The sequence below is a fragment of the Deinococcus grandis genome (assembly GCF_001485435.1).
GTDB lineage: Bacteria > Deinococcota > Deinococci > Deinococcales > Deinococcaceae > Deinococcus > Deinococcus grandis.
The window spans coordinates 1,306,592-1,530,095 of sequence record NZ_BCMS01000001.1 but is presented as its reverse complement, the minus strand read 5'-3'; the positions used below and the strand labels follow the sequence as shown (position 1 = coordinate 1,530,095).

Here is a 223,504-nt window from a genome sequence, read left to right as displayed (position 1 = left end):
CGCGCGTGGCGGGACGCGGGCATTCCGGGCGGCATCAGCGACACGGCCGGGACGTTCGTGTGCAACACGGTGATGTTCCACGCGCTGCACGCCCTGCACGCGGCAGGCCGTGAGGACGTGCCGTGCGGGTTCCTGCACCTGCCTGCGAACGCGGAGGTGGCCTTAGCCGAGCCGAAGCCCGTGCCCTACCTGCCGCAGGAGGAACTCACGCGCGCAGTCGAGGTAGCCGCCCGCGCCGCCATCTGGTAACGCGCGCTGATCAGACGGTACTCCATTGATTCCCAACCAGACAGCGTCACCCGGTGGCCCCCTCACCCTTCCGTCGCTTCACTCCTCCTTCCCTCTCGCACAGGGGGAGAGGGAAAAATGGAACGCGAGCACGTAGGAGGCGAATCCTTTTAATCTCGTATCAGAGGGAGCTTCAGGGAAAGGGCGCGCGGCCCGGCTGCCAGCCTCCGGCGGGGCCGCCCGCCCAGTGCCACTCGCCGCCCTGCGGCTGTCCGGAGAGGGCGGCCTGAACGGCGTCCAGCGGCACGCGGCGGGCAAAGCGGGTGCGGGCGTGCCACGCGGCCAGCGCCGATTCGGGGCGGGCGGGTCGCAGGCCGCGCAGGGCGGCGGCGGCGCGGTTGACAGCCAGGTCGAACAGCGCGTCGGGGACCGGGCCGCTGCCGCGTGTTCCCTCGGAGGCCGGGTCGGTCAGGAAGGGCCGTTCCTGGGGCATACCAGCCTCAGGCGATCCGGGGCTGCGCCGCGAGGCGGCGGATCTGCGCAGCGCGGCCCGTGGTCAGCGCAGCGTTCAGGCGCAGCAGTGCGGCGACGGTCATGGGGGGTTCGCCCCCGGCGCTGGCCGGGTCGGTCGGGGGGACGGTGACGTCCAGTTGCGCGGCGGTCAGGGCGGCGCAGGCCTCCTCCTCCCAGCTCAGGAGGGTGTGCAGGCCCGCGCCCTCGGGTGGGGTGGGCGTGCCGGTCGCGTGGGCGATGCGGGTCCAGAGGTCGCGCTTGGTGGCGCTCAGGTGCGCGGCGATGGCGGCGACGCGCGGGTGCGGCTGGCCGGACACGGCGTCCAGGGCCGCCTGGAGGCCCTGCGCGGGGTCGTGGTTCACGCGGCGGAGCAGCGCGCTCAGGGTGGGGTCGGTGTCCATCACGTCAGCTCAGCCGGAAGGTGTCGCCGTCGCGGGTCAGGCGGCCCAGGTCCAGCAGACGGGTGGTGGCGGCGCGGGCCTGCTCCTCGGTCAGGGGGCTGCGGGCGCTCAGGTCGTCCAGCGTGAATCGCCCACCCAGCCGGTGCGCGAGGCGGTAGACCATGCGCTCCTGGATGTCCAGGCGGGGCGCGCCCTGCTGACGGCGCGTGAAGGCCCACCAGACCAGTCCGGCCACGAGCGCGCCGGTCAGCAGCGCCAGCGGGATCATCTGGCCCGCGAAGGCCGGGTCGCCCACCTGCTGCCCCAGCGCGTGCAGCTGGGCCTGCGCCGCGCTGATCTGCTCGGGCGTGCCGTCCTCGCGCAGTCGCCGCAGGGCGCCGCGGGCCCGCAGGTAGCCCATGACGCCGCCCAGGTCGCCGCGGACAAAGAAGGCGCTGTAGGCGATCAGGGTGGCGGCGAGGCCAGCGATGGCGGACAGGACAGCTTTCAGCACGTTCACGCCCCCATGCTACGCGACGTCAGCGGCGGGCACGGTGACGCAGGCTCCGCACCTGCCGCACGGCGGCGCGCAGGTCGCGCAGCGCGGCGTCCGGCGGGCCCGGCGCGTAGCGGGCCTGCTGGTAGGCGTGCGCGGCGCCCCGCAGCGCGTCCGCGAGGTGCGGGTGGGCACCCGCCTGCCGCTGCGCGTACGTGCCGGGCGTCTCGCCGGGGTGCTGCGGGGCGCCCACCGTGCGGGTCAGGTCGTGCCACAGGCGCTGCGCGGGGTCGGCGGGCCGGGCGGCGCGGCGCGTCCAGGCGTACGCGGGCAGCAGCGTGACGGCCAGGGCGGGCAGCAGCAGCCACCAGAGGGCCTGCGCGCCGCCGGTCACGCCCAGCCGGGTCAGCAGGGCCGTCTGCTGCTCGCCGTCGTACTCGACGACCACGGCGTTCCAGCGGTTCTGCCAGCTGTCCAGGCGCAGGCGCAGGCGGTCCAGGCCGGTCCGGGGCAGGGCGGCGCTGGCCGCGGGTTGCGTCAGGGCGGTGCGCAGGTCGGCGTTCACGCGCGCCGGGGCGATCACGGCGGTCGGGTCCACCCGTACCCAGCCCTGGCCGGGCAGCCACACCTCGGTCCAGGCGTGGGCGTCCTGCTGGCGGACGATCAGGTAGTTCCCGTCGGGGTTCAGTTCGCCGCCCAGGTACCCGGTGACCACGCGGGCGCTCAGTCCGGCGGCACGCATCAGGACCGCGAAGGCGCTGGCGTAGTGCTCGCAGAAGCCCTGGCGGCTGCCGAACAGGAACGCGTCCGTGCGGTTCTCCTCGGGCAGTAGCGGGGGGTTCAGGGTGTACGTGAAGCCGCCGGTCTTCAGGTGGTCCAGTGCGGCCTGCACGCGCCGCGCCGGGGGCAGGCCCGCCCACTGCTGCGCCAGGGCCAGCGTGCGGGGATTCTGCCCCTGCGGGAGCAGCGTGTCGAAGCGCAGGCGGTCCCCGTTCTCCTGGCGGCCCACCAGTGCGGGCTGGCTGACCAGCGTCACGCGGCGGCGCGTGGCGACCGGGCGGGGCGTGAACGCCTGCACCGCGCTCGTGATGAACGCTCCCTGCGGGACCCGCACCACGGTCTCCAGGGCCAGCAGCCAGGGCGTGCCGCTGGGTTCCAGCGTGAGGTCGTACGTGAGGGGCGCGCCGGTCGCCTCGACGCTGGGGGTGGGGACGTTGCCGCGCACCTGCTGCCATTTCAGGCCGTCGAAGGCTTCCAGGACCGGGCCGCGCCAGTACCGCTCGGCTGGCGGGGGGACCGCGCCGCGGAAGTCCGCGCGGAACGCCACCGCCGGGTTCTGCGCGAGGTTCGTGAAGGACCCGGCGCTGACCTCCGAGCCCAGGCCGGTCAGGTTCTGGCCCTGCACCGGCAGCTGCCACAGCGGGCCGTCCGGGCGGGGCACGAGCACGAACAGCGCCAGCGTCAGCGGTGCGCTCAGGGTCAGGACGCGCACGGTGCGGCTCAGCCGTCCGGTCAGGCTGGCGCGAGTCAGGGGCGGCGGGGTGCCCAGGCGCGTGGTGGCGGCCGTCAGGAGCAGCGCCGCGCTCAGGACGGCGTACAGCGCGGTCAGGGGCCCCTGGCTGAAGAAGAAGGCGGTGCTCGTGACGAACAGGCCCAGCAGCGTCAGGACCGCCTGATCCCGCCGGGCGTGACTCTCGGCGGTTTTCAGGGCGGCGAGCATCGCCAGGAACGCGGTGCCCGCGTCGCGGCCCAGCAGCGTGCCGTACGTGGCATTCAGGGCCGCGCCGCCCGCCACGGCCAGCAGCGCCAGCAGCCACGTCGGCAGGGGCCGGATCGCGTCGCGGCGCGCGCGCAGCAGCGAGTGGCCCAGCAGCGCGGCGATCAGCAGGCTCAGCCACCACGGCTGGCGCAGCACCCCGGGGGCCAGGGTGACGGCCAGGGCCAGCAGCGTCCACGTGAGGGCCTCGCCCGGCAGCGGCGCCGGTCGGGCGCCGGGACGGTTCCGGGCCGGGGGCGCGAGGCTGGCCAGGGTGGGCGGGTCGTGCAGGGCCAGGGCGTTCAGGGCCGCCTGCCGCTGTGGCTCGCCGCTGCCCGGCGCGACCACCTCGCCCGGGAGGTGCAGGGCGTAGCTGTCTGCGCGGGCGTGCAGGGCGTCCACCCAGGCGGTCAGGCGCGCGGCGCGGGCCTCCGGGTCACCGGGCGCGTCCTGCCAGTCCAGGCGCCGGGCGCGGCCCTGCGCGGCGTCGGTCTCGCGGGTCAGGAGCTGCCCGGTGCGCGCCACGTGCCGCCACGACACCTGCCGGGGCGAGTCGCCGGTCTGGTAGGGGCGCAGGCCCGCGAATTCCTCGTCGCCGGGCGCGCGGCCCGCACCCTCGCCGCTGCCCGGCACGCTCCGGGTGGGTGGGGGCGGCGCGCCCTCCTCCGCGCGGGGGTGAATCAGGACCGTTACGGGGTCCGGGTCGGGCAGGCGCACCTGCCACAGACCCAGGCGGTCCAGGGCGCGCAGCGTCACGCGGACTTCCAGCGGGCCGCGCGCGGCGGTGGGGACGGCCAGGTCGAGGGTGCCTGCTCCGTCCTCCAGCGTCACGCTGCCGCTCACCACGTCGAAGGGGGCGTGCAGGGCGACGCGCAGCACGCCGCCGCGCCCGCCGCGCGCCTGCACCTGTACGGGCAGCGGCGTGCCCGCCCGGACCGGCCCGCGCGCCTGCACCCCGGCCGTCAGGTCCCGCGCCGCGCGCAGCGCCTGCCCCGCCGCGAGCACCCACACGCCGCCCAGCAGGAACGTCAGGCCGTACCCGAGGCTCAGGGCGTAGTTCACGCAGCCGATCAGCGTCAGGACGATCAGCGCGAGGAACGCCGCGCCGAAGCCCGTCGGCCACGCGCGCAGCGTCACCGTCCCGGCTGGCGGTCGGTCCGGGCAGGTCATCAGGGAATGGGCGTCTCGCGCAGCAGGCGCCCGATCACGTCGGGGACGCTCACGCCCGCGCGGGCAGTGAGGCGGTGCGTGGCCAGCGGCGCGAACACCGCCTGCACGTCCTCCGGCAGGACCATGCTGCGCCCGTGCAGGTACGCCCAGGCGCGCGCGCCTGCCAGCAGCGCCAGCAGTCCGCGCGGGCTGAGGCCGGTCGTCAGGCCCGGGTGCTCACGGGTCGCGCGGGCCAGCAGCTGCAGGTAGTCCAGCAGCGGTCCGGCGACGTGCACGGCGTCCACCTCGGCCTGCATGGCGATCAGCATGCCCGCGTTCAGCACGGCCGGCAGTTCGCGGACGGACAGACTGCGCCCCCCGGTTTCCAGCAGTTGCCGTTCGGCGCGCACGTCCGGGTAGCCCAGCGTGACGGTCATCAGGAAGCGGTCCAGCTGCGCTTCGGGCAGGGGGCTGGTACCCACGAACGCCGCCGGGTTCTGCGTGGCGATCACGAAGAACGGCTCCGGGAGGGGCCGGGTCACGCCGCCCTCCGAGACCTGCCGTTCCTCCATGGATTCCAGCAGGGCGCCCTGCGTGCGGGGCGTGGCACGGTTGATCTCGTCCGCGAGGAGCAGCTCGCTGAACACCGGCCCCTCCACGAACCGGAACGCGCTGCTGGACGCGTCCCAGACGCTCACGCCCGTCAGGTCCGCCGGGAGGAGGTCCGCCGTGAACTGCACGCGGCGGAAGTGCAGGCCGCAGGTGCGCGCCAGGGCCTGCGCCAGGGTCGTCTTACCGACACCGGGCTGGTCCTCGATGAGCAGGTGCCCACGCGCGAGCAGGCACGCGACGGCCAGCCGGATCTGCGGGCCCTTCCCGAGGATCACCCCGTCCAGTTGCGTGAGGGCCGCGTGCAGCGCCGCCACGTGGCTGGCCTGCGCGGGCGGGAGGGTCGGTGCGGTCATGCCCGCGAGCCTACCCGAGCCCGTCTGACAGAACTGCGACGCGCCATGCGAGGTTCAGGCCGGATGAACCACGCCCTGCGCCTCGGGCGCCCGCGCGGCGGGCCTGCGCACCGCGAGCCGCACGCCCACGTACGCGCCCGCCACGTCGAACAGCCAGTCCTGCACGCCCGCCTCGCGCGGCGGCACGAACGCCTGATGCACCTCGTCCAGCGCGCCGAACCACGCCGCGATCACCAGTGCCAGCCCCCGCCGTCCTGTCGCGCGGCCCAGACTGAACGCCAGCGACAGGTACGCCAGGAAATGCGCGAGCCAGTCCTTCGGGTGCTCCAGGGAAGGCCCCGGCGTGTGCGGCGCGCTGCTCAGCCACCAGATCACCCCCATGATCGCCAGGGACGGCACCCACCACAGCGGCCTCGCACGGCGGACGCTCAAGCGTGCCCGCCCGGCATGTGCTCCACGAGTTCGATCAGGGTCCCCTCGCCCCACTTCGGGTGAAGGAACGCCACGCGCGACCCCGCCCGGCCCGGCGCAGGAGTTTCGCTCAGGAAGCGCGCCCCCTCCGCACGCAGGCGGGCCATCTCGGCGTCCAGGTCCGCCACGCGGTACGCCGTGTGATGCAGCCCCGGCCCCCTGCGCGCCAGGAACCCCGCGACAGGACTGTCCTCCCGCGTGGGCATCAACAGCTCGATCAGGGTCTCCCCCACCTGGAACGCCCGGACGCGCACGCCCTGACCCTCCACCACCTCATCCGGCCCCTCCGGGTGCAGGCCCAGCGCCACGTACGGCGCCGAACCCGCCTCCAGATCAGGAGTCGCGATCGCCACGTGATCCAGCAGCAACACAGTCATGCGTGCAGCGTAGAGCACCGGACCGGCCCAGCGGCAACCTCAGCCCAGCGGTGCCCCGGCACCGGCCCCGTTCAGGAGCGCCTCGACCTGATCGGCCACCTGCGCCACGGACAGCTGCGCCGTATCCAGCACCAGGGTCGCAGACCGGCGCAGCAGCGGCTCGACCCACGCCACGTGTTCCGCGATCCGCGCCCGGTCCTCCACTGTGTGGCCGTACGGGTTCGCCCGGTCCTGCACCCGAGCCAGCAACACCGGCAGCGGCGCCGTCAGCAGCACCACCGCCCGGAGGCGCGGGTACAGCGCCCCCTGGTTACTCCGGCAGCCCGCCAGCACCAGCGGCGCGGAGCCCACCTCGTCCAGCAGCGCGTGCAGGCGATCCAGCCGCCACACCCAGTCCGGGCCGTCCGCCGCCTGCACCCACTCGTTCCACTCGTCGGCGTCCGTGTCCACCACGCGGACGCCCCGCCGGGCGAGTTCCAGCAGCGTGGCGCTCTTGCCCGCACCGGACATCCCCGTCAGGAGGACCGCCGCCACGCCGTTACTTCGCCTGCGGGCGGGCGCGCAGGTACCAGTGGGCGACGGCGCGCATCACGTCCTTCCCCTCGCCGTCCTGCACGGTCACGTTGATGACCAGGCGCGCGCGACCGTCCGCCGCGAACTCCGCGTGGGCCACCGCGATCTGCGCCGGGTCCGCCACCTCGGCCCGCGCGGTCAGGTCACCCACGGCGCGGTTCACGTAGTGCGTCTCCAGCTTCTCGATCAGCGGCACCGCGCCCGAGAGCTGCGCCGCGAACGCCCCCGCGAACGCCGCGCCACTCACCGCCTCGGCCAGCAGGAACTGCACGCCCGCGTGAATGGTGCCCAGGTGATTGCGGAACGGCGCGGTATCCGGCGCCTCACCGGTCGCCCAGCCCACCCCCACGTCCGTGATCTGCACGCCGACCGTGGCGTTCATGGGAATGTCGTGCAGGGCCTTCTTGACGGCGGCGACGGCGAAAGCGGGCAGGGTGGCAGCTTGGGTCATGGGTGAAACCTCCAGGGAGAGAACTCGGAAATTGAACTGAGTTCAAGTATAAGCGGAGAAGACCCCACAGCGCCCCCGCCTCACCACGCGGTTCACCTAAGCACCGCCCCGGTACAGCCCCGTCACTCTGCGGGAAAGACCGCTGAGCAGGACCGCCTCACGTCTGTTTCCTCTCCTCCTTTCGGGTCAATCTTTCTTAGGCTGGGGGGGGTATTCTGGGGGGCGTGAAGCTGTCTTCGTTCATTGACCATACCCTCCTGAAGCCCACCGCCACCCGCGCGGACATCGTGAAATTGTGCGCTGAGGCGCGTGAACATTCGTTCTTTGCGGTGTGCCTGAACCCGGTGTTCATCCCGCTGGCGAAGGCGGAGCTGGCGGGTTCGGACGTGAAGGTGGCGACCGTGTGTGGGTTCCCGCTGGGTGCGGTCAGTAGCGAGCAGAAGGCCGTGGAGGCCCGCCTGAGTGTGGAGGCGGGTGCGGACGAGGTGGATATGGTGATTCACATCGGCGCGGCGCTGGCGAACGAGTGGGACGCGGTGGAGGCGGATGTGCGCGCGGTGCGCCGTGCGATTCCGGACGCCGCGCTGAAGGTGATCATCGAGACGTGCTTCCTGACCGATGAGCAGAAGCGGGAGGCGACGGCGGCGGTGGTGCGGGCCGGGGCGGACTTCGTGAAGACGAGCACGGGCTTCGGCACGGGCGGCGCGACGCTGGACGACGTGCGTCTGATGGCCGAGGTGATCGCGGGTCTGGGCGCGCAGGAGCGCGTGCAGATCAAGGCGGCGGGTGGCGTGCGCACGCCGGATGACGCGCGGGCCATGATCGAGGCCGGGGCGACGCGCCTGGGTACGTCGGGCGGCGTGGCACTGGTGGCGGGCGAGCGGATGGGCGAGGGGTACTGAGTGAGTGAAGAAGCACTCCGATTGGATGGGGCGCAGCCCCGTTCAATCCGAGCGGACTCACAGAGCTGCGCCGCAGAGCGAGTGGGAGACAGTCGGGGGCCGGGCGTGGAGTGGGCACCTCAGGGCCGTTCTGAGGTGGTCACGGAACAGACGGACTCCGACCCCGTTGAAACTGGCACGCCGGGCGTGCCGGTGGTGCTCGCGTCGGGCAGTCCGCGTCGGCGGGAACTGCTGGCCGGGCTCGGCGTGCCGTTCACCGTGCAGGTCAGTGGTGAGCCGGAGGACAGCCGTGAGGCGGACCCGGCGCGGCTGGCGGCGGAACTGGCGCTGCTGAAGGGCCGCGCGGTGGCGCGCATGGCGCAGGGGTCTGTGGTGATCGCGGCGGATACCGTGGTCGCGGCGGGCGCGGAGTTGCTGGGCAAGCCGGAGTCCGCGCAGGAGAACGAGGTGTTCCTGCGTCGCCTGTCGGGCCGCACGCACGAGGTGTATACGGGCGTCGCGGTGCTGTCGGGCGGGTCGGAGGTGGTGGAGGTGGCGCGCACGGCGGTCACGTTCCGCGCCCTGCTGCCCGACGAGATCGCGTTCTACGCGGCGTCCGGCGAGGGGCTGGACAAGGCGGGCGGGTACGGCATCCAGGGGCTGGGCATGGCGCTCGTGGAGCGGCTGGAGGGTGAGTACTCGAACGTGGTGGGCTTCCCGCTGAGTGTCGTGACGCGCCTGCTGCGCGGGGCGGGGGTGCCCGTGTGGGGCACGCTGGGGGCCGGGGCCGAGTGAAGGGCTGGCGGTTGATCCTGGCGGTGTTCGCGGGCCTGTTGTTTCTCAGCATGGTCCTGACGCGCTTTCAGGTGGCGGCCCCGGCGGCGCTGCGGGCCGGGGTGGCGCCGGTCACGCGCCTGTCGGTGACGGCGGCGGACAACGTGCGCCGCGCGTACGTGACGCTCATGCAGGACCGGGACCAGTCGGCGCAGGTGAAGGAGCTGCAGAAGGAGAATGACCTCCTGAAGCAGCGCACCGAGCTGCTGTCGCGTGAGGTGGGGCGCCTGAAGCAGGTGCTGGTCATCACGACGACGCAGGCGCCGAACGCGCTGGCGATCGCGCAGGTGATCGGCGTGGACCCCAGTCCGCTGCAGGCGCGGCTGGACCTGAACCGTGGCGCGCGGGACGGCGTGCGAGTGCACATGCCCGTGACGGTCCCGGCGGGGCTGGTGGGTCAGGTGGTGAGTGTCGCGCCGGGGCAGTCCACGGTGCTGGCGCTCGTGGACCCCGAGAGTGTCGTGGGCGTGACGTTGCAGGGCAACCGGGGTGGGCGTGGCGTGGCGCACGGCACGCCGCCGGACCGCCTGCGGGCGGAGTTCTCGCGGGGCGTGCCGATCCGGGTGGGGGACGTGCTCGTGACGAACAGTCAGGGGGGCGTGTTCCCGGTGGGCATTCCGGTGGGGCGCGTGGAGGAGGTGCTGCCGATGGGACCGAATGACATCAGCCGCACGGTGATCGTGAAGCCCGCCGTGGACGTGGGCGTGGTGGAAGACGTGACGATCCTGGAGGGCCTGTGATCCGTCCGGTGACTGGGCGCGGGTCGGTGCGCTGGGCGCGGCTGGTGGTGTACCTGCTGCTGCTGCTGCTCGCGCAGGGGCTGTTGGCGCGCCTGTCGGACGCGGTGGGGGTGCCCACCCCGGACCTGTTCCTGTTGACGGCCGTGGGACTGGCGGCGCGCCTGTCGCCGGTGTCGGCGCTGCTCGCCGCGTACGGGCTGGGATTCACGCAGGACGTGCTGGGCGGCGGGACGCTGGGCCTGCACGCCGCGGGCCTGGCGGGCGCGGCGCTGCTGGTGGTGTGGGCGCGGCGGTACCTGTCGGACGCGGGGCTGGTGCAGGCGCTGCTGGGCGTGCTGCTGGGCGTGGCGGGGCAGTGGCTGGTGTTCCTGTTCCTGACGTACTGGCTGCGTGAGCCGCTGGTGACGCCGCAGATGCTGGCGGTCACGCCGCCGCTGGTGTTCGTGGGGACGTTCCTGCTGTTCCCGCTGTGGGAGCGGCTGCTGGCGTGGACGTTCGGGCCGCGCGTGACGGTCGAGGAGCAGCTCGCGTGAGTCGCGCCGACCGGGTCTGGGACCGGCGGGACCGGTTGCGGCGCCGCGCGGGGGCGGGTCTGACCGCGCCGCGCGTGGCGGGCGGCACGCGGGTGCAGAAGATCGCGCTGGGGTTCAGCGTGGCGCTGGCGCTGCTGGGCGCGCGCCTGTACTACCTGCAGGTGTCGCTGCACGATCAGTTCGCGGTGCGTTCGGCCAGTAACTACCAGCGGGACGAGGTGCTGCGCGCCCTGCGCGGCGAGATCCGCACGCGGGACGGCGTGCTGCTCGCCACGAACCGGCTGGCGGTGGACCTGGTGTACACCGGGCGCCTGCGGAAATCGGACCGGGAGACGCCCATTCCCGGGTGGGACAAGATCGTGTACCTCGCGGGCATTGGGGGCGACGTGCTGGTGAACGGCCAGCCGCGCGAACCGGATTACGAGCGGGAACCGGCGACGGTCCTGGCGCGGAACATCCCGCAGGAGCGGCTGGCGGCGCTGTACGAGTACACGGTGCTCGTGCCCAGCCTGGAGCTGCGCGAGCGGGTCGAGCGGGTGTACCCGCAGGGCAAGATGGCCGCGCACCTCCTGGGGTACGTGCAGGAGGCGTCCGAATCGCAGGTGAAGGAGGACGGGTACACGCAGGGGGACCTCGTGGGCCGTTCGGGCCTGGAGTACAGCCTGCAGCGGACGCTGGAAGGCAAGAACGGCCTGCGCCGCCGGGAGGTCACGGCCGCCGGGAAGCCGCAGACGGAACGGGTGATCGATCCGGGCGTGAAGGGCAAGGACGTGACGCTGTCCATCGATTCGCTGCTGCAGCGCACGGCCGAGACGGCGCTGCGCGAGGGTCTGGCGGACGTGAACAGGGGGCGCGCGAAGCACGGCAAGGCGCCCGAACCGTACGCGCGGGGCGCGGTGATCGCGCTGGATCCCCGCACGAACGAGGTGCTGGCCCTGGCGAGCGCCCCGACGTACGACCCGAACTGGTTCTCGCGCGTGCCGAGCCCGGACCCGAAGGCGAAGAACTGGGCGATCGACCCGAACCGGCCGCTGGCGGAACTGGACGCCGTGACGGCGAACCGGGCGGTGCAGGCGTACGCGCCGGGCAGTGTGTTCAAGATCGCCACGACGCTCATGCAGGAGGAACGCTGGGGGAACTTCTCGTTGCCGTGCAACCCGGTGTATTACTTCGGGCGGGCGCCGCGCAAGAACTGGGCGGGGTACCCGCTGGGCGTGGTGGACGGGAAACTGGCGATCTCGTACTCGTGCAACCCGTGGTATTACCACTCGGCGGCGTCGGCCGGTCCGGAACGGTACGGGCGGACGCTGGTGCAGCGCATGAAGGAACTGGGGTACCTGCGGCCTACCGGGCTGGAGATCGTCGGGGAGAAACTGGGCGAGATGCGCGGCCCGGATGACTACGCCGCGCCGCAGGACCCGTGGTACCCGGGCTTCGCGCTGAACATGAGTATCGGGCAGGGCAGCGTGCAGGTGACGCCCGCGCAGGTCGCGTGGGTGATGAGCACCATCGTGAACGACGGGCAGCAGCGGCCCCTGACGGTGCTGCGCAGCGTCGCCGGGCAGCGCGAGCCGCTCAAGCCCGCCACGAGCGTCGTGTACGACGGCAAGGTGGACGCCTTCAAGTTCGTGCAGGAAGGCATGAGCGGCACGACCGCCGGAACCCGGTACGGCACCGCGCAGCATGAGATCGGCCCGGACCGCTTCCCGGTGCGGACGGCCGGGAAGACCGGCACGGCCGAGAACGGCACGAGTTCCCGGCAGGGGTACGCGTACACGCACGCGTGGTACGAGGGGTACGGGCCGATCGGGAAGGACGGCACGCCGACCTTCGCGGTGGTGGCGTTCTTCCAGTTCGGCGGGGAAGGTTCGGGTCCGGCGCTGCGGGCCGTGAAGCGGATGTTCGCGGCGCGCTGGTGCGTGACGCTGGACGAGAAGCTCAGCGCGCTGCCGCTGGCGCAGCAGCAGCCCTGCACCGGGGAACTGGAGCAGATGCATCAGGTGTACAAGACCCGCGCCGAGCGGGCGAAGGCCAGCGCCGCGAAGGCCACGCCGGGCGTGCAGACGCCCTGACGGGGCGGCGGGACGACAGGAGGGGGAGGTGCGGGGGCGAACCCCATGGACCTCCCCCTCTCCTGTAGGCCCTGCACCGGCCCGGGTTTACCTCGCGGTGCGGTTCTTCTCGGCGCGGACCATCCGCACGAACTGCGCGAGGCGGGGCGCGCGGTTCCAGCGTGTGCGGTCCAGGCCGACGCGCCAGATCCACTCGACACCCAGTCGGCGCGTCCAGGCTGGCGCGAGGTCGGCATTCCCGGCGAGCACGTCGATCACGCCGCCGCAGCCGATCGTGACGGGGACGTTCATGACCTGCCGCCAGTACTGGTTGAAGGTCTCCTGACGCCCGGCGCCCATGGCGGTCAGTACGAGGTCGGCGCCGCTGTCGCGCACGAGTTCCGCGACGCGCTGATCCTCGGGCAGGTCGAAGTACCCGTGGTGGATGCCCGCGACCTGAATGCCGTAGTCACGCGCGGCGTTCTGCGCGGCGATCTCGGCCACGCCGGGTTTGGCGCCCAGGAAGAACACGCGCAGGTCTGCGCCGTGGCGCTGCATCAGGCCCTGCACGATGTCGAAGCCGGGCGCGCGGGGGACCTCGGTGCCCGTGAGCTGCCGCGCGGCCCAGACGATGCCGACCCCGTCGGCGGTGATCAGGTCCGCGACCTGCATGGCGTTCACGAAGTCCGGCTGGGTGCGGGACTGCACGATGAACTCGGGGTTCAGGGTCACGACCGTGTGCGGCGCGCGCGGCTGGTGGAAGATCCAGTCGCCCAGGCGGTCCAGGGTCTCGTCGAGCGTCACGACGTCCAGCGGCAGGTCGAACAGCGTGAGACGCTGGCGTGGGGTGGGGATGGTCATGCTGGCGTGGATTGTAATGCACGCCCGCCGGGCGGCGCGTCCACCGAAGGGTGTGGCCCCTCCGGGCGCGCCGGGCGGGGGCTTGCGCGGATCGGGCCCGTGTGGGGCATACTGCGTGGCATGTTACCCGGTGCTTTCGGTGCCCTTCCTGCGGACGTGCAGGCGCAGGTGACGGCCTCGGGGCGCGTGGGACGCTGGGGCCGCGGTGAACTGCTGTTCCACCCGGAGGACCCGGCCGAGGCGCTGTTCGTGCTGCTGCGCGGCTCTGTGCGGCTGTACCGCCTGGGGACGGGCGCGCGCGAGGTGACGCTGGACGTGCACGGCGCCGGGGCGCTGCTGTGCGCGGCGGCGCTGCTGCCGGGCGAGCAGTGCGGCATGTACGCCGAGGCGATGGACGACGCCGAGGCGCTGCTGCTGGGCCGGGACGTGCTGGGCCGCCTGACGCAGGCGCAACCGGCGGTGGCGGTCGCCCTGACCGAGCAGATCACCCGGCAGACGCGCGGCGTGCAGGAACGCCTGTCGGGGCTGGTGTTCCTGGAGGTGTCGCAGCGGCTGGCGCTGGCCCTGCTGAACCTCGCCGAGCGCGAGGGCCCCTGGCCGGAGGGTGGGTCGCTGGCGCTGCGGGACCGGGTGTCGCACCAGGATCTGGCGCACGTGGTGGGCAGCACGCGGGAGACGATCACGAAGCTGCTGGGGGATTTCCGGTCGCGGGGCCTGCTGGACCTGGGGTACCGGCGGATCATCCTGACGGACCGCGCGGGGCTGGAGCGGGCGACGCAGGAACCGCTGCGCTGATTCCGAGTGCTGCTCGCTCCGTCTGGCGCGGGCCGCGCGGCACCCCTCCGCTTTAGGTTCTGGTGTAGTGTGACACCCGTTGCAGTGCCGCGCCCGATTCTCAGCGAGAACGGGTGGGCACGCCGACCATGAACCGGTCGGCATCGGGCCGGGCAGCCCCTGGGGCGGCAGGCACCGGGAAGGAAGACGAATGGCGCGAAACGCAGGGGCGGAATACAGGAACGGTGGGCTGCTGGACTACGTGCGCCTGCCCGCAGGAGCGCTGGAGACCGCGCAGGCCGAATCCCGGCCCGACATCGACCGCGTGGCCCTCGCGGACGCGCTGCGCGCCTACCACCGCGACCTGGGCACCCTGACCCCCACCGTGGAGGCGGGGCTGACCCGGCTGGCGCACCCGGCGTCCCGCGTGGTCGTCACCGGACAGCAGGCGGGCGCCCTGACCGGCCCGGCCTACTCGGTGCACAAGGGCGCGGACGCGGCCCTGCTGGCGCGGCAACTGGACACCGACGAAGCCCCGGTCGTCGCGGTGTACTGGATCGCCAGCCAGGACCACGACGCCGCCGAGGTGGCGAGCACGTCCCTGCTGGACGCCAGCGAGCGTCTGCACCGCCTGACCCTGGACGTCCCCGAGGGCGTCCCGGTGGGCCGCGTGCCCTGGCAGCCCGAGTGGACGGTGCAGGTGCACGCGCTGCTGGACGCCTGCGACGCGCCCGCCGAGCACGTCGCCGCTGTCCGCGCCCGCTTCGACCGGGCCGCGCAGGCGGGCGGCAGCTACGCCGACGTGTTCGCCCGCCTGATCCACGGGCTGCTGGGTGGCGCGGGCCTGCTGGTCCTCGACCCGATGCACCCGGCGCTGGCGCGATTGATGGCCCCGACTCTCGCGCGGGAACTGGGCGACCCGCTGGCGTCCTCACGGGCCATCGAGGCGGCGGCCGCGCGGATGATCGCGGACGGGTTCGAGCCGCAGCTGCGCCGCCCGGACGGCGCCACGAACCTCTTCATCGAGGAGGACGACGGGCAGCGCCGCCTGCTGCGCGTGGACGGGCAGGCGTTCGTCACGGCCACACGGCGCTACACCCGCGCCGAGCTCCTGGCACTGCTGGATGCCGACCCCACCCGCCTGACGCCCGCTGCTGGCCTGAGACCCGCCGTGCAGGATGCCCTGCTGCCCACCCTGGCGTTCGTCGTCGGCCCCGGCGAGATCGCGTACGGCGCGCAACTCCGGGACGTGTACCCCCTGCACGGCCTGCGTCAGCCGATGCTGTGGCCCCGCCTGAGCGTCACGTGGCGCGAACCGAACGTCACGCGCCTGCTGAAACGGCTGAACGCCACCGCCGCGCAGGTCCAGGCGGACCCCGACGGCGTGCTGGGCCGCGCCCTGGCCGCCGAACGCCACGCCGGAGCCGTCACCACCGAGCGACTGGACGACCTGAGGACCCGCCTGGACGCCCTCACCGCCGAGATCGCCGACCTCGACCCCACCCTCATCGGCGCCGCCGCGCGCACCCGCACCCGCACCGTCGCCCGCGTCGCGCACCTGCAACGCCTCGCCACGCAGGCCCTCGCCCGCGCCGAGAACGACCGCAGCGGCCAGCTCACCCGCCTGAAAGCCCACCTCCTCCCCAACGGCACGCCACAGGAACGCGAGATGAACTTCCTCACGTACCTCCTCAAACACGGCGACACGCCCCTGAAGCAACTCCTGAACCTCCCCGCCGGATGGCAGGGCGAACTCGACATTCCCTGACGGGTTCGAAAGGGGTCGAGAGTCTAACCGTCGAAGGGTCTAAGGGAGGCCATCCACTTAGACCCTTTGACTCTTAGACGCTTAGACCCTTTTGACAGCAGTGTTCAGTCCTGGTCTTTGCCGAGTTCGGTGCCGCGCCGGGTGGCCTGCACGACCGCTTCGATGAGGCCGCCGCGCACCCCGGCGGCTTCGAGGGCGGCCAGACCGGCGATGGTGGTGCCGCCGGGGCTGGCGACCTCGTCCTTGAGGAGGGCGGGGTGGGCGCGGCGCTGGACGAGTTCGCCGGTGGCGATCAGGAGTTTCGCGGCGAGTTCGTTCGCCAGGGGGCGCGGGAGGCCCATGCGGACGCCGCCGTCCGCGAGGGCCTCGGCGACGACGGCGACGTAGGCGGGGCCGCTGGCGCTCATGCCGGTGAAGGCGTTGAACAGGTGTTCGGGGAGGTCGTAGGCGTCGCCGACCGCGTCGAAGATCTGGTGCGCGAAGGCGAGGTCCCCGGCGTCCCCGGCCTCTTTGGGGCCGGTGACGGCGGTCTGGCTGTGCCCGATGGTCGCGGCGAGGTTCGGCATGACCCGCACGACGCGCTTGGTGCCCAGGCGGCGCGTGAGGGCCGAGACGGGCACGCCGGCCATGGTGCTGATGTACCCGGCGCTCGGTTGCGCGAGCCACTCGGCGGCCTCGGGGAACACGCGGGGTTGCAGGCTGATCAGGATGCGTTCGGCGCGGCCCAGGTCCGCCTGGGTGATGACGCGGGCGCCGGTGCGGGCGGCGATGTCCTGCGCGCGGGCGGCGTTCGCGTCGAGCAGGCCGATCTCTGCGGGGGGCAGGACGCCCTGGGCGGTGACGCCCTCCAGCAGGGCCAGTCCGAGTTTGCCGACGCCGACGATCGCGAGCTTCATGCGCGCCAGTATAGGTGCGGCTCCCGCGCGGGGCGTGCCCGGCGTGCAGACGTGCGGACGACGCGGGTACACTGGAGGGATGCTGGTGTATCACCTTCCGGGAACGTTCGAGACGCGCGAGGATCACCTCGACCTGCTGTGGGAGGCCGGGGCGACCGGTCTGGAGGAACGTGCCGGGCTGATCCGCGCGTACTTCGACGAGGAGACCGAGCTGCCCGAGGCGATCCGGGACGGCGAGTGGCGGCAGGAGGCGGATCAGGACTGGCTGGCGGAGTTCAAGGCGAACCTGCGCCCGGTGCAGGCGGGCCGCGTGACGATCGTGCCGCCGTGGCTGCGCGCCGAGATTCCAGCCACGCAGGTGGGACTGGTCATCGAGCCGGGGATGGCCTTCGGGACGGGGCACCACGCGACGACCCGCATGGCGGTGGAGGCCCTATCGGACCTGAACCTGGACGGGCAGACCATCCTGGACGTCGGGACCGGGAGTGGCGTGCTGGCGATCGCGGGCGCGCTGCTGGGCGCGGAGTACGCGCTGGGCGTGGATATCGACCCGATCACGATCCCGATTGCCGAGGAGAACGCGCGGGACAACGCGGTGCCGGAAGGCCGGACGGCGTTCATGGTGGGGACGCTGGGCGACGACCTGCCGGGTGACGTGGTCGCGGACGGCGTGTTCGACGTGCTCGTGGCGAACCTGTACGCGGAACTGCACGACCTGCTGGTCGGGGCGTACGTGGGACACCTGCGCCCCGGCGGACCACTGATCCTGACCGGCATCCTGACCGGGAAGCTGCCGCTGGTGCAAGGCGCGCTGGACCGCGAGGGGTTCACGGACGTGCAGGTCCGCACGGATGGCGAGTGGGCGCTCGTGACCGCCCGCGCGGGCGAATGACGGACGCCCCTGCGAGGCTGCCCCGGCACCGCCTGCGGGTGGACGCCCTGACGGACACCATGACGCTCGGGCCGGGCGAGGCGCGGCACCTGCACGTCCTGCGCCTGAACGCGGGCGACACCGTGCGCGTGTTCGACGGGCGCGGCGCGGAAGCCCTGGCCGAGATCGCCGAACTGAACGAGGTGCGCGCCGTGCTGACCCTGGGCGACGCCATCGAGGGAGCCGCCGAGACCCCCTGGCCGCTAACCGTCGCGGTGGCGCTGCTGAAGGCCGACAAGCTGTCCGACGTGGTGCGCGCCGCGACCGAACTGGGCGCCGCGCAGATCCAGCTGCTCGTGACCGCCCGCGCGGACGTCCGCGAGATCGGCGATCAGAAACTCGTGCGCCTGAACCGCGTGGCGCAGGAGGCCGCGAAGCAGTCCCGCCGCGCCGTCGTCCCCCCCGTCCTGGCCCCGGTGCCGCTGGCCCGCTTCCAGCCGGAGGGCCTGACGCTCGTCGCGCAGCCCGGCTCGAAAGTCCGCGTGGCCGACGTCGTCACCTGGGACGCCCCGGTCACGATCATCACCGGCCCGGAAGGCGGCCTGACCGACGCCGAGGTGCAGACGCTCGTACAGGGCGGCGCGCACGCCGTCACGCTCGGCCCACGCATCCTCCGCGCGGAGACGGCCCCCGTGGCGCTGCTGGGGGCCATCGCCGCACTGGGGCTGTAGGTCCTCTCCCCTACGCGCTGAGGGCCGTGCCGGTGGGCACGAGTTGCCGCCAGGAGTGGACGCTGCCGATCTGCACTGTCACGAAGCGTTCCAGGGCGCGCCACAGCGCGGGGCGCTGCTCGGCGGGCAGGGGGGCGTCCATGCTGGCGCGGACGGTGCGGCGGGCGACGTTCCGCAGGAAGTCCAGGCTGGGGTCCGGGTAGGCAGGCAGCGCCGCGCAACTGCCGCACAGCAGCTGGCCGCCGAGCGGGTCGGGGTGCGTGGGGTGATCCTGCGCGCAGCGGGCGCAGCGGGCCGTCTGCGGGATGAACCCCGCCAGGGCCAGGAGTTTGTAGCTCATGACGAGCGCCACCCATTCCGGGTCCGGCTGGTGCGCGACGCCGCGCAGGGCGCCCGCGAACAGCTCGAAGGCCTGCTCGCTGAATTCCCCTTCCTGGTACAGCGCCTCGGCGAACTCGGCCAGCAGGTGCGCGAAGGCGTACCGTTCGGGCTGCGCCAAGGTGGGCAGCGCGCCCTCCAGCACGGCCTGCTGCACGCTGGCGAGGTCGTTCTGCGGTCCCTGGTACACCTGCATGCCCACGTGATGGAAGAGGTTCAGGCGGCTGGACAACGGCCCGCGCACGCCGCCGCGCGCGACGGCCTTCAGTTTGCCCTGCGGGGTCAGCAGGGTGACGAGGATGTCCCCGGCGGGCGTCACGCGCCGCCGGATGACGATGCCACTGCGGTTGGCGGTTCGAGACCTCACTGGTGCCCAGGATAGCGCCGGGGGGCGCGCCGGGGCTGTGCCTCTTTCCACCATCGGGGGCGGCGGGTGGCCCTACACTGCCTCTCATGAATGATCCGCACCGCAAGACCCGTGAGCAGGCGCACAGCGTGCAGGATCTGCTGCGGGAACTGTTCCCCGGGACGCACCGTGAACTGTTCGGCGAGCGGGATTCGGGCGCGCCGCCCACCCTGGGCCTGTACCCGGTCGCGGATGGGCGGCTGGCACTGGTGCACGGGAATCAGCTGGCGGAGTTCACGCCCATCGAGCAGAAGGGCAGGAACGCGCTGCACTGCGACCTGTGCCACTACACCCGCAGTCGCTCGGAGGCGTTGATGTACCGGGTGACGATCGCGGCGCGCCGGACGCGGTACGTGACGCTGTGCACGCCCACGGAGGCGTGTCAGGGCCGGGCGGGCGCGCGGGGACTGGAGGCCTTCGCGGACCGCATCTTCCCCATCGAGCCGGTCGGTCCGGACGACCACTGACCGCTGCGCTCTGAAAAGCGGGGGCGGAGGTGTACACGACCTCCGCCCCCCCTGATTGGTCTGCGGTCAGGGCAGGGTGAGGGTGGTCAGCAGCGCGTAGTGGTCGCTGATCTTCGGGTCGTCCTGCCGGACGCGTTCGGCGCCATGGTTCAGGCCCGCCGAGTAGAAGTAGTAGTCGATGGTCCGGTCGGGTTTGCCGACGGCGGGGTCGTTGGGGTAGTGGGTGATGAACGCGGGGTTGCCGCTGTCGATCTGGGCGGGGCTGGGGAACGACGCGTACTTGGCGGTCAGGGGGGCGAGTTCGGTGTCGGGGTTGAAGTACGCCTTCTCGCGGTCGCGCAGGCGGTCGTACGCGGCGCGGGTGCCCAGGAGGTTGAAGTCCCCGCCGATCACCCAGGGGGCGCTCGTGCGGCCGAGCAGGTCACCGATGAACGCCACCTGCCTCCGCATGGTGTCGCAGCCCTGCGCGAAGGCGTCCATGTGGGTGTTGAAGACACTCAGGGGCTGGCCGCCCTGCACGGGCAGGGTCACGCCCAGCACGGCGCGTTTGAAGTTGAACGCGACCGTGACGGGGTCCCCGCAGATGCGCGGCAGCTGGTAGCGGGTGGCGCTGTCCATGCGGTACCGGCTGAGCGTGGACAGGCTCAGGCCCACCCTGCCCATGATGCTGGGGTGCGGCACGAACGTCGCGCGGTGGTAGTACGTGGTGGCGGCGCACGGGTACGCGCCGTCCAGTTTCGCCTGGATCAGGGCCAGCTGATCGGCGTAGTCGGTGCGCCTGCTGTCCCGGTCCACCTCCTGCAGCAGGACGAGGTCGGGGTTCTCCTCGCGGATGGCCTGCGTGACCTCCCCCAGGGTCCGGGCGATGCTCTGGGGGCTGGGGCGGGTGTCGGGGCCGTCCCCGGCGAGGGTGTCGTAGAAGAACACGTACCCGCGCCCGGCGAGGTACTGCACGTTCCAGTTCATGACGCGCACGTCCTGCCCGGCCTTCAGGGTGGGGGCCGTGGCGGGGCAGGTCAGGTCGGCGGCCTGTTCGGGTTTCGGGTGGTCGGTCAGGGCATACACGACGCCCGCCAAGACGGCAACGAGGACGATCAGGCCAGCCAGGAGGCGCGGCAGCCACCGCGTCAGGATTCGGTTCATGGTGCGAGCAGGATACGGCACCCTGCACCGGGTTCAACAGGCGGCCGGGGGTACCGTCTGGAACGGGCAGCGGCGTGGGGGCGTACCTGGACGCGATGTCCCTCGCTGCTCCGCCGATCCTCGCCGCCCCGCCGTTCACGCTGGAGGTCGCGGGGCGGCCCCTCGCGCGCGTTCCGGAACTGAATCTGCAGCCCGGCGAGGTGCTGCACCTGTGGGGGCCGAACGGGGCGGGCAAGACGACCCTGCTGCACGTCCTGGCCGGGGAGCGACCGGGCGGCGAGGTGCGGGTGCTGGGCGGCGCGCCGGGTTCGCGGGGCACGCGGGCGGACACGGCGTGGGTCCCGACGGACGCGGCCCTGCCGGACGACCTGACGGTCGCGGAGGGCCTGACGTTCCTGGCGGCGCTGTGGACCCGCCCGGCCGCGCCGCTGCTGGCACTGGCGGACTCGCTGGGGCTGTCGCGCTGGCTGGACGCGTGGCCCGCCGAGCTGTCGCGCGGCACGCGGCAGAAGGTCGCGCTGAGCGGCGCGCTGGGGCTGGGCTGCGCGCTGACGCTGCTGGACGAACCGTTCGGAACGCTGGACACCACCTCGCGCGTGGCGCTGCTGGACGCGATCCGGGCGCGGGCGGCGGCGGGTGGGGCGCTGATCGTCACGACTCACGGCGAGGAACTCGCGAGGCTGCCGGTCCGCCGCGTGACCCTGGAGCCCGCGTGACCCCCGCCGACCGTGCGTGGCTGGTCTGGTGGTGGCGGTCGGCGCGGCAGGAGCTGGCGTGGACGTGGAGTGCGTGGCGGCTGGGCGGCGTGCCGCTGATGCTGGCGTTCCTGCTGGGCTGCGCGGGCGTGGCGGTGCTCAGCGTGTGGCCCCTGCTGCCCGGCCTGGTTCTGTGTGTGGTCCTGCTGGCCTGGAGTGCGCCGCTGTGGCCGCTGGCGCTGAGCCTGCCGTGGCTGGGCGCGGGTGGCCGGATGCCGCGCGGCGTGCAGCATGTCCGGCGGCTGGCCGGGCGGTCCGGGTGGCCAGTCACGGCTCTGGCGGCGCTGCCGCTGCTGGCCCTGCTGCACCCGGTCATGCTGCCGGTGGGGGCCGCGCTGGTCGTGCTGGGGGCCGGGTGGCACTGGGCGCGGACGCTCGCGGACGATCTGCCCCCACGCCTGCTCGTGCAGCTGGAGGTGGAGGCGGTGCGGGCCGGGGCGCAACGGTTCGGGCTGCCCGTGCCGGACGTGGACGCCGATGGGCGGCTGCCGCCGCGTCGCTGGGCACCCAGGCTGCGCCGCGCGTCTCCGCTGGGGGCTCCGTGGTGGCGGGGTGCGCTGCAGCTCACGCGCCGTCGTTCCCGGCTCCTGGCGGGCGTATTGGGCGCGGCGCTGGCCGGGGCAGGGATGGCGCTGGGGCAGCCGGTCGTGGCGGGTCTGCTGCTGGTCCCGGCGCTGGGTCTGCGGACGCCGACTCATCTGCCGTTCGCGCCGGTGCCGCGCCGCCGGGCGCGGCTGGCGGGGCACCTCCCGGCAGCGCTGACGCTGGGCGAGTCGGTGGGGGACCCGGCGGTGGCGGCGCAGCTGGAGCACGCGGCGGCGATGGCACCGGGGGTGGTCGGGGCGCTGCTGGGTGGCTTCGGGGTGGCGGGACTGGCCCTGCTGGCGCTGGGCTGGGTGACGCTGGGCGGACTGAAACCGGTCTGATTCGGTATAGGGCACCCGACCCTCCCTGACTCATGAAGGGAGGACCCCCGTCCCTGGCCACCCGGGCCGCTAGAGTGCCCGTCATGTTGGCGGTGCTGATCGTGCTGGGAACCGTGGCGCTGGTGGTCTGGCAGCCGCGTGGGCTGGGGGCGGCGCGCGCCGCGACGCTGGGCGCGGTGGTGGCGCTGCTGGCGGGCGTGGTGCACCTATCGGACCTGCCCACCCTCTGGGGCGCCACGTGGAACGCCACGCTGACGCTGGTGGGCCTGATCGTCCTGAGTCTGCTGCTGGACGCGGCGGGGCTGTTCCGCTGGGCGGCGCTGCACGTGGCGCGCTGGGGGGGCGGGAGTGGTCGGCGGCTGCTGGCGCTGCTGGTGGGGCTGTGCGCGGTGGTGGCGGCGCTGTTCGCGAACGACGGTGGGGTGCTGATCCTCACGCCGATCGTGCTGGAACTGGCGGGCGCGCTGCGCGTGAGCCGCGCGGCGACGTTGACGCTGGCGGTGGCGGTGGGGTTCGTGGTGGACGCGGCGAGTCTGCCGCTGACGATCAGCAACCTGACGAACATCATCGCGGCGGACGCGTTCCGCATCAGTTTCGGCGGGTACGCGGGCGTGATGCTGCCCGTGAATCTGGTGGTGGTCGCGGCATGCCTGGGGACGCTGCTGCTGTTCTATGGGCGGACCCCGCCGCGCCGGTATGACGTGGCGGATCTGCCCGCGCCCGGCAGCGCGGTGCGGTCGTGGGGCGTGTTCCGCGCGGGCTGGCTGGTCACGCCGCTGCTGCTGGCCGGGGCGTTCCTGGCCGAGGGGGTGGGCGTGCCCCTCAGCGCGGTCGTGGCGGTGTGCGCGGGGCTGGTGTGGGTGGTCGCGGCGCGCAGCGCCCACGTGGGGACGCGGGCGGTGCTGCGGGCCGCGCCGTGGAACGTGGTGGCGTTCAGTCTGGCGATGTACACGGTGGTGTACGGCCTGCGCGGTGCGGGCGTGACCGGCGCGTACGGGGCGTGGCTCTCGGGCTGGGCGGCGCACGGGACGGGCGCGGCGGTGTTCGCGTCGGGCCTCAGCGTGGCGGGGCTCAGCGCGGGGCTGAACAACCTCCCGGCGCTGCTCACGGCGATCCTGGGCATCCAGGGCAGCGGCGTGGAGGGCGCGGCGCGTGAGGCGCTGGTGTTCGGCGCGGTGGTGGGTGCGGATATCGGGCCGAAGCTCACGCCGATCGGGAGTCTGGCGACGCTGCTGTGGCTGCACGTCCTGCGCGGGCGGGGGCTGGAGGTCGGCTGGGGCGAGTACCTGCGCGCCGGGCTGCGCCTGACCCCACCGGTGCTGCTGGCGGGGCTGCTGGCGCTGTGGGTGCGCCTGAGCGTGGGGTGACGGCCGGGCGGGTTGGTCGGGTGAAGGTTCCTTCATCTGGTTCACGTGGGCGGCTGCGTGTGGGCCTTCCGGGGCGGGCCGCTGCGGGTGGAGGCGCGCCGGGACGCACGGCAGGCCCACCTCATGCCCATGCGGGAAATTTCACATCGATTCTGGCGGGGCGGGATATGGTGGGCGGATCGTGAGTCTGGTGTTTGACTGGTCGGCGCTGCGTGCCCTCACGGACGGGCCGGGTACCGGTGGCGTCCTGAGGCGTGAGCCGTCGGATTTCCGCGTGGAGGAACTCCCCGCCTACCCCCTGAGTGGCGAGGGGGATTTCGTGTTCGTGCAGCTGGAGAAGACCGGCCACACGACCGCGCACGTGCTGCGGGAGCTGAGCGCCCAGCTGGGCGTGCGCGACCGGGACGTGGGCGTGGCAGGTCTGAAGGATAGGCACGCGGTCACCTCGCAGTGGATCAGCCTGCCCGTCAAGTTCGAGGAGCGGCTCGCGGCGTTCAGCATGGACGGCGTGCGCGTGCTGGACACGCAGCGGCACGGGAACAAGCTGGCGATGGGGCACCTGAGCGGCAATCGCTTCCGGGTGCGGGTACGGGACGCGGCGGGCCGGGCCGACGAGGCCGCCGGGACGCTGGCAGAGCTGGTCGCGCGGGGCGTGCCGAACTACTTCGGGCCGCAGCGCTTCGGGCTGGGCGGCGTCAACGCCGAGGAGGGCCTGCGCGTCGTGCGCGGCGAGTCGCGCGTCCGGGACCCGCGGGTGCGGCGCTTCCTGACGAGCGCCCTGCAGAGCGTGGTGTTCAACGCCTTCGTCAGCCGCCGCCTGGACCGGGGCGTGTTCGACGCGCTGCTGGCCGGGGACATGGCGAAGAAGCACGACACGGGCGGCGTGTTCAGCGTGCAGGACGCCGCCGCCGAGACGCCGCGTGCCCAGCGGGGCGAGGTGAGTGCCACCGGCACGCTGTTCGGCCGGAAGGTCAAACCGCTGACGCTGGACGCCGGTGACCTGGAACGCGCGGTGCTGGACGAACTGGGCCTGACGCCCGAGATGTTCGGCAGTCGCAAGGGGGACCGCCGCCTGACCCGGGTGTTCCCGCAGGACGCGCAGGTGACGCCCGAGGAGGACGGCTTCACGCTGTCGTTCACGCTGCCCAAGGGCAGTTTCGCCACGAGTGTGCTGCGCGAGGTCATGAAGACCAGCGTGGACGCCGCCGCGCCTGAACTGGACGGCACGGGCGATGAGGAGGCAGCGGAATGAACGTCAGGACCCTCTTGTGCGCGGCGCTGCTGGCACTGTCCCCTGCGGCGCAGGCGAACGCGCCGCAGCCGATCACCCTGAAGCTGCTGCGTGAGGGCGTGCTGGTGTCCGGCACACTGAAAATGGCCCGTCCGGACGAGCTGCTGGGCGTCTGGAGCAGTTCGGGCCGCGCGCGCCTGATGCGCTGCGAGCCGCGCTGCAAGGTCGTCCCGAGTCTCGCCGTGCCCGGCCTGCTGACGCTGGGCCCGGACGCGCGGGCGCGGGTGGTGCTGGGCGGCACGTTCAAGGTCGGGCAGCGGGTGGGGCTGGTGTTCCGCCTGAAGAACTCGCAGATCCTGAGCGTGCAGGCCGTCGTCACGCGGTAGAGGCCGGGGCGGATGCCGGACACGCCGGACCTGCGGGCCGCGTTCCTGGGCAGCACGTACGGGCGGGCCGGGGCGCGCCTGCGGCTCTGTCACGCCGCGCCGGGCGTCCTGCCGGACTGGAGCGCGCCGGGGGGATGCTGGGCGATCGTGACCGCGTGGAACCCGGCGGGCCGGATGGCGGACGCGGGCCTGAACGCGCGGCGGCAGGCTGAACTGGCCGGGGAGGTCGGGCGGTGGTCTCCCCTGCCCGGCTGGAACGGGGAGGGCAGGTGGCGTGAGGACACGCTGATCCTGCGCGGGGTGCCGCTGCGCGAGGCGGCGCGGCTGGGGCGCCGGTTCGGGCAGGCGGCGGTCGTGTGGGGCGTGGGCGGGCGGGCGGCGCTGGTGTGGCTGGACGACCGTACCGCACCCACAGGGCTGCGGATCGAGCGGCTGTGCATCGAGAGGCTGTGGCTGCGCCGGGCCGATTCGCCCGGAGCGGATTCACCCGGTCCAGCGGATTGTGGCTATACTGCCGGATTGTGACGCTGGACGCGACCGACGCCATCTCGCCGCTGGGGGTGCTGCCCCCGCCGGGCCCCACCTGCATTCACCTGCCGCTGGACGTGACGCCCGAGGGGCTGGCGCGGCACGCGGTGGGCCTCGCGAACGCGCGGGGCGGGACGGTGCTGGTCGGTGTGGACGCCGTGTCCGGCAGCGCGCGGGACGCGGGGGAGTTGCATCCGCTGATGATCACGCACGCGATCTTCGAACTGTCCGGCGGGCGGTTGACGGTGAACGTGCAGCATCACCGCCTGCCGGGCGGGGCGCGGGTGCTGGCGGTGTTCGTGCCGCACGCGCCGTACGTGCTGGCCGCGCCGGACGGCTCGGTGATCACCTGGGACGGCGCGCATCTCGTGCCGGTCACGCCGGGCGAGTCGGAACCGGTCGCGGATCAGGATTTCACGGCGACCGTCCCGCCGGACGCGTCCCTGGCGGACCTGGACCCGGCGGAGGTCGCGCGGCTGCGCGGGCTGGGCCGCCGGGCGAGCGCGGCGAACCTCCCGGACCTGGATTTCCTGCGGGAACTGGGCCTGCTGATTCCCAGTGGCGGGGCGCTGCGGCCCACGCTGGCGGCGATCCTGCTTGCGGGCACCCCGGCGGCGCTGCGGGCGCACGTGCCGCAGTCGGAGGTGTGTTTCTACCACCACCAGACGACCGACGTGGAGTTCCAGTTCCGGGAGGACCTGCTGCGGCCCATTCCGGCGCTGCTGACGCGACTGGCGGAACTGATCCAGGCCCGGAACCGCTTCACGCCGGTTCAGGTGGGCCTGTTCCGCATCGAGGTGTGGGATCAGGACGAGGTCGTGTACCGCGAGGCCCTCCTGAACGCCCTGACGCACCGGGATTACACGCTGCGGGACGCGGTACACGTGCATCACTTCCCGGACCGCCTGGAGATCATGAACCCGGGTGGGCTGCCGGGTGGGATCACGCCGGGGAACATCCTGCGGCATCAGCCCAAGCGCCGCAATCCGCTGCTGGCGGAGTCCCTGGCGCGCCTGGGGCTGGTCGAGCGGGCCGGGGTGGGCGTGGACAAGATGTACTCCCTGATGCTGCGGCACGGGAAGGAACCGCCGGAGTACACCACGTACCCGGATTCGGTGACTCTGGCGCTGCACTCGCCGGGGTTCGACGCGGAGTTCGTGCGCTTCGTGGCGCGCAAGCAGGAGGACATGCAGACGCTCTCGCTGGACGTCCTGATCGTCCTGAGCCTGCTGGCGCGCGAGGGTGAGGCGACCCGCGCGGCGCTGGCCCGCGCGTTGCAACTCCCGGAGGACCGCACGCCACGCCTGCTGCGCGGCATGGAGGAGCACGGCCTGATCCGCCGCGCCGGGGTGGGCCGCGGCATCGCGTACGTCCTGAGTGACGAGGTGCGGGGCGCGCTGGGCCGCCCGGCGCTGCCTGTCATCGAGGCTGCGCCGCCCGCGCTGGCCGCCACTGCTGCCGTGGTCGCCCCTGTGGCGGTCCCGGCGACGCCCGTGCCTGCGCCGGAACCCGTTCAGCCTGCCGCGCCGAAGGTCGCGCGGGCTCCGCGCCGCCCATCTGACAGCAGTGGCCCGAACACGGCCGAGGTCCGCGCGATCGCACTGGCCCTGGCGCGCGAACACGGCCGGGTGCGGAACGTGGACCTGCGCGGGGCGTGCGGCATCACCACGCAGCAGGCGTGGCGGACCCTGCGGCGACTGGTGCAGGACGGCCTGCTGCGCAAGCTGGGGACCGGAACGCGCGACGCGGCGTACGAACTGCTCAGCTGATTGGGCGGTACAGTCGGACCCGTGAGTTCCTTCGACGAGTTGCAGGCGGTGATCCGGCGCGGCGCGCAGGCCCGGCAGGCGGAGGTGCAGGCCTGCGAGGGATTCCTGACGCTGCTGTACCACGCGCTGCGCGCCGCGAGCGGGCCGGGGTTGCCGCTGAACAACGTCAGCATGGACCCGGCGCCGGACCCGCAGGAGGTCCTGCGGCCCGCGCCGCTGGGCTCCTGGCACGCGGCCCGGTACCGGCTGGGCCTGTGCGAGGTGCTCGTGCGGGTGCGCCGGGTGGACGGCGCATTCCGCGGTGAGTACGGGCTGGGCGAGGGCTTCCGGGTGGACGACGTGACCGAGGAGAGCGTGCTGCGGCTGGCGCGGCAGCTGCTGCGGGACGTGATCCAGATGTACGGGGGGGCGCAGGAGGACGGCGCGCACCTGAACTGACCGTCGTGCGCCGGGGCGGCAGGTGTGATACGGGATTAAATTGACTTGCTTCCGACTTGAACACGTTCCGTTGTCCCCTCTCCCCCTGTGGGACTCGGAGAGCTGCACAGCAGAGAGGGAGGGAGGAGCGAAGTGACGGAAGGGTGAGGGGGCCACCGGGCGACTCCGAACGACGTGGGATCACTTGAATCCCGTGTGACGTGTCGTCCTGTCCTGGCGTGCCACGATGCGGCCATGCATGATCCTTTTTTTGCGGTGCCGTTGCCGGGCCGGGACGAGAGGCGGGCGCGGGGGCGCGCGCTGCGCGGCACGCTGTCCCGGCGGGACCACGCGCTGTTCACGGCGCCCGGACCGCGACCTGAACAGGTGCTGAGCGCCCTGCGCGCGGGGACGGACGGCTGCATGACGCACCTGATCCCGCTGCGGTTCGGGCGGATGGTGGCCAGTCCGTTCGCGTTCTTCCGGGGGACGGCGGCACTCATGGCGGCCGATCTGGCGGGCACGCCGGTGACGGGCGAGCGGGTGCAGGCCAGCGGGGACGCCCACTGCGCGAACTTCGGGGCGTTCGCGACCGGCGAGCGGAATCTGGTGTTCGACCTGAACGATTTCGACGAGACGCTGCGGGCACCCTGGGAGTGGGACGTGCGGCGGCTGGCGGCCAGTCTGGTGCTGGCCGGGCGTGAGGCGGGGCACAGCGAGGCGGACGCCGCGTATGCCGCTCGCAGCGCGGCGCGGGCGTACCGCCTGCATGTCCGCGAGTACGCGGGGCAGCCTCACCTGGACGTCTGGTACGACCGCATCGACGCGTCTGAGGCGCTGGCGGACATGGCGGCCGACGCGCGGGATCACGGCCGGGCGATGTTCGCGAAGGCCAGTACCCGCACGCACCTTCACACCCTGAAGAAGCTGGCGGTGCGGACGCCGGGCGGCTGGCGTCTGCGGGACGATCCGCCTCTGCTGGTGCACACGCCTGACCCGCAGGCGGAGGTCATGCTGGCGGGCGTGCGGGCGAACTACCTGGACAGCGTCGCGCCGGACCGCCGGGAGCTGCTGTCGCGCTACCACCTGGCGGACTGGGCGTTGAAGGTCACGGGTGTCGGCAGTTGCGGGCGGCGGGTGCTGGTCCTGCTGCTGGTCGCCGATGGGGACGACGTGCTGTTCCTGCAGGTGAAGGAGGCGCGGCCGAGCGTGCTGGAGCCGTTCGCCGGGCCGACCTTGGCGCGCAACGCGGCGCACCGGATCGTGCGGGGCCAGCAGCTGATGCAGGCGGCGGCCGATCCGTTCCTGGGCTGGTCGGCGGGCGACGGGTTCTGCGGTTACGTGCGGCAGCTGCGGGACCAGAAGGGCCGCTTCGACCTGCAGTCGGTCTCGCCGCGCACGCTGGAGGAGATCGCCGAGCTGTGCGGCTGGGCGCTGGCCCGCGCGCACGCCCGCACGGGGGACGCGGTGGCGCTGGGCGCGTACCTGGGCCGCCGTGAGACCTTCGATCAGGCGGTGGCGGCCTTCGCGGTGGCGTACGCCGATCAGGCCGAGCGGGATCACGCCGCGCTGACCCAGGCGATCGTGCGGGGTGACCTGGAGGCGGAGGCCGAACCTGTGGCGTGAAATGTTCGGGGACGTGCAGCCTCCCCCGGCTTCACAGGCAGAGGCCCCAGGGGGATAGTCCCTGGGGCCTCTGCCGTCTGGGTTCGGTGGGTTCCTGATCGTGCCCCTGGCGGGCGTCAGCCTTTGACGGCTCCGGCGGTCAGGCCGGACACGATGTTGCGCTGGAACACGAGCACCAGGATGATCAGGGGGATGGTCACGACGATGCTGGCGGCCATGATCTGACCCCACGGCTGGTCGAACTGCGTGGCGCCGGAGTAGTTGGCGATCACGACCGGCACGGTGCGGTTGGTGCTGGTGAAGGTCAGGGCGAACAGGTACTCGTTCCACGCGTTGATGAACGCCAGCAGGCCGGTGGTGACCAGGGCGGGCATCATGACGGGGAACAGCACGAGGAACAGCGTCTGGAGGGGACTGGCGCCGTCCACCAGGGCCGCCTCTTCCAGTTCGCCGGGAATGTCGCGCACGAAGCTGGTCAGCACCCACACGGTGAAGGGGATGGTGAAGATCAGGTACGTGAGGATCAGGCCGACGGGGTTGTTGTACAGGCCCAGGGCGCTGATCAGGGTGTACAGGCCCGACAGCACGGCGATCTGCGGGAAGACGCTGACGGCCAGGATGACGTACATGATGATCTGCTTGCCCTTGAAGCGGAAGCGGCCCAGGGCGTAAGCGGCGAACGAGCCGATCAGCAGGCTGATCAGGACCGAGCCGACGGCGACGATCAGGGAGTACAGCAGGCCGCGCTGGAAGTTCGGGTTGGCGAACACCTGGGTGTAGTTCTGGAAGGTGGTCTCGGCGGCGATGAACTGCGCGGGTTGCAGGAACAGGTCGCCGGGGGAGCGCAGGCTGGTCAGGACCGCCCAGAAGAACGGGGCGAGCAGGTAGAAGGCGATGACCAGCACGAGCAGGTAGAAGGCCGCGCGTTGCAGGTAGTACAGGGCCGGGTTCTTGGTCTTCAGGTTCATGTCGGTCCCCTCATACGGACTCCGATTGAATGGGCTGCAAAGCCCGTTCAATCCGAGCGGATGCGAGAAGGAGAGAAACGGGTTCCGGACGTGCAGCCGGCAATCCGGTGAAGTTCCGGATTGTTGGCGAAACAAACGGAATCCGTATCAGTCGAATTTCACGCGGAACGCGGTGACGTAGATGACGACGATGACCATGATGATCACGAAGATCGCCACACTGACGGCGCTGCCGTAGCCGAGCAGCGAGTTGTCGATCAGGGCCTGCCGGGCGTAGCCGGTCATGCTGGTCGCGGCGGCGTTCACGTTGCCGAGCATCACGGACATGATGTCGAACACGCGTAGGGCGTCCAGGCTGCGGAAGACCAGCGCGACGAGCAGCGCGGGGCGCAGCAGCGGGAGGGTCAGGCGCCAGAACTGCGTCCATTTGCTCGCGCCGTCCATGTCGGCCGCCTCGTACATGTCGCTGGGGAGGCTCTGCAGGCCCGCGAGGATCAGCAGCGCCATGAAGCTGGTGGTCTTCCAGACGTCCACGGCGATCAGGGCCCAGATGGCGCTGTCGGTGTTGGCGAGCAGCGCCTGGCCGCCGAGCAGGCCGCGGCCGATCAGGCCGAAGGTGTCGTTGTACAGGTACGACCACATCTGCGCGGACACGACGGTGGGGATCGCCCAGGGGACCAGCATGGCGGTGCGGAGAATCCCGCGGCCCTTGAAGGTGCTGTTCACGACCAGCGCGATGATCATGCCGAAGATGGTTTCCAGCGTGACGGACACGACGGTGAACAGCAGGGTGTTCTTCACGGCGCCCCACCATTTGGGGTCCTGCAGGAAGCCCAGGGCGACGCCGTCCTCGGTGGTGAACCAGAAGTTCCCCATGCCGATGAAGGTCCGCTGGTCGGGCGTGGTGAGGTTCGCCTCGAACAGCGAGAAGTAGATGGTGCGGTACAGCGGGTAGCCGGCGACCAGGGCGATGGCGATCAGGGTGGGCAGCAGCAGCCAGATGGCCTGCCGGGCGCGGGCGGCTTCGATGCCGCGGGTGCGGACGGGCCGGGTGGGCGCGGTGGGGTTCACGGTCATGCCGGGTGTACCTCCTGTGGAATGCGTTCAGTGTAGGCCGGGGGGTGGGCGTTCAGCGGGGATGAACGCTTTCGCAAGGCAGGAATGGCAAGGGGGGACGCCCCTGGTGGTGGGCGTCCCCCCTCCCCTGCGCGGTGGGTTTACCAGCCGCGGCCCTTGATGCGGTTCAGGTCGCCCGCGAGTTTGGCGACGGCCGCCTGGCCTTTCATCTTGCCGTTCAGGACGTCGCTGACGGCGGTGCTGAAGGCCTGGGAGACCTGGTTGTACTTGCCCTTGGTGGGGCCGGAGGGACGGGCGACGGCGCTGGTGAAGACGCTGTACAGGCTGCCGAAGAAGGGGTTCTTGGCAAGCACGTCCTTGTCCTTGTAGAGGCTCTGGATGGTGGGGTTGTAGGCCCCTTCGATCGCGCGGATCTTCTGCTCGGCGGGACCGGCGAGGTAGCGCACGAGGTCGATGGCGGCGGCCTGGTTCTTGCTGTAGCTGCTCACGCCGAGCTGCCAGCCGCCGAGGGTGGCGGCGTTGCGGCTGCCGCCGCTGGGCAGGGGCGCGACGCCGATCTTGCCCTTGACCTTGCTGTCGTCACCCTGGCCGAGCGCCCAGGCGTAGGGCCAGTTGCGCATGAAGGCGGCGTTGCCGGACTGGAAGATGCCGCGGGCTTCTTCCTCGGCGTAGGTGGTGACGCCGGCGGGGCTGATGGTCTTGATCCAGCTGGCGGCGGTGTCCAGGGCCTTGGCGGCCTGGGCGTTGTTGATGGTGACCTTGCCGGTGGCGTCGACGATGGTGCCGCCGCCGAAGCTGACGACCCATTCCAGGGCGTCGCAGGTCAGGCCTTCGTAGTTCTTGCCCTGCCAGACGAAGCCGGTGAAGGCCTTGTTGGTCTTCTGCTCGCCGGTCTGGATCTTCTTGGCCATCAGGGCCAGCTCGGTCCAGGTTTTGGGGGCGGCGGTGAAGCCGTACTTCTTCAGGAGGTCGGTGCGGTAGTACAGCAGGCCGGCGTCGGTGAACCAGGGCATGGCGACCAGTTTGCCGTTGACGGTGTTGGCGTCGATGATGCCCTTGAAGTGCGCGTTGACTTCAGCGGCGGGCACCTTGCCTTTCAGGTCCACGAAGTGCTGGGCGAGCAGGCCGGGCCAGACGACGTCGAGCTGGTACACGTCGATGTCGCTGCTCTTGGCGGCGAGCTGCTGCTGGTACAGGCCGAGGCGGTCGTTGGTGAGGTTGGGGCTCTCGAAGATCTTGACTTCGTTGCCGGTCTTCTTGGCCCAGCGGGCGGCGCCGGCCTTGCAGAGTTCGAGTTCCTGGCCCACGGCGCCGCAGGCGAGGGTGACGGTGACGGCGCTGGCGTTGCTGCTGAAGGCGATGGCGGCGCTGAGGCTGACGAGTGTGATGACTTTCTTCATGCATCCCCCTTGGTGGGTGCCGGACAGGCCCGGCCCGCTTCTGTGAAGCGGTTCCACGTGTTTCGTTCTTGGTGTGGCAAGCGTACACCGCCGCTCTCAGGCTGTCAATGGAAACAGTTCCAACACCTGGAGACCAGAATTCGCAACCTCTAACAAACGCCGACCAGGACAGCCTCCGGGCCTGTCCAGCCCCCCCAGCGGAGGCACCCCACTGCGGCCACCGACAGACCGGCCGCCGGGTTCGAAAACGATTCAGATCTCTCCCCCGCTGGGCCGCCCCCTCCTCACCTGCGTCCCGGGATCACGCCCCGGGCGTCCGGTATGAAAACACCCCCAGCGGTGGCCGGGGGTGCAGGGGGCGCCGGGGATCAGTACTTGATGTAGTACTCGGCGAAGCCGTCGTCGCGGGTCTTGACCAGTGTGGCGTTCGCGGGCGCGTACTTCTGCGCGGTGGGGCTGCTGGCGTACAGCAGGGTCGCGCCGGGGATGGGCGTCAGCTTCCAGTTGCCGTCGGCGCTGGGGTTGACGGTCTTCTGCTCGTTGAAGTACTTCACGAGGGCCTCGCGGGTCTCGTCGGGCGCCTGCAGGATGATGTTCTTGCCGTTCAGGCCGGGGAACGACCCGCCGCCCGAGGCGCGGTAGTTGTTCGTGGCGACCACGAACTGCGCGGCCGGGTCGATGGGCTTGCCCATGAACGTCAGGTTCTTGATGCGGCGCGCGTTCGGGTTCACGACCTCGCCCTTGCTGTTGTAGCGGTTGGGCTGGGTCACGTCGATCTCGTAGCTCACGCCGTCGATCACGTCGAAGTTGTAGGTGGGGAAGGTCTCGTCCACCAGTGCCTGCGGCTCGGCCTTGCTCGGGTCGATCTGCTTGAACTGCCCGGCGCTGCGCTCCAGCCACTCCTGCACCTGCGCGCCGGTCACGAGCACGGCCTGCACGGTGTTCGGGTACACGTACAGGTCGGCGACGTTCTTGATCGCCAGCGTCCCGGCGGGGATGTCGGTGTAGTAGCTGACACCCGCGCGGCCCCCGGCCTTGAAGGGCGCGGCGGCGGACAGGACGGGCAGGTCCTTGTACTGGGTGCTGCTCAGCGCGGCCTTCACGTACGCGATCTGCGCGTTGCTGACGAGCTGCACGCTGGGGTCGTCCTGCGTCAGCGCCCAGTAGGAGTTGATGGGGGCAGTCAGGTCGGCGACCTTGCCGCGCACGTAGCCCAGGGTGCCCTGGTGCGCGCCCTCGACGGCGGCGGCGACGGTCGTGTCGGCGGTCACGAGGCTCTTCTTGGCGGCCTTGTCCCAGATGGGGCGGATGCCGCCCTGCGCGTCCAGGATGGTCCACTTCTGGGTCTTGCGGTCGAAGTTCAGTTTCAGGTCGGCGACGCCGAGGTTGTTGCCCCAGAAGCCGGGCATCAGGACGACCTTGCCGTTGATGGTGCCCTTGGCGAGGTTCACGCCGGGGACGTCCTTGTAGGCCGGGCCGGGGAATTCCAGGTGGCTGTGGCCGGTCAGGATCACGTCCAGGCCGGGAACCTTGGTGAGTTCCGCACCGGCCTGTTCCTGGCCGGGGGTGTACGCGCCGCTGTTGATGCCGGTGTGGGCCAGCGCGACGATGATGTCAGCGCCCCTGGCTTTCATGTCAGGCACGAACTTCTGGGCGCTCTGGACGATGTCCATGACCTGCACCTTGCCGTCGAGGTACGCCTTGTCCCAGTTGACGATCTGGGGGGGCGTGAAGCCGATCACGCCGACGTTGATGTAGTACGGGCGGCCCTGGGTGTCACGGACCAGTTTGCGCTGGATAACGTAGGGGGTGTACTTGTTGCTGCCGTCCATGTTCAGGACGTTGGCGTTCACGTACGGCATGGGCGCGGACTTCAGCACGCGGTCGAGGTAGTCCAGGCCGTAGTTGAATTCGTGGTTGCCCAGGGTGGCGCCGTCGTACTTCAGGGAGCGCATGGCCTGGTGCATGGGGTGCAGTTCGCCGTCCTTGATGGGTGCGACGCGCGCGGCGTAGTCGCCGAGCGGGTTGCCCTGGATCAGGTCGCCGTTGTCGAACAGCAGCGTGTTGACCTTCTCGGCGCGGGCCTTGGCGATCAGCGTGGCGGTGTACTCCAGGCCGAACTCGCCCGTGGGCTTGTCCTGGTAGTAGTCGTAGCCCTTGGCGGCGGTGTGAAGGTCGGTGGTTTCGAGGATGCGCAGTTCGACGGTCTGCGCGCTGGCAGCGCCGAGCATCAGCGCGGTCAACAGGGAGATTTGTTTCAGCACGCCCGACAGAATAGCGAAAAGTGTCAGGGGTGTATTCGCCCGCCGCTGGTGTGCAGCGGGTCAGTCATGAGAGCCGGTTCAGCCCTTCTTTAGAGATTAGCGGCCAGTGTGCGGAACAGCGCCGGAGCGTCGGGGGCAGCCGCGCCGTCCTGCCAGCCGAGGCGCAGGTCACGCAGCGCGCCGCCCTCCCCCACGCCCATGCCCTGCGGGAACAGCGGGGCGTAATCGGGTGGGGTGACGACAGGAACCGCGCCAGGGAGGCCCAGCACCGCACGGACCTCGCGTTCATGACCGAAGTGCATGACGTGCGTGCCGTCCGGCGCGGCCCAGGTGAAGCGCGCCGTGGTGGGCCCCAGCGGTGCGGGATGCACCACGTGCCCGACGCTCAGGCCGGGGCGCAGGCGCAACGTGACCTCCAACAGTTCCCCCAGCACGCCGAAACTGCCAACGAAAGGGCGGGTCAGGTCATAGCCCTGCACGTTCTTCACGGTGCGGCCCCCCGCGCGCACCACCCGGCCACTCGCGGCGCGGAAGGTCACGCCCAGCACGTCCGACGCGAACGGGAACGTCTGCCCGAAACCACCCCTCAGGGTCAGGCCGCCCACGCCGCCCGGCAGGTTCACGTTCGGGAACGGTGGGAACAACCCGGCGGGCAGCGCCGCGTACACCTCGGGCAGCGTGACCTCGCCGGTCAGGGTGATCGTCTGATCGTCGGGAGACAGGTCAAGAATGGGCATGAGGCGCCTCCGGCGCAGAGGATGGGAGATGGTCGATGGTCGAGAGAAAGGCGAAGGTCCTCCATCCACGGTCAACCATCAACCATCCACTCCTTCCGCGGGAAGAATCTTGCCTGGGTTCAGCGCGCCACCCGGGTCGAGGGCGCGTTTCACGCCGCGCAGGGCCTGCATGGTGTCGGGGTCGACGGCGTCGGTCATGAAGTCGCGTTTCATGCTGCCGATGCCGTGCTCGCCGCTGAGGACCCCGCCATGGCGGATGGCGACCAGCGCGATCCGGTGCGCCAGCTCGTGCACGGCGTGCGCATCCTCGGTGCGGGGGTCGAACAGGATGTTCGGGTGCAGGTTCCCGTCCCCGATGTGCCCGAACTGCACCAGCCGGAAGGGACTGGCGTCGCCCAGCGCGCGGATCTCGCGGACCACGTCCGGCAGGGCCGATCTGGGCACGACGATGTCCTCGTTCATGCGCTGCGGGCGGATGCGGCCCAGCGCGGGGGACACCGAGCGCCGCGCGCGCCACAGCTGCGCGCCCTCGTCGTCCGTCGCGGCGCGGCGCACCGTCCCGCCCGATGCCACGCAGGCGTCCTCGACCAGCTGCAGCTCGTCCTGCACGGTGTCCAGATCCTCGCCGTCGGTGTCCACCAGCAGCACCGCCTCCGCGTCGCGGGGCAGGCCGAGGTGCAGGTAGTCCTCGACGGCGTTCGTGCAGGCGCGGTCCATGAATTCCAGTTTGCTGGGCACCGCGCCCGCCGCGATGGCGCGGCTGACCGCCTCGGCGCACGCGCCGACCTCCGGGAAGTGCGCCATCAGCGTCCGCGTGAATTTCGGCGGGGGGATCAGGCGCAGCGTCGCCTCGGTGATCAGACCCAGCGTGCCCTCGGAACCGATCAGCAGGCCCGCCAGGTCGAACACATCGCGGGTCAGGTGGTGCACCTCGCCGTCCGCGTCCACGAATTCCAGCGCGCGGACGTAATCGCCGCTCACGCCGTACTTGAAGCACATCGGGCCGCCCGCGTTCTCCGCGAGGTTCCCGCCGATGGTACTCGTGCGGAAACTCGCCGGATCCGGCGGGTAGATCAGCCCGTGCGGCCTCGCGGCCTCGGTCACGGCCAGCGTGACCACGCCCGCCTGCGCGGTCGCCTCGCGCCGCTCGGGGTGAATGGTCAGGCGGGTCATGCGCGTGAACGAGATCACCAGCCCCGGCTCCAGTGGGGCCGCGCCGCCCGACAGACCACTCGCCGCGCCTCGCCCCACGATGGGCACGCCCGCCGCCCGCGCCGCCCGCACCGCCGCCACGACGTCCTCGGTGCTCTCGGGCAGCACGACCGCCAGCGGCGTCGCCCCGAACTGAATCGCGTCGTAGCGGTAGTTCAGCCGCTCGGACAGGTTCGACAGCACCTTGCGCGGCCCCAGCGCGCGGGTCAGGTCAGCCGCGAGTGAAATCGAAGCGGTCATGCTGTGCTCCCCAGAGGTCTGAGGGTCCAAGAGTCTGAGAGTCCAGGGGAAAGCTCAATCCCTTTGACCCTTCGACCTTTCGCCCCTTTGACCTTTTGACCTTCCCCTCTCACAGTTCCCCCCGGTACGCCCGGTCGAGGATCTCGATGGTGTGCAGGACGGGCGTGGGGCTGCCCTGGCGGCGGACGTGACTCTGAATCTGGGTGTGGCAGCCGATGTTCCCGCTGGCGATCAGGTCCGGGGTGGTGGAGAGGATGTTCTTCGCCTTGCGCGCCCCGAGCTGCCCGGCGAGGTCGGGCTGTTCGAGGTTGTACGTGCCGGCCGAGCCGCAGCAGAGGTCGCCTTCCGGGACTTCCAGCACGCGGACGCCGGGGATGGCGCGCAGCAGGGCGCGGGGGGCGGCGCGGACGCCCTGCGCGTGGGCGAGGTGGCAGGCGTCGTGGTACGCGACCGTCAGCGGGCGGCTGGCGGGGACCGGGGGTTCCAGTTCCCCGTTCTGGAGCAGCGTGTTCAGGTACTCGCTGATGTCCATGACCTTCGCCGCGAAGGCTTTCGCGCGGGCCTCGTCGGGTTCGCCGTGCAGGACCATCGGGTATTCCTTGAGGCCAGCGCCGCACCCGGCGGCGTTCGAGAGGATCGCGTCGAAGTCGTCGGGGTTGAAGGCGTCGAGGTTCGCGCGGACCAGTTTCAGCGCCTCGTCCCGCGCGCCGGTGTGCAGCGCGGCGGCGCCGCAGCAGCCCTGCCCGTCGGGAATGACGACCTCGATACCGTTGCGGGCCAGGACGCGCAGGGTCGCTGCGTTGAAGTTCGGCGCGAGCGCCTGCTGCGCGCACCCGACCAGGAACGCCACCCGGCCCCGCTGCACGCCACGCGCAGGCGTGACCTTCGGGCTGGGCTGCATGGCGGGCACGGATTCGGGCAGCAGGTCCAGCGGGCCGCGCAGCGCGGCGGGCAGCACGGGCGCGAGCGTCTTCGCGAACTGCCCCACTCGCGCCGCCACGCTGAACAGCTTCGGTGCGGGCAGGGCCTTGAGGATCGCCCAGCGTTTCGAGCGGTCAAGCGCACTGCGCTGACGCTGCGGTTCGCTCCAGCCGCGGAACGCCGTGATCAGTTCGCCGTACGGGACGCCGCTGGGGCAGGCGGTCACGCACGCCTGGCAGCCCAGGCAGCGGTCGAGGTGCGGCGCGGCGTCCGCCAGCGGCAGGCCGCCTTCGAGCACCTCCTTCATCAGCACGATGCGGCCGCGCGGGCTGTCCATCTCGTCGCCCAGCAGCGCGTACGTGGGGCAGGCGGGCAGGCAGAAGCCGCAGTGCACGCAGGCGTCCACGGCGTGCGCCATCACCTCGCCCTGGCCGCCCAGGGCCTGCACGGGAATGTCGTTGTTCATGCAGCCACGCTCATGGGGCACAGGATAGAGGCGGGTGGCCGGGACAGGCGGAACGCGGCGGCGCAGACGACTAGCCAGATGAAGCTGTTCCCCACCGGGAAACACGGCGCGGGGTTCGTGAGCACGCGCAGCTTTTCCCCGCGCGGCGGGGCGCACACTGCCGGGCATGAGTGTGTCCTCTCCCCTGCCGCTGTCCGTGCTCGACCTCGTGCCCGTGCCGCTGGGCTCCAGCGCCGCCGAGTCGGTCGAGGCCGCGCTGGCGTACGCGAAGGCCGCCGAGGACGCCGGGTTCGCGCGCTACTGGGTGGCCGAGCACCACAACATGGGCGCGCTGGCGTCCAGCGTGCCGCTCGCGGTGCTCTCGGCCGCGTCGCAGCGCACCAGCCGCATCCGCCTGGGCTCGGGCGGCGTGATGCTCCCCAACCACGCGCCGCTGGCCGTCGCGGAAGGCTACCGGCTGCTGTCGGCCCTCGCGCCGGACCGGGTGGACCTGGGCCTGGGCCGCGCCCCCGGCACGGACGGCCGCACGGCCCGCGCCCTGCGGGGCGCACAGGGCCTGATGGAGGAATCCTTCGAGCGGCAACTCGCGGACCTGATCGCCTTCGGCACCGGGCAGTACCCCACCGGGCACCCCTTCGCGGGCACGGTGGCCGCCCCGGCAGGCGAGGGGCTGTTCCCGCCGCTGTGGATCCTGAGCAGCAGCGGCTACGGCGCGCACGTCGCCGCGAAAGCCGGGGCGGGGCTGGCGTTCGCGTGGCACATCAACCCGGACACCGCGCAGGCCCGCGCCGCCGCCGACGCGTACCGCCGCGCCTTCGAACCCTCCGACGCGTTCCCCGAGGCGCGCGTCCTCGTCGCCGCGAGCGTCGTCACCGCCCCCACCGCCGAGGAAGCCGAGGAACTCAGCCTGCCGCTGGGCCTGATGTTCCTGCGCCTCACGCGCGGCGAGAGCGCCCCCTACCCCACCGTCGCCGAGGCCAAGGCCTACCCCTACACCCCGCAGGAACGCGCGCTGGCCGACTCCATGCGGCGGCGCGCCATCATCGGCGACCCCGCCACCGTCGCCGCGCGCCTGCACGCCCTGGCCCGCGACGCGGCCGCCGACGAGGTGATCGTCAGCCTGAACATCCCCGACGCCGCCCAGCGCCGCGACACCCTGAAGCTGGTCATGGACGCCGTCCGCGCGCAGGAGACGGAAGCGCTCACCCTCGCCTGACCAGCGAACCGTGACCAGCTGGACCAGGTCGCCTCCGGCGGGGTGACCGGCCAGATCAGGGACGGAAGCCGCCGTCCGGCGGGGCAACACGGTGGATGGCATCCCGACCTGTGGCTTGCGTCGGCGGCCGGGCCTGATGGGGCTGGATGCGTGAAGTGTCCGGCACTGGTGCCCGGTGTGGTCCCGGGGTCAACATGGACGCATGTCCAGTGCCCCGTCCCGTTCCCGACCCCGTCTGCGCAACCGCGAGCGAGGTCACCGTCAGGCGTCCTGGCGGAACTGCTGTACGACCTGGTGTTCGTCGTGGTGGTGGCTCAGCTGGCCCACCGGCTGACGGCGCACCTGAACTGGGCCGGTCTGGGTGAATTCGCGCTGCTGTTCGTGCCGGTCTGGTGGGCATGGACGAACGAGGTCTACTACACGACCCGATTCGACAGTGACGACGACCGCGTGAAACGGTTGTTCGGAGCGGCGCAGCTGCTGGCGCTGGTAGGGGTCGCAGCGGCCATCGGGCAGGGCGTGGAGGGACATGCCGCGGACCTGTTCGCCGCGTGCTACGCCCTGATCCGCACGGTGCAGCTGCTGGAACTGGTGCGGGCGGGACGGTTCGTGCCGGAGGCGACGACCTTCACGGGGTATTTCGTGCAGGGGCACAGCGTGGGCCTGAGCCTGTGGTGGGTGTCGCTGGTCCTGCCGGACGCCTGGAAGCCGTGGGTATGGACGGTGGGGCTGGCGCTGGAGATCGGCACGAGTCTACGGGCGGGGCGGCTGTACGAGCAGTTCCCGCCGCACGTGGCGCACCTGCCGGAACGGTTCGGCCTGTTCGTCCTGCTCGTCTTGGGCGAGAGCTTCACCGGCGCGGCTCACGGGCTGCTGGACAGCCGACTGGACCCGGCGGCGCTGGGCCTGACGGCCCTGTGCGTGCTGCTGGCGGTGGGGGTGTGGTGGACGTACTTCGACCGGCTGGACGACGACGCCGTGCGGGCCCTGGCGCGGCGGGGGCGCAGCCGACCGTACCTGATCTGGCTGTATGTGCACTTGCCGCTGACGCTGACGATCACGTCGCTGGGCGTGGCAGTCAGTCTGGTGCAGGTCCGGGCGACTGAGGGGCACTTTGCTCCGGTCGCCTGGCTGCTGGGCGGGTCGCTGGCCCTGTACCTGCTGTGTGAGTCGGTGGTGTGCGCCACGGGGGTGGGGGCGCGCCAGCCGACCCTGGCGTTCACCTGGGGAGTGCGGACCCGGCTGCTGACCGTGCCGGTCCTGGCCCTGCTGCCGCTCGTGACGCGGCAGCCCGCGCCCCTGGTGGGGTGGTGTGCCGCTTTGATCTGGCTGATCGCGCTGGGCGACTGGTTTCTGGAGGCGCAGGGGCAGGGCGGGAGGGAGACCGTGCCGCCGCAGGACACTTGAGGGGGAACAGGGTCAGCTGAACTGCACCTTCTGCGGTTCCGGGAGGCGCGCGGCGATGATGGCGCTGGGGATCAGCAGGCTCAGCGCGGCGAGGGCGGCGGTGGTGGGGCTGGTGGCGTCGGCCAGCGCACCGACGAGGAACACGAGGAGGCCCGCGAAGCCCCAGGAGAAGCCCATCATGATGGAGCTGGCGACGGCGACGTGGCCGGGCGCGTATTCCTGCGCGGTGACGACGCCGACGGGGATGCTGGCGTTCACGGCGGCGCCCACGATGAACGTGAGGGGGTAGAACCACCAGTTGGCGGGGCTGGAGAGGATCAGCAGCGCGAAGAAGGGGATGGTCGTGAGGATCGCGCCGCGCAGGACGGTGACGCGGCCCACGCGGTCGCTGAGGCGTCCGCCGACGATGCCGCCGATGGCGCTGGCGACGGAGTACACGGCCAGGGTGAGGGCGACTTCGCGCGCCCCGTACCCGCGGGCGAGGAGCATGAACGGCAGCATGGCGTTGTAGCCCATGCTGGCCAGTGAGCGCAGGACCGCCATGGCCCACAGCCAGACGAGGGGGCCCCGGAAGATACCCGCGTAGTCGCGCAGAGGAATCCGTTTGGCCTTCTGCACGCCGCTGGGCGTGACGGCGAAGGTGATCGCGGCGATCACGACGCCGATCAGTGCGAACCACGGCAGGTGCGTGAGGCCCACGCCCGCGAACACGGGGCCGAGCGCCATGCCCGCGGTGCCGCCCGCGCTGAACAGACTGGCCCACAGGCCCCGTTTGTCGGGGGGGCTGTGTTGCGCGACGTACGCGGCCCCGGCGGGGTGGAAGAAGCCGCTGCCGAAGCCTGCCACCGCGACCAGCAGGACCAGCGCCCCGAACCACGGCACGAAACCCATGAGGGTCAGGCCGATGCCGGTCATGAGGGGTCCGAGTGCGGCGGCGTAGCGGCGGTCGAGGCGCTCGCCGAGGATGCCCAGCACGGGCTGGAGGACACTGCTCGTCAGGGAGTAGACGCTGCCCAGGAACGTGACGGCGGCGATGCTGACCCCGTACTTGGCCTGCAGGGCGGGCGTGAGGGGCGTGAGCATGGCGCTGTACGCGTCGTTGATGAAGTGCCCGGCGGTCACGGCGACCGCGATCGCGGCGGCGTGGCGGGTGGTGCTCAGGGTGGCCTGCATACCCCGCCACCCTACGCCGGTGGGCGGGTCCGGGCGCGTGGGGTGTCCGGCGGGTGGGGCCGCGCCCCCGCTGCCTGAACGATCCGTGAACGTCAGGGGGTGGGGTGTGTCGGTCGGAGGTCAGGGCGCGCTGCGTACCCTGGAGGTGCAGTGAGCGCCCCGCGGCGCGCACGCCAGAGGAGTCCGTTATGCCCGATCAGTTCCGCACCGCCATTGCCGACATCCTGCCCAGTGCCGAGGCTGTTCACGAGCGTCTGGCTGTCCTGTCGAACCGGGACCGTCTGAACGTCGCGGAGTTCTTCAGTGGCGTCCTGCCTGACGTGGACGTCCTGATCTCCACGCCGGGCGCGGAGGCCCTCAGTCATGACCTGGGCGCGCTGCGCGGCATTCCCAGCGTGAAGGCGACGTCCCTGGCTGGGCACTGGACGCTGGTCGGGTCGGCGCTGCACCACGCGGGGGACATCCGCGCGGCGCGCGGGCCGGTGCAGGCGGCCGTGATCAGCCTGGAACTGCTGGCCGGTCAGGCCGAGGTGGCCGCGACGGTCCTGGCGACCCGCCGGGACTGGGAGGTCGTGGCGGTCGCGGCGGCCGTGGAGCGCACCGACGCGGCCGGTCACATGCTCCTGTCGCTGCTGGGCGTGCCGGTCCTGACGCCGGTGATGCTGGCGGGCACGCCGCGCGGGCTGGTGTTCGAGCGGCGCATCCCCCACTCGGCCTGACCGGCCAGCCGGGTGGGGGCACGCCTGGAGCGTTCAGGTGGTGCGGGTGCTGCGGGCGTACGGAGCGGGCAGCGGGTGCGCCGCGCCGAGGTCACGGGCCGCGGCCTGCACCCAGTGCGGGTCACCCAGCATGGGGCGGGCCAGGGCGATCAGGTCCGCGTCCCCGTTGCGCAGGATGCCCTCGGCGCGTTCGGGCGTGTCGATCATGCCGACGGTCATGACGGTCAGGTCCGGCACGGCGGCCTTCACCTGCGCGGCGAAGGGGGTCTGGTAGCCGGGCGCGGGCGTGATCTGCTGCTCGGGCGTCAGGCCGCCGCTGCTGAGGTCCAGCACGTCCACGCCCTCGCGGGCGAGCAGGCCTGCCAGCACGACGGTCTGCGATTCGTCCCAGCCGCCGGGCGCCCAGTCGGTGGCGCTGAGGCGCACGAACAGCGGCTTGTGGTGCGGCCAGACGTCGCGTACGGCGCGCGTGACCTCCAGCACGAGGCGGGTGCGGTTCTCGAACGTCCCGCCGTAGTCGTCCGTGCGGCTGTTCGCCAGCGGCGAGAGGAACTGGTGCAGGAGGTACCCGTGCGCGGCGTGGATCTCGACCACGTCGAACCCGGCGATCTCGGCGCGGCGGGCCGCTTGCCTGAACGCCCCCACGAGGCCCGAGATGTCTTCCCCGGTCATGGCGTGCGGCTGCGGGAACGATTCGTTGTAGGCGGTGGCGTCCGGGCCGATCACGTCCCAGCCGCCGCGTTCGGGCGGCACCGCGCCGCGCCCGCGCCAGGGCGCGTAGGTGCTGGCCTTGCGGCCCGCGTGCGCCAGCTGCACCCCGATCACGCCGCCCTGCGCGTGCACGAAGTCGGTCACGCGGCCCAGCGGCGTGATCTGCCGGTCCTCCCACAGGCCCAGGTCCTCGGGGCTGATGCGGCCCTCCGGGCTGACGGCGGTGGCCTCGGTGAAGATCAGGCCCGTCCCGGCCAGCGCGTACTGGCCCAGGTGCACCAGATGGAAGTCGTTCGCCAGTCCGCCCTGCGCGGAGTACATGCACATGGGCGACACGACGACGCGGTTGGGTAGCGTCACGTCGCGGAGTTTCAGCGGCTGGAACAGGAGGGGACCGTCAGTCATGCGCCGAATCTAGGCCCGCACGCCCACGCCCTGCCAGTGGCGCCATGTTCACGCGACCCTGAGATCCACGTTCAGCGGCGCGCCTGCCAGCGTGCGTGCGCCTGCGCCGCCTGCGTCCCGGCGAGCGTCCAGAAGGCGGTTTCGAGGTCGTGCAGCCGCTCGGCACTCACCCCGCTGCGGGTGGGCTGCCGGTAGGGGGTCACCTCCAGCCGCACCAGCAGCGTCCGGTGCGCCCCGAGGGCGAGGCTGCGCTCCGCGGCGAGCAGCACCTCCGCCTCGGGCGCGGTGCGAGCCGCCGTCACGAGGGCCGCGTACGCGCCGGAGAGTTCCTGCAGCGCCCGGACGTCCGGCGCATACACCCACGGGCCGGACTCGCCCAGCAGGGCCAGAAATCCCGTCCACTCGGCGCGCAGCACCGCCGGGACGACCTCCCGCGCGGGGGTGTCGGGGGCCAGCCAGGGGCGCACACCAAGCAGGTCAGGGCGCAACCAGCGTTCCCCCGCGAACTCCGCCCCGGCCCGCGCCGCCTCGCTGGGGCCGCCGATGTCGCGCAGTTCCGCCAGGTGCGCCAGCCGCGCCCGAGCGCCCTCCGACAGGGGCTGCGAGCGGGGACTGGGCAGGCCCAGCGCCGCCCAGCGGGCCGACAGGTCCGCCATCAGCTGCTCGCGCTCGTGTAACTCGCGACCGCGTACCGCCAGAACAGGCGGGTGGCCAGGAACAGCGCCGCCGCGATCAGCGGGGACGCCAGCGCCAAGCCCCCGCCCAGCGCGCCCGTCAGCGCCTGCGCAGGCACCGTCGTGATGAACGCCACGGGCAGCACGAACGTCAGCACGAACCGCACCGGCACCGGGAACGCCGCCACCGGGAAGCGCGCCGCGCCGAACACCCCACTGAACAGTTCCGTGACGTTCTGCGTCTTCACGAACCAGAACGCCGTCGTGCTCAGGCCCAGGTAGATGCAGTACACGATCACCACCGCCGACCCGTACAGGACTGCCGCCGCCAGCGCCCCGCCCGGCGTGACCTCCAGCCCGGCCGCCGCGTATCCGATCAACCCCAGCCCGATCAGCAGGTCCGGGAAACGCAGCACGTTCAGGTTCCGGGTACTCACGTTGAACTGCGCGTCAATCGGCTTCAGCAGCGTGAAATCCATGTTCCCCGTCCGCACCGCCTCGGCGATCTTCGACATGTTCGGCTGGATGAACACACTGATCACGCCCTCGGTCAACATGAAAAATCCTGTCACGAGGAGCGCCTCCCGGAACGACCAGCCCCCCACCTGCGTCACGCCCGGCTGCCCGAACAGGATGCTGATGCCCAGCAGCGCCACCCCCACCTCACCCAGACTCGCCAGCACCGCACCCAGGAAATTCGCCCGGTACTCCAGCTGCGCCGACAGGGTCGCCCCCACGAAGATGCGCACCAGGCGCAGGTAGCGTCTCATGCGGCCCTCCGGGCGGGGCGATGGGTGATGGTTGATCGTTGATGGAAGGCCACCCCCTCCCAGCCTCTCCCCTGAAGGGGGAGGAGCAGATCGGACAGCGAACCTCCATCAACCATCAACGTTCGAACTTCAACGTCCCCCCTCATGCGCCCACCGCGCCGTATTTGCGGAGGCCGACGCGCCAGACGAGCAGGCGGACGACCCAGAACACCGCGAGCCACACGAGCAGGACCAGCGCGCCGCGCCCGGCCTGCGCGAGGGTGGCCTTCCCGGCCAGGAGTTGCGCGGGGAGGCCCAGCATGTACGGGAACGGCGTCCAGACGGCCACGCGCTGCACCCATTCGGGGTAGAAGGCCAGCGGCGCGAACATGCCGCCCAGCGCGGCGTACACCAGCCACACGACCTCCTGGAAGGACGCGCTGCTCTCGGTCCAGAAGGCCAGCAGGCCGATCGCGTACTCGTACAGGAACCGCACGCTGAAGCCCAGCGCCGCCAGCCCCAGCGCGGCCGGGTAGGCCCACCACTCGCGCGTGAACGACGCGCCGGACAGCCACGTGAACACCCCCACCAGTGCCAGCAGCGGCACGATCCGCACCAGCCGCTCGGCGACGTGCGACGCGACGTGCAGCCACATGGGGTCCACCGGGCGCAGCAGCTGCGGCGACAGCGTCCCCTGCCGAATCTGGAAGTCCAGTTCGTGCGACACCCACACCACCAGCAGCTGCGACACCAGCCACGTGGACAGGAAGTACGTGGCGAACTCCGGCGCGCTGTAGCCGCGGATCTGCCCGCCGGGCGCGGCGGCCGCCTGCGCCATCCAGACGAGCATCATGACCAGGGACAGCGTGCCCGACAGCATCCAGATGACGACCTCGGCGCGGTACTCGGCCATCTCCGCGAAGCGCGTGGCGAACAGCACCCGCGCCTTGAACGCCAGCGCCCTCACGCGGGCTCCGGGGTGCGTTCCGGCTGACCAGCCTGACCGGCCCGCGCGCCGAAAATGGACGCCATCACGCTCTCGATACTCGGGTCCTCCACCGTCAGGTCCGCCACGTCCAGTTCCGCCAGCAGCGCCGCCGCCCGTTCACTGACCAGCGCGCGCGGCACCGTCAGCTCGGCGCTCAGGCCGTTCACGCGCACCTCCGACCCGAAACGGCCCAGCTCCTCGGCGGTCGCGGGGCGGCGCAGTTGCAGGCGCACGGTCTTCCCGCCGCCGCCCTGCTCGGCCAGGCGGGCCAGATCCCCGTCGAACACCACCTCACCCCGGTCGATCACCAGAATGCGGCGGGCCAGGGCCGTCACGTCCGCCATGTAATGACTCGTGAGCATCACCGTCGCCCCATACCGCGCGTTGTAGTCCTGCACGAACGCCCGCACCGACTCCTGCATGTTCACGTCCAGCCCGATCGTCGGCTCATCCAGGAACAGCACCTTCGGGCGGTGCAGCAACGCCGCCGCCAGCTCGCACTTCATCCGCTCGCCCAGCGACAGCTTGCGCACCTGCTTCTTCAGGATGCCCTCCAGACCCAAGACCTCCGTGAACTCCGCCATCGTCGCCCGGAACTGCGCGTCCGGGATCTCGTAGATCGCCTGATTCACCAGGAACGAATCCAGCGCCGGGAGGTCCCAGATGAGCTGCTGCTTCTGCCCCATTACCAGCGTGATCTGCCGCAGGAACGCGTTCTCCCGCCGCCCCGGTTCGAAGCCCGCCACGCGCACCTCGCCGCCCGACGGGTGCAGCAGCCCGGACAGCATCTTCAGGGTCGTGGTCTTCCCCGCCCCGTTCGGCCCCAGGAACCCCACCACCTCGCCCGGCGCGAGATCGAACGACACGCCCCGCACCGCCTCCACCACCCGCGACCTGCGGCTCACGAACGACCGCAGGCTCCCCAGGAACCCCGGCTCCTTCTCGTGCACCACGTACCCCTTGCGCAGGTCACGCACCCGCACCGCCGCGTCCCCCGCCCCACCCCGATCACCCGTCATGATCACCCAGGGTACGCCAACACCCAAACGCCCGCCACCCGCTACGCCAGAACGCGTAACGGGCGGACAGGGAGTCACCCCCTCCCGGCCTCCCCCATCAAGGGGGAGGAGAAGAGGAAGGCGGAAGACAGTTCAGCGGGGCGTCAGTTCGGTCACGCCGTCCGGGGCGGCCACGAACGCGCGCTCGGCCATGCCCAGGAACAGGCCCGTGTCCACGACGCCCAGCGTGCCCTTCAGCTGGCGTTCCAGCGCGGCGATGTCCGTCCCGGCGGGAATCTGCGCGTCGAAGATGTAGTTGCCGTTGTCGGTCACGTACGGCTGCGCGCCCGGCTGCCGCAACCGCCCCGACGGGAGGATGGCGCGCAGGCGCTCGATGGTGCTCAGGAACCCGAAACGGGCGATCTCGATAGGCAGCGCGGACTTCTCCCCGATGTGCTCCACCAGTTTCGTGTGGTCGGCGATCACGATGAACCGCCGCGCCTGCACCTCGGTCAGTTTCTCGCGCAGCAGCGCCCCGCCCAGGCCCTTGATCAGGTCGAGGTTCGGCGCGATCTCATCCGCACCGTCAATCGCGATGTCCAGCGGGCGCGGATCGAGCGGCTCCACGGGAATGCCCACCTGCCGGGCCAGCGTGTCACTCGCCTCGCTGGTCGCCACGCCCACCACAGCCGTCAGCTCACCCGCCGCGAGTTTCCGGCCGATCTCCTCGATGGCGTACTTCGCGGTGCTGCCCGTCCCCAGGCCCACCCGGTCCCCACTCCTCACGAGAGCCACGGCGCGCAGGGCCGCCTCGCGCTTCAACGCCTCCAGATTCATCACTGCACGCCCTTCGCCGCGCGATCCTTCTCGATGGCGGCCGCCACGTGATCCGCGTGCCCCTCCACCTTCACCGCCAGCCACGACTTCACCAGCCGCCCATCCGGACCGATCAGGAACGTCTGCCGCTTGATCCCTTCCGTGACCTTCCCGTACATGTTCTTCGTCCCATACGACCCGATGGACCGCAGGAACGCCGCGCCCGGATCACTCAGCAGCGGGAACGGCAGGCTGAACTTCTCCGCGAACCGCGCGTGACTGTCCGCGTCGTCCGCACTCACGCCCAGAATCGCCGCGCCATGCTCGCGCAGCAGCGCGTTGTCCCGGAAATCACACGCCTCCCGCGTGCACCCCGGCGTGTCGTCCTTCGGATACACGTACAGCACCACGTACCGCCCCGCGAAATCAGACAGCGAATGCGCCTGCCCCGCCGCGTCCATCAACGTGAATGCCGGAAACGCCTCCCCCACCACCGGAACCTGCACCGAATCACTCATGCGCCCAGCCTAGCGCGCCCCAGCAGGAGCCTGTCCAGCCCGCACAGGTGTCACGAGGCTGGCGACACAAATCCTTATGGAACGGACCGCCGCGCTTCGCAGTTGTGGCGGGCGCGGCGGTCAAGGCTTCACGGTCAAGTGTACGGGTCTTCCAGGTAGCGCTTGAGGACATGCACGGGTGGGTAGGTGCCCGCCTGGAGTTGCGCTTCCACGTGGCGGGCGTGTGTCCAGGTGGCGTCGGCCTGGGCGGGCGTGACGAGGCCCTGGGTGACGGCGTCGTCGAGTTCGTCCCCGTCGATGATCGCGGTGGCGGCGACCGTCCAGCGGTCGTGTTCGGCGGGGTGGCCGATCACGTCGAGGTACAGGTCGTCGTGCCAGGGGTACCCGCTGTCGTGCCAGCCTTCCCCGCCGTGCAGGTCGATGTAGTACTGCACGGGTCGCCCGGTAGGGTCGAGTTGGATGGTCAGGGAGCTGCCGGGCGTGCCCTCCCCGGTGGTGGGGTGGGCGCGCACCCAGCGGTATCCGCTGTCCAGAATGCGGCGCAGGCCGTCCCGTCCGGGAATGGGCGCGTCGAGGGGCCGGATGACGTCGTGTGCGACGAAGTCCACGATCACGTGACCGGGGACGTGCAGGACGGTCTGGGTGTGCCGGGTGACGCGCGCCCAGCCGCTCAGGTCGAAGACTTTCCGTTTCATGCCCCTCCCTATCAGCTTCCTGAAATGGTTCTGCCTGTAGTTCAGCGTGAGCGTCTTCCGTTGTCCCCTCTCCCCTTGTGGGACTCAGCGAGCTGCGGAGCAGGGAGGGAGGGACTCGCAGAGCTGCGCAGCAGAGGCGCGGAGCGCCGGAAGGGTGAGGGGGCGAGGTGAAGCCTCCCCTGTCCTACGCGAGGCTGCGGACGGCGCGCAGCATGAGGTCGCCTTCGGTGGCCTGCACGCGGGCCTTGAGGCTGGCGAGGTCGTCGTCGGGCAGGACGGGCACGCGGGCCTGCGCGAGGATGGGGCCCTCGTCGATGCCGGCGGTGACGAGGTGGACGGTGGCTCCGCTCTCGGGGTCGCCGCTGGCGAGGACGCTCTCGTGGACGCGGTCGCCGTACATGCCGCGTCCGCCGTGGCGGGGCAGGAGGCTGGGGTGGATGTTCACGAGGCGGCCCGCGAAGTGGTGCAGGACGCGCGGGCCGATCTCGCGCATGTACCCGCTGAGGACGAGGGTGTCCGCGCCCGCGCTGACGAGGACGTCCAGGATCGCGGCGTCGAGGTCGTCCGGGTCGGGGTATCTGGCGCTGCTGAGGTGCGCGGTCGTGAGGCCCGCGTCGCGCGCCCAGGCGAGGGCCGGGGAGCGGCTGTTGTTGCTGACCAGGGCGACGGGCGTGGCGTTCAGCTCACCCGCGCGGCAGGCCTCGACGAGGTGCCGCGCGGCGCTGCCACCGTGCGAGGCGAGGAAGCCGAGCTTCATTCGGTGGTATTCGCGCCGAGTTCCTGCAGCAGGTAGGCGCTGGTGAGGATGCCGTTGTGGTAGTCGCTGACGGCGAAGCTCTCGTTGGGGCTGTGGGGGGCGTCCTCGTTCAGGCCGAGGTCCACGAACAGGACCGGGGCGTGCAGGAGGTCGTTGAACGCGGCGACGATGGGGATGCTCCCGCCGGTGCGGGCGAACACGGCTTCCCGGCCGAAGACACGCTTGAGGGCGCGGTTCGCGGCGAGGTTGTAGGGGCTGTTCAGGTCGAACTTGAAGGGGCGGCCGCCGTGGTGCGGGTGGACGACGGCGGTGGTCCCTGCGGGCGCGAGGGTGGGCACGTACTCGGTGATCAGCCCCGTGATGCGTTCAGGGTCCTGTCCGGGGACGAGGCGCATGCTGACCTTCGCGCCGGCCTTGGCGGCGATGACGGTCTTGCTGCCTTCGCCCTGGTAGCCGCCCCAGATGCCGTTCACGTCGAGGGTGGGGCGGCCCCACAGGCGTTCCAGGGTGGTGTAGCCGTGTTCGCCGGGCAGGGCGGGCACGCCGATGCTGGCGGCGAATTCGGCGTCGTCGTGGGGGAGGTCGGCCCACATCTGGCGTTCGGTGTCGGTCAGGTCGTCGATGCCGTCGTAGAAGCCGGGGATGGTGACGCGGCCCTGGTCGTCCTTGAGGCGCGTGATGATCTCCGCCAGCGCGTTGATGGGGTTGGGGGCGGCGCCGCCGTAGCTGCCGCTGTGCAGGTCGCGGTTGGCGCCCTGGACGTGAATCTCGACGTAGCTCAGGCCACGCACGCCGTAGGTGATGGTGGGCACGTCGGGCGCGAAGCGGCTCCCGTCGCTGATGACGATCACGTCGGCTTTCAGTTCCTCGGCGTGCTCCCGCAGGTACGGTTCGAGGTTCGGGCTGCCGATCTCCTCCTCGCCCTCCAGCAGGAACTTCACGTTGACGGGCAGTTCGCCCTGCGAGAGCAGCAGTTCCACGCCCTTGACGTGCGCGTACGCCTGGCCCTTGTCGTCGGTACTGCCACGCGCGTAGATGCGGCCGTCGCGGACGGTGGGTTCGAAGGGCGGCGTGACCCACTCTTCCAGCGGGGCCTCGGGCTGCACGTCGTAGTGGCCGTAGATCAGGACGGTGGGTTTGCCGGGGGCGTTCAGGCGTTCGGCGTACACGACGGGGTGCCCGGCGGTCGGGTCGATGCGGGCCGTGAAGCCCAGCCCCGCCAGTTTGGCGCGCAGGAACTCGGCGGTGGCGGCCATGTCGGCCGTGCGGGTGGGGTCGGCGCTGACGGAGGGGAGGCGCAGCAGGTCGAACAGTTCCTCGTTGGCCTGCTCGCGGTTCAGGGCGGCACTCAGGTCGGGCGTGGTCATGGGGCGATGATACGGGCTGACGGGCACGGGACGTCCAGGATGGGGGGCTGCGGGGCGTGTGTCGTCCTGCGCCTTTCCCACATCCCACTTCCCATTCCAGTGCAGAAACACTGCTTCCCGTATACTCAAGGGAAGGTATGCCCAGCGACGCGAAAAACCGGCCAGTGTACGTGATCTCCGTGGCGGCGGAACTGGTGGACATGCATCCCCAGACGCTGCGCCTGTATGAACGCAAGGGCCTGATCCGTCCGGGGCGCAGCAGCGGCAAGACGCGCCTGTACAGCGAACGGGACATCGAGCACCTGCGCGAGATCCGCCGCCTGACGCAGGAGCTCGGCGTGAACCTCGCGGGTGTCGAGGAGGTCATGCGCCTCCAGCACGAACTGGACGACATGCAGGGTGAGTTCGAGGCGGAGATCGAACGGATCGAGAGTGAACTGCGGGAGCAGGCGCAGCGGCCCGAGGCGCTGCCGGGCGTGGACGGCCGCATCGATCCGCGTGACCGGCCGGTGTACGTGATCAGCATCGCGGCGGAACTGGTGGACATGCATCCCCAGACGCTGCGCCTGTACGAACGCAAGCAGCTGATCCGCCCGGGCCGCAGCAGCGGCAAGACGCGCCTGTACAGCGAACGGGACATCGAGCACCTGCGCGAGATCCGCCGCCTGACGCAGGAACTCGGCGTGAACCTCGCGGGCGTCGAGGAGATCATGCGCCTGCGTCACCAGCTGGACGCGACGCGCTCGGGCCTGGAGAGCAACGTGCGGCGCATTCAGGAGGACATCACGGAGCGCATGACGAAGTGGCGCACCCTGCCGCAGGCGGAGCAGGAGGACGGTGCGGACGGGGACTGACGTGCGGTCGGCGGGTCAGGGCGGGCGGCAGCGGGCGGCGCAGGGGCGTATCCTGCGCGGCGTGCTGCGCTCCTCTTCTGCTGTGCCCTGCCCGGTTCTGTTCTGCCCGGTCGTTCCCGGCGTGGTTCTGACCGGCCCGGTGGTTCCGTGAGGCCGCTGTGGGTGGTGGGGGATATTCACGGGGCGTACGACAAGGTGCGCGCCACGCTGCTGCGCGCGGGCCTGATCGATTTCGACGGGTCGTGGACGGCCGGGGACACGCATCTGGTGTTCCTGGGTGATTACCTGGACCGCGGCCCGAACGGGCTGGAGGTCATCCGGTTGATCCGCAGTCTGGAGGTGCAGGCGCCGGAGGTCGGCGGGCAGGTGACGGCGCTGCTGGGCAATCACGAGGTGATGTTCCTGGCGTCGCTGGTGTTCCGGCATCTGGATCCGCACGACCGGATGGGCTTCCGGGAGTACTGGCTGGAGAACGGCGGGCAGCCGCGTGACGCGGACCTGCTGGAGCCCAGTGATCTGGCGTGGCTGTCCAGCCGTCCGGCGATGGCGGCGTCGCACGGGTGGCTGCTGGTGCACGCGGACAGCCTGATGTACCTGCGGCTGGGCGGGTCGGTGGACGAGGTGAACGCCGAGGTGGGGCGCCTGCTGGCGCAGCCGGACCCGGACGAGTGGGGGCTGTTCCTGAACTGGTTCACGGAGCGCATGGCGTTCGCGTTGAACGGCGGTGAGGGGAAGGCGCGGCGGGTGCTGGACACGTTCGGCGGGGAGCGGATCGTGCATGGGCACACGCCGGTGTACGTGCTGCTGGACGAGGCGCTGCACGGGCCGACACTGGGGCCGGGCGCGCCGATCCCGTACGCGAACCGGCTGTGCGTGGCCATGGACAGCGGCATGGCGTACCGGGAGGACGCGGGGTTCATCGCGCGGCTGAACGCGCAGGGCGTCGCGGAGGTCGTGGCATTCCCCGGGGGCGCGGCGCACTACTGACAGCAGCATTCAGCGGTCTTGAGGAACCCCTTCATGGCCTCTGAATCGAGCGGAGCGAGCGTCTGATACGGACTCGGATTGAACGGGCTTTGCAGCCCATTCAATCCGAGAGGATGCGAGAGGGAGAGAAACGGGTTCCGGACGTGCAGCCGACAATCTGGTGAAGTTCCGGATTGTTGGCGAAACAAACGGAATCAGTCTGAGAGGGTCAGTGGGCCCGGGGAGACCGGGGGTTGACCGGGTCGCTCCTGACGTGGCGGGGGCAAGAGGGGCTGGCCGGGTGGGCCTGTGTGGGTGTGGGGGCGCGTGGCCGGGCGGCGGTCCGGTAGGCTGTCGGCATGCCGGTTAAAGGTTCCGTGAAGGGACCGGCTGGGCAGGGGCCCGCCCCGGTGAAAGGATGGACTGTGGACCGAACCGAAGAATCTGCCGGGCCGCCCGCGTTGCGGTTGAGTGGCATCACGAAACGTTTTCCGGGGGTCGTGGCGAACGACGCGGTGGACCTGACCGTCCACGCGGGCGAGGTGCTGGCCCTGCTGGGCGAGAACGGCGCGGGGAAAAGCACGCTGATCTCGATCCTGTACGGCCTGTACCAGCCGGACGAGGGCGCGGTGGAACTGGCGGGGCAGCCGGTGCGGATCGGCAGTCCGGCGCAGGCGCGGCGGCTCGGGATCGGGCTGGTGCCGCAGCATCCGCTGCTGGTGTCGCGGCACACCGTGGCGGAGAATCTGGCGCTGGGCCGCGTGGGCGGGCTGTTCCCGGCGCGGCGTGTGGCGGGGCAGGTGCGGGAACTGTCGGCGCGGTACGGGCTGGAGGTGAACCCGGAGGCGCGCGTGTCGGACCTGTCGCCCGGCGAGAAGCAGCGCGTGGAGATCGTGCGGGCGCTGCTGGGCGGCGCGCGGGTCCTGATCCTCGATGAGCCGACGAGCGTGCTGACCCCCCAGGAGGCCGACGGGCTGTTCCGCGTGATGCGCGAGCTGAAGGCGGACGGGCGCAGCCTGATCTTCATCTCGCACAAGCTCGACGAGGTGCTGGCCGTCGCGGACCGCGTCACGGTCCTGCGCCGCGGCAAGGTCGTGGGCGGCGTGCCCACGCAGGGCGCGACACGGGAGAGCCTCGCGGAGCTGATGGTGGGCCGCAGCGTGGACTTCACCCGCAAGCGCGCGGGCGGCCCCGGCGCGGACGCGGGCGCGCTGCTGAGCGTGCGGGACCTGAGTGCGCAGGGCGCGCGTGGTCTGCCCGCGCTGCGCGGCGTGAGCTTCGAGCTGCGCCGGGGCGAAGTGCTGGGCGTGGCCGGGATCGCCGGGAACGGTCAGAGCGAACTGGTGGAGGTTCTGGCCGGGCTGCACGCGGCGACCGGGTCGGTCACGCTGGACGGTCAGGCGCTGACGGGGGACGCGGCGGCGCGCTTCCGGTCGGGCGTGGCGCACATTCCCGAGGACCGCATTCACAGCGGCACGGTGCCGAGCATGACGGTCGCGGAGAACCTCGCCCTGCGGGACTTCGAGCGGCCCCCGCTGGCGCGCGGACTGGCGCGTGACCTGACCGCCACGGACGAGCGGGCGCGGCGCGAGGTGGAAGCGTACGCGGTGGCGACGCCGGGCATTCACACGCCCACGCGGCTGCTGTCGGGCGGGAACATCCAGAAGCTGATCCTGGCGCGGGAACTGGCCGGGCAGCCGAAACTGATCCTGGCGGTGCATCCCACGTACGGGCTGGATATCGGCGCGACCGATCAGGTGCACCGGGTGCTGCTGGACCGCACGGGCGACGGCGCGGGCGTGCTGCTGGTCAGTGAGGATCTGGACGAGCTGCTGAGCCTGTCGGACCGCGTGGCGGTCATGGTGGGCGGCTCGCTGCTGGGGCCGTTCCCGGTGGCGGAGGTGACGCGCGAGTCCCTGGGCCTGCTGATGGGCGGCGCGCACCCGCACTCCATTCCCGGCGCGGATCAGGGACCGACTCAGAATGGGGTGGTGGCGTGAGGTTCGTGGCGATGACGGCCCCGTCGGCGGCGCGCACGGCACTGGTCACGGTGGCGTCGGTGGTGGCAGCGCTGCTGATCTGCGCGCTGATCTTCGTGTTCGCCGGGCAGTCCCCGGCGGCGGTGTACGGCACGATGCTGCGCGGCACGCTGGGCGACCCGACCGGCCTGGCCGAGGTGGGGCGGCGCACCATTCCCCTGCTGCTGCTCGGGGCGGGGCTGGCGCTGGCGTTCCGCGCGCAGTTCTTCAACATCGGCGCGGAGGGCCAGCTGCTGCTCGGCGCAGTGTTCGCGGCCGGCACGGCGCTGTTCCTGCCCGTTCCGGGCGCGCTGCTGATCCCGGCGGTGTTCGTGGCGGGCTTCATCGGTGGGGGCCTGTGGGCGCTCGTGGCGGCGGCGCTGCGGCGCGTGAACGTGAACGAGATCCTCTCTACCCTGATGCTGAATTACATCGCGGTGGCGCTGGTCACGTACCTGATCGCCGGGCCGTGGAAGGGCAAGGACGTGCGCGGGTACATCTACACCGACACCTTCCCGCAGGGCGCGTGGCTGCCCACCCTCAGCGGCACGCAGGTGCACTGGCCCACGCTGCTGCTGGGCGTGGCGCTGGCGCTGGGCCTGCAGTGGCTCCTGACCCGCTCGACCTTCGGGTACGCGCTGCGCGTCGTGGGCGAGAACCCCGGCGCGGCGCACTACGCGGGCCTCAGCTCCGCGCGGGTCGCCACGCTGGTCGCCCTGCTCACCGGGGGGCTGGCCGGACTGGCGGGCGCGGGCGAGGTGGCGGGCATCCACCACCGCCTCCTGGAAGCCAGTCAGATCAGCCTCGGGTACGGCTTCACGGCCGTGATCGTCGCGTGGCTGGCGCGCGGGAACCCGGCGCTGTGCCTGATCACCGCGCCGCTGATGGGCGTGATCCTGGCGGGCGGGGACCTGCTGAAGATCGACATGAACCTCCCGTTCCGCGTGGTGGACATCTTCAGCGGCGTGATCCTGCTGTGCCTGATCGCCTCCGAGGTGTTCGTCCGCCACCGCGTCCAATGGGGCCGCGCGTGAGCTGCCCACTCTCCCCCACCGAGGTCCTGCATGGATAGCATTGTCATCGAGGCGCTCGTGCGCGCCCTGTCGGTCGGAACGCCGCTGCTGCTGGCGTGCCTGGGCGCGATCCTGAACGAACGCGCCGGGGTCGTGAACCTGGGCGTGGAGGGACTGATGGCCGTCGGGGCGCTCGCCGCGTTCGCCGTGGCGTCGAAGAGTCCGGACGCGAACCTGTGGGTGGCGGTCGGGGCCGCCATGCTGGCGGGCGCGGCCCTGTCTCTGCTGCATGCGTTCGCTACTGTCACGCTGCGCGCCAACCAGTTCGTCAGCGGCCTCGCCCTGGCCCTGATCGGAACGGGCGCCGCAGGCCTGCTGGGCAAGAAGTTCGAGGGACTGCCCCTCTTCAACAAGGTGCCCGACTGGACGCTGGGCAGCTTCACGATCAGTCCGTTCACGGTCGCCGCGCTGATCCTCGCGGGCCTGCTGGCCTTCTGGCTGACCGCCACCCGGGGCGGCCTGACCCTGCGCTCGGTCGGGGAGAACCCGGCGGCGGCGGACGTGCTGGGCGTGAACGTCGGCCTGACCCGCGTGCTGGCCGTGCTGGGCGGCGGCGCGCTGGCCGGGCTGGCGGGCGCGTTCCTGTCCCTGTCCTACCGGTCCTCGTGGGCGGACAACATGACCAACGGCCTGGGCTGGATCGCCGTGGCACTCGTCATCTTCGTCGGCTGGCGGCCCCTGCGCGCCATCGCCGGGGCGCTGTTCTTCGGGTTCCTGTACTACCTGCAGTTCCGCCTGCAGGGCAACAGCAACGTCCCCACCGAGGTGTTCAGCGCCATGCCGTTCATCCTCGTGCTCGTCGTGCTGGCCCTGGCCGGCGTGCGCGGGCAGGCCGGGGACGCCCCCGCCGCGCTGGGCCGCGCGTACGTCCGCGGCGAACGGTGATCGGGGGAGTGGGTTGTAGGCCGTAGGCAGTGGGTTGTGGGAGAGGTCCGGCGCCTGAGCGTGCCGGGCCTCTTTCCTGTGCAGGGCCACGCGGAACGTGCACGGACTGGCGGGGTCGAGCACGCCGGTCAACGGGAACGCCCACCGCTTCTGTCCCGCCTGCACCGTGATCCGCGACTCACCGCGCGCATTGACAGCGGTTTTCAGGGGTGTTGAGGGGCTCCCTCAGCATCCCTGAAACGAGCAGAGCGAGTACCCGCATACAACAGCGGTTGGAAGTGGAATTGAAGGGCGTGCTGTTGGCCCTTCAATGGAACTGGAAACCGCTGTGAGGCCCACGCCGGACGCCAGCGGTGCAAGCATCCGGCCCACCGGATCGTCCCACTCCTGACAGCGGTGTTCAGAGGTGTTGAGGGATTTGCTCAATGCGTCTGTACCGAGCAGAGCGAGAAGCCGTCAACATCAGCGGTTGGAAGTGGAGCCCAGGGGCGTGCCGTTGGCCCTTCAATGGAACTGGAAACCGCTGTGACCGGTGGTCCGTCAGGGCCGCTCATCTCTCGGCCTATAGCGCCCGGATTCTGGCGTCCAGCACGGGAATCGCCTGCGGAAACAGCGAACCGCTCCCCGGTGCGTGACCGGCACGCCGCCCTGCCGGTCGATCAGCAGGAACGTCGGCCACGACCGGATGCCCCAGGCACGCCAGTCCCGCGCCGGGGGTTCAAGGTCCGGCATGAACGAACCCCCGGCCAGGAGGCTGGGGGCGGTGTCGGGACGCTGGTCGGTCTGGGCTGGCGGGTAGCGTCAAACCTTCGCAGCGCGGGTTCCGGGGCGCGTGGGGCGGCGTTTCAGGAAGCGGATCAGGAACAGCGTGGCGATCACGGCGGCGGAGATCAGCGGGGGCGTGTGGTCCTTCTTCACGCCCCAGTAGTAGTGCAGCGCGCCCAGGCTGACGGCCACGTACGCCAGCTGATGCAGGCGCGTCCAGCGCTGGAAGCCGAGGCGTTTCACGGCGTGGGGCGTGCTCGTCAGGGCCAGGGGCACGAGCAGCAGCAGCGCGGTGAATCCGGCGGTGATGAACGGGCGCTTCAGGACGTCCTCGGTCATCAGGGTCAGGTCGAAGGAGTGGTCCAGCAGGTAGATCACGAAGTGCAGTACGCCGTACCCGAAGGCGAGCAGGCCCAGCGCCTTGCGGATGCGGGCGGGCCACGTCCAGCCGGTCAGCAGGCGCAGCGGCGTGCAGGCCAGGGACAGCACCAGCAGGGCCAGCGTGAGCAGGCCGGTCTGCAGGGTGGCGCGCTGGATGGGGTTCGCGCCCAGCTGCCCGCTCAGGGCGTCGGCGATCAGGACGGCGGCCGGGATCAGGCCGCCCACCGTGACTGCCGGGACCAGCCAGCCCAGGGGCGCGCGGCGGGGCGCAATCGGTCGGGGCCGGGCGGGGGTGGTCAGAAGGACCGCCGCAGGTCCATGCCCCTGTACAGGTCCGCGACCTGCTCGGCGTACCCGTTGAACGGCAGAGTCTTGCGGCGGCCCAGTTCACCGATGCGCCGTTCGGTCGCCTGGCTCCAGCGGGGGTGCGGGACGGCCGGGTTCACGTTCGCGTAGAAGCTGTACTCCTGCGGGGCGGCCAGCGCCCAGGTGGTCTGGGGTTGCTTCTCGGTCAGGGTGATGCGCACGACGCTCTTGATGCTCTTGAAGCCGTACTTCCACGGGACGGCCAGTCGCAGCGGCGCGCCGTTCTGACCGGGCAGCACCCGCCCGTCCAGGCCGACCGCCATGAACGCCAGGGGGTGCAGCGCCTCGTCCAGGCGCAGGCCCTCCACGTACGGCCATTTCAGGACCGGTTGGCGCTGCCCGGGGAACTGCTTGGGGTCCAGCAGGGCCGTGAACTGCACGTACTTCGCCTTGCTGGTGGGTTCCATGCGGCGGATCAGCGCGGCCAGCGGGAAGCCCAGCCAGGGCATGACCATGCTCCAGCCCTCCACGCAGCGCATGCGGTACACGCGGTCCTCCAGCGGGAACCAGCCCTGCAGCGTGTCGATGTCCACCGTCATGGGCTTGCGGACCTCGCCGTCGATGCGGACGGTCCAGGGGCGGGTCTTGAGGCTGGCGGCCATGCGGGCAGGGTCGCTCTTGTCCAGTCCGAACTCGTAGAAGTTGTTGTACGAGGTGGCCTGCGCGTAGGGCGTGACCGCCTCGCTGGTGTCGTACGGCCCCAGTGGCCGGGCGGGGCGGGTGAAGGCGGCGCCCTGCGCCTCGGCGCTGCCGGGACCGCCGGGGCGTCGCGTGAGGAGTTCCAGGCCGCCGCCCAGCGCGCCCGCGGTGGCGGTGAACAGGGCGGCGCTGCGCAGGAACTCCCGGCGGGGGTTGGGGGTGCCGGGCGTCAGGATGCGGCGCTCGCCGGAGTCCGGGTCGGCGTGGTCGGGCGGGGTGGGGTGATCGCTCATGGGTGGACCTCCTGTACAGGTGTACGCAGCCTGAGCGGTTTCGGTTCAGGGCACTGTCACGCGGCGCACGGTAGTGTCGGTCAGCGCGACAAAATGCACATCCGGGCCGGTCCTCTCCGGGGCGGGGCGGGCCATCTGGTCATCCTGTCCCTATCCTTCGCGACAGAATGAAGGCACAATGAAGTCAGGCTTCACCCCCCTTCCCTGGAGGTTCACCATGAAGAAAGCACTCCTCGCTGCCCTGCCCCTGTCCCTGGCACTCCTGAGCACCGCCGCCAGCCCCGCCGCGCAGGCCCAGCAGACCGGCAAACTCAAGGCCTGCTTCATCTACGTCGGCCCGGTCGGCGATATCGGCTGGAGCTACGCCCACGACGAGGCCCGCAAGAAGACCGAGAAGGCCCTCCCCTGGCTGGAAACGAAGTACGTGGAGAGCGTGCCCGAGGGCCAGGCGACGCCCGTCATCGACCGGCTGGTCAAGGACAACTGCAAGGTGATCTTCACGACGTCCTTCGGGTTCATGGACCAGACGCTGGACGCCGCCAAGAAGTACCCGAACGTGATCTTCGCGCACGCCAGCGGCTTCAAACGCGCCCCGAACATGGCGACGTACATGGCGGACTTCTACCAGTTGTACTACCTGAACGGCATGATGGCCGCCGCCGTCAGCAAGAGCGACAAGCTCGGGTACGTGGGCGCCTTCCCCGTCCCGGAACTCAAGCGGCACATCAGCGCCTTCGCGATGGGCGCCCGCGCCGTGAACCCCAAGGCGACCGTCAGCGTCAAGTGGATCAACGCGTGGTTCGACCCCAACAAGGCCCGCGAGGCCGCCGAGGCCCTGATCAGCGAGGGCGCGGGCGCCCTGGCCTTCACGGAAGACACCGCGACCGTCGTGCAGACCGCCGCCGCGCGCAAGATCCCGTCCTTCGCGCACTACTCCCCCATGTACAAGTTCGCGCCCGACTACGTCGTCAGCGGCCAGCTGGTCCACTGGGAGCGCATCTACATCGACTTCCTGACCAAGGTCCGCACCGGCACGTACACCACCAAGAACCTCCAGAAGGTCGACTACTGGAACCTGCTGCGCGGCGGCAGCGTCGAACTCGGCGCGCAGGACGGCATGGCCATCAACCCCAAATGGATCCCCGCGCTGAAAGCCAGGACCATCACCGTCGCCGGGAAGAAAACCACCGTGTACGACCGCGTCATGGCCCTCAAGGCCGACATGGAGAAGGGCGGCAAGTTCGACCCCTTCACCGGGCCTCTCAAGGACCGCAACGGCATCCTGCGCGTCCCCGCCGGGAAGGTCGCCAGCATCGCCGACCTGAACAACATGGCCTGGGTCGCCCAGGGCGTCACCGGGCAGGTCGCCGACGAACCCAAGAAGTGACGCTGTAGTCGGTTGACAGTCGATGGTTGATGGAGGGGGCGCAATCCCTTCCATCAATCATCAACTTTCATCCATCAACGCGCTGAGCGCGGGCGCGGATCTGCCCCGGCGTGAGTGGACCGCCGTGGCCCGGCCAGATCTCGCGCAGATCGAGGTCCATCATTCCCTTCAGGGTACTGAGTGCCTGCGCGTGATCGTGGTTGTACGCCGCGCGGGGCAGGTGCGCGCCGCCCGCCCCCCCAACCACGGCGTCCCCAGCAATGAGCACGCCGTCCCTCAGCAGCCCGATCTGACCCGGCGTGTGCCCCGGCAGGTGCACGACCCGCCAGCCCAGCACGTCCTCTCCGGGCCGCGCGGCCTGCACGGACCGCAGTTTCGGGTGCGCGCGGGAGATCACGCGGCCCAGCGCCGGAAATCCCGCCGGGTACGGCAGGTCGTGCGACTGCCCCAGCAGGGCCGCGTGCTCCAGCGGGTGCGCCAGCACCGGAGCGCCCGCCCGCGCGGCCAGGAACGCGTTCCCGGCGTGGTCCACGTGCGCGTGCGTGAGCAGCAGCGCGTCCGGCCGGAACGCCCGCAGCAGCTGAGCGAACCTCGGCGCGTGAGACAGGGCGCCGCTGTCCACCAGCAGGCGCCCGGCCGGGGTGCTCAGCAGGTACACGTTCGCGTACAGGAGACGGACATCCACATTCACGCGCCTGATGATGCCACGCGGCGTACGCTGAAGACCCCATGAACCGAATCTCCTGGCTGGCCGTCCCCGACGACACCACCGCGCCCGAAGGCGTGCAGAAACTCCACGCGAAAGCCAGGGCGAACCTCGGCTTCGTGCCCAACGTGTTCCGCGCGCAGGCCCTGAACCCCGACACGTTCCTGGCCTGGTGGAACGACTTCAACACGCTGGTGAACCGCGAAGGGCACCTGACGAACGCCGACCGCGAACTGCTCGCCGTGGTCGTCAGCGGCCTGAACCGCTGCGTGTACTGCGCCGTCTCCCACGGCGCCGCCCTGCGCGAGTACACCGGCGACGCCACCCTGGCCGACACGGTCGCCGTGAACTGGCGCCACGCCACCCTCAGCGCCCAGCAGGCGGCCTTGTGCGCCTACGCGGAGAAACTCACCCTCACCCCCGCCCACATGACCGAACAGGACCTGCATGACCTCCGCGCGGCGGGCCTGAACGACCACGCCATCCTGGAAGCCACGCAGGTCATCGGGATGTTCAACATGACCAACCGCGTCAGCAGCGCCCTGGGCTTCACCCCCAACGCCGAATACCACCACAGGGGCCGCTGACCGGGATCAGCCGCGCGAGTAGCCGGTCGCGCGCCAGCCGCAGCCCTCACGCACCAGCGTCACCGTTCCAGGATACGTGTCGCTGGTCCGCTCGCCGCTGCCACGACTGACCAGATTGATCGTGATAGATCCCGTAGCCGTGGCACTGTTGCCACTGATGCTGACATTGGTGATGTTGACGCGGTACGAGAAGCTGGAGAATCCCGCCGAGTAGGAACTGGCCGCTGCCGACAGGGCCTGATTGGCAGCGCGCACGGCCGCCGAGCGAGCCGCGGACCGGTCCTCTTCAGGAGACACCGTGCACTGAGCAGGCAGACCCCCACCAGCCGGAGTGCCACTACCGTCTCCAGCAGGTACCGGAGGCGCGACGAGGCTGGCCAGCGGACCGACGAAGGAGCGATACGTCAGACCAATGGTGACGCGCGGTCCTGTCACGGCCAGCAGATCAGTCGACAACCGCTGTACACCGACCTCCGCGAACCCTTCAACGGGAAACAGCTCCAGACCGTAGCGACCACCAACGCCGCCGTACACGACCGGGCTGCCATTCTGCAGGTTTGCACCTGCCAGGGCGTATCCAGTGAATCCGCCCATGCTGATCAGATCGAATGTCGCGCCCAGACCGAAAGCGGCCGAACCCGCCTCGCCGTCAACACCGGAGCGGCAATAGGCGCCTTCGCCAAACACCCCGAATCGACCCTCCTGAAGTCCGATGCTGCGTTCTAACACGAAAGCGGGGTGCCCCTGCACACGCACCCCGCGTCCCTCAAGCTGACTTCTGGGTCAGCAATACAGTTCAGTACGTGTAGAAGCCCTGCCCGCTCTTGCGGCCCAGCAGGCCCGCCTGCACCATCTTGCGCAGCAGCGGGCTGGGGCGGTACTTGTCGTCGCCCAGCCCCCTGTGCAGCACTTCCATGATGGCGAGGCAGGTGTCCAGCCCGATGAAATCCGCCAGCGTCAGGGGGCCCATGGGGTGGTTCATGCCGAGTTTCATGATTCCGTCGATGGCCTCGGGTTCCGCGACGCCTTCCATGACGCACTGGATGGCCTCGTTCAGCATGGGCATCAGGATGCGGTTGCTGACGAACCCTGGGAAGTCGTTGCAGGCCAGGGGGGTCTTCCCCATCCGCTCGGCGGTCTGCGTGACGAACTGCGCGGTCTCGTCGCTGGTGCTGTAGCCCCGGATGACCTCCACGAGCTGCATCAGCGGCACGGGGTTCATGAAGTGCATCCCGATGAACCGCTCCGGGCGGCCCGACGCGCTCGCCAGCGCCGTGATCGGAATGCTGCTCGTGTTGCTCGCCAGCACCCCTTCGGGCTTCACGATCTGCCCCAGCTGCCGGAACAGGTCCGCCTTCACCCCCTCGTTCTCCACGATGGCCTCCACGACCAGATCGCAGTCCGCGAACGCGTTCAGGTCCGTCTTGAACTCCATGCGGCCCAGGATCACGTCCGGCGTGTCCGTCAGGCGGCCCTTCTCGTGCAGTTTCGCCAGTGATTTCTCGATCACGGCGCGTCCCCGGTCCAGGAACTCCTGCTTCACGTCCTGCACGACCACATCGAATCCACTCTGCGCGGCGACCTGCGCGATCCCGCCGCCCATCTGTCCAGCTCCGATCACTCCGAATTTCATGGGAACTCCTGTGTGTGAATGTGTTGAATAGCCCGGCTCAACGGTGCAGGGCGCGCCGGAGGGCGTCCGGCAGACCGGATACCTCGTCCAGACCGATCAGGAGGCGGCGGCCGTCCCGCAGGTGGACTTCCGTGAAGTCTGTGCCGCCCAGCGAGTACAGCCACCCGTCCGGCAGAAAGCGCAGTCCCACGGCGAATGGCGAGCCGATCTGCGTGATGTTCACGCCCGCCATGTCCGTCAGGGGGTAGAACTGACGGAACAGACCGGGGCCCAGCCAGACGCTCAGGGTCCCTTCCTGCACACGTGCGCTGAGGCGGCTCAGGGTGGCGGTCAGTCCTCCCATGACACCCAGGATGCCGTACACCGGCAGGGCCTGCGGACTGCCAGCCTCGCCCGTCAGGATCAGCCCCAGCAGCGCGGCACTCAGGATGGCCGCGAACGCCCAGACCAGGGCAGAAAGGGTACGGGTGAACGTCATACCTCTACCTCACTCCACGAGAGGAACGCCCTCGATCTGCACGGCCCGGCCGCGTTTGACGGGGTTGAAGGCGGTGTATTTGTAGCGGGAGCAGCCGCTGGTGACGAAGGGGTCGTGGTCGAACAGGTCCACGAGTTCCTGCAGGGTGTCGGCCTGCGCGACGATCACGCCGCCGGTGTTGTCGACCTTGCGGCCGCTGGTGAGAAACACGCCGCTGCGGTAGTGCTGGTCGAGCCATTCGCGGTGGGCGGGCGTGACCTGGGCGATCTCGTCGGTGGGCTTGAGGTAGGTGCTCTCGATGATCCACAGGGTCGTCATGGTGCTCAGCCTACCCTCCGGACGGCCAGGGCGAGGCCGTTGCCGCCGCCCATGCACAGGGTGGCGATGCCGGTTTCCCTGTCCTGCTGCTTCAGGGCGTGCAGGAGGGTCACGAGGATGCGCGCGCCGCTGGCGCCGATGGGGTGGCCGAGGGCGACCGCGCCGCCATTCACGTTGACGCGCTCGGGGTCCAGGCCGAGTTCGCGGGCGACGGCGAGGCTCTGGACGCTGAACGCCTCGTTGAGTTCCCACAGGTCCACGTCGCCCGCCTGCCAGCCTAGCTTGGTCAGGAGTTTCTGCGTGGCGGGGACGGGCGTCATCATGACCCACTCGGGGGCGAGGCCACCGGTGGCGTAGTCGATGATCTCCGCGAGGGGGGTCAGGCCGTGTGCCTGGGCGAAGTCGGCGCTGACGACCATGAGGCTGGCGGCGCCGTCGTTCAGGCCGGGGGCGTTCCCGGCGGTGACGCTGCCGTCTTTCTTGAAGGCGGGTTTCAGGCGGCCCAGGGTTTCCTCGCTGGTATCGGCGCGGGGGCCTTCGTCGGTGTCCACGACGGTGTCGCCCTTGCGGCCCTTGACAGTCATGGGGACGATCTCGTCATTGAAGCGGCCCTCCTGCTGCGCGGCGATGGCGCGGCGGTGGCTCTGCGTGGCGTAGGCGTCCTGTTCCTCGCGCGTGATCGCGTACTTTTCGGCGACGCGTTCGCCAGTCAGGCCCATGCCCTCGTCGTTGATGGAGCACCACAGGCCGTCGTGAGTGTTCGCATCGAGGACCTGCGCGTGGCCCAGGCGGTAGCCCTTGCGCGCGCCGGGCAGCAGGTGCGGGGCGTTGCTCATGCTTTCCATGCCCCCGGCGAGGACGGCGTGCTGGTCCCCGGCGCGGATGCTCTGCGCGGCGAGGATCACGGCTTTCAGGCCGCTGCCACACACCTTGTTGATGGTCAGGGCGCCGACCTCGTGGGTCAGTCCGGCTTTCAGCGCGGCCTGCCGGGCGGGGTTCTGTCCGCTGCCCGCCTGCACGACCTGCCCCATGACGACTTCCTCGATCAGGGCGGCGTCGAGGCCGCTGCGGCGCAGGGTCTCACGCAGGGTGGTGGCGCCCAGGTCGACGGCGCTGACACTCTCGAGGCTGCCGAGGAATTTCCCGGTGGGCGTGCGGCTGGCCGCGACGATCACTGCTCTTTGCATGCGCGCAGCATAGCGCGCCCTGCCTAACGGGCGTTAGGTTGACGTCCACCACACCCGGCCCGCGAAGCCACCGCGCACGTCCGCCTTCGCGCGGCGCAGCGCCTCCAGGTCCTCGGGGCTCAGGCTGTGCAGGGCCGCCAGGGCGCGCAGGACCTCCAGCACGTCCGCCAGTTCCTCGGGCTCGCCGGAGTCGAGGTACTCCGCGACCTCCTCCTGCAGCTTGGCGCGCAGCGCGGCGCGGTACTCCTCCCCGTTCAGCAGGCGGGTCTGCCCACCGAAGAGGTCCGGGATGCGGTCGCGGACGAGTTTGCCCATGCCGGGCAGCGTAACAGGGCGGGATGCACGGCACAGACGCGGATGGGGCTGCGTGGTAGCGTGACAGCATGTTTGAGTCCCTGGGCAACAAGTTGCAGGACATCCTGGACCGGGTGGGTAAGGAACGCCAGCTGACCGAGGCGCAGGTCAAGGCCGCTATGCGCGAGATCCGCATGGCGCTGCTGGAAGCCGACGTGAACTTCGGCGTCGCGAAGGACTTCGTGGCGCGGGTCAGCGAGAAGGCCGTCGGGCAGTCCGTGGAGGGCAGCCTGACCGCCGGGCAGACCGTCGTGAAGCTCGTGCACGACGAACTGATCGAGACCCTGGGTGGCAAGACCATCCAGCCGGAACTGAAAACCGAGGGCAACGTCTGGTTCATGGTGGGCCTCCAGGGGGCCGGGAAGACGACCAGCACCGGCAAGCTCGCCGCGCACTACAAGAGCAAGGGCCGCCGCGTGCTGCTCGTCGCGGCCGACACGCAGCGTCCCGCCGCGCGCGACCAGCTCGAAGTCCTCGCCAAGCAGGTGGGCGTGCCGGTCCTGAAGGTCGCGGACGGCGAGAGCCCCGCCGAGACGAAACGTCGCGTGGACGAGCACCTGAAGACCGACTTCCGCGACCTCGTCATCGTGGACACCGCCGGGCGCCTCCAGATCGACGAGGCACTGATGGACCAGCTGGCCGACCTCCAGGCCACCATGCAGCCCACCGAGAGCCTGCTCGTCGTGGACGCCATGACCGGCCAGGAGGCGCTGAACGTCGCGCAGACCTTCGACCAGCGCGTGAACGTCACGGGCCTGATCATCACGAAGATGGACGGCGACGCGCGCGGCGGCGCGGCACTCAGCGCGCGCAGCGTGACCGGCAAACCCATCTACTTCGCGGGCACCAGCGAGAAGATCGCCGGACTGGACGCCTTCCACCCCGACCGGGTCGCGGGACGCATCCTCGGCATGGGCGACGTGCTCGGCCTGATCGAACGCGCCCAGCAGGCCGACCTGAAAGCCATGGAAGTCAAGAAACCCGGCGACTTCGACCTGGAGGACCTGCTGCTGCAACTGCGGCAGATCCGCAAGATGGGCCCCCTGGGCGACCTGCTCAAGCTCATCCCCGGCATGAGCCGCGCGCTGCCCGAAGGCTTCAACATCGACGAGAAGCAGCTGCAGCGCATCGACGCCATGATCAGCTCCATGACCGTCAAGGAACGCCGCAACCCCAAGATCATCGACGGGCGCCGCCGCAAACGCATCGCGGCAGGCAGCGGGCACAGCGTGCAGGACATCAACAAACTCCTGAAGATGCACGAGCAGATGAAGGACATGATGAAGATGCTCCAGCGCATGAGCGGCCCCGGCGGCAAGGGCATGAAACCACCCCGCATGCCGAACGTCCCCCCCAGCCTCAAACGCTGAAGCCCCACCCGCCATCACCCGCTTCTGCGCAACCGCCGGGGCGGGTGTTGACACATCAGCCCCGCCCCCATATACTCACTCCCGCTGAGAACGCGCCCACACGGCACGCAGCGAGACAAGACCACCTGGGTCGTTAGCTCAATCGGTAGAGCAGCTGACTTTTAATCAGCGGGTTGTAGGTTCAAGTCCTACACGACCCACCAGAAAACCCCGTCCTAGACGGGGATTCTTGCTTTCAGCGACTTCCCCGTTATGGCCCATAGGGTAAGCCCGGACACCCCCGCACATTGTGGGCCTATTCATGCGAAGATCAGGGCCACTCTGTAACGTAGTGTGAGCGTCTCTGTCACCGGGCGTTACAGTCCGGGACTTCGAGAAAGGGGGGAAACAGTGACCGCAACGCCAACGCTCAGACACTCAAGCCGCGTCCAGATGGGCCACTTGAAAGTCAAACCGTCCCCCGTTGAACGCGCCCTGACCGAACTGGGGAACGCCGTCCCCGCCCTGGAAGCCGCCCTGGCCTTCCCCCTGAGCGTGACGGCGCAGCCCATGCCAGACGGCACCATCACGGCAGAGGTCATCATGCCGGACGCTCACTACGGCTTCGACCGGGCTATGGAGATAAGCGCCACCCTGCAGGACGCCGTGCGGCCCTTCGGTGTTGACCTGAATGTAGAAGTGGACTCCGACTTTCAGCATGGGGAATAAACACGCCCACGTTGAGAAAGCACAGCGGAACGAAGCGGCCCTGAGCCGCTTCAACTTTGAACCGGACCTGTACGAGTGGTACATCACCGTCAGCTTTTACGCTTCCGTCCACTGGCTGCGCGCCTTCCTGGCCGTGGGGGGCCGGGGACTGAGGGAAGAGGTTCATTACGATCAGTTCCCGCATCAGGTGAGAGAGGTCTACCGCGCGCACTTCGGGCAGAATGCCCAGGCCGCAGAAACGGCCCTCAACGCCTTCCAGATCATCAAAAAACTGTCACAGCGGGCGCGGTACGGCTGCGAATCTCCCGCGTGGTACGCCCGCGAAACAGGCACGGCAGACGCCGCCCTGAAAACGGTGCGTGACTTCGTGACCGGGCATGGAGTCGAACCCTAAGCCCAGCTTTCGAGCGGCCCGCCCCCCTTTTACTCAGGTCTGAGTAAAACCCCCTGACGCCCTAAGCCCGGCTTAGACCGTGGGGGCCGGATCATGTGCCCGGCGTCAGGAAGATGTTCCGGGAGCCGCTCGAGCGGGCCAGGGGCACGGCGAAGGGGAAGCCCAGGCACGCGCCCACGCATCCCCTTCGCCGGTCTTCCAGCTGCTACGCCAGCGCCGCCCACAGGACGCCCGCCACGATCAGGGCCAGCACGCCCGCGCCGGTCAGCGCCCAGCGCGCCCAGGCTACCCGGCGAAAGCGGAACGCTAGGAATAGCAGCGCGCACGCCAGGGCGAAGACCTCCCACGGTGCGCCCCGGTCAGCGTTCACGATCACCACCGGCACCGTCCGGCTTCCGGGCGCGCCGCTCACGGCTTCCCTTTTGGCACCCATCTAACCGCCGTACCCCCTGTCAGGATGCCGCCCAGGACACACGGAGCAGCGCCTTGTAAGGCCTGACTGAATTCCCGTTCACTGTTGCTGTAGTGCGCCATCGTCATCGCCGCATCTAACCCGAAGTGGACCGCACCCAGGAAGCAGCCAACACCGCCGATCAGCAGCAGGATGACGGGCAGGCGTGGGCCCCAAGGTCGCGTGGGCCTCGGTGCCCTGGAGTCTGCCAGGCCGCATGGTCATCCTCACATCCCGCAGGGCCCAGGGGAGGCGGCGCAGGTGAGAATGGCGACGCCGTCGGGTGAGACGAGCGCGGCGGGCGGGGCTCAGGGGAGCCCCCTCGCCAGCAGCAGGGCGACGAGCAGCGTCACCGTTCCGGTGAGCAGCAGGACGCGGCGCAGGAGGGGCCAGCGCAGCGCTCCCAGTGCCACCAGCAGGAGCAGGAGCCCACCCACTACAAGCTGTGCAGGCAAGGCAGAGCTGTACGAGATGATCACGTCTGTACTCGTCGCGGTGCCGGGTAGTGTGGTCATGGCGTCTCCCTTACAGCGTGGCGTCGGTGCCCAGGGCGTCCTGGAGGCGGTGGGCGTAGTCGTCGGCGCTGATCTCGTACACGCCGAGGGTCTGGAGGTGCGGGTTCTGGATCTGCGCGTCGAGGAGGGTGAAGCCCCGCGCGTGCAGGTGCCCGGCGAGGCCGATGAGGGCGGCCTTGCTGCCATTGGTGACGCGGTGGAATTTGCTCTCGGCGATGAACGCGCTGCCCAGGGCGAGGCCGAGGACGCCGCCCGCGAGTTCCCCGCCTCTGTACGCCTCGAAGGAGTGCGCGAGGCCGGTGTCGTGCAGGTGGCCGTAGATGGCGGTGAGGTCGTCGCTGATCCACTCGCCGTCGCGGGGGGGGCTGCCGGGGAGCAGGCCGCGGCACCCGGCGAGAACGGCGTCGAAGTTGGTATCCACGCGGTACGTGAAGTGCCGCAGGTCGCGGCGGAGGCGGCGGGCGACGTGCAGGCCGTCAGCCTCGGTCATGGGCACGATGGCGCGGTCGTCGACGCTGTAGAACTGCACGCCGTCGCCGTTGTCCATCAGGAAGGCACCCTGCGCGTAGGCGCGGGCGACCTGCCGGGTCAGGGGGTCGGGGTGGGTCAGCCAGGGCTGCGCGGCGGGCACCTCAGCGGGGGTACAGCACGGCCTGCGTGCAGCGGAACAGGGCCATGAGTTTGCCGTCCGGCGCGCGGACCTCGGCGTCCCAGACCTGGGTGGTGCGCCCGGCGTGGACGCTCCGGGCCTCGCAGGTGACGGTGCCGTCGCGGGCGGTGCCGAGGTGGTTGCTCTTGAGTTCGATGGTCGTGAACGACTGCGCGCCCTCGGGCAGGAGGATGCGGGTGCCGTACCCGCAGGTGGTGTCGGCCAGCGCGACAACGCTCGCGGCGTGCAGGAAGCCGTTCGGGGCGAGCAGTTCGGGCCGAACGGTCAACTCGCTGCGCAGCAGCCCCCGCTCGGCGTGCGTGAAGCGGATGCCGATCAGGCCGGGCAGGTGCCCCGCGCCGAACGCGGTCAGGTCGTCCGGGCTGGGGACGGGACGGGGGGTGGTGGTCATGCGGCCCAGCGTACCCTGGCCGCCCGCGCGAATTGGGGGGAGGCTCCCGCGCGGTTTAGAGCAGTTCTGCGAATTACGGCGTCAGGGCAAAGGACGCCTGACGCCTCCATTCTTCGTCCTGCTCCGCCACATTCACTCGCTTCGCTCGGTCATGAAGACCTTATCTTCATGACAAATGCTTTAGTCCGCGTCGCCTAGAATGGGAGGGTGCGTCTGGATTCGCTGTCCACCCTGAATTACCGGAATCTCGCCCCGTGTACCTTGCTGTTCCCGGCGGGCGTGACCGGGGTCTTCGGGGAGAACGGCGCGGGCAAGACGAACCTGCTGGAGGCGGCGTTCCTGGCGCTGACCGGCCTGACGGACGTGACGCGCCTGGAGCAGCTGGTGCAGCAGGGCGAGACCGAGGCGTACGTGCGGGCCGACCTGGAGAGCAGCGGCAGCCTGAGCGTGCAGGAGGTCGGGCTGGGGCGCGGGCGGCGGCAGCTGAAGGTGGACGGCGTGCGCGTGCGCACCGGGGACCTGCCGCGTGGGAGCGCCGTGTGGATCCGTCCGGAGGACAGCGAACTGGTGTTCGGGTCGCCGTCGGGGCGGCGGGCGTTCCTGGATTCGCTGCTGTCGCGCCTGAGCGCCCGCTACGCGGAGGTGCTGTCGCGGTACGAGCGGACGGTGTCGCAGCGCAACGCGGCCCTGCGCGGCGGTGAGAAATGGGCGATGCACGTCTGGGACGAGTCCCTGGTGCGCCTCGGGACCGAGATCATGACGGTGCGCCGCCGCGCCCTGGTGCGCCTGAACGAACTGGCGGCCGAAGCGAACGCGGCGCTGGGCAGCCGCAAGAGCCTGACGCTGAGCCTCGCGGAGTCCACCACGCCCGAGGCGTACGCGCAGGATCTGGCGTCGCGCCGCGCGGAGGAACTCGCGCGGGGCAGCACCGCGACCGGCCCGCACCGGGACGATCTGGTGCTGACGCTGGGGGACTTCCCGGCCAGCGAGTACGCCAGCCGTGGCGAGGGCCGCACGGTGGCGCTGGCGCTGCGCCGCGCGGAACTGGAGCTGCTGGCGGAACGCTTTGGCGAGCGGCCGGTGCTGCTGATCGACGATTTCTCGGCGGAACTCGATCCGGGGCGGCGGGCGTTCCTGCTGGACCTGGCGGCCAGCGTGCCGCAGGCGATCGTGACCGGGACCGAGCGCGCGCCCGGCGCGGCGCTGACCCTGCGGGCGCATGGAGGCCGCTTCACGCCAGAGGTCACCACTGAACCCCTGCCCGAGGAGGTGAGCGCGTGACACGGCGGGGGCGGCGCATGAGCGGCCCGCTGCGGCTGGGTGACCTGATGGGCGCCACGCTGGGCAGCGCGAAACTCACCGGGGGCATCCAGCGGGCGCGGGCGATCCTGCTGTGGCCGCAGGCGGTCGGGCCGGAGATCGCGCGGATCACGCGGCCTCGCACGCAGCAGGGCGGCACGCTGTTCGTGGAGGTCCGCGACAGCGCCACCGCGCACCACCTCAGCATGCAGCGGCACCACTTCCTGAAGGCCCTGAACGCCCTGCTGCCCGACGCGCCCCTGACCGAGCTGCGTTTCGGGGTGGGCACCGTGCGCGAACCGACCGCGCCGGTGGCGGTGGCGCCGCTGCCCGCTCCGGACCGCGCCCGCGCACGGGAACTCGTGCAGGACGTTCCGGACGACCTGAAGAGTGCCGCGCTGCGCGCCGCCGAGGCGATCACCCGCGCGCGCAAGTGGCGTGAGGAACAGGGCTTCCGGCCCTGCCCGGTGTGCGGCGAGGCCAGCCGCGAGCAGCCCTGCCGCGCCTGCACGCTGACGCTGGAGGATCCGAACGTGCGCCGCGCCGCCAGGGCGCTGATGCGCCACCCCGAGCGGCTGGAGGGCCTGCGCGACACGCTGGGGAACAGTGGCGTGCAGGCCGCGCGGTTCCTGGCGCTGCGGCAGCTGGAGGAACAACTGGAGCTGCTGGCGCTGGAATGCGTCCGCAGCGGCGAGGGCGGCGGGTACCAGGGGTTCCTGGCCGAGCAGGCGGCGCTGTACCTGACGCTGTTCCTCAGCCGGCCCCGCGCCGCCCTGAAACGCAGTGACCGCGCGTACCTGCCCGAGCGGGTGCGGCACGTCCTGAACGCCAGCGACTGATACGAACTCCGGTTGAAAGGTTTGCAGAAACTTTCAACCCGAGCGGAGCGAGCAGGAGCGAAACGGGTTCCGGTCGTGGAGTTGGCAACCCGGTGCCTTTCCGGGTTGTCAACGAAACAAACGGAATCCGTATGACCCGTCCCGCCCGGCGGAATGCTGGCGCAGGTGCCTGTGCATCGCGCGCGCCGCCCACTATCCTGAAGGGCATGACCGACGCCCCGGACGGCACGCCCACCCCCTCCCCCGTTCAGCCCGGCGGTTCGGCCGGTTCGCACCGCGAGGCCTCGCCCCGGCGGGTGCGGGTGGCGATCCTGACGGTCAGTGACACCCGCACGCCCGAGACGGACACCAGCGGGCAGTTCCTGCGCGCCGAGATCGAGGCGCAGGGGCACGAGGTCGTGGCGTACCGCGTCGTGAAGGACGACGCCGTGCAGATCCGCTCGGCCCTCGTGGCGTTCACGCGCGAGGCGACCGTCGTGATCTCCAGCGGCGGCACCGGCATCACGGGCCGCGACGTGACCGTGCCGGTCGTGGAGAGCCTGATCACCAAACCCATCCCCGGCTTCGGCGAGCTGTTCCGGATGCTCAGCTACCAGCAGGTGGGCGGCGCGGCCATGCTGTCACGCGCCGTGGCCGGACTGGTGCGCGGCGCGGTGGTGTTCGCCATGCCGGGCAGCCTGAACGCCGTGCAGACCGCCTGGAACGGCATCCTGAAGGACGAGCTGGGTCACCTCGCGTTCGAGGTGGAACGCCACGGGCAGCCGGGCGTCCTGACCCCGCCCCCCCTCCCCGGGCCGGACGCCCCGGCGCCACCCCCGATGCCCGGCGCGGGGGGTGGCGTGGCCGCCGGCCTGGGCCGCCACAAGAAGGGCGGGGGCCTGTGACCCCGGGGCGCACGTGGACAGCCTGAACCTGCCGCTGGCCGTCACGCTGGCCGTCCTCGCCGCGTACTGGCTGGGCCGCGTGATCCGCGCCGCCCGGTCCCGCCTCGCGCCGCGCGTGACGTACTGGGCCGCGCCCGGCCTGGGCGCGCTGCTGCTGGCGCCGCTGCTGGACGTCCCCGCCCTGTTCGGCGTGGGCGCGGGCCTGATGCTGCTCGCCGAGTACTGGCCGCAGGCGTTCGTGCCGACCCGCAGCCGCCCCAGTCCCGGCTGGCCGTTCGTGGTGACCCTGCTGGGCACCGGCCTGGGCGTGAACGTCCTGCAGGGCCGCACCGACCCCTGGATCACGGCGATCAGCGCCGCGCTGCTCCTGGCGGGCCTCGCGGGGCTGCTCGCCGCCGCCGCGTACCGCCCCTGGCCGGTCACGCCCCCCCTGACGTTCGCCAGCCGCTGGAAGACTGTCACCACGCCCGACTGGCCCGAGCTGACCGTCACCCTCAGCGAGCGAGGCGCGCACCTGCGCAACGTGTCGGGCCGCGCGCTGCGCATGGCCGGCTGGTCCCCTGCCGGACTGAACGCGTGGTACCCCGTCCGCACGCCCGCCGGGGAGGCCGTGCAGGAACTCGCCGCCGGGCAGGAGGCCCTGCTGCCCGTCCACGGGCACGACCACGGGGTGCGCGTCTGGTACGCCCCTGCACGCGGCGAGGCCACCCACCTGTTCCGCGCCGACTGGACCCCCACCGCGCACGCCGAGGACCGCGTCCTGAACTGAAACCGGACAGGGACAGTCCCGGAACGCCGCCCGCGCTGGCCGCCAGGCGGCGTTCCAGTCGCCCGGTCAGGCCACCGGGACGCCCCGAATCGTCACCTCATGATTTGCCCTGCGGCCCCTCCGCGTGGCAGGATGACGGGTCACGCGCTCAGCGCGACCGGGCCAGGTCGGCCCACCGGGCACGCCCCGCCTCTCAAGCCTCACGTCAAGACACGGCCCCCGCCCCCACCTGTGCGGCGTGCAGGCCGACAGGATCACCCATGACCCAGCACACCCGCGCGCCCCGCCGCGCCAGCACCGCTCCCTCCGCCGCCAGCACCACCCCCGCCCCCACCGTGCGCGACTGGCAGACCCTCCTGGGCGACCGCACGCCCACCCCCGTGCAGGCTCAGGCGATCCCCGCGCTGATGGACGGCCGGGACGTCATCACGACCGCCCGCACCGGCAGCGGCAAGACCCTGGCGTTCCTGATCCCGGCCGCCGCGCGCGGCATCGGCATGCGCCAAACGCGCGGCATGCAGCCCGAGGCGCTGGTCATCACGCCCACCCGCGAACTCGCCGTGCAGATCCGCGACGTCGCCACGGAACTCGGCATGACCGCGGGGCGCATCACGGGCGGCATCACTCCCGGCCAGACGACCCGCGAGGCGACCGGGAAGGGCCTGATCACCGGCACGCCCGGCCGCCTGAAGGACCTGATCGGCCGCGGCGAACTGAAACTGAACAACCTCCGCTACGTCGTGCTGGATGAAGCCGACGAACTGCTCTCGCTGGGCTTCCTGCGCGACGTGGGCGACATCCTCCGCCACGCCCGCGACCAGCAACCCCAGGGCCGCACCCTGCAGATCGCCATGGCCTCCGCCACGTTCCCCGCCGAGATCCGCGACGTCGCCCAGCGCTTCATGCACGACCCCGCCCGCATCGACGTGGCCCCCACCCCCGGCGCGGACGCCACCGGCGACATCCTGGGCGGCGTCAGCACCGCCACGCACCTGCTGCAGCACACCACCAAGGACACCCTCCTGACCGACGCGGCCCAGCACACCCGCGCCGCCCTGAAGGAACCCGGCGGGTGCGTCGTGCTGTTCAGCCGCACCAAACACCTCGTCAAACGCCGCGCCCAGCACCTCGGCGACCTCCTCCCCGGCGAACAGGTCAGCCCCCTTGAGGGGAACATGGACCAGAAGAAACGCGAACGCACCATGCAGGCGCTCCGCGACGGACAGTCCCGTATTCTCGTCGCCACCGACATCGCCGGGCGTGGCATCGACCTGCCCGAAGTGCGCCTCGTGATTCACCTGGACGTCGCCGCGACCGCCGAGGACCACGTCCACCGCTCGGGCCGCACCGCCCGCGCCGGACGCGACGGCACCAACCTGATCCTCCTCGCGCCCGAACAGCGCGCCCTGTGGCAGGGCATCCGCCGCAAACTCCCCGCCGCGCTGCAACCCCCCGCCACACCCGAGGAACGCCAGATCGACCCCGAAGTGCAGGAAAAACGTGGCCAGGGACGCGGCCAGGGCCAGACCCAGAACCGGGGCGGCCAGCCCGCACGCGGCGCCCAGCAACCCCGCGGCACCCAGAGCAGCAGCCAGGGCCAGCGTCAGGGCGCCCCCCGCCAGGGCCAGCAGGGCCGCAGCGAGGGACGCCCCCAGCGCAGCGACGCCCGCCCCCAGCAGCGCCAGGACACCCCCGGCACCGGCGCCGGCCGCGTCGGCCCCCAACGCCCCAAACGCCGCCGCTAAATACGCAGCACCGCAGCGCCCCAGTCCACCACGGCTGGGGCGCTGACTCTGTCATGTGAGGCAAACACCGGGCGTGTGACGTGATACGAGAGACAGCATATGCAAACTGGCATCCTGTTCCTGCTGCTCATCGGCCTCGTGGTTGCGCTGGTCTTCACCACACAACAGGCGAAAAAATCCCGGCAGTCAGCGGAAGCGCAATTGGCCGCAGCCAAGGCGCAGGCCTCTGAGGTCATCACGGCCCAGCAGGCTCGGTTGACCGCACTGGATCAGGAGATTGAACCGTACCGCCCCATCCAGAGCATCGAGGCGAGGTGCCAGGAACTTCAGCAGCAGGCCACCAGCCTCCAGACAGAAGTCAAGCACCATCAACGTCGCCTGGATGATCTTCAACGTGAGATCACGCCTCTCGAACTGGAATCCATTGCACGCGAGTTCGGTATCTACGAGCCGAAGTACGACCTGGGCGACTCGGCAAAGTACAAGACGGCACTGGACGCCCTGCGCAAGACACAGAAGGAACTCATCCGGGATAACAAGGCGGTCGCCGTTCCCCACGCCTGGACGGTGAACGGCAGTCAGGCCGCAGGGCGCAAGATGCTCAAGGAGATCGCCCAGCTTCAGCTCTGGGCGTTCAACGGTGAAACCGAAGCCCTGATCCAGCGGGTCCGCTTCGACAACGTGACCAGAATCGAGCAACGCATCCGGGAGCTGTTCAAGAAAGTCAACGTCCTGGACGGCGAGACCGGGAGCCGCCTTACCGACGCCTTCCTGACCCTCAAGTTGCAGGAGCTGTACCTCGTTCACGAGTATCAGGAAAAACGGCAGGCTGAACTGGAGGAGCAGCGGGCCATCCGCGAACAGATGCGTGACGAGGAACGGGCACAGAAAGAACTGGAACGCGCACAGGCCGAAGCCCTGAAAGAAGAACAGCGGTACGCCACCGCTCTGGAGAAAGCCCAGCGGGACGCAGCAACCGCACAGGGAGCCAGACAGGCACAGCTTCAGCAGGAAATCGAACGACTGACCCTCGCCCTTGAGGACGCTCATCGCCGACAGGAACGGGCACTGTCGATGGCCCAACAGACCCGAGCCGGGCACGTCTACGTCATCTCGAATATCGGCAGTTTCGGCGAGGACGTCTACAAAATCGGCATGACACGCCGCCTGGAACCACTGGACCGCGTGAGGGAACTGGGTGACGCGTCGGTCCCGTTCACGTTCGACGTCCACGCCGTTATCTACAGCGAGGACGCACCGAAACTGGAATCTGACCTTCACCGCGCCTTTTCCACGCGGCGCGTCAACCAGATCAACCACAAGAAGGAATTCTTCCGGGTGACGCTCGACGAGATCAGAACCTTCGTGGAGCAGCACCACGGCGAGATCGACTTCACGCTGGCTGCCGAGGCCGCAGATTATCGGAAGACACTGGCCCTACAAGCCTGAACCCCGATTCAGTGAAGGCGCGCACTCCCGTTCCCAGGAGTGCGCGCCTCGCTTTCTTCTATCTCTTATCCGGCCTGTCCGAATTGCATTCTGAAGACGAATTTGGTGACGTCGGCTTTGAGGGTGTCGATCATGTCGTTGAACATGGTGGTGGCTTCGAACTTGTATTCGGTGAAGGGGTCGCGCTGGCCGTAGCCGCGCAGGCCGATGCCCTGGCGCAGGACGTCCATGCCGTGCAGGTGTTCTTTCCAGAGCTGGTCGACGACCTGCAGGATGACGTAGCGCGAGAGGCTGTTCATCATGGTGGGGCTGAGTTCTTCCTTGCGGGCGTCGAAGGCGTCGGCGACGGCGGCGAGGAGGGTGTCCTGCGCTTCGGCGGGGGTCTTGCTGCGCAGGCTGTCGAAGTCGAACTCTTCGAGCTGGGGGACGGCGTCGGTGATGGCGGCGCGCAGGCCGTCGATGTCCCAGTTCTCGTGGCTCTGGTCGATGGGCAGGTGCGTGGCGAGCTGGTGGTCGACGAAGTCGGCGATCATGCCTTCGGTGCTCTCCTCGACGTCGGCGTCCGGCCCGAGGAGCACTTCGCGGCGCTGGGCGTAGACGGTGTCACGTTGTTTGCTCATGACGTTGTCGAATTCGAGGAGTTGTTTGCGGGTGCTGAAGTTGCGGTCTTCGACGCGGGCCTGGGCTTTTTCGATGGCGCCGGTGACCATCTTGGCTTCGATGGGCTGGGTGTCGTCCATGCCGAGGCGGTCCATCATGGCGACGACGCGGTCGTTGGCGAAGAGGCGCATCAGGTCGTCCTCGAAGGACACGTAGAAGCGGCTGCTGCCGGGGTCGCCCTGGCGTCCGGCGCGGCCGCGCAGCTGGTTGTCGATGCGGCGGCTCTCGTGGCGTTCGGTGCCGATGATGTGCAGCCCACCGAGGTCCTTGACGCGCTGGCGGTCGGTGAGGGTGTCCGCCTGCAGCTGAATGGCCTGCCCGATGAAGTCCTCGTTCATGCCGGGGATCTGCATGCCGATCTGCATGGCGTCAGGGTCCTGGCGACTGATGGCCTTGATGAAGTTCTCGACTTCCGGCGTGTAGCGGCTCAGGCCGAGTTGCTGCTCGATGGCTTCGCCGAGGATGAATTCGGCGTTGCCGCCGAGCATGATGTCGGTGCCGCGGCCCGCCATGTTGGTGGCGATGGTGACGGTACCCGAGCGGCCGGCCTGCGCGACGATGCTGGCTTCCTGCGCCTCGAACTTGGCGTTCAGGACGCTGTGCTGGATGCCCGCCTGCGTGAGGAGGTCGCTGAGCTGTTCGCTGGTGACGATGCTGGCGGTGCCGATCAGGACGGGGCGGCCGGTGGCGTGCATTTCCTTGACTTCCTGCACGACGGCGTTGTATTTGCCCATCTTGCTGCGGTACACGAGGTCCTCGGCGTCCTTGCGCTGCACGCCGCGGTTGGTGGGGATCACGAGGACGTCGCTGCCGTAGATGTCGAGGAACTCCTTCTCCTCGGTCTTGGCGGTGCCGGTCATGCCCGCGAACTTGTTGTACAGGCGGAAGAAGTTCTGGTAGGTGATCGTGGCGAGCGTCTGGTTCTCGTTCTCGATCTTCACGCCTTCCTTGGCTTCGATGGCCTGGTGGAGGCCCTCGCCGTAGCGGCGGCCGGGCATGCTGCGGCCGGTGAACTCGTCGATGATGATGACCTCGCCCTCGGCGTTGACGATGTAGTCCTTCTCGCGGTGGTACAGTTCGCGCGCGCGGATCGCCTGGGTGATCATGTGCGCTTTGTCCATGTTGTCCGGGCTGTACAGGTCGTTCAGGGACAGCAGGCGTTCGATCTTGCTGATGCCGCCTTCCGTGATGTGGACCTGCTTGCCTTTCTCGTCGATGGTGTAGTCGCCGGTGGGTTCGGTGCGCACGCCGGGTTCTGCGGGTTCGCCCTTCTGGAGTCGGCGGATGAGTTTGGCGTACACGTAATAGAGGTCGGTGGCTTTCTCGGCGGCGCCGCTGATGATCAGGGGCGTGCGGGCCTCGTCGATGAGAATGGAGTCGACCTCGTCCACGATGGCGAAGTTCAGGGGGTGTTCGGCGCGCAGGGCGAGGGCCTCGCGGCTCTGGGCCATGTTGTCGCGCAGGTAGTCGAAGCCCAGTTCGCTGTTGGTGACGTAGGTGATGTCGCAGGCGTACGCGGCCTGCTTCTGGTGGGGTTGCATCTCGCGGCTGGCGAGGCCGACGGTCAGGCCGAGCGTGCGGTACAGCAGGCTCATCTCCTCCATGCCGACCCGCGCGAGGTAGTCGTTCACGGTGACGAGGTGGCAGCCGCGGCCCTCGAGGGCGTTCAGCGCGAGGGCGAGGGTGGCGACGAGGGTTTTGCCCTCACCGGTGCGCATCTCGGCGATGCGCCCCTTGTGCAGGGCGTACCCGCCGATGAGCTGCACGTCGTAGTGGCGTTTGCCTATAGAGCGGCGGCCAGCCTCGCGGATCAGGGCGAAGGCGGGCACGACGACGTCGTCGAGGGTCTCGCCGCCTTCGGTGACGCGGCGGCGCAGTTCCATGAAGGCGGCGGCGAGGTCTTCGACCTTCTGGGTCTCTTCTTCCAGCGCGTTGACGGGCTGCACGATCGTCTTGATGATCTGCGCAACGTCGCGCTGGTTGTTATCGAACATTTTGTTCAGGACACGGAACATGACAAGCGAGTATAACGCGCGGGCCGGGCGCGGCGCGGCGTGATTTCAGTGAGGGGCGCATAAGCAACTTGAGCGGTTTTCGCTCAGGGAGCATGAACGTCCGCTCCACGCGCGGTGAAGGCCACGCGGGCGGCCCTCATGCGCGGCCCGTATCCTGCGCGCATGACCCTGAAAGTCCTGCCGCTCCTGCTGACCCTGCCGCTGCTGGGGGCCTGCGCCCCCGTCGCCTCCCTGCTCGCCAACGCCGAGGCGGACGGGCCCGCGCCGCGCCGCGCCGGACCGCTGGTGGTCGGGCAGACCTGGACGGTCAGCGGTCCGGTGGACAGCCGGACCGTGACGCAGTCCGTGAACATCACCGATCTGGTGGACGTCGCCGACGGCACCGCCAGCGTGAACGGCCGCGATCAGGCCGACGCGTTCAGTGCGGGCCGCGCGGGCTTCACGGTCGCCACGTACGACGGCAGCCGCCGCACCCTGCGCTTCGACTGGATCGGCGAGAACGGCGCGACGTACTCCTGCCGGATCGGCACCCTGCTGTCCCAGCCGTACCAGGGTGAACTGACCCTGAAGACCGGGGGCCGCACCGCGACCGGCACCTGCTCCGCCGTCAGCAACTGACCGTCACGGGGGAGGGGGCGACCGAGCAGCACGCCGGTCGCCTCCTCCCCTGTCGGGTCACCAGCGGTAGCGGTCGTCCCAGCTCTCGCCCCGGCGGATGAAGGGCGCGCGGGTGCCCAGCACGCGGTGCCCGCCCTTCACGGCGGCGCGCACGATCACGCGCGGGTCCAGCCCCGGGTGAAGGTGCTGCGCGAAGGCGACGTCCTCGCGCACGTCGAGACTGCCGCCACTGGCGACGGAATCCGTGCCCAGCGCGACCTCCACCCCGGCCGCCGCGAAGGCCGCCCAGGGGAACACGCCGCACGCCAGGTGGTGGTTGCTGCGCGGGCAGGTCACGACCGCACTCCCGGCCCGGGCGACCCGCGCGATGTCGTCCGGGGTGACGTTCACCATGTGGATCAGGGTGGGTTTCGCGTTCAGGACGCCCAGTTCGTCCAGGTACCGCACCGGGGTCAGGCCCTCCTCGGGTGCCCGACCGATGACCTCCGCGAAGGTGTCGGGGTAGAAGGGCGCCAGCCGGTTGTCCCAGATGGGGCCGCCGCCGCGCGTGTACAGGTCGTGCTCGGCGGCATGCTCGGCCACGTGAATCTGGAGGGGCAGCCCCTCCCCGGCGGCGTAGTCGCACAGCAGCCGCATCAGGCGGTGGCTGACGGTGTGCGGCGTGTGCGGGGACAGGCCCACGCGCGGCCCGCCGGGACGCTCCACCGCACGCCAGCCTTCGATCCGTTCGCGCACCGTGCGGAAGATCTCGTCGGCTTTCTCCGGGAAGGTCCCCAGCACCTCGTAGTACAGGACGCCGCTCAGGTCCTCGCGGGGCAGCAGGGTGTCCATCACGTCCGGGGCGTGCATGTACACGATGTCCCCCACGCCGCCCGCACCCAGCCCCGCCAGGGTGTCCGCGCCGTGCCGGGCGGCCTCGGCGCTGCGTTTCTCGCGCTGGGGCACGACCACCTCGGGAATCCAGCGGAAGTACGGCAGGGCCGTGAACTCGTACGTGCTCATGTCGAGGTGCGTGTGGGCGTTCACGGGCGGCGGCGCGATCACCGCCCCGGCGCGTTCCTCCCGCGCGTGGGGGTACGCGGCGCGCAGCGTGTCCGGGTGCCCGGTCGCCGCGACCGTCCCGCCCACCACGACCACCGCGCCGGGACTCTGCGCGCCGCCCATGCCGGTGTACAGCACGTCGCAGGTGAGCAGGCGGGGCGTGTGCGGGTCGCTGTGGGTCATGCGCGCCATGCTACGCCGCGCGTGCGGGACAGACGGACCGCGCCGCGCGTGCAGGACACGGCGGCGCGGCACAGGTTGAGCCAGATTCAGTGGGCGGCGATGTCCTGTCCCTGCTGGTCGCGGGCGAGTTTCTCCCAGTCGATGCGGCGGCGGCGCCATTCGAAGATGAGGACCTTCACGACTTCTTCCGCGCCGCGCGCGAGGAACACACCCCAGACGCCCAGCGGGGAGTACAGCCCGAGGCCGATGGCGAGGGGCAGGCCGACGACGAACGCGCCGACGACGTCGCCGATGATCACGCCCTTGCCGTCAGCGGCACCGGGGAGGACGCCGCCGCCGATGATCATGTTCCGGACCTTGAAGATCTGGAAGAACGCGCTGATCAGGATGCCGATCAGGGCGATGTGGTGCACGTCGCTGCCGACGCGCGGGAACAGCGCGGGGACGATCAGGGCGCTCAGGGCGTACAGCAGCCCGAAGCCCAGTCCGGTGACGAGTCCGGCGCGGCTGATGCGCCCCAGCCACAGCTGCGCGGCGGCGGCGTCCCCGGCGCCCAGGGAACGGCCGATGAAGACGGTGGCGGCGCTCATCAGGCCGAACGAACCCACGATGAAGATGCCTTCCAGCGTGCCGACGATCTGGCTGGCGGCCAGCGCGGCGGTGCCGACGCGGGCGTACACGGCGGCGTACAGGAACCCGCCGAGGCTCCAGGCGAACTCGGTAAACGCGATGGGCGCGCTGATGGTCAGCAGCGGCGCGGCGATGGACCGCCAGGCGTCCCGGGCGGGCAGGGTGAGCGCGGCGAGGTGGCGCGGGCCGTAGATCTGGTAGGCGAGCAGGGCGGTCTTGAGGATGTTCGCGAACACCAGCGCCCAGGCGGCGCCGACCACCCCCAGTTGCGGGAGGGGGCCGACGCCGAACACGAGGCCGTACGCCAGCAGACTCTCGACGATGACGGTGATGACGGTGGCGACCAGGGGGGTGCGCGCGTGCCCGAGGGAGCGCAGGGCGCCGCTGAGAATCCAGGCGAGGCTGCCGGGGATCAGGGCGAGCATGCTGACCTGCATGTAGGGGGTGGCGGTGCGTGTGACGGCGTCCTCGCCGCCCGCGAGGCTCAGGAGGGGTCCGGCGAGCAGCACGACCGGGAGGGTCAGGAGGGCCGCGGCGAGCACGCTGGTGACGACACTGACGGTCAGGGTCTGGTTCACGCCGGGCCGGTCGGCGGCGCCGTGGCGGCGGGCGACGAGGATACTGGTGCCGCTGCCCAGGGCGCCCAGCGTGACGAAGAACAGGAAGCCCAGGCTGCCGCTGAGGCCGACGGCGGCGACGGCGACCGCGCCGAGCGTGCCGACGATGATCTGGTTGATGAAGGTCAGGACGAGCTGGATGACCATTTCGAGGCTGACGGGGACGGCGATGCTGGCGATCTCGCGCGCCGGGCTCTTGATCGATTCAGTTGGGGGTGGGGTGGGGGCCGTGACGGCTGACATGCCTCCACCCTACACGGCGCGGGTCAGCGGGGCATCCGCCAGGTGGCGCAGTCCGGCCACCACCGCACATCCTTTTCATTTGTGAATCAATCAGCGATTTTTCTTGACATTCATCAATCACGGCAGGCAGAATGCCCCTCAAGAGGCAGCCCCCATGACCCAGGACCCCAGCGTGACCACCGACCACCCCGCCCCTCTGATCCCCGCGACCTCGTGGGCGATCATCGACTCCACCCTGCGGGAGGGCGAGCAGTTCGCACGCGGGAACTTCAAACAAGGCGACAAGATCGAGATCGCCCGGGCGCTCGACGCCTTCGGGGCCGAATTCATCGAGGTCACCACCCCGATGGTCAGCGCGCAGACCCACGCGGACATCCGCCGCCTGACCAGCCTGGGGTTGAAGGCCAAGTTCCTCACGCACGTCCGCTGCCACATGGACGACGTGCAGCGCGCCGTGGACACCGGCGTGGACGGCCTGGACCTGCTGTTCGGCACGAGTTCGTTCCTGCGGGAATTCAGCCACGGCAAGAACATCGGGCAGATCATCGACAGCGCCCAGCAGGTCATCAGCTGGATCAAGACCAACCACCCGGACCTCCAGATCCGTTTCAGCGCGGAAGACACCTTCCGCAGCGAGGAAGCCGACCTGATGGCCGTGTACAGGGCTGTGTCCGACCTGGGCGTTCACCGCGTCGGACTGGCCGACACCGTGGGCGTCGCCACGCCCCGGCAGGTGTACACGCTGGTCCGCGAGGTCCGCAAGGTCATCCACGAAGGGTGCGGCATCGAATTCCACGGGCACAACGACACGGGCTGCGCCGTCAGCAACGCCTACGAGGCCGTCGAGGCGGGCGCCACCCACATCGACACCACCATCCTAGGTATCGGGGAACGCAACGGCATCACGCCGCTGGGCGGGTTCCTGGCGCGCATGTTCACCTTCGATCCGCAGGGACTCATCGACAAGTACAACCTCGACCTGCTGCCCGAACTGGACCGCATGATCGCGCGCATGGTGGACCTCCCCATTCCCTGGAACAACTACCTGACCGGCGAGTTCGCGTACAACCACAAGGCTGGGATGCACCTGAAGGCCATCTACCTGAACCCCGGCGCGTACGAGGCCATCCCGCCCGGCGTGTTCGGCGTGGGCCGCCGCATCCAGGCAGCCAGCAAGGTCACGGGCAAGCACGCCATCGCGTACAAGGCCCGCGAGCTGGGCCTGCACTACGGCGAGGACGCCCTGCGGCGCGTCACGGACCACATCAAGGCGCTGGCCGAGCAGGACGAACTGGACGACGCCCACCTGGAACAGGTCCTGCGCGAATGGGTCAGCGCGTAACGTGGCACTGAGCTCTGGACTTTGAGAGGTGAGATCATCTGCCTCGCCGCGCCCCGGCGGGGCGACCTATCGTGACCGGTATGCCGCTGATCGTGCCGACCGTCCGGAACCTGGAGCGCCTGCGGAAGCGGTATCAGCCGCTGTCCACGAACGCCGTGACGTCCGGCGACCTCATTCACGAGGTCGTGGAGGTCGGCCGGGGCGAGGCGGTCTTCCGGCGCGCGTCGGTCGCCCTGCGCCGCTGGGACACACACCGCTCATGGTGGCTGCGGGTGCATCCGGCAGATGAGCCGCCCGCGCCGGGGCAGACGGTCGTGATTCATACGGACTCCGGTTGAAAGGTTTGCAAAAACTTTCAACCCGAGCGGATGCGAGTGGGAGCAAAACGGGTTCCGGGCGTGGAGTTTACAACCCGGTGATGTTCCGGGTTGTAAACGAGACAGACGGAATCCGTATCAGTCCCCTGGCGCTGGCGTTCTGCGACCGCGTGACGGACGTGATCGACGGGCCGCGCCGCTGCGGCTTCACGTACGCCACGCTGCCCGGCCACCCCGAGCGGGGCGCAGAGACCTTCCTGATCGAGTGGCACGCCGACGACCGCGTGACGTTCACCGTGCGGGCGGTCAGCCAGCCAGGGTGGCCCCCGCTGCGACTGGTGCGTCCGGCGCTGGCGTGGCTGCAGGGACGGGCGACCCGTCAATACCTGCGGGCCGTCGCGCGCGCGGCGGTCGCGCAGAATGTCTGAATGACCACGACCGACCCCCTGGCCGCTCCCATCCTGTTCCGCGCCCTGTCCGACGGCGGTTCGGGCGGGAAGCGCGTGGCGGTGTTCCTGCAGGGCGGCGACGAGCAGGCGCGGGCCGCCGCGTCCGGTGCGCCGCTGAACGTGTTCGTGCAGGCCGCCGACCCGACCGGGCTGCGGCTGCGGGTGTTCACGCCCACCAGGGAGAAGGGCACCAGCGACAGCGTCGCCATTGCCGCGCTGAGCGCCGTACAGGCGCAGGCGGGCCTGCTGGACGTCGTGGAGGTCACGCAGGGTGACCCGGAAGCGGGGGGCGAGGTGCAGAGCGCGCAGCTGTGCGGCGGCGAGTGGGTGCTGCGCCAGGGACTGGCGACGGCGCGGGAGGTGCAGGTGGACCTCTCCCCCGTCGGGCTGGCGGGGCGGGGGGCGTGGGTGGGCAGCACGGGCCGCCCGAACCTGATCGTGGAGGTGCCGACTCTGGCCACGCTGGAGGCCTTCACGCCGGACGACGCGGCGATCGGTGCCGTGAACCGCGCGACCGACACGACCGGGCTGGTGCTGTACACCCTGGGTGGCCCCGGGCGGGTGGACGTGAGCTTCCGGGCCTTCGGTCCGCTGAAGGGCTTCACCGAGGACGCCGCGAGCAGCAACATGCTCGCCTGCCTGATCGGGGTGCTGGGCGGGCGCGGGCAGCTACCGGGGGACGCGAACCTGCTGCGGGCCGCGCAGCGCCGCCCCGGTCAGCCCGCCCGCCTGACCGCGCAGTTCGCGCCTTTGCGGGATGGGGTGGAGGTCTGGGTGGGGGGCCTCGCCGCGCCGGACGCCCCGAACTGAGGCGGATTCCGTGCCCGGACTGAACGGTCGTTGCAGACCGTTCCACCGGAGTCCGGATGCGCCCCGCCCCGCAGCGGCTCACGGAGCGGCGGGGGGCAGACCTTTAGACTGCTCCCATGGAGCTGTTACTCGACCTTCACCCCGACGCCTACCCCCTGGAGGGCTTCCGGCGCCGCCAGCTGCTCGACTGGGTCTACGGGCAGGGCGCCGGGACCTTCGACGCCATGACGAACCTGCCCGCCGCCACCCGGCAGGAGCTGGAGCAGACGTACCTGCTCAACCCCTTCAAGCTGATCGAGACGGTCCGCAGCGCCGACGGCAGCGTGAAGTACCTGTTCACCCTGCAGGACGGCCGTCAGATGGAAGCGGTGTACATGCCGTACCTGGACCGCAAGACGATCTGCGTCTCCACCATGGTGGGCTGCCCGGCCCGCTGCGCGTTCTGCGCGACGGGCGCCATGGGCTTCGGAAGGAACCTGACGCCCGGTGAGATCGTCGGGCAGGTGCTGGCCGTCGCGGGCGGCGAGGACATCGCCCCGCGCGAGATCCGCAACCTCGTGTTCATGGGCATGGGCGAGGCCATGCTGAACTACGACAACACCATGCTCGCCGCGCGCATCCTGCTGCACCCGGGCGCCCTGGGCATGAGCAAACGCCGCGTGACGCTGTCCACCGTCGGCATCGCCAGGGGCATCAAGCGACTGGCGGCCGAGGACGACCTGGGCATCAAGCTGGCGATCAGCCTGCACGCCCCGGACGAGGAGACCCGCAAGCGCATCATCCCGACCGGGCAGGTGAACTCCATCGAGGAGATCATGAGTGCCGCCCGCGAGTACCAAGACGTCACGGGGCGGCGCATTACCATGGAGTACACCATGCTGCGCGGCATCAACGACCACCTCTGGCAGGCCGAACTGCTGGCCGAACTGCTGCGCGGGCTGGTCAGCCACGTGAACCTGATCCCCATGAACCCCTGGCCCGGCTCGGACTTCGAGAGCAGCACCGAGGAGCAGATCCAGGCCTTCTACGACCTGCTGGAGGCGCGTGGCATGGACGTCAGCGTGCGCCGCTCGCGCGGGCGGGACGCGGGCGCCGCGTGCGGGCAGCTGGCCCTGAAACGCCCAAATGCGCACAGCGGCGGCGCGGCCTGAACGGTTAGCATGCACGCAGTCAGATGAGTAAGGGTTAGGAAAGAGCTAAATGCTAGGCTACAGGCGTTTCCGAACATTCAGGAGGCCCACAAGGTGACATATACACGTTCCGTTCTGCTGGCACTCACCCTGGCCCTCGCGAGTCAGGGCGCGGCGCAGACCATGCTCGAGACCGCCGCCACCATCGGTGTGCAGAACACCCTGCAGTCCATCGGCACGCCCAGCCTCCCCAACGTGACCGTCCCGAAGACCGGCACGGGTACCACGGGCGTGGCCGCCGCGCCCGCACAGGTCGTCACGCCCCTCACGGCCGACCAGCAGGCGCTGCTCGCCCAGGGCCGCGCCGCGTACCAGGCAGGGAATCTCGCCGTGGCCCGGCGCCTGTACGAGCAGCTCGTCACGCAGAACTACACCAACCCCGCCCCGCACTTCGGGCTGGCCCTGACCCTGTTCGCACAGAACGACGACCGGGGCGCGGCGTTCGAACTCCAGCAGTTCATGGCGCTCGCCCCGGACCGTTTCGAGGGCCCCTACAACCTGGGCGTGATCGCCAGCCGCGCCGGGCGCCGCGACGACGCCCTGAAACTGTACGAGCAGGCCGCTGGCCTCATGAAGGACCAGGCGGGGCCCGCCGCGCAGCGTCAGGTGCTCGAAGCGCTGGCCGCCGAGCAGACCCGCAAGGCGGACTTCACGGCCCTGAGCACCACCCTGGCCGCCATCGCCGTGATCGACCCGCAGGATCAGGACGTGCAGTACCGCCTCGCGCAGGCCCGCACCCTCAGCGGGCAGGGCGCCGCGGCGCTGCCCGGCGTGTACGCGCTGCTGCAGGCGGCTCCCGAGCGCGTGGACGCCGCGCTGCTCCTGGCGGACATCTACGTCGCGCAGGGCCTCCCGGACCGCGCGCTGCGCGAACTCGACGCCGCCGCGCCCCGCGTGAAGACCGGCGCCGACCGCGCCGCGCTGCTGTTGCGCAAGGCCAGCGTCCTCACGCAGACCGGCGACACCCGTGCCGCCGTGTTCGCCGCGCAGGCCGCCACCCGCGAGGACCCGAAGAACGCCGCCGCGTTCGCCCGTGAAGGTGAACTGCGCGCCGCGCGCAACGACCGCCCCGGCGCCCTTACCGCGTACCTGAACGCCGTGAAGCTCGACCCGCAGAGTGCCGCGTACCGCGCCGCGCTCGCCGGGGTGCGCCTCACCCTGAACCAGGACGCCCAGGCGCAGGCCGACGCCGCCCGCGCCCTGACGCTGCGCCCCGACGACGCCACGCTGGCCCGCGCGCTGTTCGTGCAGGGCGTCGCCGCGTACCGCCAGGGGCAGTACGCGCAGGCCCGCGCGGCCCTGAGCTCCAGCCAGACCCGCGCGCCGGGCGCCGACACCGCCCTGTGGCTGGGCCTGAGCGCCTACGCCGCGAAGGACTACGCCGCCGCCGCGACCGCCCTGGCCGAGAGCGTCAAGCTGGACCCCACCCCCACCGCCCGCCTGAACCTGGGCAGCGCCCTGCTCGCCACCGCCCGCTACGCGGAAGCCGAGGCGGTCCTGCGCGGCCTGGTCAGCGAGACCCCGAAGAACGCCGAGGCGTGGTACCTGCTGGGCCTCGCGCAGCGCGCCCAGACGCGTGAAAGCGACGCCCGCACCTCCCTGAAGACGGCCGCCGCGCTGGGCAACGCCCGCGCCCAGGAGGCGCTGAAGTGAGCCGCGCCGCCGGACCCCGCCGCTGGCCCGACCTGATGATCGGCGCGCTGGTCCTGCTGCTGCTGGGCGGCTTCGGCACGCTGCTCCTGCGTCCCCAGCCGGGCGCGCAGGGCAGCGCCCCCGCCACGGAGACCAGCCCCACCACCGACAGCGCCATTCCCGGCGCGCCCGGCAGCGACACCGCGGGCCGTGAAGGGACGGTGGGCACCGCGCCCATCACCCCGCCAGCCACGACCACCACCGGCGCGCCGAGCACCACGGGCACCCCCCCCACCGAAACCGGCGCACCCGAGACCGGCACCAGCGGGACGGGCACCACCGAGACCGGTACGGTCGAGGCGCCGGTCATCGCCGCGGCCCCCATCGGCACCCCGGACCCCGCCCTGACCGGCGCCGCGCAGACCCCGGCCACCACCGATCCGGACGCCGCCCCCGCCACGGACGACGCCGCTGGCACCGCCCCCACCGACGCCGCGCCAGCGGCACGGACCGGCGGCGCCGTGCCCACCAGCGAGCAGCGCACCCCGCTGCGCAGCGACTACCGCATCACCCTGGGCACCTTCAGCAGCGGCGCCGCCGCCCAGCAGGCCGCGCAGGGCGTCAGCGCCCTCGGGTACACCGTGTACCCCATCGACGTCGCCGCCGGGGTCGTCGCGCAGGTCGGCCCGTTCGCCGACGAGACCACCGCCCGCGAGGCCCTCGCCGACGTGCAGCGCGCCTACCCCGGCGCGGTGCTCTACCCACCCAGGAACCGCAGCCTGAGCACCCCCAGCACGCCAGCGGCCACCACCGAGGCCACCACTGACACCGCTCAGACGGCCCCCGCCGAGCCCGCCACCCCGGCGCCCGCCCCCACCACGCCCACGTACCTGCAAGTCGGCGCGTTCGACCGCCTGGAAAGCGCGCAGAACCTCGTGCAGCAACTGCGCGACCTGGGCTACAACCCCACCGTGAACGCCCCCAGCGGCAAGAAAGTCACCGTGCTCGTCGGCCCCTACACCGGCGATCCCCTCACCCGCACCGAGACCCGACTTCAAGAGAACGGACTCGACAGCTTCCGGGTCCGCTGAACGTGGCCGAAATCCCCACCGCCGCCATCAGCCGACTCGTCACGTACCTGCGCATCCTCGAACAACTCGAGGTGCAGGACGTCAGCCGCACCAGCAGCACCGACCTCGCCGAGCGCGCCGGCGTCACCGCCTTCCAGGTCCGCAAGGACCTCGCGTACTTCGGCCGCTTCGGCACGCGCGGCATGGGCTACACCGTTCCTATCCTGAAACGCGAACTCGTGCGGGTCCTGGGCCTGAACCGCACCTGGAACGTCGTCATCGTCGGCGTGGGCCGCCTCGGGCAGGCCATCGCCAACTACCCCGGCGCCAGCGACTACCAGTTCCAGTACGTCGGCCTGTTCGACGTGAACCCCGACCTGATCGGCACCCACGTCCGCGGCCTCCAGGTACAGCACCTCGACACCCTGCGCGACTTCACCCAGACGCAGACCGTCGACATGGGCTTCCTGGCCGTCCCACCCGACCGCGCACAGGACGCCGCACAATCGCTTGCAGACGCCAGCGTGAAAGGTATCCTGAACTTCGCCCCCACCGTCATTCAACCCCGCACCATCGAACGACCGGGCCACACCGACCTCAGCGACGAGTGGCGCGGCGTGATCGTGGAAAACGTCGACTTCCTCGCCGGCATGAAACGCCTCGCCTTCTACATCCTCAACCCCCACCTCAAAGACGCCCCCACCCCGGAGGACCCCGCATGAAGAGAACCACGCTGATCGCCCTGACCATCCTGCTCGCCTCCTGCGGGAAGCAGGGAATCAACGTCGGCCAGGGCTTCGAGATGACGCCCTCATTCGACGACGCTGCCGTCGCCGCGAACGTCGTGAACGTGTACGCCAAGAACGCCGACGGTACCCGTGGCGCCTACCTGTACAGCGACGTCAAGACCTACACGGTCACCGAGGGCAAACTGAACGTTCTCGTCCGTGCAGGCAGCCTCGGCATGACCGTCAAGCAGATCAACGTGAAGTACACCGACGCCTCCGGCAATCCCTTCGGTGACGCGTCCGGCACCTTCAACATCTCGGCCGCGTTCGACATTCCCGGCGGGTACGTCTGCAAGAGCGGCGCGGATGCCTGCGACTTCGTCGACAAGACACCGCAGAACGTCGCGTTCAGCAAGACCACGGACCAGTACAACCTCAGTGAACAGATCGCCGTGGCCGCAGCATCGACCTGCGTCGACGACGAACCTGCCTGCAGCGAGGTCCGCATGAACATGACCCTGACCGGCACGGACACGCTGGGCCAGGCCCGCAGCATCAACATTCCACAGGCACAGATCCGCGTGTACATCGCCAGCGTCACCGATGAGGTCCAGTAACCATGAAATCCACCACCCGTAACCCCCTCCTGCTGATCCTGACCGGCACGCTGGTCGCCTGCGGCGGCAACTCCAATCCCACCCCGGCCAACACGCCACCCACCGTCAGCGTGAAGTCCGACGGGCGCGCCATCACCACCAGCACCTACCTGCGCAGCGGCGGCACGGTTCAGGTCGCCGTATCCGACCCGGACGTGGGCGGCAGCATCACCAAAGTCACGTACACCATCGATGGGGGCGCCGCCACCACCCTGACCCCAGCGGCCAGCATCACCCTGCCTATCGGGAACCTGACTGGCGGACAGCACGAACTCGCCCTGAGCGCCACCGACAATCAGAACGCCACGACCAGCATCAAGGTGCCCTTCCTGATTGACGCGGCAGCGCCCATCATCACCCAGCTGAACCTGAACGGTCAGGCAGCGGAAGCAGCCACCACCTACACCATCGGCGACGCCGTCCTGCTGGACGTCACCGCCCGCGACACCCGCGGCGACACGGCCGGCACCACCGGGCCCATCACTGCGATCCGCGTCTACGAGAACGGCACCCTCGTGAAATCCGGCAGTGGCGCCACACTCAACGTGGACCTGAGCAAGGCCACCAGCGGCCAGGCACGCGCCGCAGGCACCAGCGTCATCACGGTCGAGGCGGAAGACAGCGTCGGCTTCGTCACCACCCGCACCCTGACCCTGACGTTCAACGCCGCCACCGACAACGGCGGCGTCGTGGCCCCCACCTTCACGTGGCTGAGCCCCGCCAGCGACTTCGTCAAGGGCGGCGGCACCGTCGTCCTGCGCGCCACCGCCACCCGCAACGGCCAGGACCTGAGCAGCCAGATCGTCTACACCGCCACCTGCGGCAGCATTACCGGCGACACGTGGACCCTGGGCACCAACTGCGCCGACGGCAGCAAGCAGAGCGTGACCGCCACCGTCACCGACGGCGGCCGCAGCTTCAGCAGTCCCGCCAAGATCGTCACGGTGGACGCCAGCGACCCCACCGTTCAGATCACCAGCCCCCAGCAGGGCCAGACCTTCACGCAGAACCCCATCAAGATCAGCGTGACCGGCACCGACGCCGTCAGCGGCCTGGACCGGATCCTGGTCGAGGCCAGCAAGGACGGCGTCACCTACACCCAGATCGGCGTTGTGACCGCCGCAAGCGGCGATGTCGTCTGGGCGCCCATGAACGGCACGTACACCATCCGGGCCACGGCAACCGACAAGACCGGCCGCACCAACAGCACCACCGTCAGCGGCGTCCGCGTCAACCTGACCAGCAGCGACACCACCCCCCCCAGCGTCACCCTGGCGCCCATCCCCGCCACGCCGCAGCGCGCCACCATCACCGTCACCGCCACTGCCAGCGACAGCGACAGCGGCGTTGCCAAGGTCGACCTGTACGACGGCGGCACCCTCATCACCTCCAATGCCACCGGCATCAACGGCAAGTACACGTTCAGTGTCGACACCACCAAACTCAGCGACGGCGCACACACCCTGCGGGCGGTCGCCTTCGACAACGCCGGTCAGAGTGCAGAAACCACCGCCAACCTGACCGTCGACAACGCCGCGCCGGTCGTCAACTGGATCAGCCCCGCCGACGGCGCCGTCACCCGCGGCACCGTCACCCTGAACGCCACGAGCAACGAGGGGACCGTCACCTACACCGTGGACGGCAGCACCATCACCGGCAACACCGTCACCTTCCAGACGGACGGCACGCACACCATCACCGCGACCGCTCAGGACGCTGCTGGCAACCGCACCACCAGCACCATCAAGGTCACCAGTGACGCCACCGCGCCCACCGCACAGATCACCAGCCCTACCAGCGGCAGCACCCTGACGAGCAACCCCATCACGATCAGCGCAGCAGGCAACGACAGCGGCAGCGGCGTGAGCAGCCTGGAAGTCTTCGCGAACGGCACCAGCATCGGCACGATCAGCGGCGCCAGCGGAACGGTCACCTGGACGCCCACCAGCGGCACCTACGCCCTGACCGTGATCGCCACCGACAGGGCCGGGAACAAGGGCGTCGCCAGCGCCCCCGTGAACGTCACGGTCAAACTCGCCACCGCGGACACCACCGCCCCGGCCTTCGTGGGCACCGCCACCGTGCAGCCCGCCCCCACCGCCACCTTCTCGCGCGGCGTGATCACCCTCGACGGCTTCGTGAAAGACCCGGAAAGCGGCATCAGCCAAGTGGCGCTGTTCAACGGTGGCGTCCGCCTGAACGCGACGCCCAGCCTGAGCCTCCAGCCGGACGGCAGCACCCGCTACGCTCTCACGCTGGACAGCAAGACGCTCGCGGACGGCACCTACACCCTGACCATCCAGGCCACCAACGGCGTCGGTCTCGTCAGCAACCAGGACGTCAGCGTCAAGATCGACAACACGGCGCCCACGCTGAACTGGAACGCCCCCACCACCGTCGGCAGCGCCGGGACCATCACCCTGAACGCCACCACGGAAACCGGCGCGACCATCACCTACGCTGCCAGCTGCGGCACCGTCACCGGTACCACCTGGACGTACAGCGACTGCCAGGACGGCACCGCGGCCACCCTGACCGCCACCGCCACCGACGCCGCCGGGAACACCACCAGCCAGACCCGCACCATCACCGTCGACCGCACCGCCCCGACCGTGCAGATCACCAGCCCCACCCAGGGCCAGAAAGTCACGCAGAACCCCATTACCATCGCCGTGAGCGGCACCGACAACATCGCGGTCGAACGCATCGACGTCCTCAGCGGCACCACCCGCATCGGCACCGTCACCGGCGCGCAGGGCAGCGTCACCTGGGCCGCACCCAACGGCAACCAGACCCTCACCGCCCGCGCCTACGACCGCGCCGGAAACGTCACCGAAACCCAGATCAGCTTCACGGTCGCCCTGACCACCAGCGACACCACCGCGCCCACGGGCGCAGTGACGACCCCTGCCGGCGACCTCCGCGGGCAGACCACCGTCAGCGTCACCGCCAGCGACACGGACAGCGGCGTCGCCACGGTCAGCCTGTACGTCGACGGCCTGCTCAGCAGCACCCAGACCACGGGCATCGCCGGAACGTACACCTTCCCGGTCGACACCACCAAGCTCAGCGAAGGGAAGCACGCCATCACGGCAGTCATCACCGATAACGCCGGGAACACCTTCACCACCCCCGAAGTGACCGTGCGTGTCAACAACGCTGCGCCGACCGTCACCATCAGCAACCCGCAGAACGGCGCGCTGCTCGGGGAGAAGAGCGACCTGACCGTCAAGGTCACCGGCACCGACACCACCCCCGACGACAGCCTCAGATACGAGTACAGCGTCGACGGTGGCGCCTTCGACAAGTTCGATCCTGCTCAAACTCAAAACCCCTTAAAACTTCCCATGCCCACCGACGGCACGCACACCCTGACCGTGCGCGCCACCGACAAGGCCGGAAACACCGGCACGACCACCTCCACCTACACGTACGACGGCACCGCCCCGACCGTGCAGATCACCAGCCCCACCCAGGGCCAGATGTTCACCAGCACCCCCGTGACCATCAACGTAATCGGTCAGGACAGCGGTACCGGCGTCGCCAGCATCAAGATGTACGCGAATGACGGCAGCACCGACGAACTCATCGGTACGCTCGGCGGGAACGGCAGCGTCACCTGGTACCCCCGCAAAACGGACGGCACCCCCTACACCATCAGAGCGGTAGCAACCGACCGGGCCGGGAATCCCAGCACCGACACGACCGTCACCGAAGTCAAAGTCAAGACGGCCAGTACCATCACCGACACGGGCGGACCCACGTTCACGCTCCCGAACGCCGATCCCAAGGGCGGTCTGCACACCGCCAACGGCCGCACGTACGTCCGCGGGCCCCTGGTCGTCAACGCCACCGCCAAAACGGACGCCACCATGACCCAGGCCGACCTTCAGGCCGACGGTCAGACCCTGCAGACAACCACGACCGCCCCCGCCAACCCCACCTTCAACTTCGACTTCGACACCCTGAACGAGGGTCTGCGTGACATCGCCGTCCGCTTCACCGATTCCCTGGGCACGGTCGCCGCCACGAAAACAACCGTGTACGTCGACAAGACCGCACCGGTCATCACCTGGAACATCCCCAGCCTGACGAACTCCAAGACCGTTGCGCTGAACGCCACGGCAATTGACGCCGCCTCAAGCGCCAACGTACCTACCATTCCAATCACGTACAGAGAGAACGGCAAAGACGTTGCAGACCCGATCACTGGCGATGGTCAGCACACCGTCACCGCCACCGCCGTGGACAACGTCGGCAATGTCGGCACCCGCAACATCACGTTCACGATCGACGCCACGGCGCCTGAGGTCATCCCGGCCCTCCCAGACAGCCCCACGAATCCTCAGGAATTCACGACGGCGCCCGTCACGTTGACGGCCACAGCCACGGACGCCCTCAGCGGCGTGACCAGCATCGAGGTGCTCGTCGCCCCGCAGGGTCAGCCTCTGACCACCCTGGGACGCCAGAGCGGAAGCAACTACAGCGCGGTCTACACGCCTGCGCAGGCGGGTCTGTACGACGTGAAGTACATCGCGCGTGACGCCGCGGGGAACTCGGTGACGACCAGTCGTCTGTTCAGGTACTCCGTGTCCACACCACCGGTCGAGAAGGCCCCTGCTCCCGTGCTGGAAGTCGTGGGGAGCGGACCATACTCCGGGAATATGAGCGTGAACGTTTCCGGGAACTTCGACACGGCCAGCCAGGTCGACCGCATGATCCTGCAGGTCACGGATTCCAAGGGCGTGATCGACAACAGCACGTATGTCACCACGCAGGCGCGAGCCACCTTCAGCGTCGACACCACCCGTTTCGCCAATGGGCCACTGACCCTTCAGGTGATTGCCTACACGAAGTCCGGTCTGCCAGGCAAGAGTGCCGAGACCACCGTGCAGGTGCAGAACCTGACCAGCCCTGACTTCAAGGTGTCGTCCCCCAGCGACGGGGCGGTCGTCACCACGCCCAGCGTGCCGGTGCAAATCACTCTGACCAAACGCAGCGCGGATTACACGATCACGCAGCCCATTCAGGTGGACCTGCTGGACTACCGTGGTGTGCGTGTTGCCGGCGCCACCCTGAACCCCAGCGATCCGGCCACCTGCTCGGGTAACACGGAGTCGCTGACCTGCAACACCTCCTTCGACGTGGCGGCACTCCCAGCCGATACCTACCTGATCCGCGCGCGCACCACCGTGCAGGTCGACCCTGCTGGCGCGAACATCACGCGCCCGCTGGAGACCAGCAGTCGCTTCACTCACAACACCACCAGCGTGCTGCCACCCGCCTCCACCATCCGCTTCCCCGCCATCACAGATCTGCAGAAACCTGGACAGCTCGACAGCTCCTCTGGGCTGCTGGTCAGCGTGAGCGACAACACAGGTGTCGCCGTCGTCGAGGCGCGGGTGGTGGGACCGTTCGATGCCACGAGACCCCTCACCCTCAACGGCACGACGCAGTGCGACGCCAGCGTGCTCGTACCTGGCCGCTCGCCCGTCGACGTTCTCATGCTGAACTACGGGTACAATCCCGCAATCGTGAGTGGTGACGTCGTGCTCAACAACCTTGACATTGACGGTTCTGCTTACGTGCCCGACAACAACGTCAATGAGCGGTACGACCTCCGCGTGACCGTTCAGGACACGGAAGGCAACCGAAACATTCAGTGTATTCCCGTCACGATCAACCGCGCAGCGATCCGTGCGGCCCGCCCTGCCTATGCCACCGCGACGGTCACCACACCGACTCCCCCCAGCACCGTGACTGGTGAACTGAACTACACCACTGGAACCTGGTCTCTGTCGGGGATGACCAACCGGAGTCGCGCCGCTGCTGTGCTGTACATGAATGGTGTTCAGAAGAGTGTCAGCTTTACCAACGACGTGACCGGCAGTGTTTCTTCCACGGTTTCCTTCGGCGAACCCGGTACCTATCAGGTGGTCTGGCTGGTCGAGGACATGACGACAGGAGTCGTGACCTCCGTGGCAGGCAGCACTGTTTCGGTAGTTCGCAACCCTTAAGCGTCAAACGTTGCGGCGCCCTCCAGATGGAGGGCGCCGCTCTGTGCAGTCACCACCCGTTGGGGTCGTGGTCGGGTTCTTCGATGAGTAGCCAGAGGTGGCGTTCCTGTTGGGCGGCGTTGGTCTGGGCGTCGAGGAGGACCTGTTCGAGTTCACGGGCGAGGTGGGGGTGGCGTTTTTTGAAGTGGGTGTAGTCGCAGAGGATGAGGGCGTAGCGGGGGCTGAGTTGTTCGGGGTCGGTGAGGATGTCGTAGAGGGCGTCCCAGTTGCGGCCGAAGGTGTCGCGCAGGGCGAGGCCCTTGAGGAAGGCGAGCATGAGGGTGTCCTTGTCGTGGACGGTGCCGAAGTCGATTTCGCGGACGGCGATCTGGTAGCCGGCGGCGATGATGCGGGGTTCGTGTGGGGCGGTCTGGAGGCCCTGCGGGGGTTCGTTGAAGATCTGGATCATCGGATGCTCCGGAAGGTGCGGTAGTGATCGGGGGTGTAGTGGCAGTCGTCGGTGCGGGTGTCGGGCTGGCCGCCGCAGACGATTCGCCTCGCGCCGCGGTCGGTCTCGCCGGGGGTGGGGACGGTGTATTCGCGGTAGTAGCCGCTGGAGCGTGTGGGGAGGCGGCGTTCGCGGTTGCCGAAGGTGGTGCCGTCCTTGGCGTAGCGGAAGGGGCCGCCCTGGGCGATCTGCCGCATGACCTGTTGGCCTTCGCGGGGCAGGTCGCTGATGGGGATGGTGCGGCCTGTGGTCTTCTGCCGGGTCGTGGTGGTCTGGCGCTGGGTGGCCGCGCCGCTACCCGTGGTGACGGTGGTGCGGGTGGTGACCTGGGTGCGGTCGCTCCGGATCACGGTGGCGTCGTCGCCCGGGGCAGCGCAGGCACACAGGAGCAGGGGGATGAGCAGGAGCAGGGCGGGGCGGGCGGGCTTCACCCGGTCAGTGTAGGCTGCGCTGCCTGAGCCACCCCAACAGGTCTCCTTGCAGGTGGGTTAATCCCTTGTACGTGATCTGCTCGGGCGTCATGGAGTCGATGGCGGCGGCGAGCGCCCGGGCGTGAGCGGGTGTCTGCACGGCCTCCCGCAGGGGGTGGATGAGCGGGCGGATGGTGAACAGGGCGCCGTGCGCGCCGGGGAAACCGGTGAGGGTCTGGCGTTCCACGCGCAGGACGGCGCGGTCCGGGTCGAAGCGGGTGTGCGCGGCGCGGTCCTCGTCGGGTGGCGCGGCGGGGTGGTGGTCCAAGCGCCCTGTCATGCTGAGGCCCCACGCGAAGCGGATGAACGGCCCGCGCGTGACGGCGGCCTCCACGAGGCGCGGCGCCGTGGCGTTCATGGGCGCGCTGCCCGCGACGGGCCCGTGCACGGCGCGGAAGTCGCGGCCCAGCTTGTCGCGCGGGTCCCAGTGTTGCGGCAGCAGGACGTGCGTGGCTGTCAGCCAGTCCGCGCCGGTGTGGGGGTCGCGGGCGATCAACGCGAGGTCCTCCTGCGCGTTCAGCCCCAGGAAGTCCAGGGCGTGGAGGGGCTGCACCCCGGCGATCAGCGCGGCGTGTGGGGCCGGGAAGTGCCGGAGGGCGTGCACGGCGTTCCAGCGGGGGTCGAGGGTGGCCTGCCAGCCCAGCAGGTCGTTGCGCAGTCGCGCGCCGTCCCAGGTGATCGCCCCGCCACTATCGCGGGCGAGGGTCGCGGCGACGTGCGTCAGGACCGCCTCGCGCAGGTCGGGGGTCAGGGCCGCCTCGCCCATGTACTCGTGCGGGGCGCGCGCATGCGCGGCGACCTTGCCCGCGATGAACGCGGGGTACGCGTCGTCCAGCGTGAAGGTGTGCCCCTCCGGGCGGGGGTCGTCCAGCCAGGGAATGGGCTGCTGGCCCATCCGGTACAGGCCGGCGGAGACGGCGTACGTCCCGTTCAGGAACGGGCGGTAGAGGGTGGGTGGGGCCACGCCCCGCATTCTGGCAGGACAGCGGCGGCCTGTCGCGTGGATCAGGCCGCCCCCGGTATCCGAGCGTCAGGCGAGGTTGCCGTTGTTCAGTACGCCCGCCGCGATCAGCACGAGGATGAGCACGCCGACCACGACGCGGTAGATCGCGAAGGGTTTGAAGTTGTTGGTGGACACGAAGCGCAGCAGCCACCCGATGGACAGGTACGCCACGACGAAGCTCACGGCGGCGCCCAGCAGCACGTTCAGCACGCCGATCTCGGCGAGGATGTCGCGGTTCTTGATGAAGTCCCGCAGCGCGGCGCCGCCCAGGGTGGGTACGCCCAGGTAGAAGCTGAATTTCGTGGCGGTGGGCCGGTCGAGGCCCAGCACCATGCCGCCCAGGATGGAACTCGCGGAGCGGGAGAACCCGGGCCACAGGAGCGCGAGGCACTGCAGCGTGCCGATCATCAGCGAGCGGCGCACGCCGATCTTCTCGATGGCGTCCACGTTGGGCGTGACTCGGCGGCTCTCGATCAGCCACATCAGGATGCCGCCCACGATCAGCGCCCAGGCGACCACGCTGGGCCGGAACAGGTACGCCTTGATGGTGTCCCCGAACAGCACCCCCAGGATTACGGCGGGAATGCAGGCCACGACCACGCCCAGCCACAGGTTCTGCTGGGTCTTATCGCGGCCGATGTGGCGGATCTGCAGGAAGTCCTTCCAGTAGTAGGCGAGCACGGCCAGGATCGCGCCGCCCTGGATGACGACCTCGAAGGTGTCCTTGACTTCCTTCGACCAGGGCACGCCCATCAGGTTGCCGGTGAGGATCAGGTGCCCGGTGGAGCTGATCGGCAGGAACTCGGTGATCCCCTCGACGATCCCGTAAACGATGGCGTAGAACCAGTCCATAAGGGCCAAGTGTAAGCCCTGTCACGCCGTGCGGCGCGTCCCTCTTTGGATGCACCCCCGTTCCGGGGCAGACTGACCGGTATGAGTGTGGCTGCCTACCTGAGCCGCTGGGGGCTGATGCCGGACGGCGCGGCGATCCGCACGCCGGGCAGCGACCTGATGCCCGTGCGCTGGCAGGGACGGGCGGCGATGCTGAAGGTGGCCCGCAGCGCGGAGGAGGTGCGGGGCCACGACCTGATGGTGTGGCTGGACGGGCTGGGCGCGGCCCGTATGTTCCGACGTGAGGGGGCGGCGCTGCTGCTGGAACGCCTGGAGCCGATGCCGTCTCTGGCGGACTGGGCGCTGGCCGGGCAGGATGACGCGGCGACGCGGGTGCTGTGCGGCGCAGCGGCGGGCGTGCATGTGGCGCGTGTGACTCCCTGGCCGGAGTTGCCGGGTCTCCCTCGCTGGTTCGGGTCGCTGGAGGCCGCACAGGGACATGGGGAGGGCTTCGCGCGGGCCTGGGCCACCGCGCGGCGCCTGCTGGCGGACCAGCGGGACGTGCGTCCGCTGCACGGGGACCTGCATCACGGGAACGTCCTGCGCAGCCCGGAGCGGGGCTGGCTGGTCATCGACCCGAAGGGGCTGATCGGGGAGCGGACCTTCGATTTCGCGAACATGCTGTGCAACCCGGCGCCGGACCACGCGCTGGGGCCGGGGCGGCTCGAACGCCAGTCTGCCCTGATCGCGCGGGAGGCGGGGCTGGACCGCGCGCGGCTGCTGGCGTGGGTGGGGGCGTACGCGGGTCTCTCGGCGGCGTGGCATCTGGAGGACGGCCAGGAGGAACAGGCGCGGCAGTCGCTGGCGATCTCGGCGCTGGCCCACAGCCTCCTCTGAGCCGTCCTTCAGTCCGGGTGGCCCGTCTGCTGCTCTCCCCTTCCCGTGCGGGCCTCCGATCGCGTATAATGTTCGTTTGGGTGCCCCCGTGATCCTGCCCTGCGCGCTCGAGCGTCGCGCTGCGGCCTGGCCCCACCACATGCGGAAGGGAAACCTGACGCGGGGCTGGCACGAGGACGGCAAACTTTTCCCGAACACAACGCTCAGGAGTCACCATGTCGTACATCAGCATGAAGCAGCTGCTGGAAGCCGGAGTTCACTTCGGTCACGAAACCAAGCGCTGGAACCCCCGTTTCAAGCGCTTCATCTTCGCCGAGCGCAACGGCATCTTCATCATCGACCTGCAGAAGACCCTCAAGCAGGTCGACCGCAGCTTCGACTTCATCAAGGAACTCTCCGAGCGCGGCGGCGTCATCCTGTTCGTCGGGACGAAGAAGCAGGCCCAGGAGATCGTGGAGCTCGAGGCGCGCCGCACCGGCATGCCCTTCGTCACCAGCCGCTGGCTGGGCGGCATGCTCACGAACTTCAAGACCATGCGCACCCGCATTGACCGCCTGAACGAACTCGACGACCTGTTCGAGTCCGAGCGCGTCAACGACCGCACCAAGGCCGAGCGCATCAAGCTGGCCGCCGAGCGCGAGCGCCTCCAGCGCTTCGTGGGTGGCATCCGCAAGATGACCCGCCTGCCCGACGCGATCTTCGTGGTGGACCCCACCAAGGAAGTCATCGCCGTGCAGGAAGCGAACAAGCTCGGGATTCCCGTCATCGCCCTGGCCGACACCGACAGTGACCCCGATGTCATCGACTACATCGTGCCCGGCAACGACGACGCGATCCGCAGCATCCAGCTGATTACCCACCGCATCGGCGACCTGCTGGTCGAGGCGCGCGGCGGCGGCGAGGACGTCGGCGCGGCCGAAGCCGAGCAGACCGAAGCCACCGAACAGGCCGAAGCCTAAGCACGGGACCCAGGGGGGACGCGTCCCGGCGCAGGCCGATCAAGGGCGCGCCCCCCTTTTCCCGCGCAGCGCAGCTCCGAACCCGACTCCGAAGCCCGAGATGCGGGCTTCACGCCCACAGGAGGCAACACCATGCTGGAATCGATCAAGAAACTCCGCGAACTGACCGGCGCGGGCATGATGGACGTCAAGAAGGCCCTCGCCGACGCCGACAACAACGAAGAGAAGGCCATCGCCCTGCTGCGCGAGCGCGGCATCGCCAAGGCCGTCAAGAAGGGCGACCGTGAAGCCAAGGAAGGCATCGTGCGCTTCGCCGTGGACGGCACCCGCGCCGCCATCGTCGAAGTGAACAGCGAGACCGACTTCGTCGCCCGCAACAGCGACTTCCAGGCTGTCGTCGAGAAGCTCGCGCAGGCCGCGCTGGCCGCCAAGACCAGCGACCTCGACACCTTCAAGGCGTACACCGTGGACGGCGAGACCGTCGCCGACCTGGTCGCCGCGACCGCCGGCAAGATCGGTGAGAACATCGTCCTGAACAAGGTCGCGTACCTCGAGGGCAGCACCGTCGCCGGCTACGTGCACAGCAACGGCAAGATCGGCGTGCTCGTGGACGTCGAGGGCGGCAGCGAAGCCCAGGCCAAGGACGTGGCCCTGCACGTCGCCGCCGAGCGCCCCCAGTTCCTCAGCCGTGACGAGGTGGACTCCAGCGATATCGAAAAGGAGCGCGAGATCCTCACGAACAAGGCGCTGAACGAAGGCAAGCCCCAGCAGATCGTCGAGAAGATCGTCGAGGGCCAGATCGGCAAGTTCTACTCCGAGAAGGTCCTGCCCGAGCAGGCGTTCGTGAAGGACAACAGCCTGACCGTCGCCAAGTACCTGGGCGGCGCGACCGTCAAGCGCTTCGTCCGCTTCGAGATCGGCGCTTAAAGCCCTTCACAGGCCCCCCGCTGCGGGGGCCTTCGCGCGGCGGCCCCCGCGTCACAGCTGGCCGTACCCGTCAGGGGCACCCGGCAGCCGCCCCGCGCGGTTGCCGGTTTCTCCTGCCCCTTCCCGCCCCCCCCATTCGTAGAGGTGAAGCATGTTCAAGCGTGTCCTGTTGAAATTATCTGGTGAGTTCCTGGCTGGCGAGTCGGGCTTCGGGATCAGCCCCGAGACGACGGCCGCGCTGGCCCGGCGCATCACGGACGCGCTGGACGGCACCGACATCGAACTGTCGATCGTGATCGGCGGCGGGAACCTGTGGCGCGGGGCGCGCAACGGGCAGGGCATGGACCCCGCCACCGCCGACTACATCGGCATGCTGGGCACCGTGATGAACGCCATGGCCCTGCAGGACGCCATGGAGAGCGCCGGGCGGCCCACCCGCGTCATGAGCGCCATCCAGATGGCGGCCGTGGCCGAGCCGTACATCCGCCGCCGCGCGATCCGTCACCTGGAAAAGGGCCGCGTCGTGATCTTCGGCGGGGGGAACGGCGCGCCGTTCTTCACGACCGACACGACGAGCACCCTGCGCGCCCTGGAAGTCGGGGCGGACGTCGTGCTGATGGCGAAGAACAAGGTGGACGGCGTGTACGACAGCGACCCCCGCAAGAACCCGGACGCCAAGTTCATCGCGCAGGCCACGCACCTCCAGGTCGTCGAGCAGCGCCTGGAGGTCATGGACGCCACCGCGCTGACGCTGTGCATGGACAAGGGCCTGCCGATCGTGGTGTTCGACCTGTTCCAGGAGGGCAACCTGCCGCGCCTGTTCCGGGGCGAGCGGGTGGGCACGCTCATCCAGAGCTGAGACTAGCTTCGGTGGACCGGCTGATGTCAGCGGTTCCATCCGAGCGGATGCGAGCAGAAGCAAAACGGGTTCCGGACGTGGAGGTGGCCACCCGGTGCAGTTCCGGGTGGCCAGAGGAACAGACGGAATCCGTACGACCCCTGACAGCGGACCGACGTCCTGATCGCTTAGACTGGCGACACTTTCCTGCAAGGAGACTCACCCATGGCTGACATGAAAACCATCCAGGCCGACACCCGCGAGAAGATGGGCAAGGCCATCGAATCGCTGGAAAATAACCTCTCGGTGCTGCGCACGGGCCGCGCCAACCCCGGCATCCTGAAGAAGATCGTCGTGGACTACTACGGCAGCACCATGCCGATCGATCAGGTGGCGAGCATCACCACGCCCGACGCCCGCACGCTGGTCATCACCCCCTGGGACCGCGGCGCGCTGAACCCGATCGAGAAGGCCATCCGCGACAGCGACCTGGGCCTGAACCCGAACAACAAGGGCGACACGATCTTCATCAGCCTGCCCATGCTGACCGAGGAGCGGCGCAAGGACCTCGTGAAGAACGCCAAGAGCTACTCGGAGGACGCCCGCATCGCCGTGCGCAACATCCGCAAGCACGCGCTGGACGAGGTGAAGAAGGTCGAGGGCATCGGCGACGACGAGATCAAGCGCGGCGAGGCCGACGTGCAGAAGATCACCGACGAGTTCATCGCGCGCGTGGATCAGACCTTCCAGAAGAAGGAGCAGGAAATCCTCGGGTGAGGCCCCCCGCCTCCCCTGCCCGTGACCGCCGGTCTCCCCGGCGGCACTTTCCTATGGGTCGTCCACTGGGGGCCGCGTGGAGTCGCTGAGCAGCCGCGTCCTGACGAGCGTGGTGGGCTTCGCGCTCCTGAGCGTGATCGTGTGGATCGGCTGGGTGGCGCTGCTGCCCGCGCTGATCGTCGTGGCCCTGATGTGCCTGTTCGAGTACATCCGCATGCTGGACCGCAACGACATCGACGTGCGCCGCGTGAGCCTGGGCGTGTTCACGGTCGCGATCATGATCGCCAGCCTGCCGCTGTGGCCGCACGCGCCGTGGCCCGGCGGGTCGTGGCGCGAGGCGGTCCTGACGGTCGCGCTGGGCTACATGCTGGTCGTGGAGGTCATCCGGCCCGGCGAGCGGCCCCTGGAGCGCATCGTGTACTCGATGTTCGGGCTGCTGTACATCCCGTGGCTGCTGGGGTACTTCCTGATGCTGCGCTACAGCCCGGACGCCGGGGACGGCCTGCTGTACTTCGCGCTGCCGCTGATGGCGACGTTCGCGGCGGACATCGGCGGGTACTTCGTGGGGTACTTCTTCGGGCGGCGCAAACTGGCCCCGGAGGTCAGTCCCGGCAAGACCGTCGAGGGGGCCGTGGGCGGCCTGGCGTTCAGCTTCCTGGTGGTGCTGGCCCTGACGACCTTCACGCACGTGTGGACGCCGTTCGAGGCGCTGCTGTACTCGATCCTGGTCGCCAGCGCCAGTCAGCTGGGCGACCTGTCCGAGAGTCTGCTCAAGCGGGCGCTGAAGACCAAGGACAGTGGCAGCAGCCTGCCGGGGCACGGGGGGTTCCTCGACCGGGTGGACAGCCTGCTGTTCGCGGTGCCCGCCACGTACCTGTTCCTGAACATCAGCGTCTTCACCCGCTGAGGGCAGCGCCAATCGTGCGCGGTCCCGCCGCTTCCGTCCCCCGCGTCGTCTAGCATGCGGGGGATGAGTCTTTCCGAGGGTGCAGGGCGCGGGATCGCGGTGCTGGGCAGTACGGGCAGCATCGGCACGCAGACGCTGGACGTGGCGCGGGGGCGCGGCTGGCGGGTGACGGCGCTGGCCGCCGGGCGCAACGTGGAGTTGCTGGCCGCGCAGGTGCGGGAGTTCCGGCCCGAACTGGTCAGCGTGGACGCGGGCGTGCTGGCGCAGGCGCGGGAGGCGCTGCCGGGCGTGCGAGTGATCGCCGACCCGGTCGAGGTGGCGAGCCTGCCGACGGGGGTGGTCGTGAACGCCATGAGCGGCCTGATCGGGCTGGCGCCCACCCGCGCGGCGCTGGAGGCCGGGCAGGCGGTGGCGCTGGCGACCAAGGAGGCGATGGTCACGGCGGCGCACCTGATGTGGGAGGCCGCAGCCGTGGGCGGCGGGCGCGTGGTGCCCATCGATTCCGAGCACACCGGAGTGTTCCAGTGCCTGACGGGCGAGGACATGGTGGACGTGGCCGAGGTGATCCTCACGGCGTCCGGCGGGCCGTTCCGCGAGGGCCCCGCCGACCTGAGCGGCGTGACGCCCGAGCAGGCGCTGCGGCACCCGTCGTGGAGCATGGGCCCGAAGGTCACGATCGACAGCGCCACGCTGATGAACAAGGGGCTGGAGGTCATGGAGTGCGCCAGCCTGTACGGCCTGCCGCTGTCGCAGGTGGGCGTGGTGGTGCACCCGCAGAGCCTGATCCACGCGGCGGTGCGTTTCCGCGACGGGAGCCTGAAGGCGCAGTTCGGGCCGACCGACATGCGCCTGCCCATCGCGTACGCCGTGGACGCCGCGCCGACCGGCATGACGCGCCCCGGGGACGTGCGCGGCGCGCGGCGCGGGCGCGAGGTCGGCACGCATCTGGGCTGGCCGATGCGCGGCACCTGGGAGTTCCGCGAGCCGGACCTGGACCGCTTCCCGTGCCTGGGCCTCGCGTACCGCGCCGGGGAGGCCGGGGGGCTGCTGCCGGTCGCGCTGAACGCCGCCGACGAGGTGGCGGTGGACGCGTTCCTAGCCGGGCAGATCGGCTTCACGGACATCCCCAGGGTGCTGGAACGGGTGCTGGACGACACACCCGCCGGGACCCTGACCTGGGACACGCTGGCCGAGGTGGACGCCTGGGCCCGCACCCGCGCACAGGAACTCGCAGCGAACGGGGGAAGGGCATGAGACGGGCACCGTCTGTTGCGTTCGCCCTCCGGGAGGTCGCCGAAGGACGAACTCCACGTCCGGTCCCCGTCCTGATCCCACTCGCATCCGCTCGGTTGGCACGGCTGAACCCCGCCGTCCCATCGGAGGCGCTGTGAACGTCGTGCAGGGCATCGCGGCGGCCCTGACCCCGCTGGGCCTGCTGTGGACGGTGCTGATCATCGGCGTGGCGACGTTCCTGCACGAGCTGGCGCACTACGCGCTGGCGCGGCGGCAGGGCGTGGCCGTGCACTCGTTCAGCGTCGGCATGGGCCCGGTGCTGTTGCGGCGGCAGTGGCGCGGCACCGAGTGGCGCCTGAGCCTGCTGCCCATCGGCGGGTACGTGGAGATCGACGGCATGGCCCCCGAGGAGGACGGGCAGGGCGGCTACCGCCAGCCCACGCGCGGCTTCGCGGCGCTGCCGGTGTGGGGCAAGGTGGCGATCCTGCTGGCCGGGCCGCTGACGAACCTGCTGCTGGCGATCGGCCTGATGACCGTGTCGTTCAGTTCGCAGGGCGTGGCCGTGCCGGACCGCGCCCGTATCGAGGAGGTCGTGCCGGGCAGCCGCGCGCAGACGCTGGACCTGCGCGTGGGGGACGTCATCACCGCCATCGACGGGCAGGACATCCCGGAGACGGCGACGGTCGGTGGCCGCACGGTGGCCGGGTGGGAGGGGGTGCGTGACGTCCTGACGAAGGACGGGCCGCACACCTTCACGGTGGTGCGCGACGGGCAGCCCCGCGACGTCCTGTTCGACTGGACGCCCACCCTGAACGGCGAGCGGCAACTGCTCGGCATCCGCTACGCGCCGGACGTGCAGCCCGTCAGTGTCGGCGCGGCGTTCATCCGCGCGTGGCAGGTGACCGGTGAGGCCGTCCCGCAGGTCATCCAATCCTTCGCCGGGCTGTTCCAGCGCTTCTTCACCCTGAACTTCACGCGGGACGAGAACGTCAGCGGCCCCATCGGCACCGCCGAGATCGTCTCCCGCGCCGCCGCCGTCAGCCCCTGGGCCCTGGTGCAGGTCGCCATCCTGCTGAACCTCTCCCTGGCGTTCTTCAACCTGATCCCCATCCCCGGCCTGGACGGCGGTCGCATCGTGCTGGCGTTCGTGGGCGCACTGCGCGGCCGCCCCCTGACCTTCCAGCAGGAACAGGCGATCAACTTCGCGGGCTTCGCGTTCGTGATGCTCCTCATGGCGTTCGTGGTCGTGCGGGACGTCAGTCGCTTCTTCTGAGGGAAGTGGGGAGTGGGTGGTGGGAAGTGGAAAAGAGTGGGGCGCCTGGACTCATCCGGCGCCCCACTCTCCCTGCTGTTCACACTCCCTACTCCCCACTCCCCACAACCCTGTCCACCCGTTCGCCCAGTCCGGTCAGCACCTCGTATTCGATGGTGTCGCCCCACGCGGCGACGTCGGTGACGGTCAGGTCGTGGTCGGTCCAGAGGGTGACGGGGTCGCCCAGCTGAACGTCCAGGCCGGTGGCGTCCACCATGAGCTGATCCATGCAGATGCGGCCCAGGACGGGGCGACGCTGACCCGCGATGAGGACGTGGGCGCGGCCGGTGGCGCCCCTGGGGTACCCGTCGGCGTAGCCGATGCCGACCGTGGCGACCCGGGTGTCGTGTGGGGCACGCCACAGGCCGCCGTAGCTGACGGTCTCTCCGGCGTGGGCGGTGTGCAGGTGCGTGACCTGCGCGGTGAGGGTCATGACCGGCCGCAGGGGGAGCGCGGCGCGCAGGTGCGGTGGCGCGAAGCCGTAGCTGGTCAGGCCGGGCCGGGCGAGGCGCATGCCGGGCAGCGCCCCGAAGGACAGGATGCCGCCACCGTTGGCCGCGTGGGCCAGCAGGGGCTGCGACGTGGCGGGCAGGGCGTCCAGCACGGTCCGGAAGCGGCGCAGCTGGTCATAGGCGAAGCTCAGGTCGGGTTCGTCGGCGGTGGCGAAGTGCGTGTACGCGCCTTCCAGCAGGCCGCGTTCGGCGAGGCGGGCGCCGACCCGGATGGCCTCCTCGGGGCGGGCGCCCAGGCGGTTCATGCCGGTGTCCACCTTCAGGTGCGCGCGGGCGTGGGCGGGCAGAGCGTCGGCTTCGGCCAGGGAGGCGACGGGCAGGCGGACGCCCAGGTCGGCCAGGACGGGCACCTCGGCTGGGGTGGGTGGGGTGAGGAGCAGCGTGGGTCGCCCGGTGTGCAGCGCGGCGACCTGCGCGGCCTCGCGGGGCGTGGCGACCGCGAACCCCCACACGTCCGGGTGGCGGGCGGCCAGGGTGACGATCTCGCGCAGGCCGTGCCCGTACGCGTTGGCCTTGACGGGCAGCAGCAGCGGCGTGGCGGCGCGGCGGGACAGGTGGGTCAGGTTGCCGTGCAGGGCAGCCTCGCTGAGGTGGGCGTGGGCGCGGGCGGCGAGCGTCATCACCGCGGATGCTACCCCCAGGTGCGGCCCGGTGGGGGTAGGGTGTCCAGCCGGGGCGGGCCTGTATGATTTTTCCCAACGATGCCCAGCTTCCTGACTGCCGGTTCCCTGACGCCCCTCGCCCCGAAGTCCTCCCGTTCCCGCTCGGTCCGACTGGCGGTGCTGGGCGGCCTGCTGCTGCTCGCCGCGCCCGCCGCCGCGCAGACCGGCGGGACCCTGCCGCTCGTGTCCGTGGGGGACAAGTGGCCTCAGGCGCAGGAGACGTACGTGATCCGCGTGTCCGCGCAGGACGCCGGGAAGCCCCTGGGCCTGGAGGTGTTCTCGCCGACGTTCAACCTCGCGGATTACGTGGATGGCCGCCGCGCGGAGGGGTACTTCGGGGATGAGCTGTACGCGAAGAACGAGCCGTTCGAGACGACCTTCACCCTGACCGGCCCGGGCGGGACGGTGCTGGAGCGGCGGTTCAGCCTGAACCGCGAGCACACCTGGGACAGCCTGTTCAGCGGCGGCCTGGGCGCCGGGACGTACACCCTGAAGGTGACCAGCCGGGGCAACGGGAAGAACTCGTTCGCGCTGCGCGTGGCCGACCCCTTCCGGCTGGAGACGAGCGATTTCAGCGTGAACGCCCGCTCGACCGATTCGGAGGCGCTGCTGGCCGCGCGGGTGAACGTCACCGCCGACTGGGTGGGCAGGACCCTTGGCCTGCTGAACTACGACGTGGACGGCGCGCAGGAGGCCGAGATCTGGGCGGTGCAGCCCGGCGGGACGCGCGTGAACCTCACGCCCAGCGAGAACGGCCGCACCGCCACCGACGCGTTCCGCATCACGCCCGAACTGGTGGGCGAGTGGCAGCTGTACATCCGGGTCCTGAAGACCACGAAGCAGTACAGCAACGCGATCCGCTTCTCGTTCCGCCTGAACGACCAGCCCATCACGGGCAGCGTGGGCGGGTTCGTGGTGCCGGGCGGCGCGAAGATCGCCAATCAACTGCTGGTGGACGTCGTGGACCCGCAGGGCCGCCCCATTCCCGGCGCGTCGTACGCGCTGGTCGGGGACGCGGTGGTGCGGCCGGTGCTGCCCGGCGGGTACGTGCCGGTCAGCGGCACCCTGATCCAGGGCACGGGCAACATCGTCTCGCCCACCGAGGTCCGCTACCAGCCGGGCTTCACGAAGATCCGCTTCGTGGCGCGCCCGCCGCAGGGGCAACTCCAGGTGGAGGCCGTGGCGCTGTACGCCGGGCAGCGCATCCCGCTGACGGGCGTGCCGTTCCAGGTGGGCGGGCAGACGCTGAGCGCGCCCGTGACGGTGCCGCTCGCGCCGGGCGACTACCCGGTCACGCCGACCAGCCTGCCGGGCAGTTCGGTCACGCCGCCCCCGGCGGGCCGCGTGACGGACAGCGGCACCGAGCGCGTGACCATCGAGTACCGCGTGCTGACGGACGTGGCGCTCGTGACCTCGCCGGACATCCTGAACGTCTGCGACGTGACGCAGCTGACCGCCCTGGCCCGCACGGACTTCCCGTACCGCCTGCCCGGGAAGCTCAGCCTGAACCTGCCGACCGGCTGGACGACCGACTACCCGCTGAACGTCAGTGGGGACTTCAGCCAGGGGCAGCCGCTGCGGCTGAAGGTGCCGGTGCGGGTGTGCCGCACGGACACCGCCGAGGCGGTGCTGGACCCGGTGGACCTGCGCACGACCGGGCAGGCGCGGGTGCGTAACCCGGGCGGCGCGAACGTGACCCGGAACGTGCAGGGCGGCGCGCGCGCCAGCCTGAACAAGAGCGTGGAGGCCGCCGCGCAGGGGCAGGGGTACGTGGTGACGCTGGTGTTCACGGTGGACAGCACGCTGGAGAACGTGCGGCTGATCGATCCGCTGCCCGGCGGGGGGGCGCAGCCTGCCGTGCGCGGCCCGCTGCAGGTGCAGGGGCCGAGTCTCGCGAACCTGAATCCGCGTCTGGACGGCGACGCGATCCTGCTGACGCGCGTGATTCCCGGCACGTACACGCTGACGTACACGCTGTTCACGGATCAACCGGCGGACCGCGTGGTGACGGCCCCGGATCTGAGCTGGTAAGTGCGCGTAGCGCGGCGGGGTGAACGGCCCGTGAGTCGGGTGTTCACCCTTCCCGCAGGCTTCTCAGGTACACTCCTCTCATGAAGCGTGTCGCGCTGTGCCTGCCGCTGCTGCTGGCGGCCTGTGGGTTCTCACCGGCGGTGCCGCCGTCGGTGGGGGACCTGCTGAGTGCGCCCACGGCCCTGAACGTGGGCGGGCAGGTCGTGACGCTGGAGTCCGCGTCGGCCAGCGGCGCCGGTGGGTTCGGGGTGAAGGTGCGCCTGAATTCCCGCGACGCGCTGCCCGCGCTGCGGCTGGACGGGGTGTTCGTGGTGAGCGGCACGGACCTGTGGAAGTCCCCGCTGCGCGCGGCGGGCGCGCAGGGCAGCGCGTTCGGCCGGTCCGGCGCGGGCGTGCAGCCCGGCGAGACGGTGCAGATCGTGGTGCGCCTGCGGGACGCGCAGGGCCGCCCCCTGTGGCTGCGGGACGGCGAGACCCGCGTGGGCACCGCCCCCTGATCAGCCCGCACAAGTGCGCGGCCCGGTCATCACGTCCGGGCCGCGCTTCCTTGTGTGATACGGGATAAAATTGACTTGCTTCCGACTTGAACACGTTCCGTTTTCCCCTCTCCCCCTGTGGGACTCAGAGAGCTGCGCTGCAGAGAGGGAGGGAGGAGCGAAGCGACGGAAGGGTGAGGGGGCCACCGGGCGACTCCGAATGATGTGGAGTCTCTTGAATCCCGTGTGGTCAGCCGGGCGTGACCACCCCGTCACGCACGCTGAGGTGATGGTCGGCCTGCGCGGCGATGTCGCGGTCGTGGGTGATCAGCACGACCGTGCGGCCCGCGTCGGCCGCGCCGCGCAGCAGCGCCAGGATGCGCTCGCCGGTGCGGGTGTCGAGGTTCCCGGTGGGTTCGTCCGCCAGCAGCACGCCCGGGTTCCCGGCGAGCGCGCGGGCGATGGCGACGCGCTGCGCCTCCCCGCCGGACAGCTGGCTGGGCAGGTGATCGGCGCGGCGCTCCAGGCCCACCAGGGCGAGCAGTTCACGGGCGCGCTCCTGCCGCTCGCGCGGGGGCAGGCCCGCCAGGGTCAGGGGGAACTCGACGTTTTCCTGCGCGCTGAGGATGCTCACGAGGTTGTGGTTCTGGAACACGAAGCCGTAGTGGCGCAGCCGCAGGTCGGCGCGGCTGGTTTCACTCAGGGCGGTGAGGTCGGTGTCGCCGACCTGCACGTGGCCGGTGGTGGGCGTGTCGAAGCCCGCCAGGAGGTTCAGCAGGGTGCTCTTGCCGCTGCCCGAGGGGCCGACGACGGCGGTCAGGCCGGGCGGGAAGGCGTGCGTGAAGGGCGCCAGGGCCTGCACCTGCCCGTCCCCGCTGGGGTACACGCGCGACAGGTCGTGGACGCTCAGGGTGGGCGTGGTGGCAGTGCTGCTGGCCGGCGTGGTCATGGCGGTCATGTCAGACCCTCCCGAGGGCGCCCACGATGCTCAGGCGGCTGGCGTTGCGGGCGGGCAGCAGGCCCGAGAGCAGACCCAGCAGGAAGCTGATGCCCAGCGCGAGCAGGGTCAGGCGGGGCGTGAGGGCCGCCGCGTCGATCCCCGCGAGCTGCTGGGTGTACAGGTTCACGATCACGATGCCCACGAGGCCCAGCAGGACGCCGCCCACGCCGCCCACCAGCGACAGCAGCAGCGACTCGGTCAGGACCAGGGCGCGCACGAACGCGGGCCGCGCCCCGATGGCGCGCAGCGTGGCGAACTCGCGGGTGCGTTCGAAGACGCCCATCATGACGGTGTTCGCGACCGCCAGTCCGCCCACGATGAGCGCGATCAGGGAGATCCCGAAACGCACGGCGTCGCTGATGCGCAGCGCCCGCTCGATGAACCCCAGGAAGTCCGACTGCGTGGCGGCCTCCAGGTTCAGGCGGTCACTGATGCTCGTGGCAACCGCGCGGGCCTGCCGGGGGTCGTTCAGTTTCACGGCGACCAGCGACACGCGGCCCTCGGCGCCCTCGCTGCGCTGCAGGGGCGTCAGCGGCATGAAGATGAAGTTGTCCACCAGCCCGGACTGCGGGGCCAGCACGCCCACGACCTTCACGCTGGCGCGCCGGTTGAGGTTCAGGGTGCTGCCCAGGCTCAGCCGCAGGTTCTGCGCGGCCTTGGCGCCGACGACGGCCGCGCCGGTCTGCTCGTCGGCGGGGAGCAGCAGGCGGCCCTGGGCCAGCGCCGTGTTCGGGAAGACCGCGCCGATCCCGCCGCTGGCAGGCAGACCGTACAGCACGACGCTCTGGGTGGGGTCCAGGCCGCCCCGCACGGCCATCACGACCGGCGTGACGGTCTGGAGGCCCAGTTCCGGCGCGAGCGCTTGGAGCTGCCCCACGGTGTCCTGCGGGAGGTTCGGCTGCAGCGCCAGGCCCTGCGACAGCGGCGTGAGGCTCACCTGGATGTCCGGGCCGATGCCGCCCAGTTCGCTGGTGAACACCTTGCGGATGCCCTCGCCCAGGGACAGGAAGATCACCATGCTGGCGACCGCCACCGTGATGCCCAGCGCGGTCAGGAAGGTGCGCACCCGGCGGCGGGTCAGGCCGCGCCACGCGAGTCGCCACAGGTCACTGGCTTTCATGAGGTTCAGGCTAACCGCGCGGGGCCGGGACAGGTGGCATGCCCGCGTACAGAGCCCGCGCCGGACTCCCTCAGCGGTTTCCAGTTCCATTGAAGGGCCAACACCACGCCCTTCAATTCCACTTCCAACCTCTGGTGCTGTCAGGTGCTCGCTCCGCTCGTTCAGGAGTAGTGAAGGGGCCCTTCACTACTCCTGAATGCTGCTGATGAAACACCCAGCGGGTCCTCACGGGTGGCCGCTAGGGTCGGGGCACGATGCGCCGCACCTCTTCCCTTCTGACCGCCTGCCTGCCTCTCGCGCTGCTGGGCGCGGCGGACGCGCAGACGCTGCTGCCCCTGGACTCCCGCCCCGCCACGCGGGTGCTGCCCGCCCTGATCGGCGGCCTGCGTGGCGACGCCCTGCGCGTGCCGGACGCGGCGCTGCTGGGCACGGCGGCGCGCGGCGCCGACCCGGCGGCGCTGGGCGCGTGGCTGGCCGCGCAACCGCGCACGGGGCCGCTGGTCGTGTCGCTGGACGCCCTGGCGTACGGGGGGCTGGTGCAGTCCCGCACGAGCCCCCTGACGGCGCCGGAGGCCCTGGCGCGGCTGGAGCCGCTGCGCACCTGGACCGAGCGGACGGGGCAGCCGGTGTACGCATTCATCACGCTGCCGCGTGAACCGGACGCGACCGACCGCGCGCGCAACCTGGAGGTCGTGCGCGCCGTGATCGGCTGGGCGCGCGAGGGCCGCCTGAAGGAACTGGACGTCACCTGGGACGACGCGCTGCCCGGCAGTCCCGCCCCGCAGGAGGGCGCCGCGCTGGCGCAGGACGCCCCGGCGAACGTGCGCGTGTACCCGGGTGCGGACGAGGTGCTGTCCATGCTGACCGCCCGCGCCCTGGCCCCGGAGGCGGCGACGGTCCGGGTGGAGTACAGCGATCCCGCCGCGGCGCAGCAGGTCATGAAGTACGAGGGGATTCCCCTGACGCAGAGTGCCGCCAATCACGCGCAGGGCAGCGGCTTTCAGGTCGTGGACGGGAAGGCGGACCTGACGCTGTTCGTGTTCAACGGCGGCGACCCGCGCCGCGCGGCGCTGCGGGTCAGCACGCTGCTGCGCGCCGGGAAAGTCGCCGTGGCGGACGTGGCGCAGGTGAACCTCGGGAATCCGCGCTTCTGGGCGGACCTGCGCACCCTGCGCCAGCACGCGAACCTGCAGGCGCTGGCGGCGTGGGGCACGCCGGGGAACAACCTCGGGACGGCGCTGGCGCACGCGAAACTGGCGCGCGGCGCCGACCCGGTGCGTCAGGACGCGCTGCTGGCCCGCGAGTTCGCGAACGACGTGATCTACAGCAGCGAGGTCCGCGCCCAGCTGCGCACCCTGATCCCGGAGGCGCAACTGAACACCCCGCAGGCGCAGGCGACCCTGATGCGACTGGCCGGGGCGTTCTTCCCGCTGCGCGTGGGCGATTCATACTCGCTGGGCAGCGCGGACCTGCCGTGGGGCCGGTCGTTCGAGTGGGACTTCACGCTGGACCGGCAGCCCTGATCATTCCGCTGGGGGGTGCCGTTCAGTGTCGCTGGGGCCGACGCTGAGCAGCAGGGCCGCGCCGATCACCAGGGCCGCGCCCAGCAACGCCAGCGCCGAGAGTCGCTCGCCGAACAACAGCGCGGCCAGGGTGGCGGCCACGACGGGTTCCAGGCTGGCGATCACGCTGGCGCGCGTGGCAGGCAGGCGCTTCAGCCCCCAGGAGTACGCGAGGTACGCGAGGTACGTGCTGAACACGGCGATGGCCCCCAGGCTGCCCCACGCGCCGGGGGTCTTCTCAGTGAAGGTCACAACGGGCAGCAGCACGGCGGCCCCGACCGGCAGCGCCACGGCCAGCAGGGCGGGCGGGTCGTAGCGGGTGAAGAACGCCTTACCGTACAGGTAGTACAGGCTGTACGTGAATCCGGCGGTCAGGCCCCAGGCGAGCGCGGCGGGCGTGACGGTCACGCCCTGCCCGCCGCCCAGGCTGATCAGGGCGATGCCGCCCAGCGTGCCCGCCACCGCGAGCAGTTCCCGTCTACCCAGGCGTTCGCGCAGGAATGCCCAGCCCATCACGGCCACGAAGGCGGGCGCGGTGTACAGCAGCACGCTGGCGAGGCTGGCGCCGCCCGCGCGGACTGCCAGCTGGTACGACCCGTAGAAGATGCTGACGCCCGCCACGCCGAACGCGGCGGTGACGAGCAGGTCCCGGCCGCGCGGCAGGCGGGCGCGGTTCAGGGCGGCGTGCGCGGCGTACAGGCCCCCGGCCAGGGCGGCGCGCCAGAAGGCGACCTCCAGCGGGTCCAGCCCGGCGGCCTGCGCCTGCTTGCCCAGGATGCCCAGCAGGCCCCACAGGACGGCCGCGATCAGGATCAGCAGCGGGGCGGGCAGCGCGGTGGGCAGGGCAGGGCGGGTCACGCCGGGTGGGCGCTCAGGCGGCGCCACACGAACACGGTGGCGATCACCGTGACGAGCAGGCCCGCGCCGCCCAGCGTGAGCAGCCCGATGCCCACGAGGTCGCGGGTCTCGCCGACCGGGGCGAGCGTGCCGCGCGTGAAGGCCTGCGTGTCGCCGGGCGCGGCCAGGACGTCCACCGGGACGGGCGCGTCGGCGCGGCCCGCCTGCAACGCCGTGGGGTTCGGCGTGGTCGTGGGCCGCAGCAGGCCGTCCGGGGTCAGCGGGGAGTACACGCTGTTCGTCACCCAGTACCCGTAGCGGCCGTCGGGCAGCGCGGTCTGCACGGTCAGGCTGGTGCCGGACACCTGCACGGTCGGCGCGGCCAGGGGTCGTTCCTGGCCCTGGGCGTCCACCTCGGTCAGGGTGCTGCCGCCGGGCGAGACGCGCAGGTGGTACTGCCAGCCGCCACCACTGGTGCGCAGGCCCAGGTCGCCCAGTGTCGCCTGCCCGCCCAGCGCGCCCTTCACGAAGATGTCGGTCACGCCCGCGCTGAAGCCCGCGGGGCTGTTCCAGGGATTGCCCAGCTGGCCGTACGTGACGGTGAACTGCATGCCCTGCGGGGTGCCGCGGGTGTCCAGCGCGCGCAGGTCCAGCATGTCCTGGGTGAAGGCGGGGCGGGTGGGGAGCACGTACCCGCCGTCGCCACGGGCGTCCGCGGCGGGGTCGGTGAGTCGGGTCTGGGGGGCGAGCAGGGCCAGCACGCCCGGCAGTATAGAGGCGGCCATACCGCACCGGGTCGGGCCTACAGCCGCACGAGGTCGTCGCGGTGCACGGCTTCCGGGCCGTAGGTGTAGCCCAGCAGCCCCTCGGCGGCGCTGGAGTGCTGCCCGGCGAGTTTCAGCAGGTCCGCCGACGCGTAGCGGGTCAGGCCGCGCGCGAGTTCCGTGCCGTCCGGCGCCAGGATGCGGATGGTGTGGCCGCGCCCGAAGCGGCCCTGCACGCCGGTGATCCCGGCGGGCAGCAGGCTCGCGCCGCGTTCGGCGACGGCGCGGGCCGCTCCGGCGTCCAGGGTGACGCTCCCGGCGGCGATCTCCGCGAGAATCCAGCGTTTGCGGGCCTCCAGGCGTGACCCGGCGGCCAGGAAGCGCGTGCCGACGCTCTCGCCGTCCAGCAGGCGGGTCAGGACGTCGCGGGCGTCCCCGGGGGCGATCACGACCGGGGTTCCGGCGCGGGTGGCGATCTCGGCCGCCTGAATCTTGGTGTGCATCCCGCCGGTGCCCCGGTGCGACCCGGCACCCCCGGCGCGGGCCCAGACCTCGGGCGTGACGCGCTCCACGACCGGGATCAGGGTGGCGGTCGGGTCGCGGCGCGGGTCGGCGGTGTACAGGCCGGGCGCGTCGGTCAGGATGACCAGCAGGTCCGCCTCCACGAGGTTCGCCACGAACGCCGACAGGGTGTCGTTGTCCCCGACCTTCAGCTGTTCCAGCGCGACGGCGTCGTTCTCGTTGATGACCGGCATCACGCCGCGCGCCAGGCAGGTGTCCAGGGTGGTGCGGGCGTTCAGGTACCGCGTGCGGTCCCGGAAGTCGTCGGCAGTCAGGAGCACCTGCGCGACCGGCAGGCCGTACAGGTCGGCCAGCTGCGCGTAGGTGTGCATCAGGCGGCCCTGCCCCACGGCGGCCAGCAGCTGCTTTTCCGCCAGGGTCCGGTCGCGGGGCGGGAAGCCCAGCGCCTCCCACCCGGCCAGCACGGCGCCGCTGGTGACCAGGACGACCTCGTGCCCGGCCTCGCGGGCGGCGGCCAGCGTGCGGATCAATTCCACCATGCGGGGGCGGTGCAGGCGATCCGTGCCTGCCGTGAGGACGCTGGTACCGAGTTTCAGGACGACGCGCACGCGACCCAGGATACGGGCGCGGGCCGCGCGGTCGGGGCGGGCTGTGCAGCCCGGGCGCTCCCCCACCGGGGAGGTGCGGGTGCTCCCGGCGTGGAATGCGGCACACTGGGCAGGTGCTCCGCGCCGCTCTGTTCCTTCCCCTGCTGACCCTGACGGTCCCCGCGTCCGCCCAGACGGCCCCCGTGGGTGACCCGCTGGGTCCCGCGCGGGGCGTGCAGCTGTTCCTGACCTCGTTCCAGCCTCCGGCCGCCGAGGGGTCCCTGCTGGCTCTGGCGCGGCGCGAGGCGCTGGACTGGGCGGCCACGCAGAACCTGTTCGCGGCGCAGGTCACGGACGCGCCCAACCGCTTCCTGGACTGGCGGGGCAGCAGCGCCGGAGCGGGCGGAACGGTGTTCACCACGCTGCGCGCCGCGACGTACCCCCAGGGCAGCCGGGCGCTGCTGGTCCTGAACCGCGAGTGGTGCCGCGCCGGGGCGTGCCAGCAGCGCACGGTCTTCGGCTGGCTGGACGCGCGGGGCCTGAAGCCCGTGCCCGAGGCGGACGTGATTCAGGTGATCCGCGACGCGGACTTCCTGACCGGCGCGGCCCCCGCCTGCCTGCGTGGCGTGCCGCTGGGCGTGCAGTACGTCCCGGCGCGGCAGGGCGCGACCCTGTCGATCCTCCCGGTCGTGCCGGACGCGGCCCGGCGCGCGTGCGAGGCGGCGGGCGTGAACCTCACGTCCACGCTGCGCGCGCTGCGGATGACGTGGGTGGCGGGCGCCGGGAAGTTCCGCTGGTAGTCACGCGGGCATCGGCCCCCCGGAACGGCAGGCACCCCCGTGCCGTCACAGCCACGGGGGTGCAGGAGGGATGCGGTCAGACGGATTCCGTTTGTTTCGTTCACAACCCGGAACAGCACCGGGTTATGAACTCCACGTCCGGAACCCGATTTTCTCCCACTCGCATCCGCTCGGATTGAATGGTCTTTGCAGCCCATTCAATCGGAGTTCGTATCAGACGGCGTTCGCGCGGGCGTCCTGCGCGGCCAGCTGCTCGACGACGCCGCGCAGGGCGAGTTCGAACTCGGCGCGGTACTCGCCCGGGAGTTCCTCGCGGGGCTGGCCGGTCTGGACGTCCAGGCCGGGCAGGGACTCCTTGAACTGCTGCCAGCCGATCGCCAGGGCGTACAGGTGGCGCAGCAGACGCAGCGTGACGGGGGGGCTGTAGGGCATGTGCTGCACGAGGCGGCGCAGCTGGGCGTCCAGTTCACGGCGGAATTCCAGGCCCAGTTCGGGGCGGACGTTGCGTTCGAGGACCGTGCCGAGCAGCACGAGCAGGCGGCGCAGGGGCGTCAGGGCCTCGGCGGAGTCCAGCAGGACGTCCGTGACCTGCTGCGGGGTGCGCGGCTGGCGTTCGATCAGCAGGTCGCTGGTGCGGCCGATCCAGGCCTGGAGGTGTTCGGTCAGGAGCGCCAGGAACAGTTCTTCCTTGGTGTCGAAGTACAGGTAGAGGGTGCCTTTGGCGAGTTTGGCCTCGCGCGCGACCTGGTTCATGCTGAGTTCGGCGTAGGTGGTGGTGGTCCACAGGCGCTCGGCGGCGCGCAGGATGTCGTCGCGGCGTTGGTTCTTTTCCTCGGCGCTGCGTGCGCGGGCGGGGCGGGTGTTCTCGGAGGGCATCAGACCAGACCATAGCTTTGTGAGTTTTCTGACGCTGTGAAGCACTTCACGGTATCCTCCCCCAGGGGGTCAGGACTACCCCCAGATGCCCCCATCGCGCCGGGGGCAGGTATGCTGGGCCGGGCGCCTTCCCGTCCGGGAAGCGGTCCGCCCCGCGCTCCCTGCCCGCCTCCACTCAAGGACCCTGTCCGCTGGACCCGACGATGACTGATCCCCTCCCCCACCCCCTGGCGCTGCCGGGCAAACCCCGCGCGGACCAGGTGACCCGGCAGGTCCGCGCCGACCTGAGCAGCTGGGACTTCCAGCCTCACCTCGTGAGTGTCCTGGCGTCCGGCGACCCGGCCAGCCGCGTGTACGTGGACAGCAAGGCCCGGCAGGCCAAACGCCTGGGCGTGCGCTTCACCGTGCGCGACCTGGGCCCGCAGGCCACCCAGGAGACGCTGCACGCCACGCTGCACGCGCTGTCCAGCGACCCGGACGTGCACGGCATCATGCTGGAACTGCCGCTGGCCGCCCCCCTGGACGCCGACGCCGCGCTGCTGCACCTGACCGCCCGCAAGGACATCGAGGGCCTGAGTCCCGCGAACCTCGCGCTGATCGCCGCCGGGCGCGAGAGCGAGGCGCTGCTGCCCCCCACGCCCCGCTCGATCCGCTTCCTGCTGCGCGAGGCGCTGGGGGACGACCTGCGCGGCGCGCGCGTCGCCGTGATCGGCCCGGGGCGCACGGTGGGCCGCCCGCTGACGTTCATGCTAAACAACCGCGGCGTGACCGTCACGCTGTGCAACGAACACACCCGTGACCTGGGCGGCGTGCTGGCCGCGCAGGACGCCGTGGTGATCGCGGTGGGCCGCGCGGGCCTGCTGCGCGCCGACCATGTCCAGCCGCATCACGTCGTGATCGACGCGGGGATCAACGTCCCCGCGGACGGCAGCGGCGTGGTGGGCGACGCGCAGGCGAACCTGCCGGTCCGCGCCCAGACGCCCGTCCCCGGAGGCGTGGGCCCCCTGACGAGCGCGCTGATGTACCAGAACCTCGTGCGGGCCGTGAAGTTGCAGCGCGGCGAACCGGTCGAGTAACCGCCGAACCCGCAGGGGCACCCGGCGCGTCTGCCCGGGTGCCCCTCCTGCCGGTCACTCTGCCGGGCGCCTTTCCAGCGCGATCTGCACCTCCGTGGGTGTGAATCCCACGCTCTGGTACAGGCGCTGCGCGTGGTACTCGGGGTCGGCCACGATGACCAGCGTGCGCGTCCCGAACTGCTGACGCGCCCACTCGCCCGCATGGTGCACCAGCGTCCCGGCCAGGCCGCGCGAGCGGGCGTCCGGGTGCGTCTCGACGTTCTGGTAGCGGGCCACGCCGTCCCCCGCGTCGAAGATGCCGAGGCCTGACAGCATCTGCCCGTGGTCGTCGAAGGCACCCAGGACCGCGCCGTACCCGGCGTCCTGCGCGGCGCGGTACGCGGCCAGCTTGCGCCGCGCGAATACGCGGTACCCGTCCGGTTCGTGTCCGTGCGGGTCGGCGGCGTTCACGGCCTCGCGCAGGGCCAGGGCGCGGTTCCAGTCGGCGCCCTGCAGCACCCGCAGCCGCGCGTCGCGATTCAGGCGGCGGGGTGCGTGCGTGCGCGGGGCGGTCAGGACCGTGTCGGCCCGCACGTCGTACCCGGCGGCGCGCCACTCGTCGGCCACCGGGCCGCCCAGGGCGGGACCGGGCACGTCCACCCCGAACACGCGGTGCGCGGCCCGCGGGTGCGCGCGCGTGAATGCCGCCTCCCACACCGGGAGGTCGCCGGGCGCGGGCGGCGCGGGCATCAGCAGGAAGTTCCCCCACCAGAACGTGGGGTTCGCGGGCGACCGGACGACCGTGGCGTCCGGGAGGGCCTGCACGAGGCTGCCCTCCTGGCGGCGCAGCGCGACGTCCGTGAAGTAACCGAGGGACCGGGTCATGCCGCCCAGGCTAGCGGGCCGGGTGGCGGGCACGCCTGCGCCGTATGGCGCACCACCCGCCCAAATCAGGGGGTATGGTCGGTCCGGCTGGCGCGGTACTCGGCCAGCGCGCGTTCCTCGGCGGGAATGCGGATGCCGAGCAGCAGCGCGGCGTTCAGCAGCGTGTACGCCAGCGCGGTGCGCCACGCGCCGACCGCCAGCGGGGCCGAGGCGATCTCCAGCGCGACGACGGCGTAGTTGGGGTGCTTCAGGTATCTGAACGGGCCGCCGGTGACGCGCTGCCCACCGGGCACGATCAGGATGCGGGTGTTCCAGTAGCGGCCCAGCGTGCGGATCACCCAGTAGCGCAGCGGCTGCGCCAGGATGAACAGCGCCAGCGCCCAGGGGTTCACGCGACCCCGGCTGGCGCGGCCCTCCAGCAGGGTCAGGAGCATCCAGGTGGGGTGCAGCACGAAGAACAGCGGGTAGTGCGACTGTCCGTACTCCTGCGCGCCGTGTTCGCGCGCCCAGCGTTCGTTCGAGCGGGCGACGCGCAGTTCCAGCAGACGCTGCACGACCAGGAACGCGAACAGCCACACGGCCACGGTGCTGGCCTTCACGGATGGGCGGACCTTCACAGCTCCCCCCGCAGCAGCGTGTCGGCGGCGTCGTCGGCGTCCAGGTCACCCCGCGCGACGCGGGCGTACAGGTCGCGGCCCAGCTCACGGGCGCGGCGCAGCAGGCGTTCCTGCACCAGGGTGCGGACCTCCAGCGCCGCCCTCGCCTCGCGGCGGCGTTGCAGGCCCTCCTCGCCCAGGTGCGTGCGGTGCGCCTCGACGGCCGCCACGACGGCCTCGATGCCGTCGCCCTTCGCGGCGACGGTGCGGCGGATCGGGGCGAACCAGGTGTGCTCGTCGTGCGCGCCGAGGCCCTGCGCGGCCATCAGTTCACGGACGGTGCGGTCCGCGCCGGGCAGGTCGGCCTTGTTCACGGCGATCACGTCCGCGATCTCCATGATCCCGGCCTTGAACGCCTGCACGCCGTCCCCCCCGGCAGGCGTGAGGACCAGCAGGGTGTGGTCGCAGGCGGCGGCGACGTCCACCTCGGACTGCCCGACGCCCACCGTCTCCAGGATCACCCAGTCGAAGCCCGCGCCTTCCATCAGGGCCAGGACGCCCAGGGTGCGTTCGGACAGGCCGCCCAGTGCGCCCCGGCTGGCCAGGGAGCGCACGAACACCCCCTCGTCGGCGTGGTGGCGCAGCATCCGGATGCGGTCCCCGAGGATCGCGCCGCCGCTGTAGGGGCTGCTGGGGTCCACGGCGAGCACCGCGACGCGCTGCCCCCGTGAGCGCAGGAACGCGATCAGGGCGTCGGTCAGGGTGCTCTTGCCGCTGCCGGGACTGCCGGTCACGCCCAGCACGACGGCGCGCGCGCCACGTTCGCGGGCGGCGCGCAGCAGGGGGCGCGCGGCGGGCAACCCAGCCTCGGCCAGGGTCACGGCGCGGGCCAGGGCGCGCAGGTCCCCGGCGCGGTAACGGTCCAGCAGCGGCCCCGGCGGGGGGGCGGAGGGGGCGGTCACGGGCTCCCCCGGTCAGGCGTGGGCAGGTGAGGGTGCATGTGCCTCCACCCTAGCGCACCCGCCCCGCTCCTTCCGGCAGGTCGGGGTCGGGCATTCAGCCGTGCAGGACGCGCAGCACGTCCGCCGCGCCGTAGCCGGGCGTCCAGTCGCGCAGGGCGCCCAGTCCGTCCCCGCTCGTCAGCAGGCCGGGTTCGGTGCGCCCGCCGCGCTGCACCTGGGCGTACCCGGCGTCGGCCATCAGGGCGTTGCACAGGCACTTGCGGCCCGGCGTGTCGGCCGCCGCTCCACCTTTGGATTCGTAAGCCGCGACCGGTTCGGCGGGGCAGCGCCAGCCCACCCGCCCTGAGTCGGTGCGGTAGGCCTCGCGCAGGTAGCCCAGGTCGCACACGCGCTCGCGGGCGGCGTACACCTCCGGCTGCGAGAGGGTGCCGGGCAGCGTGACCACCTTGAACGGGAAGCCGGTGGGCGACGCGAGGGGATCGGTGAACACGTCCAGCGACCCGGCCTGCGCGCGGGTCAGGACGTCGGCTTTCAGGTCGGCCCGCAGCCCGGATTCCTGCGCGAAGGCGAACAGGGTGCCCACCTGAATCCCGGCCGCGCCCGCCGCCAGGGCGTCCCGCAGCGCCCCCGGGGTGCCGCAGCCGCCCGCCAGCCAGAACGGGAGGCCCAGGGCGCGCATGGCGGGCAGGTCCACCTCGTCGCGCTCGCCGTACACGGGCTGCCCCCGGTCGTCCAGCGTCAGCGGGCCGCGCGGGGGCGCGTTGTGCCCGCCCGCCGTCGGTCCCTCCACGATGAAGCCCTGCACCGGCCCGCTGGCCTTGCGCGCCAGCACACCGGCCAGGACGTGCGAGGATACGATCGGGTAGAAGGCCGGGCGGACCAGCGGGTCGGGCCGCAGGTCGAAGTCGGCCGGGTCGAGGGTCAGGGTCAGCCCTTCGCCGCCCCTCACGTCCACCCGCAGGCTGGCGGGCCGCCCGGCGGCGAACGAGTCGAGGATGCCGGGGATGTCGCGGGGAATCCCGGCGCCCATGATCACGGTCCCCACCCCGGCCAGCATCGCGCCGTACAGCGCCGGGAGCGTGTGCAGTTGCAGCTTCGTCAGGAGGTTCAGGCCCACCGGGCGGTCGTGGCCCTCGCGGGCCAGCGTGACCTCGACGAACGCGCCCAGCAGCGTCATCTCCCACGCGTCGCGGTACCGCTCGGCGGTGGGCATGGGCAGGCGGGCGTACGCCTCGCCGGGCGCGCGGCCCTCCGGGCGGAAGTACCGCTCCAGGCAGGCCTGTGCCAGCGCCGGGTTCGGGAAGACTGCCAGTGCGCGGCGCACCTCGCCCCCCGGGTCACCGTCCTGCAGGCGGCGCAGCAGCACCGTGTCGATCCCGGTGCCGGACACCACCCCCAGCCCGCCGTGCAGGCAGACCGTGCGGGCCAGCCGCCAGTCGGACACGGCGATGCCCATGCCGCCCTGAATGACGCGCGGCAGTTCGGGAACATGGGGGCGGGTTTCAGGCTGGTCGGTGGCGGTCGGCTGGTCGGTCATGCGCGGTCTCCCCGCCGCAGCGGCCCCGTGGGCCAGCCCGTCCGGCCCCTCCCCCGCTGCGGCACTCACGCCCCCAGCGTGCGCCCACGCGGCCTGCCCCCCGGCGACCCTGGGACGCCGTGCAGGTTTGCACCGCGTCCCGACCTGACCGGCATACGGGCAGCCAGGACCTTCACAGGGCAGAGGGCCCAGGCGGTGACCCCTGGACCCTCTGACCTTCAGACGGTTGGACCCGTTACGGCGCCTGTCCCAGTACGTCGTCGGCCTCGGTGGCCTCCAGCAGGTTTTCGAGGTGCGCGTCGTCGTTGAAGCCCAGCAGCATGCCGCTGCCCTCGCCCAGCAGGACGCGGGTGATGCTGGTATTGGCGACGCTCAGGCGCGCCCAGGCGTTGGCGGGCACGCCGCCCAGCGCGAGGCCGACAGCGACGCGCACGACGCCGCCGTGCGTGAACACCAGCACGCGCTGTCCCGGGTGGCGCTCGCGCAGGGCGCCGAAGGCCGCGCCGCTGCGGGCGTACAGGTCCTCCATGCTCTCCCCGCCGGGGCGGCGGGTGCTCCAGGGTTCGGTGCTCAGGGCGCCCAGGTAGTCGGGGTAGCGTTCGCGGATCTCGCTGATGACCAGCCCGGACAGTTCGCCGACGTCGATCTCGCGCAGGCCCGGGTCGCGCTGCGCGGGGGGCGCGCCGGTGAGGCGTTCGGCGACGATCTCGGCGGTGCGGGCGGCGCGCGCGAGGTCGCTGGTGTACACCGCGTCGAAGTGCTGCCCGGTCAGGCGTTCGGCGAGGCTGGCCGCCTGGAGGACGCCGATGTGGCTGAGGGGCACGTCGGCCTGGCCCTGGTAGCGGCCGTCGGCGTTCCAGGTGCTCTCGCCGTGCCGGACCACCCAGAATTCGGTGGCGGTGGCGCGGTCGGGCGCGGCGAAGCCGGTGGGGGCGAGTCGCTTCGTCAAACGGCTCCCGTGAACGTGACGCCCTGACCTTCCACCATCTGCCCGATGACCCAGGGCTGCTCCCCGGCCGTCTTCAGGGCGTCCAGCGCGGCCTGTGCCTGTGCGGCGGGGAGAATGAACAGGAAGCCCACGCCCATGTTCAGCGCGCGGAACGCCTCGTGGCGGGCGACCTGGGCGCGCTGCACGATCAGTTCGAAGACGGGCGGGACGGGCCAGCTGGCGGTGTCGATCTGCATGCCGATACCCTGGGGGAACACGCGGGGCGGGTTGTCGATCAGGCCGCCGCCGGTGATGTGCGCCATACCGCGGATGTCGATCCCGGCGCGTTCCAGGGCGTCGAAGGCGTGCAGGTACGCGCGGTGCGGGACCGGCAGGACCTGCGCGAGGGTCTGCCCGTGCAGGTCGTCACGCGCCTCCTGCCAGTCGAGGTCGTCCAGGGCCATGCGGGCCAGCGAGAAGCCGTTGGTGTGCAGGCCGCTGCTGGGCAGCGCGATGACGGTGTCCCCGGCCTGGATGCGGCTGCCGTTGATCAGTTTCGGGCGGTCCACGACGCCCACGATGGTGCCCACGATGTCCAGTTCGCCGTCCACGTACACGCCGGGCATCTCGGCGGTCTCGCCGCCCAGCAGGGCCACACCCAGCGCCTCGCAGGCCTGGGCGGCGCCGGTGACGACCTCGGCGACGCGTTCGGGCAGCAGTTTGCCCATGGCGACGTAATCCAGGAAGAACAGTGGGCGGGCGCCCTGCACCAGGATGTCGTTCACGCAGTGGTTGACGATGTCGCCGCCCAGCCCGCTGAAGGTGCCGCTGCGCACCGCGACCTTCGTCTTGGTGCCCACGCCGTCGGTGCTGGCGACGAGCACCGGGTCGTCCATGTGCCCGAACGCGGCGCGGAACAGGCCGCCGAAACCGCCCAGGCCGCCCAGGACGTTGGGGGTGTGGGTGCGCGCCACGGCGCCTTTCATGAGTTCCACCGCGCGGTGTCCCGCGTCGATGCTGACGCCCGCCCGTTCGTATGCCGACGCCTGGGCGCCCTGGTCTTGCTTGGTCATGAGCCTCCTGCATCCACCGTGCGGTGGACTTCGGGCGTTCAGTTTACCCGAGTCCGCGCGCCGCGCGTCTGCGCCGGATCAGGGCGCGTCCAGCCGCGACGCCCGCCACGACCGCCGAGAGGATCACCATGCCCCACAGCAGCCGCTCGCCGCTCTCGGAGAGCCACACCACGAGCGCCGTGACGGGCAGCGCCCCGGCGGCGGTGGCGAGCATGAACGGCCGGAACCTCATGCGGGCCGCGCCCGCCACGAGGTTCATCACGTCGGCGGACAGGATCGGCATGAGGCGGATCATCAGGACGCCCTGCGTGCCGTGCCGTTCGGTGAACTCGTGGACTTTCAGGCGGGTGCGTTCGCCGACCAGCGTGCGGATCAGCGCGTTGCCGAGCGCGCGGCCCAGCCAGTACCCGGCGGCGGCGCCCAGCAGGGTGCCCAGGTACACGATGAGGAATCCCTCGAAGGGGCCGTAGGCGCGGGCGGTCACGGCGGTCAGCACGAGCGCGGGCAGCACCGGCAGGACCGCCTGCAGGACGAACCCGGCGATCAGCGCCAGCGGGCCCGCCCAGCCCAGCCCGTCCACGAACGCGCGGGTGACGGCCGGGTCGCGGCTGGTCAGGGCCGCGAACGCCGTGCTCAGGAACGCCCGCACGTCCGGCAGCAGGCCCACCCCGATCAGCAGGGCCAGGGCGGCGCCCAGGATCAGCCAGCGCAGGGAACGGGGGGGTTGGCGGGCGGCGGTCATCGGGCCACAGTGTAGGGGCGGCGGGGGTGAGTTTCGCCCCGCGAAAGTTGGAGTGCGTTCACACTCGCGCGGGGCCCGCGAGGGGCACCTGAAGGCCGTCGTGCGCGAACGCCCAGCCCGGCGGCAGCAGGTGGGTGCGGCGCGCGTCCACGCCGTGCGACAGGTGCGTGAGGATCACCTGCCGCGCCGAGCGCGCCCAGGGGAGGGCCAGCGCCTCGCGGACGTCGTACACGCTGCGGCCGCTGTGCGGGGCGTCGCCCTCGTCCTCGAAGGAGGTGCCCAGCGCGAGGAGGTCCAGATCACTCAGCCACGCCTGCGCGGTCGCCGTGGGCACGTCGATGGCGTCGGTGATCACGGCGGCCCGCCAGTCCGGGGCGTCGAGGCGGATGGCGTGGCTCTCGCCGTTCGCGCCGTGCGGCACGCGGAAGAGGCGCAGGGTCAAGTCCCCCACGGTCACGCCCGCCCCGGGGATGGGCTGCACCGGGGACCCGCCCCGGAAGGCGTACGGGAAGCGGTCGGCCAGGGTCGGGACGACCTCCGGCGGGGCGTAGATCCGCAGCTTCCCACCGGCGTACCGCACGTAGTCGAGCAGGTCGCCCAGGCCCAGGATGTGGTCGTTGTGCGCGTGCGTGACCAGCACCACGTCCGGCACCAGCGGCCCGGGCAGGCGGGCCAGCGCGGCGTGGGTGTCCGGGCCGGCGTCGAGAAGCGCGGTGCCCTCGCCACCGCCGAGCAGGGGCACGCGCAGCAGCGTGGCGGTGCGGCCCCTGCGGTTCACGCCACCCGCGCGAGCCTCCTGACACACGGGGCAGGCGCACCAGAAACGCGGCACGCCCTTGCTGTCGCCGGTCCCCAGAAACGTCAGCGAAGCGTGGGTGGTACCGGGGTTCACGCGCGCATCAGGTCGCGGGCGGCGCGGGTCAGGTCGCCGCTGCCCGCCAGACTGCTGCCCACCAGCACGGCATCGGCCAGATCCCGCACGCTGGCGAGGTCCTGCGGGGTGCGGTAGCCGCTCTCGGCGACGAGCACGCCCCCGAACCCCGCGTCGCGCGCGCGGCGGATCAGGCGCGGACTGACCGCCAGGTCGATGTGCAGGGTGGTCAGGTCCCGGTTGTTCACGCCGATGATCGGCGCACCGGCCTCCAGCGCGATGTCCAGTTCACGCTCGTCGTGCACCTCCACCAGGGCGTCCAGGCCCAGGTGGTGCGCCATGTGCAGGTACTCGGCTGTGGCCTCGTGCAGCACGCTGACCATCAGCAGTGCCGCCGACGCGCCCCACTCGGCGGCCTCGCGCAGCATGGCGGGATGCACCACGAAGTCCTTGCGCAGCGCGGGGACCGCGACGCCGCCCGCCACGTCCCGCAGGGCCTGCGCGGTTCCGTCGAAGTGACGGGGTTCGGTCAGGACGCTGATCGCGCGCGCGCCTCCAGCCTCGTAGGCCCGCGCGGCGTCCAGCGGGTCCAGCGGCGCGATGGCGCCCTGGCTGGGGCTGGCGCGCTTGACCTCCGCGATCAGGGACAGACCCGGCTGACGCAGGGCCGTCTCGAAGCGGTGGGTGCGGGCGCGAGTCGCGCCCAGGGCCGGCTCGGCGGCCGCGTAGTCGGCGGCGCGTTCGTGCACGATGCGGCCCAGCACGCCGGGCACACGGTCGAAGTGGAGCGTCACGAGGGCGGTGTCGTCACGGGCTGACATCCGCGTGAGCATAGCGCGGGGTTGGTGAAGTGGGACGCGGGCGTGTTAGCCTGCGGGTCTATGAGTCTCGCCCCCGGCAACGGCCCCGTTCAGATCACCGAGCAGCAGGTTCAGGCCCGCATTCAGGAAATCGCGGCGAAGATCCGCGAGGACTACCGGGGCACCGAACCTCACCTGATCTGCGTCCTGAACGGCGCGTTCATGTTCCACACCGACCTCGTGCGCGCGCTGGACATGCCCTGCACCATCGACTTCCTGCAGGCCAGCTCCTACGGGAACGCCAAGCAGAGCAGCGGCGAGGTGCGGATCGTCAAGGACCTGCAGTTCCCCATCAGCGACCGGCACGTGATCCTCGTGGAGGACATCGTGGACACCGGCATCACCATGAACTACCTGCTGCACTACCTCGAAGGCCGCGGGCCGAAGACCCTGAAGATCGCGGCGCTGCTCAGCAAGCCCAGCCGCCGCAAGGTCGAGATTCCGGTGGAGTACCTGGGCTTCACGATTCCCGACGCGTTCGTGTACGGCTACGGCCTGGACCGCGCGCAGTTCGACCGGAACCTTCCGTTCATCACCAGTCAGGAGTGACCCCGATCTGAGGGGGGGGCGGGCCCTGCGGGCGCCCGCCCCTCTCCTGCTGTGTGCATGAACAAGAGGCACCCCGCTTCCGGAGTGCCTGCCTTCTGGAGAGGAGTGCTTACCAGCGGTCGTTGCGGCGGGCGCCGGCGCCACCGCCGTAATCGCTGACCGGAGCGGCCTTCGTCACGACGATGTTCTTGGCCTGGGGGCCCTTGCCGCGCTGGCCTTCTTCGATTTCGAATTCGACTTCGTCGCCTTCGTTCAGCTTCTTGAAGCCGCTGGCCTGGATCGCGCTGAAGTGCGCGAACACGTCAGGGCTGCCTTCGGTCTGAATGAAGCCGTAGCCTTTTTCCGCGTTGAACCATTTCACTTTGCCTACTGCCATAATGCACTCCTTAGTTTCCAGATGTAGGCGTGGGCGCACGGTGAAGACCCTGTGCGCCCACCCTCGTCAAGTCGTTGTGCGAACTCGGGAAACTATGGGGGCAGTGTAGATTCCGCCCAGAACGCCAAACGTGCGTCGAACTACATTCTAGGCCAGCTGGCGGACTGCCTCTTGATCATGCCGCCAGAGCATGGCTCCGCGCCGTCCTGCACGGCGGCATTGACCGGTCCACCACCCCCCTCCACGGCACGCGATTCTGGACCCGGTTCAGACTGGTCGGCGGCACACCCCGTAGGGTCATGGGATGGACTGGACCGACACCCTGAGCCAGCTGCGCCTGATGACCGGCCCGGTCATCGCTTCCCTGCTGACCGGCCTCATCGGCTGGGAACGGCAGGCCCACCGCGCCGGGGCCGGCCTGCGCACCCACATGCTGGTCGGCATCAGCGCCGCCGTGTTCGTCGTCCTGGCCGAGGCACTGATCCGGCAGTTCGGTTCGGACAATCCGGCGGTGCGCTTCGACCTGATCGGGCTGCTGGCCGCCGTGGTCAGCGGCGTGAGCTTCCTGGGCGCGGGCACGATCTTCTCCGGCGGCCAGGACGGCCAGACCCGCGGCCTGACCACCGCCGCCAGCCTGCTCGCCAGCGCGGGCGTCGGCGTCGCCTGCGGACTGCATCTGTACGTGTTCGCGCTGGGCATCACGCTGCTGTTCCTGTTCGTCCTGCGGCCCCTGCACCGACTGGAGACCGGACGCCGCGACGGGGAAACCTGAGCGCCACGCGGCCCGTACCCGGCAGGGATGATTCGTCTCCCCCACCCGGATTCAGACTGGGCCGACTGCCCCCGCTGCCGTCACCATCTGCTGCGCTGGCGGGCCTACCGCCCGTCGCAGGAAAGGCCCTGGATCGACTGGGACGAGTCGCGCTGGCTGGTCCCCGTTCCGCTGGTGGGCCTGGGCCTGACGCTGCTGCTCGTGACGCAGGTGCCGCTGCTGCTGACCGTGCTGGGCGGGAGCCGGGGGCGGCTGCTGGTATTGACCGTCGGTGGCCTGGGGTTCCTGTGGGCGGCGGGCGTCGCGGCGGCGCGGCACCGGTGGAGGCTGAACCGGCGCCGCGTGTTGATGGAGAACCTGAGACCTGACGACTGGGTGTGTCCGTCGTGCCTGCACAGCGTGTCGGCGTGACCCCCGCGCCGCCTGCCTGAACAGATGTGGGAAACAGATGACCGGGGGGGCTGGTCAGATCGTCAGGATTGTATACAATATCCACGATGACCTCCTTCGAGCGCCCCACCCTGGTCCGCGACGGCGTGTACGACCACCTGCGCCGCGCCGTGCTGGACGGCGACCTCGCCCCCGGCGAACGCCTGGGCGAGGTGGAACTCGGCGCACAACTCGGCGTGTCCCGCACGCCCATCCGCGAGGCCCTGATGCGCCTCACGCAGGACGGCCTCCTGATCGCCGAGGCGAACAAGGGCGTGCGCGTCCGCACCCTGAGTGCCGCCGAGGCCCGCGACACCTACGTCGTCCGCGAGGAACTCGACGGCCTGGCCGCTGCCCTCGCCGCGCAGCACCACACGCCCACCGACGCCGCCGCCCTGCGCGCCGCCCTGGCGGACCTGCACGCCGCGCCCGGCAGCGACTACCGCGCCCAGACCCGACTGGACCTCGCGTTCCACCGCGCCATCACGCACGCCGCGCACAACGCCGCCCTGAACGACCTGAACCGCGACCTCGAACAACGCGTCGCCCTGATCAAGCACCAGACCCGAACGTACAACGCCCACCCGCAGACCGACGCCCAGCACGCCGCCCTGCTCGACGCGATTCTCGCCCGTGACCACGACGCCGCGCGGGACGCCGCCCGCACGCACGTCCGCACCTTCGCCGCCCTCGTCCTGAACGACCTTCAACCCAGGAGCACCCCATGATCGACCAGATGTACCGCAAAGCCGTCCTGACCGTCGCCGGTCAGAAAACCATCGAGAACGCCGTCCGCGCCCGCGGCTGGGGCATGGCCCAGCGCTTCGTCGCCGGGGAAACCCCCCAGACCGCCATCCAGGCCGTGCACGACCTGAAAAAAGACGGTATCATGGCGAACCTCGACCTGCTGGGTGAATTCATCGAGAGCCCCGCGCAGTGCACGCAGTTCGCCGACAACGTCATCACCATGCTGGACGCCGCACACGCCGACGGCATCACGCCCTACGTCAGCATCAAGCTGTCCAGCGTCGGCCAGGGCAAAACCGTGGACGGCGAGGACCTGGGCCTCACGAACGCCCGCCGCATCATCCGCCGCGCCAAGGAGTACGGCGGCTTCGTGTGCCTCGACATGGAAGACCACCCCCGCGTCGACCAGACCCTCGCGCAGTTCCGCACCCTGCACAGCGAATTCGGCGGGCAGCACGTCGGCACCGTCCTCCAGAGCTACCTCTACCGCACCGAGAAAGACCGCGCCAGCCTGGACGACCTGAACCCCAACCTCCGCATCGTGAAGGGCGCGTACCTGGAACCCGAAACGGTCGCGTACCCGCAGAAAGCCGACGTGGACGCCGCCTACCGCCGCCTCGTGTACGCCCACATGCAGGCCGGGAACTACGTGAACGTCGCCACGCACGACGAAAGCATCATCCACGACGTGCAGATGTACGCCCTCGCGCACGGCGTCAGCAAGGACGCCTTCGAATTCCAGATGCTGTACGGCATCCGCCGCGACCTGCAACGCAACCTCGCCGCCGCCGGATACCGCGTCCGCGCGTACATCCCCTACGGCCGCGACTGGTACCCCTACTTCAGCCGCCGCATCGCCGAGACGCCCCGCAACGCCATGTTCGTCCTGCGCGGCATGCTCAAGGGCTGAACGAACGCGATGAACCCGCTGGGGTACATCAACCTCTTCTGGCTGCACGAGGTCCTGAATTCGGCCGTTCATGTCTCAGACGACTGGTACCGCCAGACCTGCCCCGAGAAGGTGGACTTCGAGATGGACAGCTACGTGCTGGCCCCGTACACCGGCAATGCGCACAGCCTCCAGCCGTTTCTGGCCCATGGACTCAGACCCGTCTTCGACTCGCTGAACGACTTCCAGAAGGTTCTCGTCCTCGACTGCCTTGCGCTTCTGCTCGCCAGAGATGAGCCTTCGCTGTGGGAGAAAGTCAACTTCTTCGACACCGTCATGAGCAACCGGATCGTGCTGGCCGAAGAGCCAGAGCCATTGTTCAGAGCGTACTTCGACGTCCTCAGCGCGGGGACTGAACCGGAACTCGCCACCTACCGGGACATTTCAGCTCCCGTATTCAACCCAGCCGACCACATACAGCTCTATCAATTCTGTTAAGGAGACCCACCATGATCAAAGTTCAGGAGTACCGCCCGCAGAGCTTCATCGATTTCACGAAGGAAGAGAACGTCAAGGCCTATCAGGACGCGCTGAAGAAGGTGCGTGCGGAACTGGTCGGGAAGCACTACCCGATGGTCATCAACGGTGAGCGGGTGGACACGGCGGAGAAGCTGACCAGCCTGAACCCCTGCGACACGAATGAAGTGGTGGGCACGACCGCGAAGGCGACCATCGAGGATGCCGAGCGGGCCCTGCAGGGCGCGTGGACGGCGTTCGAGAGCTGGAAGAAGTGGGACATGGACGCCCGCGCGCGCGTGCTGCTGAAAGCGGCCGCGATCCTGAAGCGCCGCCGCCTGGAAGCGTGCGCGCTGATGAGCATCGAGGTCGGCAAGAACTACGCCGAGGCCGACGTGGAGGTGGCGGAGGCGATCGACTTCCTGGAGTACTACGCGCGCAGCGCCATGAAGTATTCGGGTTTCGGGAGCAGTGAGACGACGTGGTTCGAGGGCGAGGAGAACGGCCTGATGAGCATCCCGCTGGGCGTGGGCGTGAGCATCAGCCCGTGGAACTTCCCGTGCGCGATCTTCATCGGGATGGCCGCCGCGCCGATCGTGGTGGGGAACTGCGTCCTGGTGAAGCCCGCCGAGGACGCGGGGTTGATCGCGGGGTTCATGGTGGACATCATGCTGGAGGCCGGGCTGCCCGCCGGGGTGCTGCAGTTCCTGCCGGGCGTGGGCAAGGAGATCGGGGAGTACCTGACGACGCACGCGAAGACGCGCTTCATCACGTTCACGGGGAGCCGCGCGGTGGGCCTGCACATCAACGAGGTGGCGGCGAAGGTGCAGCCCGGCCAGAAGTGGATCAAACGCGTGATCATGGAGCTGGGCGGCAAGGACGGCATGATCGTGGACGAGACGGCCGATCTGGACGTGGCGGTGACGGCGGCGGTGCAGGGCGCGTTCGGGTTCAACGGGCAGAAGTGCAGCGCCATGAGCCGCCTGATCGTGGTGGACAGCGTGTACGACGACGTGGTAAATGCCTTCGTGGAGCGCGCCGGGGCCCTGAAGGTCGGGACGGGCGAGGAGAACGCGAACGTCACGGCGGTCGTGAACCAGATGAGCTTCGACAAGATCAAAGGGTACCTGGAGATCGCCCCGAATGAGGGCAAGGTGCTGCTGGGCGGCGCGGCGACCGGCGAGGCGAACGGGAAGCAGGGGTACTACGTGCAGCCGACCATCGTGGGCGACGTGAAGCGCGAGTCGCGTCTGGCGCAGGAGGAGATCTTCGGGCCGGTCGTATCGGTCATCCGCGCGCGGGACTGGCAGGACGCGCTGGAGATCGCGAACAGCACCGAGTACGGCCTGACGGGCGGCGTGTGCAGTGCCAGCCGGGAGCGTCTGGAACAGGCCCGCGCGGAGTTCCAGGTCGGGAACCTGTACTTCAACCGCAAGATCACGGGCGCGATCGTGGGCGTGCAGCCCTTCGGTGGGTACAACATGAGCGGCACGGACAGCAAGGCGGGGGGCCCGGATTACCTGGCGAACTTCATGCAGCTCAAGACCGTCACCGAACGCTGGTAAACCAGCACCGACTACCCGAATGGGGGGCGTCCGGCTTTGGCTGGGTGCCCTTTTCTGCTGGCAGTCAACCAGACACAGGGTAGACAGGCGCCATTCAGAACAATCAGGTCATTTCCGTTTGAAAATAAAATGACCGGCCTTGTTAGCGCATGCCAAGTCTTGATCGCAAACTGACTGAAGAATGAGAAACATAACTCTACCCCAGGACCGCCGGGCGGGGTGCCTCAAATGAAGCGGCGGATGCCGCCCGAGACACCATTCAGGCCCTGTCACACGATAAATATCCGGCATTCTGAACCCACTCCAGAGCAACCTAGACATGCGGTTCATTGTGATCCCACCGGGCACTAACATCCCCCTCAACTTCAACACACCGAGCGACGCTCACTGCCCGCCCTGACGCAGCCCCCGGCCGCGCCAGACCGCCGTTCCCACCCGCGTTCGGCTACGAGCCGGAAGCCCGTCTTCCGCCGCACATTGGAGATCCCATGAAGCACACCCGTTCCATCCTGGCCGCCACCCTCGCCCTGAGCCTCGCCGCCTGCAGCCAGCAGACGGCCACCCCGGTCGCCACCGCTCCCGAGGCGAGCGCACCCGCCGCTGCCGACGCCATTCCCGGCGCGTACCTGGTGGGCTTCAAGCAGGGCAACCTCAGCAGCCAGAGCCTGACCGACCAGGCCGCCGTGCAGGCCCAGGCCATCGCCGCAGCGGGCGGGATCATGACCAGCCAGTGGGTGGACATCAGCGCCGCCGCCGTGAAACTCGACGCCGCCGCACTGGCCAAACTGAAGGCCAACCCCAGCGTCGAATACATCGAACCCGACTACGTGCGTCACGCCATGGGCTTCAAGAGCGGCGTCAAGGACAGCGCCGCCAAGGCCAGCCTGAGCAGCCAGAACCTCAGCGCGCAGGCCCTGTACGCCCCCAGCGGCGAGTTCACCTGGGGTGACAACGCCCTGCGCGTCCAGAACCTGCGCGCCGCCGGCTACACCGGCACGGGCGTCGCCGTGTGCGTCGGCGACACCGGCATCGACGGCAACCACCCCGAATTCGCGCGCAAGCTCAAGGGCTTCAAGAACTTCGTCACCACCGAAGCCAACCGCAACGACCCCTACGCCCTGAACGACCTGTCGCACCACGGCACGCACGTGTCCGGCACGATCTTCGCGCAGCTCGGCGCGGGCACCGGCGCAGCCGGCCTGCAGGACGGCATGGACGCCAACGGCGTGGTCGGCGTCGCCACCGGCGTGAACCTGTACATGGCCCGCGTGCTGGGCGACACCGGCTCCGGCAGCAGCAGCGGCATCATCAACGGCGTGAACTGGTGCGCCGCGCAGCTCAAGAGCCAGGGCGGCACCGAGAACAAGGTCGTCATCAGCCTCTCCCTGGGCGGCGGCAGCAAGAGCCAGACCGAGCAGCGCGCCTACACCAGCGTCTGGAACAAGGGCGCCCTGACCATCGCCGCGACCGGCAACGACGGCGCCGCCGTCTCCTACCCCGCCGCGTACACCGAAGTGGTCGGCATCGGCGCGGTGGACAGCAACCTCGCCAAGGCGGACTTCAGCAACTTCGGCACGCAGGTCGATCTGGTCGGCCCCGGCGTGGACGTGATCAGCAGCGTGCCGCTGGGCCAGGGCACCCGCGCCAGCGCCTCCGGCGGCGGCGTGACCTTCACGCAGGTGCAGGCCGCCGACCTGACCGGCAAGGGCAGCTTCACCGGCACCATCGTCGCGGCGGGCGGCACGAACAACGAGTTCTGCGGCACCACGACCCGCAACAGCGCCCTGGCCGGGAACATCGCCCTGATCGCCCGCGGCACCTGCTCCTTCGAGGAGAAGACCGCCAACGCCGTCGCCAGCGGCGCCAAGGCCGTCATGATCTACAACAACGCCGCGGGCGCCCTGGGCATGACCCTCACCAACAGCTACGCCGTGCCCGTCGTCGGCATCCTCCAGGCGGACGGCCAGGCCCTGCTGACCAAGCTGCCCACCACCGGCACCGCCACTGTCACCGGCGCCGACTACGAGTCCTACAACGGCACCAGCATGGCCACCCCCCACGTCAGCGCCGCCGCCGCGGTCGTCTGGGCCGCCAAGCCCACCCTGACGAACACCCAGCTGCTCAGCCTGCTGACCAGCACCGCCAAGGACCTCGGCACCGCCGGGAAGGACAACAACTTCGGGTACGGTCTGGTCGACCCCCTGAAAGCCATCACCGGCCAGTAATACGGATTCCGTTTGTTCCGCTGACAATCCGGAACTTCACCGGATTGCCAGCTCCACGTCCGGAACCCGCTTTGCTCCTTCTCGCATCCGCTCGGGTTGAAAGTTTTTGCAAACCTTTCAACCGGAGTCCGTATAACCCACCCGCGCACCCGGCACCCCTTCCACACGGAGGGGGTGCTGTTCGTTAGCCTGAGCCCATGCACCGCGCGGTCCTCCTGCTTCCCCTGCTGCTGTCCGGCACTCCAGATGCCGCGCCCGCGCAGCTGTTCCTGCCGGGCACCCTGACCGTCACGCAGCCCCGCGTCACCCTGCGCGTGAAGGGCCTGGAATCGCCGGGCCGCTCGCTCAGGACCGGGCTGTGTCAGGTCAGGTACACCGTCTTCGACCGGCAGGGCCGCGCCCTCCTCGGGTACCCGAATCGCGGGACCCTGTGCGCCGAGGTGGGTCTGGGCGTGAACACCGCGCGGGGCGTGTGGGGGGCGTTCACGCTCGACCTCTCCCCCGTCCGCGCCGCGCGGCTGCCCGCCGGGACGTACCTCATGACGGCGCACGTTCAGGCGCAGGACGGCGACACGCGGGTGACTCTCGTGTCGAACACCGCGACGCTGCGGGTGCCCTGACTCCTACCAGCCCGATTCGCGCAGCAGTCGGTCGACGATCTGCACGCCGCCCAGGATGGCGGGGATGCCGCCGCCGGGGTGGACGCCGGTGCCGACCTGCCACAGCCCGTTCTTCAGGCGGTATGGCTGGGGGTGCAGAGGCCCGCCGCGCCAAGCGGGGAGGCCGGGGCCGTACAGGGCGCCGCCGGGGTGCCCGCCCTGCGCGTAGTGGTCGGGGGCGAGCGTGGTGACGTCCAGCGCGTCCCGCAGCAGGTCGGGGACTTGCAGGGTCTCCTCGGTCCGCCGGAGTTGCGTCTGCACCCAGGGGTGGTCCAGGGTCAGGGCCTCGCCGGTGGCGGGCGTGGCGAGCAGGATGCTCAGCTGCCGCCCGTGCGCGTGCACCAGGGTGAGGGTGTCCGGGGGCAACGCGCCGCGCCGGACGTGCGCGTGGAACGCCGCGAAGCTGGTGGGCGGCAGGACACTCGTGGCGGGGAGTGGGGCGGGTCGGGGCAGGACGGCGTACACGCCAGCGCCGCTGACGGTGCGCCGCCCTAAGGGTGAGGGGGTGGGGCGGCCCCGCAGCGCGGCCAGCCGGTGCGGGTCGAGGGCACTGACGATCAGGTCGTGCCGCGCCACCTCACCACCCGCGAGGGTGAGGGTCTGCCCGTCCAGCCGCGTGATCGGGGTGTGCTCGCGCAGTTGCACGCCGCGCGCCTGTCCGAAGGTCAGCAGGGCGTCCAGCAGCGCCCCCATGCCGTCCGCCGGGCGGAACACGTCTGCGCCGACCAGCGCCGGGATCAGGGCGTACAGCGGCGGCGCGACTCCTGGGGCCAGTCCGGCGTTCAGGGCGTGCGTGGCGAGCGCGTGGGTCAGCGCGGGCGGGAGCCGCTGCTCGGCCAGCCAGCCCTGCGCGGTCAGGTGCGGGCCCTGCACGCGCAGCAGCGCGGCGGCCGCCTGCCGGAAGTGCGGGTCGCGCAGGCGCGGCGGGGTGGTCAGCAGCACGCCCAGGAACGGCGCGAGCGGCGCGGCGGCCCGCAGGTACCGCTGCCAGTGCGGGTGCAGCGGATGGCCGGGCGGCACCGGGAGCGGCCCCGGACCGTGCGGGGTGTGGTGCACGCCCAGCCCGCCGGGCAGCGGGCGCAGGTGCAGGGGGTCGGGTTCGTTCAGGCCGCGCAGGTACGCGCGCCACACCTGCGGGAACGTGAACAGGCTAGGGCCGGTGTCCACCGACTCACCGGCCAGGGTCAGGTGGCGCAGCTTCCCACCGGCCTGATCGCGGTCGTACACGGTGACCGCGTACCCCCGGTGCGCGAGGCGGGCGGCGAGGGCCAGTCCGGCGATCCCGCCTCCCAGGATGCCGACCGTTCGGGTGCCGACGCGGCGGGTCACGTCAGAATCCGGTCCACTGGCCGCGCGCCAGCAGGGCCACGAGTTGCACCCCGGCGACCGCGCCGACGATCCAGGGGGTGACGATGCTCAGGGGGTACAGGCGCGCGGCCTGTTCGGGGGTGGGGCGCAGCAGGAGGCGCAGGGCCATGCCGCCGCAGGTGAGGAGCAGCGCCAGCGCGGTCAGTTTCGACGCGGGCAGCAGCAGCGCCGAGGCGAGGACGAACCACGTCAGGGCGTAGGCGGCCGTGCCGCGCGCGCCGAGGGTGGTGGCGACCGTGCGGGTTCCGGCGGCGCGGTCGGCGGGGATGTCCTGCGCGGCGTCGAAGGCGTGCTTCCCGACCGAGTAGCTCATGAGGGCCAGCAGCGGCCACCACGGCACCGGGCTGCCGAGGGCCAGGGCGGGCAGCGCGAGCGGCAGGGCGTACGCGACGTTGCTCAGGCCGTCCAGGAACGGGCGGGCTTTCAGGCGCAGCGGGGGGAGACTGTAAGCGGCGAACAGCAGCGCGGACGTCAGCAGCAGCAGCGTGGCGGGGGGTGGCAGCAGCACGCTCAGCCCGGCCAGGGCGGGGAGATTCCACCACAGGGTGGCGCGCAGCAGCGGCGCGGCCTCCTGCGCCCGGAGCCGCGCGCCCTGCCAGCCGCCCTTGCGGGAGGAGCGGGCGTCTTCTTCCTGGTCCCACAGGTCGTTCAGGCCGTAGATCAGGAGGTTGAACGGCAGGGTCAGGTACGCCAGCAGCGCCAGCACCCCGGCGTCCAGGGTGTACAGACGGCCCGTGAGCCACACGCCGGTCACCAGGGTGCCCACGGTGTTCACCCATAGCGCCGGGCGGGACACGATCAGCGCGCGCCGCAGCGGGAAGCGGGCGGGCGTCAGGGTGGGGGCGGCGCGGTCGGTCGGCATGACGGCAACCTCCGCAGCATAGCGGCTGGGGGTGGTGGGCAGATGCCCCGGCGTTTGGCCGGAATCGTTACGTTCCTGCGGTCACGCGGCGTTCAGAATAGGGTTTGATGAACCTTCCCGCCGGGCGGTCGCTGACTGCCATGTTCACCGCCTCCGAGGTCGAGGCGCAGACCGGTGTGCCCGCCACGACCCTGCGGCAGTGGGAGCGCCGCTACGGCTTCCCGCGCCCCGAACGCAGCGCGAACGGGTACCGGCTGTACTCCCCACACGACGTCGCCGCCATTCAGCGCATGCAGGCGCACCTGAACGCCGGGGTGCCCGCCAGCCGCGCCGCCGAACTCACGCAGCGGGACCTCGACGCCGTGCCCGACGAGCCCGAAGCCCGGGACGCCGCCGAGTGGTCCCGGCAGCTCACGCAGGCCCTGATCGGCTCGGACATGGATCAGGCGGGCGCCGTGCTGGGGCAGGTGCACTCGCAGCTGCCCGTCGAGGACGTCCTGACGCACGTGATCTCCCCCACCCTGGCCGACATCGGGGCGCGCTGGGAGCGGGGCGAGATCACGGTCGCGCACGAGCATCAGGCCAGCGCGTTCCTGCGGGCGCGCCTGTCGCACCTGATGGACGTGGCGGGCGTGCAGGAGGGCTTCGGGCCGCTCGTCGTGGCCGCCTGCGCGCCCGGCGAGGAACACGAACTCGGCCTGATGATGCTGACCCTGGCCCTGCGGCGCCGGGGCGTGCGGGTCGCGTACTTGGGCGCGAACGTCCCGCTGGGCGATCTGGCGGTCTTCACGCGGCAGCAGGGCGCGCGGGCAGTGCTGCTGGCCCTGAACGGCGACTGGGCGCTCGGGCCGACCCGCGAGCATCTGCGCGACCTGGACGGCCTGGGCGTGCCGCTGTTCGTGGGTGGCGCGCTGGCCAACGCCCGCCCGGAACTGGCCGAGGAGTTCGGCGGCCTGTACGCCGGGCCGGACGCCCCACGTGCCGCGCAGCTGATCGCCGCGCACCTGCACCGCCCCCAGGGAGGCACCTCATGAAGATCTTGGTCACCGGAGCCAGCGGCTTCGTCGGGAAAGCGGTCGTGAAACAACTCGTGCAGGACGGCCATGACGTCTGGGCCGGGAGTCGCCGGGGCGAGGCGGTGGGCGGCGCGCGCGGCGTGAAGCTGGACGTGACCGATCCGGGCAGCGTGCAGCGCGCCGCCGGTCAGGCCGACCCGGACGTCGTCGTGCATCTGGTGGGCATCATCGCGGAAGCTGGGGACCAGACGTTCGAGCGGGTGCATGTCGAGGGCACCCGCAACGTTCTGGCCGCCACGCCGCGCGGCGCGCGTTACGTGCACATGAGTGCCCTGGGCGCCCGCGAGGACAGCGGCAGCCGGTACTCCAGCAGCAAGGCGCGCGCCGAGGCGCTCGTGCGGGCCAGCGGGCTGGACTGGACGATCTTCCAGCCCAGCCTGATCTTCGGCGTCGGGGACGACTTCTTCGGGCGGGTGCTGCGGGAACTCGTGTCCACAGCGCCAGTCGTGCCGCAGCTCGGGGACGGGTCGTTCCCGTTCCGGCCGGTCAGCGTGCAGGACGTCGCGCAGGCCTTCGCGCGCGCCGCCGGCAGCCGCACCGGCCTGCACGGCACGTTCGCCCTGACCGGCCCGGAGGAATTCACGTTCCGGCAGCTGCTGGACCTGGAACTCGGGGCGCTCGGGAAACGCAAACCCATCGTGCCGGTGCCGCTGCCGCTGATGAACCTCGCCGTGCCGCTGATGCAGGTGCTGCCCAAGCCCCCCATCACCCGCGACCAGTACGCGATGCTCAAGGAGGGCAACACCGCGCCGAACGAACCGGCCCGCAGCACCTTCGACCTGCCGATGCTGCGCCTGCAGGATCACCTGCCGCAGATCGTGCAGGCCGCCCTGAAGAAGTAACCCGCGCCGAACCGTGCGCCCCGCCGCTCAGCCCGGCGGGGCGCGCCCTTTGCCCCTGGGTCAGCTCAGGGTGCGGGGCAGATCCTGCAGGGCGATCACGTCCAGGGTCGGCGTGCCCTGCCGGAACGCGGCGAGGTACCCGGCGACGGTGCCGCCCGCCCGCTCGACCAGCCGCGCGAGGGCCTGCGCGGTGCCGCCACTGGCGACGACGTCCTGCACGATGGTCACGCGCTTGCCGTTCAGGCGCTCGGCGTGCGGGCCGTCCAGCCAGAGGGTCTCGGCGACGCCCAGGGTCATGCTGGGCACGTCCTGAATCAGGGGCTGCTGCATGTACGTGCGGCGTTTCTTGCGGGCGCACACGTACGGCAGGCCGGAGCGGTCGCTCAGTTCGTGCGTCAGCGGCAGGGCGTTCGTGACGACGGTCAGCAGGACCTCAGTGCCGTCAGGGATCAGGGCGACCATCTCCTGCGCGACAGCCTTGGTGAACTCGCTGTCCCCGATGAATTCCACCAGGGGCACGCGGCCCATGCCGCCCGCGCGGACGGTGGGGAGGGTGCGGCTCACGTCGCCGATGGTGACGGTCAGTTCCTGCGGGGCTGTGGTCATGGCTCAGGCTAACGCACGTTCGTCAGCTGAGGTCAGGAGAGCAGGACGCCAGAGGGAAACCCCCTCCGCGTGGGAGGGGGCCTTGAGGGGAGCGATTACTTGAAGAGGGGCAGGTGGCCCAGCGCGGTCACTTCGGGGCGTTCCTGCCCCTCGGTGAACACGGCGACGACCGCCGCGACTTCCCCGCCGACTTCCTCGATGATCTGACGGATGGAGTGCAGGGTGCCGCCGCTGGAGACCACGTCGTCCACGATGGCGACCTTGCGGCCCTTGATCTTCTGCACGTCGAAACCGTCGAGGACCAGCAGCTGGGGCTTGCCGGTGGTGATGCTCACGACCTCGCGGGCGACCGGGTCGACCATGTAGGGCTTCTGGGTCTTGCGGATGACGATGTACGGCTTGCCGCTTTCCCGGCTGATGACGTGCGCGAGGCTCAGCGCCTTGACTTCGGGCGTGACGAGCACGTCGATGTCGGCGGGGAGTTTCTGCGCAAGCTCGCGTCCGGCTTCCTCGGTGACGTCGGTGTCGCCCAGCATGTTGAACAGGGCGACCTTGACATCCGGGGAGACCGGCACGATGGGCAGGTCGCGGGTCACGCGACCGATCTGAACCTTGAACGTGTCCACTTGACGCAGTGTAACGCGCGGCGGCGTGGGCGGGGTGACCCGGCCCCTGTCCGTACAGTAGGGGGGTGAAGACAGGGTGGCGGGGCGGGGTGATGGCAGGGGTACTGGCGGCACTGCTGGGCGCGGGGCAGGCGGGCGCGGTTGCGGCGGAGCCGTTCGGGATCGAGGTGCGGTTCCTGGGGGCGCCGCTGGGGGCCGCGCCGCGCTCGGCGGTGAACGAGGCGGCGCGGCGGGTGTCGGCGCTGATCGCGTCGCCGTTCGAACCGGTGCGGGTGGACGTCCCGGCGGGCGAGTGCGACCGGGGGCTGCCCGCGCTGCGCGGCCGCCTGACGCGGCTGGTGGTGTTCGTCCGCGTGAAGCGGCTGGATGACGATCTGTACGCGACCGGGATGCCCTGCGACCTGCATGACGGGTCGTTCCTACCGATCTACGGCGTGGTGGACCTGAACAGCGCGGGGCTGTCGGATCTGCCGCGCACGGACGTGCTGGACACGATGATCCATGAGTTCCTGCATGTGCTGGGCGTGGGGACGCTGTGGGAGCGGGACGCGCGGGTGTCGGTGAGTGGCGAGCAGGATGACCGGGTGTTCCTGAAGCGGCAGGGGAAGACCACGCTGTACGTGGCGCCCCGGGCCGTGGCGGCGTTCCGGGCGCTGGGCGGCCGGGGCGCGGGCATTCCCCTGGATCCGGACCTGGGTCACTGGGCGGGCGAGGCGGTGTGTTCGGAGGTGCTGTCCGGCTCGTCCGGGGAGTACACGGGGCGGCTCAATCCGGTGAGTCCGCTGACACTGGGCGCGCTGGAGGATCTGGGGTACCGGGTGCAGGGGGGAAGGGCCGCGCCGTTCCGGCTGCCGGTGGGGGCCTGCCCGGTGCAGGCGGACCCGCCCGCCGTGCCTGCCGGGGGCTTCGCGAGTTGCGCGGCGGCACGGGCGGCGGGAGCGGCGCTGCCGCTGCGGCGGGGGCAGCTGGGCTACCGGCCGGGCCTGGACGGGGACGGGGATGGACTGGCCTGCGAGCGTTGACGGGTCGTGTGTGGGCTGTCCGGACAGGTGTGGGGAGCTGTCTGGATAGTTGACTTGTTTTGTCGCCCATAAAGGTTTACCTTTTTTGTCAATGATTGCCTCCGCCCCCACCCGCACGCCCGCGCGCACCGACCTGAGTGCGCTGAAGTTCAATCAGGTCACGGTGGTCTTCGTGACCCTGCTGGCCGTGATCCTGACCGTCCCGGCGCTGACGCTGGTGCTGGGCGCGGCCATGCTGATCGGGGCCGTCACGCCCGACCTCTCCCCCATGCGCGCCGCGTACCGCCTGCTGGGACCCGCCCTGGGCCTGAGGCCCGAGGTCGTCGAGGAGGACCCCCGCGCGCACCACTTCGCGCAGGGCGTGGGCGGCAGCTTCCTGCTGGCCTCCGCGAGCTTGACACTGGCGGGTCTCCCCATCGTCGGGGCGGCGCTGGGCGTGATCGTGATCGCCCTGGCCGCTTTGAACCTCTCCCGGAAGATCTGCGTGGGGTGCGTGATGTACTTCCAGTACCGCCGCCTCCGTTACCAGCTCCTCAAGCGCTAAGGACCCATCATGAGTGACATCGAAGCCCTGAAGAAAGCCGTACCGCCCTTCCAGATTTTCGACCTGATCCCCCAGTACGCCGAGCAGGGATTCATCGACCCCGAGCGGATCGACCTGCTCAAGTGGGCCGGGGTGTACCCGCAGCGCCCCCAGGAGGACGGCTTCCTGATGATGCGCGTCCGCGTCCCCGCCGCCGAGTTTTCCAGCGCGACCATGCGCGAGGTGGCGAACATCGCCGAGGAGTACGGCCGGGGCTTCCTGGACGTCACGGACCGGCAGGCGTTCCAGTTCCACTGGCTGACCATAGGTGACATCCCCCGCATCTTCGAGCGGCTGGAACCACTGGGCCTGCACCCCAAGGGTGCCTGCGGCGACACCGTGCGCGCCGTGATCGCCAGCCCCCTGGCGGGCCTGGACGCCCGCGAGATCATCGACGTGCGCCCCCTGGCCCACGCCATGGAAGGCACCCTGACCGGCAACCCTGATTTCCAGGACCTGCCGCGCAAGTTCAAGATGAGCATCACGGCGGTGCCGGAGCTGGAAGGCATCCACATGATCAACGACATCGGCTTCCTCGCGCACCGCGTGAACGGTGAGGTCGGCTTCGACGTGTGGGTGGGCGGCGGCCTGGGCGCCGTGGCGCACCTGTCCAGGCGCCTGGGCGTGTTCATCCGCCCCGAGGAGGTCGTGGAGGTGGGGCAGGCCATCACCGCCGCGTACCGCGACCACGGCTACCGTCAGAACCGCAAGAAGAGCCGCCTGAAGTTCCTGATCAAGGACCTGGGCGTGGAGAAGTTCCGCGAGATCGTCGAGAACGACTACCTGGGCCGCAGGTTGCAGGACGGCCCCGCCGCGCCCGTCGCGCGGTTCGGCGGCAATGACGTGCTGGGCGTTCAGCCGCAGGCGGACGGCCTGAACTACGTGGTCGTGGCGACCACCGTGGGCCGCATCGACCCCACCAAGGCCCGCGTCCTGGCCGATCTGGCCGACCGCTATGGCAAGGGCGTGCTGCGCACCACCGCGTTCCAGAACATGGTGATCCCCCACGTCGCCACCGGGGACGTCGAGGCCCTGAGCGCCGAACTGGCCGCGATCAACCTCGCGCCGAAGGCGACCATCCGGGGCACGACCATCGCCTGCACCGGCAACCAGTTCTGCCGCCTCGCGCTGACCGAGACGAAGGCCCGCACCGCCGCGCTGGTCGATCACCTCGAACCCCTGACGCTGGCGATGGACGTGCCGTTCACGATCAACCTGACCGGGTGCAGCAACGCCTGCACGCGCTATCAGGTGGCTGACCTGGGCTTCATGGGCGCCAACAAGACCGACAAGGACGGCACCGTGCACGAGGTGTACAACGTGCACCTGGCCGGGAGCATCGGGCAGGCACAGCGGACCGGCACGAAACTGAAGGGCGCGGTGCCCGCCGAACGCCTGAACGAGTACGCGGCGGCCGTGCTGGCCGAGTTCCAGGCGAACAAGCAGCCGGGCGAGAGCTTCGTGGAGTACGCCGACCGTATCGGGCACGAGCACTTCGCGCCGGACGCCGTGCTGGGCGCGCGCGAGGCGGTCACCGCATGACCGCCGTGGCCGAGCAGCAGGCCGTCGGGACGGGCCGCGTGGTGTGGCTGACCGGCCTGAGCGGCGCGGGCAAGAGCACCCTGGCGAGCGCCCTGCACGAGGAACTCCTGGCGCGTGGCGTGGCCGTGGAACTGCTGGACGGCGACGCGGTGCGCGAGAACCTCAGCAAGGGCCTGGGCTTCTCGAAGGCCGACCGGGACACGAACGTGCGCCGCATCGGCTTCGTGGCTGGCCTGCTCGCCAAACATGGCGTGACAGTCCTCGTCAGTGCGATCAGCCCCTACGCCGATACGCGCCGCGAGGTGCTGTCCGGCCTGCCGAACGCGCTGGAGGTCTTCGTGGACGCCCCGCTGGACGTCGTGACGGCGCGGGACGTGAAGGGCCTGTACCTGAAGGCCATCGCCGGGGAGATCCCGCACTTCACCGGGGTCAGCGACCCCTACGAGGCGCCCGAGAACCCCGACCTGCACCTGCGCACCGACCGAATCAGCGTCGAGGACGGCGTGCGGCAGCTGCTGGAGAAACTGGGCGTATGACCACCACCTCGCCCCGACCCGACTTCACGCCCGCCAGCGACCCGCTGGACGTGATCCGCTGGACGCTGGAAACGCACCCGGACGTCCCGATGCCCAGCGCGTTCAACCTGAACGGCGTGGTGCTGCTCGATCTGGCCGTGAAGGCCGGGTACCGGGGCGAGGTGGTGTTCGTGGACACCGGGTACCACTTCCCCGAGACGCTGGCGACCCGCGACCGACTGGCCGCCCGCTACCCGGAACTGACGTTCGTGACCCTGAACGACGGCGCGAGTCCCGAGGACGGGCAGACCGACCCCGCGCTGTATGCCAGCGATCCGGACGCCTGCTGCGCCGTGCGGAAGGTCGCGCCCCTGCAGGCATATCTGCGCCAGCGGGCCCCGTCGGCGCTGCTGAACGCCCGCAGCCGCGATCAGGCGAGCACCCGCGCGGACATTCCGTTCGTCGAGGACGGCGCGCGCGTGAAGGTGAACCCGCTGGCCCACTGGACGCGCGAGAGGCTGGAAACCTACGCACGCGAGCAGGACCTGCCGGTGAACCCGCTGTACTGGGACGGGTTCCTGAGCGTCGGGTGCTGGACCTGCACGCGTGCCGTGCGCCCCGGCGAGGACGCCCGCGCGGGCCGCTGGGCTGGCATGGGCAAGACCGAGTGTGGCCTGTGGGCCGGGGACGGGAAGTTGTGATGCGCCGCTGTTGACCTTGCCCGTCATACCTGCCGCCGCCCGAGTTCCGAGCGGCTTTTCCTGCCCCGAATAGTTGAGTCTTTTCATCAAGAGGTCCGACCCATGACGATCCTGCTCCCCACCACCTCCACCCTCCCCACCCCCCTCGGCGGCACCCTGGTCAATGGCGTGCGCCGCGCCGGCCACGACTTCGACCCGGCGGAACTCGCCGCGCTGCCGCGCCTGAACATCAGCGAGCGCACCCTGGCCGACCTGGAGATGCTCGCCACCGGCGCGTACTCCCCCCTGACCGGCTTCGTGAACGAGGCGGACTACCTCTCGGTCATCGAGCGGCTGCGCCTCGCGGACGGCACGCCCTGGAGCATCCCGATCACGCTGCCCGTGAGCGCCGAGCACGCCGGGCTGCGCGGGCGCGTGGTCCTGAGCTTCGAGGGTCAGGACGTGGGCTGGGTGGACGTGCAGGAGGCGTTTGCGGCCCGCAAGGCCTGGGAGGCGCGCGAGGTGTACCGCACCGAGGACGAGACGCACCCCGGCGTGGCGGCGCTGTACGCGCAGGGTGACTTCAACCTGGCCGGGCCGGTCGCGCTGTTCGAGATTCCCCGTGGGCACTTCCCCCGCCACCACCGCACGCCCGCCGAGGTGCGCGAGGTGATCGAGGCGCGCGGCTGGCGTTCCACGGTGGCGTTCCAGACGCGCAACCCCATCCACCGCGCGCACGAGTACCTGCAGAAGGTGGCGCTGGAACTCGTGGACGGGCTGCTGCTGCACCCGCTGGTGGGGACCACCAAGGGCGACGACGTGCCCGCCGCCACCCGCGTGCAGGCGTACGAGGTGCTGCTGGAGGGGTACTACCCGCAGGCCCGCACGCTGCTCAGCGTGTACCCGGCCGCGATGCGTTACGCCGGGCCGCGCGAGGCGATCCTACACGCCCTGTCCCGGCGCAACTACGGCGTGACGCACTTCATCGTGGGCCGCGACCACGCGGGTGTCGGCAGCTACTACGGCACGTACGACGCGCAGGAGATCTTCAGCGCGTACTCGCCAGAGGAACTGGGCATCCAGATCCTGAAGTTCGAGCACACCTTCTACTGCAACTCGTGCGGTCAGCTCGTCAGCCCCCGCACCTGCCCGCACGACGGCTCGCACCACCTCGTGCTGAGCGGCACGAAGGTCCGCGAGAAGCTGCGCGCCGGGGAGAACCTGCCTGCCGAGTTCACCCGGCCCGAGGTGGCCGAGGTGCTCCGCGCCGCGTACGCCGACAAGGCGTAAGCCCCGAGCTGAAGGAAACCTGAAGAGACGGTGGGCACCGTCACACGCGCGCGCCCGCCGTCCCGCTTGAAATGCAGCATTCCACCCCGGAGGGCCCATGACCCGATTGATCAGACCGACCCTGCTGACGCTGACCCTGCTGACCACCGCCGCCGCCCAGGACGCCCAGACCGTGCGCCTGGGCTTCTTCCCCAACCTCACGCACGCGCCCGCCCTGGTGGGCTTGGAACGCGGCACCTTCCAGAAAGCCCTGAGTCAAGTCGGATCGGGCAAGGTGAAGCTGGACGCCAAGGAGTTCGTGTCCGGCACCACCCTGACCGAGGCGTTCGCCGCCGGGCAGATCGACATCGCCTACGTGGGCCCGGGCCCGGCCATCAACGCCGCCGGGCGCGGCATGCCCGTGCAGTTCCTGGCCGGGGCCAGCGAGGCGGGCGCGGTGCTCGTCGTGCGTAAGGACAGCGGCATCAAGTCGTACAAGGACCTGGCCGGGAAGATCGTCGCGGTGCCCAGCCTGGGGAACACGCAGGACATCAGCCTTCGCCACATCCTGAACGAGAACAGCCTGAAGCCCAGGGCGGACGGCGGGAACGTCACCATCACACCTATCGCGCCCGCCGACGTACTGGCCGCCTTCGCCGCCAAACGCGTGGACGCCACGCTGGTGCCCGAACCCTGGGGCGCGGCCCTGGAAGCGCAGGGGCACAAGGTCATCGGCAGTGAGAAGACCGTCTGGCGGGACGGGAAGTACCCCACGACCGTCGTGATCGTGAACGCGAAGTTCGCGCAGGCCAACCCGCAGATCGTCACGGCGTTCCTGAAGGCGCACACCGACGCCGTGGCGTTCATCAACAAGAGCCCAGTGGCCGCGCAGACCGCCGTGAACAACCAGCTGCTGAAAGCGACGGGCACGAAACTCGACCCGCGCGTGCTTCAGCGGGCCTTCGCGCGCACGCGGTTCACGACCAGCCTCGACCTGGCCGCGCTGACCGAGTACGCCAAGCTGAACGTGGAAGCCGGGTACGCCCGCAGCGCGCCGGACCTCGCGCCGTTCATCCGCAAGTGACTCCGGGGAGGAAGATATGACCGCCCTCTCCCCTGACATGCAACCCACCCGCGCCGCGCGGGGCCAGAGCCACTGGCAGACCCTGGTCACGCAGCTCGTGGGCCTGATCGTCATCCTGGGCGCGTGGTGGCTGGTCACCGACGTGCTCAAGCTGTACCCGCCGTACGTGTTCCCCGGCCCGAAAGCCGTGTGGACCGAGATCAGCTACGGCCTATGGGGCACCGGCCCGCAGGACGGCAAGCTGCTGTCCGCCATCGGCGGGAGCCTGCGCCGCGTCCTGACCGGGTACGTGATCGCCGTGCTGCTGGGCGTCGTCGTGGGCCTGCTGATGGGCGCGTGGCGGCCGCTGCGGACCACGCTGGGCGCGTACCTGACCGGCATCCAGAGCGTGCCGAGCATCGCGTTCGTGCCCTTCGCGATTCTGTTCCTGGGCCTGAACGAACGCGCCGTGCTGTTCGTCGTCATCCTGGAAGGCTTCATCCCGGTGGCGCTGGCGGTGTCCGGCGCGCTGCTGAACGTCCCCCCGGCGCTGCGCGTGGCGGGCCGCACCCTGGGCGCGGGCTCGCTGGGCCTGATGCTGCGGGTGCTGCTGCCCGCCAGCGTGCCCAGCATCCTGACCGGGCTGCGGACCGCCTGGAGTTTCTCCTGGCGCGCCCTGGTCGGTGGGGAACTCCTGATCGCCGGAGCGGCCAGCCTGGGCGAGCAGCTGGAAATCGGGCGGAACACCGCGAACGTGGCGCTGGTCCTGGCGACGATCATCATCATCGGCGTGATCGGCGGGCTGTTCGACTCGCTGCTGCGCGCCGCCGAGGGCCGCGTCCGGCGTGACTACGGCCTGGAGGTGCCACAATGACCACCACGATGAACCGCGCCGCCACCGCCCCCCTGGCCGCCGAACGTGGCGGCGCGCCCCTGAACCTGGACGGCGTGACGTACCACTACCAGGGCCGCCGCGCGGCAGGCGCAGGTGTCGGCCCGCTGAACCTGGACGTGCCGGGCGGGGAGTTCCTGTGCGTGGTCGGCCCGTCCGGCAGCGGCAAGAGCACCCTGCTGAGCCTCCTGGCGGGCTTCCTGAAACCCCAGCGCGGCCAGATCAGTCTGGGCGGCGAGGTCGTGCGCGGCCCGCACCCCCGCCTGACCCTGGTGCAGCAGGAGGCCGCGCTGTTCCCCTGGCTGACCGTCTCCGGGAACGTCGCCTTCGGCCTGCGCGGCGTGCCCCGCGCCGAACGGGACGCGCGCGTGCAGGACGCGCTGCGGCAGGTGGGCCTGGACGGCTACGGCCCGCGCCGTCCGCACGAACTCAGCGGCGGGCAGCGCCAGCGCGTCGCCCTGGCCCGCGCCCTGGTCACCCGCCCGGGCCTGCTGCTGCTCGACGAGCCGTTCAGCGCCCTGGACCACGCGACCCGCACCACCCTGGCCGACGAACTGCTGACCCTCTGGCGGCAGTCCGGCGTGACCGTCGTGTTCGTCACGCACCAGCTGGAAGAAGCGCTGCACCTGGGCCAGCGGGTCGTGGCCCTGCGCGGCGGTCAGGTGGCGCTGGACGCCCCCGCCGCGCAGACGAGCGTGGACGACCTGAAACGCCTGCTGGGCGAGTAGGCCCCGCAGCCTCCGGGCGGCCCCCTCTGCACCCGGCAGTGGGGGCCGCCTCCGTCCCGTCCGGGGGTCGCGTAAGCAGCACCGGGGTCAGTGGCAGTCGCGGCCGGTCAGGCCGCACTCGGGGCGCGGCGTGAAGGGCGCGGCGAGGACCGCCTGACCGAGCGTCCAGGCCGTGCGGGCGGCGTCCTGGACCAGCGCGGGGTCCAGGGTGGTGTCCTGCGGGGTGTGGTAGTGCCCGTCCAGGCCGCGGTGCAGGAACGCGGCGGGAATGCGGACCTCCTTGAACGCGGCGTGGTCGCTCAGGCCGGTGGTGCCCAGGCTCCGGCCGAAAGTCTCGCGGGTGGACTGCGCCTCGTCCTCGAACTCGCGCAGGCCGGGGCGAGCGGCGCGGATCAGGGGCAGCAGGTCCTCGGTGGCGGCGACGCCCAGCGGCTGGGCGCCGACGCCGACCATGTCGAGGTTGATCATGGCGCGGGTCTGTTCCATGGGGTACGCGTACGTCCGGACGAACTGGCGGCTGCCGATCAGGCCGAGTTCCTCGGCGTCGAACAGCGCGAACCACGCCCGCTTCGCGTCCGGGGTGCCTGCCGCGCGCCGCGCGAGGTCCAGGACGGCCAGCACGCCGCTGGCGTTGTCGTTCGCGCCGCTGGCGCCGGGCACGCTGTCCAGGTGCGCGCCGTAGATGACCTGCGCCTGCCCCTCGACCCGCCGGGCGACGAGGTTGGCGGCCTGCACGGTCTGCTCGCCGGTGCGGGTGGTGAACGTGACGGTCTGCCCCAGGTGCGTCTCCAGAGCCGCTCCGGCTTCCCGGTCCAGCACGAGCATGGGCAGGGGCGTGGCGGGCGCGCGGGACAGGGCGGGCGTGACCGGGCAGTCGTCGATGATCGCCACGCCGAACGCGCCCCGGTCGATCAGTGCCGCGGCGAACCGGCCCCAGGGGCGCTCGGGGCAGTGCGTGACGGCCAGTTGCATCTGCAGGTCCAGGGCTTCGAGTTGCGCGTCGCTGGCGTCGCCGGGCACCGCCACGAGGCGACCCTGCTGGTCGAACCCCTGCGAGCCGTACAGGGCGCGGCCCGTGACGTTCAGCCCGCCGGGTCCGGTGACGGTCGCGCCGCCGTCCGTCCAGACGTCCAGCGGGAAGGTGTCGCGGGTGACGTGGTAACCCAGCGCGGTCAAATGTGCCTGCGCCCAGTCCAGGGTGCGGTCGTGTCCGGGCGTGCCGGGCGTGCGCGGCCCGAAGGTCTTCAGGGTGGCCCAGTCGCCCGCGACGCTGCCCTGGCGCGCGGCGGGGTCCAGCGGTGGGTTCACGGGCCGGGTGACCCAGCTGTACCCCCACCAGCCGAGCGCCGCGGCGCCGAGGACGGGCAGGATGATCTTCCACGCGGGAATGGCGGGGCGGGTGGGCAGGGCGCGGGTGCGGGGGGACATGCTGACTCCTTGATACGCCGCCCGGGCGGGCCGGGTTGCCGCAGGTACCGCACCACGGGTCTGGGGTCACGGGGCGCGGGTCACTGCATGCGTTCGGCGTGCCACGCTAGACTGCGGATTGTGAACGTCAGGAACTTCTCGATCATCGCCCATGTGGACCACGGGAAATCCACCCTCGCGGACCGCATTCTGGAGCGGCTGGGGGCCATGTCCGAACGGGACAAGCGCGACCAGACCCTCGACACGCTGGAACTCGAACGCGAGCGCGGCATCACCATCAAGAGCACCCCGGTGCGCCTCACGTACACGCGTGAGGACGGCGAGGAGTACACCTTCAACCTGATCGACACCCCAGGTCACGTGGACTTCAACTACGAGGTCTCACGGTCCCTGGCGGCCTGTGAGGGCGTGCTGCTGCTCGTGGACGCCTCGCAGGGCGTCGAGGCGCAGACGATCGTGAACGCGTACCTCGCCATCGACAGCAACCTGGAGATCGTGCCGGTCATCAACAAGATCGACCTGCCCGCCGCCGACCCGGAAGGCGCCGCGCAGGAACTGGAGGAAGTCATCGGGATTCCCGCGTCGGACGCCGTGTTCGCGTCCGGCAAGGCCGGGATCGGCATTCCCGAGATCCTGGAGGCCATCGTGGAGCGCATCCCCGCGCCCAGCGGTGACCCGGAGGCCCCGCTGAAGGCGCTGATCTTCGACTCGTTCTTCGACGCGTACCAGGGCGTGATCCTGTTCGTGCGGGTGCTGGAAGGCACGCTGAACCCGAAGGATCAGATCCGCCTGATGAACGCCGGGAAGAACTTCGAGGTGGACAAGGTCGGCACGTTCAGCCCCGGTCTGGTCGTGGGGCAGTCCCTCCCGGCGGGCGCGGTCGGCTGGGTCGCGGCGGGGATCAAGGACATCCAGGACGCGCAGGTGGGCGACACCCTGACCGGGCGCGAGCGGCAGACGGCCGAGCCGTTCCCCGGCTTCAAGCCGGCGCAGCCCGTGGTGTTCTCGGGCCTGTACCCGACCGACACCGAGGATTACCGCAAGCTGCGCGACGCGCTGGAGAAGCTGAAGCTGAACGACGCGGCGTTCTCCTTCGAGCCGGAAACGTCCGAGGCGCTGGGCTTCGGGTTCCGCTGCGGCTTCCTGGGCCTGCTGCACGCCGAGATCATCCAGGAGCGCCTGGAACGCGAGTACGACCTGGACCTGATCGCCACGGCGCCCGCCGTGGTGTACCGCGTGACCCTCACGAACGGCGAGGTGTTCGAGACGCAGAACCCGGCCGAGTTCCCCACCCGTGACCGCATCACGACCGTGGAGGAACCGTACATCAAGCTGAGCATCATGCTCCCCGAGGACTACGTGGGGCCGGTCATGCAGCTGCTGCAGGAACGGCGCGGCTCGATGATCACCATGAACTACGTCGGCAAGCGCGTGGAGCTGCTGTACGAGGTGCCGTTCGCGGAGATCCTGTACGACTTCCACGACCGCCTCAAGAGCATCAGCCGCGGGTACGCCAGCATGGACTACGAGCAGCTCGGGTACCGCGAAGGCGACCTGCGCAAGGTCGACATCATGGTGAACAACGAGATCATCGACGCGCTGGCCGTGATCGTGCACGAGACCAAGACCTACGGGCTGGGCCGCAAGATCGTGGACAAGATGGCCGACGTGATCCCCCGGCAGATGTTCCCCGTACCCGTACAGGCCGTGATCGGCGGGAAGATCATCGCGCGCGCCACCGTGAAGGCCTTCCGCAAGGACGTGCTCGCCAAGTGCTACGGCGGCGACATCTCCCGCAAGAAGAAACTGCTGGAAAAGCAGAAGAAGGGCCGCGCCCGCATGAAGCAGTTCGGGACGGTGGAGGTGCCGCAGGAGGCGTTCCTGGCGGTCCTCAGCACCGAGGAATAAGCACCGAGGAATAAGCACCGGGGAATAAGCACCCAGGAACAAGCCGGAAATCCAGCCGGAGGGGAGCCTGCACGTGGGGCGCCCCTCCGGCTGTCACGGTACCTTCACGTGCGCGTTCCCCCCAGGCGGGGGTGCCCATACTTCCCCCATGCGGCGGGGGTGGGGGGATTGACAGGTGCGTGAGGGTTCTGTCAGACGCGGGCGCGTACCCTGAGTTTCATGAGCGCCGGGTCCCGACTGTCCAGCCCTGCCCGCCCACGCGGGTTGCGGGTGCGCACGACCCTGCGCGCGCAGTTCACGCTGGTGATCTTCCTGCTGGCGTTCCTGCCGAACCTCGTGATGACCCTCATGGCGCAGCCCGCGTTGCCCAGCGGCGCGATCATCGCCTGGATGGTGCTCGTGGGCGCCACCTGCGCGCTGGTGGGCTTCGTGCTCAGCGGGGCGCTGCTCACGTCGGTCAGCCGCCTGCGCGCCGAGGTCATGCGCGGCCAGTTCGGCGAGCCGCACCACGACGACCCGCTGGAGATCCTGTCGCTGCGCCAGGCGTTCACGGACCTGCTGGGCCGCCTGAGTACCGAGCAGGCGCGCCGCAACGCGTTCATGGCGACCCTGGTGCACGACCTGAAGACCCCGCTGATCGCCACGGGGCACCTCACGAAGATCATCACGACCATGCCCGTCCCGGACGCCGAACGCCGCACGATGGGCGAGCAGATCCAGGCCGAGACGGCGCGGCTGCTGGGGCTCGTGCAGCAGATGGCCGACGCGCACCGCTTCGAGCAGGAACAGGTGCAGGTGCGCGTCGCCCCGGCCGACCTGCGCGCCCTGCTGGACGAGGTCGCCGCGCGGGTCGCCACGCAGGCGCAGGAGCAGGGCGTGCAGATCCGCGTGTCCGGGCACGGCGTGGCCGCCGCCGACGCGCCCGTCCTGGAACGCGCCGTCACGAACCTCACCGTGAACGCCCTGCGGTACGCCCGCACGCACGTCACGCTGGAGGTCACCCCGTCGGGCCTGACCGTGACCGACGACGGCCCCGGCCTGCCCGCCCCGCTGGACGAACTCGCGCAGCCGTTCAACGCGCAGCCCACCACCATCGCCGGGCAGCAGTACACGTCCGGCACGGCCGGGCTGGGCCTGTTCATCGTGCGGCGCATCGCGCAGGCGCACGGCGGCGACCTGCACTACGACCGCGTGCCCGCCACGCTCCCCGAACACCCACCGGCGCCTCCACCTGACGATCACCCCGCGCCCGACCCCGCTGCCCTGACCCGCTTCACCCTGTCCCTCCCGGAGGTTCAACCATGAGATTAGTCATCGCCGACGACCACCCCCTCTTCCGCATGGGCCTGAAGTACGCCCTGATCCACCAGGGGTTCGACGTGGTCGCCGAGGCCAGCGACGGCCTGGCCGCGCTGGAAGCCTGCCGGGCGCTGCAGCCCGACGCGGCGCTGCTGGACGTGAAGATGCCCGGCATGACCGGCATCGAGGTCTGCGAGCGGCTGCGTCAGAGCAACCCCCGGCTGGTCAGCGTGCTGATCACCACCTTCGCGGAGCCCGCCATCGTGCAGGCCGCGCGGGCCGCCGGAGCGCGCGGGTACGTGAGCAAGGAAACGGACCCGGAGAGCCTCGCGCGGCAGCTGCGGGATATCGTGGCGAACCCCGACATCGACCGCCTGCCGCACGTGGACGTGCCGCGCCTGACGCCGCGCGAGTCCGAGGTGCTGCCCCTGCTGGCCCAGGGCTACAGCAACAAGGAGATCGCCAAGAACCTCGGCGTGAGTCCCGACACCGTCAAGGACCACCTGGCGCGCCTGTACGCGAAACTGGACGCCGGGGACCGCACCGAGGCGGTCAGCCGCGCCCGCAGCATCGGCCTGCTCCACTGAACGTCGCCTGAAACGCGCCGCCTCTCCCCCGCCGGGGGCACGGGGTGGCGCACGTCATGTGTGGCCGGTGAGGGTGCGCGCAGACCCTAGAGTCGCCGCATGAAGACTGCCGCCCTGATCACTGGTGCCGCCCTCCTCCTGAGCGGGACTGCCGCCGCGCAGACCGCACCGACCGGCGTGCAGGTCTGGGGTGGGCTGGGGACCGACGCGTTCATCCTGCCGACCGTCAGCCTGGGCCTGAGCGCGGACGTGGTGCGCCAGCCGCAGATGACCGTCGCGGTGCGTGGCGGCGCCAGCCTGACCCTCCTGCCGCTGCCGGACGCGACCGGTCCGGTGCCCGTGTACAGCGCAGAGGTGCTGCTGCGCGGCAACGAGCCCGGCATGAACCTGTACGGCGGCCCGAGCGTCGGGAACATCGCCGGACTCGCGTGGGTGCTGGGCGGCGTCGCGGGCGTGCAGGGTCCCCTGGGTCAGGGGAACTGGGGCTACTTCGGGGAACTCAAGGCCCGCTACCTGCTGGGCGCGGGCGAGGTCGTACTGCTGCCCGGCGTGAACCTGGGCGTGACCTACCGCTTCTGACCTGTCCGCCGGGCAGGCGAGGCATCCTGGCAATTTCCCGGCTGCTACCCTGCGAAGAGAATGAGGAATCTTAAGCTGTCTTCACGCGCCGCCGCGGCCCTGGCCGGTCTGTTGCTGACCGCCCCGCTGGCCACCGCGCAATCCGCCGCCAACGACGCCAGTACGGCCGAGCGACCCACGGTCTGAGCGGGCCTGGGCCTGGAAACCATCGTGCCGTTCGGCAGTCTGGGTGTGTCCGCCCCGGTGGGCAGGGTCGGCACGCTGACGGTTGCGCCGCGCCTGGGTGTGGACGCCCTGCTGCTGCTGGGGCCGGTCGTGTCGGCCGACGTGCTGTTCAGCGGGGCGGACGTGGGCTTCTACGGTGGGCCGTCCGCCGGGCTGTTCGTGGCGGGTCAGGGGGGCTGGCGGGTCGGGGGGGTCGGCGGGTACCGCAGCCGCACCCGTCCGGATCTGGGCTTCTTCGTGGAGGGGGGGCTGCGGTACACGGTGCTGCGGGACGCCTTCACCGGTTTCGTGGCGCCGCCCCCTGGTCAGCCGTCCGAGCCGCCCCGTGATGTGACGCTGATGTCCCCCAGTCTGCGGCTGGGCGTGACGTACCGCTTCTAAACTTCTCGCCCCGCGCCGGTCGGGCCGCCTGTACCCTGCGGGGTATGAGCGGCCCTTTTCTGCTGTCCGAGCGTGCCCTGAGCCTGAAGCCTTCCGCGACGGTCGCCGTGACCAGCCGCGCGCTGGAGTTGCGGCGGCAGGGCGTGGACGTGATCAGCATGAGCGTGGGCGAGCCGGATTTCGACACGCCGGAGCACGTGAAGGCGGCGGCCATCGCGGCCATCGAGTCGGGGAAGACGAAGTACACGGCGGTGAACGGCATTCCGGAATTGCGCGAGGCGATCAGCGCGAAGTTCGCCCGTGAGAACGGCCTGGAGTACGCGCCGGACTGCGTGACGGTCACGAGTGGCGGGAAGCAGGCGCTGTTCAACGCGTTCTTCGCGCTGCTGAACCCGGGGGACGAGGTGCTGATCCCCGCGCCGTACTGGGTGAGTTACCCGGAGATGGTGGCCCTGACGGGCGCGGTGCCGGTGGCGGTGCCGACCACTCCGGAGTCGGGCTTCCTGCTCGATCCGGACGAACTGGAGGCGCGCGTGACGCCCAGGACGCGGATGATCGTGCTGAACAGCCCGGGGAACCCGACGGGCGCGGTGTTCCCGCCGGAGGTGCTGCGCGCGGTCGCGGCGGTGGCACAGAAGCACAACCTCGTGATCGTGACGGACGAGATGTACGAGCATCTGGTATACGACACCGATCAGGTCAGCATCGGCACCTTCGCGCCCGAGCACACGCTGACGATCAACGGGGCGAGCAAGGCGTACGCGATGACCGGGTGGCGCATCGGGTACGCGGGCGGCCCGAAGGGCGTGATCGCCGCGATGAACGCCCTGCAGTCGCAGAGCACCAGCAACGCGAGCAGCGTGTCGCAGTACGCAACCCTTTCGGCCCTGTCGGATCAGGCGCACACGGCGGCGTTCCTGGACATGGCCCGCGCGGCGTACCGCGAGCGGCGCGACCGGATCGTCTCGGGCCTGAACGGGCTGGGCCTGCGCACGCCCACGCCGCAGGGCGCGTTCTACGTGATGGCCGACACGACGCCCATCCACCCGGACGAGCTGGAGGCCGCGCGGCGCATCCTGGACGACGCGCGGGTGGCGGTCGTGCCGGGCACGGATTTCGCCGCGCCGGGGCAGGTGCGCCTGAGCTACGCGACGAGCATGGCGAACATCGAGGAGGTCCTGCGCCGCATCGGTGGGCTGCTGGGCTGACCCGGTCACGCGGCCGGGAACCGTTTGGCGCGGGGCGTCGTACTGTGGGTTCGTATGACGAATATGCACCCGGGCAGTGACGGCACCTACAGCCTCCGTGACTTCATCGCTCAGACCGCCGAGCGGGACAATCCCGGCGAGGTGTTCGAGCTGGAGAGCAGCAAGATGCTGGAGGTGAAGGTCAACGGCCGCATCTGGAGCAAGCTGGGCGCGATGGTCGCCTACAAGGGCAACCTCTCGTTCACGCGTGAAGGCATGCTCGAGGGCGGCCTGATGAAGGCCCTGAAGCGCGCCGTGTCGCAGGAGATGAGCCCCCTGGCGAAGATCGAGGGGCGCGGCGTGGCGTACCTCGCCGATCAGGGCAAGGAGGTGCAGATCCTGCGCCTGCAGGGCGACGCGCTGAACGTGAACGGCAACGACCTGCTGGCCTTCGAGGACACCGTGCAGTACGACATCACCATGCAGCGCCGCATCGCGGGCATGGCGGCGGGCGGGCTGTTCAGCGTGCGCGTGCAGGGGCACGGCATGGTCGCGATCCTCAGTCACGGCAAGCCGCTGACGCTGCGCGTGACGCCGCAGGAGCCGATCTTCACCGACCCGAACGCCACCATCGCCTGGAGCGGGAACCTGCAGCCGCAGCTGCGGATGGATTCCAGCATGCGCAGCATGTTCGGCCGGGGCGGCGGCGAGACGTACCAGATGGTCTTCCAGGGCGACGGCTTCGTGGTCGTGCAGCCCTACGAGGAGTTCGAGGCCGGGATGCTCGGCGGCGACAGTCACGGCGGCAGCGTCGGCAAGAGCCTGGGCGACCTGTTCGACTGAGCGGGGGGAAGGAGGGAGTGGGCAGTGGGGAGTGGGTCGGCTGGATGACCCGCCCCGTGCCCTGGGGGGAGGCGACGAGGTGTGGTCGTCTCCCCTTCCTGTCGTCGCCCCATGACCGCTCCCGACTGAGCGTGGCGGTTTCCACTCCCCACTTCCCACTCCCCACTTCCCACTCCCCACTTCCCACTCCCTACACCCCACAACCCACCCCCCTGACGGGCTAGACTCGCCCGCGATGAGTCTGGTTGTGATGGCGACGGGGGGCACGGGGGGGCATATCTATCCGGCGGTGGCGACGGCGCGGGAGCTGTCGCGCCGAGGGCATGAGGTGCTGCTGCTGGGGCAGCGTGGGGGGATGGAGGAGCGCGTGTCGCGCGAGCAGGGCCTGCCGTTCGAGGGCGTGGACGCCGGGAAGCTGGCGCGCAGCGGGCAGGGCCGCCCGGACCCGCGGGAGCTGCTGCGGGCCGGGCAGGGCGTGTTGCAGGCCCGTTCGCTGTTGAACCGGCTGAAGCCGGGCGTGGTGGTCGGGTACGGGGGCTTCGCGAGCCTGCCGGGCGTGCTGGCCGCGCAGAGTCTGGGCGTGCCGACGGTGCTGCACGAGCAGAACGCCCGGCTGGGCCTGACGCAGCGGCTGGCGGTGCGCAAGGCGCGCGCGGTGGGCACGGCGTACGAGCGCGTGATCGGCCTGGACGCGAAGCTGGCGACGATGGTGGGCATGCCGGTGCGTGAGGAGCGGCTGCCGCGCGCGGAGGCGCTGGCGCGGCTGGGGCTCCAGGAGGGGCCGCTGACGATCTTCGTGATGGGCGGCTCGCAGGGGTCGCTGTTCCTGAACCAGACGGTGCCGGACGTGCTGCGGCACGTGTTCGGCCCGGAGGGGCTGCTGCCGCCGCCCGCGCCGGGCGTGGTGGATCTGGACTTCACGGGCGCGGGTCGGGGTGGGGTGCAGGTGCTGCACTCGACCGGGCCGCGCTGGCTGTCGGAGGTCGCGCCGGGCGTGCGGGACCTGGAGTGGTATGAGGCAGCCGGGTACGTGGACGCGGTGGCGGCGTGGTCGGTGGCGGATCTCGCGATCACGCGCGCAGGCACGAGCACGCTGGCGGAGGCGGCGTATCACGGGGTGCCGCTGATCATGGTGCCGCTGCCGGAATCGGCGGAGAACCATCAGTTCCATAACGCGCAGGCGGTGCAGGCGGCGGGTGCAGGTGTGGTGGTGGAGCAGCGCAACGCGTCAGAAGCGCTGGGGCGGGCGGTGTTAGAGTGTGCGGCAGCGGGGACGCGCGCCTCGATGAGAGAGGCGGCGCTCGGGCGGGCCCAGACGGGTGCGGCGGGGCGGTTCGCGGACCTGATCGAACGGCACCTGCGTTAGTGGGCCGCACTCTTCCCATGACTGACCTATCCAATGCTGTTTCCCCGCCCGGCGTGGCCGCGGCGTCCGAATCCGTTCCTACCTCTACTCAACTGGGTATAGACGTACAATCGCCACACTCCAATCCGCACGATGACCTCATGAGTCTGGCCGGGTTCCTGCACTATCACCTGATGGGGGTCGGTGGGATCGGCATGAGTGCCTTCGCGCGGCTGCTGTCGGCGCAGGGGCACCGCGTGAGCGGCTGTGACGAGCATGTCACGGAGCTCACGGCACGCCTGTCGCAGGAGGGGATTCCGGTCGCGCCGGAGCACTCGGCGGCGCACGTGACCGACGAGCCCTTCGGACGGATCGATGTCCTCGTGGCATCGGAAGCGGTGCCGAAAGATCATCCGGAACTCGTGGCGGCGCGCGTGGCGGGCGTGGAGATCCGGCCGCGCATGGCGCTGCTGGACGCGCTGCTGCGCGGCGGGACCAGCATCGGCGTGATCGGCACGCACGGCAAGACGACCACGACGAGCATGATCGCCGTGGCGCTGGCGGGGGCCGGGCTGGACCCGTCGGCGTTCGTGGGCGGGATCGTGCCGGAGTTCGGCAGCAACGCCCGCACCGGCAGCGGTCCCTTCGTGGCCGAGGTGGACGAGAGTGACAAGGGCTTCGCGGCGCTGGGGGCGGGCACGGCAGTGTTCACGAACGCCGAGGACGACCACGTGGGCGGCAATCAGGCGACCTACTGGGAGACGGTGGAGGAACAGCACGCGGCGTTCGCGCGCTTCGTGGCGCAGTCGGATCGTGTGCTGCTGTGCGCCGACTGGCCGGGGCTGGACGAGCTGTGCGGGGGCGCCCGTGAGCGCCTGACGTACGGGCAGGCCGAGGGGGCGGACTACCGCGCCGCGAATCTGCGCCCGGACGCGGACGGCACGACCTTCACGGTGCTGCGCCGGGGCGAGCCGCTGGCCGAGGCGCGCGTGGCGCTGCCGGGCCTGCACAACGTCCTGAACGCGCTGGCGGCGCTGGCGGTCGTGGACCTGCACGGCGGGGACGTGCCGCGCGCGGCGGCGGCCCTGGCGGAGTTCCGGGGGCCGGGGCGGCGCTGGCAGCGCATCGGGGAACTGAACGGCGCGCTGGTGATCGACGATTACGCGCACAACGCCACGAAGGTCGCGGCGGCGGTGCAGGCGGCCCGGCAGACGGGGCGGCGCGTGAGGGTGGTGTTCCAGCCTCACCGGTACCTGCGCACGCAGCAGTCCTGGCCGCGCCTCGCGGACGCACTGATGGACGCGGACGAGGTCCTGCTGCTGGACATCGCGGCGGCCAGCGAGCCGCCCATTCCCGGCATCCACGCGACGCTGATCAGCGACCGCATGAGCGCCGGGGGTCACGCGGGCGTGCACTACCTGCCTGACCGCGCCGAGGTGCTGCGCGTGCTGCGCGAGACGGCCGGACCCGGCGACCTGATCGTCACGATGGGCGCGGGCGACGTGTGGAAACTGTCGCGCGAACTGGTGGGGACGCTGTGACCGCCACGTTCAGCCGCACGGGCGCGCGCGTGGAGCGGCTGCCCCTGTCGCGCTTCACGACGCTGGGCGTGGGCGGCGAGGCCGAGGTGTGGTTCGTCGAGACGCACGAGCAGCTGCAGGAAGCCATGGCGCAGCCCTACCGCATCCTGGGGGGCGGCAGCAACCTCGTGATCGCCGACGAGGGCGTCCCGGAACGCGTGATCCGCCTGAGCGGCCCGCTGGCCGAGCGGGACCTGACGCCGGACCCGCACCTGAGCGAGGACCCCTGGGTCGTGACCGGCTGGGTGGGCGGCGGCGTGCCCCTGCCCGGCCTGATCCGGCAGCTGCAGAAGCTGGGCCTGAGCGGCCTGGAGGGCACCGTCGGCATTCCGGCGCAGGTGGGCGGCGCGGTGTGGATGAACGCCGGGACCCGCTACGGCGAGATGTTCGACGGCCTGCACACCCTGGAGATCGTCACGCCCGAAGGGCTGCGGCAGGTCACGCCGGACGACCTGAACTGGGGCTACCGCGACAGCGGTATTCCGCGCAACCACATCGTGACCCGCGTGCGCCTGAAACTGCGCCGCGCCGCGCCCGAAGAGGTCCTGGCGAAGATGGACTTCGCGGATCAGGCCCGCAAGGGCCAGCCGAAGATGAAGACGCCGGGCTGCGCGTTCAAGAACCCGGGCGGCGTGAGCGCCGGGAAGCTGATCGACGAGGCGGGCCTGAAGGGTTCCCGTGTGGGCAACGCACTGATCGCGCCGGAACACGCGAACTTCATCGTGAATCTGGGCGGCGCGACCGCCGCGGACGTGCACGCGCTGCTGGGCCTGATCCGCGAGCGCGTCCCGGTGCCGATGGAACTGGAGTACGAACTGTGGCCCGCGCCGGGGAACGCGTGAGCGGGCCGCAGCGCCCCCTGAACCGCCGCGTGCCGCCCGCATCCTCGCCGACCGGTTCCGGGACCGGCCCTGCTGTTCCGGGTCACGATCCGGCTCCGGATGCCGTGCCGGACCCTGCGCCGTCCGGAGCTGACGCTGCTGAATCTCTTGCTGAACCTGCCCCGCGCCGCCGCTCGCGCCGTCCCCTGTGGGCGGCCCTGGCGGCGGTGCTCGTGGTGGGGGCCGGGGTGGGCGCGTGGTTTGCGCTGCCCGTCAATACGGTCACCGTCAGCGGCAACGTCCGCCTGAGTGAGGCGCGGGTGCAGGCACTGGCAGGACTGGACGGTACCTTCGGCTGGCTGTACTACGGCACGTGGCGCGCGCGGGGGCTGCTGGACAGTCCGTGGGTGCAGTCGGCGGTGGTCACGCGCACCTTCCCGGACCGCGTGGCGATTGCCGTGACCGAACGCACTCCGCGCGCCCGCTGGCAGCGCCGCACCGGGGAGGTCGTGGCGGTGGCCCGCGACGGGACGGTCCTGCCGGGCGCTGCGGGGACGGGCGCCCTGCCCCTCATCCGGGGGTGGGGCCCTGACCGGCTGCCGGAAGTCCTGCACCTGCTCGACACCCTGGGCCGCTACACTGTGCAGACGGTCACGTACACGCCGTCGGGCGTGCGCGTGAAACTCAAGACCGGCTCGGTCTGGAGTGGCGACCTGAACGCCCTCGTGAAGTATGCTGGGAGCATCAGCATGTATCCAGACCGTGACATCTACATCTACCCCTGGGGGGTGAGCGTCCAGGAATGAAAGAGAACAGCATCATCGTTGGCCTGGACATCGGGACCACGAAAATTACGACCGTGATCGGCGAGGTCGGTCCGAACGGCAGTGTCGACATCATCGGTGAGGGCACCGTGCCCAGCGAGGGCATGAAGCGCGGCTCGGTCGTGAACCTCGAGCGGGCCACGCACGCCATCAAGCAGTCCGTCCAGAGTGCCGAGCGGGTCAGCGGCGTGAAGGTCGAGTCCGTGTACGTCACCGTCGCGGGCAACCACGCCAAGGCCATCACCAGCCACGGGCTGGCCGCGATCCGCCGCAACCAGGAAATCGGTCAGGGCGACGTGGACCGCGCCATCGAGAACGCCCGCGCGGTGCCGCTCGACCCCAACCTGGAGATCATCCACACCCTCCCGCAGGAGTACGTCGTGGACGGTCAGGAGGGTATCAAGAACCCGGTCGGCATGCACGGCGTGCGCCTGGAAGTGGACGTGCACATCGTGGCCGGGACGGCGGGACCGCTGCTGAACCTGCGCCGCTGCGTGCAGGAGGCGGGGCTGCGCGTCGAGGGCTTCGCGCTGCACGCGCTGGCCAGCGGCCTGGCGACCCTGGAGGCCGCCGAGCAGGCGCAGACGGTCATCGTGGTGGACATGGGCGGCGGCACGACCGACGTGGCGGTGTTCAAACGCGGGAACCTCGCGCACTCGGCGTGCATTCCGATCGGTGGGGATCACGTCACGGCGGACCTCTCGCAGATCCTGAAGATCCCGGCCGAGGAGGCCGAGAACGTCAAGCGGCGCTACGGCGCGGCCCTGCCGGAACTGGCCGATCAGGACCTGACGCTGGAGATCACGACGTCGTCGGGCAGCACGCACGCCATCACGGCGTTCGAGCTGTCGCGGATCATCAAGCCGCGCCTCGCGGAGATCTTCGGCATGATCCGCGACGAGATCGACCAGACCCTCGGGCCTGTCGAGCTCGTGGCGAACGGCGTGATCCTCACGGGCGGCGCGGCGCTGCTGCGCGGCACGCCGGAACTCGCCCGCGACCGCTTCCGCCTGCCGGTGCGGGTGGGCCGCCCGCGCGGCATCGGCGGCCTGACCGACATCGTCAGCGGCCCCGGGCACGCCGGGAGCGTCGGGCTGGTGCTGTACGGCATGGCCGAGGACGGCCGCCTGCCGCACCTCGTGTACGGAGACATGGCTCCGGCCGGGGCCCCGGCCGCGCCGCAGGTGACGGCGCCCGCGCCGACCACGCCCGAGGTGCCCGAGGTGCGGGCTGCCCCCGCCCCGCGTGAACAGAGCCGCGAGAAGGACAAGCAGGGCCCCAGCCTGACCGAGCGGATGCGCAACTGGTTCAAGGACTGGATGTAACCCGCCCACTGCGGCGGGCTCGGGAGCGGACCCTGCACGCCGGGGTCCGCTCGCGGTTTCCGGTGGGGTCACATGCTGGGCGTGCGCGCCTGATATCGTGCGCTAAACTGCCAAGCAGTCAACGACATCGGCCCGCTGTTCGGGTCGGGTCGTGGTAAGGAGAGATGATGCAAGCGGCCAGAATTCGCGTGATCGGCTTGGGCGGGGCGGGCAACAATGCCGTCAACCGCATGATTGAATCGGGACTTGAGGGCGTGGAGTTCATCGCCGGGAACACGGACGCGCAGGTGCTCGCCAAGAGTCACGCGGAGATCCGCATTCAGCTCGGGGACCGCCTGACGCGCGGCCTGGGCGCCGGCGCGGACCCCGAGGTGGGCGAGAAGGCCGCCCTGGAGGACCGCGAGCGCATCAAGGAGTACCTCGAGGGCACCGACATGCTGTTCATCACCGCCGGGATGGGCGGCGGGACCGGCACCGGCAGCGCGCCGGTCGTCGCGGAGATCGCCCGCGAGATGGGCATCCTGACGGTCGCCATCGTGACGCGGCCCTTCAAGTTCGAGGGGCCCAAGCGTCTGCGCGTGGCCGAGGAAGGCATCAGCAAGCTCGCCGACCGCGTGGACGGCATGATCGTCGTGAACAACGAGAAGCTGCTGACCGCCGTGGACAAGAAGGTCTCGTTCCGCGAGGCGTTCCTGATCGCCGACCGCGTGCTGTACTACGGCGTGAAGGGCATCAGCGACGTGATCAACGTCGAGGGCATGATCAACCTGGACTTCGCGGACGTGCGTAACCTGCTCGCGAACAGCGGCACGGTCCTGATGGGCATCGGCGCGGGGCGCGGCGAGAAGGTCGCCGAGGAGGCCGCGATGAGCGCCATCCACAGCCCGCTGCTCGAACGCGGCATCGAGGGCGCGCGGCGCATCCTGGTGAACGTGACCGGCAGCTACGACCTGAGCATGACCGACGCGAACGAGATCGTCGAGAAGATCCGCGAGGCGACCGGTTTCGAGGAACCCGACATCCTGTTCGGCATCACGCCCGACGAGGACGCCGGGGACGAGGTGCGCGTCACCGTGATCGCCACCGGCTTCAACGACATGCCGGTGACCGTGGCGGGCGGCCTGCGCTCCAGCGTGATCGACACGATCGTCAAGCCCGTGCGCGGCGGCAGCAGCTACGACCCGAAGGATTACGACATCCCGGCGTTCCTGCGCAACGTGGACCGCGACTGACCGTCATCCTGACTCTCCCCCACCCGCGCGGTGGGGGTTTTTGCTTGTGTGGGCCGTCTGTGCGGCGAAGCGGGCCGGTGAAGCTGTGTAGACACACCGGCCTTCACGCCCCGGCATTTGTCCGGACATCCGCCCGCCCGCGCCGCTGGGGCGCCTATCTTGAACGGCCAGTACCGGCGGCGCACCGGCGCGTCCCGCGTTTCCTGTCCTCACGCCCCCGAACCTGCCCACGCGGCGGGTGTCGTCAAGGAGTTCTTCCATGCAGCGAGTTCCCGCACACCGCATCCTGACCCTGTCCCTGCTGGCCCCCCTGTCCCTGCTGACGCTGGGGACCGGCGCCCACGCCCAGACCGCCGCGAAGCTGACCCCGGTGAAACTCGCGACGATCAGCCCGCTGTCCGGGTCGATCAGCAACCTGGGCGCGCAGGTGCGCAACGGCGCGCAGCTCGCCGTGAACGAGTACCGGGCGCAGTTCAGGACACTGGGCTTCGACCTGAGCCTCGTGGCGTTCGACGACCAGGCCGACCCGGCGACCGGCACGGCCGCGGCGCGCAAGATCGCCGCCGACCGGCAGGTGCTGGCCGTGGTGGGCGCACTGAACAGCGGCGTGACCATTCCCGCCAGCGCCGCGCTGAGTACCAGTCATGTGGCGGTCGTGAACTCGGGCAGCACCGCCAATCAGGTCACCGACCGCGGCCTGAAGAACGTGAGCCGCATCGTGCCGCGCGACGACGCGCAGGGCCCGGCCGGAGCGGCGTTCCTGGCCGGTACCCTGAAGGCCAGGCGGGTGTACGTCCTGAACGACAAGACCGCGTACGGCGAGGGCCTGGCCGGTGAGGTCGAGAAGACCCTGAAGGCGCGCGGCGTGAAGGTCCTGGCGAACGAGGGCACCGAGGAGAAGAGCGACTTCTCGGGCGTGATCGCCAAGATCAGGTTGCAGCGGCCGGACGCGATCTACTTCGGCGGGGTGTACAACCAGGTGGGCGTGTTCCTCTCGCAGCTGCGCGGCGCGGGCGTCACGGTTCCCGTGGTCGGCGGCGACGGCCTGGACAGCCCGGAACTGGCCCGCGTGGCTGGAGCGGGCGCCACGAACGTGTACTACACGACCGTGTCCGCGCCGCTGAGTGCGCTGCCTGCCGCCAGGGCGTTCGCCGGGTCGTACCGCAAGGCCTTCGGGAGTGACCCGCAGGGCTTCGCGGCGTTCGCGTACGACGCGGCGCGCGTGGCGCTTCAGGGCGTCCTGAATGCCGCCAGGAGCAACGGTGGGAAGGTGCCCAGCCGCACGCAGGTGGAGTCGGCGGTGCGGGCCGGGACGTACCCGAACCTGCTGTCCGGCAGCGTGAAATTCAACGCGGTCGGGGACCGTCAGAGTGCGAAACTGTACGTCATGAAGCTCACGGGCGGGAAACTGAGCCTGAGCACCAGCGTGAACGTGACGCCCCGCCGCTGACGGCAGTGACGACGAGCGGCGGGCGGCCCCATCTGGAAAGGGCTGCCCGCCGCTTCATGCTGGCAGCGTCAGCCCGCCAGGGTCAGGACGCTCTGGTTGCCGCGCAGGACGTAGATCAGAATGCCGGATTCGGCCAGCACGGCGGCGCGGCGTTCGAGGTCCCGCACGGCGTCCGGCAGGCCCGCCCACTGCCGCCGGGCCTGCTCGCCGGGCTCCAGGTAGAAGCCCTCGGGGAGCGCGACGATGCTGACGCGGCTGGCGGTGGCGCGGGCGCGCAGCGCCTGGGTGGTCAGGTCGGCGCTGGGCCGCGCGGTGAGGATGATCAGGTTCCCCCCGGCGCGCGTGACCGGCAGCGCGGGCGGCGCCGGGTCGGGTTCCAGCCGGGCCAGCAGGTGCAGCGCGGCATGCAGGGCGTCCGCGCCGCGCCCGGCGGGCGTGACCTGCCCCGCGGCGGCGGCCGCGACCGGGAGGCCCAGCGTCTGCCCCTCGCGCAGGAGGCTGGCGGCCAGCCGGGCGGCGCTGTCCACGAAGGTGCTCCCCCCGGCGCTGGCGTCCACGAACACCGTGAGGCTGCTGGCGGCGGTGCGTTCGGGTTCCCGCACGACCAGTTCGCCCCGGCGGGCGCTGAGGCGCCAGTGGATGCGGCCCGGCGCGTCCCCGGTGACGTACTCGCGGGCGCTGCGCAGGCTGAGGGGGTCGTCCAGGCCCAGCTGGCGCGACAGGGTCCCCTCCGAGAGCAGTGGGCGCAGCAGGTCCGGCAGGAGCAGGCCGTGCGTGCCGGGGTACACGGTGACGGCCGTGGTGGCGGGCAGGGTGGTCTGCTGCCAGAACAGCCCCAGCGGATCGGCCCACGCGAGGTCCAGGCCGGGCCACTCGAAGTGGCCCCGGCGGTTCAGGCGCAGGGTGGTCGTGAAGGTCCGGGTGGTCTGCCCGAGGTGCAGCGCGGCGGCGGTCAGTTCATGGCCGGACACCACGCCGCGCGGGGCGGGGTCGCTGAGCGTGACGCGCAGGGGGCGGCGTGACCGGACCGTGACGGTGACGGTCAGGGGCAGCCCGCCGCCCTCGAAGCCGCTGCCCGGGACCTCCCGCGTGACGGTCACGTGCGGCGGGCGGCGCGACAGGCCCCACAGGCCGCCCGTCACCGCGGCGATCAGGGCCAGCCACAGCAGCGCCGCCGTCATGCGTGTGCGGTGTCCTCGACCGGCACCGGCTGGGCGCGCAGGACCTCGCCCACGATACCTTCTGCACTCTGACCCTGGAGGCGCGCCTCGATGCGCAGGCTCAGGCGGTGCGCCAGGACGCCCGGCGCGGCGCGCTGCACGTCGTCCGGCGTGACGAACGAGCGTCCCGCGAGCCACGCGAGCGCCTGCGCCGTGCCCTGCAGACCCAGGCTGGCGCGCGGCCCGCCGCCCAGCGTGACCAGGGGGTGCGTCCGCGTGGCGGCGCTCAGGCCCGCGACGTACGCGCGCACGGGTTCGGACACGAACACGCGCCGCACGGCCTCCTGCGCGTCCAGCAGCGCCGCCGGGGTCGTCACGGCCCGCAGCGCGCCGATGGGATGCTCGCCCTGCAGGCGGCCCAGCATCCGCACCTCCTCTTCCGGCGTGGGGTACCCCACCGAGAGTTTCAGCAGGAAGCGGTCCAGCTGCGCCTCGGGCAGGCGGTAGGTGCCCTCGTGCTCGACGGGGTTCTGCGTGGCGATCACCACGAACGGCGCGGGCAGCGGGTGGGTCACGCCGGACTCCGTGACCTGCCCCTCGGCCATGGCCTCCAGCAGCGCGGACTGCGTCTTGGGTGTGGCGCGGTTGATCTCGTCCGCGAGCAGCACCCCGGTGAAGATCGGGCCCGGCACGAAGCGGAACTCGTGGGTGTCCGGGCGGTACACGCTGACGCCGGTCACGTCGCCGGGCAGCAGGTCCGGCGTGAACTGCACGCGCCGGAAGTCCAGGCCCAGGCTGACGGCCAGCGCGCGCGCCAGCATGGTCTTCCCGGTGCCCGGGGCGTCCTCCAGCAGGACGTGCCCCCCGGCCAGGATGCCCGCCAGCGCGAGGCGTGTGACGTCCTCCTTGCCGACCAGGACCTGGGCGACGTTGTCGAGAATCGAGCGGGCGAAGGCGGGCGTGGGTGCAGTGTGGGTCATGGCAGGTCCTCGTGATCGGCGGAATCTTCGGGTGGGAGGGTCGGGATGACTTGGAGGACGGTGCGGGCGGCCTGCTCGGCCTGTCCGGCCTGCTCGTCGGTCAGCTGCCCGCCGTAGCGGACGGGTTCGTACAGGACGGTCAGGGTCCCCAGCGGGTCCGCCAGCGTCGGGTGGTGAGCGCCCAGCCGCGCGGCGTACCCGCTCGGCGTCTCGTGCGCGGCGCGGCCCAGACCGGCGTCCGACAGGGCCGCCAGCGCCTCCCGGTACGCGGCACGCACCCGGTGCAGCGGGGCAGGCAGGGCAGATATGGTGGGTTGGTCGTCATGGGCCGGAGTGCCTGTCACGGTCGCAGCGGCGCGGCGGCGGTTGACGAGCAGCACGGCGGCCACGATCAGCAGGGCCGCCAGGGCCAGCAGCTGCGCCAGCGGAGCGAGCCAGGTCACGCTGACGACCTGCGCGGCCGTTCCGGTGGCGGCCTCGGCCATGCGGGCCGCCGCGTCCGGGGGGGGCGCCGCACCCGAATCAGCCGGACCGGGTGGGCGCCCACCCAGGTTCAGCAGGATGGCCGACACGACCCACAGCAGGCCCGTCAGGACCAGCCCGGCCACCATGAGGACCTCGGACGGGTGAGGACGGCGGCCCGCGCGGCGGCGCAGCTGGGGCACACCTGCCGCCGCCAGCAGGCACAGCAGGCCCACAGGCAGCGCCAGTTCCAGCGGGAGCAGCGGCACGCCCACATCGAGCTGCACGCCGAGCCAGCTGCGCTCAGCGCTGGGACTGACGGACGCCGAGGGGTCCCCAGGCGCTGGCGGGGCCGCCTGGGACTCACGGGTGACCTGGGCCGTCTGCGTGGGAGTCGGCGTGAACGCCCCAGCGATGTCCGGGTGGGGCATGGGCAGCAGGGTGCCGAGCAGCGCGGCGACCACGGCGCCGCCCGCCACCCAGGTCCACCAGCCGGGAGCGGTCTGGGCTGCGTGGCGGGCGTCCCGCGCGGGCCGCGCCAGGGCGCCCCCGGCCAGCGCCAGGATCAGCCCCGGCTGCGGCGCGAGCAGGCCCGGCAGCAGCGCCAGCAGGCCCCGGCGCCGCCCGTCCTCCAGGGCGTGCGCCCCGGCACCCAGGGCGAACCCGGACAGGCTGAGCAGCAGGTACGTCCCGGCCAGGACCAGCAGCTGCCGGGGCTGCGCGAGCGCGGCGGGCACCTGCGCCGCCACGCTCAGCCCGACGATCAGCTGCGTGCCGAGCACGCGGGCCTGCGCCCACACGGGAAAGCGGACGCCCAGTGCGAACAGGCCGCACAGGAGTGCCGCGCCCCACAGCGGCAGCAGGCCCGCGAGTCCCAGGGGCAGCAGCGCCAGGCCGTACGCGGTCAGGGGTGGGCCGGTGCGGGGCGCGGCGAGGTCGTCCGGCACCGGGGAGGTCAGGTCGGTCATGGTTGCCGGAGAATACGCGCGCGGCGGCGCTGAAGTTGCCTCATGCGGACTCCGGTTGAAAGGTTTGCAAAATCTTTCAACCCGAGCGGAGCGAGCAGGAGGGAAACGGGTTCCGGGCGTGGAGTTGGCAACCCGGTGCTGTCCCGGGTTGTCAACGAAACAAACGGAATCCGTATCACGTCACCGCTGGCGACAGGGGCGCCGCCCCGATCCGGTGTGGATGCGGGGCGGCGCAGGGGACGAACTTCAGTCGAGGAAGTCGCGGAGTTTGCGGGTGCGGCTCTCGTGGTACTTGAGTTTGCGCAGCGCCTTGTTCTCGATCTGGCGGATGCGTTCGCGCGTGACGCTGAAGCGCTGCCCGACCTCCTCCAGGGTGTGCTCGCGGCCGTCCACGAGGCCCTTGCGGAACTTCAGGACCATCGCTTCACGCTCGGTGAGTTTCGAGAGGGCCTTTTCCAGTTCCTCGCTCAGGAGGGTCTTGGCGGCGTTCTCGACGGGGCTGTCGAGGTTCTCGTCGGGAATGAAGTCGCCGTAGAATGAGTCCTTCTCGTCCCCGATGGGCGTTTCGAGCGAGACGGGTTCCTGGCTGACCTTCTGCACTTCCTCCACCTTCGCGGCGTCCCAGCCCGGGCCCATGGCCTCGGCGATCTCCTCGTAGGTGGCCTCGCGGGACAGTTCCTGCTGCAGCTGGCGGGCGGTGCGGGTCAGTTTGTTGATCGTCTCGACCATGTGCACCGGGATGCGGATGGTGCGGGCCTGGTCGGCGATGGCGCGGTTGATGGCCTGCCGGATCCACCACGTGGCGTACGTGCTGAATTTGTAGCGGCGGCGGTACTCGAACTTCTCGACCGCGCGGATCAGACCCTGGTTGCCTTCCTGGATCAGGTCCAGGAAGCCCAGGCCACGCCCGGTGTACTTCTTGGCGATGCTGACGACCAGTCGGAGGTTCGCCTCGATCAAGCCCTGGCGGGCGGCGGCGCCGTCCTCGGTCTGGCGCATCAGGCGGCGGCGGGCGCGGTCCTCGAGTTCGAGGTCCTCCTCGAGCACCTTGCGGGCTTCCTCGCCTTCCTCGATGCGGCGCGCCAGCGCGATCTCCTCTTCGAGGGTCAGCAGGGGCACGCGGCCGATCTCGTGCAGGTACTGGCGGACCGGGTCGTTGGACACGGCGCGGGGCATGTCGTCGAAGTATTTCTCCTCGTCGTCGTCCTGCGCGGCGGCCGGGCCGTCCTCGGCAGCTTCTTCCTCGGTGTCGTCCTCGTCCTCGTCGAGGTCCTGCACCTCGATGTTCTGCCCGGCGAGGTACAGCTGCATGTCCTCGAAGGCGTCGGGGCTCTCGGGGTCCAGGCCGTTGGCTTCCAGCGCGCTGGCCAGCGCGGTAGCGATGTCCTCGCTGGAGAGCACCCCGGCGGCGCGTCCGGCCTTCAGGAGTTCCTGAATGCTGGCGTGCGAGTAGTAGGGCTTCTCGGGCTGGCCGCCCTTGACGGGCGCGGCGGCGGGTTTGGCGGCCGGTTTCGCGGCGCGCGCGGTGGGCTTGGCAGCCTTGGCGGGCTTCTCAGACGCGGCCGCGGCGTCCGCCTTCTTGGCGGCGGGCTTCTTCGCGGGCTTTTCGGGCGCGTCGGCCTTGGCCGCCTTGGGGGCGGCCTTCTTCGCGGGGGCCTTCTTGGGCGCCTCGACGGTCTCGGCGGCCACGACAGGCGCGGCCGCTTCGGGGGCGGGCTGGGCCAGTTCGGGCGCGTCGGCCTTGGGCGCGGCCTTCTTCGCGGCGGGCTTGGCGGGCATGGGGCTGGTGGCGGTCGTGACAGGTTTGGGCGTCGTGCCGGGGGCCACGCGGGCGCGGGCGCGCGCGGCGGCCTTGGGTTCGCCGCTCTCGGCGTCGATCTTCTTGCGGGTGCGGACGGTCGTGGAATCTGCCATGCGGCCTCCTGGGGTGGGGTCGGGGCGAATGCTGGTGGGTTGGGGGGTGTCCGGGCGGCGGGCCGTGTGCCGGGCGCCGGGCACCTGAACGCGTCAGTCTAGCAAACGCGCCCAGGACCGCATCGTGACGGGATCAGGATGTGGGAGGGGGGGGGCTGGTGGGGAACGCCGGGCCAACAGGTGAGATACGAGGCTGGCCGCCCACTGGTTCCCACCCCCCGGACGGGGGGGCAGGCGCGGGGTGGGGTCAGGCGCGGGTGACGGTCAGGACCTTGAAGCCCGCCTCGCGCAGGGTCTCGCGGACCTCGCCCAGGGCGCGCAGGTCGGCCTCGTAGGGCAGGAAGTCGTTCGCGACGAGGTGCAGCGTCCCGCCGGGCCGCAGGCGGCGCGTGGCGGCGGCGATGAATTCCCGCGCGACGTCCAGCACCACGCCGCGTCCCACGTGGAAGGGCGGGTTCGTGAGAATCACGTCGAAAGTCGCCGCCGGGTCCAGCGCGGCGTCCACGTCCGAGTGGACGGCCGCGCCGGTCAGGCCGCTGGCGGCCAGGGTCGCCTGGGCGCTGCGGACGCTGGGCAGGTCGCCGTCCACCAGGGTCACGGTCGCGCCGCGCCGCGCGGCCCACGCACCGATCAGGCCGGTGCCGCAGCCCAGGTCCAGCACGTCCTTCCCGTTCAGCGCGCTGCCGTCCGGGTCGAGGCGTTCCAGCGCGCCCAGCATCAGCGCGGTGGCCTTGTCGGGTTTCGCGGCGCTGAACACGCCGGGCAGGCCCACGACCGTCACGCCGAAGGCCTCGAAGCCCTCGGGGTCCGGGAGGGCCGGGGTGGGGCCGGGGCGGCGGATGAGTTTCGCCACGCGCATCCCACCGTCACGCGCCACGACCTCCCCCGCACCGAAGGCATTCCCGGCCAGCCGGACGTAGCGGTCGAAGCCCTTGTCACGGTCCCCGGCGATGTACAGCGTCCCGCCGGGCGGCGTGCAGGCGTGCGCCCAGGCGACCTGCGCGGCGGCGTACGCGTTCCCGCGGTCCCCGGCCAGCACCAGCGCCACGGTCCGGGCGCGGTCCGGCCAGCGCTCCAGCAGGGACTCGCCGGGCACCGCCGCGTGCGCGTCCAGGCCACCCGCCGCCAGGGCGCTCAGCGCGGCGGCGCTGCCCTCCACGGCGCGCAGCGTCACGCCCGGCAGGCTGCCCAGCAGGCCACCCATGGCGCTCAGGTCCAGTACGTCGCCGCGCACGCGGTCCTTGCGCATCACGCCCGCCAGCAGCGCCTGCGCGGCGTCCACGTCCGGGTACCCGCGCACGCCACTCTTGGTGAGGGCCTTCAGGGAATCCAGTCTGGGCGGGAGGTTCGCGGGGCGCACCTCGAAGTAGTTCACGGCGGGCCGCGCCTCCGCACGGCTCCCGGTCATGGCCGCCGGGCGATCGGAGGCGGATCGCTCGGGGGGTCGGTCGTTCTTGAATCGGATCTTCTGCTTGGGCCTGCGCGTCACCCCCACAGACTCGCACACCGGGACGCCATTCAGGCGACGCGTCCCCCGAACGGCCCACCACGACCCGGCGCCCGCGGTCCGTCCGGTGACCGGGAAACGCGGCCCCCACGTTCTCGCAGGGGCCGCGCGTGTCCGGCACTATTTCAGTCGGCTGGGGTTCACTTCACGACGATGTTGATGATGCGGCCGGGCACGTAGATCTCCTTGACGATCTGCTTGCCCTCGATGAAGCGGGCCACGTCGGCGTTCTCTTTGGCGGCGGCCATCGCCTCGTCCTGCGTGGCCCCCTTGCTGATCGTGACCTGCCCGCGCACCTTGCCGCTGACCTGCACGCCCATGGTGACGGTGTCGCGGGTGGCGGCCTGCTCGTCCACGGCGGGCCACGCGGCGGTGTGCACGCTGCCCTCCTGGCCGCGCGCCGCCCAGATCTCCTCGGCGATGTGCGGCACGACGGGGGCCAGCAGGCGATTGAAGATGTCCAGCGCCTCGTCCCAGGCGGACGTGCCGAACACCGGGGCGCGCTTGGCCTTGACCAGGGTGTTCGTCAGTTCCATCAGCGACGCGATGATCGTGTTGAAGCTCAGGCGCTCGAAGTCCCCGGTGACCTTCTTCAGGGTGCTGTGCACCGCGAAGCGCAGGTCCGCTTCACTGACGGTCTCGGCGGGGCCGGTGACCTTGTCGTCGGTGAACAGGGTCCACACGCGGCTCAGCCACTTGGCCGGGCCGTTGATGCCCTGCGGGTCCCACGGGCCGCCCAGTTCCCACGGCGCGATGAACATCAGGTACGTGCGCACCGTGTCCGCGCCGTACTCGCGCACCAGATCGTCCGGATCGACGACGTTCCCACGCGACTTGCTCATCTTCTCGCCGTCCTCGCCCAGGATCATGCCTTGGTTGCGCAGGTGCGCGAAGGGTTCGCTGTGCTTGGTCAGGCCCATGTCGCGCATGACCTTGATCCAGAAGCGCGAGTACAGCAGGTGCAGGATCGCGTGCTCGATCCCGCCCGTGTACAGGTCCACGGGCATCATGGGGTCCTTGGCGGGATCGAAGGGGCCCTCGTGGTAGTCGGGGCTCAGGTAGCGGTACATGTACCAGCTGCTGTCCACGAAGGTGTCCATGGTGTCCGTGTCACGCTCGGCGGGGCCGCCGCAGACGGGACAGGTGGTCTTCAGCCACTCGGTGTCCAGTTTCAGGGGGCTCTGGCCGGTCGGGGTGAACTCCACGTTCTCCGGCAGGCGCACCGGCAGCTGGTCCTCGGGGACGGGCTGCGCGCCGTGCTCGGGGCAGTGCACGAACGGGATCGGGGTGCCCCAGTAGCGCTGGCGGGCGAACAGCCAGTCGCGCAGGCGGTACGTGGTCTTCGCCTTCGCGATGCCACGCGCCTCCAGCTGCTCGACAATCCCGGCGATGCTGGCCTTCCCGCCGGGCAGGCCGTCGAACTCGCCGCTGTTCACGATGACGCCCTCACCGGTGTAGGGTTCCGCCGCGTCAGCAGGCATCGGCTCGGCGCCCTCGGCGCGGATGACCTCCACGACGTCCAGACCGAACTTGCGCGCGAACGTGAAGTCCCGCTCGTCGTGCGCGGGCACGGCCATGATCGACCCGGTGCCGTACGTGACCAGCACGTAGTCCGCCACCCAGATGGGCAGCTGATGACCGGTGATGGGGTGCGTGGCGTAGCTGCCGGTGAACACGCCGGTCTTCTCCCCTTCCTGCTGGCGTTCCACGTCCGTCTTGCGGCCCGCTGCCGCCACGTACGCCTCGACCTCCGCGCGCTGATCGTCGGTGGTCAGCTGGGCCACCTTGGCGTGCTCGGGGGCCAGCACCATGAACGTCGCGCCCATCAGCGTGTCCGGACGGGTCGTGAACACCGTCTCCGGCCCGGCCGGCGTGTCGAAGGTCACCTCGGCCCCCACCGACTTGCCGATCCAGTTCGTCTGCATCAGACGGACCTTCTCGGGCATGTCCGTGTCACTGAAGTCCAGCAGCTCGTCGGCGTAGTCCGTGATCTTCATGTACCACTGGCTCAGGTTGCGTTTCTCCACGGCCGTGCCGCAGCGCTCGCAGTGGCCGTTCACGACCTGCTCGTTCGCCAGCACCGTCTGGTCCTTCGGGCACCAGTTCACCAGCCCGCCCTTCTTGTACGCCAGGCCGCGCTTGTAGAACTCGATGAAGAACCACTGGTTCCAGCGGTAGTACTCCGGGTCGCACGTGGCGAACTGGCGGCTCCAGTCGATCATGGTGCCCATCGCCTGGAACTGCCCGGTCATCCGCTCGATGTTCGCGTACGTCCACGTCGCCGGATTGGTCCTGTTCTTGATGGCGGCGTTCTCGGCGGGCAGGCCGAACGCGTCGAAGCCCATCGGGAACAGCACGTTGTACCCGCGCATCCGCAGCCAGCGCGCACGCGCGTCGGGCGCGACGTTCGCGTACCAGTGCCCGATGTGCAGATTTCCGCTGGGGTACGGGAACATCGTCAGCGCGTAGAACTTCTCGCCCGGCGCGTCCTCGTCGAACTTGTACAGGCCGCTTCTCTCCCAGGCGGACTGCCATTTCTTCTCGATGGCGTGCGGGTTGTACCGCTCCATGCGCGGCTCGGGAATGTTGATGGGGTGCTCGTTGTTCATCTGGACTCCTTAGGAAGGGTGATGGGTGAACGTTGACAGGTGATGGAAGCGGCTGCTCTGGCGGGTGCTGAGGCTGGTCCATCAACCATCGACTATCAACAAAAAAACGCCCCGGCAGCCAGCCGGGGACGCTCGAACGGACCTGAGTCAGTCGAGGCGTCCCCGGGTGGTAAGCGCAGAGCGGATCATGGGGGAAGTGTAGCGGATTTGCCGGGGGGCCGTCAGGCGCGCGGTCAGACAGCGCGGACGGCCGCCTGGTGGTTCACATCGCGGGGGGAATCTCGATGCCGATCAGGCCGAGGGTGTCCTCGAACGCGGTGCGGACGCGGGCGACCAGGGCCAGGCGGGCTTCGCGCAGGCCTTCGGGGCTGGCGAGGACGTTCGTGGCGGGTTTGCCCTGCTTGTCCTTGGCGTTGTACCAGGCGTTGAAGGACGTGGCGAGGTCCAGCGCGTACTGGGCGACGCCGTGCGGGGAGTGCGCGCGGACGGCCTGTTCGACGACTTCGGGGAGTTTGGCGACCTGCTTGGCGAGGATCAGGTCCACGTCGGGCAGGGCGTCCCAGGCGGCGCCGGTGCCGTCCACGGGGTGCCCGGCGTCCTGGGCCTTGCGGAGGATGTTCGCGGCGCGCACGGCGGCGTACTGGATGTAAGGCGCGGTGTCGCCCTGGAGGCTGCTGGCTTTTTCGAGGTCGAAGTCGAAGGCGCGGCTGGGTTCGTTGCGGAGCATGGCGAAGCGCAGCGCGCCCACGCCGATGCGGCGGGCGATTTCCTGCGCGTCGTCCCGCGTGGCGAGGTCGGGGTTCTTCGCGCTGAGTTCCGCAAAACCGCGCGCGGCGGCCTGTTCCAGCGCGCTGTCCACGGCCAGGGTGATGCCCTTGCGGCCGCTGATGGTCTGCCCGTTCAGGTTCACGAACTCGTAGCTGAGGTGGATGCTGCGCGCTTCCTTCTCGGTTTCCCCGGCGACGCCCAGGCTGCTGCGCACGAGCATCTGGGGGTGCTTCTGGCGGGAGTCGATGACGTTGATGACCTCGTGCGCGTGCCCGAAGCGGGCCGCCTGGGCGCTGTCGCCGGTCGGGTCGCTGGTCCAGATGGTGTTCCCGGCGGGGTCGGTCATGAAGGGTTTGAAGGTCATGCCCTCGAACAGCCCGAACTTCCAGAACTGGAAGCCGATGTCCTTCGCGACGTACATGGCGGTGCCGTCGCTGCGGCGCAGCACGACGTTGGATTCCTCCAGGCCGGGCATGAACTCGCTGACGTCCATGATGAACGCGCCCGCGAACTTCCCTTCCGTGGGGTGCGAGGTGTACCGGCTGCCTTCGAGGATGTCCATGGCGCGGTTCAGGAAGCCGCTGCCGACCACGTCGGACTCCCACACGAGCAGGTCGTACGTGGCGCCGATGCGGAAGCAGGTTTCCAGCTGGGCCTTCACGGTCTGCTCGACCAGGGGACGCAGCAGGCCTTCTTCGAGTTTGTGCATGACCTCGCGGATGCCGGTTTCCATGTCGGCCTTGGCGGGGTCGGCGTTCAGCTGCACGTAGCCCTCGCCCAGCCAGTGGTCGTACTTCTGCTCGCCGTTCCACTCGCGGCCGTAGTGGTCCATGGCGAACAGGCTCTCGGCGGCCTGACGGCCGGTGTCGTCGATATAGTTCTGCACCTCGACCTCGTACCCGGCGGCGCGGAAGATGCGCGCCATGCTGTCCCCGAGGACGACGTTGCGCAGGTGCCCCACGTGGAGTTCCTTGTTGGGGTTCACGCTGGTGTGCTCGATGACGACCTTGCCCTCCTGCGCGGGGAGGTTCAGGGGCGTCTGCACGACGCCGCGCACGAAGCCGCCGACGTCCACGAAGAAGTTCAGGAACGGCCCGGCGGCCTCCACGCGCTCGATGCCGTCGGGCAGCTGCACGGTCTGCGCGAGCGTCTGCGCGACCTGCGCGGGGTTCTGTCCCAGTGCCTTGGCGATCTGGAACGCGGCGGGCGTGCCGTAATCGCCGGGTTTGTTCGCGGGCGTCTCCTGGATGGCGGCGTCCAGCGGGGCGCCCATCTGTGCGGCGGCGGCCTCCACGGCGGTCTTGAGTCGAGCCTTCAGGTCCATAACTGCCAAGTGTACGGGAAAGCGCCTGGGCGGACGACCCCGCCCGGGGCGGTCACCGGTTCAGAAGATACGGGGGTTGGGGGGCGTGTCCAGGGTCATGTCGGGGGTTGTTTCGTCGGCCCAGACTTTCATGTGGGTCAGGCGGGCGCTGCCGAACGAGGTCGTGAAGGCCACGTCTGAGGCGTCGCGGCCCTGCGCGATCAGGATGCGGCCCGCGCGGGGGCGGTTGTGGCGGGCGTCGAAGGTGCGCCACTGCCCGTCGATGAACGCCTCGAACCACGCGTGGAAGTCCATGGGGACCGGGTCGGGCGTGATGTCGATGTCGGGCAGGTACCCGCACACGTACCGGGCGGGGATGTTCAGAGCGCGGCAGAACGCGACGCCCATGTGCGCGAAGTCGCGGCACACGGCGCGGCCGCTGCCGAGCGCCTGGAAGGCGGTGGTGGCGCTGGTGGAGCCGTAGCCGTACGTGCAGGTGTCGTTCAGGTAGTCGCTGATGGCCTGCACCTGCGCCCAGCCGCCCTGGATGTGCCCGAAGCGTTCCCAGGCGTCGGCGCTCACGAGGTCGCTGTCCACGTAGCGGCTGGGGAGCAGGTACGTGATGGTCTCGTCGGGCAGGCCCTCGACGGGTGTCTTGGGCAGGTCGGGGTGGGCGGGGTCGGGGTTGCGGGTGGTCTCGGCGATCAGGTCGTGCCCGATGGTGAACGTGCCGGGCTGCGCGACGGTGCGCCAGACGGTGTTGCCGTGCGTGTCGGTGTACGTGTGGATGCCCTGCGCGGCGCCCAGGGGCCGCTGGGCGAGGAGACGCTGGCGGGTGCCGGTGGGTTCCAGCCGGTCGCGGGGCTGCACGACGAACAGCATGGGGGTGGGGTAGGGCACGTCGAAGGTCAGCTGGAAGCCCGCGCGGATGAAGACCGGTCGCTCGAAGCCGGGGGTGGGGTGGGTGGGGTCGGGGGCAGCGTCGGGCTGAGCCATATCCCTCAGTGTGAGGCGCGGTGGGGGCGGCGTGGGTGTGAGGGCAGACCCCCGGCGCGTTCATGTTCCGCCCGGGGCGTGCAGGCGGGCGGTACGCTGCGCCCCATGAACCGTCTGGGCATCAATCGTCTGGGTCAGGAGAGCAGCCCGTACCTTCGTCAGCATGCGGACAACCCGGTGGCGTGGTGGCCGTGGGGCGAGGACGCGTTCCGTGAGGCGCGCGAGCGGGACGTGCCGGTGCTGCTGTCGGTGGGGTACTCGACGTGCCACTGGTGTCATGTGATGGCGCACGAGAGTTTCGAGGACGCGGCGACGGCGGAATACATGAACGCGCACTTCGTGAACGTGAAGGTGGACCGCGAGGAACGGCCGGACGTGGACGCGGTGTACATGGCGGCCACGCAGGCCCTGACCGGGCAGGGCGGCTGGCCGATGACGGTGTTCCTGACGCCCGGCGGCGCGCCGTTCTACGCCGGGACGTACTTCCCCCCGCGCGACGGGCACGGCCTGCCGAGTTTCACGCGGGTGATGGCCAGCGTGGAGCGGGCGTGGCGTGAGGAGCGCCCGAAGCTGCTGGGGAACGCCGAGGCGCTGACCGAGCATGTCCGCGAGGCCAGCCGTCCGCGCGTGGCGGAGGGTGAGGTGGACGCCGGGCTGCTGGAGCGCGCAGTGGGGAACCTGCGGCGGGTGTTCGACGAGGCGCTGGGCGGCTTCGGCGGCGCGCCGAAGTTCCCCGCCCCGACGACGCTGGATTTCCTGCTGACGCAGCCCACGGGCCGGCTGATGGCGCTGCACACGCTGCGGCGGATGCTGGCGGGCGGCCTTCACGACCAGCTGGGCGGCGGCTTTCACCGCTACAGCGTGGACGAGGCGTGGCGGGTGCCGCACTTCGAGAAGATGCTGTACGACAATGCGCAGCTGACCCGCACGCTGCTGCGCGCCTACCAGCTCAGCGGGGATCCGGCGTTCGCGGGGGCGGCGCGCGGGACGCTGGAGTACCTGCGGCGCGAGATGCTCTCCCCGGACGGCGGGTTTTCCTCCGCGCAGGACGCGGACACGGGGGGCGTGGAGGGCCTGACGTTCACCTGGACGCCCGCCGAGGTCCGGGACGTGCTGGGCGACGCGGACGGCGAGCTGCTGTGCCGTCACCTGGGCATCGCGGACCCCGGCAACTTCCTCGACCCGCACCGGCCCGAGGTGGGGCGCCGCAGCGTGCCGTTCGTGGCGCTGCCCGTCCCGGATCTGGCGCTGGACCTCCGGCAGACCGAAAGCGAGGTCGCGGCGCATCTGGACGCCCTGAAGGCCCGCCTCCTCGCGGCCCGCGCGCAGAGGCCGCAGCCGGGCACGGACGACAAGGTCCTCACGTCGTGGAACGGGCTGGCCCTCGCGGCGTTCGCGGACGCCGCCCGCATCCTCCGCGAGCCCGAGTATCTGGAGGTCGCGCGCCGGAACGCGGCGTTCATCGAGAATCGCCTCGCCCTGCCGGACGGCACGCTGCGGCACACCTGGGGCGGCGGGCAGGCGCGCGTGGAGGGCCTGATGGAGGACCACGCGCTGTACGCCCTGGGCCTCGTGGCGCTGTTCCAGGCGGGCGGCGACCTGACGCACCTGCACCGCGCGCGGGCGCTGTGGGAAGTCGTGCGCCGCGACTTCTGGAACGAGGACGCGGGCGTGTTCATGGCGTCCGGAGGCCGCGCCGAGACCCTCCTGGCGCGGCAGGCTCCGGGTTTCGACAGCGCCGTCCTGTCCGAGAACGCGGCGGGCGCGCTGCTGGCCCTGTGGATGCACAGCCACTTCGCGGACGACGAAGCGGAGGGCATGGCGCGCCGCACCGTGAACGCCTTCCGGAGCGACATGCTGGCCGCCGCGGGCGGCTTCGGTGGGCTGTGGCAGGCCGCCGCGTTCCTCCACGCCCCCCACACCGAGGTCGCCATCATCGGGACGCCCGACGAACGCGCTCCGCTGGAGGAGGTCGCGGCGGGCGTGTTCCTCCCCTTCGCCGCGCTGGCCTTCACGGAGGCGGGTGGTGACCTGCCCGTCCTTCAGGACCGCCCCGGTGACGGGCGCGGGTACGTGTGCCTGCACCACACCTGCGACCTGCCCACCACCGAACCCAGGGTGTTCCGCGCGCAGCTGGACCGGGTGGCCGGTGGGGGCCGGTAGGCTCAGGGCAGCCGCGTTCAGGTCAGCTCCACTGAGCCATTTGCCGACTCCCGGCAGGTGAACGCGTACTGTTCCACGATCTTCCCCCGAGACCGCAGCGTGACGCGGAACCGCTCGGACTCTCCCCCACCGGTCAGGGCTTCGAAGCGTTCCGTGTCGTATTCCACCTGTACGGACCGCCCCAGATTCAGCGACGCGGCGTCCTGGCAGGGCGTCCCGGCGTTTGCTGCTGCTCTCGACTGGGCTGCAGGCTGTCAGGGCGAGCAGCAACAGGACGGCTGACCCGGTTCACCAGCCCAGCGTAGCCCCACCGCACCCCCGTTCCGTGCATTCTGTTCAGTGTTGTCCCCAGGGTAGTTTCGGCGTTCCGAGTGTGTGGGCGCTACGCTCGGGGCATGAGCGCGCCCACCACCCCGGCCGCCAGCGCCGCGCCCGCCACCCCCACCCTGCCCCCCACGCCCGCCGGGCTGCTGCGGCTGTTCGTGGGCGTCGCGCTGGTCGGCATCGGCGGCGGCCTCCCCGCCCACACCCGCCGCGCCCTGACCACCCGCGGCTGGATGACCGACGCCGAATTCGCTGAGGCCTACACCCTCGCGCAGCTGACGCCCGGCCCGAACGCCGTGAACCTCGCCGCGATGATCGGCGCGCGCCTGCTGGGCGGCCCCGGCGCGGCGCTCTCGGTCGTGGGCATCCTCACGCCCGGACTGATCGCCATGCTGACCGTCACCGCGATTACCCTCGGCCTCCCTGGCGGCCTGCCCCCCACGGTGCAGAGTGCCCTGCGTGGCGCGGCGTGCGCGGCGCTGGGCGTCATGCTGACCGCCGCGCTGCCGGTCCTGAAGGTCACGGCGGGCATCCGCTTCGGCCCCACCCTGGCCGTGATCACCTTCCTGCTGCTCGCCGTGCTGCGCGCCGACCTGCTGCTCGTGCTGGCAGGCACCGTGATCGTCGGCCTGATCCTCCACCGCCCCAGGAGCGGCGAGTGACCGCCGAACCGCTGGACATCCTGCTCACGTTCGCGCGGCTGGGCCTCGTGAGTTTCGGCGGCGCGAACCTCCCCGAGATCGAGCGCGTACTGGTCGACCAGAAGGGCTGGATCACGCCGCAGCTCCTCGCGAACGGCTTCGCGCTGGGGCAGGTCATGCCCGGACCGAACATGCTCGCCATGACTCACTACGGCTTCGCGGCGGGCGGCTGGCTGGGCGCGTTCGCCGCCACGCTGGGCTTCTACGGCCCCACCGCGCTGCTGAGTGCCGCCGCGATGACCGCGTGGCAACGCCTCAGCCGCTGGCGCTGGCTGCCCTCCCTGCGGAGCGCGCTGCTGCCCTTCGGCGCGGGCGTGCTGCTGGCAGGCGTGCTGGTGCTCGCACGCGGCAGCATCCACAGCTGGACCGGGGCGCTGATCGCCACCGCCTCGTTCGCACTGCTGTGGCGCACACGCGTCAACGCCGCGCTGATCGTCGTCGGGGCCGCCGTGCTGGGCGCCGTCCTCGGCCTGTAACCGCTCGGGTAGACTGGCCGGATGCCGCGCCTCCCCCACGCCCACCGGAGCCTCTCTTGAAACCCTGGGTGCACCTCGGCTCCGCGCCTGTACCCGGTAGCCCCGACGAACTGCAGCTGTGGCAACGGGACACCGAGTTCAGCATCCGCGTGCGCGCCGCGCCGTACGACCTCATGAACTCCCGCCAGCACGGCAGCGAGGAAGCCCTGGCCGAGCTCGCCCTGACCGGCCTGGGGGCCGCCGCGCCGCGCGTGCTGATCGGCGGGCTGGGCATGGGCTTCACCCTCGCCGCCGCGCTGCGCACCCTGCCCGCCGCGGCGCAGGTGACCGTGGCGGAACTCGTGCCGGAGGTCGTCACCTGGAATCACGGTCCGCTCGGCGCGGTCGCCGGGCACCCTCTGCGCGACCCGCGCGTGACCGTCACCGTCGCCGACGTGGGCGAGGTCACGCGCGCCCACCCCGCCGGATTCGACGCGATCCTGCTGGACGTGGACAACGGCCCCGAGGGCATGACCCGCGCCGCGAACGACGCCCTGTACGGCCCGCGCGGCCTCACCACCGCCCGCGCCGCCCTGCGCCCCGGCGGGGTGCTCGCCGTGTGGAGCGTCGAACACGTCCCCCGCTTCACCGACGCCCTGACCCGCGCCGGATTCACCACCCAGGTTCACCACCCCCGCGCCCGCCACGGCAAAGGTGGCAAACACACCGTCTGGACGGGGCGGAAGGGCGGGTAACGGTTCGCGGGGCAGTGGTCAGTGGTGAGTGGGAAGTGGATCGTGGGTGATCCCGTCCGGGTCGCTTGAAGGCCGATCGGCAGCGTTCCCGCCCATCTCCGCCCGACCCACTCCCCACTGCCTACTGCCCACTCCCCTGTTCACCCCCCGGTGAGGAACCGCGTCGTCTCGCGGAAGAGCAGGGCCACCTGCTCCAGGTTGTCGAAGGTGTGCCCGGCGCCGGGGATGGCGATGGCGTCGCAGTGCAGGGCCTGGGCGTAGCGGACGCCGTATTCGGGGGGGCAGGTTCTGTCCTGGTCGCCGTGGAAGACGCGGGCCTCGCCGCCCCAGGTGGCGGCGGCGTCGAGGGGGCGCAGGCGGGTGACTTCCTGGAGGAAGTCGCGGCCCAGCGGCCAGCCGTTGTAATCCGTGATGGTGGCGGGGAGGAAGCCGCCGCGCAGGAACGGCAGCCACAGCTCCGGGAGGGCGGGGGCCCACAGGGCGAGGCGGTGGGGGCGGGCCTGCGTGGCGCTCTGGGCGGCGACGAGGCCGCCCATGCTGAAGCCGAGGAGCATGACGCGCTGCGGGTCGAGGCCCGGCTGGCGGCGCACGTAGTCGAAGGCGGCGAGGGTGTCCTCGACCTCGCGGGTGACGGTCATCTCGCTGAAGTCCCCGTGGCTCTCGCCGCTGCCGCGGAAGTCGAAGCGGAGGCTGGCGACGCCCCGCGCGGCGAGGTAGCGGGACAGGAGGGGGAAGAGGCGGTGGTCGCTGGTGCGGCTGCCGGTGAAGCCGTGCAGGAGGATCACGCTGGGCCAGCCGTGCGCGGGCGCCTCCCCGGTTGGGCGGTGCAGCATGCCGTACACGCGCTGCCCGCCGACGCTGAACTGCGCGAATTCCTCGTTCAGGGCCTGTTCGTTGCTGCCTCGGGCGCGGTCGGTCATACGCCGATGCTACCGTCCCCGCTCAGCGTTTGAACTTCACGAGTTCGGTGGTCATGCCGCTGTTCACGCTGCGAATCATGCCGGTGCCGGGCGCGTACCAGACGCTGCTCTGGACGGTGGTGCCGCCCGCGAGCGGACTGCCGGCGGGTGGGGTGCGGCCGCCGGGGAGGGTGATCTTCACGGTGGTGGTCGTGTCGAGTCGCCACGCGTTGAACGTTCCGGCGGGCACCTTGACGGTCTCGCGTTTCACGATGCGGGTGACGCTGCTGCCCCGGCTGGTCATGCCGCCGCTCATGCTCATGTCCTGGGTGGACGTCCAGCTGTACCCGGGCCGCCAGACGTTCAGGGGCGGCAGGAAGGCGCTGTTGTTCATGGTCATGCCGCCGCCCTGCGCTCCGGTGAGGGTTCCGCTGAGGCCCCTGGAGGTGCAGGTCCAGGTCATGGTGCTGGTGCGGCCATCGATGGTGGTGGTCGCCCGGACGCTGCTTCCCTTGACGGCGTTGGTGGTGGTGAAGGTGCCGCTGCCGGGGCCGGTCATGCGGTAGGTGTACGTGCCGCCCGGGACGATGTCGGCGAGCTTGCACGCGGCGTGCGCGGCGGGGCTGGCGAGCAGGGCCAGGGCGAGGGTCAGGGCGGGCCGGGTGGCGGGTGCGCGCATGGGGGGTCCTCCGGGGCCGGGGGGGCTGGACGGGTTCCCCCGCAGCGTACACCCGCCCCGCAGCGCAGAACAGGCCCACCCGTCCGGGGCGAGCCTGTCCATCGGCCATCAGCTATCGACCATCAGCCATCGACCTCGCCCCTCAGGGCGTGAGGCGGTGGCGGTCGCGGGGGAAGGCGCGGGCGTAGCGGACGTTGCTGATGCCGAGCAGTTTGGCGGTGAGGCGTTCGGCGCCGATGGCGAAGCCGCCGTGGGGGGGCATGCCGTACTTGAAGACCTCGGTGTAGCCTTCCAGCGTCTCGGGTTTGAGTTTGTACGTGGCGATGGACTCCATGAGCATGGCGTGGTCGTGGATGCGCTGGCCGCCGCTCGTGATCTCAATGCCGCGGAACAGGAGGTCGAAGCCGCGCGTGATCTCGCTGCTGGGGGTGCCGTCGGCGTTGCTGTCCGGGTGGGCGTAGAAGGGGCGGGCGGCGCGGGGGTACTTGGTGACGAACACGAAGTCGCTGCCCGCGGTTTCCGCGTAGTGCTGGCACAGCAGCCGCTCGGCTTCCGGGTCGAGGTCCTTGCCGCCGACCACGTGTCCGTACTTCTCCTGCACGAGCGCGCGGGCGTCGAGCAGGGTGATGCGGGGGATGTGGGCGGGCACGTCGGGGATGTGGGCGCCGAGCAGGTCGAACTCGGCCTGCGCGGTGGTCTTCAGGCGGGTCATGATGGCGGCCAGGAGGCGGTTTTCGAGGCTCATGACGTCTTCCTCGTCCTCGATGAAGCCCATCTCGACGTCCAGGCTCAGGTACTCGTTGAGGTGGCGGCTGGTGGCGTGTTCCTCGGCGCGGTAGACGGGCGCGACCTCGAACACGCGCTCGAAGACGCCGACCATGATCTGCTTGTACAGCTGCGGGCTCTGCGCGAGGTACGCGGGGTGCCCGAAGTAGTCGATGGGGAACAGGTTCGCGCCGCCCTCGGCGCCCGCGGAGACGATCTTGGGGGTGCTGATCTCGGTGAAGCCCTCGGTCATGAGGTGGTCGCGGAACGCGGCGACGAGTTCCGCCTGGACCTTCAGCGCGGCGCGTTCCTTCAGGCCGCGGACGGTGACGACGCGGTAGTCGAGCATGGTTTCCGGGTTGACGTTCCATTCCATCTTGGGAATCTCGACCGGGGCGGGCTCCACGGCCGCCGAGATGACGCGGAAGTCCTCGACCTGCACCTCGAAGCCGCCGGGGGCCTTGGGGTGGGCCTTGACCTTCCCGGTGACCTCCACGCTGCTCTCGGCCAGGGGCAGGGTCAGGCCGCTGCCGACGCACTGGGTGACGCCGCTCACGTCGCGCAGCACCAGGAACTGCACGCCGCCCAGGTCGCGCCGGGCGTGCACGAAGCCCTGGAGGCGCACGGTCTGACCGTCGTGGTGGCTGAGGTCGCGGGTGAGGGTGCGGGGCAGGCGTTGCTGGGCCGGTTGGGTTGCTGGGGTGGTCATGCGGGCTCCTTGTTCACTGTTCACTGAAAAGCCCCCGACTCCGGTGAGGGTGTCGGGGGCGCGGTATGCGGCGTGACGTCCCCTAGCAGGGATCATCATTCACGTTGTTGTTCGCCGCGATCATGCGGGGCAGTGTACGCGCGCCCGGCGGGGGCGGTCAACGCGGGCGGCTAGGCAGGCGCGCGGGGCGGGTCGGAGTCGCTATCCTGCTGGGCATGTCAACGAACGTTCGTTCGGCCGGGCGTCCCGCTGGGCTGGCGCGGCCCCGCAGCCTGCTGTTCGCGCCGGGGAACCGCGCCGACCTGATCGCCAAACTGCCCCGCAGCGCCCCCGACGCGGTGGTGATCGACCTGGAGGACGCCATCCCCGGTACGCCCGAGGCGAAGGCCGCCGCCCGCCCGGTCGCGCGGGACGCCGCGCGGGACCTGATCGCCGCCGCGCCGCACCTGCCGGTGTTCCTGCGCGTGAACGCCGTCCACTCGCCGTACTTCGCGGATGACCTGCACGTCCTGACGCCCGAACTGGCGGGGGTGGTCGTGCCGAAACTGGAGCGTGCGGACGACGTGCGGCAGGTCGTGAACGCCCTGGCGACCTTCGGCCTGACCCTGCCGATCCTGGCGGGCCTGGAGACGGGCGCCGGGGTGTGGCACGCGCACGAGATCCTGCGTGAACCCGCCGTGCAGTGGGCGTACTTCGGCGCGGAGGACTACACCACGGACCTGGGTGGGCGGCGCACGCCCGGCGGGCTGGAGGTCCTGTACGCCCGCTCGCAGGTGGCGCTGGCCGCGCGCCTGACCGGCGTGCCCGCGCTGGACATCGTCGTGACCGCCCTGAACCACCCGGACCGCTTCCGCGAGGACGCCGGACTGGGACGCGCGCTGGGCTACGCCGGGAAGCTGTGCATCCACCCCGCGCAGGTCGAACTGACGCACGAGCTGTTCGGCGCGACCCCCGCCGAGACGGAGCGCGCCCGCGCCCTGCTCGCCGCCGCGCACGACGCCGCCACGCAGGGCCACGGCGCGTTCAGCTTCGAGGGCCAGATGGTGGACGAACCCATGCTGGCCGCCGCACGCGCCATCCTGGCGCAGGAGGGGATGTAGGTCGTGGGGTGTGGGTCGTGGGACCACCATGACCTTCCCTTCCTACAACCCACTTCCCACAGCCCACAACCCGGAGGCACCCATGAATGAGGATCTGAACCGCCCGCAGGGGCGTTACCTGGAGGAACTGACGCCCGGCACCGTGATCCGGCACCGCGTGACGCGCACGGTGACCGAGGCGGACAACGTGTTCTTCACGACGATGACGATGAATCCGCAGCCGCTGCATCTGGATCACGAGTACGCGGCCGCGTCCGAGTTCGGGCGGCCGCTGGTGAACAGCCTGCTGACCCTGAGTCTGCTGGTGGGCCTGAGCGTGCACGAGCTGACGCTGGGTACGCTGGTCGCGAACCTGGGATTGACGGACGTGGTGTTCCCGAAACCGGTGTTCCACGGCGATACCATCCGCGCGGAGTCGGAGGTGCTGGAGGTCCGCGAGAGCCGCAGCCGCCCGGACGCGGGGATCGTGATCGTGGAGCACCGCGCGCTGAACCAGAGGGGCGAGGTCGTCGCGAGGTGCAAACGCACGGCATTGATGCAGCGGCGGCCCGCCTGACCCGGTCCGCCTGATGGTCCCCCGCCCCGCCGACGAGCCTGCCGAGGTGCTGCGCCGCGCGTTCCTGAGCGCACTGGACGCGGTCTCCCCTGCCCGGCTGCTGGCGCCGCATCTGGGCGGGCCGCGCCCGGAGTTCATCCTGGCGGTCGGGAAGGCCAGCGTGCCGATGGCCCGCGCGGCGCTGGATGCCCACGCGGGCGTGCCGACGCTGGTGGTCACGCCGCACGGCAGTGCTCCACTGGGTGAGGTGTGGCCGTGGGTGGAGGTCATCGAGGCAGGCCACCCGGTGCCGGACGGGGGCAGTGTCCGGGCGGGCCGCGCGGCGCTGGAGCGGCTGGGGTCGCTGCGGGCCGGGCAGCGGGCGCTGGTGCTGCTGTCCGGGGGTGGGAGTGCGCTGCTGTGCGCGCCGCGCGGCGTGACCCTGGCGCAGAAGCAGGCGCTGACCGGCGAGTTGCTGCGCTGCGGGGCGGACATCACGCAGATCAACACGGTCCGCAAGCACCTGTCGGCCGTGAAGGGCGGGGGGCTGGCCCTGGCGACCCGCGCGCGGGTGCGGACGCTGGTCCTGTCGGACGTGGTGGGGGATCCGCTGGACATGATCGCCAGCGGGCCGACCGTGCCGGACCCGACCACGTTCGCAGACGCGCTGGCCGTGCTGGACCGCTACGGGCTGGCCGCGCCGGAGGCCCGCGCGTTCTTCCTCAGCGGCGCGCCGGACACGCCGGTGGCCCTGCCCGACTCGGAGGCGACGGTGATCGGTGGGAACCGTCATCTGCTTGAGGCCGCGCGGGAGGCGCTGACGGCCCAGGGGGTGCCCACGTTGATCCTGGGGGACACCTTCACTGGCGAGGCCCGGGCGCTGGCGGCGTTCCACGCGTCCGTGATCCGCAGCGTGCAGGAGCACGGCACGCCCGCCCCGCGCCCGGTGGCCCTCCTGTCGGGCGGCGAGGCGACCGTCACGCTCGGCCCGGACGCCGGGCGGGGTGGGCGGAACCTGGAGTTCGCACTGGCCCTCCTGACCGAGCTGGGCGGCACCCCGGCGGGGCTGCGCGGCGTGCACGTCCTGTCTGCGGGGAGTGACGGCGTGGACGGCAGCAGTGACGCGGCGGGCGCGATCCTGCACCCGGACAGCCTGGACCGCGCCCGCGCACTGGGTCTGGACCCGCGCGAGTCCCTGCGCCGTCACGACGCGCACCCCTTCTTCGAGGCGCTGGGGGACCTGCTGCGGACCGGACCGACCGGGCACAACGTCGGTGATGTCCGCGCCGTGCTGATCGAATGATACGGGATTAAATTGACTTGCTTGCACCGTGATCGCGTTCCATTGTCCCCTCTCCCCTGGTGGGAGAGGGAGGGAGGAGCGAAGCGACGGAAGGGTGAGGGGGCCACCGGGCGACTCCGAATGATGTGGAATCACTTGAATCCCGTATGACGCGCCCCCTCTCCCGTCCGGTAACACCTGGGAAGGGCACGGTCGGAGGTGGAGCCCCGGGGCGGGCGCTTCACCCCGGGGTGCCGCTGTTCGCCCCGGTCAGTCGTGGTCGAGGATGCTGTTGCGGCCGTCGCGTTTCACGCGGTACAGGCGGCGGTCGGCGTCGCCGAGCAGCCGGTCGAAGTCCGGGGTGGTCGTCTGGGCCACGCCGATGCTCAGGGTGACGTGCATGCCGGGCGCGACGCTGCTCCAGGGGTGGAGCCGGATGAGCTGCTGGAGGTCGTGGCAGCTGGCGCTGAGGTCCCCGGCGGGCGCCGGGCGCAGCAGCACGAATTCCTCGCCGCCGTAGCGGGCGGCGATGTCGCCGGGGCGGGCCACGTCGAGGATCATGCGGGCCACGCGTTGCAGCACGAGGTCGCCGGTCTGGTGGCCCCAGGTGTCGTTCACGACCTTGAAGTGGTCGATGTCGATCAGCGCGGCGCTCAGCGGGGTGTGGTCGGTGGCGGTCTGCGCGAGGTGCTGGCCTTCGGTGAAGAGGTGCTCGCGGTTGGCGAGGCGGGTCAGGTGGTCGGTGCGGCCCAGTTCGCGGATGCGGGCGTTCAGGGCGCGCAGTTCCTGCAGGTGCGCCTGGAGTTCGGTGTTGCGCTGGCGTTCCTCTCGCGCCTGGTCCTGCAGGGACTGGATGCGGGCGAGGATCTCGAAGGTCTGGAAGTTCTGGCGGCGTTCGGCGGCGTGGGTGCGGCGGGTGTAGGCGAGGGTCTCGCGCAGGTGGTGCAGGGCGGCGGCGGGGTCGCCGAGCTGGTCGCGCAGGCCGCTGAGCTGCTCGTGCAGGTCGGGCAGCAGGACGTGGTCGCCCAGGGGGGTCAGGTCGCGCAGCGCGTCCGAGAGGAGGGTGCTGGCGGTCTGGTTGTCGGTGTGCGCGGCGAGGGCCAGGGCGACGGTGGCGCGCAGTTCCGGGTTGCGGCTGTCGTCGTGCAGTTGCCGCAGGCGCCGCTGGGCGCGGCGGCGTTCGGCGTCGCTGGTGCCGGGGGGGTGCACGAGCAGTAGGGTGGTGAGCAGGCTCGCTTCCAGGTGGGGGTGCTGGTCGAGGTGCGGGTAACCCAGCGCCTGCTGCACGTGCCGGTAGGCGCTGGGCAGGTCGCCCTCGTCCAGGTCGAATTCGGCGAGGTTGGCGTGGGCGATGGCGACGCCGAAGGTGTAGTTCAGCCCCCGGAAGGTGCCGAGCGCCTCGGTGATGTGCGCGCGGGCGCGCTGCGGGTCGCTGCGGCGCAGTTCGACGGCGAGGTCGTGCAGGGCGGTCGCGGTGAGTTCCGCGTCGTTGATGTGCCGGGCCAGGGAGACCTGTTCCTCGTACAGTTCGACGGCGCGGTCGGCGCGGTTCACGGTGCTCTGGAGGGCCGCGAGGATGTTCAGGCCCCGCCCGAGCCACACGCTGGGTTCCCCGAGGCGCAGGGTGCCGATCGCGGCGCTGATGTCCTCGGTGGCCTGCGGGAGCTGCCCGGCGCGCCAGTCGAGGTAGCCGAGCAGGACGCTGGCCTGCGCGTGGGCGGGGGTGTTCAGGTGCGCGCGGGCGCTCTGGCGGGCGCGGGCGGGGTCCGTGTCGCGCTCCTCCCAGGCCTGGGCCAGAGTGAGGGGGGGTGGGGCGGGCGCGTCGGTCATGATCTCTCACGACACGATACGGCGCGCGGGGGCTGCTGGCGGGTCACATGTGGTGGCCCCCGTCAGGGGCAGTGGACCCGGGGCGGGGGCGCAGGGTCAGGCGGGCAGCGGGTCAGGGGGCGGCCCAGAACGCCCCGAGGGCCTCGACCACCTCGCTGGTCTTCTCGAAGTGCGGCAGGCCGTCGGTGCCCCCGATGCGCACGGCGCGCACGCCGGGCTGCGCCGTGAACTGCGGCAGGCGGTCGAAGGACACGAAGGCGTCCTGGTCGTACAGCACCAGCGTGGGCACCTGCAGGCGGCTGTAGAGGTCGCCGTACGCGTCGGCGGTGAACAGCTGCCCGCTGATGAAGTACACCGGGGCGTACTTCGCGCCGGGCTGCCGGGTGGTGTCCAGCGAGTAGTTCACGAGACCCTGGTCGACCGGGCCGCGGAAGGAGCGGCTCAGGAAGTACTCGATGCTGATGCGGGTGCGCAGCAGCGCGTACAGCGGGGTGCTGACGGCGTTCAGGCGGTTGTAGAGGGTCTGCCCGCCGTCCTCGTCCGCAGCGCGCTGGGTGCCGCCGCGCGGCTGGCCCAGGCCGCTGGGGCTGATCAGGGCCAGCGTGCGGATGCGGGGCTCCTGCAGGGCGGCGCGCGCGGCGAACTCGCTGCCCAGGCTCAGGGCGACGACGTCCACGTCGCGGCCCACCTCGGCGACCAGGGCGGTCAGGGCGCCCGTCATGAGGGCGGGCGTGTACTTCACGTCCGGGCGGTCGCTGCTGCCGAAGCCCGGCCATTCCAGCACGTACACCGGGCGCTTCCCGGCGAAGGCGTCCCACAGCGGCTTCATCTCGTAGGCGCTGGCGGCGGCGTTCACGCTGACGGTCAGGATCAGGGGGCGGCCCTCGCCGCGCGGGTCGGCGTAGTACGCGACCCGCCCGAAGCCCGGCAGGGTCAGGAACCGGCGCTCGCCACTCAGGGCGGGCCGCAGGGTGGTGGTCGCGGCTGAGGCGGTCGCGGCGGGGGTGGCGGCAGTCTGGGCCGGGGCCGCCTGGGTCTGCGCGGCCTGCGCGGCGGCGACGGCCCCCAGGGTCAGGCCGCCGAGCAGCAGGCCGAGGGTCACGGCGCGCCGCACCCGGCCGGGGCGGGAGGTCGCGCGGAGCTTGGAGCGGGAGGGCGTCATACCTCCATCCTCCCGGGCCCCGCCGAGGAAAACTGTCCGGGAGGACCCAGTGTGCCTTCATGTGCCCTTCGGCTGCGGCGTGCGGGCGGCTGCTCTATGCTGCGCGGCGATGCGTGCCGAACTGCTGTCCCGCGTGCTGTCCCTGCTGCCCGACCCGGCCCACGCCGGGCGGCCCGAACTCGCCGCGTACCACGCGATGCTGCGCGACTACCCCGGGCGCGGCGGCAAGGGCATCCGCAGCGACCTGCTGCTCGCCAGCGCCCGCGCGCACGGCGCGCAGCCCGGAACCCCGGCGTGGGAGGGTGCGCTGTGGCTCGCCGCGGCGCTGGAACTCTTCCAGAACTGGGTGCTGATCCACGACGACATCGAGGACGACAGCGAGGAACGCCGCGGCCGCCCGGCCCTGCACCGCCTGCACGGCGTGCCCCTGGCGATCAACGCCGGGGACGGCCTGCACGCCTACATGTGGGCGGCCGTGCACCGCGCGGGCGTGCCCGGCGCGATGGAGGCGTTCCTGGACATGATCCACCGCACCGCCGAGGGCCAGCACCTCGACCTGGGCTGGGTGGAGGCCCGCGAGTGGACCCTGACCGAGGCCGACTACCTGGACATGGTGCGCCTGAAGACCGCGTACTACACGGTGGTCGTGCCGCTGCAACTGGGCGCGCTGGCCGCCGGGGCCACGCCGCACCCGGACTTCCTGCCCGCCGGGCTGGCGCTGGGCGCGGCCTTCCAGATCCGCGACGACGTCCTGAACCTGAACGGCGACCCCGCCAAGTACGGCAAGGAGATCGGCGGCGACCTGCTGGAAGGCAAACGCACCATGATCGTCCTGCACTGGCTGGCGCACGCCCCCGCCGATCAGCGCGGCGCCTTCCTGGCGCAGATGCACCGCGCCCGCCCCGACAAGGACGCGGGCGTGATCGCGGACATCCACCGCTGGCTGCTGGAGAGCGGCAGCGTCGCCCACGCGCAGGCCTACGCCGACCGGGAGGCCGTCACTGGCCTCGCCGCGCTGGAGGGGGCCCTGGCGGGCGCCGCGAACCCGCAGGCGGCGCATGAGCTGATCGGCGCCATGCGGACCCTCGCCACCCGCGACCACTGAACCTGACTGTTGAATGGAGGGGGCCGCGGCGCGTCCTCCTTTCTCCTTTTCTGTCGGCTCAGCCCCGGGCGAGGGCCAGGGCCTGCGGGGCGAAGCGGGCGAAGGCCTCGTTCAGCGCGCGGATCACGTCGTGGCGGGGTGTGCCGTCGGCGTTCAGGTACAGTCCGGAGTTCACCTCGATGCCGAAGGCCGCGCGGTCCGGCGCGGCGTACGCGGCGCTGATGGTGTCGGTCTGCCACGGCACGCCCACCTGCACGTCCGGGTAGGGGGTACCCGTCAGTACCGGCGCGAAGGCGTCGGCGCAGGCGGCGCGCAGGGTCTCCCACGCCGCGCGCGGGAAGGTGGGGGCATCGTCCGTGCCGGTCATCAGGCACAGACCCGGCCGGGGAGTGCCCGTGTCGTGACTGAGGGCCGGGCCGCTGGGGGCCATGCAGTGCCCCACGATGAGCAGCGCCGCCTCCTGTGCCTCCAGGGCCACCAGCGCGTGGAAGGGGTCCCAGTAGCGGCGCAGCCGGGTCTCGCGCGCCGCCTCGCTCATGGTGAAGGCCGGCGGGTAGAGAGGCTGACGGTCGAAGGTGCCGCGCTTGATCACGCCGTTCTCGTCCCGGTCGTCCCGCTCGCGGTTCAGGTCCACCGCGAAGCGGCTCCAGGCGGCCTGCACGCTGCGCGCGCCCGGCAGGTGGAAGATCAGGTCGGTGTACGGGTCGCCGTCGAGGAACACACGGCGCAGCAGGGCGTCCCGCGCCTCTGCGTTCAGGAGGTCCGGGCCGAGCATGTCGCTCAGCACCTCGGCGGGCAGCGCGCCGGACGGGTGCGGCGTCACGACCAGCAGTCGGTTCAGTTCAGGCACGCCCGGAGGATACGCCCCTCAGCGGGGCCACAGGCGGCCCACCCACCCGGCGGGGTTGGTGCCCTCGCCGCGCACGCGGATCTCCAGGTGCAGGTGCGGCCCGGCGCTCAGGCCGGTGCTGCCCACCTCGCCGACCTTGTCGCCCCGCTTCACCCGCTGGCCCACTTTGGCGGTCACGCGGCTCTGGTGGAAGTACAGGCTCACCACGCCCGCCCCGTGGTCGATGACGACCAGTCCGCCGCGCACCGGGTAGCGCCCGGCGATCACGACCGTCCCGTCGTTCACGGCCAGTACGGGCGTCCCGGCCTTCGCGGGGTAGTCGGTGCCGAAGTGATACGCGACCGGGCCGCCCGCCACGTACGTGCGCGGCTGCCCGAACGACGAACTCGTCGGCGCGACTCCGTTCAGCGCGGGCGCGAAGGGTCTGCTCCAGACCTGCGGGGTGCGGCGCGCGTACGCCTTCTCCACAAGCGCGTCCTCCGCCGCGCGGGCCGGGTCCACCAGGACCTTACTCACGCTGGGGGGAAGGTTCAGGTGCTGGATGGGGTCCTCCAGGCCCAGCACCGGAATCCGCCCCCGGACCAGCTGCCCGTCCAGACTCACCTCGTACACGACCGGGGTGGTCTTGCCCAACACCACGCGGCCCACCACCACGAACTGCCCGGCGCCGCCGATGGGCCGCAGGACCTCGTTCGGCATCCGGACGTCCTCGCCGACCTCGCTGGGGAACCGCACGGTCGCCTGCGCGGCCCGCGCGCCACTCAGGCCCAGCAGAAACGCGTCACCCATGCGCAGGCTGGTGGGCACCGTGATGTTCACACCCGCGATGCGGGCCGTGGCGGGCGTGGGCGCCAGCTGCCCCGGCGGGAGCGGCGCGGGCAGACCCGGCTTCTCGGTCGGGGTGGGCGGCGTCTCGCCCCTGGCGGGCAGCTGCAACGTCTGCCCGACCTCCAGCGCGCTGCCGGACAGCTTGTTCAGCCGCAGCAGGGCGTCCACGGTCGTCCCGTTCGCCCGCGCGATCGAGTACAGCGTGTCCCCGGCCCGCACCACGTACGGGGCCGCCAGGGCAGGCAGCGCGGTCAGGAGCACGAGGGCGGCCAGCGTTCGGCGCGTCATGCGCCCCACCCTACGCGCAGGACGTGAGAAACCGCCCCCGGACCCACATCCGGAGACGGCGCCCTCGTGCCCGGTCAGTCGAGGTCGAGGGTCAGGGTGACGGGGCCGTCGTTGGTCAGGTCGAGGAACATGTGCGCGCCGAAGACGCCCTCGCCGACCGGGAGGCCCAGGGCGCGCAGCGCGGCGTTGAAGGTGTGGTACAGCGCGCGGGCGTGGTCGGGGGGGGCGGCGGCGGTGAAGCTGGGGCGGTTGCCGCCGCGCGTGTCGGCGTACAGCGTGAACTGGCTGACGCTCAGAATGCCGCCGCCGATGTCCTGCACGCTGCGGTTCATGCGGCCCTGCTCGTCGCCGAAGATCCGCAGCTTGGCGATCTTGGCGGCCATGGCGTGGGCGGTGGCGTCGGTGTCACCGGGCGCGACGCCCAGCAGGACGAGCAGGCCGGGGCCGGTCTGCCCGGTCAGTTCCCCGTCAACGGTGCAGGTGGCGCGGGTGACGCGCTGGAGGGTGGCGCGCACGTCAGTTCGCGTCTGTCGTGTCGGAGGTGTCGGCGCTGGGGCTGGGCGCGGCGAGGCGTTCGCGGACGCTGGCGATCGCGTCGGTCAGCAGGTCCGCCTCGGTGAAGTCCAGGTTGCCGCGGGTCTTCTCGGCGAGCATGGTCAGGAGTTTCAGGCTGCGCTCGGCGGTCTGGCGGGCGCGGCGTTCTTCCAGTAGGCCGTCGCGGGCGGCGCTGGCGGTGGCGGCGTTCAGGTCGCCCAGGGCGGCCTCGGCAGTCGCCTGCAGGGAGTTCACGAGTCCGACGAATTCGGGGTTCGACATGGCTGGAAGTGTAGCGGCTGCCAGTGGTTCGCCGCCCGCCTGCGGGGCAGGGGGCGGCGTGGTGTTACGGGATCTTCAGCTCAGTCGGGGGCGTTTGCTGCGGGCCTCGCGGCGGGTCTTGGGGTCCAGGCCGACGAGCAGGAAGAAGTTCTCCAGCGCGTTTTCCTGCCCCTTGATGTCGGGGTGTTCGTGTTCGGGCGTGCCGGTCACGAAGGGCAGGGTGCGGTACAGGTCCAGCGCGTGGGTGATGACCTCGTCGGGGCCGTGGTCGTCGGCGAACGCGCCGAGGCGGGTGTAGACCTCGCGGCGGCTCTCGGCGTGTTTCAGGAACGCGTCGGGGTGCGGTGTTTCGCCTGATCGCAGCATGTCCTGCCGGGCGATGCGGCGGTAGTGCTTGAGTCCGGTCTGGATCTGCTCGGTCGAGAGGATTTCCTTCATGCCGTCCTCCAGGGTACCCCGATCGCCACCGGTCGGGCGAGGTGCGGGGTGCTGTGCCGAGTATAGGCAGGCGGCTGCAGCTCCGTGCGGCAAGGCTCATGAGGCGGCGCGGCCTGCGCGTATAGTCATGTGCATGATGTGTATCGTCCGCACCGTCAGTGACGTGTGTGGGGCAGGGTGGTCGTCATCCCTTCGGTGGAGGCGGAGCGGCCCGCCGGGCGCGGACGTGAGAACGATGAGGTTGCGGGATTTTCGGCAAATGCCGCGTGAGGCGTGCAGCAGGGCACTTTCCCTGCATCCAGTGCCGTGAGCTGAATTCTGAGAATCATGACAAGAGAGGCGTATTCCTGACTCATAAATCAGCGTGCGGGGCGTATAGAGACCGTATAGGCGCATACGGAGTGCCGGAAAGCAGATGAATTAAGGACGAATAAATAAAGGTAGGTTAAACTTGCCCTACCGATGAAAGCCACGCGCACCCTCCTGACCCTCCTGGCCCTGTGCGGAACCGCCACCGCCGCCTCCTACACCGTCAAACCCGGCGACTCCCTGTACTCCATCGCCAAGAAGGCCGGCGTGGACGCCCCCACCCTGATGAAACTGAACAAACTGCCCAGCACCACCATCCAGGTCGGGCAGACCCTCAACCTGGGCGGCACCCCCGCACCCGCCGCGCGCCCCCAGGCCGCCGCGCCCACCCAGGCCCCCCAGGGCGTCAGCATCCGCGCCGCCGCCACCCGCTACCTCGGCGCCCGCTACGTGCTCGGCGCGACCGGCGGCGGCGCCCTGGACTGCAGCAGCTACACCATGAGCGTCTTCCGCCAGCTGGGCATCAACCTGCCCCGCACCGCCGCGCAGCAGTGGCGGGTCGGCAGCGCCGTCAGCCGCCGCGACCTGCGCGCCGGGGACCTCGTGTTCTTCAACACCATGGGCCGCACCGCCAGCCACGTCGGCGTGTACCTCGGCGACGGCATGATGGCCAACGCCAACAGCTACCACGGCCGCACCATGATCGAACCCCTGTTCGGCAACCCCTACTGGGCCAACCGCTACGACGGCGCCCGCCGCGTCCTGAACTGACCGTCGCCGCAGCGCTTTCATCGGACCCCCGCCCCCACCAGGGCGGGGGCGCTGCTTTACCCCCTGCTTTACCCCCCTGTCACCAAGCCACCCAGCGCGGCCCCGCGCATGACAGTGTCCAGGTCCACCCACTGGCCAGCGGCACGTTCCCGGGACTTCACGGCCAGCCGCTGGTGCTGACGGCGCCTCGCCTCCGAGCACCGCTGTCAGCGTTCACCGGGCGAACTGAGCGTCACGAACGTCCCCGCCCCCTGATGCGCGGCCGTGAACAGCACCGTCTCGCCCGCGCGCGTCAGGACCGCCTCGACCTGAATACCGTCGTCCGGCAGGGCGTGCGCGACCGCGTACCCGCGCGCCGTCAGCAGGTCACGCACCAGCGCCGGGTCCCAGCGGGCCAGCGTGAACTGCTCCACGCGCGTCTGACCGCTGCGGACCTCGCGCCGCACGCCCTGCGAGGACGGGCACGACGGGGTCAGGTCCGCCGGGCGCTCCGCGACCCCCCACACCCGCGCCGGATCCGCGAAGCAGTACAGCTCCCCGCGCCAGCGTGCGCCGGACTGCCACCACACCACCCCCCCCAGCACGGCGAGAACGGCGAGGGTAACGGTCAGGATGGCAGGCGCACGCATGACCCGCAGGCTAGCGCCCCGCACGCCCCGCGACCCGGTGCTCCGGGGCCGGGCGGGTCAGGGCAGGGCCCACCATCAGCGCAGCGCTCAAGTCCAGGACCATCACGTCACCGAGGCGTCGCATGGACGCAACGTGTCGCCTGCCGGGGCGTCCGGACGTGCGGGGGTCTACTCGGCCTGTTCGGCTTCTTCCAGGGTGATGCCCAGCAGTCCGTCGACGTCCAGCAGGATGACCTGCTGGCCGTTGCTCTTGACCAGTCCGGCCTGCTGGAGGCGGCGCATGACGCGCGAGACGGTCTCGCGGCTGGACGAGATGCGGGCCATGATGTCCTGGGTGCTCAGGGGAAGCAGCTCGGGGTTGGACACGCCGGCGCGGACGCGCTGCTGGTAGAGGTTCGTGAACACGTGACTCAGGGCGGCTTCGGTGTTCAGGCCGAAGGCGATCAGTTCGTCGTTCAGGAACGTGACGCGCTGCACGAGCATGGCGCTGAGGTTCCACAGCACGTCGGGGTAGCGGCGCAGGATCTGCTGGAAGTGGGTGCGGTACAGCATCAGCGTGGTGACGTCGCTCAGGGCGCGGACGGTGGCGCTGCGTTCCCCGCCGCCGAGCACGGCGGTCTCGCCGACGACGGCCGGGGCGTACACGTCGCCCATGACGCGTTCGCGGCTGCCCAGGCTGACGCGGGACACGCGGACGACGCCGCGGGTGATCAGGTGCAGCGCCTCGCCCTCGGCGTCCTGTTCGAGGATGACCTGACCGGCGCGGAAGTGACGTTCGGTGGTCACCTGGGACGCTTCCAGCAGCGCCTCCTGGGGCACGTTCTGAAAGAGTGGTGAGCGCTTGAGATCGTCCTGCCGGGCCATGACCTGCCCATCCTAGCCTGACTTGGCACACGTGAACAGTCACCGCGCCGGGAGCACCGCCCGCCCGCCGGTCTCACGTCCACGGCGCGGCGGCCCAGCGCGCCGGGTCGGGCGTTCCGCTGTAGGATGCCCCGCGTGACCCGCTCGCCCGCCCCTGTCCCCACCGTCCCCCCGGCCCTGGAGGGCCGCGCGCTGGCGCAGGCGTTCGGCGCGCAGACCGTGCTGCGCGGCGTGAGCGTCGCGGTGCGGCCGGGCGAGGTGGTGGCCGTGACGGGACCGTCGGGCAGCGGCAAGAGTACGCTGCTGCACCTGCTGGGCGGCCTGGACACCCCGCAGGCGGGCGAGGTGCACTGGGCGGGCGAGCGGGTGGATTCGCTGGGCACGCAGCCGCGCGCGCAGCGCCGCGCCGCGCAGCTGGGGCTGGTGTTCCAGCATCACTACCTGCTGGAGGACCTGACGGTGCTGGACAACGTCCTGATTCCCACGCGGCTGTCCGGGCGGGGCGACGGGGTGCGGGCGCGGGAATTGCTGGCGCGGGTGGGTCTGTCGGGCCGCGAGGACGCGTACCCGGGCGTGCTCAGCGGCGGGGAGCGGCAGCGGGTGGCGGTGGCGCGGGCGCTGGCGGCGCGCCCGGCGGCGGTGCTGGCCGACGAACCGACCGGCAGTCTGGACCGCGCGAACGCGCAGGCGGTCGCGCAGCTGCTCGTGAGCCTCGCGCGGGAGGAGGGGGCGGGCGTGCTGCTCGTCACACACGACGACCGCCTGACCCGCTACGCGGACCGCACGCTGCACCTCCTCGACGGGCAGTTCACGGACGAGGCCCCGGACTTCGACTGACGGGGCCCGTGCCACGACAGACGGGGGCCGCCCGGCGGTGACACCGGGCGGCACTGGGCATGAGGATGGGCGGGTTATACGGACTCCGGTTGAAAGGTTTGCAAAATCTTTCAACCCGAGCGGATGCGAGAAGGAGCAAAGCGGGTTCCGGACGTGGAGCTGGCAATCCGGTGAAGTTCCGGATTGTCAGCGAAACAAACGGAGTTCGTATTACTGGCGGATGATCTGCGCGTCCTTGGGCAGCTGCCGGATGGCGGTCGCGGTGACGCCGCTGTTCACCTTGTAGCTGCTGACGGTCAGGTCCGCGATGGTCTTGCCGCCGCTGAGCAGCTGGATGCGGGTGGGGCGCCAGCCGGCCTCGGTAATCCACACGCGGCTGCTGTCGCTGCCGCCGGTCTTTGGCGTGGCTTCCAGCTGGTACACGCGCTTCCCGGCTGTGCCGGTCGTACCGAGCAGCTTGACGTTGTAGCGGGCGAGCATGCTGGCGGTGTTCGTCAGCTGCGTGAAGTCCAGGCCCAGTCCGGCCTGATCGGCGGCTTTCTGCGCGCTGGTCACGGTGATCTGGTTGGTGAGGTACATGTACTGGCGGATCTCGGTCTTGTCGGCGACGATCACGTTGTCGGCCAGCGCGTCGGGCGCCATGAACTGCACCCGGGCGAGGCTCTGCGCGGGGATGGCCTTGACGGTCAGGTCGATCTTCTGCGCGGCGCTGTCGAAGCTGGCGTTGCCGCTGAGGCGGAAGGAGACGTCCTTGGCGGCCTTCTGCGCGGCGTCCACCTTGTTCACGATGTCCTGCGCGGACTGCGCGCCCGCGACGCTCAGGAGGCCCGCGAGGAGGGTCAGGGTCAGGCGTTTGCTCATGCGTGGCAGTATCCCGCGCGCCCTCATGAGAAGGGAAGCGGGCGCCTGACGGAAGGTTTAACCTCGCGCCAGGACGGGATTTATCATCACAATCCGGTCGGCACGGCGCGGGGTGATGCGGGGGAACCCTGAACCGCACCGGCCCCACCTCCCGCCCGACCTGAATCCCGCCGTCAGGGGCGGCCGAGGTCGAAGCTGTACCCCACCTTCACGCCGAAGCCCAGCGCGCCGTCCCCACCCCGGCCGCCCGCCACGTCCACGGTCACGCGGCCGCTCCCGGCAGGCACGCTGGCGTTCACGCCCGCCCGCAGGGGCGACGCGGCCACCCGCCAGGGTTCGTACGTGGCGTAGGCGCGCAGCAGGCTGCCCTCGCCGAGCAGGTCCGGCGCGGCGACACTGCCGCCCACACCCCAGGTGGTCTGCGCGGCCAGGGTGCTGGGGCGACTGCGCCAGCCGCTCACGCCCGCCAGCGCGTCGAGGTTCAACGTCACGCCCGCCGGGGTCGCGTACCCCACGCCGCCCGTGACGGCCAGCAGGTCCGGGCCGCCGCGCACGCCCGCGCGCCACGTGACGGTGCCGGTCACCTCGGTCTCCGGGTCGGGCATGGGGGCGGGGTCACTGCCGTCCCCGGCGTCCTCCGGCACGTCCGCTGGGTCGGGCGGCACCACGCGCGTCAGGGCGCGGCGGCCCTCCACGCCCAGCGTCCCGTGCACCTGCGGGCCGAACTCGCCGCCCAGCACCGCCACGAGATCCCGGTTCACGCGGTACCGGACCGCCAGGTCCGCGTTCCAGCCGCGCACTCGCAGGTCGGTGGGCGCCTCGGCGTACGCGGCGAGCGGGTCACTGCCCGTCGCGGGCAGCGTGAACACCGCCCCCCCGCCACTGACCGCGACCGGTCCGGCGCTGCCACTCGCGCGGCTGCTCAGGCGGTACTCACGGTTCAGCGTGACGGTCAGGTCCGTGCGGGCCGACACGGTCGCCAGGGGCGGCAGGCTCAGCCCGCGGCGGTACCCGACGCTCAGGGCGCGGGAGGACACCGCGGCGCTCAGGGTGCCGCCCGACACGCTCAGGTCATCCACGCCGACCTGCCCCCACAGCGGGTACGTCCAGGGTCCGGTGGGGGCCGTGTACGCCACGCCGAAGTTCACGCTGGCGGCGTGCGCGGGAGCGGCAGCGAGCAGCAGGCCACCCAGCAGGGCGGCGCACAGTGGGACGCGCAGGTGGACGCGCGGGGGAACTCGGAGCGGCATACTGGGCAGCGTAGCAGACGCCCCGCCCCGCGCCGCGCGCCTTCACCGGTCAGTTTCGCGTGAGGCGCGCGCGGTACGCTGCGCCACATGCGACCCCTCCCTGCCCTGACGGCCGTCCTGCCCGCCCTGCTCCTGGGGGCCTGCGCGCCCCTGCAACAGATCGCACTGGTCCCGCAGGTGGAGGTGCAGGGCGTGCGCCTGACCAGCCTGACCCTGCCGGGGGGCTTCGGGCGGGCGCCCGTCGCGAACCTGACCCTGAACCTGCGCGTCACGAACCCCAACCCGCTGCCGCTGCGCGTCGCGAATCTGGCAGGGTCCCTGATCATCGACGGGGCGAACGTCGGGGACGTGACCTTCCCGAACGTCGCCCTGCCCGCACGCGGCAGCGCCGAGCAGCTCGCGCAGGTCAGCGTGCCCGTCACGCTGAACACCGCCGCGTCGTTCCTGAAGGTCGCGCGCGGGCAGCTGGTCACGTACCGCGTGGACGGCGGCTTCACCGCCGATTTCGGCCCGCTGGGCCTGCAGCAGTTCGGGCCGTTCACGCTGTCGCAGGGGCAGTGGAAGCAGGACCCGATCATCCCGTTCTGAGTGGAAGGGCCCCTGATACGGGATTAATTTGACTTGCTTGCACCATGATCGCGTTCCGTTGTCCCCTCTCCCCTTGTGGGAGAGGGAGGGAGGAGCGAAGCGACGGAAGGGTGAGGGGGGCACCGGGCGACTCCGAATGATGTGGAATCACTTGAATCCTGTATGAGCTCTGGACTCCGGGTTCCGAGCGCAGCGGGCGCGTGCCTCCTCGCCGCTCAGCACTCACGGCTCAGGGCCCCTCATCTCCGCGCTACGCTGCGGGCGTGACCGACGCCACCTCTGCCCTTCCGGACCCGCAGCGCGCCTGGGCGTTCCGACCGGCCTCTCCCCTGCCCGGCGCGCCGGATGGACCGCTGGGCGGTCTGACATTCAGCGTGAAGGACCTGTTCGGCGTGGCGGGGTGGCCGCTGCGGGCGAGTACCCGCGCGCCGGTGCCGGACCCCGGCGTGAGCCCGCTGGTGACGCGGCTGCTGGCGCTGGGCGCGTCGGCGGTCGGGAAGACGCACCTGCACGAGATCGCGCTGGGCATCACGGGCGTCAACGGCTTCGGCGGAACGGAGCACCCCACGCTGCCGGGGCGGGTGCCGGGCGGGAGCAGCAGCGGCGCGGCGGTCAGCGTGGCGCTGGAGCAGGTGGACTTCGCGCTGGGGACGGACACGGGCGGCAGCATCCGCGTGCCCGCCGCGTGGTGCGGCGTGGTGGGCTTCAAACCCACGAAGGGGCACCCGGCGTGGCCGACGGGCGGCGTGCTGCCGCTGTCCGTGACGTGTGATCACGCGGGGCCGCTCGCGCGGGACGTGGTGACCGTCACGCGCGTCCACGAGGCCCTGACCGGGCAGGCGGTGCCGGAGGTGGCCCTGGGTGGGCTGCGGGTGGGCCTGTGGCTGCCGGAGGGCTGGGTCACGGCGGACGTCCGCGCCGCGCTGCTGGACGTGGCCGACACCCTGACCTGCGAGGGCGCGACCGTGCAGCCCGTGGACTTCCCCGAGGTGCTGGACGCGTACTCCCCGATCGTGCTGAGCGAGGCGGCGCACGTTCACCGCGATGCGCTGCGCCACGACGACCCGGGCTTCCTGCCGTTCACGCTGGCGTCCCTGCGGCAGGGCGCGGCCCTGACCACCGCAGAGGTGCAGGCCGCCCACGACCGCCGCGCCGCGTACCGCACGCAGCTGGACGACCTGCTGACCCGCTTCGACCTCATCCTCGCCCCGGCGGTGCCCACCCCGCCCCCCGCGCAGGGCCAGGACGAGGTGCTCCTGCCGGACGGCCCCACCCCGCTGCGCCGCGCGGTGCTGCGCCTCACCGCGCCGTTCAGCCTGCTGGGCGCGCCCGTGGTGGCCCTGCCGACCCTCACCGCGTTCGTGGGCTCGCAGCTGATCGCCCCTCATGGACAGGACGACCGCCTGCTGGGACTGGCCCGCGCGCTGGACCGTACCCTGTACCGCGAATGAAGGCTCTGACGCTCCTCCCTGTCCTGACGCTGCTCGCGGCGTGCGCGCCCACCACGCAGACCCAGCCCACCTACACCTACGAGGGCGAGGCCCGCTTCCTGCTGATCCCGCAGAAATTGCGCGTCACGTACACCGTGAACCCAGGCACGCACGAGGTCCGAGGCGAGTACCGCAACCTCAGCAGTCGTGACACCTTCACGCTGACCGGTACGCAACTGACTGGCCCGGACGGCGAGACGCTCACCGCGAAGATCGACCCGGGCGACACCCCACGCCTGAACGCCAGCCTGCTGGGCTTCGGGATCAGCAACGTGCCCCTGAAGGCCAGCGGCACCCTGTCCGCCACCCTCACCGCCACCCTCCTGCACGGCACGCTGCGCGTCAACGGCCTCAGCTACCCCGTCACCCTGAACCGCGTACGCTGAGCCTGTCAGCCCCGCTTCATGAGCCGCGCGTACCCTGCCCCACATGCGCTCTCTCCCGCACGTCCGCCCCGCGCTGACCGCCGCGCTGCTCCTGCTGCCGCCCGCCCTGAGCGGCTGCGCGTGGGGCGCGTACTTCCCCGCCATCACGCCGCTGGAACGGCAGGTCAGCGGCGTGTACGAGGGCGAAGGCAACGGCCCCACCGGACGCGTCCCGTACCGGCTGACGCTGGGCCTCGTGGAACGCGACGGACGTGCCAGCGGCAGCCTCGTGAACCTGGAGAGCCGCAAGGTGTACGCCGGGAGCGGCAGCTTCAAGCGGCTCGTGGACGGCACCGAGATCACCCTGCAGCTGTTCGAGAACGGCGCGCACCGCGCGAACCTGTACGTCGTCCGGCGCGACACCGACGGAACAGTCAGTCTGGACGGGCACCTGCGGACCGTCCTGCTGGGCCGCGAGGCCCTCAGCTATGGCGTCAGCCTGCGCCCCGTGCCCGCGCAGCCCTGACCCTGCCTACCGGTTGAACGGCTTCTCCTGAACGAGGTTGAACCCACGGGACTTGAGCGGAGCCGGACTGTACTGGGTGAACATCCGGTCCTCCCGCAGCGTCTGGAGGCCCGTACGGAGGCTGAGCCCCACGTGCACCGTGATCAGCGCCGTGAGCAGCCACGGCAGCACGCGCCGCCACACCGGACGCGGCGCCCACGGAGCCGCCGCCACCGCACCCCCGGTGAACGCGGCCAGCAGCCGCCGCGCGTCCAACGCCAGGAGCAGCAGCGCCGCCAGCAGCAGGTGACCGCTGAACAGTTTCACCGGCACGTCGTAGAAGAGGTTCAGCGCGAACACGTTCGTCATGGTGACCGCCGCGACCAGCGCCCCCGCCGTCACGGTGCGGCGGTGCAGGAGCAGCAGCGCTGGCAGCACCTCGGCCACGCCCGCCACGAGCTGATACCCGGGACTGGCCGCCATGAACCGCCACAGCAGCCCCATCGGACTGGACTCGCCGTACGTGCCCGCCATCTGCCAGCTGTTCAGCAGTCCGAACTGTGAAAATGCGAACTTGCTCAGGCCGTACACGGTCAGCCACCAGATCAGCACCGCCCGCAGGAACGTCCGCAGCGCCGCCCGCTGGCCTGCCGTGGGCGCCGTCCGCTGCCGCGCGGCCCAGACCAGCCCGGCGGCCACCGCCAGCAGCAGCAGGCACAGCGTCCACGCCCAGTCGAACGCCGTGTCCCCACTGCCCGTCGGTTGGGGAATGGGCGGCACCGGCGCCTGAAACACCGCGCGGCTGACCAAGTCCGCGAGCCGCCGTAAGGCGGGCAGACCTTCCAGATGCAGGATCGGTTGCGTACCGACACCCAGCGACAGGAACGCGTACGACGCGGGGAAGGTGAACATCAGCCGCCGCCAGAACGGACTGGCCGTCAGGGTGGGTTCGGCGGGGGCAGCGTTGAGGCTGGTCACGCCTCCAGTGTGCCTCGCACCGCGTCGGCACGGGACCGCACCTGCCGCGCCTCCTCCCCGACCCGCTAGAATCCCTGTCGCTGCTCCTGCCTGCGCGGGGGCGTGGGGAAGGCCCCGGAATCCATCCGTCAGGCTGAGAGGAGAGTCACACATGAAGGCAATGATCGTCACCTACGGGTGTCAGATGAACGAGTACGACACGCATCTGGTGCAGTCGCAACTCGTGAGTTTCGGGGCGGACATCGTGGACAGCGTGGACGTGGCCGATTTCGTGCTGCTGAACACCTGCGCCATTCGCGGGAAACCGGTCGAGAAGGTCCGCAGTCTGCTGGGCGACCTGCGCAAGATCAAGGCCCGCCGCCCCCTGGTGATCGGCATGATGGGCTGCCTGGCGCAATTGGAGGAAGGGCAGCAGATGGCGCGCAAATTCGGCGTGGACATCCTGCTGGGGCCGGGCAGTCTGCTGGATATCGGGAAGGCGCTGGAAAGCAACGAGCGTTTCTGGGGTCTGGCGTTCCGGGATGAGCTGCACGATCACGTGCCGCCTGCGCCGGCGGGGCAGTTGCAGGCGCACCTGACGATCATGCGGGGGTGTGATCATCACTGCACGTACTGCATCGTCCCGACGACGCGCGGGCCGCAGGTGAGCCGCCACCCGGACGACATCCTGCGTGAACTGGATTCCCTGCTGGTGGCGGGGGTGCAGGAGGTGACGCTGCTGGGGCAGAACGTGAACGCGTACGGCGTGGATCAGGGCGCGCGGGTGGGCGGGTACCCGAGTTTCGCGAACCTGCTGCGGCTGGTGGGACGCAGTGGGGTGCGGCGCGTGAAGTTCACGACGAGTCACCCGATGAACTTCACGGAGGACGTCGCGGCGGCCATGGCCGAGACCCCGGCGATCTGCGAGTACGTGCACCTGCCGGTGCAGAGTGGCAGCAACCGGGTGCTGCGCCGCATGGCGCGCGAGTACACCCGGGAGGATTACCTGCGGCACGTGGCGGACATCCGCAAGCACCTGCCGCACGCGGTCCTGGCGACGGACATCATCGTGGGATTCCCCGGCGAGACCGAGGAGGACTTCCAGGAGACGCTGAGCCTGTACGACGAGGTGGGCTTCGACAGTGCGTACATGTTCGCGTACTCGCCCCGCCCCGGCACGCCCAGCTACAAGCACTTCGACGACCTGCCGCGCGAGGTGAAGACCGAGCGGCTGGAGCGGCTGATCGCACGGCAGAAGGAGTGGAGCGCCCGGAAGAACGCCGCGAAGGTCGGCACCATCCAGGAGTTGCTGCTGCGCGGCGAGGCGCACGACTCGGGCTTCCTGGAGGGGCACACGCGCGGCAACCACCCGACGGTGGTGCCCAAGGCGGTCGGCGTGACCGGCCCCGGCGTGCACCTGGCGCGGATCGAGCACGCCACGCCGCACATGATGTACGCGACACTCGTGGATTCGGCCGGGAACGCCCTGCCGGAACTGCCGAAGCTGAACCCGGAGGCCGCCGCGCTGACCTCGCCCCTGGCGATGGCCTGACCGCTTCCCACTGGACCGCGCCGCTTCCGCCTGTGCCGGGGGCGGCGCTCACGGTTCAGGGCGCGCCCGCCAGACGCTTCTCAGGGAACCATCATCTTAACGAGCGGTTCAGGCGCGAAAGTGAACCGCATGAACAAAGTGATCCTCGCCGCGCTCGCCACCCCCGTCATCCTCGCCTCCTGCGGCACCGCGCTGGGCGGCAGTGACGGCAGCGAGAAAATCCTGAGCGTCACCACCAGCCACACCAGCGCCGGCGCGCCCGTCCTGTGCAACAGCGTGAACGGCGCCGACACCGGCACGCAGATCACCATCGCCCTCGCGGCCGCCGGGACCCTCCAGAACGTCAAGGTGAACCTCACCGACGCCGCCGGGAAGACCGTCGGCACCACCGACGTGTCCGGCAGCACCCTCCTGAAAGGCGACAAGGACGGCGAGTACAAACTGCCCGTCACCCGCCGCGCCAACGAGAGCCTCACCGTGAACAGCGCCGTCACCAGCCCCGCCGCCGTCACCGTCAGCGGCAGCCCCGTCGCCACGCTGAAGGCCGACATCGTCATCAACCGCAGCCGCAGCAGCGTGAAACTGGCCAGCACGGTCGCGCTGCCCGTGTACGCCAGCTGCACGAAGTAAACCCCCCACTCTGCCCTGGCCCCCGCCCCGCGCGGGGGTTTTGCCTTCCCGACCCGCACGATACGGATTCCGTTTGTTTCGTTGACAGATCGGAACACCACCGATCTGCCAACTCCACGCCCGGAATCCGTGTTTCTCCTGCTCGCTCCGCTCGGGTTGAAAGTTTTTGCAAACCTTTCAATCGGAGTCCGTATCTTTCCCGTTAACGTTCCCTTAGTCACGTTCGGTTCAGATGGGCTCCGCAGGCGACCGAGCGTCGTCCCGCCGGAGGTTCCACCCATGAAACGACGCACCCTGATGTCCCTGACCGCCGCGCTCGGCGCGGCCCTGAGTTTCTCCCTGATGCACGCCAGTGCGGGCAGTGCCGGGGCGCCCGCCACCGCCACGGCGACGGCCAGCACCGACGCGCAGACGCAGAAGATCGTGACGGCCGCCAACGCGTTCCTGGGGACCCTGAACGCCACGCAGCGCAGGAGCGTGTCGTTCGCGTTTACGGACAGCGCGCAGCGTCAGCGCTGGTCGAACTTCCCCACCGGGATCTTCCAGCGGGCCGGACTGCGCTGGGCTGATTTGAACGCCGCGCAGCGGGCGGCGCTGACTACCCTGCTGGGCGCCGTGCTGTCCCCGGACGGCCTGAAGATGGTGCAGCAGCAGATGGCCGCCGATGACGTCCTGAAAGCCGAGAGTGCCAGTGGCACGCAGAGCGGCGCACCCCAAGGTCAGACGGGCCAGGCGCCCACCGGCCAGGCCCAGCGCCCGGCGGGTGGTACGCCTCCCGGTGGACAGGCGGGCGGCCCTGGCGGTTCCCTCATCTTCGGCAGTGACGAGTACTACGTGTCGTTCCTGGGTACGCCCAGCACGACCGGCGCGTGGACGCTGCAGTTCGGCGGGCATCACCTGGCGATCAACGCGACCGTCGCCGGGAAGCACGTCACGCTGTCCCCCAGCCTGACGGGCGGGCAGCCCATCCGCAGCACGGTCGGCGGGAAGACGACCACCGTGATCGAGAAGGTCCCGCAGGAGATCAAGGACGCGGGCGCCCTGCTGGGCAGCCTGAGCGCCGCGCAGAAGGCCAGGGCGATCGTCAGCACCCAGAGCATCGACCTCGTGCTCGGGCCGGGGCAGGACGGGAAAACTCTGCAACCCGAGGGCCTGAGCGCCGCCGCGATGACGGCCGCGCAGCAGGCGGCGCTGCTGAAGCTCATTCAGGACCGGCTGGGCATCCTGAACGCCGACGACCTGAACGCGAAGATGACGGAGATCCGCCGGAACCTCGCGAAGACGACGTTCGCGTGGTACGGCCCCACGAACGGCTCGGCGGCGTACTACCGCGTGACCGCGCCTACCGCGATCATCGAGTTCTCCCCGCAGAGCATGGGCGGGGACGCCACGAACCACCTCCACAACATGTACCGCGACCCCAGCAACGACTACGGCGCGGCCTGGACGAAGTGACATGAGGTGGCGCCCTGTACCGCTGCTGCTGGCCCTGCTGGGCGCCGCCTCCGCCCACCCGGTGGACGAGGTGGTGCAGGGCGCGTACCTGACCCTGACGCCGGCGGGCGTGGAACTGGAGCTGGACATCACGCCCGGCAGCGCCGTCGCCGCGAGCGTCACCGGCAGCCTGGACGCCGACCACAACGGGCGGGTCACGACCGCCGAGGCCCGCGCGTACGCCACGCGGGTGCTGGCCGCGCAGACCCTGACACTGGACGGCACCCGCGCCCGCTGGACGCTGCGGGACGTGCAGGTGCCGCCCCTGGCGAACCTGAAGCTGGGCAGCGACACCCTGAAGATCCTCGCCTTCGCCCCCAGGGTGCAGCGGGCCGGGCCGCACACCCTGACGTACACGAACGCGTACCGCCCCGCGAAGACGCAGCGCGTGGCGAACATCTTCCTGAAACCCGGCGGCCCCCTGACCGACCGGGTAACCGGCCAGACCCGCAGCGCCGACCTGACCCGCCTCACCGTGCAGTTCACCACCGGGCGGCCATGAGGGGCGCCCTGCGCCAGCTGGGGCTGCGCCGCCTGCTCGTGACCCTTCTCGCCCTGAGCGGCGCGGCAGGCGCGCACAGCCTCACGTTCAGTCAGGTGGATGTGCACCTGCACTCGGACGCCACGCAGTTGACCGTCACGCTGCCCACCGCCGCCCTGACGCACGACCCAGGAGCACTGCCCGGCGGGACGACCACCACCAGCCTCAAAGCGACGCCCCTCCCCACCCCCGTCACGCAGGCCCTGACACGACTCGTCACGGCGCGCCTGCACGTCCGGGCCGCCGCGGGCACTCTCCCCCTGACCGTCACCGCCGTCCGCGCCGCCGGGGAGAACGTCACGGTCACCCTCACCGCCCCCACCGCGCGCGGTACCGTCACCGTGCAGAGCACCCTCTTCCCCGACGACACCCTGCACAAGACCTTCCTGAACCTGTACCGCGACCAGACCCTCGCCGGGCAGTACGCCCTGGACCGCACCCAGACGACCGCCACACTGGACGCCCCGCGCGAGGCCACCACGCAGGTCATCCTGACCTTCATCCGCGAAGGCGTGCGGCACATCTTCATCGGGCCGGACCACATCCTGTTCGTGCTGGCTCTCGTGCTGCTCGGCGGACGCCCACGCACACAGGTGAAGATCATCACGGCGTTCACCGCCGCGCACAGCGTCACCCTGGCCCTCGCCACGCTGAACGTCGTGCAGCTCCCCGACCGGCTGGTGGAGAGCGTCATCGCCCTGAGCATCGTCGTGGTCGGCCTGCACGACCTGCGCGCCCTGCACAACCCCAACCGCACCGCCCGCGACCCGCGCACCGCCCTGGCCTTCGCGTTCGGCCTGATCCACGGCTTCGGGTTCGCCAGCGTCCTGCGCGAACAGGCCCTCCCCCCGGACGCTGCCGTGTGGTCCCTGGCCGCATTCAACATCGGCGTGGAGGCCGGTCAGCTGTGCATCCTGCTCGCCACGGCCGCCACCCTGACCCTCCTGCGCCGGACTGGACCCCGCGTCACCCGCGCCGGCCTGCGCGTCACCGCCACCGCCATCACCGCGACAGGCGGCGTATGGTTCCTGCAACGCCTGCTGACCTGAGAGGAAAACAGGGCCGTTCCTTCATTTCTGCAGGGAAGTTCAAGCGGGCCGTCATGTGCGGACGCCCGTGAGGCGACACAGTGACCGGCCACTCGGGAATCTCTGCATGTCATGCGGGGATTTCTTCATTTTTCATGTCGCTTCAGGTGACCATCACAAGAGAGTCAGGTTCGACAGGCAGAGTGAGAGGCATGATAAAGATTGTCCTAGCGGCAGTGGGTCTGACTGGTCTTCTGGCAAGTTGTGGCGGCACGCTAATTGTCCAGCCCTCAGATCCGGTGCGGAATCTTCAACTGAACGCCTATCAGAGCCAGTACACGCTCCCGACGGCCTACACCGATACGGCGACTGGTACCACATACCCTAAGGGAACGTCCATTATCTGTGACAACCTGACCACGCGCCTCAGCGTCGAACTGACTTGGGACGGAACGATTAGCATGGTCGGCGCCCGTCTGGTTGGCCGTGACACGGGCTCCACGCGCACGGTGTACTCCTCAGACTTCGGTGACCTGTACTCGGCCCGCCCCACTAGCGTCGAATTCGTGGTGGGCCCGAACACCGCTCCCCTCAGCGTGGAAAGCAAGCGCCTGAGCAGCCAGGATATCGTCGTGACGCCCGTGAACACGTTCACGGTCAAGGGGGCGACCTTCGTGGATCTCCAGGCGCAATCGTCGGACGGCACGAAATCCAACGTGGTTCAGAGCGTTCAGGCGCTGCCTGTCGCCGACTGCACCCTCTGATCGAACCCCCACAGAAAAGCGCCGCCCCAGGCTACCGGGGCGGCGCGTTGCTGTGGGGGTTCAGGTCAGGGGGGTGAGGCCCGCTTCGATCTGCGCGCGGTGCGGTTCGAGGAACGGGGCGAGGATCAGGGTTTCGCCCAGGTGGTCGGGGTGTTCGTCGACGGCGAAGCCGGGGCCGTCGGTGGCGAGTTCGATCAGGATGCCCTGCGGTTCGCGGTAGTAGATGCTCTGGAACCAGTGGCGGTCGACCTCGCCGCTGGTGCGCAGGCCCAGGCTGCTCAGGTGGGTGTTCCAGTCGTGGTACTGGTCGTCGTGGACGCGCAGGGCGATGTGGTGGACGCCGCCCGCGCCGGGCCGGGCGGGGGGCAGAGTGGGGTCGATGCGCAGGTGCAGTTCGGCGTGCGGTCCGCCGTCATTCATGGCGTACACGTGGATGGTGCGCGTGGGCTGTTCGGGGTCGGGGTACGTACCGGCGGGACTGAGGTGGTAGGCGCGTTCGAGGACGCGGGTGGTGGGGAACAGGTTCGGGAGGGTCAGTTCGCTGGGGCCCAGGCCGAGGATCTGTTTGTCTGCGGGGACGGGGCTGGCGTCCCAGGGGGTGCCGTCGGGGCCGCCCTCGACGAGGCTGAGGCGCTGGCCTTCGGGGTCGCTGAAGTCCAGGTGGGGGCGGCCGTGGCGGGTCACGCTGGTGACGGGGGTGCCGCTGGCGGTCAGGTGGGCCTGCCACCAGTCGAGGGTGCCGGTGGGGACACGCAGGCTGGTGCGGCTGACGCTGTGGTTGCCGGGTTGTTCGCGGGGGACGTCCCACTGGAAGAAGGTGAGGTCGCTGCCGGGGGTGCCGTCGCGGTCGGCATAGAAGAGGTGGTAGGCGGTGACGTCGTCCTGGTTGACGGTTTTCTTCACGAGGCGCAGCCCGAGGGTCTGGGTGTAGTACCGGAGGTTGGCGCGGGCGTCGGCGGTGACGGCGGTGACGTGGTGCAGGCCGTGCGGGGTGAGGGGCGTGGTGGTCATGCCCACACTTTAATTCGTTTGATGTTAAGTGATTGTGACGAGCCGACAGCCGCAGCACCCCCACCCAGCGAGGCCGTCCAGCCCGGCGCGTGCCGGAATGCCCCGCTCACCGCGGTATCCAGTTGCATCGAAGGGCCACCACCTCGAACTCCGATGCCCCTGAATCCTGCGGTCAGACCGGCGTGGTCAGCGCGTCCCGCACGGCCTGCGCGAACAGGTCCGGGCGCGGCGTGCTCCCCTGCGCGAGCTCCGGGCGGCCCCCGCCCTTGCCGCCACTGGCGGTCAGGGCCGCCCGCAGGAGCGTCCCCGCGTTCAGGTCGGGGTGGGCGCTGCCGATGCCCACGCGGCCCTCCCCGGTCACGGCGGCGACCACCTCGCCCGCCGGGAGGTCCGTCAGAGCCGCCAGCAGACCCGCCGGGTCCGGCAGCGTGACCACACGCAGCGTCACGTCCCCGAGCGTCTCGCCGGGCGCGGCGTCCCGCAGCGTGCGGGCGTGCGTGGCGTGCAGGGCGTCCAGTTGCGCGGCCAGCGCGGCGCGTTCGGCCGTCAGGGCCTCGACCCGTTCGGGCAGGCGCTCGACCGGCACGCTGAACCCCTGCGCGAGACGCCGGGCGTCGGCGTACACGCCGCCCAGGTACGCGCTGGCCTCCTCGCCCGCCATGAAGGTCACGCGGGTCACGCCGCCCTTGATGCGCTCGGTGCGCAGGATTACGACCGGGGCGGCCATGCTGGCGCGCGGGACGTGCGTGCCCCCGCAGGCGCTCACGTCGAACGGCGTGCCGTCCGCGCGGCGGTAGATGACCAGCCGCGTGTCGCCCCGCACCTTCGACTCGCGCCGCAGCGGGTAGCGGGGCAGCTCGGCCTCGGGCACGACCGGGGTGTCCAGGGTCAGTTCGTCACGGCCCAGCGTCTCGCGCAGCAGCGTCTCGGCGGCCCGCACGTGCGACTCGGCCGGGTCGCCGCTCAGGTCGATGGTGCACTCGGGGGCGTTCATGTTCACGGCCACCACCTCGAACACCGGGTTCACCTGCACGAACGCCTGGGCGAGCAGGTGCTCGGCGCTGTGGCGCTGCATGTGCCGCCAGCGGCGATCCCGGTCCACCTCGCCCTGCACGGCCTGCCCGACCGGCGGGAGCGTGCCGTCCAGCGCGTGCCAGATCAGCCCGGTGGCCTTGTCGCGGCGGCTGCCGGTCACGCGGGCCTCACCACCGTCCCAGCGGAGCGTGCCCGTGTCGGCCGCCTGCCCACCGGCGTCCGGGTACAGGGCGGTGGCGTCCAGCGCGACCTCCTCCCCGTGCGCGTGCGTGACGGTGCCGGTGAAGGTCATCAGGGTGCTGTCGTGGTACAGGAGGCGGGTCATGCCGCCCAGGGTAGCGTCCCCTTCCCGGCCGCCGCGGGCCGCCAGCGGTGAGGGGCCCTTCACGGCGCACTTAACCGTAGGGGCGGGCCCGGCCCCTACACTGGGCGCTCCAATCGGAGGCCCGTGGGCTTCCGGCCGCAGGAGGAAGCATGTCACGGTCTGGAGTACTGATGCTGGGGACGGTCGCCGCCATCGCCGCGCTGTTCGCACTGGGCAGCGCCCTGGGGTGGCCCACCCCGTCCGTGCTGGGCGGCGCGGTCGCCCTGCTGCTGCTGGGCGTGGCGCTCGCCGTGACGCGCCTGCGGCGCCGGACGGGCCGGCCCACCGAATCGTCCGGACGCTGAGCCGGCACAGCAGGCAGCGCCCCGGCCTGACTGGCCGGGGCGCTGCCTGCTGCCGGGGAGGGTTGATCACCTTCCCCGGCAGGGATTCAGAGTTCCACGTGGGCGGGCTGGGCGCGTTCGCCCTTGGCGCGGCGGGGAATTTCCAGGTTCGGCATCATCAGCGTGGCCAGGAAGGCCAGCGCGGCGACGACGATCGAGTAGCGGTAGATCGAGCTGATGGTGTCCGCGAAGGCGACCTTGGCGGCGCGGGCGCTGGCGAGCGTGATCTTCTCGCCGTCGTTCACGCCGCTGAGGGCCGCGCTGAGGGCCTGCTGGGTGGCCTGCTGTTCGGCCTGGGCTTCACCCTGGTCGAGGCCCTGTTTGATCCCGGCGAGGATCTGCGTGCGGGCCTGCGGGCTGGCCAGGGCGGGCGCGGGGATCGTCGCGAGGTTGTCGCGCAGCGCCTGCGGCAGCTGGGTGTTGCCGGCCAGGGCCTGCACCTGCGCGGCGTCGCCGCTGTTCACGGCCTGCTCGACCGTGGCGTAGGTCTGCGCGAAGCCGGCCTTCACCTGGGCGGGCACGCCCCCCTCGGGGATGCCGGTCAGCTGCGTGCGGGCGTTCTCGGGCAGGGTCTTGATGAACGGGTCGTTCTTCACGGCCGTCAGAGCCTGCTGGTCGCCGGTCTGGATGGCTTTCGTGAGGTTCTCGCGCAGCGCGGCGAAGCGCGCCTTGACGTCCTCGGGTTTCTCGGGGGTGGCGTTGCGGTCACCGGTGGGTGCGTTGCCGCTCCTGATGTCGTCGCTGATCTTCTGGAGGGTGGTGGCGACGGTGCCCTGGTTGCTGGCGGCCTGCGCGGCGAACTGCGTGGCGAGGTTGCTGCTCACCCCGGCGGTCAGGATGGCGCCGAAGATGGCGGTACCGATGGTGCTGCCCATCTGCTGGAAGAACTGCCCGGCGCTGGTCGCCACGCCGATCTCCCAGGGCTTGACGGCCAGCTGCAGGGCGGTGGTGTACAGCGGCAGGGCGGGGCCCAGGCCCAGGCCCAGCAGCACCATGCGGAACACGACGCTGTTATAGCTGCTGTCGGCATTCAGGGTGCTCAGCGCGAAGAAGCCCAGCCCGGCGGTGATCAGGCCGATCAGCATCAGGGGCTTGTAGCGGCCCATGCGGCTGGCGATCTGGCCGCTGCCGATCGCGCCGATGATCAGGCCGACGGTCAGGGGGATGGTGGCGGTCCCGGCGGCGGTGGCGCTGACGCCCTGCACCTGCACGAGGTACAGGCTGAGGAACAGGATCGCGCCCAGGAACCCGGCGCCGATCATGAAGCGCGCCAGGGCCCCCCAGGCGAAGGTGGGGTTCCTGAACAGCGTCAGGGGCAGGATGGGGCTCTCGTGGCGGCTCTCGACGAACAGGAACGCAATCAGGCTGGCGGCGCTCAGGCCGAACAGGCCCAGGATCTGCGGGCTGGTCCAGGCGTAGTTGCCGTCGGCGCCCCAGGTGAGGGCCAGCAGCAGCGGCACGGCGAACACCAGGATCAGGAAGGCACCCAGCCAGTCCACGCGGGCTTTCAGGCCGCTGGCGAGGCGGGGCATCTTGCTGGCGATGAACGCCAGGGCGATGACACCGATGGGCAGGTTCACGTAGAACACCCAGCGCCACGACACCTGGTCGGTCAGGAAGCCGCCCAGCAGCGGCCCGATGACGCTGCTCAGGCCGAACACGGCGCCGAACAGGCCCTGGTAGCGGGGGCGGTCGACGGGTTCGAACAGGTCGGCGATGATCGCGAACGCGACCGAGCCGAGCGCGGCGGCGCCGACGCCCTGCAGGCCACGGAACACGACGAGCTGCATCATGCCGCCGCCGAACAGGTTGCCCAGGAAGGGTTCACCGGCGAGGCCGCACAGGGCGCTGCCGATCAGGAAGATCACGATGCCGATCATCAGGATGGGTTTGCGGCCGTACAGGTCGGACAGTTTCCCGTAGATGGGGACGAGCGCGGTGTTCGTCAGGAGGTAGGCGGTGGTGACCCAGGAGTACAGGCTCAGGCCGTTGAGTTCCTGGGTGATGCGCGGCAGGGCGGTGGACACGATGGTCTGGTCCAGCGCGCTGAGGAACAGGCCCAGCAGCACGCCGAAGAGGATCAGACGTTTGGTGGGCAGGTCGAGGGTCTTGGCGTAGTCGATGCGCCCTTCGGGTTCGGTCGTGTGTGCGCTCATGGGTGCTCCTGGCAGGAGTAGGTGGGTTCGAGTTCGTCCAGCACGCGCTGGAGGTGGAGGGTGGCGGCCTGCACGGTGTCCAGTTGCAGGGCCTGGAAGGCGGTGACGTAGGCGCGGACGAATTCGCTGTCCATGCGGCCCACGATGTCGCGCCCGGCGTCGGTGAGGTCCACAAGTTTCTCGCGGCGGTTCTCGGGGTTCTCGGTGCGCTGCGCGAGGCCGCGTTTCACGAGCCGTTCGACGAGGTGACTGGCGGCCGGGACGCTCAGGCGGGTCAGTTCGCTGAGTTGCGTGACGGTCATGGGCGCGCGGGCGCGCAGCTGGTGCATGGCGGTGATCTGCGAGAAGCTCAGGTCCCATTCGAGCAGTTCGTCCTGCATGCCGCGCATGACGCGGCTGCTGATCAGGCGGTGCAGGCGTTTCATGGTCTTCCCGAAGCTTTCGGCGGCCTGGACGTGTTCGGGACTGAGGATCAGCGGATCGGGATCGGGGGGTGGTTGTTCTGGAGGCGACATGGTTCGAAGTGTGAAACAGTCTTACACCCAAGAAGGTGAAGTGCCCCACATCTTTCGAAGGTTCGTCCATTCGGCCTATCCGATACGGGATTCAATCGACTGGCCTGCAACGTGTTCTCGTTCCGTTGTCCCCTGTCTCCCTGAGGGATAGGGAGGGAATAAGCGACGGATGGGTGAGGGGCCACCGGGCGACTCCGAAGGACCTGAAATCACCTGAATCCCGTATGACCAGTGGTGCGGACAGGGTCATCACTTCAGGGCAGACCAACGATGAACACGCCGTGTTTCCCCCTCCCCCTTGAGGGGGGAGGCTGGGAGGGGGTGAGCAGGACGGCGTCACAGAAGACGTTTTCCATGCTTGTCCCTTCTGGTGCCTGAACAGTGTCCGCACCATTGATGACTTCCTCGACAGGCACGCAACGGCAGAGGCGGCCCGCCTCCGGACCGCCCCTCTCCCCCTCCCTGTCAGCTTGGCTTCAACGCGTTCCAGGCGGCCTGTACCGCCGCGCCACGCTCGAACGGCACGCCCAGCGCGCTGAAGGCGTCCTCCAGAATCCCGGCGATCGCCAGCGCGTCGTATCGGTCCGCGTAGCCCATGGTGCTCACGCGGAACACCGTGTCCTCGTGCGGCGCCTGGCCGGGCAGGGCGCGCTGGCCCATCGCGGCCAGCTGGGCGGCCACCTGCCGCCCGGTGATCCCGGCGGGCGGCGTGAGGACGGCCACCGCGGGGCTGGTGCGCGGCGCCCAGGCAGGCGCGCCCAGCGCGGTCCCGGCGGCGATCAGCGCGTCGGTCTTGCGGCGCTGCTCGGCCCACAGGACCTCCAGCGGCACGCTCAGCAGGCGGTCCAGCGCCGTGCTCAGGGCGTAGATCAGGTTGATGGCGGGGGTCTGCGGGGTGTTCCCGGCCTTCTGCCCGGCCAGTTCACGGGTCATGTCCAGGTAGAAGCCGCGTTCCGGGTTCTGGATCATGCGGGCCTGCACCTCCGGGCTGAACAGCACGAAGCCCAGTCCGGGGGGGGTGGCGGTGCCCTTCTGGCTGCCCGACACGATGACGTCCACGCCCCACGCGGCGGGGCGCAGTTCCGCCACGCCGTAGGAGGTGATGCCGTCGGCGATGATGATCAGGTCCGGGTTCTGCGCCTTCGCGGCCCGCGCGATGGCTTCGAGGTCGTGCAGGGCGCCGGTGCTCGTCTCGCTGTGCGTGATGAGCAGGGTGTGCGCGTCGCGCGAGGCGTCGGCGACCTCCTGCGGGTCGAGGACCTCACCCCAGGGTTTCGATACGAGGGTAGTGTCGTACCCGAAGCGGCGGGCCATCTCTCCCCAGCGTTCGCTGAACTTCCCGGCCTGGGCGTTCACGACCTTCGCGCCGCCGGGCGTGGTGCTGACCAGCGCACCCTCGAACGCACCGGTACCGCTGCTCGTGGTGATGACGGCGTCGTAGGGGTCGCCCAGCAGCCGCGTGAGCTTCTCGCGGGCTTCCATCAGCTTGGCGATCCCGGCCTGCGCGCGGTGATGCATCTGCGGCTGGGCCAGTTCCGCCAGGACGTTCGGCGCGACCTCGACGGGACCGGGCGCGATCAGGCGTTCGCGGTTCAGGGGCGTGAAGTCCGGACGGGCAGCGTCGCTCATGTGCTGCATCTTAGGCGGGCGGCCGGGCCCAGGCGGCGCCCCTGTGCAGCACTGCGTGAGAAACACCACCTTGAACGCTCAGACTGTGAGGACAGTGTGGGAATTCCCTGATGAAATGAAGGGAATGAAGCGAGTCGTCCTGCTCCTCCTGACTGCCGCCGTCTGCGCCGCCCACGCCCAGACGGGCGGCACGCCCAGCGTACCCTTCGGCACCCCCACCTCCCAGAGCGGCGCCCAGCCCATCCCCCTGACCCTGCCCGGCGGTCAGGCGGTCGACGCGAACGCCATGGTGGACAGCGCCGACCTCTTCGACCTGCTCGTGCAGGCGGACTTCCGCGCCTGCGGGCAGACCGCACACCGTGACCCGGCCCTGGACGCCGTCGCGGCCCGCGTCGCGCGGGGTTTTGCACTGAAGAGTGAACTGCAGGCCGCGAAACTGCGCCCCCTGCGCGCCAACCAGTTCGTGCTGCCGAAACTGGGCCGCGCCCCGGCCGTCCTGAAGGCCCTCGCGAACCAGTGCGCCGCGCGGGTCGGCTTCAGCCGCTACGGCGTCGCCGTGCAGGACGGCCGCGCCGCGCTGGT

At 70.8% G+C, this 223,504-nt stretch carries 220 protein-coding genes, 1 tRNA gene and 1 pseudogene (2 of these 222 cut by a window edge); 121 read left to right on the top strand and 101 right to left on the bottom strand.

All coding sequences use genetic code 11. The features are described 5' to 3' along the window. Positions 1-249 carry the final stretch of a pyroglutamyl-peptidase I gene (locus DEIGR_RS07585; protein WP_058976421.1) on the top strand. Its footprint begins 366 nt before the window's first position, so only the last 249 of its 615 coding nucleotides appear in the window; the start codon falls outside the window, past its left edge; it ends in the stop codon at positions 247-249. 172 nt (positions 250-421) lie between these two features. Here DEIGR_RS07585 and DEIGR_RS07580 read toward each other — a convergent pair whose 3' ends face one another. The 9 genes from DEIGR_RS07580 to DEIGR_RS07540 are packed head-to-tail and all read right to left on the bottom strand — an operon-like array spanning position 422 to position 7,359. Then, complete coding sequence (locus DEIGR_RS07580) at positions 422-721, bottom strand: hypothetical protein (protein ID WP_058976420.1); 300 nt, start codon at positions 719-721, stop codon at positions 422-424. 7 nt (positions 722-728) lie between these two features. After that, positions 729-1,142, bottom strand: coding sequence for a hypothetical protein (locus DEIGR_RS07575; RefSeq protein ID WP_058976419.1), 414 nt, complete (start codon positions 1,140-1,142; stop codon positions 729-731). A gap of 4 nt (positions 1,143-1,146) precedes the next feature. Continuing rightward, positions 1,147-1,641, bottom strand: a complete 495-nt coding sequence (locus DEIGR_RS07570; RefSeq protein WP_058976418.1) for a hypothetical protein — start codon at positions 1,639-1,641, stop codon at positions 1,147-1,149. A 19-nt stretch (positions 1,642-1,660) separates the two neighbouring features. Beyond that, positions 1,661-4,543, bottom strand: coding sequence for a transglutaminaseTgpA domain-containing protein (locus DEIGR_RS07565; protein ID WP_058976417.1), 2,883 nt, complete (start codon positions 4,541-4,543; stop codon positions 1,661-1,663). Continuing rightward, complete coding sequence (locus DEIGR_RS07560; protein WP_058976416.1) at positions 4,543-5,487, bottom strand: AAA family ATPase; 945 nt, start codon at positions 5,485-5,487, stop codon at positions 4,543-4,545. Before DEIGR_RS07560 ends, DEIGR_RS07565 begins: the two co-directional genes overlap by 1 nt. Before the next feature lie 54 nt (positions 5,488-5,541). Then, positions 5,542-5,919, bottom strand: a complete 378-nt coding sequence (locus tag DEIGR_RS07555) for a VanZ family protein (RefSeq protein WP_058976415.1) — start codon at positions 5,917-5,919, stop codon at positions 5,542-5,544. After that, positions 5,916-6,335: a methylmalonyl-CoA epimerase gene (gene mce / locus DEIGR_RS07550; RefSeq protein WP_058976414.1), complete on the bottom strand. Its 420-nt coding sequence runs from the start codon at positions 6,333-6,335 to the stop codon at positions 5,916-5,918. Before mce ends, DEIGR_RS07555 begins: the two co-directional genes overlap by 4 nt. Positions 6,336-6,374: 39 nt before the next feature. Continuing rightward, on the bottom strand, positions 6,375-6,869 hold the full coding sequence (locus DEIGR_RS07545) for an AAA family ATPase (RefSeq protein WP_201785749.1): 495 nt from the start codon (positions 6,867-6,869) through the stop codon (positions 6,375-6,377). Positions 6,870-6,873: 4 nt separating this feature from the next. After that, a complete protein-coding gene (locus DEIGR_RS07540) occupies positions 6,874-7,359 on the bottom strand; it encodes a DUF4442 domain-containing protein (protein WP_058976412.1) in 486 nt (161 codons plus the stop codon). Positions 7,360-7,583: 224 nt separating this feature from the next. Here DEIGR_RS07540 and deoC point away from each other — a divergent pair, with 224 nt between their 5' ends. The 5 genes from deoC to DEIGR_RS07515 all read left to right on the top strand — a co-directional run bounded on the left by deoC (position 7,584) and on the right by DEIGR_RS07515 (position 12,419). After that, complete coding sequence (gene deoC, locus DEIGR_RS07535; RefSeq protein ID WP_058976411.1) at positions 7,584-8,261, top strand: deoxyribose-phosphate aldolase; 678 nt, start codon at positions 7,584-7,586, stop codon at positions 8,259-8,261. Positions 8,262-8,453: 192 nt separating this feature from the next. Beyond that, on the top strand, positions 8,454-9,035 hold the full coding sequence (locus DEIGR_RS07530) for a Maf family nucleotide pyrophosphatase (RefSeq protein ID WP_058978594.1): 582 nt from the start codon (positions 8,454-8,456) through the stop codon (positions 9,033-9,035). Continuing rightward, positions 9,032-9,814 (top strand): rod shape-determining protein MreC, encoded by a 783-nt coding sequence (gene mreC / locus DEIGR_RS07525; RefSeq protein ID WP_058976410.1) that lies wholly within the window; start codon positions 9,032-9,034, stop codon positions 9,812-9,814. Before DEIGR_RS07530 ends, mreC begins: the two co-directional genes overlap by 4 nt. Next, positions 9,811-10,347, top strand: a complete 537-nt coding sequence (gene mreD / locus DEIGR_RS07520; RefSeq protein ID WP_052750980.1) for a rod shape-determining protein MreD — start codon at positions 9,811-9,813, stop codon at positions 10,345-10,347. Before mreC ends, mreD begins: the two co-directional genes overlap by 4 nt. Next, entirely contained in the window at positions 10,344-12,419 is a 2,076-nt protein-coding gene (locus DEIGR_RS07515) for a peptidoglycan D,D-transpeptidase FtsI family protein (RefSeq protein ID WP_083523965.1), read from the top strand. The genes mreD and DEIGR_RS07515 overlap by 4 nt, the downstream gene beginning before the upstream one ends. 87 nt (positions 12,420-12,506) lie before the next feature. On the opposite strand, the gene DEIGR_RS07510 is transcribed toward DEIGR_RS07515, so the two are convergent. Then, complete coding sequence (locus DEIGR_RS07510) at positions 12,507-13,259, bottom strand: WecB/TagA/CpsF family glycosyltransferase (protein ID WP_058976409.1); 753 nt, start codon at positions 13,257-13,259, stop codon at positions 12,507-12,509. Between the two features lie 120 nt (positions 13,260-13,379). On the opposite strand from DEIGR_RS07510, the gene DEIGR_RS07505 reads away from it, so the two are divergent. Then, the gene (locus DEIGR_RS07505; protein ID WP_058976408.1) at positions 13,380-14,054 is read left to right on the top strand and encodes a Crp/Fnr family transcriptional regulator; all 675 of its coding nucleotides are present in this window, start codon (positions 13,380-13,382) and stop codon (positions 14,052-14,054) included. Between the two features lie 190 nt (positions 14,055-14,244). Then, entirely contained in the window at positions 14,245-15,801 is a 1,557-nt protein-coding gene (gene bshC, locus DEIGR_RS07500) for a bacillithiol biosynthesis cysteine-adding enzyme BshC (RefSeq protein WP_058976407.1), read from the top strand. A gap of 104 nt (positions 15,802-15,905) precedes the next feature. Here the strand turns inward: bshC and proC are convergent, their stop codons facing one another. Beyond that, positions 15,906-16,697, bottom strand: a complete 792-nt coding sequence (proC, locus tag DEIGR_RS07495) for a pyrroline-5-carboxylate reductase (protein ID WP_058976406.1) — start codon at positions 16,695-16,697, stop codon at positions 15,906-15,908. Between the two features lie 79 nt (positions 16,698-16,776). Between proC and DEIGR_RS07490 the strand changes: the two genes are divergently transcribed. Together DEIGR_RS07490 and DEIGR_RS07485 are read left to right on the top strand one after the other, a co-directional pair. Next, on the top strand, positions 16,777-17,589 hold the full coding sequence (locus DEIGR_RS07490; RefSeq protein ID WP_058976405.1) for a 50S ribosomal protein L11 methyltransferase: 813 nt from the start codon (positions 16,777-16,779) through the stop codon (positions 17,587-17,589). Further along, a complete protein-coding gene (locus tag DEIGR_RS07485) occupies positions 17,586-18,299 on the top strand; it encodes a 16S rRNA (uracil(1498)-N(3))-methyltransferase (RefSeq protein ID WP_058976404.1) in 714 nt (237 codons plus the stop codon). The genes DEIGR_RS07490 and DEIGR_RS07485 overlap by 4 nt, the downstream gene beginning before the upstream one ends. Positions 18,300-18,309: 10 nt before the next feature. Here DEIGR_RS07485 and recO read toward each other — a convergent pair whose 3' ends face one another. Beyond that, positions 18,310-19,044, bottom strand: a complete 735-nt coding sequence (gene recO, locus DEIGR_RS07480; RefSeq protein WP_058976403.1) for a DNA repair protein RecO — start codon at positions 19,042-19,044, stop codon at positions 18,310-18,312. Positions 19,045-19,130: 86 nt separating this feature from the next. Between recO and DEIGR_RS07475 the strand changes: the two genes are divergently transcribed. Beyond that, on the top strand, positions 19,131-19,550 hold the full coding sequence (locus tag DEIGR_RS07475) for a hypothetical protein (protein ID WP_058976402.1): 420 nt from the start codon (positions 19,131-19,133) through the stop codon (positions 19,548-19,550). Positions 19,551-19,616: 66 nt separating this feature from the next. Here the strand turns inward: DEIGR_RS07475 and DEIGR_RS07470 are convergent, their stop codons facing one another. Beyond that, positions 19,617-20,693: an endonuclease/exonuclease/phosphatase family protein gene (locus tag DEIGR_RS07470; protein WP_058976401.1), complete on the bottom strand. Its 1,077-nt coding sequence runs from the start codon at positions 20,691-20,693 to the stop codon at positions 19,617-19,619. Between the two features lie 95 nt (positions 20,694-20,788). Between DEIGR_RS07470 and DEIGR_RS07465 the strand changes: the two genes are divergently transcribed. The 9 genes from DEIGR_RS07465 to DEIGR_RS07425 all read left to right on the top strand — a co-directional run bounded on the left by DEIGR_RS07465 (position 20,789) and on the right by DEIGR_RS07425 (position 29,698). Then, positions 20,789-21,409 carry an ABC transporter ATP-binding protein gene (locus DEIGR_RS07465; protein ID WP_153013669.1) on the top strand — a complete coding sequence of 207 codons (621 nt, stop codon included), beginning with the start codon at positions 20,789-20,791 and terminating at the stop codon, positions 21,407-21,409. After that, positions 21,406-22,374, top strand: a complete 969-nt coding sequence (locus tag DEIGR_RS07460; RefSeq protein ID WP_058976399.1) for a hypothetical protein — start codon at positions 21,406-21,408, stop codon at positions 22,372-22,374. The genes DEIGR_RS07465 and DEIGR_RS07460 overlap by 4 nt, the downstream gene beginning before the upstream one ends. A gap of 83 nt (positions 22,375-22,457) precedes the next feature. Beyond that, on the top strand, positions 22,458-23,741 hold the full coding sequence (arsB, locus tag DEIGR_RS07455) for an arsenical efflux pump membrane protein ArsB (RefSeq protein WP_058976398.1): 1,284 nt from the start codon (positions 22,458-22,460) through the stop codon (positions 23,739-23,741). A gap of 181 nt (positions 23,742-23,922) precedes the next feature. Then, a complete protein-coding gene (truD, locus tag DEIGR_RS07450) occupies positions 23,923-24,993 on the top strand; it encodes a tRNA pseudouridine(13) synthase TruD (RefSeq protein ID WP_058976397.1) in 1,071 nt (356 codons plus the stop codon). After that, positions 24,990-25,358 carry a hypothetical protein gene (locus DEIGR_RS07445; protein ID WP_058976396.1) on the top strand — a complete coding sequence of 123 codons (369 nt, stop codon included), beginning with the start codon at positions 24,990-24,992 and terminating at the stop codon, positions 25,356-25,358. Before truD ends, DEIGR_RS07445 begins: the two co-directional genes overlap by 4 nt. A gap of 12 nt (positions 25,359-25,370) precedes the next feature. Continuing rightward, positions 25,371-25,883 carry a DUF3293 domain-containing protein gene (locus DEIGR_RS07440; protein WP_058976395.1) on the top strand — a complete coding sequence of 171 codons (513 nt, stop codon included), beginning with the start codon at positions 25,371-25,373 and terminating at the stop codon, positions 25,881-25,883. Further along, complete coding sequence (locus tag DEIGR_RS07435) at positions 25,880-27,655, top strand: AlbA family DNA-binding domain-containing protein (RefSeq protein WP_058976394.1); 1,776 nt, start codon at positions 25,880-25,882, stop codon at positions 27,653-27,655. The genes DEIGR_RS07440 and DEIGR_RS07435 overlap by 4 nt, the downstream gene beginning before the upstream one ends. Before the next feature lie 21 nt (positions 27,656-27,676). Further along, positions 27,677-28,093, top strand: coding sequence for a hypothetical protein (locus DEIGR_RS07430; RefSeq protein ID WP_058976393.1), 417 nt, complete (start codon positions 27,677-27,679; stop codon positions 28,091-28,093). 234 nt (positions 28,094-28,327) lie between these two features. Then, positions 28,328-29,698 (top strand): DUF2252 domain-containing protein, encoded by a 1,371-nt coding sequence (locus tag DEIGR_RS07425; protein ID WP_058976392.1) that lies wholly within the window; start codon positions 28,328-28,330, stop codon positions 29,696-29,698. A 116-nt stretch (positions 29,699-29,814) separates the two neighbouring features. Here DEIGR_RS07425 and DEIGR_RS07420 read toward each other — a convergent pair whose 3' ends face one another. The 7 genes from DEIGR_RS07420 to glcF form a co-directional block, all read right to left on the bottom strand. Continuing rightward, positions 29,815-30,666 (bottom strand): carbohydrate ABC transporter permease, encoded by an 852-nt coding sequence (locus DEIGR_RS07420; RefSeq protein ID WP_058976391.1) that lies wholly within the window; start codon positions 30,664-30,666, stop codon positions 29,815-29,817. A 147-nt stretch (positions 30,667-30,813) separates the two neighbouring features. After that, the gene (locus DEIGR_RS07415; RefSeq protein ID WP_058976390.1) at positions 30,814-31,743 is read right to left on the bottom strand and encodes a carbohydrate ABC transporter permease; all 930 of its coding nucleotides are present in this window, start codon (positions 31,741-31,743) and stop codon (positions 30,814-30,816) included. A gap of 140 nt (positions 31,744-31,883) precedes the next feature. Next, the gene (locus tag DEIGR_RS07410; RefSeq protein WP_058976389.1) at positions 31,884-33,143 is read right to left on the bottom strand and encodes an ABC transporter substrate-binding protein; all 1,260 of its coding nucleotides are present in this window, start codon (positions 33,141-33,143) and stop codon (positions 31,884-31,886) included. Between the two features lie 368 nt (positions 33,144-33,511). Next, on the bottom strand, positions 33,512-35,407 hold the full coding sequence (cpdB, locus tag DEIGR_RS07405; RefSeq protein ID WP_269083791.1) for a 2',3'-cyclic-nucleotide 2'-phosphodiesterase: 1,896 nt from the start codon (positions 35,405-35,407) through the stop codon (positions 33,512-33,514). Between the two features lie 89 nt (positions 35,408-35,496). Further along, positions 35,497-36,162 (bottom strand): FAD-binding oxidoreductase, encoded by a 666-nt coding sequence (locus DEIGR_RS07400; RefSeq protein WP_407638333.1) that lies wholly within the window; start codon positions 36,160-36,162, stop codon positions 35,497-35,499. A 60-nt stretch (positions 36,163-36,222) separates the two neighbouring features. Beyond that, on the bottom strand, positions 36,223-37,596 hold the full coding sequence (locus DEIGR_RS07395; RefSeq protein ID WP_058976387.1) for an FAD-binding oxidoreductase: 1,374 nt from the start codon (positions 37,594-37,596) through the stop codon (positions 36,223-36,225). A 109-nt stretch (positions 37,597-37,705) separates the two neighbouring features. Continuing rightward, the gene (glcF, locus tag DEIGR_RS07390) at positions 37,706-38,983 is read right to left on the bottom strand and encodes a glycolate oxidase subunit GlcF (RefSeq protein ID WP_058976386.1); all 1,278 of its coding nucleotides are present in this window, start codon (positions 38,981-38,983) and stop codon (positions 37,706-37,708) included. A gap of 166 nt (positions 38,984-39,149) precedes the next feature. On the opposite strand from glcF, the gene DEIGR_RS07385 reads away from it, so the two are divergent. Both DEIGR_RS07385 and DEIGR_RS07380 read left to right on the top strand, forming a co-directional pair. Next, complete coding sequence (locus DEIGR_RS07385) at positions 39,150-40,199, top strand: LLM class flavin-dependent oxidoreductase (protein ID WP_058976385.1); 1,050 nt, start codon at positions 39,150-39,152, stop codon at positions 40,197-40,199. Between the two features lie 42 nt (positions 40,200-40,241). After that, positions 40,242-41,606: a low temperature requirement protein A gene (locus DEIGR_RS07380; RefSeq protein WP_322787156.1), complete on the top strand. Its 1,365-nt coding sequence runs from the start codon at positions 40,242-40,244 to the stop codon at positions 41,604-41,606. A 12-nt stretch (positions 41,607-41,618) separates the two neighbouring features. On the opposite strand, the gene DEIGR_RS07375 is transcribed toward DEIGR_RS07380, so the two are convergent. Next, entirely contained in the window at positions 41,619-42,779 is a 1,161-nt protein-coding gene (locus DEIGR_RS07375; protein ID WP_058976383.1) for an MFS transporter, read from the bottom strand. Positions 42,780-42,967: 188 nt separating this feature from the next. Between DEIGR_RS07375 and DEIGR_RS07370 the strand changes: the two genes are divergently transcribed. Then, positions 42,968-43,498, top strand: a complete 531-nt coding sequence (locus tag DEIGR_RS07370) for a hypothetical protein (protein ID WP_058976382.1) — start codon at positions 42,968-42,970, stop codon at positions 43,496-43,498. Positions 43,499-43,531: 33 nt separating this feature from the next. Here the strand turns inward: DEIGR_RS07370 and DEIGR_RS07365 are convergent, their stop codons facing one another. The 10 genes from DEIGR_RS07365 to DEIGR_RS07320 all read right to left on the bottom strand — a co-directional run bounded on the left by DEIGR_RS07365 (position 43,532) and on the right by DEIGR_RS07320 (position 52,176). Next, entirely contained in the window at positions 43,532-44,614 is a 1,083-nt protein-coding gene (locus tag DEIGR_RS07365; protein WP_058976381.1) for an NADH:flavin oxidoreductase/NADH oxidase, read from the bottom strand. Positions 44,615-44,685: 71 nt separating this feature from the next. Then, positions 44,686-45,270: a hypothetical protein gene (locus tag DEIGR_RS07360; protein ID WP_058976380.1), complete on the bottom strand. Its 585-nt coding sequence runs from the start codon at positions 45,268-45,270 to the stop codon at positions 44,686-44,688. After that, the gene (locus tag DEIGR_RS07355; protein WP_058976379.1) at positions 45,270-46,058 is read right to left on the bottom strand and encodes an ABC transporter permease; all 789 of its coding nucleotides are present in this window, start codon (positions 46,056-46,058) and stop codon (positions 45,270-45,272) included. Before DEIGR_RS07355 ends, DEIGR_RS07360 begins: the two co-directional genes overlap by 1 nt. Positions 46,059-46,200: 142 nt before the next feature. Continuing rightward, positions 46,201-46,950, bottom strand: coding sequence for an ABC transporter permease (locus DEIGR_RS07350; protein WP_058978591.1), 750 nt, complete (start codon positions 46,948-46,950; stop codon positions 46,201-46,203). Positions 46,951-47,000: 50 nt separating this feature from the next. Then, positions 47,001-48,044, bottom strand: coding sequence for an ABC transporter ATP-binding protein (locus tag DEIGR_RS07345; RefSeq protein ID WP_058976378.1), 1,044 nt, complete (start codon positions 48,042-48,044; stop codon positions 47,001-47,003). Between the two features lie 132 nt (positions 48,045-48,176). After that, a complete protein-coding gene (rpiA, locus tag DEIGR_RS07340; protein WP_058976377.1) occupies positions 48,177-48,860 on the bottom strand; it encodes a ribose 5-phosphate isomerase A in 684 nt (227 codons plus the stop codon). Beyond that, a complete protein-coding gene (locus DEIGR_RS07335; RefSeq protein WP_058976376.1) occupies positions 48,860-49,357 on the bottom strand; it encodes a peroxiredoxin in 498 nt (165 codons plus the stop codon). Before DEIGR_RS07335 ends, rpiA begins: the two co-directional genes overlap by 1 nt. Before the next feature lie 134 nt (positions 49,358-49,491). Continuing rightward, entirely contained in the window at positions 49,492-50,052 is a 561-nt protein-coding gene (locus DEIGR_RS07330) for a DUF402 domain-containing protein (protein ID WP_058976375.1), read from the bottom strand. Between the two features lie 184 nt (positions 50,053-50,236). Further along, positions 50,237-50,809, bottom strand: coding sequence for a phosphoribosylglycinamide formyltransferase (purN, locus tag DEIGR_RS07325; RefSeq protein WP_058976374.1), 573 nt, complete (start codon positions 50,807-50,809; stop codon positions 50,237-50,239). Then, on the bottom strand, positions 50,806-52,176 hold the full coding sequence (locus tag DEIGR_RS07320) for a dipeptidase (protein WP_058976373.1): 1,371 nt from the start codon (positions 52,174-52,176) through the stop codon (positions 50,806-50,808). The genes purN and DEIGR_RS07320 overlap by 4 nt, the downstream gene beginning before the upstream one ends. 137 nt (positions 52,177-52,313) lie before the next feature. Here DEIGR_RS07320 and hspR point away from each other — a divergent pair, with 137 nt between their 5' ends. The 5 genes from hspR (at position 52,314) to DEIGR_RS07295 (ending at position 57,972) form a co-directional block, all read left to right on the top strand. Further along, entirely contained in the window at positions 52,314-53,030 is a 717-nt protein-coding gene (gene hspR, locus DEIGR_RS07315; RefSeq protein WP_058976372.1) for a heat shock protein transcriptional repressor HspR, fused homodimer type, read from the top strand. 147 nt (positions 53,031-53,177) lie between these two features. Beyond that, the gene (locus tag DEIGR_RS07310) at positions 53,178-54,017 is read left to right on the top strand and encodes a metallophosphoesterase (RefSeq protein WP_153013668.1); all 840 of its coding nucleotides are present in this window, start codon (positions 53,178-53,180) and stop codon (positions 54,015-54,017) included. 479 nt (positions 54,018-54,496) lie between these two features. After that, a complete protein-coding gene (locus tag DEIGR_RS07305; protein ID WP_236704687.1) occupies positions 54,497-55,996 on the top strand; it encodes an ABC transporter ATP-binding protein in 1,500 nt (499 codons plus the stop codon). Between the two features lie 11 nt (positions 55,997-56,007). After that, positions 56,008-57,048 carry an ABC transporter permease gene (locus tag DEIGR_RS07300; RefSeq protein WP_058978590.1) on the top strand — a complete coding sequence of 347 codons (1,041 nt, stop codon included), beginning with the start codon at positions 56,008-56,010 and terminating at the stop codon, positions 57,046-57,048. A gap of 30 nt (positions 57,049-57,078) precedes the next feature. Next, positions 57,079-57,972: an ABC transporter permease gene (locus DEIGR_RS07295; protein ID WP_058976369.1), complete on the top strand. Its 894-nt coding sequence runs from the start codon at positions 57,079-57,081 to the stop codon at positions 57,970-57,972. Positions 57,973-58,773: 801 nt separating this feature from the next. On the opposite strand, the gene DEIGR_RS07290 is transcribed toward DEIGR_RS07295, so the two are convergent. Both DEIGR_RS07290 and msrP read right to left on the bottom strand, forming a co-directional pair. Continuing rightward, the gene (locus DEIGR_RS07290; protein WP_083523961.1) at positions 58,774-59,343 is read right to left on the bottom strand and encodes a protein-methionine-sulfoxide reductase heme-binding subunit MsrQ; all 570 of its coding nucleotides are present in this window, start codon (positions 59,341-59,343) and stop codon (positions 58,774-58,776) included. 71 nt (positions 59,344-59,414) lie between these two features. Continuing rightward, positions 59,415-60,416, bottom strand: a complete 1,002-nt coding sequence (gene msrP / locus DEIGR_RS07285) for a protein-methionine-sulfoxide reductase catalytic subunit MsrP (protein ID WP_058976367.1) — start codon at positions 60,414-60,416, stop codon at positions 59,415-59,417. 217 nt (positions 60,417-60,633) lie between these two features. Here msrP and DEIGR_RS07280 point away from each other — a divergent pair, with 217 nt between their 5' ends. Next, complete coding sequence (locus DEIGR_RS07280; RefSeq protein WP_083524138.1) at positions 60,634-61,803, top strand: BMP family ABC transporter substrate-binding protein; 1,170 nt, start codon at positions 60,634-60,636, stop codon at positions 61,801-61,803. Between the two features lie 67 nt (positions 61,804-61,870). Here the strand turns inward: DEIGR_RS07280 and DEIGR_RS07275 are convergent, their stop codons facing one another. Further along, positions 61,871-62,494: an MBL fold metallo-hydrolase gene (locus DEIGR_RS07275; RefSeq protein ID WP_058976366.1), complete on the bottom strand. Its 624-nt coding sequence runs from the start codon at positions 62,492-62,494 to the stop codon at positions 61,871-61,873. 38 nt (positions 62,495-62,532) lie between these two features. On the opposite strand from DEIGR_RS07275, the gene DEIGR_RS07270 reads away from it, so the two are divergent. Next, positions 62,533-63,096: a peroxidase-related enzyme gene (locus tag DEIGR_RS07270; protein WP_058976365.1), complete on the top strand. Its 564-nt coding sequence runs from the start codon at positions 62,533-62,535 to the stop codon at positions 63,094-63,096. Between the two features lie 6 nt (positions 63,097-63,102). On the opposite strand, the gene DEIGR_RS20345 is transcribed toward DEIGR_RS07270, so the two are convergent. The 6 genes from DEIGR_RS20345 to DEIGR_RS07245 all read right to left on the bottom strand — a co-directional run bounded on the left by DEIGR_RS20345 (position 63,103) and on the right by DEIGR_RS07245 (position 67,027). Next, complete coding sequence (locus tag DEIGR_RS20345) at positions 63,103-63,825, bottom strand: hypothetical protein (RefSeq protein ID WP_160329917.1); 723 nt, start codon at positions 63,823-63,825, stop codon at positions 63,103-63,105. A 67-nt stretch (positions 63,826-63,892) separates the two neighbouring features. Further along, positions 63,893-64,729: a 3-hydroxyacyl-CoA dehydrogenase family protein gene (locus tag DEIGR_RS07265; RefSeq protein WP_058976364.1), complete on the bottom strand. Its 837-nt coding sequence runs from the start codon at positions 64,727-64,729 to the stop codon at positions 63,893-63,895. Positions 64,730-64,766: 37 nt separating this feature from the next. Continuing rightward, positions 64,767-65,207, bottom strand: a complete 441-nt coding sequence (locus tag DEIGR_RS07260) for a hypothetical protein (protein ID WP_058976363.1) — start codon at positions 65,205-65,207, stop codon at positions 64,767-64,769. Between the two features lie 9 nt (positions 65,208-65,216). Further along, entirely contained in the window at positions 65,217-65,525 is a 309-nt protein-coding gene (locus DEIGR_RS07255) for a YciI family protein (protein WP_153013666.1), read from the bottom strand. Between the two features lie 5 nt (positions 65,526-65,530). Further along, entirely contained in the window at positions 65,531-66,712 is a 1,182-nt protein-coding gene (locus tag DEIGR_RS07250) for a thiolase family protein (protein ID WP_058976362.1), read from the bottom strand. A gap of 33 nt (positions 66,713-66,745) precedes the next feature. Further along, positions 66,746-67,027 (bottom strand): nucleoside triphosphate pyrophosphohydrolase, encoded by a 282-nt coding sequence (locus DEIGR_RS07245; RefSeq protein WP_058976361.1) that lies wholly within the window; start codon positions 67,025-67,027, stop codon positions 66,746-66,748. A 68-nt stretch (positions 67,028-67,095) separates the two neighbouring features. Here DEIGR_RS07245 and ffh point away from each other — a divergent pair, with 68 nt between their 5' ends. The 4 genes from ffh to DEIGR_RS07225 all read left to right on the top strand — a co-directional run bounded on the left by ffh (position 67,096) and on the right by DEIGR_RS07225 (position 69,538). Then, a complete protein-coding gene (ffh, locus tag DEIGR_RS07240) occupies positions 67,096-68,436 on the top strand; it encodes a signal recognition particle protein (protein ID WP_058976360.1) in 1,341 nt (446 codons plus the stop codon). A 127-nt stretch (positions 68,437-68,563) separates the two neighbouring features. After that, positions 68,564-68,639, top strand: a tRNA-Lys gene (locus DEIGR_RS07235). 238 nt (positions 68,640-68,877) lie between these two features. After that, on the top strand, positions 68,878-69,144 hold the full coding sequence (locus tag DEIGR_RS07230; RefSeq protein WP_153013665.1) for a hypothetical protein: 267 nt from the start codon (positions 68,878-68,880) through the stop codon (positions 69,142-69,144). Continuing rightward, complete coding sequence (locus DEIGR_RS07225) at positions 69,134-69,538, top strand: hypothetical protein (protein ID WP_058976358.1); 405 nt, start codon at positions 69,134-69,136, stop codon at positions 69,536-69,538. The genes DEIGR_RS07230 and DEIGR_RS07225 overlap by 11 nt, the downstream gene beginning before the upstream one ends. 205 nt (positions 69,539-69,743) lie before the next feature. On the opposite strand, the gene DEIGR_RS07220 is transcribed toward DEIGR_RS07225, so the two are convergent. The 4 genes from DEIGR_RS07220 to DEIGR_RS07210 form a co-directional block, all read right to left on the bottom strand. Beyond that, positions 69,744-69,971: a hypothetical protein gene (locus tag DEIGR_RS07220; RefSeq protein ID WP_058976357.1), complete on the bottom strand. Its 228-nt coding sequence runs from the start codon at positions 69,969-69,971 to the stop codon at positions 69,744-69,746. A 326-nt stretch (positions 69,972-70,297) separates the two neighbouring features. Further along, the gene (locus DEIGR_RS20340; protein ID WP_153013664.1) at positions 70,298-70,504 is read right to left on the bottom strand and encodes a hypothetical protein; all 207 of its coding nucleotides are present in this window, start codon (positions 70,502-70,504) and stop codon (positions 70,298-70,300) included. A gap of 10 nt (positions 70,505-70,514) precedes the next feature. Further along, positions 70,515-71,135, bottom strand: a complete 621-nt coding sequence (gene aat / locus DEIGR_RS07215; protein ID WP_058976356.1) for a leucyl/phenylalanyl-tRNA--protein transferase — start codon at positions 71,133-71,135, stop codon at positions 70,515-70,517. Between the two features lies 1 nt (position 71,136). Beyond that, complete coding sequence (locus tag DEIGR_RS07210; RefSeq protein ID WP_058976355.1) at positions 71,137-71,565, bottom strand: PaaI family thioesterase; 429 nt, start codon at positions 71,563-71,565, stop codon at positions 71,137-71,139. 207 nt (positions 71,566-71,772) lie between these two features. On the opposite strand from DEIGR_RS07210, the gene recF reads away from it, so the two are divergent. From recF to DEIGR_RS07180, 6 genes are all read left to right on the top strand, one after another. Then, positions 71,773-72,846, top strand: a complete 1,074-nt coding sequence (recF, locus tag DEIGR_RS07205) for a DNA replication/repair protein RecF (protein ID WP_058976354.1) — start codon at positions 71,773-71,775, stop codon at positions 72,844-72,846. A 17-nt stretch (positions 72,847-72,863) separates the two neighbouring features. Continuing rightward, positions 72,864-73,703 (top strand): DUF721 domain-containing protein, encoded by an 840-nt coding sequence (locus DEIGR_RS07200; RefSeq protein ID WP_229781862.1) that lies wholly within the window; start codon positions 72,864-72,866, stop codon positions 73,701-73,703. A gap of 206 nt (positions 73,704-73,909) precedes the next feature. After that, positions 73,910-74,587: a MogA/MoaB family molybdenum cofactor biosynthesis protein gene (locus tag DEIGR_RS07195; protein ID WP_058976353.1), complete on the top strand. Its 678-nt coding sequence runs from the start codon at positions 73,910-73,912 to the stop codon at positions 74,585-74,587. A gap of 13 nt (positions 74,588-74,600) precedes the next feature. Continuing rightward, positions 74,601-75,356: a hypothetical protein gene (locus DEIGR_RS07190; RefSeq protein WP_058976352.1), complete on the top strand. Its 756-nt coding sequence runs from the start codon at positions 74,601-74,603 to the stop codon at positions 75,354-75,356. 260 nt (positions 75,357-75,616) lie between these two features. Then, entirely contained in the window at positions 75,617-77,101 is a 1,485-nt protein-coding gene (locus DEIGR_RS07185; RefSeq protein WP_083523959.1) for a DEAD/DEAH box helicase, read from the top strand. Positions 77,102-77,200: 99 nt separating this feature from the next. Further along, positions 77,201-78,550: a DUF4041 domain-containing protein gene (locus DEIGR_RS07180; RefSeq protein WP_058976351.1), complete on the top strand. Its 1,350-nt coding sequence runs from the start codon at positions 77,201-77,203 to the stop codon at positions 78,548-78,550. 65 nt (positions 78,551-78,615) lie between these two features. Here the strand turns inward: DEIGR_RS07180 and secA are convergent, their stop codons facing one another. Then, positions 78,616-81,225: a preprotein translocase subunit SecA gene (gene secA / locus DEIGR_RS07175; RefSeq protein ID WP_058976350.1), complete on the bottom strand. Its 2,610-nt coding sequence runs from the start codon at positions 81,223-81,225 to the stop codon at positions 78,616-78,618. Positions 81,226-81,387: 162 nt separating this feature from the next. Between secA and DEIGR_RS07170 the strand changes: the two genes are divergently transcribed. After that, complete coding sequence (locus tag DEIGR_RS07170) at positions 81,388-81,843, top strand: hypothetical protein (RefSeq protein ID WP_058976349.1); 456 nt, start codon at positions 81,388-81,390, stop codon at positions 81,841-81,843. A gap of 57 nt (positions 81,844-81,900) precedes the next feature. Here DEIGR_RS07170 and DEIGR_RS07165 read toward each other — a convergent pair whose 3' ends face one another. Beyond that, positions 81,901-83,067: an amidohydrolase family protein gene (locus DEIGR_RS07165; RefSeq protein WP_236704686.1), complete on the bottom strand. Its 1,167-nt coding sequence runs from the start codon at positions 83,065-83,067 to the stop codon at positions 81,901-81,903. An 86-nt stretch (positions 83,068-83,153) separates the two neighbouring features. Then, positions 83,154-84,557: an MATE family efflux transporter gene (locus tag DEIGR_RS07160; RefSeq protein WP_058976347.1), complete on the bottom strand. Its 1,404-nt coding sequence runs from the start codon at positions 84,555-84,557 to the stop codon at positions 83,154-83,156. Positions 84,558-84,711: 154 nt separating this feature from the next. Here DEIGR_RS07160 and lysS point away from each other — a divergent pair, with 154 nt between their 5' ends. The 10 genes from lysS to DEIGR_RS07110 all read left to right on the top strand — a co-directional run bounded on the left by lysS (position 84,712) and on the right by DEIGR_RS07110 (position 98,768). Next, positions 84,712-85,899: a homocitrate synthase gene (gene lysS / locus DEIGR_RS07155; protein ID WP_058976346.1), complete on the top strand. Its 1,188-nt coding sequence runs from the start codon at positions 84,712-84,714 to the stop codon at positions 85,897-85,899. Between the two features lie 80 nt (positions 85,900-85,979). Next, positions 85,980-86,237: a DUF1990 family protein gene (locus tag DEIGR_RS21460; RefSeq protein ID WP_058976345.1), complete on the top strand. Its 258-nt coding sequence runs from the start codon at positions 85,980-85,982 to the stop codon at positions 86,235-86,237. An 80-nt stretch (positions 86,238-86,317) separates the two neighbouring features. Next, entirely contained in the window at positions 86,318-86,644 is a 327-nt protein-coding gene (locus DEIGR_RS21455) for a DUF1990 domain-containing protein (protein ID WP_058976344.1), read from the top strand. Next, positions 86,645-87,475, top strand: coding sequence for a PhzF family phenazine biosynthesis protein (locus DEIGR_RS20820; protein ID WP_058976343.1), 831 nt, complete (start codon positions 86,645-86,647; stop codon positions 87,473-87,475). A gap of 116 nt (positions 87,476-87,591) precedes the next feature. Continuing rightward, a complete protein-coding gene (gene rlmN / locus DEIGR_RS07135; protein WP_058976342.1) occupies positions 87,592-88,626 on the top strand; it encodes a 23S rRNA (adenine(2503)-C(2))-methyltransferase RlmN in 1,035 nt (344 codons plus the stop codon). A 93-nt stretch (positions 88,627-88,719) separates the two neighbouring features. Next, positions 88,720-90,318, top strand: coding sequence for a tetratricopeptide repeat protein (locus DEIGR_RS07130; RefSeq protein ID WP_058976341.1), 1,599 nt, complete (start codon positions 88,720-88,722; stop codon positions 90,316-90,318). Beyond that, a complete protein-coding gene (locus DEIGR_RS07125) occupies positions 90,315-91,388 on the top strand; it encodes an SPOR domain-containing protein (protein ID WP_058976340.1) in 1,074 nt (357 codons plus the stop codon). The genes DEIGR_RS07130 and DEIGR_RS07125 overlap by 4 nt, the downstream gene beginning before the upstream one ends. Before the next feature lie 2 nt (positions 91,389-91,390). Continuing rightward, complete coding sequence (locus DEIGR_RS07120; RefSeq protein ID WP_058976339.1) at positions 91,391-92,089, top strand: redox-sensing transcriptional repressor Rex; 699 nt, start codon at positions 91,391-91,393, stop codon at positions 92,087-92,089. Further along, positions 92,086-92,712, top strand: coding sequence for a hypothetical protein (locus DEIGR_RS07115; RefSeq protein WP_058976338.1), 627 nt, complete (start codon positions 92,086-92,088; stop codon positions 92,710-92,712). The genes DEIGR_RS07120 and DEIGR_RS07115 overlap by 4 nt, the downstream gene beginning before the upstream one ends. A 2-nt stretch (positions 92,713-92,714) precedes the next feature. Then, positions 92,715-98,768 carry a beta strand repeat-containing protein gene (locus DEIGR_RS07110; protein WP_058976337.1) on the top strand — a complete coding sequence of 2,018 codons (6,054 nt, stop codon included), beginning with the start codon at positions 92,715-92,717 and terminating at the stop codon, positions 98,766-98,768. A 49-nt stretch (positions 98,769-98,817) separates the two neighbouring features. Here the strand turns inward: DEIGR_RS07110 and DEIGR_RS07105 are convergent, their stop codons facing one another. The 4 genes from DEIGR_RS07105 to DEIGR_RS07090 form a co-directional block, all read right to left on the bottom strand. Beyond that, positions 98,818-99,216: a barstar family protein gene (locus tag DEIGR_RS07105; RefSeq protein ID WP_058976336.1), complete on the bottom strand. Its 399-nt coding sequence runs from the start codon at positions 99,214-99,216 to the stop codon at positions 98,818-98,820. Then, positions 99,213-99,686: a ribonuclease domain-containing protein gene (locus tag DEIGR_RS19610; protein WP_083523957.1), complete on the bottom strand. Its 474-nt coding sequence runs from the start codon at positions 99,684-99,686 to the stop codon at positions 99,213-99,215. The genes DEIGR_RS07105 and DEIGR_RS19610 overlap by 4 nt, the downstream gene beginning before the upstream one ends. 4 nt (positions 99,687-99,690) lie before the next feature. Beyond that, a complete protein-coding gene (locus DEIGR_RS07095; RefSeq protein WP_236704685.1) occupies positions 99,691-100,689 on the bottom strand; it encodes a heme-dependent oxidative N-demethylase subunit alpha family protein in 999 nt (332 codons plus the stop codon). Positions 100,690-100,755: 66 nt separating this feature from the next. Then, positions 100,756-101,580, bottom strand: coding sequence for an undecaprenyl-diphosphate phosphatase (locus DEIGR_RS07090; protein ID WP_058976334.1), 825 nt, complete (start codon positions 101,578-101,580; stop codon positions 100,756-100,758). 81 nt (positions 101,581-101,661) lie between these two features. Here DEIGR_RS07090 and DEIGR_RS07085 point away from each other — a divergent pair, with 81 nt between their 5' ends. From DEIGR_RS07085 to DEIGR_RS07050, 8 genes are all read left to right on the top strand, one after another. After that, positions 101,662-102,456, top strand: a complete 795-nt coding sequence (locus DEIGR_RS07085; protein ID WP_058976333.1) for an aminoglycoside phosphotransferase family protein — start codon at positions 101,662-101,664, stop codon at positions 102,454-102,456. A 215-nt stretch (positions 102,457-102,671) separates the two neighbouring features. Continuing rightward, the gene (gene rpsB, locus DEIGR_RS07080) at positions 102,672-103,415 is read left to right on the top strand and encodes a 30S ribosomal protein S2 (protein WP_046842664.1); all 744 of its coding nucleotides are present in this window, start codon (positions 102,672-102,674) and stop codon (positions 103,413-103,415) included. A 132-nt stretch (positions 103,416-103,547) separates the two neighbouring features. Continuing rightward, complete coding sequence (gene tsf, locus DEIGR_RS07075) at positions 103,548-104,342, top strand: translation elongation factor Ts (RefSeq protein WP_058976332.1); 795 nt, start codon at positions 103,548-103,550, stop codon at positions 104,340-104,342. A gap of 151 nt (positions 104,343-104,493) precedes the next feature. Beyond that, positions 104,494-105,201: a UMP kinase gene (gene pyrH / locus DEIGR_RS07070; protein WP_046842666.1), complete on the top strand. Its 708-nt coding sequence runs from the start codon at positions 104,494-104,496 to the stop codon at positions 105,199-105,201. A gap of 204 nt (positions 105,202-105,405) precedes the next feature. Continuing rightward, the gene (gene frr / locus DEIGR_RS07065) at positions 105,406-105,957 is read left to right on the top strand and encodes a ribosome recycling factor (protein ID WP_058976331.1); all 552 of its coding nucleotides are present in this window, start codon (positions 105,406-105,408) and stop codon (positions 105,955-105,957) included. A gap of 76 nt (positions 105,958-106,033) precedes the next feature. Continuing rightward, entirely contained in the window at positions 106,034-106,864 is an 831-nt protein-coding gene (locus DEIGR_RS07060) for a phosphatidate cytidylyltransferase (RefSeq protein ID WP_058976330.1), read from the top strand. 63 nt (positions 106,865-106,927) lie between these two features. Next, positions 106,928-108,118 carry a 1-deoxy-D-xylulose-5-phosphate reductoisomerase gene (gene dxr, locus DEIGR_RS07055; RefSeq protein WP_058976329.1) on the top strand — a complete coding sequence of 397 codons (1,191 nt, stop codon included), beginning with the start codon at positions 106,928-106,930 and terminating at the stop codon, positions 108,116-108,118. Positions 108,119-108,251: 133 nt separating this feature from the next. Next, positions 108,252-109,370, top strand: a complete 1,119-nt coding sequence (locus DEIGR_RS07050) for a M50 family metallopeptidase (RefSeq protein WP_058976328.1) — start codon at positions 108,252-108,254, stop codon at positions 109,368-109,370. Between the two features lie 88 nt (positions 109,371-109,458). Here the strand turns inward: DEIGR_RS07050 and alr are convergent, their stop codons facing one another. Next, on the bottom strand, positions 109,459-110,541 hold the full coding sequence (alr, locus tag DEIGR_RS07045; protein WP_058976327.1) for an alanine racemase: 1,083 nt from the start codon (positions 110,539-110,541) through the stop codon (positions 109,459-109,461). Positions 110,542-110,622: 81 nt separating this feature from the next. Between alr and DEIGR_RS07040 the strand changes: the two genes are divergently transcribed. Together DEIGR_RS07040 and DEIGR_RS07035 are read left to right on the top strand one after the other, a co-directional pair. Continuing rightward, positions 110,623-112,614, top strand: coding sequence for a hypothetical protein (locus tag DEIGR_RS07040; RefSeq protein WP_169796849.1), 1,992 nt, complete (start codon positions 110,623-110,625; stop codon positions 112,612-112,614). Between the two features lie 80 nt (positions 112,615-112,694). Next, positions 112,695-113,111 carry a hypothetical protein gene (locus DEIGR_RS07035; RefSeq protein WP_058976326.1) on the top strand — a complete coding sequence of 139 codons (417 nt, stop codon included), beginning with the start codon at positions 112,695-112,697 and terminating at the stop codon, positions 113,109-113,111. A 229-nt stretch (positions 113,112-113,340) separates the two neighbouring features. Here the strand turns inward: DEIGR_RS07035 and DEIGR_RS07030 are convergent, their stop codons facing one another. Then, positions 113,341-114,048: an ABC transporter ATP-binding protein gene (locus DEIGR_RS07030; RefSeq protein WP_407638312.1), complete on the bottom strand. Its 708-nt coding sequence runs from the start codon at positions 114,046-114,048 to the stop codon at positions 113,341-113,343. A 1-nt stretch (position 114,049) separates the two neighbouring features. Continuing rightward, entirely contained in the window at positions 114,050-115,210 is a 1,161-nt protein-coding gene (locus DEIGR_RS07025; RefSeq protein WP_058976325.1) for an ABC transporter permease, read from the bottom strand. 254 nt (positions 115,211-115,464) lie between these two features. On the opposite strand from DEIGR_RS07025, the gene DEIGR_RS07020 reads away from it, so the two are divergent. After that, entirely contained in the window at positions 115,465-116,733 is a 1,269-nt protein-coding gene (locus DEIGR_RS07020; protein ID WP_058976324.1) for a DUF4127 family protein, read from the top strand. Here the strand turns inward: DEIGR_RS07020 and DEIGR_RS07015 are convergent, their stop codons facing one another. The 3 genes from DEIGR_RS07015 to proB are packed head-to-tail and all read right to left on the bottom strand — an operon-like array spanning position 116,734 to position 119,503. Further along, on the bottom strand, positions 116,734-117,630 hold the full coding sequence (locus tag DEIGR_RS07015) for a DMT family transporter (RefSeq protein ID WP_058978582.1): 897 nt from the start codon (positions 117,628-117,630) through the stop codon (positions 116,734-116,736). After that, on the bottom strand, positions 117,627-118,370 hold the full coding sequence (locus DEIGR_RS07010) for a glucodextranase DOMON-like domain-containing protein (RefSeq protein ID WP_236704684.1): 744 nt from the start codon (positions 118,368-118,370) through the stop codon (positions 117,627-117,629). Before DEIGR_RS07010 ends, DEIGR_RS07015 begins: the two co-directional genes overlap by 4 nt. Before the next feature lie 41 nt (positions 118,371-118,411). Further along, positions 118,412-119,503, bottom strand: a complete 1,092-nt coding sequence (gene proB, locus DEIGR_RS07005; RefSeq protein ID WP_058976322.1) for a glutamate 5-kinase — start codon at positions 119,501-119,503, stop codon at positions 118,412-118,414. Between the two features lie 113 nt (positions 119,504-119,616). On the opposite strand from proB, the gene DEIGR_RS07000 reads away from it, so the two are divergent. After that, positions 119,617-120,282, top strand: a complete 666-nt coding sequence (locus DEIGR_RS07000; RefSeq protein ID WP_058976321.1) for a hypothetical protein — start codon at positions 119,617-119,619, stop codon at positions 120,280-120,282. 213 nt (positions 120,283-120,495) lie between these two features. Here the strand turns inward: DEIGR_RS07000 and DEIGR_RS06995 are convergent, their stop codons facing one another. Further along, a complete protein-coding gene (locus DEIGR_RS06995) occupies positions 120,496-121,158 on the bottom strand; it encodes a TetR/AcrR family transcriptional regulator (protein ID WP_058976320.1) in 663 nt (220 codons plus the stop codon). Positions 121,159-121,361: 203 nt separating this feature from the next. On the opposite strand from DEIGR_RS06995, the gene DEIGR_RS06990 reads away from it, so the two are divergent. Next, a complete protein-coding gene (locus DEIGR_RS06990; RefSeq protein WP_058976319.1) occupies positions 121,362-122,234 on the top strand; it encodes a bifunctional 5,10-methylenetetrahydrofolate dehydrogenase/5,10-methenyltetrahydrofolate cyclohydrolase in 873 nt (290 codons plus the stop codon). 54 nt (positions 122,235-122,288) lie between these two features. Here the strand turns inward: DEIGR_RS06990 and DEIGR_RS06985 are convergent, their stop codons facing one another. The 9 genes from DEIGR_RS06985 to trpC form a co-directional block, all read right to left on the bottom strand. Beyond that, complete coding sequence (locus tag DEIGR_RS06985; RefSeq protein WP_058976318.1) at positions 122,289-123,098, bottom strand: GNAT family N-acetyltransferase; 810 nt, start codon at positions 123,096-123,098, stop codon at positions 122,289-122,291. Positions 123,099-123,163: 65 nt separating this feature from the next. Continuing rightward, entirely contained in the window at positions 123,164-123,697 is a 534-nt protein-coding gene (locus DEIGR_RS06980) for an isoprenylcysteine carboxyl methyltransferase family protein (protein ID WP_058978581.1), read from the bottom strand. 14 nt (positions 123,698-123,711) lie between these two features. Then, positions 123,712-124,656 (bottom strand): methylmalonyl Co-A mutase-associated GTPase MeaB, encoded by a 945-nt coding sequence (gene meaB, locus DEIGR_RS06975; RefSeq protein ID WP_058976317.1) that lies wholly within the window; start codon positions 124,654-124,656, stop codon positions 123,712-123,714. Between the two features lie 94 nt (positions 124,657-124,750). Then, positions 124,751-126,193, bottom strand: a complete 1,443-nt coding sequence (locus tag DEIGR_RS06970; protein WP_083523956.1) for a nitronate monooxygenase — start codon at positions 126,191-126,193, stop codon at positions 124,751-124,753. 235 nt (positions 126,194-126,428) lie between these two features. Then, positions 126,429-127,142: a histidine phosphatase family protein gene (locus tag DEIGR_RS06965; protein ID WP_058976316.1), complete on the bottom strand. Its 714-nt coding sequence runs from the start codon at positions 127,140-127,142 to the stop codon at positions 126,429-126,431. Next, positions 127,139-128,194, bottom strand: coding sequence for a phosphoribosylformylglycinamidine cyclo-ligase (gene purM, locus DEIGR_RS06960; protein ID WP_058976315.1), 1,056 nt, complete (start codon positions 128,192-128,194; stop codon positions 127,139-127,141). Before purM ends, DEIGR_RS06965 begins: the two co-directional genes overlap by 4 nt. 43 nt (positions 128,195-128,237) lie before the next feature. Then, the gene (locus DEIGR_RS06955) at positions 128,238-128,936 is read right to left on the bottom strand and encodes a TVP38/TMEM64 family protein (RefSeq protein ID WP_058976314.1); all 699 of its coding nucleotides are present in this window, start codon (positions 128,934-128,936) and stop codon (positions 128,238-128,240) included. A 58-nt stretch (positions 128,937-128,994) separates the two neighbouring features. Continuing rightward, positions 128,995-129,714, bottom strand: a complete 720-nt coding sequence (locus tag DEIGR_RS06950) for an MBL fold metallo-hydrolase (RefSeq protein ID WP_236704683.1) — start codon at positions 129,712-129,714, stop codon at positions 128,995-128,997. Positions 129,715-129,824: 110 nt separating this feature from the next. After that, on the bottom strand, positions 129,825-130,628 hold the full coding sequence (trpC, locus tag DEIGR_RS06945) for an indole-3-glycerol phosphate synthase TrpC (protein ID WP_058976312.1): 804 nt from the start codon (positions 130,626-130,628) through the stop codon (positions 129,825-129,827). Between the two features lie 60 nt (positions 130,629-130,688). On the opposite strand from trpC, the gene hpt reads away from it, so the two are divergent. Beyond that, on the top strand, positions 130,689-131,216 hold the full coding sequence (hpt, locus tag DEIGR_RS06940; protein WP_046842689.1) for a hypoxanthine phosphoribosyltransferase: 528 nt from the start codon (positions 130,689-130,691) through the stop codon (positions 131,214-131,216). A gap of 109 nt (positions 131,217-131,325) precedes the next feature. On the opposite strand, the gene DEIGR_RS06935 is transcribed toward hpt, so the two are convergent. After that, positions 131,326-131,592 (bottom strand): cold-shock protein, encoded by a 267-nt coding sequence (locus DEIGR_RS06935; RefSeq protein ID WP_046842690.1) that lies wholly within the window; start codon positions 131,590-131,592, stop codon positions 131,326-131,328. Between the two features lie 304 nt (positions 131,593-131,896). Here DEIGR_RS06935 and DEIGR_RS06930 point away from each other — a divergent pair, with 304 nt between their 5' ends. The 8 genes from DEIGR_RS06930 (at position 131,897) to DEIGR_RS06895 (ending at position 139,355) form a co-directional block, all read left to right on the top strand. Then, entirely contained in the window at positions 131,897-132,364 is a 468-nt protein-coding gene (locus DEIGR_RS06930) for an MgtC/SapB family protein (protein WP_058976311.1), read from the top strand. A gap of 27 nt (positions 132,365-132,391) precedes the next feature. After that, positions 132,392-132,775, top strand: coding sequence for a hypothetical protein (locus DEIGR_RS20330; protein WP_153013663.1), 384 nt, complete (start codon positions 132,392-132,394; stop codon positions 132,773-132,775). Between the two features lie 86 nt (positions 132,776-132,861). Continuing rightward, the gene (locus DEIGR_RS06920; protein ID WP_058976309.1) at positions 132,862-133,521 is read left to right on the top strand and encodes a GntR family transcriptional regulator; all 660 of its coding nucleotides are present in this window, start codon (positions 132,862-132,864) and stop codon (positions 133,519-133,521) included. Next, positions 133,518-134,450: a proline dehydrogenase family protein gene (locus DEIGR_RS06915; protein ID WP_058976308.1), complete on the top strand. Its 933-nt coding sequence runs from the start codon at positions 133,518-133,520 to the stop codon at positions 134,448-134,450. Before DEIGR_RS06920 ends, DEIGR_RS06915 begins: the two co-directional genes overlap by 4 nt. 9 nt (positions 134,451-134,459) lie before the next feature. Beyond that, positions 134,460-134,927: a hypothetical protein gene (locus DEIGR_RS06910; protein WP_058976307.1), complete on the top strand. Its 468-nt coding sequence runs from the start codon at positions 134,460-134,462 to the stop codon at positions 134,925-134,927. Between the two features lie 11 nt (positions 134,928-134,938). Beyond that, complete coding sequence (gene pruA / locus DEIGR_RS06905) at positions 134,939-136,510, top strand: L-glutamate gamma-semialdehyde dehydrogenase (RefSeq protein WP_058976306.1); 1,572 nt, start codon at positions 134,939-134,941, stop codon at positions 136,508-136,510. Between the two features lie 488 nt (positions 136,511-136,998). Next, positions 136,999-138,735, top strand: a complete 1,737-nt coding sequence (locus tag DEIGR_RS06900; protein ID WP_058976305.1) for a S8 family serine peptidase — start codon at positions 136,999-137,001, stop codon at positions 138,733-138,735. A 197-nt stretch (positions 138,736-138,932) separates the two neighbouring features. Further along, positions 138,933-139,355, top strand: coding sequence for a hypothetical protein (locus DEIGR_RS06895; RefSeq protein ID WP_058976304.1), 423 nt, complete (start codon positions 138,933-138,935; stop codon positions 139,353-139,355). Positions 139,356-139,358: 3 nt separating this feature from the next. Here the strand turns inward: DEIGR_RS06895 and DEIGR_RS06890 are convergent, their stop codons facing one another. Continuing rightward, entirely contained in the window at positions 139,359-140,723 is a 1,365-nt protein-coding gene (locus DEIGR_RS06890) for a phytoene desaturase family protein (RefSeq protein ID WP_058976303.1), read from the bottom strand. Between the two features lies 1 nt (position 140,724). Next, on the bottom strand, positions 140,725-141,624 hold the full coding sequence (locus DEIGR_RS06885; protein WP_058976302.1) for a UbiA family prenyltransferase: 900 nt from the start codon (positions 141,622-141,624) through the stop codon (positions 140,725-140,727). 107 nt (positions 141,625-141,731) lie between these two features. Between DEIGR_RS06885 and DEIGR_RS06880 the strand changes: the two genes are divergently transcribed. Together DEIGR_RS06880 and DEIGR_RS06875 are read left to right on the top strand one after the other, a co-directional pair. Then, complete coding sequence (locus DEIGR_RS06880) at positions 141,732-142,658, top strand: MerR family transcriptional regulator (protein ID WP_058976301.1); 927 nt, start codon at positions 141,732-141,734, stop codon at positions 142,656-142,658. Continuing rightward, entirely contained in the window at positions 142,655-143,542 is an 888-nt protein-coding gene (locus DEIGR_RS06875) for a complex I NDUFA9 subunit family protein (protein WP_058976300.1), read from the top strand. Before DEIGR_RS06880 ends, DEIGR_RS06875 begins: the two co-directional genes overlap by 4 nt. A gap of 60 nt (positions 143,543-143,602) precedes the next feature. On the opposite strand, the gene DEIGR_RS06870 is transcribed toward DEIGR_RS06875, so the two are convergent. After that, on the bottom strand, positions 143,603-144,148 hold the full coding sequence (locus tag DEIGR_RS06870) for a phosphoribosyltransferase family protein (RefSeq protein ID WP_058976299.1): 546 nt from the start codon (positions 144,146-144,148) through the stop codon (positions 143,603-143,605). 95 nt (positions 144,149-144,243) lie between these two features. Beyond that, positions 144,244-144,774 (bottom strand): phosphoribosyltransferase family protein, encoded by a 531-nt coding sequence (locus tag DEIGR_RS06865; RefSeq protein ID WP_058976298.1) that lies wholly within the window; start codon positions 144,772-144,774, stop codon positions 144,244-144,246. A 65-nt stretch (positions 144,775-144,839) separates the two neighbouring features. Here DEIGR_RS06865 and DEIGR_RS21265 point away from each other — a divergent pair, with 65 nt between their 5' ends. From DEIGR_RS21265 to DEIGR_RS06820, 9 genes and pseudogenes are all read left to right on the top strand, one after another. Further along, the gene (locus DEIGR_RS21265; RefSeq protein ID WP_236704682.1) at positions 144,840-145,796 is read left to right on the top strand and encodes an excalibur calcium-binding domain-containing protein; all 957 of its coding nucleotides are present in this window, start codon (positions 144,840-144,842) and stop codon (positions 145,794-145,796) included. Between the two features lie 91 nt (positions 145,797-145,887). After that, positions 145,888-146,340 carry a DUF4395 domain-containing protein gene (locus DEIGR_RS06855; protein WP_058976296.1) on the top strand — a complete coding sequence of 151 codons (453 nt, stop codon included), beginning with the start codon at positions 145,888-145,890 and terminating at the stop codon, positions 146,338-146,340. A gap of 9 nt (positions 146,341-146,349) precedes the next feature. Further along, a complete protein-coding gene (locus DEIGR_RS06850) occupies positions 146,350-147,921 on the top strand; it encodes a nitrite/sulfite reductase (RefSeq protein WP_058976295.1) in 1,572 nt (523 codons plus the stop codon). After that, positions 147,870-148,457: pseudogene (cysC, locus tag DEIGR_RS06845) on the top strand (adenylyl-sulfate kinase); the annotation flags it as partial. The gene DEIGR_RS06850 and the pseudogene cysC, both read left to right, overlap by 52 nt. Then, positions 148,454-149,137 (top strand): phosphoadenylyl-sulfate reductase, encoded by a 684-nt coding sequence (locus DEIGR_RS06840; protein ID WP_058976293.1) that lies wholly within the window; start codon positions 148,454-148,456, stop codon positions 149,135-149,137. The pseudogene cysC and the gene DEIGR_RS06840, both read left to right, overlap by 4 nt. Before the next feature lie 102 nt (positions 149,138-149,239). Continuing rightward, the gene (gene sat, locus DEIGR_RS06835) at positions 149,240-150,406 is read left to right on the top strand and encodes a sulfate adenylyltransferase (protein WP_058976292.1); all 1,167 of its coding nucleotides are present in this window, start codon (positions 149,240-149,242) and stop codon (positions 150,404-150,406) included. A gap of 97 nt (positions 150,407-150,503) precedes the next feature. Further along, positions 150,504-151,469, top strand: a complete 966-nt coding sequence (locus tag DEIGR_RS06830; RefSeq protein ID WP_058976291.1) for an ABC transporter substrate-binding protein — start codon at positions 150,504-150,506, stop codon at positions 151,467-151,469. 16 nt (positions 151,470-151,485) lie between these two features. Continuing rightward, positions 151,486-152,322 carry an ABC transporter permease gene (locus tag DEIGR_RS06825; protein ID WP_058976290.1) on the top strand — a complete coding sequence of 279 codons (837 nt, stop codon included), beginning with the start codon at positions 151,486-151,488 and terminating at the stop codon, positions 152,320-152,322. After that, the gene (locus tag DEIGR_RS06820) at positions 152,319-153,068 is read left to right on the top strand and encodes an ABC transporter ATP-binding protein (RefSeq protein ID WP_058976289.1); all 750 of its coding nucleotides are present in this window, start codon (positions 152,319-152,321) and stop codon (positions 153,066-153,068) included. The genes DEIGR_RS06825 and DEIGR_RS06820 overlap by 4 nt, the downstream gene beginning before the upstream one ends. Before the next feature lie 87 nt (positions 153,069-153,155). Here DEIGR_RS06820 and DEIGR_RS06815 read toward each other — a convergent pair whose 3' ends face one another. Then, positions 153,156-154,496 carry a M28 family peptidase gene (locus tag DEIGR_RS06815; RefSeq protein WP_058976288.1) on the bottom strand — a complete coding sequence of 447 codons (1,341 nt, stop codon included), beginning with the start codon at positions 154,494-154,496 and terminating at the stop codon, positions 153,156-153,158. An 87-nt stretch (positions 154,497-154,583) separates the two neighbouring features. Between DEIGR_RS06815 and lepA the strand changes: the two genes are divergently transcribed. The 15 genes from lepA (at position 154,584) to DEIGR_RS06745 (ending at position 170,082) form a co-directional block, all read left to right on the top strand. Beyond that, positions 154,584-156,404 carry a translation elongation factor 4 gene (gene lepA / locus DEIGR_RS06810; RefSeq protein WP_058976287.1) on the top strand — a complete coding sequence of 607 codons (1,821 nt, stop codon included), beginning with the start codon at positions 154,584-154,586 and terminating at the stop codon, positions 156,402-156,404. Between the two features lie 219 nt (positions 156,405-156,623). After that, on the top strand, positions 156,624-157,709 hold the full coding sequence (locus DEIGR_RS06805) for a sensor histidine kinase (protein WP_058976286.1): 1,086 nt from the start codon (positions 156,624-156,626) through the stop codon (positions 157,707-157,709). After that, complete coding sequence (locus DEIGR_RS06800) at positions 157,706-158,290, top strand: response regulator transcription factor (RefSeq protein WP_046842716.1); 585 nt, start codon at positions 157,706-157,708, stop codon at positions 158,288-158,290. Before DEIGR_RS06805 ends, DEIGR_RS06800 begins: the two co-directional genes overlap by 4 nt. A 99-nt stretch (positions 158,291-158,389) precedes the next feature. Beyond that, the gene (locus DEIGR_RS06795) at positions 158,390-158,869 is read left to right on the top strand and encodes a hypothetical protein (RefSeq protein ID WP_058976285.1); all 480 of its coding nucleotides are present in this window, start codon (positions 158,390-158,392) and stop codon (positions 158,867-158,869) included. Positions 158,870-158,929: 60 nt separating this feature from the next. Beyond that, positions 158,930-159,055 (top strand): hypothetical protein, encoded by a 126-nt coding sequence (locus tag DEIGR_RS21450; RefSeq protein WP_269083790.1) that lies wholly within the window; start codon positions 158,930-158,932, stop codon positions 159,053-159,055. A gap of 45 nt (positions 159,056-159,100) precedes the next feature. Further along, the gene (locus DEIGR_RS06790; protein WP_160329916.1) at positions 159,101-159,475 is read left to right on the top strand and encodes a hypothetical protein; all 375 of its coding nucleotides are present in this window, start codon (positions 159,101-159,103) and stop codon (positions 159,473-159,475) included. Positions 159,476-159,519: 44 nt separating this feature from the next. Further along, on the top strand, positions 159,520-160,683 hold the full coding sequence (locus DEIGR_RS06785; protein ID WP_058976283.1) for a pyridoxal phosphate-dependent aminotransferase: 1,164 nt from the start codon (positions 159,520-159,522) through the stop codon (positions 160,681-160,683). A 54-nt stretch (positions 160,684-160,737) separates the two neighbouring features. Beyond that, on the top strand, positions 160,738-161,505 hold the full coding sequence (locus tag DEIGR_RS06780) for an AIM24 family protein (protein ID WP_046842722.1): 768 nt from the start codon (positions 160,738-160,740) through the stop codon (positions 161,503-161,505). A gap of 235 nt (positions 161,506-161,740) precedes the next feature. Further along, a complete protein-coding gene (murG, locus tag DEIGR_RS06775) occupies positions 161,741-162,871 on the top strand; it encodes an undecaprenyldiphospho-muramoylpentapeptide beta-N-acetylglucosaminyltransferase (RefSeq protein WP_058976282.1) in 1,131 nt (376 codons plus the stop codon). Between the two features lie 140 nt (positions 162,872-163,011). Beyond that, positions 163,012-164,391, top strand: coding sequence for a UDP-N-acetylmuramate--L-alanine ligase (murC, locus tag DEIGR_RS06770; RefSeq protein WP_058976281.1), 1,380 nt, complete (start codon positions 163,012-163,014; stop codon positions 164,389-164,391). Further along, entirely contained in the window at positions 164,388-165,272 is an 885-nt protein-coding gene (locus DEIGR_RS06765; RefSeq protein ID WP_058976280.1) for a UDP-N-acetylmuramate dehydrogenase, read from the top strand. The genes murC and DEIGR_RS06765 overlap by 4 nt, the downstream gene beginning before the upstream one ends. Before the next feature lie 104 nt (positions 165,273-165,376). Next, the gene (locus DEIGR_RS06760) at positions 165,377-166,057 is read left to right on the top strand and encodes a cell division protein FtsQ/DivIB (RefSeq protein WP_236704681.1); all 681 of its coding nucleotides are present in this window, start codon (positions 165,377-165,379) and stop codon (positions 166,055-166,057) included. Next, a complete protein-coding gene (gene ftsA, locus DEIGR_RS06755) occupies positions 166,054-167,400 on the top strand; it encodes a cell division protein FtsA (protein ID WP_058976278.1) in 1,347 nt (448 codons plus the stop codon). Before DEIGR_RS06760 ends, ftsA begins: the two co-directional genes overlap by 4 nt. 167 nt (positions 167,401-167,567) lie before the next feature. After that, on the top strand, positions 167,568-168,632 hold the full coding sequence (ftsZ, locus tag DEIGR_RS06750) for a cell division protein FtsZ (protein WP_046844881.1): 1,065 nt from the start codon (positions 167,568-167,570) through the stop codon (positions 168,630-168,632). Positions 168,633-168,891: 259 nt separating this feature from the next. Continuing rightward, entirely contained in the window at positions 168,892-170,082 is a 1,191-nt protein-coding gene (locus DEIGR_RS06745; protein WP_058976277.1) for a branched-chain amino acid ABC transporter substrate-binding protein, read from the top strand. 68 nt (positions 170,083-170,150) lie between these two features. On the opposite strand, the gene DEIGR_RS06740 is transcribed toward DEIGR_RS06745, so the two are convergent. The 8 genes from DEIGR_RS06740 to DEIGR_RS06705 all read right to left on the bottom strand — a co-directional run bounded on the left by DEIGR_RS06740 (position 170,151) and on the right by DEIGR_RS06705 (position 182,749). Beyond that, positions 170,151-171,263, bottom strand: coding sequence for a DUF58 domain-containing protein (locus DEIGR_RS06740; RefSeq protein WP_058976276.1), 1,113 nt, complete (start codon positions 171,261-171,263; stop codon positions 170,151-170,153). Further along, a complete protein-coding gene (locus tag DEIGR_RS06735; RefSeq protein ID WP_058976275.1) occupies positions 171,260-172,222 on the bottom strand; it encodes an AAA family ATPase in 963 nt (320 codons plus the stop codon). Before DEIGR_RS06735 ends, DEIGR_RS06740 begins: the two co-directional genes overlap by 4 nt. After that, on the bottom strand, positions 172,219-173,652 hold the full coding sequence (locus tag DEIGR_RS06730; RefSeq protein ID WP_058976274.1) for a DUF4129 domain-containing protein: 1,434 nt from the start codon (positions 173,650-173,652) through the stop codon (positions 172,219-172,221). The genes DEIGR_RS06735 and DEIGR_RS06730 overlap by 4 nt, the downstream gene beginning before the upstream one ends. A gap of 246 nt (positions 173,653-173,898) precedes the next feature. Further along, a complete protein-coding gene (rpoD, locus tag DEIGR_RS06725; protein WP_058976273.1) occupies positions 173,899-175,566 on the bottom strand; it encodes an RNA polymerase sigma factor RpoD in 1,668 nt (555 codons plus the stop codon). 247 nt (positions 175,567-175,813) lie between these two features. Continuing rightward, complete coding sequence (locus DEIGR_RS06720; RefSeq protein ID WP_083523955.1) at positions 175,814-176,974, bottom strand: class I SAM-dependent methyltransferase; 1,161 nt, start codon at positions 176,972-176,974, stop codon at positions 175,814-175,816. Between the two features lie 239 nt (positions 176,975-177,213). Beyond that, on the bottom strand, positions 177,214-179,682 hold the full coding sequence (leuS, locus tag DEIGR_RS06715) for a leucine--tRNA ligase (protein WP_058976271.1): 2,469 nt from the start codon (positions 179,680-179,682) through the stop codon (positions 177,214-177,216). A gap of 262 nt (positions 179,683-179,944) precedes the next feature. Next, positions 179,945-181,774, bottom strand: a complete 1,830-nt coding sequence (locus DEIGR_RS06710) for an arginine--tRNA ligase (protein WP_058976270.1) — start codon at positions 181,772-181,774, stop codon at positions 179,945-179,947. 60 nt (positions 181,775-181,834) lie between these two features. Next, the gene (locus DEIGR_RS06705) at positions 181,835-182,749 is read right to left on the bottom strand and encodes a transglutaminase-like domain-containing protein (RefSeq protein ID WP_058976269.1); all 915 of its coding nucleotides are present in this window, start codon (positions 182,747-182,749) and stop codon (positions 181,835-181,837) included. Positions 182,750-182,854: 105 nt separating this feature from the next. Here DEIGR_RS06705 and DEIGR_RS06700 point away from each other — a divergent pair, with 105 nt between their 5' ends. From DEIGR_RS06700 to DEIGR_RS06685, 4 genes are all read left to right on the top strand, one after another. After that, entirely contained in the window at positions 182,855-184,912 is a 2,058-nt protein-coding gene (locus DEIGR_RS06700) for a thioredoxin domain-containing protein (RefSeq protein WP_153013661.1), read from the top strand. Positions 184,913-185,307: 395 nt separating this feature from the next. Further along, complete coding sequence (locus DEIGR_RS06695) at positions 185,308-185,898, top strand: chromate transporter (protein WP_058976268.1); 591 nt, start codon at positions 185,308-185,310, stop codon at positions 185,896-185,898. Continuing rightward, positions 185,895-186,413 carry a chromate transporter gene (locus tag DEIGR_RS06690; RefSeq protein ID WP_083523954.1) on the top strand — a complete coding sequence of 173 codons (519 nt, stop codon included), beginning with the start codon at positions 185,895-185,897 and terminating at the stop codon, positions 186,411-186,413. The genes DEIGR_RS06695 and DEIGR_RS06690 overlap by 4 nt, the downstream gene beginning before the upstream one ends. A gap of 56 nt (positions 186,414-186,469) precedes the next feature. Continuing rightward, positions 186,470-187,147, top strand: coding sequence for a spermidine synthase (locus tag DEIGR_RS06685; protein WP_058976267.1), 678 nt, complete (start codon positions 186,470-186,472; stop codon positions 187,145-187,147). Positions 187,148-187,287: 140 nt separating this feature from the next. On the opposite strand, the gene DEIGR_RS06680 is transcribed toward DEIGR_RS06685, so the two are convergent. The 3 genes from DEIGR_RS06680 to aspS all read right to left on the bottom strand — a co-directional run bounded on the left by DEIGR_RS06680 (position 187,288) and on the right by aspS (position 190,199). Further along, complete coding sequence (locus DEIGR_RS06680) at positions 187,288-188,067, bottom strand: alpha/beta hydrolase family protein (RefSeq protein ID WP_058976266.1); 780 nt, start codon at positions 188,065-188,067, stop codon at positions 187,288-187,290. Positions 188,068-188,089: 22 nt separating this feature from the next. Continuing rightward, complete coding sequence (locus DEIGR_RS06675) at positions 188,090-188,725, bottom strand: hypothetical protein (RefSeq protein ID WP_058976265.1); 636 nt, start codon at positions 188,723-188,725, stop codon at positions 188,090-188,092. Positions 188,726-188,867: 142 nt separating this feature from the next. Beyond that, complete coding sequence (aspS, locus tag DEIGR_RS06670) at positions 188,868-190,199, bottom strand: aspartate--tRNA(Asn) ligase (protein ID WP_058976264.1); 1,332 nt, start codon at positions 190,197-190,199, stop codon at positions 188,868-188,870. Between the two features lie 215 nt (positions 190,200-190,414). On the opposite strand from aspS, the gene DEIGR_RS06665 reads away from it, so the two are divergent. The 3 genes from DEIGR_RS06665 (at position 190,415) to DEIGR_RS06655 (ending at position 193,137) form a co-directional block, all read left to right on the top strand. After that, positions 190,415-191,299: an HpcH/HpaI aldolase/citrate lyase family protein gene (locus tag DEIGR_RS06665; protein WP_058976263.1), complete on the top strand. Its 885-nt coding sequence runs from the start codon at positions 190,415-190,417 to the stop codon at positions 191,297-191,299. 82 nt (positions 191,300-191,381) lie between these two features. Beyond that, a complete protein-coding gene (locus DEIGR_RS06660) occupies positions 191,382-191,855 on the top strand; it encodes a MaoC family dehydratase (protein WP_058976262.1) in 474 nt (157 codons plus the stop codon). 13 nt (positions 191,856-191,868) lie between these two features. Beyond that, positions 191,869-193,137, top strand: coding sequence for a glycerate kinase type-2 family protein (locus DEIGR_RS06655; RefSeq protein ID WP_058976261.1), 1,269 nt, complete (start codon positions 191,869-191,871; stop codon positions 193,135-193,137). A 249-nt stretch (positions 193,138-193,386) separates the two neighbouring features. Here DEIGR_RS06655 and DEIGR_RS06650 read toward each other — a convergent pair whose 3' ends face one another. Beyond that, positions 193,387-194,946, bottom strand: a complete 1,560-nt coding sequence (locus tag DEIGR_RS06650) for a GGDEF domain-containing protein (protein WP_058976260.1) — start codon at positions 194,944-194,946, stop codon at positions 193,387-193,389. 112 nt (positions 194,947-195,058) lie between these two features. After that, a complete protein-coding gene (locus DEIGR_RS06645; RefSeq protein ID WP_083523953.1) occupies positions 195,059-196,108 on the bottom strand; it encodes an alpha/beta fold hydrolase in 1,050 nt (349 codons plus the stop codon). Between the two features lie 109 nt (positions 196,109-196,217). Here DEIGR_RS06645 and DEIGR_RS06640 point away from each other — a divergent pair, with 109 nt between their 5' ends. Continuing rightward, complete coding sequence (locus DEIGR_RS06640; protein ID WP_058976259.1) at positions 196,218-197,213, top strand: polyprenyl synthetase family protein; 996 nt, start codon at positions 196,218-196,220, stop codon at positions 197,211-197,213. A gap of 58 nt (positions 197,214-197,271) precedes the next feature. On the opposite strand, the gene DEIGR_RS06635 is transcribed toward DEIGR_RS06640, so the two are convergent. From DEIGR_RS06635 to DEIGR_RS06615, 5 genes are all read right to left on the bottom strand, one after another. After that, positions 197,272-198,063 carry an N-formylglutamate amidohydrolase gene (locus tag DEIGR_RS06635; protein ID WP_058976258.1) on the bottom strand — a complete coding sequence of 264 codons (792 nt, stop codon included), beginning with the start codon at positions 198,061-198,063 and terminating at the stop codon, positions 197,272-197,274. A gap of 18 nt (positions 198,064-198,081) precedes the next feature. Next, the gene (locus DEIGR_RS06630) at positions 198,082-199,179 is read right to left on the bottom strand and encodes a LysM peptidoglycan-binding domain-containing M23 family metallopeptidase (RefSeq protein WP_058976257.1); all 1,098 of its coding nucleotides are present in this window, start codon (positions 199,177-199,179) and stop codon (positions 198,082-198,084) included. Between the two features lie 74 nt (positions 199,180-199,253). After that, positions 199,254-199,694 carry a D-aminoacyl-tRNA deacylase gene (gene dtd / locus DEIGR_RS06625; RefSeq protein ID WP_058976256.1) on the bottom strand — a complete coding sequence of 147 codons (441 nt, stop codon included), beginning with the start codon at positions 199,692-199,694 and terminating at the stop codon, positions 199,254-199,256. A 1-nt stretch (position 199,695) separates the two neighbouring features. Next, entirely contained in the window at positions 199,696-199,995 is a 300-nt protein-coding gene (locus DEIGR_RS06620) for a DUF1844 domain-containing protein (protein ID WP_058976255.1), read from the bottom strand. Positions 199,996-200,070: 75 nt separating this feature from the next. Next, a complete protein-coding gene (locus tag DEIGR_RS06615; RefSeq protein ID WP_058976254.1) occupies positions 200,071-200,433 on the bottom strand; it encodes a hypothetical protein in 363 nt (120 codons plus the stop codon). Positions 200,434-200,895: 462 nt separating this feature from the next. Between DEIGR_RS06615 and DEIGR_RS06610 the strand changes: the two genes are divergently transcribed. Further along, a complete protein-coding gene (locus DEIGR_RS06610; RefSeq protein ID WP_058976253.1) occupies positions 200,896-201,513 on the top strand; it encodes a C40 family peptidase in 618 nt (205 codons plus the stop codon). Positions 201,514-201,719: 206 nt separating this feature from the next. Here the strand turns inward: DEIGR_RS06610 and DEIGR_RS06605 are convergent, their stop codons facing one another. After that, positions 201,720-202,142 (bottom strand): hypothetical protein, encoded by a 423-nt coding sequence (locus DEIGR_RS06605; protein ID WP_058976252.1) that lies wholly within the window; start codon positions 202,140-202,142, stop codon positions 201,720-201,722. A 168-nt stretch (positions 202,143-202,310) separates the two neighbouring features. Next, positions 202,311-203,006: a Crp/Fnr family transcriptional regulator gene (locus DEIGR_RS06600; RefSeq protein WP_058976251.1), complete on the bottom strand. Its 696-nt coding sequence runs from the start codon at positions 203,004-203,006 to the stop codon at positions 202,311-202,313. A gap of 126 nt (positions 203,007-203,132) precedes the next feature. Between DEIGR_RS06600 and DEIGR_RS06595 the strand changes: the two genes are divergently transcribed. Then, positions 203,133-203,843, top strand: coding sequence for an ABC transporter ATP-binding protein (locus DEIGR_RS06595; RefSeq protein WP_058976250.1), 711 nt, complete (start codon positions 203,133-203,135; stop codon positions 203,841-203,843). A gap of 210 nt (positions 203,844-204,053) precedes the next feature. On the opposite strand, the gene DEIGR_RS06590 is transcribed toward DEIGR_RS06595, so the two are convergent. After that, positions 204,054-204,704, bottom strand: a complete 651-nt coding sequence (locus DEIGR_RS06590; RefSeq protein WP_058976249.1) for an outer membrane lipoprotein carrier protein LolA — start codon at positions 204,702-204,704, stop codon at positions 204,054-204,056. A gap of 173 nt (positions 204,705-204,877) precedes the next feature. After that, positions 204,878-205,954 (bottom strand): hypothetical protein, encoded by a 1,077-nt coding sequence (locus DEIGR_RS06585; RefSeq protein ID WP_236704680.1) that lies wholly within the window; start codon positions 205,952-205,954, stop codon positions 204,878-204,880. An 87-nt stretch (positions 205,955-206,041) separates the two neighbouring features. Between DEIGR_RS06585 and DEIGR_RS06580 the strand changes: the two genes are divergently transcribed. From DEIGR_RS06580 to DEIGR_RS06565, 4 genes are all read left to right on the top strand, one after another. Then, a complete protein-coding gene (locus DEIGR_RS06580; protein ID WP_046842761.1) occupies positions 206,042-206,542 on the top strand; it encodes an LEA type 2 family protein in 501 nt (166 codons plus the stop codon). A gap of 263 nt (positions 206,543-206,805) precedes the next feature. After that, entirely contained in the window at positions 206,806-207,993 is a 1,188-nt protein-coding gene (locus DEIGR_RS06575; protein ID WP_058976248.1) for an amidase, read from the top strand. Beyond that, on the top strand, positions 207,990-208,418 hold the full coding sequence (locus tag DEIGR_RS06570) for a hypothetical protein (protein ID WP_058976247.1): 429 nt from the start codon (positions 207,990-207,992) through the stop codon (positions 208,416-208,418). Before DEIGR_RS06575 ends, DEIGR_RS06570 begins: the two co-directional genes overlap by 4 nt. A 43-nt stretch (positions 208,419-208,461) precedes the next feature. Then, positions 208,462-208,923: a hypothetical protein gene (locus tag DEIGR_RS06565; RefSeq protein WP_058976246.1), complete on the top strand. Its 462-nt coding sequence runs from the start codon at positions 208,462-208,464 to the stop codon at positions 208,921-208,923. Positions 208,924-208,929: 6 nt separating this feature from the next. Here DEIGR_RS06565 and DEIGR_RS06560 read toward each other — a convergent pair whose 3' ends face one another. After that, positions 208,930-209,880: a hypothetical protein gene (locus tag DEIGR_RS06560; RefSeq protein ID WP_058976245.1), complete on the bottom strand. Its 951-nt coding sequence runs from the start codon at positions 209,878-209,880 to the stop codon at positions 208,930-208,932. Positions 209,881-210,031: 151 nt separating this feature from the next. Between DEIGR_RS06560 and miaB the strand changes: the two genes are divergently transcribed. The 6 genes from miaB to DEIGR_RS06530 all read left to right on the top strand — a co-directional run bounded on the left by miaB (position 210,032) and on the right by DEIGR_RS06530 (position 215,868). Further along, positions 210,032-211,411 (top strand): tRNA (N6-isopentenyl adenosine(37)-C2)-methylthiotransferase MiaB, encoded by a 1,380-nt coding sequence (gene miaB / locus DEIGR_RS06555; RefSeq protein ID WP_058976244.1) that lies wholly within the window; start codon positions 210,032-210,034, stop codon positions 211,409-211,411. Between the two features lie 129 nt (positions 211,412-211,540). Beyond that, positions 211,541-212,041 carry a hypothetical protein gene (locus DEIGR_RS06550; RefSeq protein ID WP_153013660.1) on the top strand — a complete coding sequence of 167 codons (501 nt, stop codon included), beginning with the start codon at positions 211,541-211,543 and terminating at the stop codon, positions 212,039-212,041. Between the two features lie 279 nt (positions 212,042-212,320). After that, a complete protein-coding gene (locus DEIGR_RS06545; RefSeq protein ID WP_058976242.1) occupies positions 212,321-213,496 on the top strand; it encodes a DUF3500 domain-containing protein in 1,176 nt (391 codons plus the stop codon). Position 213,497: 1 nt separating this feature from the next. Further along, a complete protein-coding gene (locus DEIGR_RS06540; RefSeq protein ID WP_058976241.1) occupies positions 213,498-214,037 on the top strand; it encodes a hypothetical protein in 540 nt (179 codons plus the stop codon). Next, positions 214,034-215,125, top strand: coding sequence for a HupE/UreJ family protein (locus DEIGR_RS06535; protein ID WP_058976240.1), 1,092 nt, complete (start codon positions 214,034-214,036; stop codon positions 215,123-215,125). The genes DEIGR_RS06540 and DEIGR_RS06535 overlap by 4 nt, the downstream gene beginning before the upstream one ends. Positions 215,126-215,565: 440 nt before the next feature. Beyond that, positions 215,566-215,868, top strand: a complete 303-nt coding sequence (locus tag DEIGR_RS06530) for a hypothetical protein (RefSeq protein ID WP_058976239.1) — start codon at positions 215,566-215,568, stop codon at positions 215,866-215,868. Positions 215,869-215,928: 60 nt separating this feature from the next. Here DEIGR_RS06530 and DEIGR_RS06525 read toward each other — a convergent pair whose 3' ends face one another. Both DEIGR_RS06525 and DEIGR_RS06520 read right to left on the bottom strand, forming a co-directional pair. After that, a complete protein-coding gene (locus tag DEIGR_RS06525; RefSeq protein WP_058976238.1) occupies positions 215,929-216,879 on the bottom strand; it encodes a ring-cleaving dioxygenase in 951 nt (316 codons plus the stop codon). Between the two features lie 172 nt (positions 216,880-217,051). After that, complete coding sequence (locus tag DEIGR_RS06520) at positions 217,052-218,239, bottom strand: alanyl-tRNA editing protein (RefSeq protein WP_058976237.1); 1,188 nt, start codon at positions 218,237-218,239, stop codon at positions 217,052-217,054. Positions 218,240-218,388: 149 nt separating this feature from the next. Between DEIGR_RS06520 and DEIGR_RS20320 the strand changes: the two genes are divergently transcribed. Continuing rightward, positions 218,389-218,583: a hypothetical protein gene (locus DEIGR_RS20320; RefSeq protein ID WP_153013659.1), complete on the top strand. Its 195-nt coding sequence runs from the start codon at positions 218,389-218,391 to the stop codon at positions 218,581-218,583. 86 nt (positions 218,584-218,669) lie between these two features. Here DEIGR_RS20320 and DEIGR_RS06515 read toward each other — a convergent pair whose 3' ends face one another. From DEIGR_RS06515 to DEIGR_RS06505, 3 genes are all read right to left on the bottom strand, one after another. Then, a complete protein-coding gene (locus DEIGR_RS06515; RefSeq protein ID WP_058976236.1) occupies positions 218,670-220,778 on the bottom strand; it encodes an MDR family MFS transporter in 2,109 nt (702 codons plus the stop codon). Further along, a complete protein-coding gene (locus tag DEIGR_RS06510; RefSeq protein ID WP_058976235.1) occupies positions 220,775-221,293 on the bottom strand; it encodes a MarR family winged helix-turn-helix transcriptional regulator in 519 nt (172 codons plus the stop codon). The genes DEIGR_RS06515 and DEIGR_RS06510 overlap by 4 nt, the downstream gene beginning before the upstream one ends. Positions 221,294-221,758: 465 nt before the next feature. Beyond that, positions 221,759-222,922 (bottom strand): aminotransferase class V-fold PLP-dependent enzyme, encoded by a 1,164-nt coding sequence (locus DEIGR_RS06505; RefSeq protein ID WP_058976234.1) that lies wholly within the window; start codon positions 222,920-222,922, stop codon positions 221,759-221,761. 124 nt (positions 222,923-223,046) lie between these two features. Between DEIGR_RS06505 and DEIGR_RS06500 the strand changes: the two genes are divergently transcribed. Continuing rightward, positions 223,047-223,504 carry the 5' portion of a CAP domain-containing protein gene (locus DEIGR_RS06500; RefSeq protein ID WP_153013658.1) on the top strand. It continues 457 nt past the right edge of the window, so the window shows 458 of its 915 coding nt (coding positions 1-458); it begins with the start codon at positions 223,047-223,049; its stop codon lies off the right edge, out of view.

Excerpts from the sequence above, each read along its gene's own strand:
- DEIGR_RS07035 (WP_058976326.1), top strand. The coding sequence starts at position 112,695 with ATGAAGCGTGTCGCGCTGTGCCTGCCGCTGCTGCTGGCGGCCTGTGGG.
- DEIGR_RS06885 (WP_058976302.1), bottom strand. The coding sequence starts at position 141,624 with ATGCCGACCGACCGCGCCGCCCCCACCCTGACGCCCGCCCGCTTCCCG.
- DEIGR_RS07020 (WP_058976324.1), top strand. The coding sequence starts at position 115,465 with ATGCGCCGCACCTCTTCCCTTCTGACCGCCTGCCTGCCTCTCGCGCTG.
- DEIGR_RS07470 (WP_058976401.1), bottom strand. The coding sequence starts at position 20,693 with ATGAACCGAATCCTGACGCGGTGGCTGCCGCGCCTCCTGGCTGGCCTG.
- DEIGR_RS07250 (WP_058976362.1), bottom strand. The coding sequence starts at position 66,712 with ATGCAAAGAGCAGTGATCGTCGCGGCCAGCCGCACGCCCACCGGGAAA.
- DEIGR_RS06740 (WP_058976276.1), bottom strand. The coding sequence starts at position 171,263 with ATGACGGCGGCGCTGCTGTGGCTGGCCCTGATCGCCGCGGTGACGGGC.
- DEIGR_RS07210 (WP_058976355.1), bottom strand. The coding sequence starts at position 71,565 with ATGACCACCACCCCCCGTCCCGTCCCCAGCCCGGACGACCTGACCGCG.
- DEIGR_RS07375 (WP_058976383.1), bottom strand. The coding sequence starts at position 42,779 with ATGCAGGCCACCCTGAGCACCACCCGCCACGCCGCCGCGATCGCGGTC.
- DEIGR_RS06850 (WP_058976295.1), top strand. The coding sequence starts at position 146,350 with ATGAGTGACATCGAAGCCCTGAAGAAAGCCGTACCGCCCTTCCAGATT.
- sat (WP_058976292.1), top strand. The coding sequence starts at position 149,240 with ATGACGATCCTGCTCCCCACCACCTCCACCCTCCCCACCCCCCTCGGC.
- purN (WP_058976374.1), bottom strand. The coding sequence starts at position 50,809 with ATGAAGCTCGGCTTCCTCGCCTCGCACGGTGGCAGCGCCGCGCGGCAC.
- aspS (WP_058976264.1), bottom strand. The coding sequence starts at position 190,199 with ATGACCACCCCAGCAACCCAACCGGCCCAGCAACGCCTGCCCCGCACC.
- DEIGR_RS21450 (WP_269083790.1), top strand. The coding sequence starts at position 158,930 with ATGAGGAATCTTAAGCTGTCTTCACGCGCCGCCGCGGCCCTGGCCGGT.
- DEIGR_RS07385 (WP_058976385.1), top strand. The coding sequence starts at position 39,150 with ATGAGTGTGTCCTCTCCCCTGCCGCTGTCCGTGCTCGACCTCGTGCCC.
- DEIGR_RS06920 (WP_058976309.1), top strand. The coding sequence starts at position 132,862 with ATGACCTCCTTCGAGCGCCCCACCCTGGTCCGCGACGGCGTGTACGAC.
- DEIGR_RS06675 (WP_058976265.1), bottom strand. The coding sequence starts at position 188,725 with ATGCGCGCACCCGCCACCCGGCCCGCCCTGACCCTCGCCCTGGCCCTG.
- DEIGR_RS07300 (WP_058978590.1), top strand. The coding sequence starts at position 56,008 with ATGACGGCCCCGTCGGCGGCGCGCACGGCACTGGTCACGGTGGCGTCG.
- DEIGR_RS07395 (WP_058976387.1), bottom strand. The coding sequence starts at position 37,596 with ATGACCGCTTCGATTTCACTCGCGGCTGACCTGACCCGCGCGCTGGGG.
- DEIGR_RS07465 (WP_153013669.1), top strand. The coding sequence starts at position 20,789 with ATGTCCCTCGCTGCTCCGCCGATCCTCGCCGCCCCGCCGTTCACGCTG.
- DEIGR_RS06795 (WP_058976285.1), top strand. The coding sequence starts at position 158,390 with ATGAAGACTGCCGCCCTGATCACTGGTGCCGCCCTCCTCCTGAGCGGG.
- DEIGR_RS06730 (WP_058976274.1), bottom strand. The coding sequence starts at position 173,652 with ATGACCGACCTGACCTCCCCGGTGCCGGACGACCTCGCCGCGCCCCGC.
- purM (WP_058976315.1), bottom strand. The coding sequence starts at position 128,194 with ATGACCAAGCAAGACCAGGGCGCCCAGGCGTCGGCATACGAACGGGCG.
- DEIGR_RS06605 (WP_058976252.1), bottom strand. The coding sequence starts at position 202,142 with ATGCGTGCGCCTGCCATCCTGACCGTTACCCTCGCCGTTCTCGCCGTG.
- DEIGR_RS06745 (WP_058976277.1), top strand. The coding sequence starts at position 168,892 with ATGCAGCGAGTTCCCGCACACCGCATCCTGACCCTGTCCCTGCTGGCC.
- rpsB (WP_046842664.1), top strand. The coding sequence starts at position 102,672 with ATGTCGTACATCAGCATGAAGCAGCTGCTGGAAGCCGGAGTTCACTTC.
- DEIGR_RS07220 (WP_058976357.1), bottom strand. The coding sequence starts at position 69,971 with ATGGGTGCCAAAAGGGAAGCCGTGAGCGGCGCGCCCGGAAGCCGGACG.
- DEIGR_RS06910 (WP_058976307.1), top strand. The coding sequence starts at position 134,460 with ATGAACCCGCTGGGGTACATCAACCTCTTCTGGCTGCACGAGGTCCTG.
- DEIGR_RS07105 (WP_058976336.1), bottom strand. The coding sequence starts at position 99,216 with ATGATCCAGATCTTCAACGAACCCCCGCAGGGCCTCCAGACCGCCCCA.
- glcF (WP_058976386.1), bottom strand. The coding sequence starts at position 38,983 with ATGAACAACGACATTCCCGTGCAGGCCCTGGGCGGCCAGGGCGAGGTG.
- DEIGR_RS06985 (WP_058976318.1), bottom strand. The coding sequence starts at position 123,098 with ATGACCCGGTCCCTCGGTTACTTCACGGACGTCGCGCTGCGCCGCCAG.
- DEIGR_RS06505 (WP_058976234.1), bottom strand. The coding sequence starts at position 222,922 with ATGAGCGACGCTGCCCGTCCGGACTTCACGCCCCTGAACCGCGAACGC.
- DEIGR_RS06535 (WP_058976240.1), top strand. The coding sequence starts at position 214,034 with ATGAGGGGCGCCCTGCGCCAGCTGGGGCTGCGCCGCCTGCTCGTGACC.
- frr (WP_058976331.1), top strand. The coding sequence starts at position 105,406 with ATGGCTGACATGAAAACCATCCAGGCCGACACCCGCGAGAAGATGGGC.
- DEIGR_RS07410 (WP_058976389.1), bottom strand. The coding sequence starts at position 33,143 with ATGAAGAAAGTCATCACACTCGTCAGCCTCAGCGCCGCCATCGCCTTC.
- lysS (WP_058976346.1), top strand. The coding sequence starts at position 84,712 with ATGACCCAGGACCCCAGCGTGACCACCGACCACCCCGCCCCTCTGATC.
- DEIGR_RS06600 (WP_058976251.1), bottom strand. The coding sequence starts at position 203,006 with ATGGCCCGGCAGGACGATCTCAAGCGCTCACCACTCTTTCAGAACGTG.
- DEIGR_RS07090 (WP_058976334.1), bottom strand. The coding sequence starts at position 101,580 with ATGGACTGGTTCTACGCCATCGTTTACGGGATCGTCGAGGGGATCACC.
- DEIGR_RS06615 (WP_058976254.1), bottom strand. The coding sequence starts at position 200,433 with ATGAAGGAAATCCTCTCGACCGAGCAGATCCAGACCGGACTCAAGCAC.
- DEIGR_RS06665 (WP_058976263.1), top strand. The coding sequence starts at position 190,415 with ATGTCAACGAACGTTCGTTCGGCCGGGCGTCCCGCTGGGCTGGCGCGG.
- trpC (WP_058976312.1), bottom strand. The coding sequence starts at position 130,628 with ATGTCAGCCCGTGACGACACCGCCCTCGTGACGCTCCACTTCGACCGT.
- DEIGR_RS06655 (WP_058976261.1), top strand. The coding sequence starts at position 191,869 with ATGGTCCCCCGCCCCGCCGACGAGCCTGCCGAGGTGCTGCGCCGCGCG.
- DEIGR_RS06735 (WP_058976275.1), bottom strand. The coding sequence starts at position 172,222 with ATGACCCACACTGCACCCACGCCCGCCTTCGCCCGCTCGATTCTCGAC.
- DEIGR_RS07350 (WP_058978591.1), bottom strand. The coding sequence starts at position 46,950 with ATGGCCGAGTACCGCGCCGAGGTCGTCATCTGGATGCTGTCGGGCACG.
- DEIGR_RS06700 (WP_153013661.1), top strand. The coding sequence starts at position 182,855 with ATGAACCGTCTGGGCATCAATCGTCTGGGTCAGGAGAGCAGCCCGTAC.
- DEIGR_RS06955 (WP_058976314.1), bottom strand. The coding sequence starts at position 128,936 with ATGACCGCCGCCCGCCAACCCCCCCGTTCCCTGCGCTGGCTGATCCTG.
- DEIGR_RS06820 (WP_058976289.1), top strand. The coding sequence starts at position 152,319 with ATGACCACCACGATGAACCGCGCCGCCACCGCCCCCCTGGCCGCCGAA.
- hspR (WP_058976372.1), top strand. The coding sequence starts at position 52,314 with ATGCCCAGCGACGCGAAAAACCGGCCAGTGTACGTGATCTCCGTGGCG.
- DEIGR_RS07485 (WP_058976404.1), top strand. The coding sequence starts at position 17,586 with ATGACGGACGCCCCTGCGAGGCTGCCCCGGCACCGCCTGCGGGTGGAC.
- alr (WP_058976327.1), bottom strand. The coding sequence starts at position 110,541 with ATGACGCTCGCCGCCCGCGCCCACGCCCACCTCAGCGAGGCTGCCCTG.
- lepA (WP_058976287.1), top strand. The coding sequence starts at position 154,584 with ATGCGTTCGGCGTGCCACGCTAGACTGCGGATTGTGAACGTCAGGAAC.
- DEIGR_RS07260 (WP_058976363.1), bottom strand. The coding sequence starts at position 65,207 with ATGACGTTCACCCGTACCCTTTCTGCCCTGGTCTGGGCGTTCGCGGCC.
- DEIGR_RS07115 (WP_058976338.1), top strand. The coding sequence starts at position 92,086 with ATGAAGAGAACCACGCTGATCGCCCTGACCATCCTGCTCGCCTCCTGC.
- hpt (WP_046842689.1), top strand. The coding sequence starts at position 130,689 with ATGAGTCTCGCCCCCGGCAACGGCCCCGTTCAGATCACCGAGCAGCAG.
- DEIGR_RS06825 (WP_058976290.1), top strand. The coding sequence starts at position 151,486 with ATGACCGCCCTCTCCCCTGACATGCAACCCACCCGCGCCGCGCGGGGC.
- DEIGR_RS07225 (WP_058976358.1), top strand. The coding sequence starts at position 69,134 with ATGGGGAATAAACACGCCCACGTTGAGAAAGCACAGCGGAACGAAGCG.
- DEIGR_RS07270 (WP_058976365.1), top strand. The coding sequence starts at position 62,533 with ATGAACCGAATCTCCTGGCTGGCCGTCCCCGACGACACCACCGCGCCC.
- DEIGR_RS07295 (WP_058976369.1), top strand. The coding sequence starts at position 57,079 with ATGGATAGCATTGTCATCGAGGCGCTCGTGCGCGCCCTGTCGGTCGGA.
- DEIGR_RS06830 (WP_058976291.1), top strand. The coding sequence starts at position 150,504 with ATGACCCGATTGATCAGACCGACCCTGCTGACGCTGACCCTGCTGACC.
- DEIGR_RS06530 (WP_058976239.1), top strand. The coding sequence starts at position 215,566 with ATGGTCGGCGCCCGTCTGGTTGGCCGTGACACGGGCTCCACGCGCACG.
- pruA (WP_058976306.1), top strand. The coding sequence starts at position 134,939 with ATGATCAAAGTTCAGGAGTACCGCCCGCAGAGCTTCATCGATTTCACG.
- DEIGR_RS20320 (WP_153013659.1), top strand. The coding sequence starts at position 218,389 with ATGTCACGGTCTGGAGTACTGATGCTGGGGACGGTCGCCGCCATCGCC.
- DEIGR_RS06995 (WP_058976320.1), bottom strand. The coding sequence starts at position 121,158 with ATGCCCTCCGAGAACACCCGCCCCGCCCGCGCACGCAGCGCCGAGGAA.
- DEIGR_RS06545 (WP_058976242.1), top strand. The coding sequence starts at position 212,321 with ATGAAACGACGCACCCTGATGTCCCTGACCGCCGCGCTCGGCGCGGCC.
- DEIGR_RS20340 (WP_153013664.1), bottom strand. The coding sequence starts at position 70,504 with ATGACCACACTACCCGGCACCGCGACGAGTACAGACGTGATCATCTCG.
- DEIGR_RS07580 (WP_058976420.1), bottom strand. The coding sequence starts at position 721 with ATGCCCCAGGAACGGCCCTTCCTGACCGACCCGGCCTCCGAGGGAACA.
- DEIGR_RS21455 (WP_058976344.1), top strand. The coding sequence starts at position 86,318 with ATGTTCCGGGTTGTAAACGAGACAGACGGAATCCGTATCAGTCCCCTG.
- DEIGR_RS21460 (WP_058976345.1), top strand. The coding sequence starts at position 85,980 with ATGCCGCTGATCGTGCCGACCGTCCGGAACCTGGAGCGCCTGCGGAAG.
- DEIGR_RS06915 (WP_058976308.1), top strand. The coding sequence starts at position 133,518 with ATGATCGACCAGATGTACCGCAAAGCCGTCCTGACCGTCGCCGGTCAG.
- DEIGR_RS06800 (WP_046842716.1), top strand. The coding sequence starts at position 157,706 with ATGAGATTAGTCATCGCCGACGACCACCCCCTCTTCCGCATGGGCCTG.
- DEIGR_RS07335 (WP_058976376.1), bottom strand. The coding sequence starts at position 49,357 with ATGAGTGATTCGGTGCAGGTTCCGGTGGTGGGGGAGGCGTTTCCGGCA.
- ftsA (WP_058976278.1), top strand. The coding sequence starts at position 166,054 with ATGAAAGAGAACAGCATCATCGTTGGCCTGGACATCGGGACCACGAAA.
- DEIGR_RS07560 (WP_058976416.1), bottom strand. The coding sequence starts at position 5,487 with ATGACCGCACCGACCCTCCCGCCCGCGCAGGCCAGCCACGTGGCGGCG.
- DEIGR_RS07490 (WP_058976405.1), top strand. The coding sequence starts at position 16,777 with ATGCTGGTGTATCACCTTCCGGGAACGTTCGAGACGCGCGAGGATCAC.
- DEIGR_RS07255 (WP_153013666.1), bottom strand. The coding sequence starts at position 65,525 with ATGACGACCCTGTGGATCATCGAGAGCACCTACCTCAAGCCCACCGAC.
- DEIGR_RS07170 (WP_058976349.1), top strand. The coding sequence starts at position 81,388 with ATGACCCTGAAAGTCCTGCCGCTCCTGCTGACCCTGCCGCTGCTGGGG.
- DEIGR_RS06660 (WP_058976262.1), top strand. The coding sequence starts at position 191,382 with ATGAATGAGGATCTGAACCGCCCGCAGGGGCGTTACCTGGAGGAACTG.
- DEIGR_RS06595 (WP_058976250.1), top strand. The coding sequence starts at position 203,133 with ATGCCCCGCGTGACCCGCTCGCCCGCCCCTGTCCCCACCGTCCCCCCG.
- DEIGR_RS06645 (WP_083523953.1), bottom strand. The coding sequence starts at position 196,108 with ATGACGCCCTCCCGCTCCAAGCTCCGCGCGACCTCCCGCCCCGGCCGG.
- DEIGR_RS06570 (WP_058976247.1), top strand. The coding sequence starts at position 207,990 with ATGAAGGCTCTGACGCTCCTCCCTGTCCTGACGCTGCTCGCGGCGTGC.
- DEIGR_RS07355 (WP_058976379.1), bottom strand. The coding sequence starts at position 46,058 with ATGAGACGCTACCTGCGCCTGGTGCGCATCTTCGTGGGGGCGACCCTG.
- DEIGR_RS07320 (WP_058976373.1), bottom strand. The coding sequence starts at position 52,176 with ATGACCACGCCCGACCTGAGTGCCGCCCTGAACCGCGAGCAGGCCAAC.
- DEIGR_RS07160 (WP_058976347.1), bottom strand. The coding sequence starts at position 84,557 with ATGTCAGCCGTCACGGCCCCCACCCCACCCCCAACTGAATCGATCAAG.
- DEIGR_RS06990 (WP_058976319.1), top strand. The coding sequence starts at position 121,362 with ATGACTGATCCCCTCCCCCACCCCCTGGCGCTGCCGGGCAAACCCCGC.
- DEIGR_RS06520 (WP_058976237.1), bottom strand. The coding sequence starts at position 218,239 with ATGACCCGCCTCCTGTACCACGACAGCACCCTGATGACCTTCACCGGC.
- DEIGR_RS07280 (WP_083524138.1), top strand. The coding sequence starts at position 60,634 with ATGAAGAAAGCACTCCTCGCTGCCCTGCCCCTGTCCCTGGCACTCCTG.
- DEIGR_RS06855 (WP_058976296.1), top strand. The coding sequence starts at position 145,888 with ATGATTGCCTCCGCCCCCACCCGCACGCCCGCGCGCACCGACCTGAGT.
- DEIGR_RS06785 (WP_058976283.1), top strand. The coding sequence starts at position 159,520 with ATGAGCGGCCCTTTTCTGCTGTCCGAGCGTGCCCTGAGCCTGAAGCCT.
- DEIGR_RS07265 (WP_058976364.1), bottom strand. The coding sequence starts at position 64,729 with ATGAAATTCGGAGTGATCGGAGCTGGACAGATGGGCGGCGGGATCGCG.
- bshC (WP_058976407.1), top strand. The coding sequence starts at position 14,245 with ATGGCGCGAAACGCAGGGGCGGAATACAGGAACGGTGGGCTGCTGGAC.
- DEIGR_RS06550 (WP_153013660.1), top strand. The coding sequence starts at position 211,541 with ATGAACAAAGTGATCCTCGCCGCGCTCGCCACCCCCGTCATCCTCGCC.
- DEIGR_RS07180 (WP_058976351.1), top strand. The coding sequence starts at position 77,201 with ATGCAAACTGGCATCCTGTTCCTGCTGCTCATCGGCCTCGTGGTTGCG.
- DEIGR_RS06710 (WP_058976270.1), bottom strand. The coding sequence starts at position 181,774 with ATGGACCTGAAGGCTCGACTCAAGACCGCCGTGGAGGCCGCCGCCGCA.
- DEIGR_RS06540 (WP_058976241.1), top strand. The coding sequence starts at position 213,498 with ATGAGGTGGCGCCCTGTACCGCTGCTGCTGGCCCTGCTGGGCGCCGCC.
- rlmN (WP_058976342.1), top strand. The coding sequence starts at position 87,592 with ATGGAGCTGTTACTCGACCTTCACCCCGACGCCTACCCCCTGGAGGGC.
- DEIGR_RS07030 (WP_407638312.1), bottom strand. The coding sequence starts at position 114,048 with ATGACCGCCATGACCACGCCGGCCAGCAGCACTGCCACCACGCCCACC.
- arsB (WP_058976398.1), top strand. The coding sequence starts at position 22,458 with ATGTTGGCGGTGCTGATCGTGCTGGGAACCGTGGCGCTGGTGGTCTGG.
- DEIGR_RS07245 (WP_058976361.1), bottom strand. The coding sequence starts at position 67,027 with ATGGGCAAACTCGTCCGCGACCGCATCCCGGACCTCTTCGGTGGGCAG.
- mce (WP_058976414.1), bottom strand. The coding sequence starts at position 6,335 with ATGACTGTGTTGCTGCTGGATCACGTGGCGATCGCGACTCCTGATCTG.
- DEIGR_RS07165 (WP_236704686.1), bottom strand. The coding sequence starts at position 83,067 with ATGACCCACAGCGACCCGCACACGCCCCGCCTGCTCACCTGCGACGTG.
- msrP (WP_058976367.1), bottom strand. The coding sequence starts at position 60,416 with ATGAGCGATCACCCCACCCCGCCCGACCACGCCGACCCGGACTCCGGC.
- DEIGR_RS06805 (WP_058976286.1), top strand. The coding sequence starts at position 156,624 with ATGAGCGCCGGGTCCCGACTGTCCAGCCCTGCCCGCCCACGCGGGTTG.
- DEIGR_RS20330 (WP_153013663.1), top strand. The coding sequence starts at position 132,392 with ATGATTCGTCTCCCCCACCCGGATTCAGACTGGGCCGACTGCCCCCGC.
- dxr (WP_058976329.1), top strand. The coding sequence starts at position 106,928 with ATGAGTCTTTCCGAGGGTGCAGGGCGCGGGATCGCGGTGCTGGGCAGT.
- DEIGR_RS06840 (WP_058976293.1), top strand. The coding sequence starts at position 148,454 with ATGACCACCACCTCGCCCCGACCCGACTTCACGCCCGCCAGCGACCCG.
- DEIGR_RS07475 (WP_058976402.1), top strand. The coding sequence starts at position 19,131 with ATGAATGATCCGCACCGCAAGACCCGTGAGCAGGCGCACAGCGTGCAG.
- murG (WP_058976282.1), top strand. The coding sequence starts at position 161,741 with ATGAGTCTGGTTGTGATGGCGACGGGGGGCACGGGGGGGCATATCTAT.
- DEIGR_RS06870 (WP_058976299.1), bottom strand. The coding sequence starts at position 144,148 with ATGACCACAGCCCCGCAGGAACTGACCGTCACCATCGGCGACGTGAGC.
- DEIGR_RS07365 (WP_058976381.1), bottom strand. The coding sequence starts at position 44,614 with ATGACTGACGGTCCCCTCCTGTTCCAGCCGCTGAAACTCCGCGACGTG.
- DEIGR_RS07440 (WP_058976395.1), top strand. The coding sequence starts at position 25,371 with ATGCCGGACACGCCGGACCTGCGGGCCGCGTTCCTGGGCAGCACGTAC.
- DEIGR_RS07575 (WP_058976419.1), bottom strand. The coding sequence starts at position 1,142 with ATGGACACCGACCCCACCCTGAGCGCGCTGCTCCGCCGCGTGAACCAC.
- murC (WP_058976281.1), top strand. The coding sequence starts at position 163,012 with ATGAGTCTGGCCGGGTTCCTGCACTATCACCTGATGGGGGTCGGTGGG.
- DEIGR_RS07185 (WP_083523959.1), top strand. The coding sequence starts at position 75,617 with ATGACCCAGCACACCCGCGCGCCCCGCCGCGCCAGCACCGCTCCCTCC.
- DEIGR_RS07195 (WP_058976353.1), top strand. The coding sequence starts at position 73,910 with ATGACCGACGCCCCGGACGGCACGCCCACCCCCTCCCCCGTTCAGCCC.
- DEIGR_RS07505 (WP_058976408.1), top strand. The coding sequence starts at position 13,380 with ATGTTACCCGGTGCTTTCGGTGCCCTTCCTGCGGACGTGCAGGCGCAG.
- DEIGR_RS07360 (WP_058976380.1), bottom strand. The coding sequence starts at position 45,270 with ATGGCGGACCTGTCGGCCCGCTGGGCGGCGCTGGGCCTGCCCAGTCCC.
- tsf (WP_058976332.1), top strand. The coding sequence starts at position 103,548 with ATGCTGGAATCGATCAAGAAACTCCGCGAACTGACCGGCGCGGGCATG.
- DEIGR_RS07540 (WP_058976412.1), bottom strand. The coding sequence starts at position 7,359 with ATGACCCAAGCTGCCACCCTGCCCGCTTTCGCCGTCGCCGCCGTCAAG.
- DEIGR_RS07085 (WP_058976333.1), top strand. The coding sequence starts at position 101,662 with ATGAGTGTGGCTGCCTACCTGAGCCGCTGGGGGCTGATGCCGGACGGC.
- DEIGR_RS07420 (WP_058976391.1), bottom strand. The coding sequence starts at position 30,666 with ATGAACCTGAAGACCAAGAACCCGGCCCTGTACTACCTGCAACGCGCG.
- DEIGR_RS07565 (WP_058976417.1), bottom strand. The coding sequence starts at position 4,543 with ATGACCTGCCCGGACCGACCGCCAGCCGGGACGGTGACGCTGCGCGCG.
- DEIGR_RS07330 (WP_058976375.1), bottom strand. The coding sequence starts at position 50,052 with ATGAAACGGAAAGTCTTCGACCTGAGCGGCTGGGCGCGCGTCACCCGG.
- DEIGR_RS06930 (WP_058976311.1), top strand. The coding sequence starts at position 131,897 with ATGGACTGGACCGACACCCTGAGCCAGCTGCGCCTGATGACCGGCCCG.
- DEIGR_RS06895 (WP_058976304.1), top strand. The coding sequence starts at position 138,933 with ATGCACCGCGCGGTCCTCCTGCTTCCCCTGCTGCTGTCCGGCACTCCA.
- DEIGR_RS07200 (WP_229781862.1), top strand. The coding sequence starts at position 72,864 with ATGAGCGGCCCGCTGCGGCTGGGTGACCTGATGGGCGCCACGCTGGGC.
- rpoD (WP_058976273.1), bottom strand. The coding sequence starts at position 175,566 with ATGGCAGATTCCACGACCGTCCGCACCCGCAAGAAGATCGACGCCGAG.
- DEIGR_RS06680 (WP_058976266.1), bottom strand. The coding sequence starts at position 188,067 with ATGACCGACCGCGCCCGAGGCAGCAACGAACAGGCCCTGAACGAGGAA.
- DEIGR_RS07445 (WP_058976396.1), top strand. The coding sequence starts at position 24,990 with ATGAACGTCAGGACCCTCTTGTGCGCGGCGCTGCTGGCACTGTCCCCT.
- DEIGR_RS06620 (WP_058976255.1), bottom strand. The coding sequence starts at position 199,995 with ATGTCGAACCCCGAATTCGTCGGACTCGTGAACTCCCTGCAGGCGACT.
- DEIGR_RS06580 (WP_046842761.1), top strand. The coding sequence starts at position 206,042 with ATGCGACCCCTCCCTGCCCTGACGGCCGTCCTGCCCGCCCTGCTCCTG.
- DEIGR_RS07345 (WP_058976378.1), bottom strand. The coding sequence starts at position 48,044 with ATGACGGGTGATCGGGGTGGGGCGGGGGACGCGGCGGTGCGGGTGCGT.
- DEIGR_RS06650 (WP_058976260.1), bottom strand. The coding sequence starts at position 194,946 with ATGACCGACGCGCCCGCCCCACCCCCCCTCACTCTGGCCCAGGCCTGG.
- DEIGR_RS06875 (WP_058976300.1), top strand. The coding sequence starts at position 142,655 with ATGAAGATCTTGGTCACCGGAGCCAGCGGCTTCGTCGGGAAAGCGGTC.
- DEIGR_RS07025 (WP_058976325.1), bottom strand. The coding sequence starts at position 115,210 with ATGAAAGCCAGTGACCTGTGGCGACTCGCGTGGCGCGGCCTGACCCGC.
- DEIGR_RS07040 (WP_169796849.1), top strand. The coding sequence starts at position 110,623 with ATGCCCAGCTTCCTGACTGCCGGTTCCCTGACGCCCCTCGCCCCGAAG.
- DEIGR_RS06900 (WP_058976305.1), top strand. The coding sequence starts at position 136,999 with ATGAAGCACACCCGTTCCATCCTGGCCGCCACCCTCGCCCTGAGCCTC.
- DEIGR_RS06720 (WP_083523955.1), bottom strand. The coding sequence starts at position 176,974 with ATGACCGGGAGCCGTGCGGAGGCGCGGCCCGCCGTGAACTACTTCGAG.
- DEIGR_RS06590 (WP_058976249.1), bottom strand. The coding sequence starts at position 204,704 with ATGAGCAAACGCCTGACCCTGACCCTCCTCGCGGGCCTCCTGAGCGTC.
- DEIGR_RS07415 (WP_058976390.1), bottom strand. The coding sequence starts at position 31,743 with ATGACCGTGAACCCCACCGCGCCCACCCGGCCCGTCCGCACCCGCGGC.
- DEIGR_RS06565 (WP_058976246.1), top strand. The coding sequence starts at position 208,462 with ATGCGCTCTCTCCCGCACGTCCGCCCCGCGCTGACCGCCGCGCTGCTC.
- leuS (WP_058976271.1), bottom strand. The coding sequence starts at position 179,682 with ATGAACAACGAGCACCCCATCAACATTCCCGAGCCGCGCATGGAGCGG.
- DEIGR_RS06630 (WP_058976257.1), bottom strand. The coding sequence starts at position 199,179 with ATGACGCGCCGAACGCTGGCCGCCCTCGTGCTCCTGACCGCGCTGCCT.
- DEIGR_RS06585 (WP_236704680.1), bottom strand. The coding sequence starts at position 205,954 with ATGCCGCTCCGAGTTCCCCCGCGCGTCCACCTGCGCGTCCCACTGTGC.
- DEIGR_RS07370 (WP_058976382.1), top strand. The coding sequence starts at position 42,968 with ATGCCCGATCAGTTCCGCACCGCCATTGCCGACATCCTGCCCAGTGCC.
- rpiA (WP_058976377.1), bottom strand. The coding sequence starts at position 48,860 with ATGAATCTGGAGGCGTTGAAGCGCGAGGCGGCCCTGCGCGCCGTGGCT.
- miaB (WP_058976244.1), top strand. The coding sequence starts at position 210,032 with ATGAAGGCAATGATCGTCACCTACGGGTGTCAGATGAACGAGTACGAC.
- DEIGR_RS06880 (WP_058976301.1), top strand. The coding sequence starts at position 141,732 with ATGAACCTTCCCGCCGGGCGGTCGCTGACTGCCATGTTCACCGCCTCC.
- DEIGR_RS06815 (WP_058976288.1), bottom strand. The coding sequence starts at position 154,496 with ATGTCCCCCCGCACCCGCGCCCTGCCCACCCGCCCCGCCATTCCCGCG.
- DEIGR_RS06970 (WP_083523956.1), bottom strand. The coding sequence starts at position 126,193 with ATGACCGACCAGCCGACCGCCACCGACCAGCCTGAAACCCGCCCCCAT.
- pyrH (WP_046842666.1), top strand. The coding sequence starts at position 104,494 with ATGTTCAAGCGTGTCCTGTTGAAATTATCTGGTGAGTTCCTGGCTGGC.
- ftsZ (WP_046844881.1), top strand. The coding sequence starts at position 167,568 with ATGCAAGCGGCCAGAATTCGCGTGATCGGCTTGGGCGGGGCGGGCAAC.
- DEIGR_RS20820 (WP_058976343.1), top strand. The coding sequence starts at position 86,645 with ATGACCACGACCGACCCCCTGGCCGCTCCCATCCTGTTCCGCGCCCTG.
- DEIGR_RS06525 (WP_058976238.1), bottom strand. The coding sequence starts at position 216,879 with ATGACCACCACGCCCCTCACCCCGCACGGCCTGCACCACGTCACCGCC.
- DEIGR_RS06705 (WP_058976269.1), bottom strand. The coding sequence starts at position 182,749 with ATGGCTCAGCCCGACGCTGCCCCCGACCCCACCCACCCCACCCCCGGC.
- DEIGR_RS07110 (WP_058976337.1), top strand. The coding sequence starts at position 92,715 with ATGAAATCCACCACCCGTAACCCCCTCCTGCTGATCCTGACCGGCACG.
- ffh (WP_058976360.1), top strand. The coding sequence starts at position 67,096 with ATGTTTGAGTCCCTGGGCAACAAGTTGCAGGACATCCTGGACCGGGTG.
- DEIGR_RS07425 (WP_058976392.1), top strand. The coding sequence starts at position 28,328 with ATGCATGATCCTTTTTTTGCGGTGCCGTTGCCGGGCCGGGACGAGAGG.
- secA (WP_058976350.1), bottom strand. The coding sequence starts at position 81,225 with ATGTTCCGTGTCCTGAACAAAATGTTCGATAACAACCAGCGCGACGTT.
- proC (WP_058976406.1), bottom strand. The coding sequence starts at position 16,697 with ATGAAGCTCGCGATCGTCGGCGTCGGCAAACTCGGACTGGCCCTGCTG.
- DEIGR_RS06935 (WP_046842690.1), bottom strand. The coding sequence starts at position 131,592 with ATGGCAGTAGGCAAAGTGAAATGGTTCAACGCGGAAAAAGGCTACGGC.
- DEIGR_RS06515 (WP_058976236.1), bottom strand. The coding sequence starts at position 220,778 with ATGAGCGCACACACGACCGAACCCGAAGGGCGCATCGACTACGCCAAG.
- DEIGR_RS06640 (WP_058976259.1), top strand. The coding sequence starts at position 196,218 with ATGCGTGCCGAACTGCTGTCCCGCGTGCTGTCCCTGCTGCCCGACCCG.
- DEIGR_RS06695 (WP_058976268.1), top strand. The coding sequence starts at position 185,308 with ATGAGCGCGCCCACCACCCCGGCCGCCAGCGCCGCGCCCGCCACCCCC.
- DEIGR_RS07510 (WP_058976409.1), bottom strand. The coding sequence starts at position 13,259 with ATGACCATCCCCACCCCACGCCAGCGTCTCACGCTGTTCGACCTGCCG.
- DEIGR_RS06780 (WP_046842722.1), top strand. The coding sequence starts at position 160,738 with ATGACGAATATGCACCCGGGCAGTGACGGCACCTACAGCCTCCGTGAC.
- DEIGR_RS06510 (WP_058976235.1), bottom strand. The coding sequence starts at position 221,293 with ATGTCGCCTCCAGAACAACCACCCCCCGATCCCGATCCGCTGATCCTC.
- DEIGR_RS06610 (WP_058976253.1), top strand. The coding sequence starts at position 200,896 with ATGAAAGCCACGCGCACCCTCCTGACCCTCCTGGCCCTGTGCGGAACC.